Origin of the sequence: Rhodanobacter ginsengiterrae (genome assembly GCF_050026815.1) — a bacterium.
Classification (GTDB): domain Bacteria; phylum Pseudomonadota; class Gammaproteobacteria; order Xanthomonadales; family Rhodanobacteraceae; genus Rhodanobacter; species Rhodanobacter ginsengiterrae.
This window is the reverse complement of record NZ_JALBWO010000052.1, coordinates 1-229245: the sequence shown is the minus strand read 5'-3', so window position 1 is coordinate 229245 and position 229245 is coordinate 1. Positions and strand designations below refer to the sequence as shown.

191 protein-coding genes, 2 tRNA genes and 1 other RNA gene (1 of these 194 only partly in view) are annotated in these 229245 nt (G+C 65.4%); 99 read left to right on the top strand and 95 right to left on the bottom strand.

Annotation, left to right across the window (positions count from 1 at the left end):
* On the top strand, positions 1-245 hold the 3' end of the coding sequence (locus ACQGNJ_RS08660) for a GlxA family transcriptional regulator (RefSeq protein ID WP_426688833.1). Its footprint begins 769 nt before the window's first position; only the last 245 of its 1014 coding nucleotides appear in the window; its start codon lies beyond the left edge, outside the window; the stop codon is at positions 243-245.
* A gap of 161 nt (positions 246-406) precedes the next feature.
* On the opposite strand, the gene ACQGNJ_RS08655 is transcribed toward ACQGNJ_RS08660, so the two are convergent.
* From ACQGNJ_RS08655 to ACQGNJ_RS08635, 5 genes are all read right to left on the bottom strand, one after another.
* Entirely contained in the window at positions 407-904 is a 498-nt protein-coding gene (locus ACQGNJ_RS08655; protein WP_426688832.1) for an SRPBCC family protein, read from the bottom strand.
* Positions 905-984: 80 nt separating this feature from the next.
* Positions 985-1341, bottom strand: coding sequence for an ArsR/SmtB family transcription factor (locus ACQGNJ_RS08650; RefSeq protein ID WP_426688831.1), 357 nt, complete (start codon positions 1339-1341; stop codon positions 985-987).
* 286 nt (positions 1342-1627) lie between these two features.
* A complete protein-coding gene (locus ACQGNJ_RS08645; protein ID WP_426688830.1) occupies positions 1628-2212 on the bottom strand; it encodes a chemotaxis protein CheB in 585 nt (194 codons plus the stop codon).
* Positions 2213-2518: 306 nt separating this feature from the next.
* Entirely contained in the window at positions 2519-3139 is a 621-nt protein-coding gene (locus tag ACQGNJ_RS08640; RefSeq protein ID WP_426688829.1) for a DedA family protein, read from the bottom strand.
* Between the two features lie 150 nt (positions 3140-3289).
* The gene (locus ACQGNJ_RS08635; protein ID WP_426688828.1) at positions 3290-3610 is read right to left on the bottom strand and encodes a hypothetical protein; all 321 of its coding nucleotides are present in this window, start codon (positions 3608-3610) and stop codon (positions 3290-3292) included.
* A 551-nt stretch (positions 3611-4161) separates the two neighbouring features.
* On the opposite strand from ACQGNJ_RS08635, the gene ACQGNJ_RS08630 reads away from it, so the two are divergent.
* Positions 4162-4533 carry a YciI family protein gene (locus ACQGNJ_RS08630; protein WP_426688827.1) on the top strand — a complete coding sequence of 124 codons (372 nt, stop codon included), beginning with the start codon at positions 4162-4164 and terminating at the stop codon, positions 4531-4533.
* Between the two features lie 160 nt (positions 4534-4693).
* Here ACQGNJ_RS08630 and ACQGNJ_RS08625 read toward each other — a convergent pair whose 3' ends face one another.
* The 12 genes from ACQGNJ_RS08625 to ACQGNJ_RS08570 form a co-directional block, all read right to left on the bottom strand.
* Complete coding sequence (locus ACQGNJ_RS08625; RefSeq protein WP_426688826.1) at positions 4694-5185, bottom strand: GNAT family N-acetyltransferase; 492 nt, start codon at positions 5183-5185, stop codon at positions 4694-4696.
* A complete protein-coding gene (locus tag ACQGNJ_RS08620; RefSeq protein WP_426688825.1) occupies positions 5182-6255 on the bottom strand; it encodes an alpha/beta hydrolase family protein in 1074 nt (357 codons plus the stop codon). Before ACQGNJ_RS08620 ends, ACQGNJ_RS08625 begins: the two co-directional genes overlap by 4 nt.
* A gap of 57 nt (positions 6256-6312) precedes the next feature.
* On the bottom strand, positions 6313-7476 hold the full coding sequence (bhcC, locus tag ACQGNJ_RS08615; RefSeq protein WP_426688824.1) for a 3-hydroxy-D-aspartate aldolase BhcC: 1164 nt from the start codon (positions 7474-7476) through the stop codon (positions 6313-6315).
* 109 nt (positions 7477-7585) lie between these two features.
* Positions 7586-7939, bottom strand: coding sequence for a cytochrome o ubiquinol oxidase subunit IV (locus ACQGNJ_RS08610; RefSeq protein ID WP_426688823.1), 354 nt, complete (start codon positions 7937-7939; stop codon positions 7586-7588).
* On the bottom strand, positions 7936-8559 hold the full coding sequence (locus tag ACQGNJ_RS08605) for a cytochrome c oxidase subunit 3 (protein WP_426688822.1): 624 nt from the start codon (positions 8557-8559) through the stop codon (positions 7936-7938). Before ACQGNJ_RS08605 ends, ACQGNJ_RS08610 begins: the two co-directional genes overlap by 4 nt.
* Positions 8556-10598, bottom strand: a complete 2043-nt coding sequence (locus ACQGNJ_RS08600; protein ID WP_426688853.1) for a cbb3-type cytochrome c oxidase subunit I — start codon at positions 10596-10598, stop codon at positions 8556-8558. The genes ACQGNJ_RS08605 and ACQGNJ_RS08600 overlap by 4 nt, the downstream gene beginning before the upstream one ends.
* Before the next feature lie 62 nt (positions 10599-10660).
* Positions 10661-11569: a cytochrome ubiquinol oxidase subunit II family protein gene (locus ACQGNJ_RS08595; RefSeq protein WP_426688821.1), complete on the bottom strand. Its 909-nt coding sequence runs from the start codon at positions 11567-11569 to the stop codon at positions 10661-10663.
* Between the two features lie 389 nt (positions 11570-11958).
* Positions 11959-14427: a hybrid sensor histidine kinase/response regulator gene (locus tag ACQGNJ_RS08590; protein ID WP_426688820.1), complete on the bottom strand. Its 2469-nt coding sequence runs from the start codon at positions 14425-14427 to the stop codon at positions 11959-11961.
* A 205-nt stretch (positions 14428-14632) separates the two neighbouring features.
* A complete protein-coding gene (locus tag ACQGNJ_RS08585; protein WP_426688819.1) occupies positions 14633-15136 on the bottom strand; it encodes a PepSY domain-containing protein in 504 nt (167 codons plus the stop codon).
* Between the two features lie 349 nt (positions 15137-15485).
* The gene (locus ACQGNJ_RS08580) at positions 15486-17414 is read right to left on the bottom strand and encodes an alpha/beta hydrolase family protein (RefSeq protein ID WP_426688818.1); all 1929 of its coding nucleotides are present in this window, start codon (positions 17412-17414) and stop codon (positions 15486-15488) included.
* Between the two features lie 177 nt (positions 17415-17591).
* Positions 17592-19091, bottom strand: coding sequence for a catalase (locus ACQGNJ_RS08575; RefSeq protein WP_426688817.1), 1500 nt, complete (start codon positions 19089-19091; stop codon positions 17592-17594).
* A gap of 398 nt (positions 19092-19489) precedes the next feature.
* Positions 19490-20383 carry a LysR family transcriptional regulator gene (locus ACQGNJ_RS08570; protein WP_426688816.1) on the bottom strand — a complete coding sequence of 298 codons (894 nt, stop codon included), beginning with the start codon at positions 20381-20383 and terminating at the stop codon, positions 19490-19492.
* Between the two features lie 126 nt (positions 20384-20509).
* On the opposite strand from ACQGNJ_RS08570, the gene ACQGNJ_RS08565 reads away from it, so the two are divergent.
* Together ACQGNJ_RS08565 and ACQGNJ_RS08560 are read left to right on the top strand one after the other, a co-directional pair.
* A complete protein-coding gene (locus ACQGNJ_RS08565) occupies positions 20510-21493 on the top strand; it encodes an aldo/keto reductase (protein ID WP_426688815.1) in 984 nt (327 codons plus the stop codon).
* Positions 21494-21620: 127 nt separating this feature from the next.
* On the top strand, positions 21621-22673 hold the full coding sequence (locus tag ACQGNJ_RS08560) for an NAD(P)-dependent alcohol dehydrogenase (RefSeq protein ID WP_426688814.1): 1053 nt from the start codon (positions 21621-21623) through the stop codon (positions 22671-22673).
* A gap of 545 nt (positions 22674-23218) precedes the next feature.
* On the opposite strand, the gene ACQGNJ_RS08555 is transcribed toward ACQGNJ_RS08560, so the two are convergent.
* Together ACQGNJ_RS08555 and ACQGNJ_RS08550 are read right to left on the bottom strand one after the other, a co-directional pair.
* Positions 23219-24355: an MBL fold metallo-hydrolase gene (locus ACQGNJ_RS08555; protein WP_426688813.1), complete on the bottom strand. Its 1137-nt coding sequence runs from the start codon at positions 24353-24355 to the stop codon at positions 23219-23221.
* Positions 24356-24429: 74 nt separating this feature from the next.
* Positions 24430-25038, bottom strand: a complete 609-nt coding sequence (locus ACQGNJ_RS08550) for a DUF3228 family protein (RefSeq protein WP_426688812.1) — start codon at positions 25036-25038, stop codon at positions 24430-24432.
* Between the two features lie 179 nt (positions 25039-25217).
* On the opposite strand from ACQGNJ_RS08550, the gene ggt reads away from it, so the two are divergent.
* Positions 25218-27086, top strand: a complete 1869-nt coding sequence (gene ggt, locus ACQGNJ_RS08545; RefSeq protein WP_426688811.1) for a gamma-glutamyltransferase — start codon at positions 25218-25220, stop codon at positions 27084-27086.
* A 142-nt stretch (positions 27087-27228) separates the two neighbouring features.
* Here the strand turns inward: ggt and ACQGNJ_RS08540 are convergent, their stop codons facing one another.
* Positions 27229-27999, bottom strand: a complete 771-nt coding sequence (locus ACQGNJ_RS08540; RefSeq protein WP_426688810.1) for a CPBP family intramembrane glutamic endopeptidase — start codon at positions 27997-27999, stop codon at positions 27229-27231.
* A gap of 292 nt (positions 28000-28291) precedes the next feature.
* Entirely contained in the window at positions 28292-29380 is a 1089-nt protein-coding gene (locus tag ACQGNJ_RS08535) for an alpha/beta fold hydrolase (protein WP_426688809.1), read from the bottom strand.
* Positions 29381-29767: 387 nt separating this feature from the next.
* On the opposite strand from ACQGNJ_RS08535, the gene ACQGNJ_RS08530 reads away from it, so the two are divergent.
* The 4 genes from ACQGNJ_RS08530 to ACQGNJ_RS08515 all read left to right on the top strand — a co-directional run bounded on the left by ACQGNJ_RS08530 (position 29768) and on the right by ACQGNJ_RS08515 (position 34251).
* Positions 29768-30868, top strand: coding sequence for a sensor histidine kinase (locus ACQGNJ_RS08530; protein ID WP_426688808.1), 1101 nt, complete (start codon positions 29768-29770; stop codon positions 30866-30868).
* Positions 30865-31605, top strand: a complete 741-nt coding sequence (locus ACQGNJ_RS08525) for a LytR/AlgR family response regulator transcription factor (RefSeq protein WP_426688807.1) — start codon at positions 30865-30867, stop codon at positions 31603-31605. The genes ACQGNJ_RS08530 and ACQGNJ_RS08525 overlap by 4 nt, the downstream gene beginning before the upstream one ends.
* Before the next feature lie 107 nt (positions 31606-31712).
* On the top strand, positions 31713-33017 hold the full coding sequence (locus ACQGNJ_RS08520; protein ID WP_426688806.1) for an ABC transporter permease: 1305 nt from the start codon (positions 31713-31715) through the stop codon (positions 33015-33017).
* A gap of 1 nt (position 33018) precedes the next feature.
* Positions 33019-34251, top strand: a complete 1233-nt coding sequence (locus ACQGNJ_RS08515; RefSeq protein ID WP_426688805.1) for an ABC transporter permease — start codon at positions 33019-33021, stop codon at positions 34249-34251.
* A 118-nt stretch (positions 34252-34369) separates the two neighbouring features.
* Here the strand turns inward: ACQGNJ_RS08515 and ACQGNJ_RS08510 are convergent, their stop codons facing one another.
* From ACQGNJ_RS08510 to ACQGNJ_RS08485, 6 genes are all read right to left on the bottom strand, one after another.
* Positions 34370-36136 carry an ABC transporter transmembrane domain-containing protein gene (locus tag ACQGNJ_RS08510; RefSeq protein ID WP_426688804.1) on the bottom strand — a complete coding sequence of 589 codons (1767 nt, stop codon included), beginning with the start codon at positions 36134-36136 and terminating at the stop codon, positions 34370-34372.
* A 114-nt stretch (positions 36137-36250) separates the two neighbouring features.
* A complete protein-coding gene (locus tag ACQGNJ_RS08505) occupies positions 36251-36601 on the bottom strand; it encodes a ribonuclease E inhibitor RraB (protein ID WP_426688803.1) in 351 nt (116 codons plus the stop codon).
* A 41-nt stretch (positions 36602-36642) separates the two neighbouring features.
* Positions 36643-37239 (bottom strand): IMPACT family protein, encoded by a 597-nt coding sequence (locus ACQGNJ_RS08500; RefSeq protein ID WP_426688802.1) that lies wholly within the window; start codon positions 37237-37239, stop codon positions 36643-36645.
* On the bottom strand, positions 37236-38240 hold the full coding sequence (locus ACQGNJ_RS08495; protein WP_426688801.1) for a hypothetical protein: 1005 nt from the start codon (positions 38238-38240) through the stop codon (positions 37236-37238). Before ACQGNJ_RS08495 ends, ACQGNJ_RS08500 begins: the two co-directional genes overlap by 4 nt.
* A complete protein-coding gene (locus ACQGNJ_RS08490) occupies positions 38237-38791 on the bottom strand; it encodes an RNA polymerase sigma factor (protein ID WP_426688800.1) in 555 nt (184 codons plus the stop codon). Before ACQGNJ_RS08490 ends, ACQGNJ_RS08495 begins: the two co-directional genes overlap by 4 nt.
* A gap of 279 nt (positions 38792-39070) precedes the next feature.
* Positions 39071-40906, bottom strand: a complete 1836-nt coding sequence (locus ACQGNJ_RS08485) for a vWA domain-containing protein (protein ID WP_426688799.1) — start codon at positions 40904-40906, stop codon at positions 39071-39073.
* A 115-nt stretch (positions 40907-41021) separates the two neighbouring features.
* Here ACQGNJ_RS08485 and ACQGNJ_RS08480 point away from each other — a divergent pair, with 115 nt between their 5' ends.
* The 3 genes from ACQGNJ_RS08480 (at position 41022) to ACQGNJ_RS08470 (ending at position 45309) form a co-directional block, all read left to right on the top strand.
* Positions 41022-41495 (top strand): YehS family protein, encoded by a 474-nt coding sequence (locus ACQGNJ_RS08480; protein ID WP_426688798.1) that lies wholly within the window; start codon positions 41022-41024, stop codon positions 41493-41495.
* A 132-nt stretch (positions 41496-41627) separates the two neighbouring features.
* Positions 41628-43877 carry a TonB-dependent receptor gene (locus tag ACQGNJ_RS08475; RefSeq protein WP_426688797.1) on the top strand — a complete coding sequence of 750 codons (2250 nt, stop codon included), beginning with the start codon at positions 41628-41630 and terminating at the stop codon, positions 43875-43877.
* A 1-nt stretch (position 43878) separates the two neighbouring features.
* Complete coding sequence (locus tag ACQGNJ_RS08470; protein WP_426688796.1) at positions 43879-45309, top strand: esterase-like activity of phytase family protein; 1431 nt, start codon at positions 43879-43881, stop codon at positions 45307-45309.
* Positions 45310-45329: 20 nt separating this feature from the next.
* Here the strand turns inward: ACQGNJ_RS08470 and ACQGNJ_RS08465 are convergent, their stop codons facing one another.
* Both ACQGNJ_RS08465 and ACQGNJ_RS08460 read right to left on the bottom strand, forming a co-directional pair.
* Positions 45330-48755, bottom strand: coding sequence for a trifunctional glycoside hydrolase family 18/polysaccharide deacetylase/glycosyltransferase family 2 protein (locus ACQGNJ_RS08465; RefSeq protein WP_426688795.1), 3426 nt, complete (start codon positions 48753-48755; stop codon positions 45330-45332).
* A 196-nt stretch (positions 48756-48951) separates the two neighbouring features.
* Positions 48952-50391, bottom strand: coding sequence for a lipase family protein (locus ACQGNJ_RS08460; protein ID WP_426688794.1), 1440 nt, complete (start codon positions 50389-50391; stop codon positions 48952-48954).
* Between the two features lie 154 nt (positions 50392-50545).
* Here ACQGNJ_RS08460 and ACQGNJ_RS08455 point away from each other — a divergent pair, with 154 nt between their 5' ends.
* Positions 50546-51286, top strand: a complete 741-nt coding sequence (locus tag ACQGNJ_RS08455; protein ID WP_426688852.1) for a YdcF family protein — start codon at positions 50546-50548, stop codon at positions 51284-51286.
* Positions 51287-51357: 71 nt separating this feature from the next.
* Here the strand turns inward: ACQGNJ_RS08455 and ACQGNJ_RS08450 are convergent, their stop codons facing one another.
* The 3 genes from ACQGNJ_RS08450 to ACQGNJ_RS08440 all read right to left on the bottom strand — a co-directional run bounded on the left by ACQGNJ_RS08450 (position 51358) and on the right by ACQGNJ_RS08440 (position 55836).
* Positions 51358-52788, bottom strand: a complete 1431-nt coding sequence (locus ACQGNJ_RS08450; RefSeq protein ID WP_426688793.1) for an aldehyde dehydrogenase family protein — start codon at positions 52786-52788, stop codon at positions 51358-51360.
* Positions 52789-52925: 137 nt separating this feature from the next.
* Positions 52926-54275, bottom strand: coding sequence for an exodeoxyribonuclease VII large subunit (xseA, locus tag ACQGNJ_RS08445; protein WP_426688792.1), 1350 nt, complete (start codon positions 54273-54275; stop codon positions 52926-52928).
* Between the two features lie 106 nt (positions 54276-54381).
* A complete protein-coding gene (locus ACQGNJ_RS08440) occupies positions 54382-55836 on the bottom strand; it encodes a phospholipase D-like domain-containing protein (RefSeq protein WP_426688791.1) in 1455 nt (484 codons plus the stop codon).
* A 66-nt stretch (positions 55837-55902) separates the two neighbouring features.
* On the opposite strand from ACQGNJ_RS08440, the gene ACQGNJ_RS08435 reads away from it, so the two are divergent.
* Entirely contained in the window at positions 55903-57915 is a 2013-nt protein-coding gene (locus ACQGNJ_RS08435) for an acetyl-CoA hydrolase/transferase C-terminal domain-containing protein (RefSeq protein WP_426688790.1), read from the top strand.
* A 150-nt stretch (positions 57916-58065) separates the two neighbouring features.
* On the opposite strand, the gene ACQGNJ_RS08430 is transcribed toward ACQGNJ_RS08435, so the two are convergent.
* The 6 genes from ACQGNJ_RS08430 to ccoN all read right to left on the bottom strand — a co-directional run bounded on the left by ACQGNJ_RS08430 (position 58066) and on the right by ccoN (position 63881).
* Complete coding sequence (locus ACQGNJ_RS08430) at positions 58066-60321, bottom strand: heavy metal translocating P-type ATPase (protein WP_426688789.1); 2256 nt, start codon at positions 60319-60321, stop codon at positions 58066-58068.
* A complete protein-coding gene (locus ACQGNJ_RS08425; RefSeq protein WP_426688788.1) occupies positions 60318-60557 on the bottom strand; it encodes a hypothetical protein in 240 nt (79 codons plus the stop codon). Before ACQGNJ_RS08425 ends, ACQGNJ_RS08430 begins: the two co-directional genes overlap by 4 nt.
* A complete protein-coding gene (ccoP, locus tag ACQGNJ_RS08420; protein ID WP_426688787.1) occupies positions 60544-61449 on the bottom strand; it encodes a cytochrome-c oxidase, cbb3-type subunit III in 906 nt (301 codons plus the stop codon). Before ccoP ends, ACQGNJ_RS08425 begins: the two co-directional genes overlap by 14 nt.
* The gene (locus ACQGNJ_RS08415) at positions 61446-61631 is read right to left on the bottom strand and encodes a cbb3-type cytochrome oxidase subunit 3 (RefSeq protein ID WP_426688786.1); all 186 of its coding nucleotides are present in this window, start codon (positions 61629-61631) and stop codon (positions 61446-61448) included. Before ACQGNJ_RS08415 ends, ccoP begins: the two co-directional genes overlap by 4 nt.
* Entirely contained in the window at positions 61628-62287 is a 660-nt protein-coding gene (gene ccoO, locus ACQGNJ_RS08410; protein WP_426688785.1) for a cytochrome-c oxidase, cbb3-type subunit II, read from the bottom strand. Before ccoO ends, ACQGNJ_RS08415 begins: the two co-directional genes overlap by 4 nt.
* Positions 62288-62414: 127 nt before the next feature.
* Entirely contained in the window at positions 62415-63881 is a 1467-nt protein-coding gene (ccoN, locus tag ACQGNJ_RS08405) for a cytochrome-c oxidase, cbb3-type subunit I (RefSeq protein ID WP_426688784.1), read from the bottom strand.
* Between the two features lie 228 nt (positions 63882-64109).
* On the opposite strand from ccoN, the gene ispG reads away from it, so the two are divergent.
* Positions 64110-65369: a flavodoxin-dependent (E)-4-hydroxy-3-methylbut-2-enyl-diphosphate synthase gene (gene ispG / locus ACQGNJ_RS08400; RefSeq protein ID WP_426688783.1), complete on the top strand. Its 1260-nt coding sequence runs from the start codon at positions 64110-64112 to the stop codon at positions 65367-65369.
* Between the two features lie 310 nt (positions 65370-65679).
* Positions 65680-66207 carry a hypothetical protein gene (locus tag ACQGNJ_RS08395; protein ID WP_426688782.1) on the top strand — a complete coding sequence of 176 codons (528 nt, stop codon included), beginning with the start codon at positions 65680-65682 and terminating at the stop codon, positions 66205-66207.
* Positions 66208-66216: 9 nt separating this feature from the next.
* On the opposite strand, the gene aat is transcribed toward ACQGNJ_RS08395, so the two are convergent.
* From aat to trxB, 3 genes are all read right to left on the bottom strand, one after another.
* Positions 66217-66930 (bottom strand): leucyl/phenylalanyl-tRNA--protein transferase, encoded by a 714-nt coding sequence (gene aat / locus ACQGNJ_RS08390; protein WP_426688781.1) that lies wholly within the window; start codon positions 66928-66930, stop codon positions 66217-66219.
* Complete coding sequence (locus tag ACQGNJ_RS08385; protein ID WP_426688780.1) at positions 66927-68072, bottom strand: GNAT family N-acetyltransferase; 1146 nt, start codon at positions 68070-68072, stop codon at positions 66927-66929. The genes aat and ACQGNJ_RS08385 overlap by 4 nt, the downstream gene beginning before the upstream one ends.
* Positions 68073-68159: 87 nt before the next feature.
* A complete protein-coding gene (trxB, locus tag ACQGNJ_RS08380) occupies positions 68160-69125 on the bottom strand; it encodes a thioredoxin-disulfide reductase (protein WP_426688779.1) in 966 nt (321 codons plus the stop codon).
* Positions 69126-69338: 213 nt separating this feature from the next.
* On the opposite strand from trxB, the gene ald reads away from it, so the two are divergent.
* The 4 genes from ald to ACQGNJ_RS08360 all read left to right on the top strand — a co-directional run bounded on the left by ald (position 69339) and on the right by ACQGNJ_RS08360 (position 74205).
* Entirely contained in the window at positions 69339-70403 is a 1065-nt protein-coding gene (ald, locus tag ACQGNJ_RS08375) for an alanine dehydrogenase (RefSeq protein ID WP_426688778.1), read from the top strand.
* 30 nt (positions 70404-70433) lie between these two features.
* On the top strand, positions 70434-72761 hold the full coding sequence (locus ACQGNJ_RS08370; protein ID WP_426688777.1) for a DNA translocase FtsK: 2328 nt from the start codon (positions 70434-70436) through the stop codon (positions 72759-72761).
* A gap of 72 nt (positions 72762-72833) precedes the next feature.
* Positions 72834-73499, top strand: a complete 666-nt coding sequence (lolA, locus tag ACQGNJ_RS08365) for an outer membrane lipoprotein periplasmic chaperone LolA (protein WP_426688776.1) — start codon at positions 72834-72836, stop codon at positions 73497-73499.
* 7 nt (positions 73500-73506) lie between these two features.
* Positions 73507-74205: a YoaK family protein gene (locus tag ACQGNJ_RS08360; protein WP_426688775.1), complete on the top strand. Its 699-nt coding sequence runs from the start codon at positions 73507-73509 to the stop codon at positions 74203-74205.
* A gap of 8 nt (positions 74206-74213) precedes the next feature.
* Here ACQGNJ_RS08360 and ACQGNJ_RS08355 read toward each other — a convergent pair whose 3' ends face one another.
* On the bottom strand, positions 74214-77300 hold the full coding sequence (locus ACQGNJ_RS08355) for a ligand-binding sensor domain-containing diguanylate cyclase (RefSeq protein ID WP_426688774.1): 3087 nt from the start codon (positions 77298-77300) through the stop codon (positions 74214-74216).
* Positions 77301-77456: 156 nt separating this feature from the next.
* Here ACQGNJ_RS08355 and ACQGNJ_RS08350 point away from each other — a divergent pair, with 156 nt between their 5' ends.
* The 4 genes from ACQGNJ_RS08350 to ACQGNJ_RS08335 all read left to right on the top strand — a co-directional run bounded on the left by ACQGNJ_RS08350 (position 77457) and on the right by ACQGNJ_RS08335 (position 81411).
* A complete protein-coding gene (locus tag ACQGNJ_RS08350) occupies positions 77457-78812 on the top strand; it encodes a replication-associated recombination protein A (RefSeq protein WP_426688773.1) in 1356 nt (451 codons plus the stop codon).
* 78 nt (positions 78813-78890) lie between these two features.
* Positions 78891-79469: a hypothetical protein gene (locus ACQGNJ_RS08345; RefSeq protein WP_426688772.1), complete on the top strand. Its 579-nt coding sequence runs from the start codon at positions 78891-78893 to the stop codon at positions 79467-79469.
* Positions 79470-79750: 281 nt separating this feature from the next.
* Positions 79751-81031 (top strand): serine--tRNA ligase, encoded by a 1281-nt coding sequence (gene serS / locus ACQGNJ_RS08340; protein ID WP_426688771.1) that lies wholly within the window; start codon positions 79751-79753, stop codon positions 81029-81031.
* Positions 81028-81411, top strand: coding sequence for an LrgA (locus ACQGNJ_RS08335; protein ID WP_426688770.1), 384 nt, complete (start codon positions 81028-81030; stop codon positions 81409-81411). Before serS ends, ACQGNJ_RS08335 begins: the two co-directional genes overlap by 4 nt.
* A 43-nt stretch (positions 81412-81454) precedes the next feature.
* On the opposite strand, the gene ACQGNJ_RS08330 is transcribed toward ACQGNJ_RS08335, so the two are convergent.
* Complete coding sequence (locus ACQGNJ_RS08330; RefSeq protein ID WP_426688769.1) at positions 81455-82249, bottom strand: CHAD domain-containing protein; 795 nt, start codon at positions 82247-82249, stop codon at positions 81455-81457.
* A 517-nt stretch (positions 82250-82766) separates the two neighbouring features.
* Between ACQGNJ_RS08330 and ACQGNJ_RS08325 the strand changes: the two genes are divergently transcribed.
* Positions 82767-82856: transfer RNA gene (locus ACQGNJ_RS08325), tRNA-Ser, on the top strand.
* Between the two features lie 224 nt (positions 82857-83080).
* Here the strand turns inward: ACQGNJ_RS08325 and ACQGNJ_RS08320 are convergent.
* Positions 83081-83998 (bottom strand): STM4504/CBY_0614 family protein, encoded by a 918-nt coding sequence (locus ACQGNJ_RS08320; RefSeq protein ID WP_426688768.1) that lies wholly within the window; start codon positions 83996-83998, stop codon positions 83081-83083.
* Positions 83999-84451: 453 nt separating this feature from the next.
* Between ACQGNJ_RS08320 and ACQGNJ_RS08315 the strand changes: the two genes are divergently transcribed.
* Both ACQGNJ_RS08315 and ACQGNJ_RS08310 read left to right on the top strand, forming a co-directional pair.
* A complete protein-coding gene (locus ACQGNJ_RS08315; protein ID WP_426688767.1) occupies positions 84452-84736 on the top strand; it encodes a BrnT family toxin in 285 nt (94 codons plus the stop codon).
* Positions 84726-85010 (top strand): BrnA antitoxin family protein, encoded by a 285-nt coding sequence (locus ACQGNJ_RS08310; protein ID WP_426688851.1) that lies wholly within the window; start codon positions 84726-84728, stop codon positions 85008-85010. The genes ACQGNJ_RS08315 and ACQGNJ_RS08310 overlap by 11 nt, the downstream gene beginning before the upstream one ends.
* A 140-nt stretch (positions 85011-85150) precedes the next feature.
* On the opposite strand, the gene ACQGNJ_RS08305 is transcribed toward ACQGNJ_RS08310, so the two are convergent.
* Positions 85151-86437 (bottom strand): NRAMP family divalent metal transporter, encoded by a 1287-nt coding sequence (locus tag ACQGNJ_RS08305; RefSeq protein WP_426688766.1) that lies wholly within the window; start codon positions 86435-86437, stop codon positions 85151-85153.
* 184 nt (positions 86438-86621) lie between these two features.
* Here ACQGNJ_RS08305 and ACQGNJ_RS08300 point away from each other — a divergent pair, with 184 nt between their 5' ends.
* Positions 86622-89024 carry a phosphoketolase family protein gene (locus ACQGNJ_RS08300; protein ID WP_426688765.1) on the top strand — a complete coding sequence of 801 codons (2403 nt, stop codon included), beginning with the start codon at positions 86622-86624 and terminating at the stop codon, positions 89022-89024.
* Between the two features lie 4 nt (positions 89025-89028).
* Here the strand turns inward: ACQGNJ_RS08300 and ACQGNJ_RS08295 are convergent, their stop codons facing one another.
* The 4 genes from ACQGNJ_RS08295 to ACQGNJ_RS08280 all read right to left on the bottom strand — a co-directional run bounded on the left by ACQGNJ_RS08295 (position 89029) and on the right by ACQGNJ_RS08280 (position 95732).
* The gene (locus ACQGNJ_RS08295; protein WP_426688764.1) at positions 89029-90222 is read right to left on the bottom strand and encodes an acetate/propionate family kinase; all 1194 of its coding nucleotides are present in this window, start codon (positions 90220-90222) and stop codon (positions 89029-89031) included.
* Entirely contained in the window at positions 90219-91217 is a 999-nt protein-coding gene (locus tag ACQGNJ_RS08290; protein WP_426688763.1) for a bifunctional enoyl-CoA hydratase/phosphate acetyltransferase, read from the bottom strand. Before ACQGNJ_RS08290 ends, ACQGNJ_RS08295 begins: the two co-directional genes overlap by 4 nt.
* Positions 91218-91437: 220 nt before the next feature.
* The gene (locus tag ACQGNJ_RS08285; protein ID WP_426688762.1) at positions 91438-93255 is read right to left on the bottom strand and encodes a DUF885 domain-containing protein; all 1818 of its coding nucleotides are present in this window, start codon (positions 93253-93255) and stop codon (positions 91438-91440) included.
* A gap of 104 nt (positions 93256-93359) precedes the next feature.
* Positions 93360-95732, bottom strand: a complete 2373-nt coding sequence (locus tag ACQGNJ_RS08280; protein WP_426688761.1) for a putative bifunctional diguanylate cyclase/phosphodiesterase — start codon at positions 95730-95732, stop codon at positions 93360-93362.
* Positions 95733-96679: 947 nt separating this feature from the next.
* On the opposite strand from ACQGNJ_RS08280, the gene ACQGNJ_RS08275 reads away from it, so the two are divergent.
* Positions 96680-97648 carry a helix-turn-helix domain-containing protein gene (locus ACQGNJ_RS08275; RefSeq protein ID WP_426688760.1) on the top strand — a complete coding sequence of 323 codons (969 nt, stop codon included), beginning with the start codon at positions 96680-96682 and terminating at the stop codon, positions 97646-97648.
* 19 nt (positions 97649-97667) lie between these two features.
* Here ACQGNJ_RS08275 and ACQGNJ_RS08270 read toward each other — a convergent pair whose 3' ends face one another.
* The 4 genes from ACQGNJ_RS08270 to ACQGNJ_RS08255 form a co-directional block, all read right to left on the bottom strand.
* Entirely contained in the window at positions 97668-98045 is a 378-nt protein-coding gene (locus tag ACQGNJ_RS08270) for a response regulator (RefSeq protein WP_426688759.1), read from the bottom strand.
* A 94-nt stretch (positions 98046-98139) separates the two neighbouring features.
* The gene (locus tag ACQGNJ_RS08265; protein WP_426688758.1) at positions 98140-99327 is read right to left on the bottom strand and encodes a cation:proton antiporter; all 1188 of its coding nucleotides are present in this window, start codon (positions 99325-99327) and stop codon (positions 98140-98142) included.
* Positions 99328-99402: 75 nt separating this feature from the next.
* Complete coding sequence (nhaD, locus tag ACQGNJ_RS08260; RefSeq protein ID WP_426688757.1) at positions 99403-100794, bottom strand: sodium:proton antiporter NhaD; 1392 nt, start codon at positions 100792-100794, stop codon at positions 99403-99405.
* Positions 100795-100876: 82 nt separating this feature from the next.
* The gene (locus ACQGNJ_RS08255) at positions 100877-102346 is read right to left on the bottom strand and encodes an MFS transporter (RefSeq protein ID WP_426688756.1); all 1470 of its coding nucleotides are present in this window, start codon (positions 102344-102346) and stop codon (positions 100877-100879) included.
* A gap of 190 nt (positions 102347-102536) precedes the next feature.
* Here ACQGNJ_RS08255 and rnk point away from each other — a divergent pair, with 190 nt between their 5' ends.
* The 3 genes from rnk to epmA are packed head-to-tail and all read left to right on the top strand — an operon-like array spanning position 102537 to position 106346.
* The gene (gene rnk, locus ACQGNJ_RS08250; RefSeq protein WP_426688755.1) at positions 102537-102944 is read left to right on the top strand and encodes a nucleoside diphosphate kinase regulator; all 408 of its coding nucleotides are present in this window, start codon (positions 102537-102539) and stop codon (positions 102942-102944) included.
* A gap of 55 nt (positions 102945-102999) precedes the next feature.
* Entirely contained in the window at positions 103000-105390 is a 2391-nt protein-coding gene (ligA, locus tag ACQGNJ_RS08245) for an NAD-dependent DNA ligase LigA (protein WP_426688754.1), read from the top strand.
* Positions 105390-106346 carry an EF-P lysine aminoacylase EpmA gene (gene epmA, locus ACQGNJ_RS08240; protein ID WP_426688753.1) on the top strand — a complete coding sequence of 319 codons (957 nt, stop codon included), beginning with the start codon at positions 105390-105392 and terminating at the stop codon, positions 106344-106346. The genes ligA and epmA overlap by 1 nt, the downstream gene beginning before the upstream one ends.
* A gap of 67 nt (positions 106347-106413) precedes the next feature.
* Here epmA and ACQGNJ_RS08235 read toward each other — a convergent pair whose 3' ends face one another.
* Both ACQGNJ_RS08235 and ACQGNJ_RS08230 read right to left on the bottom strand, forming a co-directional pair.
* Positions 106414-107667, bottom strand: coding sequence for a DUF4785 domain-containing protein (locus ACQGNJ_RS08235; protein WP_426688752.1), 1254 nt, complete (start codon positions 107665-107667; stop codon positions 106414-106416).
* Positions 107668-107672: 5 nt separating this feature from the next.
* Positions 107673-108512, bottom strand: coding sequence for a hypothetical protein (locus ACQGNJ_RS08230; RefSeq protein ID WP_426688850.1), 840 nt, complete (start codon positions 108510-108512; stop codon positions 107673-107675).
* A 282-nt stretch (positions 108513-108794) separates the two neighbouring features.
* On the opposite strand from ACQGNJ_RS08230, the gene ACQGNJ_RS08225 reads away from it, so the two are divergent.
* Entirely contained in the window at positions 108795-110099 is a 1305-nt protein-coding gene (locus ACQGNJ_RS08225; RefSeq protein ID WP_426688751.1) for an MFS transporter, read from the top strand.
* On the opposite strand, the gene ACQGNJ_RS08220 is transcribed toward ACQGNJ_RS08225, so the two are convergent.
* Both ACQGNJ_RS08220 and sbcB read right to left on the bottom strand, forming a co-directional pair.
* Positions 110096-110782 carry a DUF2461 domain-containing protein gene (locus tag ACQGNJ_RS08220; protein WP_426688750.1) on the bottom strand — a complete coding sequence of 229 codons (687 nt, stop codon included), beginning with the start codon at positions 110780-110782 and terminating at the stop codon, positions 110096-110098. The genes ACQGNJ_RS08225 and ACQGNJ_RS08220 overlap by 4 nt on opposite strands.
* A 16-nt stretch (positions 110783-110798) precedes the next feature.
* A complete protein-coding gene (sbcB, locus tag ACQGNJ_RS08215; RefSeq protein WP_426688749.1) occupies positions 110799-112244 on the bottom strand; it encodes an exodeoxyribonuclease I in 1446 nt (481 codons plus the stop codon).
* A gap of 57 nt (positions 112245-112301) precedes the next feature.
* Here sbcB and orn point away from each other — a divergent pair, with 57 nt between their 5' ends.
* The 4 genes from orn (at position 112302) to ACQGNJ_RS08195 (ending at position 116250) form a co-directional block, all read left to right on the top strand.
* Positions 112302-112868, top strand: coding sequence for an oligoribonuclease (gene orn, locus ACQGNJ_RS08210; protein WP_426688748.1), 567 nt, complete (start codon positions 112302-112304; stop codon positions 112866-112868).
* Positions 112869-112898: 30 nt separating this feature from the next.
* A complete protein-coding gene (folP, locus tag ACQGNJ_RS08205) occupies positions 112899-113813 on the top strand; it encodes a dihydropteroate synthase (RefSeq protein WP_426688747.1) in 915 nt (304 codons plus the stop codon).
* Between the two features lie 52 nt (positions 113814-113865).
* Positions 113866-115218, top strand: a complete 1353-nt coding sequence (glmM, locus tag ACQGNJ_RS08200; protein ID WP_426688746.1) for a phosphoglucosamine mutase — start codon at positions 113866-113868, stop codon at positions 115216-115218.
* Between the two features lie 99 nt (positions 115219-115317).
* Positions 115318-116250: an isopenicillin N synthase family dioxygenase gene (locus ACQGNJ_RS08195; protein WP_426688745.1), complete on the top strand. Its 933-nt coding sequence runs from the start codon at positions 115318-115320 to the stop codon at positions 116248-116250.
* A 24-nt stretch (positions 116251-116274) separates the two neighbouring features.
* Here the strand turns inward: ACQGNJ_RS08195 and ACQGNJ_RS08190 are convergent, their stop codons facing one another.
* Together ACQGNJ_RS08190 and ACQGNJ_RS08185 are read right to left on the bottom strand one after the other, a co-directional pair.
* A complete protein-coding gene (locus tag ACQGNJ_RS08190) occupies positions 116275-116946 on the bottom strand; it encodes a DUF6445 family protein (protein WP_426688744.1) in 672 nt (223 codons plus the stop codon).
* Positions 116947-117018: 72 nt separating this feature from the next.
* The gene (locus tag ACQGNJ_RS08185) at positions 117019-117825 is read right to left on the bottom strand and encodes an SDR family NAD(P)-dependent oxidoreductase (RefSeq protein ID WP_426688743.1); all 807 of its coding nucleotides are present in this window, start codon (positions 117823-117825) and stop codon (positions 117019-117021) included.
* A 127-nt stretch (positions 117826-117952) separates the two neighbouring features.
* Between ACQGNJ_RS08185 and tpiA the strand changes: the two genes are divergently transcribed.
* The 5 genes from tpiA to ACQGNJ_RS08160 all read left to right on the top strand — a co-directional run bounded on the left by tpiA (position 117953) and on the right by ACQGNJ_RS08160 (position 120643).
* A complete protein-coding gene (gene tpiA / locus ACQGNJ_RS08180) occupies positions 117953-118720 on the top strand; it encodes a triose-phosphate isomerase (protein ID WP_426688742.1) in 768 nt (255 codons plus the stop codon).
* Positions 118721-118727: 7 nt separating this feature from the next.
* Complete coding sequence (gene secG, locus ACQGNJ_RS08175) at positions 118728-119189, top strand: preprotein translocase subunit SecG (RefSeq protein ID WP_426688741.1); 462 nt, start codon at positions 118728-118730, stop codon at positions 119187-119189.
* An 11-nt stretch (positions 119190-119200) separates the two neighbouring features.
* Positions 119201-119285, top strand: a tRNA-Leu gene (locus ACQGNJ_RS08170).
* A gap of 276 nt (positions 119286-119561) precedes the next feature.
* Positions 119562-119822: a hypothetical protein gene (locus ACQGNJ_RS08165; RefSeq protein WP_426688740.1), complete on the top strand. Its 261-nt coding sequence runs from the start codon at positions 119562-119564 to the stop codon at positions 119820-119822.
* Positions 119823-119989: 167 nt separating this feature from the next.
* Positions 119990-120643 carry a response regulator gene (locus ACQGNJ_RS08160; RefSeq protein ID WP_426688849.1) on the top strand — a complete coding sequence of 218 codons (654 nt, stop codon included), beginning with the start codon at positions 119990-119992 and terminating at the stop codon, positions 120641-120643.
* A 78-nt stretch (positions 120644-120721) separates the two neighbouring features.
* Here the strand turns inward: ACQGNJ_RS08160 and ACQGNJ_RS08155 are convergent, their stop codons facing one another.
* Positions 120722-123970, bottom strand: a complete 3249-nt coding sequence (locus ACQGNJ_RS08155; RefSeq protein ID WP_426688739.1) for an Rne/Rng family ribonuclease — start codon at positions 123968-123970, stop codon at positions 120722-120724.
* 337 nt (positions 123971-124307) lie between these two features.
* Between ACQGNJ_RS08155 and ACQGNJ_RS08150 the strand changes: the two genes are divergently transcribed.
* Entirely contained in the window at positions 124308-125306 is a 999-nt protein-coding gene (locus ACQGNJ_RS08150) for an RluA family pseudouridine synthase (protein WP_426688848.1), read from the top strand.
* Here ACQGNJ_RS08150 and ACQGNJ_RS08145 read toward each other — a convergent pair whose 3' ends face one another.
* Positions 125307-125648 (bottom strand): 4a-hydroxytetrahydrobiopterin dehydratase, encoded by a 342-nt coding sequence (locus ACQGNJ_RS08145; RefSeq protein ID WP_426688738.1) that lies wholly within the window; start codon positions 125646-125648, stop codon positions 125307-125309.
* A 154-nt stretch (positions 125649-125802) separates the two neighbouring features.
* Here ACQGNJ_RS08145 and ACQGNJ_RS08140 point away from each other — a divergent pair, with 154 nt between their 5' ends.
* Positions 125803-126411 carry an NfuA family Fe-S biogenesis protein gene (locus tag ACQGNJ_RS08140; protein WP_426688737.1) on the top strand — a complete coding sequence of 203 codons (609 nt, stop codon included), beginning with the start codon at positions 125803-125805 and terminating at the stop codon, positions 126409-126411.
* Positions 126412-126478: 67 nt separating this feature from the next.
* Here the strand turns inward: ACQGNJ_RS08140 and ACQGNJ_RS08135 are convergent, their stop codons facing one another.
* Positions 126479-126832, bottom strand: coding sequence for a c-type cytochrome (locus ACQGNJ_RS08135; protein ID WP_426688736.1), 354 nt, complete (start codon positions 126830-126832; stop codon positions 126479-126481).
* Between the two features lie 18 nt (positions 126833-126850).
* The gene (locus ACQGNJ_RS08130; protein ID WP_426688735.1) at positions 126851-127174 is read right to left on the bottom strand and encodes a c-type cytochrome; all 324 of its coding nucleotides are present in this window, start codon (positions 127172-127174) and stop codon (positions 126851-126853) included.
* Between the two features lie 200 nt (positions 127175-127374).
* On the opposite strand from ACQGNJ_RS08130, the gene ssrA reads away from it, so the two are divergent.
* Positions 127375-127729, top strand: a transfer-messenger RNA (tmRNA) gene (gene ssrA / locus ACQGNJ_RS08125).
* Positions 127730-127780: 51 nt separating this feature from the next.
* On the opposite strand, the gene smpB is transcribed toward ssrA, so the two are convergent.
* A complete protein-coding gene (smpB, locus tag ACQGNJ_RS08120) occupies positions 127781-128272 on the bottom strand; it encodes an SsrA-binding protein SmpB (RefSeq protein ID WP_426688734.1) in 492 nt (163 codons plus the stop codon).
* A 137-nt stretch (positions 128273-128409) separates the two neighbouring features.
* Here smpB and ACQGNJ_RS08115 point away from each other — a divergent pair, with 137 nt between their 5' ends.
* Both ACQGNJ_RS08115 and ACQGNJ_RS08110 read left to right on the top strand, forming a co-directional pair.
* A complete protein-coding gene (locus tag ACQGNJ_RS08115; protein WP_426688733.1) occupies positions 128410-128841 on the top strand; it encodes a type II toxin-antitoxin system RatA family toxin in 432 nt (143 codons plus the stop codon).
* Positions 128834-129112 carry an RnfH family protein gene (locus tag ACQGNJ_RS08110; protein ID WP_426688732.1) on the top strand — a complete coding sequence of 93 codons (279 nt, stop codon included), beginning with the start codon at positions 128834-128836 and terminating at the stop codon, positions 129110-129112. The genes ACQGNJ_RS08115 and ACQGNJ_RS08110 overlap by 8 nt, the downstream gene beginning before the upstream one ends.
* Before the next feature lie 25 nt (positions 129113-129137).
* Here ACQGNJ_RS08110 and ACQGNJ_RS08105 read toward each other — a convergent pair whose 3' ends face one another.
* Positions 129138-129596 (bottom strand): outer membrane protein assembly factor BamE, encoded by a 459-nt coding sequence (locus tag ACQGNJ_RS08105; RefSeq protein ID WP_426688731.1) that lies wholly within the window; start codon positions 129594-129596, stop codon positions 129138-129140.
* A 75-nt stretch (positions 129597-129671) separates the two neighbouring features.
* Between ACQGNJ_RS08105 and fur the strand changes: the two genes are divergently transcribed.
* A complete protein-coding gene (gene fur / locus ACQGNJ_RS08100) occupies positions 129672-130094 on the top strand; it encodes a ferric iron uptake transcriptional regulator (protein WP_426688730.1) in 423 nt (140 codons plus the stop codon).
* A gap of 313 nt (positions 130095-130407) precedes the next feature.
* Here the strand turns inward: fur and ACQGNJ_RS08095 are convergent, their stop codons facing one another.
* On the bottom strand, positions 130408-131994 hold the full coding sequence (locus ACQGNJ_RS08095; RefSeq protein WP_426688729.1) for an MASE1 domain-containing sensor histidine kinase: 1587 nt from the start codon (positions 131992-131994) through the stop codon (positions 130408-130410).
* Between the two features lie 105 nt (positions 131995-132099).
* Between ACQGNJ_RS08095 and ACQGNJ_RS08090 the strand changes: the two genes are divergently transcribed.
* On the top strand, positions 132100-132735 hold the full coding sequence (locus tag ACQGNJ_RS08090; protein WP_426688728.1) for a response regulator: 636 nt from the start codon (positions 132100-132102) through the stop codon (positions 132733-132735).
* A 16-nt stretch (positions 132736-132751) separates the two neighbouring features.
* Here ACQGNJ_RS08090 and recN read toward each other — a convergent pair whose 3' ends face one another.
* Complete coding sequence (recN, locus tag ACQGNJ_RS08085) at positions 132752-134425, bottom strand: DNA repair protein RecN (RefSeq protein WP_426688727.1); 1674 nt, start codon at positions 134423-134425, stop codon at positions 132752-132754.
* A gap of 124 nt (positions 134426-134549) precedes the next feature.
* On the opposite strand from recN, the gene hrcA reads away from it, so the two are divergent.
* The 5 genes from hrcA to dapB all read left to right on the top strand — a co-directional run bounded on the left by hrcA (position 134550) and on the right by dapB (position 140409).
* Positions 134550-135626: a heat-inducible transcriptional repressor HrcA gene (hrcA, locus tag ACQGNJ_RS08080; protein WP_426688726.1), complete on the top strand. Its 1077-nt coding sequence runs from the start codon at positions 134550-134552 to the stop codon at positions 135624-135626.
* A gap of 79 nt (positions 135627-135705) precedes the next feature.
* Positions 135706-136239, top strand: coding sequence for a nucleotide exchange factor GrpE (gene grpE / locus ACQGNJ_RS08075; protein WP_426688725.1), 534 nt, complete (start codon positions 135706-135708; stop codon positions 136237-136239).
* Positions 136240-136394: 155 nt separating this feature from the next.
* Positions 136395-138311 carry a molecular chaperone DnaK gene (gene dnaK / locus ACQGNJ_RS08070; RefSeq protein ID WP_426688724.1) on the top strand — a complete coding sequence of 639 codons (1917 nt, stop codon included), beginning with the start codon at positions 136395-136397 and terminating at the stop codon, positions 138309-138311.
* 117 nt (positions 138312-138428) lie between these two features.
* A complete protein-coding gene (gene dnaJ / locus ACQGNJ_RS08065) occupies positions 138429-139553 on the top strand; it encodes a molecular chaperone DnaJ (protein WP_426688723.1) in 1125 nt (374 codons plus the stop codon).
* Between the two features lie 55 nt (positions 139554-139608).
* Positions 139609-140409 (top strand): 4-hydroxy-tetrahydrodipicolinate reductase, encoded by an 801-nt coding sequence (dapB, locus tag ACQGNJ_RS08060; RefSeq protein WP_426688722.1) that lies wholly within the window; start codon positions 139609-139611, stop codon positions 140407-140409.
* 437 nt (positions 140410-140846) lie between these two features.
* Here the strand turns inward: dapB and ACQGNJ_RS08055 are convergent, their stop codons facing one another.
* The gene (locus ACQGNJ_RS08055) at positions 140847-141542 is read right to left on the bottom strand and encodes a 2OG-Fe(II) oxygenase (RefSeq protein WP_426688721.1); all 696 of its coding nucleotides are present in this window, start codon (positions 141540-141542) and stop codon (positions 140847-140849) included.
* A 213-nt stretch (positions 141543-141755) separates the two neighbouring features.
* Between ACQGNJ_RS08055 and carA the strand changes: the two genes are divergently transcribed.
* From carA to greA, 3 genes are read left to right on the top strand one after another with little or no spacing between them, the layout of a single operon-like run.
* Positions 141756-142892 carry a glutamine-hydrolyzing carbamoyl-phosphate synthase small subunit gene (gene carA, locus ACQGNJ_RS08050; protein WP_426688720.1) on the top strand — a complete coding sequence of 379 codons (1137 nt, stop codon included), beginning with the start codon at positions 141756-141758 and terminating at the stop codon, positions 142890-142892.
* Positions 142885-146112, top strand: a complete 3228-nt coding sequence (carB, locus tag ACQGNJ_RS08045) for a carbamoyl-phosphate synthase large subunit (RefSeq protein ID WP_426688719.1) — start codon at positions 142885-142887, stop codon at positions 146110-146112. Before carA ends, carB begins: the two co-directional genes overlap by 8 nt.
* Positions 146109-146585 carry a transcription elongation factor GreA gene (gene greA / locus ACQGNJ_RS08040; RefSeq protein WP_426688718.1) on the top strand — a complete coding sequence of 159 codons (477 nt, stop codon included), beginning with the start codon at positions 146109-146111 and terminating at the stop codon, positions 146583-146585. Before carB ends, greA begins: the two co-directional genes overlap by 4 nt.
* A 104-nt stretch (positions 146586-146689) precedes the next feature.
* On the opposite strand, the gene ykgO is transcribed toward greA, so the two are convergent.
* The 4 genes from ykgO to ACQGNJ_RS08020 form a co-directional block, all read right to left on the bottom strand.
* Entirely contained in the window at positions 146690-146815 is a 126-nt protein-coding gene (gene ykgO, locus ACQGNJ_RS08035; RefSeq protein WP_184418077.1) for a type B 50S ribosomal protein L36, read from the bottom strand.
* Between the two features lie 61 nt (positions 146816-146876).
* Positions 146877-147788, bottom strand: a complete 912-nt coding sequence (locus ACQGNJ_RS08030) for a LysR substrate-binding domain-containing protein (protein WP_426688717.1) — start codon at positions 147786-147788, stop codon at positions 146877-146879.
* Positions 147789-148175: 387 nt separating this feature from the next.
* Positions 148176-150194, bottom strand: coding sequence for an oxidoreductase (locus ACQGNJ_RS08025; protein WP_426688716.1), 2019 nt, complete (start codon positions 150192-150194; stop codon positions 148176-148178).
* A gap of 86 nt (positions 150195-150280) precedes the next feature.
* A complete protein-coding gene (locus tag ACQGNJ_RS08020) occupies positions 150281-150538 on the bottom strand; it encodes an acyl-CoA-binding protein (protein ID WP_426688715.1) in 258 nt (85 codons plus the stop codon).
* Between the two features lie 109 nt (positions 150539-150647).
* On the opposite strand from ACQGNJ_RS08020, the gene cmk reads away from it, so the two are divergent.
* From cmk to ACQGNJ_RS07960, 12 genes are all read left to right on the top strand, one after another.
* The gene (gene cmk, locus ACQGNJ_RS08015; protein WP_426688714.1) at positions 150648-151325 is read left to right on the top strand and encodes a (d)CMP kinase; all 678 of its coding nucleotides are present in this window, start codon (positions 150648-150650) and stop codon (positions 151323-151325) included.
* Between the two features lie 171 nt (positions 151326-151496).
* Positions 151497-153170, top strand: coding sequence for a 30S ribosomal protein S1 (gene rpsA, locus ACQGNJ_RS08010; protein ID WP_426688713.1), 1674 nt, complete (start codon positions 151497-151499; stop codon positions 153168-153170).
* 72 nt (positions 153171-153242) lie between these two features.
* Entirely contained in the window at positions 153243-153542 is a 300-nt protein-coding gene (locus ACQGNJ_RS08005; RefSeq protein ID WP_426688712.1) for an integration host factor subunit beta, read from the top strand.
* Between the two features lie 168 nt (positions 153543-153710).
* Positions 153711-153968, top strand: coding sequence for a lipopolysaccharide assembly protein LapA domain-containing protein (locus tag ACQGNJ_RS08000; RefSeq protein ID WP_426688711.1), 258 nt, complete (start codon positions 153711-153713; stop codon positions 153966-153968).
* Positions 153965-155137, top strand: coding sequence for a lipopolysaccharide assembly protein LapB (gene lapB / locus ACQGNJ_RS07995; protein WP_426688710.1), 1173 nt, complete (start codon positions 153965-153967; stop codon positions 155135-155137). The genes ACQGNJ_RS08000 and lapB overlap by 4 nt, the downstream gene beginning before the upstream one ends.
* A gap of 7 nt (positions 155138-155144) precedes the next feature.
* Positions 155145-156167 carry an MraY family glycosyltransferase gene (locus tag ACQGNJ_RS07990; RefSeq protein ID WP_426688709.1) on the top strand — a complete coding sequence of 341 codons (1023 nt, stop codon included), beginning with the start codon at positions 155145-155147 and terminating at the stop codon, positions 156165-156167.
* Complete coding sequence (locus ACQGNJ_RS07985; protein ID WP_426688708.1) at positions 156154-158052, top strand: polysaccharide biosynthesis protein; 1899 nt, start codon at positions 156154-156156, stop codon at positions 158050-158052. Before ACQGNJ_RS07990 ends, ACQGNJ_RS07985 begins: the two co-directional genes overlap by 14 nt.
* Entirely contained in the window at positions 158049-158933 is an 885-nt protein-coding gene (gene galU, locus ACQGNJ_RS07980) for a UTP--glucose-1-phosphate uridylyltransferase GalU (protein WP_426688707.1), read from the top strand. Before ACQGNJ_RS07985 ends, galU begins: the two co-directional genes overlap by 4 nt.
* A 270-nt stretch (positions 158934-159203) precedes the next feature.
* Positions 159204-165272 (top strand): alpha-2-macroglobulin family protein, encoded by a 6069-nt coding sequence (locus tag ACQGNJ_RS07975; RefSeq protein ID WP_426688706.1) that lies wholly within the window; start codon positions 159204-159206, stop codon positions 165270-165272.
* Between the two features lie 65 nt (positions 165273-165337).
* Positions 165338-167731, top strand: a complete 2394-nt coding sequence (gene pbpC, locus ACQGNJ_RS07970; protein ID WP_426688705.1) for a penicillin-binding protein 1C — start codon at positions 165338-165340, stop codon at positions 167729-167731.
* A gap of 72 nt (positions 167732-167803) precedes the next feature.
* Positions 167804-169093, top strand: a complete 1290-nt coding sequence (locus ACQGNJ_RS07965; RefSeq protein ID WP_426688704.1) for an NAD(P)/FAD-dependent oxidoreductase — start codon at positions 167804-167806, stop codon at positions 169091-169093.
* Positions 169090-169434: a tRNA-binding protein gene (locus tag ACQGNJ_RS07960; protein ID WP_426688703.1), complete on the top strand. Its 345-nt coding sequence runs from the start codon at positions 169090-169092 to the stop codon at positions 169432-169434. The genes ACQGNJ_RS07965 and ACQGNJ_RS07960 overlap by 4 nt, the downstream gene beginning before the upstream one ends.
* A 15-nt stretch (positions 169435-169449) precedes the next feature.
* Here the strand turns inward: ACQGNJ_RS07960 and ACQGNJ_RS07955 are convergent, their stop codons facing one another.
* Positions 169450-170370, bottom strand: coding sequence for an MBL fold metallo-hydrolase (locus ACQGNJ_RS07955; protein WP_426688702.1), 921 nt, complete (start codon positions 170368-170370; stop codon positions 169450-169452).
* Between the two features lie 161 nt (positions 170371-170531).
* Here ACQGNJ_RS07955 and ACQGNJ_RS07950 point away from each other — a divergent pair, with 161 nt between their 5' ends.
* The 3 genes from ACQGNJ_RS07950 to ACQGNJ_RS07940 are packed head-to-tail and all read left to right on the top strand — an operon-like array spanning position 170532 to position 174758.
* Positions 170532-171185: a cupredoxin domain-containing protein gene (locus tag ACQGNJ_RS07950; RefSeq protein WP_426688701.1), complete on the top strand. Its 654-nt coding sequence runs from the start codon at positions 170532-170534 to the stop codon at positions 171183-171185.
* A 7-nt stretch (positions 171186-171192) separates the two neighbouring features.
* Positions 171193-173550, top strand: coding sequence for a putative bifunctional diguanylate cyclase/phosphodiesterase (locus tag ACQGNJ_RS07945; protein ID WP_426688700.1), 2358 nt, complete (start codon positions 171193-171195; stop codon positions 173548-173550).
* Positions 173547-174758, top strand: coding sequence for a hypothetical protein (locus ACQGNJ_RS07940; protein ID WP_426688699.1), 1212 nt, complete (start codon positions 173547-173549; stop codon positions 174756-174758). The genes ACQGNJ_RS07945 and ACQGNJ_RS07940 overlap by 4 nt, the downstream gene beginning before the upstream one ends.
* Here the strand turns inward: ACQGNJ_RS07940 and ACQGNJ_RS07935 are convergent.
* Genes ACQGNJ_RS07935 through ada form a run of 4 tightly spaced genes read right to left on the bottom strand, consistent with a single transcriptional unit; the run spans position 174752 to position 177860 of the window.
* Positions 174752-175393, bottom strand: a complete 642-nt coding sequence (locus ACQGNJ_RS07935; RefSeq protein ID WP_426688698.1) for a DNA-3-methyladenine glycosylase family protein — start codon at positions 175391-175393, stop codon at positions 174752-174754. The two genes, ACQGNJ_RS07940 and ACQGNJ_RS07935, sit on opposite strands and share 7 nt — an antisense overlap.
* 9 nt (positions 175394-175402) lie before the next feature.
* Positions 175403-176059 carry a DNA oxidative demethylase AlkB gene (alkB, locus tag ACQGNJ_RS07930; protein WP_426688697.1) on the bottom strand — a complete coding sequence of 219 codons (657 nt, stop codon included), beginning with the start codon at positions 176057-176059 and terminating at the stop codon, positions 175403-175405.
* A complete protein-coding gene (locus tag ACQGNJ_RS07925; protein WP_426688696.1) occupies positions 176056-176787 on the bottom strand; it encodes a 2OG-Fe(II) oxygenase in 732 nt (243 codons plus the stop codon). The genes alkB and ACQGNJ_RS07925 overlap by 4 nt, the downstream gene beginning before the upstream one ends.
* A complete protein-coding gene (ada, locus tag ACQGNJ_RS07920) occupies positions 176784-177860 on the bottom strand; it encodes a bifunctional DNA-binding transcriptional regulator/O6-methylguanine-DNA methyltransferase Ada (RefSeq protein WP_426688695.1) in 1077 nt (358 codons plus the stop codon). Before ada ends, ACQGNJ_RS07925 begins: the two co-directional genes overlap by 4 nt.
* Positions 177861-178256: 396 nt before the next feature.
* On the opposite strand from ada, the gene ACQGNJ_RS07915 reads away from it, so the two are divergent.
* Genes ACQGNJ_RS07915 through ACQGNJ_RS07905 form a run of 3 tightly spaced genes read left to right on the top strand, consistent with a single transcriptional unit; the run spans position 178257 to position 184790 of the window.
* On the top strand, positions 178257-180896 hold the full coding sequence (locus ACQGNJ_RS07915) for a beta-mannosidase (RefSeq protein WP_426688694.1): 2640 nt from the start codon (positions 178257-178259) through the stop codon (positions 180894-180896).
* Positions 180896-182332, top strand: a complete 1437-nt coding sequence (locus ACQGNJ_RS07910) for a glycoside hydrolase family 125 protein (protein ID WP_426688847.1) — start codon at positions 180896-180898, stop codon at positions 182330-182332. The genes ACQGNJ_RS07915 and ACQGNJ_RS07910 overlap by 1 nt, the downstream gene beginning before the upstream one ends.
* A 34-nt stretch (positions 182333-182366) precedes the next feature.
* Entirely contained in the window at positions 182367-184790 is a 2424-nt protein-coding gene (locus ACQGNJ_RS07905) for a GH92 family glycosyl hydrolase (protein WP_426688693.1), read from the top strand.
* 51 nt (positions 184791-184841) lie between these two features.
* On the opposite strand, the gene ACQGNJ_RS07900 is transcribed toward ACQGNJ_RS07905, so the two are convergent.
* Positions 184842-186425 carry an SDR family NAD(P)-dependent oxidoreductase gene (locus ACQGNJ_RS07900; RefSeq protein WP_426688692.1) on the bottom strand — a complete coding sequence of 528 codons (1584 nt, stop codon included), beginning with the start codon at positions 186423-186425 and terminating at the stop codon, positions 184842-184844.
* A gap of 342 nt (positions 186426-186767) precedes the next feature.
* On the opposite strand from ACQGNJ_RS07900, the gene ACQGNJ_RS07895 reads away from it, so the two are divergent.
* The 6 genes from ACQGNJ_RS07895 (at position 186768) to ACQGNJ_RS07870 (ending at position 194042) form a co-directional block, all read left to right on the top strand.
* Entirely contained in the window at positions 186768-187805 is a 1038-nt protein-coding gene (locus ACQGNJ_RS07895) for a hypothetical protein (protein ID WP_426688691.1), read from the top strand.
* A 107-nt stretch (positions 187806-187912) separates the two neighbouring features.
* Entirely contained in the window at positions 187913-188443 is a 531-nt protein-coding gene (locus tag ACQGNJ_RS07890; protein ID WP_426688690.1) for an ECF-type sigma factor, read from the top strand.
* 83 nt (positions 188444-188526) lie between these two features.
* On the top strand, positions 188527-191346 hold the full coding sequence (locus ACQGNJ_RS07885; RefSeq protein ID WP_426688689.1) for a serine/threonine-protein kinase: 2820 nt from the start codon (positions 188527-188529) through the stop codon (positions 191344-191346).
* A gap of 160 nt (positions 191347-191506) precedes the next feature.
* Complete coding sequence (locus tag ACQGNJ_RS07880; protein ID WP_426688688.1) at positions 191507-192928, top strand: hypothetical protein; 1422 nt, start codon at positions 191507-191509, stop codon at positions 192926-192928.
* A 47-nt stretch (positions 192929-192975) separates the two neighbouring features.
* Positions 192976-193359 (top strand): hypothetical protein, encoded by a 384-nt coding sequence (locus ACQGNJ_RS07875; RefSeq protein WP_426688687.1) that lies wholly within the window; start codon positions 192976-192978, stop codon positions 193357-193359.
* A 281-nt stretch (positions 193360-193640) separates the two neighbouring features.
* Complete coding sequence (locus tag ACQGNJ_RS07870; RefSeq protein ID WP_426688686.1) at positions 193641-194042, top strand: carboxypeptidase-like regulatory domain-containing protein; 402 nt, start codon at positions 193641-193643, stop codon at positions 194040-194042.
* A gap of 742 nt (positions 194043-194784) precedes the next feature.
* On the opposite strand, the gene ACQGNJ_RS07865 is transcribed toward ACQGNJ_RS07870, so the two are convergent.
* Positions 194785-195210 (bottom strand): hypothetical protein, encoded by a 426-nt coding sequence (locus tag ACQGNJ_RS07865; protein ID WP_426688685.1) that lies wholly within the window; start codon positions 195208-195210, stop codon positions 194785-194787.
* 319 nt (positions 195211-195529) lie between these two features.
* On the opposite strand from ACQGNJ_RS07865, the gene ACQGNJ_RS07860 reads away from it, so the two are divergent.
* Both ACQGNJ_RS07860 and ACQGNJ_RS07855 read left to right on the top strand, forming a co-directional pair.
* On the top strand, positions 195530-196111 hold the full coding sequence (locus ACQGNJ_RS07860; RefSeq protein WP_426688684.1) for a hypothetical protein: 582 nt from the start codon (positions 195530-195532) through the stop codon (positions 196109-196111).
* A 240-nt stretch (positions 196112-196351) separates the two neighbouring features.
* Complete coding sequence (locus ACQGNJ_RS07855; RefSeq protein WP_426688683.1) at positions 196352-197290, top strand: hypothetical protein; 939 nt, start codon at positions 196352-196354, stop codon at positions 197288-197290.
* 74 nt (positions 197291-197364) lie between these two features.
* On the opposite strand, the gene ACQGNJ_RS07850 is transcribed toward ACQGNJ_RS07855, so the two are convergent.
* The 4 genes from ACQGNJ_RS07850 to ACQGNJ_RS07835 form a co-directional block, all read right to left on the bottom strand.
* A complete protein-coding gene (locus ACQGNJ_RS07850) occupies positions 197365-198222 on the bottom strand; it encodes a ribonuclease H-like domain-containing protein (protein WP_426688682.1) in 858 nt (285 codons plus the stop codon).
* Positions 198219-200642 carry a DEAD/DEAH box helicase gene (locus ACQGNJ_RS07845; protein ID WP_426688681.1) on the bottom strand — a complete coding sequence of 808 codons (2424 nt, stop codon included), beginning with the start codon at positions 200640-200642 and terminating at the stop codon, positions 198219-198221. The genes ACQGNJ_RS07850 and ACQGNJ_RS07845 overlap by 4 nt, the downstream gene beginning before the upstream one ends.
* Before the next feature lie 154 nt (positions 200643-200796).
* The gene (locus ACQGNJ_RS07840; protein WP_426688680.1) at positions 200797-201195 is read right to left on the bottom strand and encodes an SRPBCC family protein; all 399 of its coding nucleotides are present in this window, start codon (positions 201193-201195) and stop codon (positions 200797-200799) included.
* A gap of 38 nt (positions 201196-201233) precedes the next feature.
* Positions 201234-201611 (bottom strand): VOC family protein, encoded by a 378-nt coding sequence (locus tag ACQGNJ_RS07835; protein WP_426688679.1) that lies wholly within the window; start codon positions 201609-201611, stop codon positions 201234-201236.
* A gap of 96 nt (positions 201612-201707) precedes the next feature.
* Between ACQGNJ_RS07835 and ACQGNJ_RS07830 the strand changes: the two genes are divergently transcribed.
* The 3 genes from ACQGNJ_RS07830 (at position 201708) to ACQGNJ_RS07820 (ending at position 204169) form a co-directional block, all read left to right on the top strand.
* Positions 201708-202538, top strand: a complete 831-nt coding sequence (locus tag ACQGNJ_RS07830; RefSeq protein WP_426688678.1) for a helix-turn-helix transcriptional regulator — start codon at positions 201708-201710, stop codon at positions 202536-202538.
* A 136-nt stretch (positions 202539-202674) separates the two neighbouring features.
* A complete protein-coding gene (locus ACQGNJ_RS07825) occupies positions 202675-203223 on the top strand; it encodes a cysteine hydrolase family protein (protein WP_426688677.1) in 549 nt (182 codons plus the stop codon).
* Entirely contained in the window at positions 203204-204169 is a 966-nt protein-coding gene (locus tag ACQGNJ_RS07820; RefSeq protein WP_426688676.1) for a GlxA family transcriptional regulator, read from the top strand. Before ACQGNJ_RS07825 ends, ACQGNJ_RS07820 begins: the two co-directional genes overlap by 20 nt.
* Positions 204170-204262: 93 nt before the next feature.
* On the opposite strand, the gene ACQGNJ_RS07815 is transcribed toward ACQGNJ_RS07820, so the two are convergent.
* From ACQGNJ_RS07815 to ACQGNJ_RS07805, 3 genes are all read right to left on the bottom strand, one after another.
* The gene (locus tag ACQGNJ_RS07815) at positions 204263-204712 is read right to left on the bottom strand and encodes a DUF5329 family protein (RefSeq protein WP_426688675.1); all 450 of its coding nucleotides are present in this window, start codon (positions 204710-204712) and stop codon (positions 204263-204265) included.
* A gap of 67 nt (positions 204713-204779) precedes the next feature.
* The gene (locus tag ACQGNJ_RS07810) at positions 204780-206348 is read right to left on the bottom strand and encodes a phospholipase D-like domain-containing protein (RefSeq protein WP_426688674.1); all 1569 of its coding nucleotides are present in this window, start codon (positions 206346-206348) and stop codon (positions 204780-204782) included.
* Between the two features lie 144 nt (positions 206349-206492).
* A complete protein-coding gene (locus tag ACQGNJ_RS07805) occupies positions 206493-207491 on the bottom strand; it encodes an NAD(P)H-quinone oxidoreductase (protein WP_426688846.1) in 999 nt (332 codons plus the stop codon).
* A gap of 219 nt (positions 207492-207710) precedes the next feature.
* Between ACQGNJ_RS07805 and ACQGNJ_RS07800 the strand changes: the two genes are divergently transcribed.
* Entirely contained in the window at positions 207711-208061 is a 351-nt protein-coding gene (locus ACQGNJ_RS07800; protein WP_426688673.1) for a carboxymuconolactone decarboxylase family protein, read from the top strand.
* Positions 208062-208160: 99 nt separating this feature from the next.
* Here ACQGNJ_RS07800 and ACQGNJ_RS07795 read toward each other — a convergent pair whose 3' ends face one another.
* The 6 genes from ACQGNJ_RS07795 to ACQGNJ_RS07770 all read right to left on the bottom strand — a co-directional run bounded on the left by ACQGNJ_RS07795 (position 208161) and on the right by ACQGNJ_RS07770 (position 215540).
* The gene (locus ACQGNJ_RS07795) at positions 208161-208421 is read right to left on the bottom strand and encodes a hypothetical protein (RefSeq protein ID WP_426688672.1); all 261 of its coding nucleotides are present in this window, start codon (positions 208419-208421) and stop codon (positions 208161-208163) included.
* Positions 208418-209716: a TFIIB-type zinc ribbon-containing protein gene (locus ACQGNJ_RS07790; protein ID WP_426688671.1), complete on the bottom strand. Its 1299-nt coding sequence runs from the start codon at positions 209714-209716 to the stop codon at positions 208418-208420. The genes ACQGNJ_RS07795 and ACQGNJ_RS07790 overlap by 4 nt, the downstream gene beginning before the upstream one ends.
* A gap of 21 nt (positions 209717-209737) precedes the next feature.
* Entirely contained in the window at positions 209738-210889 is a 1152-nt protein-coding gene (locus ACQGNJ_RS07785) for an SPFH domain-containing protein (protein WP_426688670.1), read from the bottom strand.
* Between the two features lie 277 nt (positions 210890-211166).
* Positions 211167-212372, bottom strand: coding sequence for an acetyl-CoA C-acyltransferase (locus ACQGNJ_RS07780; protein ID WP_426688669.1), 1206 nt, complete (start codon positions 212370-212372; stop codon positions 211167-211169).
* Between the two features lie 116 nt (positions 212373-212488).
* The gene (locus ACQGNJ_RS07775) at positions 212489-214876 is read right to left on the bottom strand and encodes a 3-hydroxyacyl-CoA dehydrogenase/enoyl-CoA hydratase family protein (RefSeq protein WP_426688668.1); all 2388 of its coding nucleotides are present in this window, start codon (positions 214874-214876) and stop codon (positions 212489-212491) included.
* 37 nt (positions 214877-214913) lie between these two features.
* The gene (locus ACQGNJ_RS07770) at positions 214914-215540 is read right to left on the bottom strand and encodes a TetR/AcrR family transcriptional regulator (protein WP_426688667.1); all 627 of its coding nucleotides are present in this window, start codon (positions 215538-215540) and stop codon (positions 214914-214916) included.
* A gap of 226 nt (positions 215541-215766) precedes the next feature.
* Between ACQGNJ_RS07770 and ndk the strand changes: the two genes are divergently transcribed.
* The 7 genes from ndk to der all read left to right on the top strand — a co-directional run bounded on the left by ndk (position 215767) and on the right by der (position 222530).
* The gene (ndk, locus tag ACQGNJ_RS07765; protein ID WP_426688666.1) at positions 215767-216192 is read left to right on the top strand and encodes a nucleoside-diphosphate kinase; all 426 of its coding nucleotides are present in this window, start codon (positions 215767-215769) and stop codon (positions 216190-216192) included.
* Between the two features lie 15 nt (positions 216193-216207).
* Positions 216208-217332 (top strand): dual-specificity RNA methyltransferase RlmN, encoded by a 1125-nt coding sequence (gene rlmN / locus ACQGNJ_RS07760; protein ID WP_426688665.1) that lies wholly within the window; start codon positions 216208-216210, stop codon positions 217330-217332.
* Positions 217322-218110: a type IV pilus biogenesis/stability protein PilW gene (gene pilW, locus ACQGNJ_RS07755; RefSeq protein WP_426688664.1), complete on the top strand. Its 789-nt coding sequence runs from the start codon at positions 217322-217324 to the stop codon at positions 218108-218110. The genes rlmN and pilW overlap by 11 nt, the downstream gene beginning before the upstream one ends.
* Positions 218107-219105, top strand: coding sequence for a helix-turn-helix domain-containing protein (locus ACQGNJ_RS07750; RefSeq protein WP_426688663.1), 999 nt, complete (start codon positions 218107-218109; stop codon positions 219103-219105). Before pilW ends, ACQGNJ_RS07750 begins: the two co-directional genes overlap by 4 nt.
* 155 nt (positions 219106-219260) lie before the next feature.
* A complete protein-coding gene (locus ACQGNJ_RS07745) occupies positions 219261-219911 on the top strand; it encodes a YfgM family protein (RefSeq protein ID WP_426688662.1) in 651 nt (216 codons plus the stop codon).
* Complete coding sequence (gene bamB, locus ACQGNJ_RS07740; RefSeq protein WP_426688661.1) at positions 219908-221104, top strand: outer membrane protein assembly factor BamB; 1197 nt, start codon at positions 219908-219910, stop codon at positions 221102-221104. The genes ACQGNJ_RS07745 and bamB overlap by 4 nt, the downstream gene beginning before the upstream one ends.
* Positions 221105-221126: 22 nt before the next feature.
* Positions 221127-222530, top strand: coding sequence for a ribosome biogenesis GTPase Der (der, locus tag ACQGNJ_RS07735; protein WP_426688660.1), 1404 nt, complete (start codon positions 221127-221129; stop codon positions 222528-222530).
* 18 nt (positions 222531-222548) lie between these two features.
* On the opposite strand, the gene ACQGNJ_RS07730 is transcribed toward der, so the two are convergent.
* Positions 222549-223118 (bottom strand): GNAT family N-acetyltransferase, encoded by a 570-nt coding sequence (locus ACQGNJ_RS07730; protein ID WP_426688659.1) that lies wholly within the window; start codon positions 223116-223118, stop codon positions 222549-222551.
* Positions 223119-223184: 66 nt separating this feature from the next.
* Here ACQGNJ_RS07730 and folD point away from each other — a divergent pair, with 66 nt between their 5' ends.
* The 4 genes from folD (at position 223185) to tadA (ending at position 227875) form a co-directional block, all read left to right on the top strand.
* Entirely contained in the window at positions 223185-224054 is an 870-nt protein-coding gene (gene folD / locus ACQGNJ_RS07725) for a bifunctional methylenetetrahydrofolate dehydrogenase/methenyltetrahydrofolate cyclohydrolase FolD (protein WP_426688658.1), read from the top strand.
* Positions 224055-224142: 88 nt separating this feature from the next.
* The gene (gene guaB, locus ACQGNJ_RS07720) at positions 224143-225600 is read left to right on the top strand and encodes an IMP dehydrogenase (protein WP_426688657.1); all 1458 of its coding nucleotides are present in this window, start codon (positions 224143-224145) and stop codon (positions 225598-225600) included.
* 126 nt (positions 225601-225726) lie between these two features.
* Positions 225727-227304: a glutamine-hydrolyzing GMP synthase gene (gene guaA, locus ACQGNJ_RS07715; RefSeq protein ID WP_426688656.1), complete on the top strand. Its 1578-nt coding sequence runs from the start codon at positions 225727-225729 to the stop codon at positions 227302-227304.
* 79 nt (positions 227305-227383) lie between these two features.
* Entirely contained in the window at positions 227384-227875 is a 492-nt protein-coding gene (gene tadA / locus ACQGNJ_RS07710) for a tRNA adenosine(34) deaminase TadA (RefSeq protein WP_426688655.1), read from the top strand.
* 3 nt (positions 227876-227878) lie between these two features.
* Here tadA and ACQGNJ_RS07705 read toward each other — a convergent pair whose 3' ends face one another.
* Positions 227879-228406, bottom strand: a complete 528-nt coding sequence (locus ACQGNJ_RS07705) for a VOC family protein (RefSeq protein WP_426688654.1) — start codon at positions 228404-228406, stop codon at positions 227879-227881.
* Positions 228407-228665: 259 nt separating this feature from the next.
* On the opposite strand from ACQGNJ_RS07705, the gene ACQGNJ_RS07700 reads away from it, so the two are divergent.
* Positions 228666-228848, top strand: a complete 183-nt coding sequence (locus ACQGNJ_RS07700; protein WP_426688653.1) for a hypothetical protein — start codon at positions 228666-228668, stop codon at positions 228846-228848.
* Between the two features lie 125 nt (positions 228849-228973).
* On the opposite strand, the gene ACQGNJ_RS07695 is transcribed toward ACQGNJ_RS07700, so the two are convergent.
* Positions 228974-229245, bottom strand: a 272-nt coding sequence (locus tag ACQGNJ_RS07695; protein WP_426688652.1) for an integrase core domain-containing protein, incomplete at its 5' end; no start/stop codon positions are given.

Genomic DNA, 229245 nt, shown 5'->3' with positions numbered 1-229245 from the left:
TCGCCCGCGCCTATGCCGACGCGCACGGTCGCACGCCCGCCAGGACGGTGGAAGCGATGCGCATGGAAGTCGCCTGCCGTGCACTGGAAGAGACCGCGCTGCCGCTGAAAGCCCTGGCTGCGCGCGCCGGGTACGCGAACGAGCAGAGCTTGCGCCGCGCGTTCCAACGCCGGCTCGGCATCGGTCCGAGGCAGTACCGGGAGCGCTTCTCGGTGCATGGCCATGCACCGGGCAGGGGATCATGACTTGCTCATATGAGCAAAGGGAAAGTGGCAAATTGAATCTTGTCGGTCACCCGCCGCTGGTGAAACCGCAACGGCGAACCTTCGCGGCGTGGAACGCCGCTGCTGGATGGCCTTTGTCGATGTACCGGAGATCGGGAGAATCCCGGTCTCCGTTTCCTCGTTCACGCTGCAGCTTTGAAGATGTCGTCGAGGCGGGTGTAGCTGTGCTCCATGCCGTCGGTCATGCCGGTGGAGACCGCGTCTTCGCGCGCCTGCTTCGAAGCGAACCTCAAGGTGCAGACGAGCGTCGTGACGCCGTTCTGCTCGCTGAGTCCCAGTGACACGATGCACGGATCGCCGGTAGGCATGGCGAAGTCCATGTCGCCCGGGTCGAAGTATTGTTCGTGGACAAGCGTCGACGGTTCATCGACTGCGGTGAACGTACCGAGGAAGCCGAACTGGTTGCCGTCTTCGCGGTTTTTCCACTGCCACTTGTAGTTGCCGCCGACCCGGACGTCCATGTCGCACACCGGCATGTCCCAGCCTTCATAGCCCTGCCACTTCCGCACCAGTTCGGGGCGGGTATGCGCATCCCACACCAATTGGCGGGGCGCATTGAAGGTACGCGTGACGCGAACTTCGCGATCACTGGGAAAGGTTACTTCTGCGGGCTTGGGCATGGTCTTCTCCTTGGGTGATCCGTCGTGATGGCGCGCCGCCATGGGGCTGAGCGAGCGAACGGCGCGCCGACATGTTCGGGCTATTTTTTTCTCTGTTTGCGCCTGGACGGTTTGGCCTGGAGTTCGTCGAGCAACGCATCGAGGCGCTGGTAGTTCTGTTCGAAGATCTGGCGGTAGCGTTCGATCCAGTCCACGGCTTCCGCCAGTCGCTTCGGCTCCAGTTTGCGTGGGCGCCGTTGCGCATCGACGCCCATCGAGATGAGGCCGGCGCGCTCAAGCACTTTCAGATGCTTGGAAATGGCGGGTTGGCTCATCGCGAACGGCTCGGCCAGTTCCGTCACGGTGGCCTCTCCCGTGGCCAGCCGCGCCAGGATGGCGCGGCGGGTAGGGTCGGCCAACGCGGCGAAGGTCAGGTTCAGGCGTTCGGAGATTTGCATAACCGTCCATTTCCATAACTGATAGGTAATATACTTAGTGGGAGCCGGCCGGTCAAGCCTTTGCGGACGATCGGGACCAGAGTCACCGGCCGCAACTCGCCGCAGCTCAGCTGACTACCTGGCATTCCGCGCCCGGGAGGTCAGCCCTCAGCGGTCACCCACCGCCCGAATCACCCGCGCGGGATTGTCCCCGACAAAGAAACGGTCAGAGGGCATTTTGTCGAGCTGAGTGCTGGCCGACTTCCACCGGAACGCGTTCCTCCGCCAAGCGGACTCCGCCCTCCGGCTACCGTTCGGCGTGGGCAATTTGCACGATGGCCTTGGCGATATCCTCGGGGGAGAGGACGAAATCAACGAAGCCACTGGCGATGGCACTTTCCGGCATGTCGGGCTGCTGTGCCGTGTCGAGGCGCTGTGCGATCGTGGTGCCGCCAACTTCCTTGATGGCGCGAAGCGCCTCGGCGCCGTCTCCGTCGTAGCCGGAGAGGATCACGGCAATCAGCTTGCCGTCCCAGTGTTCTGCCACGGAGCGCAGGAACACGGTGATGACATCCGGCCACCCCCGCGGCTTCGAGATCGGTTCGAGCCGAAACTCGCCGTGAAACACGTGCAGGTCTCGCTGCGCAGGAATGATGAAGACCCGATCGGGTGCAATCCGCAGGCTGTCGACAATGAGTTCCACCGGCATCGTGGTGAAACCCGGCAGGATCTCGTGAAGCCGGGAGGCGAACTTTCTCGCATGGTTGACGATGACGACCGCGACGCCCATGTCGTTGGGCAGGTGTTTCAGCAACCGGATATAGGCGTCCAGACCGCCGGCCGATCCGCCCACGCAGACGATCGGGAAATCCCGCCCGGTACTTGCTTTCATTCGTCTGCCTCCTTCACCAGTGGTCCAAAGCGGGGGCGCAGTGGTCTGACGACCTGGCAGACCGACCTGCGTCGGGCGATACATCCAGAGCAAACACCGACTGGACTTATGCCACCCTGGACCATCCCGTGCGTTGGCGACGTGAGGCTTTCCGACCCAGCCGTCGGCGACCCGCTGACGGGCATGCGGGAAGGGATGCCGGCAGGCTCACGTATCTTCGGTGAGCCGCACGGACCATTGATGGCATCGTGACTCCTGCATGGCATCCGAATCCTTGCCCCGCGCCATGCTTCGGCGAGCAGCGGATCACTCGTCGCGCAGATGCCGCACGTGCCGCCACACATACAAGCCGAAGGCGATCAGCAGGGCGGCAAGGATGACGGCATCGAAGCGGTGGAACCAGCTGCCCAGGGTGTCCCAGTGCTGCCCCAGCTTCACCCCGATCCAGGTCAGCAGCGCGCACCAGATCAGCGAGCCCAGGAAGGTATAGAGGCAGAAGCGCCAGATCGGCATGCGTGCCACGCCGGCGGGAAAGGCGATGAAGGTGCGCACCACCGGCAGCAACCGCCCCACGAAAATGATGATGCCGCCATGTTCGCGAAACCAGCGGTCGGCCAGATCCAGATCCCGGCGCGACACCAGCACGTACTTGCCGTAGCGCTCCACCAGCCGGCGGCCGCCCCACGCGCCGACCGCGTAGGCCAGCAGCGAGCCGAGCACGCAGCCGATGGCTCCGGCAAGCACCACCAGCCAGAAGGCCAGCGAGCCCTTGAACACCAGGTAGCCGGAGAACGGCATGATCACTTCCGACGGCAACGGAATGCAGGCGCTCTCGACGCCCATCAGCAGCACGATGCCCAGATAGCCGCTGCGCGTGATCAGGTCGATGATGGCCGCGGCAAGCAGGCTGAACAGTTTCGCGATCATGGGTTTCCGTGAGTTCGGGGACAGCGCCAGGTTGTGGGCCAGAGCATCTGGCCGAGTGGAGGCGACCGCCGCATTTTCAGCGAGGGTCGGCGGCCGCGCCAGCATCGGGCACCTCGGCAGGCAACCGCGCAACCGATCCGGCGCAACACGCTACTTCCGCAGCCGTCTTACATTGTCGCGCACGGTCTTCTGGTAGGGCGCGAGGCCGGCGCCAAGCACCCGGGTGGTGGCGCGCTGCAGTTGCGCGGCGGTGGGCGCGCGCCCGCCCCATAACGAACCCAGCCACAGCGATTGGCACGCTGCCGTGGCGGAGAACGCCATCCCGGCCAGCGACGCGGCCGAAGCATCGACCTTCTCGTCCACCATGCGTTTCATCTCGCGATCATGCGCGGCGGAGGGGTGGGTTCCGGCGTTCGCCATGGCCGCGGTGCGCGTGGCGATCACGGTCGCCGAGCCCTGCATCAGTTCCATGGAACGTTGCGCGAGGTCGAACCAGGCGTTGGCGAGTGAAGCGGGGCGTCGTTTGATGATCGTGCTCCGTAACGAGGGGGCGGTTGTCTGGCTAGGCGGGCGATCGCGCAGAGGCGCGCAAGGAAGGATCCCACCGGGCCATTGCCGGTGAGGTGGGAGGGAAGCGTGCGGCGCTCGCCATGAAGGGCGCGTGCAGTGGCAGCCGGGTTCCTGGTGCCCCGCATCGGCGCGGCGTGCAGGTATTCGCCGCGTCGGTGCCGGCCGCTTTGGACGGCAGCCCCAAGGGCGCAGGCGATCATCGCGAGCGCCGAGGCGCCCGGGCAGGTAGCCCAAGAACGTGATCGCAGCGCCATCGTCACGCGGACGGACCAGCCATATCCGGCCGTTGTCGGCCCATGCGGATCCGCTGACGGCCATGCAGGCTGCGGCGGATAGAGGCCCGACCCAAAGCGGACAGGCTGGCCGAGACCCTGTTACAAACGCTCCCGAAGCATTGTCGATTTCCGACCATCAGCTTCGTCGTCAATACATCACCACCCAAAGGATCTCCCATGAAATACCTCGGCCTGGCCTACTTCACTCCGGAAAAATTCGCCGCGATGGCGCCAGACGATGTCAAGGCATTGGTGAGCCAATGCCCGGCATTGGACGAGAAGATGCGCGCTACCGGCAAGGTTCTGGTTTCCGCGTCGCTTGGCGACCTGGACAGCTGGAGGACGCTTCGTCCGCGCAGCGGCAAGACACACGTCAGCGACGGGCCTTACGCCGAGTCGAAGGAAGTGGTGGGCGGCCTGTTCATCATCGAGGCGGACAGTCGTGACGAGGCGCTGCGCATCGCATCCATGCACCCGGCCGCCACGCTGGGCGAAGAAGGCGGATGGGCCGTCGAGCTTATCCCCATGGATTTCTATCTGGCCCCATGATGGCCTGGACGCCTGCGTCAAGCATGCCTTGGCGCGTGGTGGTTTCGACTTGCGCGGACAACGTGGATTGTTCTCGCCAGGGAATCATCCCTGGTGGGTTGCGTCGAATGTCCGCTATCCAAAGCGACATGCAGGCCGGGGCAGGAAGCCACAAGGTGGGTTAGCGCAAGGCGTGGGCGTGGTAGCGCATGGCCACGTCGCACCTTTCATAGCGTGCTCCATACCGGGCCATGATTTCGGCATCGTGCTGGAAGCCAAGCTTCTCGTACAGATGAATGGCAGCGGCGCATTTGGCGTTGGTGAGCAGGTACAGCGGTTCGGCCCCCAGCGAGCTTGCCCGGTCGATGATCGCGGAGAGCAGAAACTCCCCGGCCTTCATGCCGCGTGCCGATTCGCGCACACCCATCTTGGTGAGCTCGTAGCTGGTCGCGCCCGTCTTCTGCAGGGCGCATGCGCCAACGATCCCGAGTCCGCGTGCCTCGACAAAGAGAATGACGCCGCCGGCGTCGATGATCCTCGCGCGCGGATTCTCCAGCACATCCCGATCGGTTTCTTCGAGGCGGAACATGGCATGGATCCATTCCGCATTGATGTCCCGGAAGTGCACCGCGAGATCATCGCTGAACTCATGGATGGCAAGGACGTCACTCATGGCGCAACCTGCTCTCGGTGTGTGGCGACGCCCAGCGTCTTGCGGAAGAACGCCAGTGCGCTGGCGTTGATGCGCCGGTGCGCCGCGACGCGATCGACGCCCGGCGGGTCCTGGCAAAGGTCCGCTGCGTCCTTGGCGAGTTGCGGCGAGCATGGCGCGAGAAACACGTAATGTCCCGCCTTGGGAATCATCTTGATGCCGGCGAGCGTCTTTATCAGCGGTGCGATGTGCAGAACGTTTTCCTGCGGCAGCAGCACCTGATCGTCCTGACCGTAATAGAGATAAACCGGGCGATCGACGTGGGCAAGACCGGTCTTGTCGAACACCAGGCTCAGCGGCGCCAGGGCGAAGGCGGCCTTTACGCGCGGGTCAGCGGGTTTGCCCCAGCGGTCGACGCTTGCCTGCAGTGCGGCGAGGGCCGCCGTCGCGGTCCGCCGGGACTGGAGCTTCTGCAGCGTCGCGCAGTCCGGGTCGTGGGGATGTCGTGCGCAGTAGCCGACGTAGCGATCGAAGCGCGGTACCGCACCGACCACCATCAGCGCGGCGTAGCCGCCGGCGGAAAAGCCGGCGACGCCGATCCGGTTCGGATCGATCAGCGTCTTCCAGTGTGGATCGTTCAGCAGCTCGCTGACCGTGGCCTTTAGCTGGATCGCCCGGCCGACCAATACCGCGGCGGTTCCGGTACCGCTCATGTCGTGGAAATTGTCCCTGGGGTGTTCCAGCGTCGCCACCACGAAGCCGTGGCTTGCCAGGTAGACCGCAAGATCGTGATGGCCCAGGTTCGACCCGCCGTGGCCGTGCGAGATCACCACCAGCGGCTTGGCGCCGGCGATGACGGGTGCGTCGGGCGTGGCATGCAATTCGTAAGGTCCGCGCCAGGTGACCTTCGAAGCTTGCGCGGACGGGTAGAACACGTAGCCGGGCATGGTGCCGCCGTTGACCGGGTCGTGAATCGCGATCGCCTGGAATCCGACGCCGGTTGCGGCCTGGGCGATGGCGGCGACCGGTGCGAGAAGCAGTACCGGGATGAACATGCGGCTCATCAGAGCACGGCGTGAACGACGATTCATGCGGTCGACCTTCCACGAAAGGAGGCGGAATTGTATGGCGACTTGACGCGTGGCACGTCAATAACTTTTCCCACGTGCCGACACCGGCCAGACCACCTCGACCTTGCCGTTACGCACGCCGACGTACCAGTCGTGCAGGTTGCAGGTCGGGTCGCAGTGACCGGGAATCAGCTTCAGCTTTTCGTTGATGCGCAGCACGCCGTGCCGGTCCTCGATCACGCCGTGCTCGTCCGAGGCGTTGATGTACGTCACATCGTCGCGGCCGTGGATGATCGGCAGGCCGCTGTCGAGCGACAGCACCTTGAGTCCGGCGTCGCAGACCGCCTGGCCGGGTACCGCGCGGCTCATCACCGAAGTCAGGATGAACAGCGCGTTCTCCCATTCGCCGTGGTCGATGCGCTGGCCGCGCTGGTCCCGGATGCGTCCGTAGTCCGCGTCCATGAAGGCGTAGCTGCCGCATTGCAGTTCGTTGTAGATGCCTGATTCGGACTCGAAACGATACGAGCCGGTGCCGCCACCGGAGACGAGTTCGGCTGGCAGTCCGGCGGCTTGCAGACCCTCGATGATGGGCTTAACCAGGGCGATCGCGCTGTCGAGCCTGGCCTTGCGATCATCGTAGTGTTCCAGGTGCTGCATCGCGCCCTGGTACGCCTGGATGCCGGCGAATCGCAGCGCCGGCGCGTCTTCGATGGCCTGGGCAATCCCGACTGCTGCGCCGGCCGTGGCCACGCCGCAGCGACCGGCACCGCAATCGATCTCGACCAGGCATTCGATGGTTGTGCCGTGCTTTTGCGCGGCAGCCGAAAGTTCGGCCACGTTCGCCACGTCGTCGACGCAGACGGTGATCCGGGCGCCGTGGCGCGGCAGGCGGGCGAGCCGGTCGATCTTGCCGGGGTCCCGCACTTGGTTCGATACCAGGATGTCCCTGATGCCGCCACGCGCAAACACCTCGGCTTCGGAGACTTTCTGGCAGCACACGCCGACCGCACCGCCAAGGCTCTCCTGCAGCTTCTGCACATCGACCGACTTGTGCATCTTGCCGTGGCTGCGGTGACGCATGCCGTGTTCCCGCGCGTAGTTGCCCATCTTGATGATGTTGCGCTCCAGCGCATCGAGATCGAGGATCAGGCAGGGCGTCTGGATCTCCGCCTCGTCCATGCCGGGCAGGGCAGGGATGTCGTAGCCGACGTCGCCGTCGGTGAATTCCATCGTTGCGTTCAAGAGAAGCTCCGCGGCGCCGGTCGGGATCGACATGGGGTCCGGCGATGATGATGTAGAAGGTATCGCCTCCAGGCAAGGCCACCGGCTGCAGATACCGACCCCTCCGCGATCAGGGATGCATGGTCATCGCCATGCGCGCCGCCAGGCTGCCCATGATCCAGATCGTGCCGCCCACCATGATGACCAGCAGCAAGGCCGAGAACAGGATCAGCTGCAGGTCCTCGCGCTGCTGGCGGAAACCGATGTGCAGGAAGCAGCGGAAATGCACCAGCATCTGCAGCAGCGCGAACACGCCGACGGCGATCAGCAGCGGCAGGCGCGGCATGCCGGGGTTCCACTGCACCAGCGCGAACGGCAGCACGGTCAGTGTCAGGGCCAGGCCAAGACCCCAGGCGTAGGAACGGAATTCGCGCCGTTCCTGCTGCTTTCGCTGTGCCTGCTGTCCGCTGGCGTGGTCGTTCATGTCAGCCCCGCAAGATAGACGACGGAAAAGATCGCGATCCAGACGATGTCCAGGAAGTGCCAGAACAGCGCCAGCCGCATGATGCCCAGCGTGGACATGGCATCCAGACCGTGGCGCGCAAGCTGGCCAAACAGGGCGATCATCCATACGCAGCCAGCGGCCACATGCAGGCCGTGCAGCGGCACCAGATCGAAGAAGGCCGACAGGAAGCCGCTGCGGCTGGGCACGCCGCCGCGGGCGACCATGCTGGAGAAATCGCGCAGTTCGAAGGCCAGGAAGGCAACGCCCAACAGCAGGGTCACCACCATCCAGCCGATCAGCTTCGGCTTGCCGTGCCGGTACTTCAGCGCCAGCGACGCCATGCCGAAGGTGAAGCTGCTGGCAAGCAGCAGCAGGGTCTGGATGAAGATGCTCCTGATGTCGTACAACTGATGCGGGCCGGGTCCGCCCGCAGTGCCATGCAGTGACGTGACATAGGTGGCGAACACCATGCCGAACAGGATGGCATCGCTCATCAGGAAGACCCAGAAGCCGAACATCATCTTCTCGGCGATCTGGTCGACCTTGCCGTGGGCGGGGCCCAGGTTCAACCCGGGATGCTTCATCGCCGGCCGGTTCATGGCGACACACCGTCGGCCTGGTGCCGGGCCAGCCCCGTGTTGAGCGGCTTGCATTCATCCGCGCGCGACACGGCGGTGGCGGCTTGCACCGCGACCAGCCAGAGCCGGTCTTGCCGCTCCACGTCCGCGGCGCTGACGATGCGCGTGATATCGCGCGCAAAGCCGCGGGCGATCATCGAGCCGATGGCTGCGAGCAAGCACAGCAGCGCCATCCACCAGATGTGCCAGACGAGGGCGAACGCGAGCAGGAAGCCGATCACGGCGACCAGCGGACCCATCGCGCTGTTCTTCGGCAGTTCGATATCCGCGTAGGCGAGGGGTGGCTGACGGGCGCGGCCGTCCTCCTTGGCGGTGGTGAAGGCATCGCGTCCGTCGACCACCGGGATCACGGCGAAGTTGTACTCCGGCGGTGGCGCGGCGGTCGACCATTCCAGGCTGCGCCCATCCCACGGATCACCGATCGGGACGCGATGGGTCGAGCGTTGCCTGATGGATACCCGCAGCTGCCACAGCAGCGAAAGCAGCGCCGCCAGAAGAACCAATGCGCCCAGGAACGCCACCCCTTCCAGCGGCACATAGCGCGCTTCGGCGTACGCCACCGTGCGCCGCGGCAGACCCATGATGCCCAGCGCGTACAGCGGGAAAAACGCCAGCATGAAGCCGATGATCCAGCACCAGGCGGAGACCAGACCCCAGCGTTCGTCGAGGCGAAAACCGAACGCCTTGGGAAACCAGAAATGGTAGGCGGTAAGCATGCCGAACAGCACACCGGGCACCGCCACATTGTGGAAGTGCGCCACCAGGAACACGGTGTTGTGCACCTGGTAGTCGATGCCGGGATTGGCCAGCAGGATGCCGCTCATCCCGCCCAGTACGAACAGCAGGATGAAGCCCAGCGAATAGACCATCGGTACGGTGAGACGCACCTGCCCGCGGAACATCGTCCACATCCAGTCGTAGATCTTCACCCCGGTAGGAATGCCGATCAGCATGGAGGCAATCCCGAACACCGCGTTGATGTCGGCGCTCTGGCCCATGGTGAAGTAGTGGTGCAGCCACACGGTGAAGGACAGCAGCGCGATCGCCATGGTGGCCATCACCAGCGAGCGGTAGCCGAACAGCGCCTTGCCGGAGAACGTGGAGACCACTTCGGAATAGACGCCGAACGCCGGCAGGATCAGGATATAGACTTCCGGATGGCCAAACAGCCAGAACAGGTTGGCGAAGTTCATCATGTTGCCGCCAAGCGCATTGGTGAAATAGTGGAAGCCCAGATAGCGATCGAGCGCCAGTTGCGCGGTGGCGACGGTGAGCGGGGGCATCGCGAAGATCATCAGGATGCTGGTGCACAGCGCAGTCCAGGTGAACAGCGGCATGCGCATGAAGCGCATGCCCGGCGCGCGCTCCTTGTAGATGGTGACGGCGAAGTTGATGCCGGTGAAGGTCGAACCCAGCGAGGCCAGGCTCAAGGCCCAGATCCAGTAGTCCGGCCCGACGCCGGGGCTGAAGGTGGCCTCGGTATACGGCGGGTAGCCGAACCAGCCGCCGGTGGAGAACGTGCCGATCACCAGCGATACCATCACCAGCGCCGCGCCGGCCGCGGTCAGGCCGAGGCTGATCGAGTTGAGCACGGGGAACGACACGTCGCGTGCGCCGATCTGCAGCGGCATCACGTAGTTGATGATGCCGGTGAGGAAGGGCATCGCCATGAAGAAGATCATGATGGTGCCGTGGGTGCTGAACAGCTGGGCGAAATGATCCGGCGAAAGAAAGCCGCCACCCAGCCCGAACGCCTGTTGCGCCCGCATCAGCACCGCCTCGATCAACGCCCTTGCCAGCATCACCAGGGCGATCACCACGTACATGATGCCGATCTTCTTGTGGTCGGGACTGGTCAGCCAGCGCGACCACAGCGGCCGCCACAGCTTGTAGCGGGTCAGCAGCGCGACCAGCGCGATGCCGCCGAACACCACCAGCGAGGCCGCGCCGGTGGCGATGATGCCGTTGATGAGGTGCTCGCGATCGGGGTGCTGCAGCATGTCCCGGAAGGGCAGGGCCTGCGGGCCCAGGCGGCCCCAGGGATGCAGGACAGCCTGCATGCTCATCGCTGGCGCCCCGCGCCGGCAGTGGCCACGAACGCACTGGCCGGCAGCTCGGCCTTGCCCTCCATCGTGGCCTTGACCACGGCCGGAAACAGCGTCCGGCTCGCTGCAGTGAAGTAGACATTGCCGTCCATCGCGTTGGTGCCCGGCAAGGCGACGATCAGCTCGCGGCGGGTCGCGCGCCGCGACACCAGGCGCAGTGCCTGGGCATCCAGCGGAATGCCGCTTGCGCGAACGTGTTGCACCCAGGTGGCGAAGTCGGTCGCCGACATGGCCTGCGCGGTGAATTTCTGCTGGTGAAAGCCGTTGCCGTTGTACATGGTGTTTTCGCCGAGCGAGCGCCCCGGCTTGTCGGCCTGCAGATTCAATTGCGTCACCATGCCGCCCATCGCATAGATCTGGCTGCCCAGCGCGGGAATGAACAGCGACTGCATCACCGTGGCCGAGGTGAGCTGCAGGCTTAGCGGCCGGCCGACCGGCATCGCCAGCACGCCGACCGTGGCGATGCCCTGGTCGGGGTAGATGAACAGCCATTTCCAGTCATAGCCGATCACCTGGACCCGCAGCGGCGCCTGCCCGGAAGCCAGCGGACGGTACGGGTCGAGCCGGTGCGCGTCACGCCACACGAAGAACGCGAGTATCGCCACGATGATGATCGGGCCGCCCCAGGACGCTATTTCCAGCAAGCGTGAGGATTCCCAGCGCGGCGCGTACTTCGCCTTCTTGCTGCCGTAGCGATAGCGCCAGACAAAGAACGGCAGCAGCAGGAAGATCGGCCCCGCCACCAGCACGGTCATCACGCCAAGCACCTCGTAGAAATGCCAACGCTGCGCGTCGGCGATCGGCCCCTGCGGGTTGAGGAAGCTCAGATGGGTGTCGCCGGCGCACGCGGTGAGCGCGAGCAACATGGCGCAGATGCCGAGTTGCCAAACCAGCCGCGCCCAGGCTGCGGAAGGGTGGGCGTCATGCTGAACACGTGGGCCCGGTCGAGTGGCCGGATCCGGTCCGCTCAAGCGGTTCCAGCCCGGGTCGCGATTCCCGCCGTTCACAGTAATGCTTCCTCCTCGTCTGGCGGCTCGAACCGACCCTCAGCACACGCCGGGCATGCGGTTGACTGACTGCGCCGGAATGCCGCGGGCCGGCAACGCGCCGCCCGCTCACGCCGAAGGCGTCGACGAAAAACCGTATGCCTGTATTCGTGACGACGGGGCGAATACCCGAGCGAACGCGCGCGTCGTCAGCCGGGTGCGCCCGTGGTCGGACGAGAGCAGTGGGACGTTGCGGGTTCGGGCCTGCCTCAGCCCGGCAGGATGTCGCGAACTCTTCGCCGCAAGGCATCGAGCGAGAACGGCTTGGTCAGCACGTGCATGTCGTGTTCCAGGTGGCCGTTGCCGATCATGGAATTCTCGGCGTAGCCGGTCATGAAGAGGACCTTCAGATCCGCTCGGGTGGTGCGTGCGACGTCGGCCATCTGGCGCCCGTTCATGGCGCCGGGCAGGCCGACGTCGGTGATCAGCAGGTCGACGGTCTGGCCGGACTGCAGGATGCGCAGGCCTGCGCTGCCGTCGCCGGCATGCAGCACGGTGTAGCCGGCATCCGCGAGGATTTCGCAGACCAGTTCGCGGATGGAGGGTTCGTCCTCGACCACCACGATCGTCTCGCGTTGCTGCGTTGACGGCGGCAGGCGTACCGCGTGCGTCGTTTCCGCGTCGACGGGAGCGGCATCGTGGCGCGGCAGGTAGATGCTCAGGGTGGAGCCGGTACCGGGCTCGGAAACGATGCGCACCTGGCCGCCGGACTGGCGCGCGAAACCGTAGATCATCGACAGGCCCAGGCCGGTGCCCTGGCCGATCGGCTTGGTGGTGAAGAACGGATCGAAGGCACGCGCGATCACCCCCGGGGTCATGCCGGTGCCGGTGTCGGTGACGCTGATCGAGACGTACTGCCCCGGTTCCAGCTCGCATTCGGCGGCGGCGCCAGTGTCCATCCAGCGGTTGGCGGTTTCGATGGTCAGGCGGCCGCCATCGGGCATCGCATCGCGCGCGTTGATGCACAGGTTCAGCAGCGCGTTTTCCAGCTGGGGCGGATCGACCAGGCTCGGCCACAGGCCGCCGGCGCCGAGCACTTCCAGCTGGATCGAGGGACCGATGCTGCGGCGGATCAGGTCTTCCATGCCGTTGACCAGCTGGTTCACGTCGGTGGAGCGCGGGTCGAGCGTCTGCTGCCGCGAGAAGGCCAGCAGGCGCTGGGTCAGCGACGCGGCACGTCGCACGGCGGTTTCGCCGAGCGACAGATGGCGCGTTGCATCCTCGACCCGGCCCTCGTCGAGCTTCATCCGCGCCGCTTCCATCGCGCCCATGATGCCGCCGAGCAGGTTGTTGAAGTCGTGCGCGATGCCGCCGGTGAGCTGTCCGACCGCCTCCATTTTCTGCGCCTGGCGCAATGCAGCCTCGGTGCGCACCAGTGACTCGGCGGCCTCTTTTTCAGCGGTGATGTCGCGGGCGCTGCAGTAGACCTTGTCGCCCTCGGGAATCGCCACCCAGGACAACCAGCGATAGCCCCCGTGGGCGTGCCGGTAGCGGTTCTCGAAGCGCAGCGCCGGTTCGCCCAGCTCGATCGCGCGGGCAAAGGCAACCTGGTTGCGGACCAGGTCGTCGGGGTGCAGGAAGTCGAAGAACGGCGTGCGCGCGATGGTTTCCTCCGGCCAGCCCAGCATGGTTTGCCAGGCCGGATTGGACAGCTCGAAGATGCCCTCGGCGTTGAGCACGCCCATGATGTCGGTGCTCAGCTGCCAGGTACGGGCGCGCCCCTGCATGCGTTGCACCACCTGCTGTTCGAGATCGGCGTTGAGCGCGCGCAGGCGTGCCTCGCTGCTGCGCAAGGCGGTCTCCGTCAGCGTCCGCTCGGTGACGTCGGTGCCTTCGACAAAGATCCCGGTGACCTGTCCAAGGGCGTTCTTGATCGGCTGATACACGAAGTCCAGATAGCGCTGGCTGACCGGTCCGCCGGGTGCCGACTGCATGGCGAATGGCGTGCCGATGGCCACGTAGGGTTCGCCGCTGTCGTAGACCGTGTCCAGCAGGCCGATGAATCCCTGTTCGGCGACGTCCGGCAGCGCTTCGGCCACGGGACGACCCAGTACATTGCGTTCGCCGATCAGTCGCACATAGCCGGGATTGGTCAACTCGAAAATGTGCTGCCGCCCGCGCACCACCGCCATGAAAGAGGGCGTCTGCTCGAACAGTTCCGCCAGTCGCTTGCGTTCCTCCACCGCACGCATGGACACCAGCACCTGCTCGGTGGTTTCGGTGCACACGACCAGTACGCCGCCCACGCCACCGGGCGCGGACTCGTCGTCGATCGGGCTGTAGCTGTAGGTCCAGTAGGTGTCCTCGTCGCGACCTTCGCGGCGCATCACCAGGTGCTGATTTTCGTGCCAGGTGGCGCTGCCGCCGGACATCACCTGGCTGATCTGGGTGCCGATTTCGCTCCATATTTCAGGCCATACCTGGCGCCCGGGCAAACCGAGCGACGAAGGATGGCGTTCGCTGGTGAGTGTCTGCCCATAGGCATCGTTGTAGAACCAGATGGCGTCACTGCCCCAGAACAGGCACAACTGGTGGCGCGAGTTGAGCACCAGCCGAATGGCCGTGCGCAACGCCTGTGGCCACACTTCGGGCTTGCCCAGGGCATGCCGCGACCAGTCATAAGCGCGCGTCATCGCTCCCATTTCGCCGCCGCCGGCGAGAAAAGTCACATTGACCATGCGATCCGACCACCCTGTTCGATTGAGCAAGCCCGGGCGCGACTTGCACCTGTGTCCGCGCAGGCTACCATTGCGGCGACACCACCGGGCTGCGGCCCACTGAAGGCGTGCCGCCCGCGGGTGACCCGTGTCGGAACTGCCGCCATGAAAAAGCCCGGCGCATGGCAGTGCGCCGGGTTCGTCGGGACGGTGTCACCGCCGGGTATCAGTCGCGCGATTTGGCGACCACGCTGCCATCATCCGGATCGATCAGCAGCTCGACATCCTGGCCGTGGGCGGTCTTGGCCTCGGCGTTCCACAGTCCTTCCTCGTACTCCACGTCATGGACGTTCTGGTAGCCGGCCGCGGCCAGCTTGGCGCTGATCTCGTCCTTGTTGAGCTTCGACGGTGCCTTGTTCACGTACACCTTGCCGCTGACCGGCCCCACCGCAAGCTCCACCCACTGCTTGTTGCCGCCACGGGCCTTGCTGCGCCAGACGCCGTCCTTGAACTCCAGGTCCTTCACTTCCTTGAATCCGGCATCGGCGATCGCCGTCTTGATGCCTTCTTCGGTCAACGCACCGGCGGGCGGCTCGGCGGTCCAGGAGGAAACCGTGGTGGTGGTTTGGGTGGTCGTGGTGGCCGACTGCGTGTTGGCGGGCAGGTCCTGCGCAAAGGCAACACTGCAAACCGCCAGTCCAATCAACAGGGGAAGGGTGCGCTTGATCATCGGGAACTCCTTGGGGTGGTGGAGAAGCGGGCGAGGTTGCGCCGGTGTGCAGGCGCAGTTCGAACCGGTCTGGGCGCACGCATCGTGGGCTCATACCCTTCCGATGGAAGCACCGACCATCCGATGACGACGTGAACGTAAGCGTGATTTCCCGGTGAAGAGCGGGCCGCTGCCAGCCGGCAAACCCGCTTGGCTGGCCGATTCCCACGTGATCGCCGGCAATCTGAACAAGGTGTGCCGTCGGAGTTGCAACTGCTCTCCATCGGCGCTGGCGGCGCATGGTGGTGTGCAGATGCGTGGGCGAGGAGTGCGCCGCGATGGCCGGACAGCAAACGGCGCCTGGTGGCGTCTACTTCGAGCCAGCCACCACGCCAGTGGGCGCCGGTTTCAGGTTGCCATCGAGAAAGTCGAGCAAGCGCGAGTAGAAGTCGTGCTGGTGTTCGGGGTTGCTCAGGCCGTGGCCTTCGTAGGGGTATTCGACGTAATCCACCGGATGTCCCGCGCGCTTCATCGACTTGCGCATTTCCTTGGCGTACTTGCTGGGCACGCGGCCGTCCAGCGCTCCATGCGCCAGCAGCACCGGAATGTCGATCTGCGCGGCCAGGCTGGCCGGCGAGCGCGCGGCGAGGACGGCGGCATCGTGACCCAGCACGCGGTTGAGATAGTTCATGCCGTAGTTGTTGCGATGGATGTCGCCCCAGCTGTACAGACGATCGAGGTCGTAGACACCGGCCAGGCCGATCGCACAGCGGTACAGCGAGGGTTCGCGCGCCGCGCCCATCAGGGCTGCATAGCCACCGTAGCTGGCGCCGTAGATGCAGATGCGCCCGGGATCGGCCAGTCCCTGGTCGATCGCCCAGTGGGTGGCGTCGGTGATGTCGTCTTGCATCGCTGCGCCCCACTGCTGATAGCCGCGCTCCATGAAGGCGCGGCCGAAGTTCGCCGAACCACGGAAATTCACGCGCAGCACCGCGTAACCGTGGGTGGCCAGCAGCTGGGTCTCCTCGTCGAAACCCCATTCGTCGGCTACGTAATAGGGCCCGCCGTGCACCATCACCACCATCGGCGGGGGAGTGCTGCCGTGTGCGGGAACGGTGACGAAGCCATGCAGCGGCAGGCCATCGCGGGCACGCATGGCGAACGCCTCGGCAGGCACCATGGCGGCCGCATCCAGCCAGGAGCGGCTGCGGAACAGCAGCTGCATCTTGTGCGTGGCGCGGTCCAGCACGTAGAAGGTTCCGGGGTCGCGATCGCTGCGGGTATGCAGCACCAGCACGTTGCCGTCGGCGCTGGCGCTGGCCACGGTGACCTTGCTGTCGGGCAGCGCCTGCTCCAGCGCGCGGTGCCACTTGGCGTCGTCGCTGTCCGGATTCCAGTAACGTGCCTGCGGCCTGCCGGGCCCGAACCATGCGCCGATCGGTTCGCGTTGGTCCATCGAGAAGATGATGCCCAACGGGTCGGACACCGGATCCTGCAGCAGCACGGTACGTTCGCCGGTGGCGAAGTCGTAACGTTCGACGACGTCCGGCCCGTTGCTGCGCTCGGCGTCCAGGAACGCACTGCGGTTGTCGCGCGAAATGCCCAGCGGCTGTACGTCGACATGGCTGGTATCGCTGTCATTGAGCAGCGTCCACTTGCCGTCGCTGGGGCTGACATACAGGCGACCACGCGCCTTGTCGCTCCAGCTCCAGGCAAAGCGCACCTTGCCGGCATGATCGGCCATGAAACTGGTGTCGGCCGCGGGAGCCCTGGCGATGACATCGCCATCGGCCGACATCTTGTCGGTGGCCACGCGACGCACCTGGTAGACGCAGTCACCGTTCTCGAACGTGTCACAGGTGCGCACCAGGACATGCTGGTCGTCCCCCTCGATGGTGCCGATGAAATTCGCCGGAAGGATCTTCGGATGGGGCTTGTCCAGTTTCAGCAGGTACAGCGCCGGATTGACCACGGGCGACCAATACGGGCCCACGCTGCGGTTGGCAGCGACCACCAGTTGTGTCGAGCCCAGCCATCGCAGCGTGGACACTTCGCCGCGCGAGCCAGGATCGACCTGGGCAACGGGCTGGTTGTCGGCGCGACGCAGGACGGTGATTCTGGTGCCGTCGTTGACGCGATAGGCAATCGCCAGCAACTGGCCGTCCGGCGATATCTGGACCTGCTCGTATTCCGCCCGCTTGAACATGGCGTCGATGGTCGGAGGTGCTGTCGGGGATGCTGATGCCGTCCCAGGAACAGCCGAGGCCAGCGCCAGCGCGGCCAGAAATGCAGCAAACATGAAAGCTCCCCTTGTCACCCGTGCGTAACCACCGTGCGGTCGCGGTCATGGGTGAATCCCTGCGGCATTCTTGGGGAAAACGGGGGCGCTGAAAAGAGGCAGAGGCAGCCGTTGAAGCTGGCTGCCCCTGCCTTGTGCGTGGGGCATGTACGGGCAGACCTTCCCGCGCGGAACCGCTCAGCCTTCGCCCATGCCTTCGGCGGGCTCCGGTGCGCTGCCGGCGCGCACCTTGTCTTGGATCTGCTGGCCGACGGTGGCGTCGACGTTCTTCCAGTATGCGAAGGCGCGTTCCAGCACCGGGCTGCGCACGCCGCCGAGCAGGCTGCCGGCGACCTGATCGACGAACTGGGCGCGCTGCGCATCGTTCCAGATATCACGCACCAGGATGCCGGCCTGGCCGAAGTCGTCGTCGTCCGCATGCAAGGTATAGGCGCTGCGCACCATCTCGCCGTCGGTTTCCCAGCCGTCGGCCACCGGCCCGGTGTCATCGGACCAGGATCGGCCACCGCTGTTGGGTGCGTGCACCGGGGCGTTGCCGCTGTGGTGGTAGGTCATCTGGCCGTCGAACATGTACGAGTTGACCGGCACCCTGGGCTGGTTCACCGGCAGCTGGTGGAAGTTGGTGCCGATGCGGTTGCGCTGGGCGTCGGCGTAGGCGAATGCACGGCCCAGCAGCATCTTGTCCGGCGACAGGCCGATACCCGGTACGGTGTTGCCGGGAGAGAATGCGGCCTGCTCGATCTGCGCGAAGAAGTTTTCCGGGTTGCGGTTCAGGGTCATCGTGCCGACCTTGATCAGCGGGTAATCCTTGTGCGACCAGGTCTTGGTCAGATCGAACGGGTTGAAACGGTAGTTCTTCGCCTCCGCATACGGCATCACCTGCACCGACAGGTCCCACACCGGATGCTCGCCACGCTTGATCGCGTTGAACAGGTCGGCGCGGTGGAAATCGGCGTTTTCGCCGGCCATCGCGGCCGCTTCGGCGTTGTTGAAGAAGGCCATGCCCTGGCGGGTGTGGAAGTGGTACTTCACCCAGAACTTCTCGCCGGCGGCGTTGATCCACATGTAGGTGTGCGAGCCGTAGCCGTTCATGTGGCGCCAGGTGCGCGGCAGGCCGCGCTCGCCCATGACATAGGTGACCTGGTGCGCGGTTTCCGGGTTGGACGTCCAGAAGTCCCACTGCATGTGGTTGTCGCGCAGACCGGAGTCGGGCAGGCGTTTCTGGCTGCGGATGAAGTGCGGGAACTTCATCGGGTCGCGAATGAAAAACACCGGCGTGTTGTTGCCGACCAGGTCGTAGTTGCCCTCGTCGGTGTAGAACTTCAGCGAGAAGCCGCGCACGTCGCGCCAGGTGTCCGGGCTGCCCGACTCGCCGGCGACGGTGGAGAAGCGCGCCAGCATGTCGGTCGTCGCGCCCGGCTGGAACAGCGCAGCCCTGGTGTAGCGGGAGACATCCGCGGTGACTTCCAGCACGCCGAATGCGCCGGCACCCTTGGCATGCGGCTGGCGCTCGGGCACCTTCTCGCGGTTGAAGTGCGCCATCTGCTCGAGGAAATGCACGTCGTGCAGCAGGATCGGTCCGTTCGGGCCAAGGGTCAGCGAGTTGCGGTCACTGCTGGCGGGGGCACCGGAGCCGGTGGTCGAGCCGCGCTTGGGGCTGTTGTCGGAGTGGGACATGGCGTGCTTCCTTCTATCGGTGGCTGGCGGGGAGGGCATGGGCACTGCGTTGTTCGAGTCTGCCGGCAATGGCGCGGGCAAGCCATTCGGTTCTTCCAATCGGCGTGATAGGCAGACTCTTGCAGCGGGCGGGTTCAGGGCTGGCTGCATCGCGACGATTGTCTTCCGATCGCTGGTGCCACGGTCGCCGCGCGGTGTTGCCGCAAGCACGGCTTGCGCCGGGACACGCGGCGCGGTGGTGGGCATGGAAATCATGGTGCTTCCCGATGGGGCGCCAGCCACCATCGCAGCAGAACGCATCGGTCGGCTATTGCACGAACGTGTCGTGCCGTTGCCGGTCTTCGCCGTCGCCCGAGGGTTGGCATGGCAAGGTGGCGATCCGCTCGCGATAGCCGCTGCTAGCGGCGCTTGCGCAGTGCGTCCACCAGCAGTGAGAACGCGGGGGATGGCTGCCGCCGGCTCGGGTAGTAGAGGTGGTAGCCGGGGAACGGCGGGCACCAGTCGGCGAGCACGCGTTGCAGTCGGCCATGATCGATGTGCTCGCGGACCATGTCGTCGGGCACGCAGGCCAGGCCGAAGCCGTCCAATGCTGCGGCGATGACGTGGCGGATGTTGTTGAAGGTCAGCCGCCCCTCCACGCGCACGTTCAGGGGGTGTCCCTTCTTCTCGAATTCCCAGGCGTACAGGCCACCGCGCGTGAGGAAGCGGATGTTGATGCAGTCGTGGCCGGTCAGGTCGCGCGGAGTCTTCACCTTCGGGTGGGACGCCAGGTAAGCCGGCGAGCCGATCACGGCCATGCGCATCGGTGGCCCGATGGGCACGGCGATCATGTCGTTGGCCACCTGCTCGCCGAGGCGAATGCCGGCATCGAAGCGCTCGGCCACGATGTCGGTGAGGGTGGCATCGCTGATCACTTCGACCCGGATGTCGGGGTATTGCGGCAGCAGTTCGCGCAGCACCGGCCACAGGATCGTGCTGGCGGCGTGCTCGCCGGTGGTGATGCGCAAGCTGCCGCTGGGCTTGTCGCGCAGTTCACTGAGGTTGGCGAGCGCCGCGTCGATGTCCTCGAAGTTCGGCGTCAGCTCCCTCGCCAGCCGTTCGCCCGCCTCGGTGGGCGCCACGTTGCGCGTGGTGCGGGTCAACAGGCGCAGGCCGAGCCGGGCTTCCAGCGCGCGGATGGTATGGCTGAGCGCGGACTGCGACACGCCCAGTTGCGCGGCGGCGCGGGTGAAGCTGTGCTCACGGGCCACGGCGAGGAAGGCGAGCAGGTCGTTGTAGTTCTCGCGCGCCATGGCCGATTCCCATTGATGAGCTGAAATCATAAGAGCATTCGGATTATCCCGTCTAATCGAGCGGGCCCGGGCGCGTCAAACTGCACGACCTGCGCTTTTGTCGCCACGATCCTGGAGAGAAACACCATGCAAACCCGGAGGCTCGGAAACAGCGGCCTTGAGGTCTCTGCCATCGGCTACGGCTGCATGGGACTGAACTTCGCCTATGGCACCGCGATGGACAAGGCCGATGCGATCGCCTTGCTGCGGCAGGCCGTCGAGGCGGGCGTGACCTTCTTCGACACCGCCGAGGCCTATGGCCCGTTCACCAATGAGGAACTGGTGGGCGAGGCGCTGGCGCCGTTTCGCGATCGGTTGGTCATCGCGACCAAGTTCGGTTTCAGGGATGGCGAGGCGAAAGCGGGCATGGACAGCCGGCCGGTGCGCATCCGCGCCGTCGCGGAAGCCGCGCTGAAGCGCCTGAAGACCGATCGCATCGACCTGTTCTACCAGCACCGCGTCGATCCGGACGTGCCGATGGAGGATGTGGCCGGCACCGTCAAGCAGCTGATCGCCGAAGGCAAGGTCAGGCACTTCGGTTTGTCGGAGGCAGGCGCGCAGTCGATCCGTCGGGCGCATGCGGTGCAGCCGGTGGCCGCGCTGCAGAGTGAATACTCGCTGTGGTGGCGCGAGCCGGAGCAGGAAGTGCTGCCGACGTGCGCCGAGCTGGGCATCGGCTTCGTCCCGTTCAGCCCGCTGGGCCGGGGTTTCCTCACCGGCAAGATCGATGCGGACACGCCGTTCGACAAGGACGATTTCCGCAGCAGCGTGCCGCGCTTTTCGCCGGAGGCACGGCGGGCCAACCAGGTGCTGGTCGATCTGCTCGGACGCATCGCCGCCGACAGGCAGGCCACGCCGGCGCAGATCGCGCTGGCCTGGCTGCTGGCGCAGCAGCCATGGATCGTGCCGATCCCGGGCACCACCAAGTTGTCGCGCCTGCAGGAGAACCTGGGTGCGGCGGACATCACGCTGAGTGCGGCTGACCTGCAGCAAGTATCCCGATCGCTGGCGCAGATCCAGGTGCAGGGCGATCGCTACCCGGCGCACCTGGCCGCGCGCGTGGGCAAGTAGGCGACGCCCCATCCGGCAGGCAACGATGGCAAAGTTGCCCGATGGATGGAGAAGCTGACCGATGAGGCATATCTTGTAGAGCCGACACCCTGATTCCGTTCAAGCATCAACCCAGCAAGGAAACCCCATGACTACCAAAGCCTATGGCGCACACGCCGCCGACAAGCCGCTGCAAGCGCTCGACATCGAGCGTCGCGCACCCGGCCCGCAGGATGTACAGATCGAGATCGCCTATTGCGGCGTTTGCCATTCCGACCTGCACACCGTGCGCTCCGAGTGGGGCGGCACGCTGTACCCCTGCGTGCCCGGCCACGAAATCGTCGGCCACGTCAGTGCCGTGGGTGGCGAAGTCACCGGCTTCAAGGTCGGCGATACCGTGGGCGTGGGTTGCCTGGTCGGCAGCTGCCAGCATTGCGCGGCCTGCGACGAGGGGCTGGAGCAGTATTGCGAGAACGGTTTCGTCGGCACCTACAACGGCCCGACCGCGGACGCGCCCGGCCACACGCTGGGCGGTTATTCGCAGCGCATCGTGGTCGACCGGAAATTCGTGCTGAAGATCCGCCATCCCGAGGCGCAGCTCGCCGCGGTGGCGCCGCTGCTGTGCGCGGGCATCACCACGTACTCGCCGTTGCGGCACTGGAAGGTCGGCCCCGGCAGCAAGGTCGGCGTGGTCGGCATTGGCGGGCTGGGCCACATGGGCGTCAAGCTCGCGCATGCGATGGGCGCGCACGTGGTGGCGTTCACCACCTCGGACAGCAAGCGTCAGGCGGCGCTGGACCTGGGCGCCAACGAGGTGGTGGTGTCGCGCAACGCCGACGAGATGAAGGCGCACGCGAACAGCTTCGACTTCATCCTCAACACCGTCGCCGCCAGCCATTCGCTGGATGCCTTCACCAGCCTGCTCAAGCGCGACGGCACCATGGTGCTGGTCGGCGTGCCGGAGCATCCGCATCCGTCGCCGAACATCGCCAACCTGATCTTCAAGCGACGCGCGATTGCCGGCTCGCTGATCGGCGGCATCGCCGAAACGCAGGAAATGCTGGATTTCTGCGCGGAGAAAGGCATCGTCTCCGACATCGAGATGATCCCGATGCAGAAGATCGATGAGGCCTACGACCGCATGGTCAAGGGCGACGTGAAGTACCGCTTCGTGATCGACAACAAGTCACTGGCCAGCTGATCCGCGCCGTCGTGCTTCGCGGCACGGCGCTCGGCGAGTTCCTTCGCAACGTCACACCTGCGCCGAGTTGTTGCTCCCTCCTCTGCATCGCAGGGGAAGGTTGGGGTGGGGTCGCTCTTCGGGTCAGCCGCGGAAGATCAAGAACCCCCTCCCGGCCTCCCCCTGCGAGCAGGGGGAGGAGAAGTGCGGGCCGGCGAGTTCCTCCGCAACATTGACCTGTGCCGAGTTGTTGCTCCCTCCCCCGCGCAGCAGGGGAGGGTTGGGGTGGGGTCGCTCTTCGGGTCAGCCGCGGAAGAGCAAGAGCACCCCCTCCCGGCCTCCCCCTGCAAGCAGGGGGAGGAGAAGTGCAGGCCGGCGAGTTCTTTCGCAACATTGACCTGCGCCGAGTTGTTGCTCCCTCCCCTGCGCAGCAGGGGAGGGTGGGGGTGGGGTCGCTCTTCGGGTCAGCCGCGGAAGAACAGGAGCACCCCCTCCCGGCCTCCCCCTGCGAGCAGGGGGAGGAGAAGTGCGGGGCGAGGCTTCGGGCCGTTCGTCGGGCGACTGGCTCAGTCGAGCGGCCAGGGGACCGATTCGGCGAGTCGGTCGGCGTCGCTGGCCTCGACCCGATCGGGCTCGGCGTGGTGGCGTGCCAAGGGGGTCTCCGCGCCGCGCCACCAGGGCGTCACCGGTCGCCGCTGCACCGGCTCGACAGCCTGGCCGAGTTGCGGCAGCAGCAGGTGGGTGCGTTGGGGATCGGCCAGCGACAACAGGGTTTCCACCGGCTCGTCCCAGGCATGCGTGGACAGCGCGAACGTGCCCCAGTGCACCGGCATCAGCACGCCGCCGCCGAGCATGGCATGCGCCGCCAGCGCATTGGCGGGGCCCAAGTGGATGTCGCCCCACGAAGGGTGGAATGCGCCGACTTCCAGCATCACCAGGTCGAACGGGCCGAGCCGGTCACGAATGGTTTCGTATTCGCTGGTGAGCCCGGTGTCGCCGCTGAAGAACACGCTGTGCCGTTCGCCCTGCATCACCAGCGACGACCACAGCGTGAGGTTGCGATCCTTCAGGCCGCGCCCGGAAAAGTGTTGCGACGGCGCGGCGGTGATGCTCAGGCCGGTGCCTGGCACGCGATGGCTCTGCCACCAGCTCAGCTCGGTGATGCGCGCCGGCGCGATGCCCCAGGCCTCCAGATGGGCGCCGACGCCGAGCGAGGTGACGAAAGGGACCTTCGATTTCGCCAGCGCGCGGATGGTCGGGTAGTCCAGGTGATCGTAATGGTCGTGCGAGATCACCACCGCATCGATGTGCGGCAGATCATGCAGGCCGACCGGTACCGGCTGGAAGCGTTTCGGGCCGAGCAGGGTGAAGGGGGAGGCGCGCTGGCCCCAGACCGGATCGGTCAATACGCGCCAGCCGTCGATCTCCAGCAGCACGGTGGAGTGGCCGAGCCAGGTGGCGCGCAGCCCGCTGGACGGCGGTTTCAGCCACTCGCCGCGCGGATCGTTGGCGGGCAGCGGTGCCGGTGGGGTGCGATCCGGGCCACCGAAGACGAAGTCGCGCAGCGTGGGCCGGGGTGCGGAGGTATTGCGCAAGCCGGGCAGCACCGGATGGATATTGCGCAACTGTTCGCCATCCCACAGCGGCAGGTCGTGCAGTCGCTCGAGACGTTCGCCCTGGGCGGGCTTGCCGAAAGATCGCATGGCTGTGGTTCCTGTGGCGTGTGCAGCACTTGTCTGCAATGCGCGCCGCGTTGGCACAAATCAAGGGCTGGCCTTCATCCGCGCCAATTTGCGTGTTGCTCCCAGAACACCACGGCACGCCGATACGCCGCGCGATCCAGCGGCACGCCCGAGCCGCCCTCGTCGACACCCAGCGCATTGCGCAACATGGTGATCGGCACCATCGGAATTTCTTCCGGTTCGGCGGTATAGAGGCAGCCGACCACGCCCCAATCCGCATCGATCGGCGCGCCTTCCCTGGCCAGCTGCTCGCGGCTGTAGAGAATCGGCAGCAGGTAATTGGCGACCGGCGGGTCGATGCCTTCGAACCAGCGCACCAGCACCGGCAGTTCATCAGTGCTGCGGGCCTCGTAGGCAGAGCGAAGCTGGTGACGGTTCATGTCGGTGATGGGCGTGGCGGTGCAGCGCGTGCTGGTCCAGTTGCGATGCACGTGCAGGCGGCAGAACGGCGCGTAACCGGGCAGAACATGCAGCGGAATTTCGGTGTTGAGGCGCTGCTCGAATGCCTCGGCGCTGCAATCCTGGATGGCACTGCGTCGGGCATCGCGCGGGAACAGACGGGTGCGGGCAAAGGGGGTAAGCACGATGGACCGGGCGGTGGAGGATCGGGCGGGCGCGGGGGGTGTCGGTACAGTCTTCGGCATGGGGTTCTCCTTGCGTGGATTGAATCACACCGCACGGGAATGCCGGCTCGGGGCAAGCGCAGCCCCATAGGCGAACGGCATGATGCAGAACCCCCGGTTATGCCCGCTACCGGTCTTGTCATTGGCCACACTTGCCTGCCTGCAACTATGCTCAAGGCCTTGACCGTGGAGGGACATTCATGTCGAACCGAAATGCGCTGCCATCCCGCCCGAGGCTGCACGGTCTGCTGACACCGTCGCATGACATCCCTTTGGGTTGGCGGCAGGCGCTGGTACTGGCCATGGCGGTCATCGGCATCGCGGCCTGTTCCGAAAACAGCATGCCGACCAAGGGCCATCCGGCGATCGTCGCTGCGCAGCCACTGGTCTCCCCCAATCCGGACGAGACCGGCCATACCTTCGCCAACACCCGGGCAGACCTGGCCAAGGCCCGGCCGGTGACAGCGAAGCACGCCATGGTGGTCACCGCCCAACACCTGGCGACCCAGGTGGGCGTGGACATCCTCAAGCAGGGCGGCAACGCGATCGATGCGGCAGTGGCGGTCGGTTACGCCGAGGCGGTGGTGCATCCGTGCTGCGGCAACATCGGCGGCGGCGGTTTCATGAACATCCACCTCAAGGACGGGCGCAGCCTGTTCCTGAACTTCCGTGAGAAGGCCCCGCTGAAAGCCACGCCGACCATGTTCCAGGATGCCGAAGGCAACGTGGTCAAGGACCGCAGCACCGATACTTACCTGGGTGTGGGCGTGCCCGGTACGGTCATGGGCTTGAACACCGCACTGAAGACCTACGGCACGATGTCGCTGAAACAGGTCATCGCGCCGGCGATCAAGCTGGCCAGCGAGGGCTACGTGCTGCAGCAGGGCGACATCGACAGCCTCGACTCGAGTGCGAAAGCGTTTGCCGGGCACGCCAACGTGTCCGCGATCTTCCTCAACCACGGCAAGCCGTGGAAAGTCGGCGAGCGGCTGGTCCAGAAACAGCTGGCGCACACGCTGGAACGGATTGCCGATGGCGGCACCGATGCGTTCTACAAAGGCTCCATTGCCCACGCCGTGGTCAAGGCAAGCGAGGCCAACGGCGGCATCCTGTCGCTGCAGGACTTTGCCGACTACACCGCGCAATGGGAAAAGCCGGTCACCTGCGACTACCACGGCTATACGGTGATCTCCGCACCGCCACCCAGTTCCGGCGGCACCACGGTGTGCCTGATCCTGCAGCTCATCGAACCCTATCCCCTGGCCAAGTGGGGCTATGGCTCGGTCGACACCGTGCACTATCTGGTCGAGGCCGAGCGCCGCGCCTTCGCCGATCGCAACACGTATCTGGGTGACCCGGCCTTCGTGACCAATCCCATCGCTACGCTGCTGTCGGCCGGGCATGTGGCGAAGCTGCGCGCCACCATCCGGCCCGACAAGGCCACGCCCTCGTCGGAGGTCACCGGCAGCCTCGGCGCACCCGAAGGCAATCACACCACGCATTATTCGGTGGTCGACGCGGACGGCAACGGCGTGGCCGTGACCTATACGATCAACTTCCTGTTCGGCAACAAGCAGATGGCCGGTGACACCGGATTCTTCCTCAACGACGAGATGGACGACTTCACCGCCAAGCCCGGCATAGCCAATGGCGCGGGCCTGGTGCAGGGCGTGATCAATCAGGTGGAGCCGGGCAAGCGACCGTTGAGTTCGATGACGCCGACCATCGTGCTGCGCAACGGCAAGGTGTTCATGCTCACCGGCAGCCCTGGCAGCGCCACGATCATTTCGTCCACGCTGGAAAGCTTCCTCAACGTGGTCGACTTCGGCATGAACATGCAGCAGGCGGTCAACGCGCCGCGCGTGCACCAGCAGTGGTATCCGGATGTCGTCTACGTGGGGCAGGGCATGCTCACCCCCGAGGCGCAGCAGACGCTGGAAGGCATGGGTTACACGTTCAAGACATTCAATGGCGGTGCGGTCGAGGCGATCCTGGTCAATCCCGAAACCGGCCTGCTCGAAGGCGCCAACGACCCGCGTCGTCCGGCGGGTCTGGCGGCTGGGTATTGAAGGCACCCACCGCAGGCGACGCAGCGGCACGGTTCAAGTCCGGTCGTTCGTAGCGGCGCCATATATTCGGTGGCGTGCCCGGTCGTTGCAGCCAGAAGTGAGTCCGGCCCTGATACTTTCGCCCGGTCCGGTTGCACGACATCTAGGGCATGCCGGTTTCGAGCGGAACGGTTCGCGCTTTGGGCAACACCAGAATCAACAGCAACATCAGCAAGTGTGCACCGATGGACAGCCAAGGCGCTGTGCGTGCATCGACGACGCTCGCCGGTATCGTGGCATCCACCAGCCCATTGCCCAGGTTCCAGCCCCAGTGCAGGCCCACCGCTGCCCACAGGCTGCCACTGCGCCACAGCGCGGTGGCGTAGGCCAGGCCAAAGCAGAACAAGGTGAGCCATTCGAGCGGGCCGTCGGCAAGACGGTAGATATGGTTGAGCACGTAGATCGCACTGGAGGCCAGCACGAACACCCCACCGGCACGCCATGGGATGCCGGCGGCGCGATACCAGAAGCCGCGGGTCAGGATGTCCTCTGCCAGCGACGCCACGAAGGTCGACAGCAGCAACAGCGGCAGCGCGGGCAACAGGCTCGCCACCGTGCTGGCTGGCGCCTGCCCGTCGAGCGCATACACACCCCACGCCAGACCAAGCCATACCGCAGCAAACTTCGCCAGCACAGCCAGCAACAGGCCGGCGGGTAACCAGCTCTGCCAGCCATGACGACGAGTCAACGCGTACGCCCCGTAACCGCGATAACCCAACCAGCGCGACAGCGGCCACGCGATCAGTACGCACGAAAGCATCAAGCCGGCCTGCACGGGAAAGCTGTGCAGCCATCGACCGCCCACGCCTTCGGCCGATTGATACAGCAACCACAACACGACGAATGCGAGCACCACCTGCCAACGACTTTTCATGGGTTCCCCTCAACTCATCAACAGCTGACGCGCAGCAACGTGCAGTGAATTGCTCCCGGGTCGACTGCTGCGAGCGATTTCATTGCGTTGGGAGAATATCCAACTCCGTCACGGCCGGCACGTGGACGGGTTCCTTCGATTGGTACTGGCCTCGAAGGCGTCTGCTTCCCTGACCCGATAAAGATGCGCTGCAGGGAGGGGATGCGAGACTCTCATCCACTTCGCGTTTGATGGCCGAGCCCCATGACGAAGGATGTCACCGTCAGGGTCCGCTCGACCTCTCTCGGCGCGCCTACTTCGTCAACGGCAGGATGCGTTCCCTGAGGATCTTGTACTCGGCATCCACCACGTCCTGGTTGGGATCGTGGCCGGCGTGTTCGAGCACCACCATGGCTTTTTCAGGTGCCTTCAGGCTGTCGTAGTAGCGCCGCGCGACATCGGGCGTGGCCAGCAGGTCATGCTTGCCCTCGACGAAGAACACCGGCATCGCGAAGTCGGTACCGAGCGCGGGCAAGTCCACCTGCGACGCCATGCCGTCGCCGTGCATGCCGACGAAGTTGATGAAGGAATAATCCTCGCCTGCCTCGTAGTCGGCCCTGGCCTTGGCCGTGCTGTACTCGGCGACAGGTGCCCACCACTTCGCGGGTGCCGGCGTGGTGACCTTGGCTTCGTACTTGCGGATCACCCGGCGCACCTTGCCGAAGCTGCGCGGATCGGTCCACGGCGGCGCGCCGACGCCTTGCAGCACCGCCAGCGATGGCTGGTCACCGGCAGCGCGCACCAGGGCGAGCAATCCGGCATAGCTGACCGCTTGGTTGTCGCGATTGTTGACGATCTGCGAGGTGCCCAGATACGCGTAGAACAGTTCGGGATGCGCCTTGGCCATGTGCACGGCAAGGATCGACCCCCATGAACTGCCCCACAGGATCACCTTCTTCTTGCCGTAGCGATGGCCAAGCCAGGCCGCCAGCTCGTTGCCGTCATCGCGCATCTGCCTGATCGTCAGCAGCGCATCCGCTGCCGGCGGACTGCGGCCGTAGGTCATGCCGGCGCCACGCTGGTCCCATTGCACCAGGGTGAAGTCCTTGCTCCACGCGCCATACACGGCATCCGCGTAGGGACTGAGCGGATTGCCCGGGCCGCCGCTGATGAACAGGATGATCGGATTGGCACAGCTGTCGCCCTTGACGGCGACCCATTGCTCGATGCCACCGATTCGCACAAACCCTTTCTCGTCCAGCTTTTCCCTGGCCGAAGTACAGACGGGCGCGACGCCGAGCTGCTGCTTGTCACTGGACGAAGGTGCAGCGGGCGCGGCCAGCGCCGCGTGCGCGAACGCGCCCAGCAGCATGACCACACAAACACGGGGCAGCTTGAACACGGTCGACCTTCCACGGGTTGAGCCGGCACGCCGCCGGCTTTGCATCATACGGAAGGTGGGGCGCCAAAAGTGGGCCATGGGCAGTCAGGGCTGAATTGTTCTAGCTGACGTTGGAATGAGGGTGACCGACACGAGAGATTGGTGCGCCAATCAGGCTGACTCCACTCCTCGGCCCGCCTATCGGTTGTGATGGTTCGATGATCCGGCGCGCTGGAAGCCGCGACTCAAAGCAGCTACCAACTTCAAGAAAAGGGAAAAGGAGACTGCGCCATCAAGGTACCGACAAAGCGACTTTCAATGCCCGGCCATGGCCGGCTCGCCCCTCCCAGGTCCCGCTTGCCACATGGACAACGTCAGCCGCCGCAGGCGCGGCTACACTTGATCGCCATGAACGTGCTACCTCGCTCACCGCCCGACGACGGCGCGACGATTCCTCCGCAGACCTTGGCCACGTTTTGGGCGTTGTGGGCAGTGTTCTGGCTGCTCATGATCAGCGTCTCGATCGAGAATGAGCTCCACAATCCGGCTGCCCGTTGGTGGGAGCCAGTCCTGTGGGAGGGGAGTTCGGCATTGATCTCAACCGGATGGATGTGGCTTGCCGTTCGGGTTCGCGGGCGCCATGCGCCGTATCTTGACCAGCCATTGATCTGGTTCGGCAGCTATCTGCGCTGGTTGCCGTTGGTCTTCATCACGTGGATTGCGGCGGTATATGCGATACGACACGGCGTCTACGCCGTCGTGGGCCGTACCTACGAGCACCCAGGCTGGGGCTTCGTCTTTGTCTACGAGAGCATCAAACTGACGATTTTCGCGGGACTGTGGCTCGGGATCCTGTTCGGTATCGATTCCCATGGGCAGTGGCAAGTCCAGCGGCACCGTCTGTTGCAAACGCAGAAAGCGCTGGCCGAGGCGCAGCTTGCACAGCTTCAGGGCCAGCTGCGGCCGCATTTCCTGTTCAACGCACTCAACACCGTCTCGGCCCTGATGCATACGGACGTGGCGCGGGCCGACCGTTTGGTGGCAGCGCTCGGAGATCTGCTGCGTATCAGCCTTCGGTCCATTGAAAATGAAATGACGCCGCTTGCTGAAGAACTTCGCACGCTTGAGCTGTACGCGGACATCATGCGCGAGCGGTTTCGGGATCGCGTGACGCTGAGCTGGCAGACCGATCAGACGCTCCTCGACACTCCCGTCCCGGCACTATTGCTGCAGCCCTTGCTTGAGAACGTGTTCAAGCACGGTGTCGAGCCTACGGTGACGCCAGTACGCATCCATATCAGTGTCCTGCGCGAAGGCGACTCGCTGGAAGTCGCCGTGAGCAATTCCGGCTCCATGCTGGCACCGGAGCATCGTGACGGAGTGGGCTTCCGCAACTGCCGGGAGCGGCTGGGCATCATCTACGGCGATGCGGCGTCACTGCGGGTCCGCAACGAGCACGACGGCGTTGCCGTGCGCGTCTTGCTGCCGCTGACGGATAGCGTTCAATGATCCGCGTCGTGATCGCCGACGATGAGCCACCGGCCCGCGAGAAACTCGAACGCCTGGTTGCCGAACAATCGGACATGGCAGTGGTCGGATCGGTCGAGGACGGACTGTCCGCCTCGCAGTGCATCGAGCGATTCCATCCGGAGGTGGCCTTTCTCGATGTTCAGATGCCGACACTGTCGGGACTCCAGGTCGCTGCGCAACTTGAGCCATCGAGAGCTCCGCTGATCGTGTTCGTGACTGCATTCGACGAGCATGCAGTGAAGGCGTTCGACCTCAATGCGGTCGACTATCTGCTTAAGCCCTACGATCTGGATCGCTTCATGCGCACCGTGCAGCGTGTCCGGGAGCGGCTGCATGCCCATGAGTCCGGTGCTAAGGCGGTAGCCATTGGACGAATACAGAACCCTGCGTGTGAGCGCTTGCTCGTACCGGATGGCGAACGATTGCAACTGATCGATGCCGCATCCGTCGAATGGCTGCAAGCCGACGACAACTACGTCCATGTACATACCGCTTCGCGCAGGTACCTGCTACGCAGGACACTGCAGGACCTGTTGTCCCAGCTGGGCGACGAGCGATTCGTGCGGATCCACAAGTCGACCGTGGTCAATCTCGGTTCCATCGGATCGCTCACCCCCCTCTTCAAGGGCGACTACGAAATCCATCTGCACAACGGCCGCACCCTCCGGCTCAGCCGACGGTATCGCGACGCGCTATTCGCCCGCATGGGTCAATAGTTCCTCCTCGCCACGCCGAGGTCTCCATTCACCCCAAATCCGCTGTCGGGTGGTTGCCGGTGAATGAAATTCCTGCTTGCAGAAGCGGAAGTGAATGGGGGAAGGAAATGTTCGGCTACTACTTTGACCTCGCGTTGCGCAGCCTCAGCCGCAGCATGGCGCTCACCGCTCTGATGGTGCTGGCTATTGCGCTTGGCATCGGCACCAGCATGACCACGCTGACCGTACTGCACGTGCTGTCCGGCGACCCGTTGCCGGGGCGCAGCGGCACGTTGTACGCGCCGCAGGTTGATCCGCGCGACATGGGTGACTATCAGCTGCATGGCGAACCGCCAGATCGGGTCACCTGGATCGACGGCACGAACCTGTTGCAGGCCAAACGAGCGGATCGCCAGGCGCTGATGACAGGCGGTTCGGTAGCTATCCAGCCGGCACAGTCAGCGCTCGATCCGTTTTACCAGACCGCGCGCTACACCACGGCTGATTTCTTTTCCATGTTCGGTGTGCCGTTCCGGTATGGCCATGCGTGGAGTGCGTCCGAGGATGCGGCCAGCGCCGCCGTGGTGGTGATCAGCAGCCGGCTCAATGACAAGCTGTTCGGTGGTCGCGACAGTAGCGGGCGCATGCTGCGCGTGGAGGGTCATGCCCTGCGCATCATCGGCGTGCTGGGGGATTGGCGACCAAATCCGCATTTCTACGATCTCAACCTGAAGAGCTACGGTGGGAACGAAGGTGTCTACCTGCCGCTGTCCACCTCGCAGGATCTGCATCTGGCGCATCTTGGCGGCGCTGACTGCTGGGGCAATGGTGGTGACGGCGCCACTCCCGCGCATACGGCACCCTGCGTGTGGCTGCAGTTCTGGGTGCAGTTGGATACGCCGCCCCAGGCTGCTGCGTACCGGCAGTTTCTGATCCATTACTCGCTGGAGCAAAAGTCACTCGGCCGCTTTCTGCGTCCGCCCAATGTACGCCTGCGCAATCTGATGCAGTGGCTGGACTACGAGCAGGTCGTGCCTGGTGATGTGCGGTTGCAGAACTGGCTGGCACTGGGCTTCCTGCTCGTGTGCCTGGTCAATACGGTAGGCCTGATGCTGGCCAAGTTCCTGCGCCGCTCCGCCGAACTGGGAGTGCGCCGTGCGCTGGGCGCATCGCGGCGTGCGCTGTTCATGCAGCTGCTGGTGGAGTCCGGCGTGATCGGGCTTGCCGGTGGGCTTGGCGGCCTGCTGCTGGCCTACCTCGGGCTGTGGCTGGTGCGACGACAGCCGGCGGATTACGCGCCACTGGCGCATCTGGATGGCGCGATGCTGGCAACGACGCTCGTGCTGGCGGTGATTGCCAGCCTGCTGGCCGGCGCGCTGCCGGCTTGGCGCGCCTGCCAGATCACTCCCGGCCTGCAACTGAAGAGCCATTGACATGGATATCCGCCCGATTCTGTCTACGCTGCGCCGGCACAAGATCACCGCATTGCTGCTGATCCTGCAGATTGCGCTGACCTGCGCCATCGTGTGCAACGCGGTGTTTCTGATCCATCGACGCCTGCAACGCATGGACATTCCCAGCGGCATCGCCGACCACGAACTGCTGCAGATCCAGTTTGCGTACATCGGTGATCGACCGGATGCCTATGCGCAAGCACAAACCGATCTGGCTACTCTGCGGCAGATCGCCGGAGTGCAGGCGGTGGCGCTGGCAAACCAGTTGCCGCTGAGTGGGTACTCCATGTCCAACAGCGGCATCAAGCTGCGTCCTCAACAGCAGAAGACCTCGCTCGAAGTGGCCAGCTATTACGGCCAGAACCTGCTGGCTACGCTGGGTGTGCGGGTGGTTTCGGGGCGCGATTTCCATCCCGAGGAACTGGTCGACCTGAAAACCGCGCTGCCCGCGTTGCACAGTGGCGACATGAAAAATCTGCCGCACACCGTAATCCTCGATCAGCCAGTCGCCGCGCGTCTGTGGCCGGGCCAGAACGCGCTGGGCAAGACGATCTACTTTGGCAATGACATACCGATGCGAGTGGTCGGTGTGAGCGCCCCACTGGCACGGCCGGACTCGCTGCAGATGGGCGCCCAGAACAGCATTGTCTTTCCGATACGCCTGACTGCGGCAGAGGGTGGAACTTACGTGATTCGCACCGGCGCGAAAGATCGCGAGCAGGTGCTGAAATCCGCACTGGCCGCGCTCAAGCGCATCGACCCCAATCGCATCGTGCTGGCGCAGGGCACCTACGACGAACTACGCCATGGATACTTCCAGGACGACCGGGCCATGGCCGGCATGCTGGTCGGGATTGTCGCGGCGTTGCTGATCGTGACCGCGCTGGGTATCGCCGGACTGGCCAGCTTCTGGGTTGGACAGCGTCGCCGCACCATCGGCGTGCGCCGTGCACTCGGCGCCACCCGCAGCAATATCCTGCACTACTTCCAGACCGAGAACTTTCTGCTCGCCACGATCGGCATCGCGCTTGGCATGGTGCTGGCCTACGGCATCAACCTGCTCTTGATGCTGCGTTACGAATTGCCGCGACTGCCACTGATCTATTTCCCGGTCGGCGCGATCGCGCTGTGGCTGATCGGCCAGCTCGCCGTGCTGGGGCCGGCGCGGCGCGCCGCCGCCGTGCCACCGGTCGTGGCGACGAGGAGCGTTTGATCTCCTATGGGCAAGATCTTTCAGCGCCGGCTATCTGTTGAACAGATAGATAGGACGGCCGGCAGCTCCTGGGTCGATAGCTACCGTTCCGGCAATCAATGTTCTTCTGTCCAATCATTCAAGCCACAAACTGCAACCGTGCCAGCTCCGCATACAAGCCACCTTCAGCCAGCAGACTCTCATGCGTGCCTTGCGCCACGATGCGTCCACCATCCAGCACCACGATGCGGTCGGCGCGTTGCACGGTGGCGAGGCGATGCGCGATGACGAGCGTCGTGCGGCCTTTTTCCAGCCGCTCCAGCGCCTGTTGAATCGCCGCTTCGGATTGCGCGTCGAGCGCGGAGGTGGCTTCGTCGAGCAACAGCAGCGGCGCGTCGCGCAGGATCGCGCGGGCGATGGCGATGCGCTGGCGCTGGCCGCCGGACAGGCGCACGCCGCGTTCGCCCATTTCGGCCTGGTAGCCGTCGTTGAGTGCGCTGATGAACTCGTGCGCTTCGGCGGCGCGCGCGGCTTCGCGCACTTCCTCGTCGCTGGCGCCTTCGCGGCCGAAGCGGATGTTGTCGGCGGCGCTGCCGCTGAAGATCACGGTTTCCTGTGGCACCAGCGCGATCGCACCGCGCAGGTCATCCAGGGTTACCGCGCGCAGGTCGATGCCGTCGAGGCTGATGCTGCCGCTTTGCGGATCGTAGAAGCGCAGCAGCAGCGAGAACACCGTGCTCTTGCCGGCACCGGACGGGCCGACCAGGGCGACGGTTTCGCCGGGGTGAACCTCAAGGGTGAAGTCGTGCAGGGCAGCGGTGTCGGGCCGGGTCGGGTAGTGGAAGCCGACGCCGTCGAAGCGCAGGGCGCCGCTGACCGGACGCGGCAACGCCAGCGGCTGTGCCGGCGCGACGATCTCCGGGCGCTCGTCGAGCAGTTCGCCCAGACGCTCCATCGCGCCGGCCGCACGCAGCACGTCGCCCCACACTTCGGACAGGCCCGCCACCGAGCCGGCGGCGAACACCGCGTACAGCACGAACTGGCCCAGCACGCCGGCATCCAGCGTGCCGGTCAGCACATGGCGCGCACCGGCCCACAGCACCAGGGTGATCGCGCCGAACACCAGCACGATCACCGCCATTGTCAGCAGCGCGCGCATGCCGATGCGCCGGCGCGCGGTGGCCAAGGCACGCAGGATCGCGTTGCTGTAGCGAGTGCTTTCGATGTTCTCGCGCGCGTAGGCCTTCACTGCGGTGGAGGCGTTGAGGGTTTCGTTGGCGATCGCGGCGGCGTCGGCGAGGCGGTCCTGGCTGGCGCGCGAGAGTTTCTGCACGCGGCGGCCGAACACCAGGATCGGCAGCATCACCGCGGGTATCACCAGCGCGGTAAGGCCGGCCAGCGACGGCGCGGTCCACACCATCATGGCGCTGGCGCCGAGCAGCATCACTGCGCTGCGCAATGCCACCGATACGCCGGAACCGATCAGCGCCTGCACCACCTCGGTGTCGGCGCTGAGCCGCGACAGCAGTTCGCCGACGCGGCTGCGCTCGAAGAAGCTCACGTCCAGTCGGATCACTTGTGCGTACAGCGTCTTGCGCAGCGAGGCCAGCGCGCGTTCGCTGAGCAGGGTGATGCAGAAATACCGCGCCGCGGTGGCCACGGCCAGCACCAGCGCCACGCCGAACAAGGCGATGAAGGTCTCGTTGATCACCGCCTGGCTGGAATGGCCGAAGCCCTTGTCGATGATGTAGCGAAACGCCAGCGGCAGCGCCAGCGAGGCGCCCGACGAGATGCCGAGAAACACCAGCCAGCCGATCGCCAGTGCCTTGTGCGGCTTGAGGAAGGGCCACAGCCCGCGCAACGCGCCGATGCGACGGGAGGACTGGGGCTTGTCGGGGTTGCTCATGGGATCTCGCAAAGAGTCGGCATCGACCCCATGAGTTGGGGCGGTCGACGGGTTGATTCAATGCACGGGCGCGAAGTGGCGGCTGGCGCCGCGCCAAACCGCGCACGTTGCGACTCAGGCTGCCTGCTGCGCCTCGCAACCCCAGCCGTCGTTGCGCCCGTCGAAGTCTTCCGCCGCTTCGCCCAGCAACTGCTCGAAGCCGGAGATGTTCTCGTGGCTGGGCTCCATGAACGGATGGGCCAGCACCTGCCAGGGCAGCTCGTCGTGTTCTTCGTACGCGGAAAACGACACCTTCTGATCACTGCGCAGCAGGTGCACGGCGAACTTCAGGGCATCGTCTTCGGAGGGGAAGATCACCGCGAAGTCGACTTCGCGGGGAATCGACAGGTCGTCGCCGGCCTCGGCCATCTGCCATAGGACGTTGCCGTTGTCGTCGTCGGGGAAAAGTTGCGGGTCACGGTTCATGGGGAGGCCTGCTGGAGTGGGGATGGACGATTTGGCGGGCGTCAGTCGATGCGTGCCGCGATGGTCTCGCCGCGCGTGAGGTCGGCAATGCGGCTGACCGCTTCGTCCACGCGGGTGACTGGCAGGGTGAGCTGCAGGTTGGCGCCTTCGCCGCTGAAGGTTTCGCTGGTGACGCTGGCGCCCAGTTCAGGCAGCCGCGCCTTGAGCAGGGCGAGGTCGGCAAAACTGCATGCCAAGGCCAGCGTCGCCATCGGAATGATCGGCACGCGTTCGGCCCGGCGCAGGCATTCGGCCGCGGTGCCGCCGTAGGCACGCGCCAGGCCGCCAGCGCCAAGCTTGATGCCGCCGTACCAGCGCGTGACCACCACGACCACGCCATCCATCTGCTGGCCTTCGATCGCCTGCAGGATCGGCCGGCCAGCGGTGCCGCCGGGTTCGCCGTCGTCGTTGAAGCGGTAATCCTGGCCGATGCGGTAGGCCCAGCAATTGTGGGTGGCGGCCGGGTCGGCGACTTCGTGCAGAAAGGCCAGCGCCTGTTGGGCCGCGTTGACCGGGGCGGCGAGGGCGAGGAAGCGGCTCTTCTTGATGTCTTCCTGATGACGGCAGCGCTGGGCCAGGGTGGACAGCGTCTCGCTCATGGTTCCTGCAGTTGTGCCTGCAGCGCGGGTGGCAACGGCCATTGCGGATGCGCGTGCCGGAAGGCCCGCAGTCGCGGCAGCGCCTCGGCGCGGTGGCCTTCGTCGAACAGTCGCCGGATCTTGGCCAGTTCCTGCGCCGGGGTGTCGCCAGCTTGCGGCGAGGTGTCCTTGACGCGGGCGTCCTCGCTCGTCGCCACCGGCGCAGCGGCGGTCGGCGCGGCCTGGATGGCGCTCGGCGCAGCAGCAGCCTGGTCGGTCTTGTCGAGCAGGCCGCTGGCGGCAGCATTGGCCGACATTTCCTGGGCCGGCGCCGGAGGCGCGGGTGGTGCCGGCGGTGCCGGTGGCGGAGGCGGCGCAGGTGCGGCGAGTTCGGCGACTGCTGGCGGCGCAGCCATCGACCTGGCGGCGGCCTTGCGTTGGGCCGACTGCAGCGCGTCGTTCTGCTGCTTCTTCGCGGCAGCCGACTGCGTGGCGGCCTGTCGCTCGGCGAGTTGCGGCGGCGACGGCAACACGGCTGGCGGAGAAACAGCCTGCGCCAACGGTGCATCCAGCGGCGCCGTTTCCGTGCTGGCCCTGGCGGCCGCGCCGCTGGACTCCTCCCGCGCGGCGGGCGCCGCTGGCGGCGGGCTCGATTTGCGCAGTTGCCAGGCCAGTCCGGCCACCAGCACCAGGCTGGCCGCGCTGCCCAGGGTGATGATCCAGCGTGGTGTCCGCCGGCGGCGCGCGGCGGCCTCGATCGACGGAATTGCCTGCGTCGTGACCGCAGACAGCGGCTTCGGATGGACCCAGTCGCCGCGCTCGCGCGGTGACCTGCGTCGCTCGGTGACGGTGGCATCGGCCGCGCCGGTCAAGGCCTGCGCCGCCGCCTGCAACACCGCGGCGTCGAGTGCCGGCGAGGGTTCGCTGTGCGGCAACTGGCGATACAGCGCGGCCAGCTCGGCTTCGCCGGGCAGCGGCTCGTCGGCGCGGGACGGATCGGTCGGGGGCAGGGGCGTGGTCATTCGGACAGCACTTCGCGTAATCGATTGATGGCATAGCGCAGGCGCGACTTCACCGTTTCGCGACCGGCACCGGTGACCACGGCAATCTCCTCCAGGCTCAGCTCCTGTTCCAGTCGCAGCAACACCGCGGTGCGTTGTTCGTCGGGCAACTGCTCGATCGCCAGTTGCAGGTTGCGCCGGCGTTCGAACGCGGACAGCGCGTGGTCGGGTTGCTCGCGCTCGGGCGTGGCCAGGTTCGCCAGCACCCCGTCGGCTTCGTCGCTGCCGGCCATCGGCCGCTGGCGGCGGCTGCCGTCGATCATCAGGTTGTGGGCGATCTGCAGCAGCCAGGTGCTGAACTTTGCCTGCGGCTGGTAGCGCTCGCGGGCACCGATCACCCGGCTCCAGGTTTCCTGGAACAGTTCGTCGGCGCGGTGCGGATCGCGCACGCTGCGCAGCAGGAAGCGGTAGAGCATGCCGCGATGGCTGGCATACAGCGCCTCGAACGCGGCGAGGTCGCCGCGCGCGTAGGCGAGCATCAGCAAGGCATCGGGATCGACCGCGGCATCCATGGGGGGCGAGGTTAAGGCAAATCGCCGCATGGTGGCTAGGTTGACGCAATTTCCGCGAGAAGCGTTACCCCCTCCCGACCTCCCCCTGCATGCAGGGGGAGGTCGGGAGGGGGTCAGGCTTTTCGCGGATGTGGCTGACCGGCTCCTTCCCCTGCTCGCAGGGGAGGGTCGGGGTGGGGCGCTCTCGCCGGTTCCAGTCCCGCTGTGCAGTGGTGGCCGGGGAAGGGCGGCGGGGCGAGCCTGCCCATGACCGCCACCGCCGCAGCGGGACCGGAAACCTCAGCGCGCGGCGGTGTCGCTGGCACTGCCATGGCCGTGCGTGGCCAGTCCGTCGGCCAGCTTGACCAGTTGCACGAAGCCGGCGCGGTAGCCGTCGGCGTCGTCGCCGCGCGCGCCGTTCGCCAATGCGGCGATCTGCGCATAGCCGTAGCCGTCCAGATACTTGCCGCCGCGCAGCGCATCGGCGAAGGCGGACACGGCGGCGGCGTAGCGCAGGCGTTCGCTGGGTTCTGTCGCAGGCTGGGCCGCGATCGGCCGCTCGATCAGCCGGCTTTCGGATTGCCCCGGCATTTTGTAGCGCAGGCGCAGGAAGGCCAGCTCCTTGCCGTCATGTCTGGCTGACTCGGCATGGCCGTAGCGCAGCGGGTCGATGCGGGCGCCGGCCGATCCGCTCGGGGTGATCTCGTAGATCGCGGTGACGTTGGCACCGGCGCCGATCTCGCCGGCGTCGACCTTGTCGTTGTTGAAATCCTCGCGCTTGAGCATGCGCTTCTCGTAGCCGATCAGGCGGTATTCCTGCACCTGCGACGGATTGAATTCGAGCTGGATCTTCACGTCCTTCGCGATCGTCAGCAGGGTGGCGGACATCTCGTCGACCAGCACGTGGCGGCCTTCCTGCAGGCTGTCGATGTAGTGGTGGCTGCCATTGCCCGCGTCGGCCAGCATCACCGCCATGGCGTCGTTGTAGTTGTCCTGGCCGAAGCCCAGCGTGGTCAATGCCACGCCGCTCTTGCGGTGATCCTCGATGATGGTCTTCAGCGCTTCGGGGTTGACCGTGCCGACGTTGAAGTCGCCGTCGGTAGCCAGAATCACCCGGTTCACGCCGCCCTTGATGAAGCCCTGTTCGGCTTGTGCATAGGCCAGTTCGATGCCGGCGCCGCCGTTGGTGGAGCCGGCCGCCGACAGGTTGTCGATCGCCGCGTCGATGGTGGCGTGCCGATCGCCTGCGGTTGAGGGCAGCACCACGCCGGCGTAGCCGGCATAGCTGACGATGGCTACCCGGTCCTGCGCGCGCAGCTCGCGCACCAGTTGCCTGAGCGAGGCCTGCAGCAGCGGCAGCTTGTCCGCTTCGTTCATCGAGCCCGAGGTGTCGATCAGGAACACCAGGTTCGCGGCGGGGATCTGCGCCTTGGGCACGCGGTAACCCTGGATGCCGACCAGCAGCAGCTGGCGCTGCGCATTCCACGGCGCGGGTGCCAGCTCGGTGGTGACGCTGAAGGGCTGCTGGCGATCGGTCGGCGGCGCGTAGCCATAGTCGAAGTAGTTGATGAACTCCTCCGCGCGCACCGCGTCGGCCGGCGGCAGCTGGCCCTCATTCAACATGCGTCGCACATTGGTATACGACCCGGTGTCGACGTCGATGCTGAAGGTGGACACCGGCTGCTCGCTGACCAACTGCACCGGGTTGCTGTCACGATGGGTGTAGTTCTCGCGGTTGACCTCGCCGGGCATCGGCTGCGGCAGGATCGGCGACGGCATGTAGACCATGCGCTTCGCGCTCTGCGCGTTGTGGGACATCCCAGCCATCTCGGCCAGCGCCGGCGGTGCCGGAGGCGCAGGAGGGGCGGGCGGCGCCGCGAATGGGCGGCCGATCTGGCGCGACCGTGGCGGGGCAGCCTGGTCGACCAGGCCGTCAGTCTTGCCCGAGACCTTGTCCTGCGCGACGGCGGGCGGGGCGGCCATGGCCGGTTCCACCCTCGGTTGCCGGACAGGCGGTGGCGGTGTGCTGCTGTTCTTGTGCGGTGGCGTATCGGTTTCGGGTCGGGACACGCTGCAGCCGGCGACCATCACCAGCAGGGCCAGCAACAGGCTGCGCAGCAGGGCTTTCAGTTTCATCGGGCGGTTCTCCTCTCTCGTGGTGAAAGGTGAAACGCGGCGTACGGGCAAACGGGGTCAAGACGGGCGCGGCGCGGTAGCATGGCGCCCCAAGTGCGGCATCCACCGGAATGACATGATCAACAACGACGTATTGCGCTCCATCCGCTACATGCTCGACCTGAGTGACGGCAAGGTGGTCGAACTCATCCATCTGGCCGACGCCAATGCTCCGGTCACGAAGGAAGATGTGCAGGCGTTCCTGAAGAAGGACGGCGAGCCGGATTATCTGGAGTGCAGCAACCAGACGCTGGCGCTGTTTCTGGACGGCCTGGTGTTCCATCGCCGCGGCAAGGACGAAAGCCGGGCGCCGCGGCCGCCGGAAAAGCGCGTCACCAACAACGTGGTGCTGAAGAAGCTGCGCGTGGCGTTCGAGCTGAAGGACGTCGACATGCACGAGGTCCTCGCCGCCGCTGGCTTGCCGATCTCCAAGCCCGAGCTCAGCGCGCTGTTCCGCCAGCCCGGCCACAAGAACTTCAAGCTGTGCGGCGACCAGCTGCTGCGCAATTTCCTGAAGGGTCTGACGATGCGGGTGCGCGGGAACGGTTGAGTATGCCGCGCGCCGGGTGCGCATGGCCGCGAGCCGTGCCTGCCACCGTCACGGTGCGTGACATCCGGTTGCAGCATTTTCGCAACGAGCGCCGCCTACGCTGCTGGGCTTCCCTCAGCCGGCTGCCGCTTCATGATCGCTTCGCATCGCCACCCGAATCCGCCTCGCTCCGTCGGCAACGCCATCGCCCGCCTGCTGGCGCCAAGCCGTTGCGCGCTGCTGCTCGGCATGGTCCTGGGCAGCGCGGCGCACGCGGCGGATGTCCCGGCGCCGGCAGGTGTCGCCGATGCTGCCGCAGCCAAGCAGCTGACCGAAGTGGAGGTGCGCGCCGACCTGGCGAAGTCCGCGCAGACCCAGGCGTTCACCCAGAGCGAACTGGATGTCCTGCAGCCGCAGTCGGTGATCGGGCTGGATTACATCAGCAACCACGTCGCGGCGACCTCCGACTACGCCAGCATCGCGGCGATCGCGCCAGCCGTGGCCAATGTCAGTCCGGCCGGGCCCGGGCTGGGCGAGTCGAAGCAGATGACCCTGCGCGGGTTCAGCGACAACCAGTACAACGTGACCTACGACGGCATTCCGTTCGGCGACAACAACGATTTCAGCCACCACACCAGCAGCTACTTTCCGGCCAAGGTGCTGGGTCAGATCGTGGTCGACCGCGGTCCCGGCGGTGCCAGCCAGCTCGGCCAGGCCACCTTCGGCGGCACCGTGGCCCTGTCTTCCAAGGACGCCACCGATCATTTCTCGTTCATTCCGACGCTCAGCGTCGGCAGTTATGGCACCACGCTGACGCATCTGGAACTCAACTCCGGCCGCATCGACTCGCTGCACGGCGGCAAGCTGATCGTCAGCGCCCAGTACAACGACACCAATACGGCGCAGACCTACTCGCCGATGAATCGCAAGACCGGTTACATCAAATATGTGCAGCCGATAGGCAACAGCACCGAACTGACCTTTCTCAGCAACTACAATTACATCCGCTTCAACAAGCCGAACAAGGGCAGCCTGACCACGGCGCAGATCGCTGCGCTTGGCCGCGACTACGGCCTGACCAACGATCCTGCCAGCGTCGACTACCGGGGCTACAACTACCAGACCAAGCAGACCGACCTGGAGTACCTGGGCATTGCCAGCCAGCTCAGCGACAACTGGCATCTGGACGACAAGTTCTATACCTATGCCTACGCCAACACGAGTCACGAATCAGCGTTCAAGGGCACCGTCTCCTCGCCGAACGCCATGGGCGGCTACATCAAGATCAACAATTATCGCGCCTGGGGCGACACCTTCCGGCTGAGCCACCGTGACGACGCCGGTGAACTGCGTCTGGGCGGCTGGTACGAATGGCTGCACAACGATCGCAGCAGCAAGGCGATCGACTATGCCAACGGCGAACAGCTCAACGTCAAGCCGGGCAAGAGCGCGCTGAGCGCATACAAGTACCTGATGCGCGATTCGATCTACACCACCCAGCTGTTCGCCGAGTATGCGTGGAATGCCAGCGACAACCTGGTGATCGTGCCCGGCGTGAAGTACTTCAATGCCCGCCGCACCATCGACGCGCCGTCTAATCAGACCACCAAGCAGCCGCTGAACTACGGCCAGAGCTGGGACAAGATGCTGGGCTATCTCAGTGCCAACTATCGGCTGACCGATGCCTGGAGTGCCTATGTCCAGGCCGCGCAGGGCTTCCTCACGCCCAATCTCAACCAGTTCTACGTGGTCGATCCGGCCGCCAACAAGGTCAAGCCGCAGCAGACCATGAACTACCAGCTCGGCACGGTGTACAAGGCCGATCGTCTCGATGCCGACATGGACGTGTACTACATCGACTATCAGAACTTTCCGATCACCCAGGTCGATCCGGTCACCAACGAGGACGTCTACATCCTCGCCCGCGGCGCGCGCATGAGCGGCGTCGAAGCGGAGGCGACGTACTACCTGGGCAAGGGCCTGAGCGTGTTCGCCAACGGCTCGATCAGTCGTGCCACGTTCAAGCGCTCGGGCCTGGACGTTCCCAACGTGCCCAGCGGCACGGCGGCACTGGGTGGCAGCTTCGAGCAGAACGGCTTCTTCGCCTCGTTGACCGAGAAGTACGTGGGACCGCAGAAAGTCTATGAGGGCGATTTCAATCCGGACGTATTCGCCAGCGTCACCAACACCGGTCGCTCGGGTGGCTTCTGGCGCGCGGCAATGAGCGTTGGCTATGGCCAGAACCTCGCCGGAACGTTCCTCAAGAGCTACAAGCTGCGCCTGCAGGTGGACAACCTGTTCGACGCCAGGCAGAACGTGGCCGACTCGCTCAAGAAGGGCAGCATCTACTACCTGGTGTTGCCTGGCCGCAGCTGGTTCGCCTCGGTCTCGCTGGCGTTCTGAGATGACCGGCGAACACGGTTTCCGCGCTCACTTGCACCGCCTGGCACTACCGATCGCGCTGGCGCTGGCCTGCCTCGCGTCGCCCGGGGTGCGGGCCGCCGTGCAACTGATCGCCGTTGGCTCGCTGGATGCCCACGGCGGCGACAAGGCGGTGCTCACCGCTGCGTCGCTGGAAAATGGCGCGCCGGGCAACCTGCTGGGCGGCCTCGGTTCGGGATTGGCGCAGCTGCGCTGCAGTCGGTTCCTGGCGATGCCCGACCGCGGACCCAATGCGGTCCGTTACAACCCGGCGGTGAGCGATACCACGTCCTACATCGCGCGCTTCCACACGCTCGATCTGCGCCTTAGGCCGACCGCGCACGGTCGCTTGAAGTACACGCTGGTGCCGACGCTGCAGGCCACCACCCTGCTGTGGTCACCCACGCCGCTGGTCTATGGCGATGGCAGGGCGGTGGGCCTGCGCTCCGGCAAGCCGTCGCTTGACCGCGATGGCCACGACTACTTCACCGGTCGCTCGGACAATTTCTCCGCCGATGCCGACTCGCTCCAACCCAACGCGGCGCGGCTCGACCCGGAGGGCATCCGCGCGAGCGCCGACGGCAAGCGGTTGTACATCAGCGACGAGTACGGTCCGAGCATTCGCGAGTTCGACCGCGCCAGCGGCCGCCAGCTGCGCGTGCTGGCGCTGCCGCAGCTGCTGGCCGTGGCCCACCCGTCGCCGGATACCCGGCAGGAGCTGCGCGACAACCAGCGCGGCCGGGTCGCCAACCATGGCATCGAAGGCATTGCCGTCAGCCCTGACGACAGCACGCTGTTCGCGATCATGCAGGGCGCGCTGATCCAGGATGGCGGCAAGCATGCAGGCATGACCCGGCTGCTCCGGATCGACCTGCGAACCGGTGCCGTGACGCAATATGCCTATCCGCTCGATCACATCGACCATGCCGGTCATGCAGGCTACGCCGGTGCCAGCGACCTGCTGGCGGTGGACGGCAGGCGCTTGCTGGTACTCGAGCGCGACAGCCGTGGCCTGGGCGCCGCCAGCAAGGCGATGATCAAGCGGGTCTATGAAGTCGATCTGAGTCAGGCCACGCCGATCGGCGGAGGTCAGGGCGTGGCGACCTTGCGCCCGCTGGCACTGCACAAGGTATTGTTTGTCGACATCGTCGCCGCGCTTGCCGCTGCCGGGGAAAACCCGGCCAATATCCCGGAGAAACTCGAGGGGCTGGCGTTCGGTCCGCAGGCCCGCATCGAGGGCAGGCGCATGGACACGCTCTACATCGCCAGCGACAACGATTTCCTGCCTGACATCAAGGATGCCCTGCATCCTGCCGGCAAGGCCAACTCCAACCGCTTCTTCGTGTTCGCCTTCGATGCTGCCGATCTGCCGGGATATGTGCCGGCACCCGCCACGGCACACTGCAACGGGTAAGGGGGCCACGCTGGCGCCGGTCAGGTCCTCAGTTCCTCGCCGGTGTTCACCGTCGCCTTGCGCTCCTGCTTGCCCCAGCCGACCGACGGGCCGCGAATGGCCGTCCATACCGAGCGTACCACCACGTAGTACATCAGCTGGCGGTAGCCGAAGCGCTGCAGTACCAGCCACCACAGCAGGCTCCACTTTTCCTTCTTCTCCATCGCGAAGGCGAGCGCGGCGGCGGCCAGGTCCACGCTCATGAAGGCGGCGTAGAACACCAGCATGCGGATCAGGTTGGTGTCGTCGAACTGGCCGCGATGCTGCAGGTAGTCCAGTGCGGTGGCGACGATCTGCCAGACCAGCACCAGGTCGACCAGCGGCGACACCACCGAGAACAGGATCTGGAACAGCCACACCTGCGGCAGCGCGATGGTGCCCAGCGAGCCATAGCGCGGGTTGAAGGTGGCGCCGCGATGTTTCCACAGGCATTGCAGCGTGCCGTAGGCCCAGCGGAAGCGCTGGCGGGCGAGGCCGCGGGCGGTGTCCGGTGCTTCGGTCCAGGCGATCGCCTCGGCATCGAACAGGGTCTTGTAGCCGGCTTTCTGCACCGCGATGGTGAGGTCCTGATCCTCGGCCAGGGTGTCGGCCGGGAAGCCGCCGAGTTGCTCCAGCGCTTCGCGCCGCCACGCGCCGACGGCGCCGGGCACCACGGTGATCGCGCCCAGCGCAGCCAGCGCGCGGCGCTCCAGGTTCTGCGCGGTGATGTATTCCAGCGCCTGCCACAGGGTGATCAGGTTGACCCGGTTGCCGACCTTGGCATTGCCGGCCACCGCGCCGACCTTCGGGTCGATGAACCAGCGCACCAGACGCGGGATCGTATCGGGCTCGAACTGCGTGTCGGCATCCAGCGCCACGACCACCGCGCCGTTCGATTCGCGCAGCGCGGTGTTCACCGCGTGAGCCTTGCCGCCGTTGGGGATGGTAAGCAGGCGCACTCGCGGCTCGTCGGCATAGTGCTGGCGCACCACCGCCGAGGTGGCGTCGAGCGAGCCGTCGTCGACCACGATCACTTCGAGATTCGCGTAGCGGCTGCGCAGGATCTGGCGGATCGAACTGGCGATCACCTTCTCCTCGTTGTAGGCGGGGATCAGTACCGAAACCAGTGGCGGCTGGTCGCCGAGCACCGGTACCACGCGCCGCTTTTCGCGTGCCCGGTTGAGCAGGGCCAGGCCGCCCAGCAGCACCAGCCGCGCCACGCCAAGCGCGATCGCCACGGTCAGCAGCCAGCGGATGAAGTGGCCGAAGAAGCCCAGCCCCAGGAACACGATGCGATCGGTCCATTGCGACAGCGAGCCCGGGGCGATCGCGGGCATGGTCTGCTCGCGGGTGAGCCCGGCCAGCTCCGACACGGTGACGAACTGGTAACCCCGCGCACGCAAGCCATCGATGATCCGCGGCAGCGCGGCGATGGTCTGCGAGCGTTCGCCGCCGCCATCGTGCAGCAGCACCACCTGGCCCTTGCGCGCGACGTTGCTGGTTTCGATGCCCGCCACGACATTGTCGACGATCGCGTCGACACCTGGGCGCTGCCAGTCTTCGGCGTCCACATGCAGGCCGACCGACAGGTAGCCCATTTTCTGGGCGATCTGGATCGGCACCAGTTCGTCGGCGGTGGTCGGCTCGGCGTCGCCGAAGTAGGGCGCGCGAAACAGCCGCATCGAATGGCCGGTCAGCGCCTCGAACAGGCGCTGGGTCGCGTTGAGTTCCAGCGAGACCATGCCGGGCGGACTTTCGCCCAGGTTGGGATGGGTGAAGGTGTGGTTGCCGACATCGTGACCTTCGTTCACCTCGCGCTGCACCAGCTTGGGCGACATCTCGGCGTTCGCGCCGATGATGAAGAAGGTCGCCGGCACGTGCCTGGCCTTGAGAATGTCGAGGATCTGCGGCGTCCACTCGGGGTCGGGGCCGTCATCGAAGGTCAGCGCGATCTTGTGCGGCAGGGTGCCGGCGCGCTGGATCACGTACGAGCTGGGCAGGCTGGCGTAGCTCTCGTCGTCGATGCTGCCGTCGTCCTTGTCGACCTCGACGGTGCGCGCGCCGGGCGAGGGCTGCGCGGCAATCTCCAGCACCTCGCCCTGGCCTTCGATGTCGATGTCTTCGCCCGCGCCGATGGTGCGCAATTGATCGGGCGCGGGCGCCGCATACGGGCGGCCGAATACGGACCACACCGACGGATCTTCCGAGCCCAGCCGCCACAGCGCGTAGCCGTAAGGCTTGTATTCGTCGGCGGCGTGGATCTGGTTGTAGGCGGTGACGCCATCGAGGAACCACACCTGATGCGTGCTGCCGTCATCCTCGTCGTAGGAGAAGTGCGGGTTCTGCGTGGCCGGATCGAATGCGATGTCGGCCTGCGCGTCGGAAGCGCGGTCCATCGCATCCTGGAAGGTCAGCGCTTCGGCATTGTTGCCGTGCGACCAGTCATAGCCGTAGCTGCCGATCGCCACGATGGTCTGGTCGGGGTCGAGCTCCTTCATGCGCTTTTCCAGCGTCTGCTCGAACCACGCCTGGCCGGCGATGCTGCCCGGGGTCTTGCCGGCCCAGTGCTCGTCGTAGGCCATCAGCACCACGAAGTCGACGATGTCGGCGTAGCCGGCGTAATCCCAGCTGGCGTCGTCGAACGGCACCGACAGCACGATGCCCCAGCCGTGCGGGTCGAAGGCGTCGTTGAGTTCGCCGAGGAAGGCCTTCAGGTCCGGCTGCGCGGTATCCGGGATGTCCTCGAAGTCGATCGTCACGCCCTGGAGATGGTTTGCCGCGATGAACGCCACGATCTGCGCGATGCGTGCCTGGCGCAGCGTCGGGTCGGCCAGCATGCGGGCCAGACCGGGGCCGTCCCAGTTCGCATCCACCGCGTTCTGCAGCAACGGCAGGATCGGCGTGGAGGGCTTCTGCTTGCGGATCAGGTTGAGCGCCTTGGCATCGACACTGGTGTGCAGCGCCATGTCCTTGCCGCTCAGGCTCATCCACGAGGGAATTACCCAGTCCAGCTGCGGCAGGCTGCGTTTCAGCGCGGAATAGCTGCTGTCGTCCCAGTTGACGTAGAAGCCGATGGCCAGCGGGCGGTCGGCCGGCTTGTCCAGCGACAGTGGCGGCACGTGGGTGGCCGGCGACTTGCTGGCGTGGATGCGCGGCGCATGCAATTGCTTCTGCCGGGCGCGCACCTCGGCGGCCAGCCTGGCGGCCGGTTTCAGCAGCTCCGGTGCCACCGCCTTGACGTTGGCCAGGGCATGCCGCGTCCTGGGGTGTTCGCCGATATGCAGGCCGGTCATGTTCGGCCCGACGAACAGGCTGATGGCGCATGCCACCACGAACAACGTGCTGACCACGCCGGCGAGCAGGGCCACGCGGGAAACATGGGTTGCGCGTCGGCCGGAGGGGTCGAAGAAGATCGGTTTCTTTTGCATGCCTGGGCCGGGTCGACGGATACCGCTTGGCGCCCATCCGGTCGGCCCTCGAAATGGAACGAGCGCGCGGATGTCGCGAGTGCGCAGTATCGCCGATCTGCCGTGTGCTACACGCTCCCCGGCCAGGCTCAGTCAGCCGGTGTTGCCATCGGGACGCGCCCGACGGCGTCGACTTCGATGGCATGCCGCCGAACGGTCAGGCGATCACCGCTCCCGGCACCGGCTTGCTGAAATCCTCGGGAGCCAGGTTCCGGGTCAGCCGGAACACGCCTTCGCCGATCTTGCGCGGCAGCACCACGTCGAGAACGGTGGTCTGGTGTGGCGCGAGAATGGCGAACAGGTCGTCGGCGCTCGCGCTGCGCGCCAGTGCATGGTGGACCAGTCCGGCCAGGTCGATCGGCTGCACGCTGGCGCCATACGGGCGATGACTGGGAACGGCGGAGCGCAGGGTCTTGCGGCTGCTGCGCGGATCGGCCACGCGGTCGTCGCCGGCGAGCAGGCTGTAGTCGAGGAACAGCGAGATGGTGGTGCGCTGTCTCGAGTTGGCCTGGCGATCGAGCAGGAAACCTTCGGGCAACAGGTCGGCGCTGGCCTGGGCGCCGGCAACGAGCAGGAAGCCGGCGCCGGTCAACGGTTCGCCGGCCTCGTCGGTGAGCCGCACGATCAGCAGGCTGCGCGGGTCGTGGATGTGCACGCGCGGGGCGAACGGGCCAGCCGGCTCCAGTTCGACCTTGTCCGCGTCGCGCGCGGCATTTTCGCGCTCGAAAGCATCGCAAAGCGCGCCGTAGTCATCGGCGCTGCGCACCTGCAGGCAACGCAGGATGGCGGCGACCGTGGCTGGCGCCGCGGCGGCCATGATGCCGAGGTTGTCGCCGGAATGGGCGGCGCCGGCGATCAGCTTGAATGCGCAGCGCGGGCCACGGTTGAGGTTGAGCGCCAGCGTGTCGACGTTGCCGGCGCTGCCTGGCTGTGGCGAAAGTACGGCGTGGTGGGCGTTGAGGTTGGCCGCGGCGATGCGCACCACACCATCGGAGCCGTCTTCGCCGGTATAGCTGTTGAGGTGGTCGTACAGCTGGCGATCGGGCCGGTCGCCGGTGAGCACGAACTGGAACTGGCCGCGGCGCAGCGGGTCGTCGCTGTGGATGTAGTCGAGGTTGAGCGACAGCGATTCGGCGCTGCCCAGTTCCAGCCAGTCGAGGATCCGCTGGCCCGGTTCCACGCCGCCGAACCACGCCTTGAGCCGGCCGAGCAGGCCCTTGCCCAGTTGCGCCAGCGCCGAGCCGAAATTCGCCGGTGCCAGCATCACCAGATGGCTGAGCCGGATCGTGCTGTGCGTGGCTGGCCGGTCGCGCTGCGCGCGCAGCCACTCGCGAATCACCGGGCCGCCGGTGGAGTGGGTGATGCAGGCGAAGCTGGCATCGAGCAGATGCAGGTCGCGCAAGGCATGGTCGAACGCGCGCACCAGGTCGGCCATGGTCACCGCGTCATCGAAGCTCACGTATTCGGACAGCCAGATGTCGGCCAGGGTCAGCGGAAGCCCGGCAGCGGCGGCCTGTTGCTGCAGCTGCTGTGGCAGTTGGCCGTAGGTCGAGGTGTCGGTGACGCTCCAGCCGTGCACGAAGACGAGGGTGGTCATGCGCAGACTCCCATGCGTGGGTCCATTCCAGGCAACGTCCGCGCCGCCATCGGTGTGGCATGGGCCACGATCAGTTCGGCGCGGGGCACCGGCATAATGGCACCAGTACCCATCATCATCCACTGGCCTGCCGATGACCGTGAACGTGCTGCTGATCCTGATCGTGCTGGCGAGCGTGCTGGCGCTGCTGCGCTGGCGGCGCTGCAGCCGCGTGCTGTTCGGGCTGGCCGTCGCGGTGCTGCTGGCGACAGGTTGCGGAGCGCTGCCGATCTGGCTGATGACACAGCTGCAGTCGGACGTGGCGGCGCCATCGCCGGTGGCCTGGGGCCAGCGCAACGTGATCATCCTGCTGGGTGCCGGTACGGTCCGCGTGGGCCAGGGCACGCAGGTCGAGGCCAGCCTGTTTGCCTATGGGCGGATCAGCCTGGCGGCAATGCTGTATCGCGATTGCCGCCAGGCCGCACGCGAGTGCAAGGTCGAGGTGAGTGGCGGCGACGCGCGCGGACTGGGCCGGTCCGAAGCGGCGATCTATGCCGGCGACCTGCAGCGGCTCGGTGTCGATGCCGCCGACCTCATGCTGGAATCGCGCAGCATGAACACCTGGCAGAACGCGCAGTTCAGCGGTCCACTGCTGGCAGCGTATCGGCCGGACCGCGTACTGCTGGTGTCGTCCGGCTTCCACCTGCGTCGCGGCATGCTGTATTTCAGTCACTTCGGCATCCATGCCACGCCGGTGCGCGCCGATTACGTCAACGGCGTTGGCTCATGGCTGCCGCTGTCGTACAACTTCGTGATGGCCGACCTGGCGCTGCACGAGTATGTCGGCATCGCGCGCTATCGCTGGTACAACGCGATGGGCTGGAACGTGCAGGCGACGAAAGCCGGGGCTTTGTAGGAGCGCACCCTGTGCGCGATAGCTGTTCGTTACGTGGCGGAGAACATCGCGCACAGGGTGCGCTCCTACGGTCACGATTCGCGCATCACCATCAGGCGGATCTCGGTCATGTCCTCGATCGCGTAGCGGATGCCTTCGCGACCCAGCCCGGACAGCTTGATCCCGCCGTAGGGCATGTTGTCGACACGGAAGCTGGGGACGTCGTTGACCACCACGCCGCCTTGCTCCAGTTCGTTCCACGCACGCATGGCATGGTCGAGACTGTCGGTGAAGATGCCGGCCTGCAGGCCGAAGTCGGAATCATTGACCATCTTGATGGCGTCGTCGAACCGGGTGAACGGAGCGAGCAGGGCGAACGGACCGAACGCCTCCATGCGGTTCGCCTTGGCGTCGGCGGGCACGTTTTCCATCAGCGTGGCATCGAGCATGTTGCCGTTGCGCTTGCCGCCGCAGAGGATCTTGCCGCCGGCCTGCTTCGCATCGAGGATCCAGTCGTGCAGGCGCGTGGCGGCGGCCTCGTCGATCATCGGGCCGAGGAACACGTCTGCTTGCTTCGGATTGCCGGCCTTCAGTTTCCTGGTGGCGGCGACCAGCTTGCGTTTCAGCGCTTCGTAGACATCGGCGTGGGCGTAGATGCGCTGCACGCCGATGCAGCTCTGGCCGGACTGGTAGAACGCGCCGAACACAAGTCGCTCGACCACCTTGTCCAGCTTCGGGCCCTGATCGGCATCGACGATGCACGCGGCATTGCCGCCCAGTTCCAGCACCACCTTCTTGCGGCCGGCGCGGGCTTTCAGTTCCCAGCCGACCTGGCCGCCGGTGAACGAGAGCAGCTTGAAGCGTTCATCCTCGACCAGCGGCGCGGCGTGCGCCCCGTCCAGAGTGAGGATCGAGAACGCGCCCTTCGGCAGGTCGGTCTCGGCCAGCACCTCGCCGATGATCAACGCGCCGATCGGCGTCTTCTCAGCCGGCTTGAGCACGAACGGGCAACCCGCGGCGATCGCCGGCGCCACCTTGTGCGCGACCAGGTTCAGCGGGAAATTGAACGGCGTGATGAAGGAGACCGGGCCCAGCGGCACGCGTCTGGTGTAACCGTGATAGCCGTCCAGACGGCTGGCCAGTTCCAGGTTCAGCGTCTCGCCGTTGATGCGCACCGCTTCCTCGGCGGCGATGCGGAACGTCTCGATCAGCCGGGTCACCTCGCCGGCGGCATCCTTGATCGGCTTGCCCGCTTCGATGCACAGCGCCTCGGCCAGCTCGTCGCGGCGCTCGCTGAAGCGCTGCGCGCAATGCTGCAGCACGGCTTGCCGCGCCCACGGTTTGAAGTTGCGCATCGGCGTGGTGGCTTTCACCGCGGCAGCGATGGCTTTCTCGGTGGCCTTGGCATCCGGTAAGGCGACCCGGGTAGCGATCCTGCCGGTGTATTTGTCGCGCACGACCAGGTCGGTATTCGGTTGTTGCGGCTGGTTGGCGAGGTAGTAGGGATAGCTTTTCTTGAGCATGGCAACGCTCCGGACGGCATGGGATCAAGCATGGAAGGACAGGCGTTCAGCGGGTGTGAGCCGACGGCCTTGGCCGCTTTTCTTCCTCCCCTGCGCAGCAGGGGAGGAGCAAGGCTGCGTTTATCGCCGTTGGGGATTCAATCCTCACTCACCCGCAAGCGCAGCTCGCCATCAGCCAGCCGTGCACGCAGCGGCGTACCTGCAGCGACATTCCTTGTCGAGCGCAGCACGTTGCCGTCGGCATCGAACACGATCGCATAGCCGCGCTCCAGCGTGGCCAGCGGACTGATCGACTGCAGCGCGTGGCTGGCATGGCGCAGCGCCGTTCGCCGCCGTTCGAGGATCTGCGCGATGGCGCGGCGCAGGCGCTGGTCCTGTTCGGCGAGCCGATGCGCGAGCAGCGGCAGTCGTGCACCGGGATGCCGGGCGAGCAGGCGTGCGTGTACGCGTTCAAGACGGGTCCGGCGTCGCTGGTCCTGTTCGCGCAGCGCCACCATCAGGCGATGACGCAGGTGCCGCAGCCGTTCCCCGTCGCGCGCCAGCCGTGCTTGCGGGCGCTGTGCCTGCAGGCGAGCGAACAGATGATCCACGCGTTGCGCCTGTGCCTGCAGCCGGCGTTGCTGCAAGGTCGCCAGGCGCTGCTGCAGCTGCTGCAGATGGCGACTCACGGCCACTGCATCGGGCACCAGCAATTCGGCGGCCGCCGACGGCGTGGGCGCGCGCAGGTCGGCGACGAAGTCGGCGATGCTGAAGTCGATTTCGTGCCCGACTGCGCTCACCACCGGCACCGCGCTGGCATGGATCGCCCGCGCCACCGCTTCGTCGTTGAACGCCCACAGGTCTTCCAGCGAACCGCCACCGCGGGTCAGCAACAGCACGTCGTAGCGGGCGCTGGCGGAGGCCTTGCACAGCATTGCCACGATCGCCGGTGGCGCTTCGCGTCCCTGCACCGGTACGGGCAAGACTTCGACGTCGGCCAGCGGCCAGCGTCGCGCCAGCACGCTGAGTACATCGCGCACTGCCGCACCGGTGGCCGAGGTGATCACGCCGATGCGCCGCGCATAGGCGGGCAGGCCGCGCTTGCGCGCCGGATCGAACAGGCCTTCCGCGTCGAGCCGCGCCTTGAGCTGTTCGAACTCGCGTTGCAGGGCCCCTTCGCCGGCCGGCTCCATGTATTCGGCAACCAGCTGGAACTCGCCGCGTGGCTCGTACAGGCCGACCTTGGCGCGCAGCAGCACCTGCATGCCGTCGGCGGGACGGAAGCGCAGGGCGGCGGCCTTCATCTTGAACATCGCGCAGCGCACCTGGGCGCCGCTGTCCTTCAGGGTGAAGTACAGATGCCCGGAGGCGGGCTTGGCCACGTTGGACAACTCGCCTTCGATCCACACCTGCGGCAGGGCGTCGCCCAGCAGGTCGCGCACCAGCCGGTTGAGCGAGCTGGGGGTGAGGATGTGGCGTGTCTCGGTGGGGTCGTACGGCGCTGACATAAGGGCGTGAGCCTAGCATGCGAGCGGTATCAAATTGTGAGAAAACATCCGCTTGAGGATGAAAGCGGAGGAACAGCATCAAGACCTGGTGGCGGGGTTCTCGCGCTCAGTCCTCGTCGTCCGCCTCACGCAGTTCGCGCCCGCGCCAGCTGCGAATGGCCAGGTTCAGTGCGAACCACAGGGCGAGCGCACCGAACGGCCAGCCGATCCATGCCGGCCACAGGAACGCGATGATCGCCATCACCACCAGCACGGCGGCACCGATCATCAGCGGACTGCTGCTGGTATCGCCCAGCACCCGTCGATTGGTCAGCGCGGCGCTGACGCTGTTGGCGATGCGCAACGCGCCGGCCGCGGCGCGACCGGAACTGCCACCGCCGTGGCGCACCCGCGGCGGCCGCGCCTCGGTGCTGCGGACCCGCTCGCTTTCCCCGTTGCCGTGGCGGCGTCGGCGCGAGGCCAGCACGATTTCGGTGGCGTTGCCCAGATCCTTTTCATACTGGGCGGCGAGCTGGCCGGCGAAGCCGTCGTCCTCCACCGCCACGTCGATCTCGTGATTGCCCAGCCAGCTGGCGATGTTGAGATTGGACGAGCCGACCCGGCCCCATTGCCCGTCGGCCACCGCGGTTTTGGCGTGCAGCATCGAACCGTTCCACTCGAACACGCGGATGCCGGCCTTGAGCAAGGGCCGGTAGCCCGAGCGCGACATGCCCGCCACCACCGGGATGTCGCTGCTGCCCGGCACCAGCAGACGCACGTCCACGCCATCGCGGGCGGCGGCGATCAAGGCCTGCACGTAAGGTGCCACGCCGACGAAATAGGCATCGGTCAGCCACAGCGTCTTGCGTGCCATCGAGGCGATCAGCTGGTCCAGCCGGTACATGCCGGCGGTCGACGGCTGGGTGGCGATCACCCGCAGCGAAACTTCGCCGGCGGGCGTGTCGGTCGCCGGCGCTGCCGCCAGTGCCCGCAGCGCCGCTCCGGTTTCGCCCCAGCTCTGCGTGAACGCCGCTTCCAGCTCGGCCACCGCCGGGCCGCGCAGCATCACGCCGGTATCGCGCCACGGTGGCACGTTGCGTTTTTCGTCACCCAGCCACTTGGCGCTGATGCATACCCCGGACAGGAAGCCGACGATGCCGTCGACCACCAGCAATTTGCGATGGTCACGGCTGATCCAGCCCAGCGGCTGGCCCAGCGTGGGCGGATTGAACACCCGCACCTCGCCGCCCGCCGCCCGCAGTGGCGCCCAGAACGCACTGCGCGACTGACCCAGGCAACCGACCCAGTCGGTGACCACCGCCACAAACACGCCGGCGTGCGCGCGCTCGACCAGCGCATCGCGGAAGGCGCGGCCGACCTCGTCGTCGCGGATGATGTAGTTCTCCAGCAGAACGCGATGCTGCGCGCCGCGGATGGCAGCCAGCCAGGCGTCGTAATGTGCGGCGGCATCGATCAGCAGTTGCACCGCGTTGCCGCTGAGCAGGGGCGCGCCAGCGGCGCGGCTCAATGCCTGTTCGGCCAGCAGGCGGCTCGGGGTAGGTGGAATCAGAGGCGTGGGCATGGGCCGAGTGTAGGCGAAGGCTTGTCGACGCGCCGCCATCATCGGGCTTCTGGCATGATCGGGCGCATGCCGATCGAGCACCGTTACACCGACACCGATGCCTGCGCACGCCACCTCGCCGATGTGCTGGGGCCCGACCTGCGCATCGCCGCGCCGCTGGGTCTGGGCAAGCCGCACGGACTGCTCAATGCGCTGTATCGGTTGGTCGGCGCCGACGCCACGCGCTCGATGCGGCTGTACACCGCGCTGTCGCTGACCCGGCCGCAGCCGGCGCGCGGACTGGAGCAGCGCTTCCTGCAGCCATTCCTCGAACGTCATTTCGGCGCCGATGCGGTCGATCCGCAATACGCGCTGGACCAGGCACGCGATGCGCTGCCGGCCAATGTCGCGGTGCACGAGTTCTACCTGCAATCAGGCGCGCTGCTGCATTCGGGAAGCGCGCAGCGCAGCTACATCAGCCAGAACTACACGCATGTCGCGCGCGACCTGGTGGTGCAGGACATCAACCTGCTGGTGCAGCTGGTGGCGCGGCGCGAGGGACCCGATGGCGTGCATTACAGCCTGTCGTGCAACCCCGACCTCACCCTGGATTTCCTGCGCCTTTCGCAGCTGGCCGGCAAGCCGCGGCCGATGTGCGTGGCGGTGGTGCATCCGGACCTGCCGTACCTGAGTGGCGACGCCGAAGTGGCCGAAGCGTATTTCGACGTGGAGCTGCGCCCCGAACATTCACCGCCGCTGTTCGCCTTGCCGCGTTCGCCGGTGGGCCTGGCCGAATACGCGCTGGGCCTGCATGCCAGTGCCCTGGTCAAGGACGGCGGCTGCCTGCAGATCGGCATCGGCGCGCTGTCCGACGCGCTGGTGAAAGCCTTGCTGCTGCGTCACCAGAACAACATCCAGTGGCGCCGTGCGCTGGTGGCGCTGGACCCGGCCGGCGCCACCCACGCGCTGGCCGGCTGGCAGGGCGGACTGGCCCCGTTCGAGGCCGGCCTGTACGGCGCCAGCGAAATGGTGATGGACGGCTTCATGCACCTGCAGCGTGGCGGCATCCTCAAGCGCCGCAGCTGGGACAACCTGGCGCTGGAACGGGCCGCGGCGGCCGGCCGGCTCAGCCCGGAAACGCCGGGCGGACACTACCTGCGCGGCGCCTTCTTTCTCGGCTCGCGCGCATTGTACGAATGGCTGCACGCCACCGAGGCGGCCGATCCGGACGCGATCGACATGTGCGCGGTCTCCAACGTCAACCAGCTGTACGGCACGCATCAGTCACTGGCGATGCTGCAGCGGCGCGGCGCGCGCTTCTTCAACACCTGCATGATGGCCACCGCGCTGGGCGCGGCGGTATCCGACACGCTGGACGACGGCAGCGTGGTCAGCGGCGTCGGTGGCCAGTACAACTTCGTGGCGATGGCGCACGAGCTGCCCGACGCGCGTTCGGTGCTGCTGCTGCGCGCCACCCGCAGCAGTCGCGGCGGGATCGAGAGCAACATCCGCTGGAACTATGGCGAAACCACCATTCCGCGGCACCTGCGCGACATCATCATCACCGAATACGGCATCGCCGACCTGCGCGGCAAGAGCGACAGCGAATGCATCGAGGCGATGCTGTCGATCACCGACGCGCGCTTCCTCGATGCGCTGTGCGCCGAAGCCAAGGCGCACGGCAAGCTGGCCGCCGAATTCGTGATCCCGGAGGGCTGGCGCCTGCATCGCCCGCGGCACCTGCGCAAGTTGCTGGCGCCGTTCCAGCAGCACGGCTTGCTGCCGAAGTTCCCGTTCGGCAGCGACTTCAGCGAAGTCGAGCAGCGCCTGCTGCCCGCGCTGGAATGGTTGAAGCACGCCAGCGGCAGCTGGCGCGGCAAGCTGGGTCTGCTGCTGGCCGCGTGCCGGCCGGGCGAGGCGGCGCCAGGCGAAGCCGAGGCACTGGCGCGGATGGGCCTGATCGAACCACTCAGTCGGGTCGATCGGCTGCAGCGTCGCCTGCTGCAGGTGGCGCTGCGCCGGCAGACTGCCGCGCCGCGTCCGGCGCAGCCGCCGGCGGCTCAACCGACGCCGAATCCGCCGCAGTCGGATCCTTCGTAGCCGGCTCGTCAGCAGCCGGCTCATCCAACAAGGGCAGTATGCCGGGGCTGTCCAGATCGTCGAATTGCTGGTGGTTGACCGCCCAGAAGAACAGTCGCACCGCGATGATCATGATCACCAGGGTGACCGGGATCAGTACCAGCAGAATGTTCATGCCGGCAGCTCGCGCCCGCGGGTGGCCGGGCCGGAAGTGTCGGAACGCGCATCGGTGTTGCCTACCCGCAGCGCGTTCAGCACCACCACCAGCGAGCTGAGCGACATGCCGATGCCGGCCAGCCAGGGTGGCACCATGCCAAACGCCGCGAAGGGCACGGCGCAGAGATTGTAGACCAGCGCCCAGCGCCGGCTCTGCGCGGTGACCTGCTGCAACTGGCGGGCGGTGGTCCGCGCATCGAGCAGGCCGTCCAGCCGTCCATCCAGCAACAGCAGATCGGCCTGGGCCTGCGCCAGTTCGGTGCCCGAGGCCAGCGCGGCGGAGACATCGGCAGCGGCCAGCAGCGGCGCGTCATTGCTGCCGTCGCCGACGGCCAGCGTGACGTGGCCGCGGGCGTGCGCGCTGTGCAGGCGTTCCAGCTTGTCCGCCGGCAATTGCCGTGCGTGCCAGTCGGCGATGCCCAGCCGTTCGGCCATCGCGGCCACGCGGCTGTTCGCGTCACCGCTGGCCATGCTGGTGGCGATGCCTTCGGCGCGCAGCGCGTCGAGCATGTGGCGGGCGTCGCGGCGCGGCTGCTCCTGCAGATGAAAGGCGGCGATGGCGCCGTGGGCATCGGCGAGCAGCAGTGCGTCGTCGGTGGCGGTGGCGATCGACTGGCCGCTGGCGGCCAGCGCGAAGTCGGCGCGGCCCAGCCACAGCGAACGGCCGTCCACCTCGCCATGGATGCCGGCGCCGGCGGCGACCTGCACCGACTGTGCCTGCAGCGGCAACGCCAGCTGGCGCGCCGCATCGGCCAGCGCGCGCGCCAGCGGGTGCGAACTTTCATGGGCCAGCGCGGCGGCCAGCTGCAGGACCTGCTCGACGCTGTCGCCGCGCAGGGGTTCAATTGCACGCCGATCGAGTTGCGGCACGGTGAGGGTGCCGGTCTTGTCGAACATCGCGTAGTCGACGGCGGCCAGCCTGGCCAGCCCCTCGCCACGGGTAACCAGCACGCCACGCGCGGCCAGCACGCCCAACGCGCGGGTCAGCGTGGCCGGACGGGTCAGCGCGAACGCGCAGGGGCAGGCGACCACCAGCACCGCCACCGCCGACTCGAACGCACGGCCCGGATCGACCAGCAGCCAGCCCAGCGCGGTGAGCACGGTCAGGCCGAGCACGCGGGCGACGAAGCGGCCGATCTCGCGGTCGCTGGCGGCCACCAGAGCGCGCGCCTGGCGCGCGCGCGTGGCCAGTTCACCCAGTCGGGCCACGGTGGTGCCGGGGCCGCTGTGCTCGACCAGCATGTCGGCCGGACCGGTCAGCAGCACGCTGCCGGCGATCAGCGGCTCGCCCTGCGCGCGGTGCACCGGCCGCGATTCGCCCGAGAGCAAGGCCTCGTCGACCTGCACGCTGGCGCTTTGCAGTAGGCCATCGGCCGGCACGCGGCCGCCCTCGGCGATGTGCACGCGATCACCGGGCAACAGCGCCAGCGCCGCTACCGTCTCCAGCTCGCCGCTGGCGCGGCGACGTTGGGCCAGCAAGGGTGTGGCATCGATCACCGCATCGCCCAGCGCGCCGCTGCGATGGCGCGCGCGCAGTTCCACGTAGCGTCCGCCCAGCAGCAGGAACACGAACATGGTCACCGAATCGAAATAGATCTCGCCGCTGCCGCGCACGGTGTTGAACATGCTGGCCAGGAACACCAGCAGCACCGCCAGCGCCACCGGCAGGTTGATGCCCAGCCGGCGCTCGCGCAGCTCCTGCAGCGCGCCGCGGAAGAACGGCAGGGCCGAGTAGGTCACCACCGGCACGCTGGTCAGCAGACCCAGCCAGCGGAACAGGTTGCGCGTGCTGAAGTCGACGAAATCGACCACGCCGATGTAGATCACGAAGGCGTAGGTCATCACCTGCATCGCGCACATGCCGGCCACCAGCAGGCGCTTGAGCGCGTCGTGCTGTTCGATTGCACGGGCGTCGTCGATGCTGGCGTGCTGCAGCGGCTGCGCCGGGCAGCCGGCGGCGGCAAAGTTCGCCAGCAGGATCGGCAGCGGGGTGCGTGCGGCGTCCAGCACCACCCGCACACGGCGCGCCGGACGGTCGATCGCCACCCGCCGGACGCCGGGCAGCGCGCGCAGCTGCTGTTCCAGCCGCAGGACTTGTCGTGCGTCGATCAGTGGTTCGACCGATAGCGCGACTTCGCTGCAACCGTCGCGCCGAGGACGCAGGACCTGCGCGGCGAGTTGCGGATCAGCCCACGCCGCGTAGCTGTTCATCGCGGCGGGTCGGTCGAGGTCGGCGCCGGCGGGCTGCTGTGCGCGCTCACCGGTACGCCGAACACGGTGTGCGAGGTGTCCAGCGGCGTGTCGGCATAACGGTTGCCCACCATGATCAACCAGATGCAACCGCCCATCGAACCGGCGAAGACGAGCATGCCCAGCCAGACGATCGGCTGCCGATACCAGGCCGACGACCCGAGGCGGGCCGGCGTCGGGTCATTACCTGCTTTCATCGACCGGATGCGACATCTGGTAGACGTAGGCGGCGATCACATGGATCTGATCGTCGGTCAAACGTGGGCTCCACGCCGGCATATGGCCCTGGCGACCTTCGCCGATGGTCTTCTCGATATCGGCCACGGTGCCGCCATGCAGCCAGATCTTGTCGGTGAGGTTGGGTGCGCCCAGCGCCGGGTTGCCCTTGCCTTCGGCACCATGGCACGCCGCGCAGGTCGCGAACATCGGTTGGCCGGCTGCTGCCTTGGCGGCATCGTGCGGCGCACCGGAAAGGCTGAGCACGTACTGGGCGAGGTTCTTGACGTTGTCAGCGCCGAGGCTGGCCCATGGCGGCATCACGCCGCTGCGACCGTCGTGGATCGAGGTGGTGATGTCGTTGCCGCTGCCACCGTAGAGCCAGTCGCTGTCGGTCAGGTTGGGCGCGCCGAGCAGCATGTTGCCATGGCCGCTGCGCTGATGGCAGGCGGCGCAATTGTCTTCAAACAGCACCTTGCCCATGCCGGTCGCTTCCGCGTCACCGGCCAGCTTCTCCACGGAGAACAGGCGGAAGCGTTCCATCAGCGGTTGGAGCTTGGCGTTGTTGGCGGCAACTTCCTGCTGCAGTTGTCCGTGCGAGGTCCAGTTCAGCGAACCCTTGTGGTTGCCGAAGCCGGGGTACAGGTAGAGATAAAGGAAGGCCGCAGCAAACATGCTGCCGGAAAACACGATCCACCAGCGCGGAAGCGCCTTCAACCCTTCCAGGATGGTGCCATGTGCCCACACGTGGCCCGTGGTGCCATCGGGACGGGTGGGTATCTTGGCCCGTGGTGCCCACAGGAACAGGGCGAAGGTGATGCCCATGTTGAGCACGACCAGAAACATCACCCATAACGACCAGCCGCTGCTCATGGGCGATCCTCCTGCTTGCGGAAACCGGTTTCCGACTCATCTTCCATCGGCAGCTGCGCCATGCGGTTGAAGGTCGGCTTGTGATATTTGCGCCACGCCCAGATCCAGATGGCGATGAAGGTGAGCATCATCAGCGCGATGAAAACCCCGACGACCGTTCCCCAAATCGGATTCATGGTCATGGCGTGCCTCCATCGCTGGCCGCTGCATTGGCCGCGGCGCTTCCGGTGGGCTCATTCCTGATGCCCAGTCCCTGCAGGTAGGCGATCAGTGCGTCCAGCTCGGTCTTGCCTTCCACGGCCGCGGGCGCACCGGCTATGTCGGCGTCGGAGTAGGGATCGCCGAGACGGCGCAGCGCGCGCATGCGCGCCTGCACGTCGGCGCCATCAATCTTGTTGCGCGCCAGCCACGGGTAGGCGGGCATGTTGGACTGCGGCACCAGTTGGCGCGGATCCATCAGATGCATGCGCTGCCAGTCGTCGGAGTATTTGCCGCCGACGCGCGCCAGATCGGGTCCGGTGCGCTTGGAACCCCACTGGAACGGCCGGTCGTAGACCGACTCCGCGGCGGTGGAGTAGTGGCCATAGCGCTCGGTCTCGAAACGCAGCGCACGGATCATCTGCGAATGGCACAGATAACAACCGTTCTGCACATATACGTCTTTGCCGATCAGTCGCAGCGCGTCGTACGGCTTCACACCCGGCGGCGCCTTCACCGAATGGGCCTCCATGAACAGCGGCGTGATCTCGGCCAGGCCGCCCAGCGAGACCATGATCGCGATCAGCACGCCGAGCAGGCCGACGTGTTTTTCAATTGCTTCGAAATGCTTGTAAGCCATGATTTGAGCTCTAGGTGAAGAGTGCGGCCATGGATGGCCGCTGTTGGCTATGCAAGACCGCGTTGCGCTCACGAAACCGGAGCGTGGTCGACACGGCGATGATGGATGAGCGCATCAGCCGAGGTCCTCAGCCAGCGGCCGGCAGTGGCGCGGGCACCTGGTGCGGCACTGGCTCGGGAATGGGTACGGGGATCGGCTTGATCAGCCGTGCGCGGGCGTCGGCTGCGGTATGCCACAGGTTCCACGCCATCACCCACATGCCCGACAGGATGCAGACGCCACCCAGCCAGCGGATGATGTACATCGGCTTGATCGCGATCAGGCTGTCCAGGAAGCCGTAGGTGAGCCCGCCGTCCGGATTGGTGGCGCGCCACATCAGCGCCTCGGTGACGCCGGCGGTCCACATCGAGCCGACATACAGCAGGGTGCCGATGATGTGCAGCCAGAAGTGCAGCTCCATGCCGGAGCGCGAATGCATTTCCGGCCGACCCAGCGCGCGCGGCGCCATCGCGTACAGCGAGCCGATGGTGATCATCGCGACCCAGCCGAGCGAACCCGAATGCACGTGGGCAATCGTCCAGTCGGTGTAGTGCGACAGCGAGTTGACCGACTTGATCGCCATCATCGAGCCTTCGAACGTGGCGGCGGCGTAGAACACCAGCGACATCACCATGAACTTGGCCGCGGGATCGGTCTTCAGCCGGTGCCACGAACCGTTGAAGGTGAGCAGGCCGTTCGCCGCCGAACCCAGGCTGGGCATCAGCAGCACCAGCGAGAACGCCATGCCGACCGACTGCACCCAGTCGGGCAGGGCGGTGTACATCAGGTGGTGCGCGCCGGCCCACATGTACACCGAGATCAGCGCCCAGAAATTGACGATCGAGAAACGGTAGCTCCACAACGGTTGCTGCGCCTGCCGCGGCACGAAGTAATACATCATGCCGAGGAAGCCGGCGGTGAGGAAAAACGCCACCGCGTTGTGCCCGTACCACCACTGCACCATCGCATCGACCACGCCGGAGTAGATCGAGTACGACTTGAACAGCGAGACCGGCATGACCAGGTTGTTGATGATGTGCAGCAGGCCGACGGCGATGATGAACGCGCCGTAATACCAGTTCGCCACATAGATGTGCTTGATCCGCCGGCGCGCCAGGCTGCCGAAGAACACCACGCCGAAACTGACCCAGACCACCGCGATCATGATGTCGATGATCCATTCCGGCTCGGCGTATTCCTTGCTCTGGGTCATCCCCAGCGGCATCGTGATCATCGCCAGCACGCAGATCAGCTGCCAGCCCCAGAACGTGAAACCGGCCAGCTTGGTGAACGCCAGCCGGGCATGTCCGGTGCGCTGCACGACGTAGTAGCAGGTGCCCATCAGCGCCGAGCCGCCGAAGGCGAAGATCACGCCGAAGGTGTGGTCCGGGCGGATCCGGCTGAAGGTCAGCCACGGAATCTCGAAATTGAGCGCGGGCCACATCAGCTCGGCGGCGGCATAGACGCCGACCGACATGCCGATGATGCCCCATACGGCGGCCGCCAGCAGGAACTGGCGTACCACCCTGTCGTTGTAATACTCGGTGTTCGGCATGGGGCTTCCTGGCTGGTTATCAGAGCAATTTTAAGCAAAGCATGATGCGCCGTATTGACCCCGATCAAGTCGCTGCGGCAATTCGCCCACGTCTGCCGAAGCCGGAAACGTCGATGGCGCCACGCGGCTCGTCCAGCCTGCGCCGATTTGCCACGGAAGGGCAGCCCTGATCGGGTATTCTTGTCGGCAACGCCGCGAACCATCGCGACTTGTCATCCGGTTGATTCCATGAGTGAGATTGCTGCACAGAAACCGCGTCCGGCCGGGCCGGCGTTGCGCCGGCCCAGCGTGGCGGTGTCCATTGGCAAGGTGATGGTGGGTGGCGGCGCACCGGTGGTGGTGCAGTCGATGACCAATACCGATACCGAGGACCCGGCCAGCACCGCAAAGCAGATTGCCGAGCTGGCCCGCGCCGGCTCCGAGCTGGTGCGCATCACGGTGAACACGCCGGCGGCCGCCGCCGCGGTGCCACGGATCGCCGAGCGGCTGGCGATGATGGGCGTGGAGGTGCCGATCGTGGGCGACTTCCACTACAACGGTCACCTGTTGCTGGAGCGCGAACCGGCCTGCGCCGAGGTGCTGGCGAAGTACCGCATCAACCCCGGCAACGTCGGTTTCGGAAAAAAGAAGGATAGCCAGTTCGGCGCGATCATCGAGATGGCGCTGCGCTACAACAAGCCGGTGCGCATCGGCGCGAACTGGGGCTCGCTGGATCAGAGCATGGTCACCGCCCTGATGGACGAGAACGCGCGACGCGCCGACCCGTGGGATGCTTCGCACGTGGCACGCGAGGCGCTGATCCGCTCCGCGCTGGATTCCGCCGCGAAGGCCGAGGAGATCGGCCTGGCGCGCGACCGCATCATCCTGTCGTGCAAGGTTTCCGGCGTGCAGGAACTGATCGCGGTGTACCGCGACCTGGCCGCGCGTTGCGACTATGCCTTGCACCTGGGCCTGACCGAGGCTGGCATGGGCTCGAAGGGCATCACCGCATCCAGTGCCGCCTTGGCGGTGCTGCTGCAGGAAGGCATCGGCGACACCATCCGCATCTCGCTCACGCCTGAGCCCGGAGCCTCGCGCACCGGCGAGGTGATCGTGGCGCAGGAACTGCTGCAGACCATGGGCCTGCGCTCGTTCACCCCGCTGGTCACCGCCTGTCCCGGTTGCGGCCGCACCACCAGCGAGTTCTTCCAGGTGCTGGCCAAGACCGTGCAGGAGCATGTGCGCGAGCAGATGCCGCTGTGGCGGGTGAAGTACGACGGCGTGGAAAACCTCACCCTGGCGGTGATGGGTTGCATCGTCAACGGCCCGGGTGAATCCAAGCACGCCAATATCGGCATCTCGCTGCCCGGCAATGGCGAGGCGCCGGCGGCGCCGGTGTTCATCGATGGCGAGAAGGCGATGACCTTGCGTGGCGACAACATCGCCAGCGAGTTCGTGGCCATTCTGGATGATTACGTGGCACGCAAGTACATCGCCCGGACGGCTTGATCAGCAGCGTGAATGAAGCCGGGATTGTCCGTGAACGGGGCTGGTTGGGACTGCAGCTCCCTGCGCGGTTCTCTATTGGAGCAACCGGCACTCACCCGGAGAGTTCGCCATATGGCGTTGGGGATTCGCCCTGGGTAGCCGTTGGTCGCCTCCGGTGCGCGGCACATGAATGCCTGGTTTTGGATGGTCACGCGGCCGCATTTGCATCTGGCGGGACGCCAGTGCAGTCTTGGCGTGAGGCTGGCTGCCAGGGGGGCAGCAGCTTCAAATTTCGTCAATGTTCAAATACGTGTCAGACATGGGGGTCTAAATGAACAAGTTGCATTCCGCCGTGATTGCAGGCGTGCTGTTTGCCTGCACCGGAGTCGCGTCCGCGGTCCATTCACAGACCACTGAGACGCCCTCAGACCAGCCAGCGCCGATGTCCGTGGTGGTGTCGGTGAGCGATCAAGGACACGTCACCAAGATCAAGTACGCAGAAAAACTTCCAGACAGTGTGGCGAAGCTGTTGAAGACGACCATTTCAAAATGGGTTACCAAGCCTGCGGTGGCCAATGGACGCCATGTCGAGAGCCAGGTGCTGATGACGGTGGAGTTGCATACCAAGCCAACCGCCGATGGGCAGAAAGAAGTTTATTTCTCCTATATTTCGAGCGAGGCCATTCGCCGGAACAGTGACTGGAAGTTGGTTGACGGACACGTTGTCTATACCGGCAGGGAATATGTGCGCGAGCGCGGCGGAATTGATCCGCCACGCTGGGAGAACCAGCAGTCAGCACCGCCGCCGCCCCCGGCCTCGCCACCGTCAGGATCGGGGCAGGGCACTGGCCAGTCCTGATCGGGAGAATCAGCGGCCCGGCAGTTCAAGTGCTGAAAGCCAGCTGCCGGGCTTTTCCGCGAAAGATCCGAGATCGGCCAGTCGGGTCAGAAACTCCATTCGGGGGATTTCCCTGGCACCGAGGCTCAACGTGTGATCATTGGCAACCTGGGCGTCGATCAAGGGAAAGCCGCGCGCACGCAGCAAACCGGCCAGGACCATCAGCGCCGACTTCGAGGCGTTACTTTCCCGGCTGAACATCGATTCGCCGCAAAACATGCGGCCAACCGCCACGCCATAGATGCCGCCCACCAGGCGCGTTCCGTCCCAGACTTCCACACTGTGTGCATGGCCCTGCTGATGAAGCTGTCCGTAGGCCTGAATCATTTGGGCACCGATCCAGCTGCCTGAATCCCTGCTTCTTGGTTCGGCACAGGCACTCATGACCTGGTGAAATGCGCGATCCGTGGTGAATTTCCACTGCTTTCTTGCAACTGTCCGCCGCAGGCTTCGGTTGGCGTAAAGGTCGGCTGTACAAAAAACGCAACGCGGATCGGGTGACCACCAGAGGATCGGCTCGCCTTCGCTGAACCAGGGAAAGATGCCGCGGCGGTACGCAGCCAGCAGTCTCTGCGGCGAAAGATCGCCCCCAAACGCCAATAGCCCGTTGGGATCGGTCAGCGCCTCGGATGGATCGGGGAAGCGATCCCATGCATCGGGGTCCAGCAGCGGCAGGCGGATCATGAGCTGGCGGAGCCGTGCTCGGCGTACGGACTGTGCTGCTGCAACTCGGCGGCGTAGGCGTCCGCCGCCTCGGCTTCGCCGGCCAGCGCGGTGGCCACGGCAGCACGGAAATCCGGGTTGAACAGGTAGTGGCGCGAATGCGTGCGTGCTGGCAGGAAGCCGCGGGCCAGTTTGTGCTCGCCCTGGGCACCGGGTTCGAAGCGCTGCAGTCCGCGGGCGATCGCGTAGTCGATGCCGCGGTAGTAGCACAGCTCGAAGTGCAGGCCGGGAACGTCGATCGACGCGCCCCAGTAGCGCCCGTACAAAACGTTGCCGCCCTCGACGAACAGCGCCATCGCCACGATGACCGTGCCGTGGCGGGCCAAGGCCAGTTGCACGCTGGAACCCAGCTCGCCAAGACGGCGGAAGAACGCCGCGGTCAACGCGGCGTGGTTGCCTTTCATGTCGAAGGTAGCTTCGTACAAGGCGTGGATGCGCTGCCACTCGCCCTGATCCAGGCTGTCGCCGCTGCGCCATTCGATGGCCAGACCGCTGGCCTGCAGCTGGGCGCGTTCGCGCAGAATGTTCTTGCGCTTCTTGTGATTCAGCGCGGCGAGGAAATCGGGGAAGTGACGGTAGCCATGGTTGTGCCAGTGGAACTGCACGTCCGAGCGCGCCAGCCAGTCCGCATCGAATGCCGCCAGCTCGTCCGCCTGCAGGAAGTTGGCATGGATCGACGACAGTCCCAGCCGGTCGGCCTCGCGCCGCATCGCCTGGACCAGTTCACGCTGCAATATCGGCGCGCGTTCGCCCTTGCCGGCGAGCAGGCGCGGACCGGGCACTGGCGAGTAGGGCACGCCATTGAGCAATTTGGGGTAGTACTGGCCGCCGGCACGCTCCCATGCGCTGGCCCAGCTCCAGTCGAACACGAACTCGCCATGCGAGTTGCCCTTCAGGTACAGCGGTGCGGCCGCCACCAGCCGGTCGTCTTCGTACAGTCCAAGGTGATGGGCCTGCCAGCCCCAGTCCGGACGAATGCAGTCGGTGTCTTCCAGCAGCGCCAGGAAGGCGTGCGAGACGAACGGATTGGCATCGGCACGCAAGGCATCCCACGCGCCGGCAGGCAGTTCGGCGATTGCCGTGTGGAAGCGGATGTCATGCATTGCGTAATTGCAGGAACGCAGCGTGTGCGCGAGGCTCTTTCATCAGCTCATGGAGAGCATCTTGCACCGGCTGCGCTCCTGCACGGGTCACTTGGCGGGCGTCTGCTGATCGAGCCAGCGCTCGGCATCGAGCGCGGCCATGCAGCCGAAGCCGGCCGAGGTGATCGCCTGGCGGTAGACATGATCGGCAACGTCGCCGGCGGCGAACACGCCGGGCACCGAGGTCATCGTCGCCATGCCGCTCTGCCCGCTGTGGATCTTGATGTAACCGTCGTGCATGTCGAGCTGGCCTTCGAAGATGCCGGTGTTCGGCGTATGACCGATCGCCACGAAGAAGCCGGTTGCCTCGATGTCGCGGGTGACCCCGGAGTTGACGTCCTTCACGCGCACGCCGGTGACGCCGGTGTGGTCGCCGAGCACCTCGTCGATGCTGTGGTTCCAGACCAGCTCGATCTTGCCGGCGGCCGCCTTCTCGAACAGCTTGTCCTGCATGATCTTCTCGGCGCGCAGCTTGTCGCGGCGGTGCACCAGGTAGACCTTGCGGCCGATATTGGCCAGGTACAGCGCTTCCTCGACCGCGGTGTTGCCGCCGCCGATCACCACCACGTCCTGGTCGCGGAAGAAGAAGCCGTCGCAGGTGGCGCAGGCGGACACACCCTTGCCCTTGTACTTCTCTTCGCTGGCGATGCCGAGGTACTTGGCGGTGGCGCCGGTGGTGATGATCAGTGCGTCGGCGGTGTATTCGCCGGAGTCGCCCTTGAGCCGGAACGGGCGCTGCTTCAGGTCCGCGCTGTGGATGTGATCGAAGATCATCTCGGTGTGGAAGCGCTCGGCGTGCTCGGCCATGCGCTGCATCAGCGCCGGACCCTGCAGGCCCTCCACGTCACCCGGCCAGTTGTCCACATCGGTGGTGGTCATCAGCTGGCCACCCTGCTGCATGCCGGTGATCATGCTCGGCTTCAGGTTGGCGCGCGCCGCATACACCGCCGCGGTGTAGCCAGCCGGGCCGGAGCCGAGGATCAGCAGGCGAGAGTGTCTGGGGGTGGCGCTCATGGTTATAATCCTTGGGTTTGCTGGTGACTTGAGTGGCTGTTCGCTGCCACCCCCGCCGCGGTTTCACCGCGATGCCGGGAGTGGCGACGACAAGCCGCACGAACCCCTGAAGAATGGGGAATACGCAGCACCGATTCAAGGTGCCGGCAGATCAACGACACCACCGCGGCAGTTGCGCGATGGATTTACAACGTGCTCCCACAGGATTTTTCCATGCGTATCGGTATCCCCTCCGAAACCAAGACCCTTGAAGGTCGTGTTGCCCTCGTTCCCGCCGCCGCCGCCGATCTGGTCCGCCGTGGCCACGAAGTGTTCATCCAGTCCGGTGCCGGCCTGAAGAGCGGCTTTGCCGACGAGGCCTACGTCAAGGAGGGCATCAAGATCGTGCCCGACGCCGCCGCGCTGTACGAGGCCGGCGAGCTGATCGTCAAGGTGAAGGAGCCGGTGGCCGGTGACCTGGCGCTGCTGAAGAAGCATCACCTGCTGTTCTGCTACCTGCACCTGGCGGCCGAACCGGAGTTGACCCGTAGCCTGCTCGACATCGGCCTGACCGGCGTGGCGTTCGAGTCGGTGGAGGAGAACGGCGTGCTGCCGCTGCTGTTGCCGATGTCGGTGATCGCCGGGCGCATCGCCACCCAGATCGGCACCACGCTGCTGCATCGTCCGCAGGGCGGCAAGGGCAAACTGCTGGGCGGCATGGCTTCCACTCCGCGTGGCAAGGTCGTGGTGCTCGGTGCCGGTGCGGCCGGTGGTGCCGCGGCGTCGCTGGCGGCTGCGGCTGGCGCCAACGTGGTGGTGTTCGACAAGCGCCAGGATCGCCTGGCCGAGATGATGGCGATGGGTCCGAACGTGACCGCGCTATATGCCTACGAATCCTCGGTGGCCGAGGAAGTGCGTGATGCCGACATCGTGGTCGGTGCCGTGCTGGTGCCCAGCGCCAAGGCGCCGCGGGTGGTCACCGAGGCGATGGTGAAGACGATGGAGCCGGGCAGCGTGCTGGTGGATATCGCGATCGACCAGGGTGGTTGTTTCGAGACTTCGAAGCCCACCACCTGGAAGGACCCGACCTATGACGTGCATGGCGTGACCCACTTCTGCGTGACCAACATGCCCGGTGCGGTGCCGCAGACCTCGTCGCTGGCAATCTCCGCCGCGATCCTGCCGTACGTGCAGCGCCTGGCGGCAGGCAACGAATGGCGTGAGTTCGAGCCGCTGAAGGTCGGCATCAATGTCGATGGCGGCAAGCTGGTGCATCCCGCGCTGCAAGGTATGCTCTAAGCCTTGGCAGGCAGGAAGGGGGCACCCAAGGTGGCGCGCAGCGCGAATGTGAAACAACAACCGAGGGTAGCCCTCAGCGACGAGCTGAAGCGCCGGCTGCGTGAAGCCGGCGCCCTGCTGTTGCTGCCACTGGCGCTGTACCTGCTGGTGTGCCTGTTCAGCTACAATCCGCATGACCCCAGCTGGACCAATGCCGGCCAGCTGGAGCATGCGCACAATTTCGGTGGCACGGTCGGCGCCTATATCGCCGACCTGCTGCGCTGGATCTTCGGCCTGGTGGCCTACTGTTTCCCGCTGCTGTTGCTGCTGCTCGGTGTGCAGGTGCTGCGCCAGCGCGGCGACGTGCGCGTGGTGCATCCGTGGGAACCGGCCTTGCGGCTGATCGGCTTCGTGTTCTTCTTCATCACCGGCCCGGCGCTGCTGTATCTCAATTTTCATGACGAGCCGGTGCTGCCCCAGGGTGTGGGCGGCATCATCGGTGTATGGGTCGGCGATGCGCTGCTCAGCGCCTTCGGCGCCAAGGGCGCGCCGCTGCTGTTGCTGGCGCTGTTCCTGGTCGCGGTGACCCTGGCCACCGGTTTGTCGTGGTTCAAGCTGGCGGACTGGACCGGGCAGGGCGTGCTGCAGCTGGCGGCCTGGTTGCGCGGCAAGTTGCGCCAGGCACCGCAGGCACTGGCGGCACGCCAGGCGCGCACCGAGCGCGAGGTGGTCAAGAAGGCCGACGCGGTGCGGCAGGCCAAACGCGAGCCGGTGCGCATCGAGGCCGCGCCGGCGCCGGTGACGCGCAGCGAGCGGGCCAAGCTGGAAACGCAGATTCCGCTGTTCGTCGGTGCGGCCACACCGGGCGAATTGCCGCCGTTGTCGCTGCTCGACGAGGCGCCACCGCAAGGGCCGGGCTATTCCGACGAAACCCTCGAGGTGCTCTCGCGCCAGGTCGAGTTCAAGCTGAAGGATTTCAAGATCGACGTGAAGGTGGTTGGCGCCTACCCGGGCCCGGTGATCACCCGCTTCGAGATGGAGCCGGCGCCCGGTATCCGCGGTTCGCAGGTGTCCAGCCTGGACAAGGACATCGCCCGCGGCCTGTCGGTGGTCAGCGTGCGCGTGGTCGACGTGATTCCGGGCAAGAACGTGATCGGTCTGGAAATTCCCAACACCCACAAGCAGATCGTCTACCTGTCGGAAATCCTGCGCTCGGACAAGTACGACCAGCTGAAATCGCCGCTGGCGCTGGCGCTGGGCAAGGACATCGGCGGCAAGCCGATCGTGGTCGACCTGGGCAAGATGCCGCATCTGCTGGTGGCCGGCACCACCGGCTCGGGCAAGTCGGTGGCGGTCAACGCGATGGTATTGAGCCTGTTGTACAAGGCCAGCGCCAAGGACGTGCGGATGATCATGATCGACCCGAAGATGCTGGAGCTCTCGGTGTACGAGGGCATCCCGCACCTGCTGGCGCCGGTGGTCACCGACATGAAGGAAGCCGCCAACGCGCTGCGCTGGTGCGTGGCCGAGATGGAGCGCCGCTACAAGCTGATGGCGGCGGTCGGCGTGCGCAACCTGGCCGGCTTCAACAAGAAGGTGAAGGACGCCGAGAACGCCGGTCAGCCGCTGCTCGACCCGCTCTTCCGGCCCAATCCGGACATGCCGAACCTGGCCGCCGAACCGCTGGAGCCGCTGCCGTACATCGTGATCATCATCGACGAGTTCGCCGACATGATGATGATCGTCGGCAAGAAGGTGGAAGAACTCATCGCCCGTCTCGCGCAGAAGGCGCGTGCCGCCGGCGTGCACCTGATCCTGGCCACCCAGCGCCCGTCGGTGGACGTGATCACCGGCCTGATCAAGGCGAATATCCCCACCCGCATCGCGTTCCAGGTGTCGAGCAAGATCGACTCGCGCACGATTCTGGACCAGTCCGGCGCCGAAGCCTTGCTCGGTCACGGCGACATGCTGTACCTGCCGCCGGGCACCGCCACGCCCGAGCGCGTGCACGGCGCCTTCGTCGACGACCACGAGGTGCACGGCGTGGTCAACTGGCTGCGGTCGCAGGGCGCACCGAATTACATCGAGGGCGTGCTGGAAGAAGTGCAGGCCACCAGCGATGGCAAGTTCATCAACGACTCGGGTCTGCCGCAGGAAGGCGAGGAAGGCGGCGACGCGGATACCCAGTTGTACGACAAGGCCGTGGCCGTGGTCACGCAAACGCGGCGCGCCTCGATCTCGGGCGTGCAGCGGCACCTGCGCATCGGCTACAACCGCGCCGCGCGGCTGGTCGAGCAGATGGAGCAGGACGGCGTGGTCAGCGCCCCGCAGCACAACGGCAATCGCGAAGTGCTGGCGCCGCCGCCGCCGAAGAATTGAGGTGCGCTCCTACGGTTCGGTTAAGCCGGGACTGTCCACAATTCATGCCATCGTCATGCTTCAGGGAATCCGATGAAACGTTTCATGCTCGCCGTAACCGCCATCGTGTTGACGTTCACGCTCAGCGCCGTGGCGCAGGCGGCCACCGGCCCGGCGCGTGCGCGACTGGATGCCTTCGCCACCGGTCTGCATTCGCTGACCGGAAATTTCAGCCAGACGCTGACCGACATCAACGGCAGCGCCAGCAAGAGCAGTTCCGGCACACTGGCCCTGCAGGCGCCGCGGCAGTTCCGCTGGGATACGCTCAAGCCGTACCGCCAGACCATCGTCGCCGATGGCAGCCGGGTGTGGATGTACGACCCGGAACTGGAGCAGGTCACCGTGCGCATCCAGAGCAGCGAGGAAGCGCACAGCCCGCTGACCGTGCTGACCGACGTCAAGCAGCTGGACCAGAACTTCAAGGTCGCCGAGCAAGGTGAGCACGACGGCCTGGTCTGGCTGCGGCTCAGTTCCACCGCGAAGGATCCGCAGTTCGACTACGCCGACCTCGGTTTCGATGCCAACGGTCTGGCGCGGATGAAATTTCGCGACCAGCTCGGCTCCACCACCGACATCCGCTTTTCCAACTGGCAGCGCAACGCGCCGATCCCGCCGGTCACGTTCAACTTCGTGCCGCCGAAGGGCGCTGACGTGATCGGCGACCTGCCGGTGATCACCACCCAGCCGCTGAAAGACTGAGTCGGCGATGCCCGTCCTGCGCCAGTTGCCGCGTTGGGCATGGGTGGGCGGCGGCGTGCTGGCGTTCATTGCCGGCATCGTCAACGCGGCCGGCTATCTTGGCTTCCGCCACCAGGCGATCACCAACCTGACCGGTTCGACGACCCTGCTGGGCGCGGCGCTGGGCAGCGGCAATGCGCCGGAGATCGTGCACTGGGGACTGTCGGTGGCGGCGTTTGTCGCCGGCGCCGTGCTGAGCGGGATCATCGTGCAGCAGCACACGCTCAAGCTCGGCCGCCGCTACGGTCTGGCGCTGATGCTGGAATCGGCGCTGCTGTTTGCCGCGGTGCCGTTGCTCGATCATGGCAATCCGATCGGAATCTATCTCGCCTCGATCGGCATCGGTCTGCAGAACGGCATGGCCAGCACCTATAGCGGCATGGTGTTCCGGACCACGCATGTCTCGGGCATGTTCACCGACCTGGGCATCTACATCGGGCAGCGCCTGCGCGGCCTGCAGGTGGACAGCTTGCGCGTCCGCGTGTGCGTGCTGGTGGTAAGCACGTTCACCATGGGCGGCGCGGCTGGCGCGTTGCTGTTCAAGCTGCTGCAGGAACGCACCTTGCTGGTGCCGGCCGCCTTGACCGGTCTGTGCGGCCTGAGCTACGGCCTCTACCGGCAATACAGGATCAACATCGAGGGCCGTGAGGAAGTCCGGGCCGATTGATGCCGGCCTCAGCTGGCCAGGGCGCAGCAGTTGCGGCCATTGCGCTTGGCCTGGTACAGCGCCTTGTCGGTGCGCGCCAGCCATGACTCGAATGTTTCATGCGGCTGCTGCTGCGCGATGCCGATGCTTGCCGTCACCGTCATCGCGGAGCCGTCGTGGATCAGCGGCATGTCGGCCAGTTCCACGCGGATGCGTTCGATGATCTCGTGGGCCTGCTGCAGCTGCGTGTCAGGCAGGCACAGCACGAATTCCTCGCCGCCGTAGCGGCCGATCAGGTCGCTGTGTCGGCAGTGCCGCGCGATCAAGCCGACCGCCTGGCAGATCACCGAGTCGCCGGCCTGGTGGCCGTGCGTGTCGTTGATCTGCTTGAAGCGATCGAGATCGAACAGCGCCATGCAGGCGGGGCCTTCGGGCGACTGTTCGCAGAGCTTGCGCACCAGTTCCATGAAGCGCCGACGGTTGTAGACGCCGGTGAGCCCATCCGTGCTGGCCAGCTCGTCCAGTCGGTGGTTGGCGGCACGCAGGGCACGCGTGTGCTCGTCGATCTCGCGTTGCAGGCGCAGGGCCTGATGGCGCAGGTAGAGCGTGCGCAGGTGCACCAGCAGTCCGATCAGCAGCAGCAGCAGGATGGCCGCGGCGATGCGCGCGCGGGTGGTTTCATACCAGTACGGGCTGACCACCACCTTCAATTGCGTTTCGGTCTTGCGCGACTGCAGGCCCTGGGTGGTGGCGACCACGTGCAGCGTGTAGCTGCCATGGGGCAGGTTGGTGTAGTTGGCACTGGGCGCGCTACCCCTGGGGATGTCGGTCCAGGCCTGATCGAAGCCCTCCAGGCGATAGCGGTAGGTCGTCTCCAGCGGTGCCTGGTAGTCGAGCAGGGCGAAGTTCAGGCGCAGGTTGTGGGTGTCGCCGTCGATCCTGAGGCTGCCGCCATCGGCGGGCAGCTTGCCGAAAGGCACCAGCACGCCGTTGACCTCGGCGCGGGTGATCGCCAGCGGCGCCAATGGCGTCGCGGCCGGTTGCCAGTGCGGGCGAATCACGGTGAGCCCGGCCTGGCCGCCGAACAGCAGTTCGCCGTTGGGTGCCCGCGCCGCGGCGATGCTCACGTAGCTGGCAATGTGCAGGCCGTCGCGGGCGCCGAGGTTGTCCACCGCCAGCGTGTTGCTGTCGACCCGCGCCACGCCGTTGGACAGGCTGGCCCAGATCTGCCCGCGGTCATCGGCCAGCACGGTGTTGATGTTGTCGCTGGACAGGCCGTCGCCGGTACCGATGGTCCGCGCGCTCCAGGCGCCACTGGCCTGCTTGTGCAACACGCTCAGCCCACCCAGCGTGCTGGCCCACACCCGCCCATCCGCCGCGGACATCAGCGAGCTGATGTAGTCCTGCGGCAGGCTGGTGGGATCGCCGCGACGGTGCAGCAGGTTGGTGAAACTGGCGGGCACGCTGTTGCCGTGCGCGATGCTGATGCCGCGGCTGGTGGCGTACCACCAGTCGCTGCCCACCCGCACGATCTCGCGCACCGTGTTGCTGGCCAGGCTGTTCGGGTCGCCGGGATGATGGCTGAGATGCTCCAGCGCATGCGTGCGCGGGTTGTAGCGATAGATGCCGTCGTAGGTGCCGATCACCACCCGTTCGCCGTCCGGCTTCAGGCCCAGCACGGGTTTGTCGTGCAGTTCGGGCAGGATCGAGTTCTCGATCGCCAGGGTGTTCGGGTCGATCCGCGCCAGGCCCTGGGTGCCCACCAGAATCGAGCCGTCGGATGCTTCGGTGATGCTGTGCACGCCGCGCTGGATCTGGCTGCCGGCCAGGCGCAGGTGACTCATCCGACCGGCTTTCAGGTCGATCACGTCGATATGCCCGGCGCCCAGGCCCAGCCAGATGCGGCTGCGCGTGTCGACGAAGATCGCGCGCACGTTGGAGGTGCTCAGCGCATTCGGATCCAGCGGCGAGGGCAGCAGCGAAAATGCGGTGTGGGTGCCCTGGTGGGTGCGTGCCACGCCCAGGTCGGTGGCGGCCCACAAATTGCCCGCGCGATCGAGCAGCAGCGAGCGCACCGAGTCGCCGGGCAGTGAAGAATGCACCGCGGGGTCGTGGGTGATCGCCCGGCTGGCGGGATTCCCGGGCCTGTATTCGACGACGCCGTTGCCGTCGGTGGCGATCCAGACGTTCTGGTCAGCCACTTCCAGCATGTCGCGCACGGTGGGGTGGCGCGCACCGTTGGCGTAGCCACTGAAACCGGGCACGCCGTGCCAGCTGCCGTCGGCGTCGCGCCAGGCCGCGCCGGCCTGCACGCTGCCCACCCACAGCCGCCCGGCGCGATCCTGCAGAATGCTCCAGATCTGGTCGCCAAGCACGGCGCCGGCATCCTGGTCGGTGGACGCTTCGCGCACGAAGGCATCGGTGCCCGCATGGCGCACGAACAGGCCGCTGTTGTTGCCCAGCCAGACATTGCCGTCACGGTCCTGCAGCACGCTGAAATTGCGCGCCACCGTGGCCGTGCCGGTGTCGATCCGGCGGATGGCGCCGCTGGCCAGGTCCAGGTGATCGAGTCCACCCTCGGTGGCCACCCAGACGCCGCCGGCCCGATCGCTGCTGATCGCGTAGACCTTGTGATCCGACAGTCCCTTCGGTCCCACCGGGTAGACCTTGAAACTGTTGTCCGTGGGATCGAAGTGGACCAGTCCCCCGGCATTGGTGCCGATCAGCAGGCCGCCGTCGGGCAGCGCATACAGCGAGCGCACATAGTTGTCGGGCAGACCGGAGCGCTGGTTGCTGCGGGTACCCAGCACTTCGATGCGATAGCCGTCATAGCGAACGAGCCCGCCGATGGTGCCGATCCAGATCACCCCGCTGCGATCCTGCACGACGGCGGTGGTGGTGGAGTGCGGTATGCCTTCGGCGATGTCCAGCGTGGTAAACCAGGGCGCATCGAACGGCGCCCACGGATCGCTGCCGGCGGCGCGGGCCGGGGCGAACGCCAGCAGCAGGCACAGCAGCAACGCGGCCAGGGCCGCCGTGCAACGCAGCTGGCTGCCCGGCCGCATCACGAATGACGCAGACGGCGGGGCCGATACGCGCAGATCGCGTCTGCCCAAAATGCTTTGCGCAAGCAGGAATCCCCCGTACTCGACTTCATCTAGCCCAGCCCCCCGGCTGATCCGTGTCGGCAAGGGCCGCATGGTGGCGACATTCTAGCGGTATTTCCCGGCCGCAAGCCGTCACCTTTCCGCTACGCCGCCGGGCGCGGGACGATGCCTTATCATGGCCCGATGCCACGCCCGACTTCCCCCGCAAGCCCAGGTCTTTTCGCCGAACCCGAAGCACTCAAGCCGCTGGCCGAGCGCATGCGCCCGCGCAGCCTCGACGAAATCGTCGGCCAGCAGCGGCTGGTCGGCGCGGACAAGGCGCTGCGCCGCGCACTGGAAGCGGGCAAGATCCACTCGATGGTGCTGTGGGGGCCGCCCGGTTGCGGCAAGACCACGCTGGCCTTGCTGGTGGCGCGCTATGCCGATGCGGACTTCCGCGCGATCTCCGCGGTGCTGTCCGGCCTGCCGGACGTGCGCAAGGCGCTGGCCGAGGCCGAGGTGAATTTCGCCCAGGGGCGGCGCACCGTGCTGTTCGTCGACGAGGTGCACCGCTTCAACAAGACCCAGCAGGATGCGTTCCTGCCGCACATCGAGCGCGGCGTGATCATCTTCATCGGCGCCACCACCGAGAACCCCTCGTTCGAATTGAACTCGGCGCTGCTGTCGCGTTGCCGCGTGCACGTGCTGGAGCCGGTTTCCAGCGACGACATCATCGCCGCGCTGAAGCGTGCGCTGGTCGACGGCGAACGCGGACTGGGGGAATTGCAGCTGCAGGTCGCCGACGAGTCGCTGGAGTCGATCGCCCAGGCCGCCGACGGCGACGTGCGCCGTGCGCTGACCCTGCTGGAAATCGCCGCCGAGCTGGCCGAAGACCGGAAGATCGACGAAACCACCCTGAGCCAGGTGCTGGCCGACCGCACCCGTCGCTTCGACAAGCAGGGCGAGCAGTTCTACGACCAGATCTCGGCGCTGCACAAATCCGTGCGCTCGTCCGACCCCGACGCCGCGGTGTACTGGCTGTGCCGCATGCTCGACGGCGGCGTCGATCCGCTGTATCTGGCCCGCCGGATGACCCGCATGGCGGTGGAAGACATCGGCCTGGCCGAGCCGCGCGCCTGGCGCATGGCGCTGGACGCGTGGGACACCTACGAGCGCCTGGGCAGCCCCGAGGGCGAACTGGGCCTGGCCCAGCTGGCGATCTGGCTGGCGATCTCGCCCAAGAGCAACGCGGCGTACATGGCTTACAACAAGGCCCGCGCCGCGGTGCGCGAAGGCGGCACGCTGGAAGTGCCGATGCACCTGCGCAACGCGCCAACCAAGTTGATGAAAGGCATGGGCTACGGCCAGGGCTACCAGTACGACCACGATGCCGAAGGCGGCATCGCGCTGGACCAGCAATGCCTGCCCGAGGGCCTCGAAGGCACGGTGTTCTACGAGCCGGTCGAGCGCGGCCTGGAACTGCAGCTGCGCGAGAAACTGCTGGCCCTGCGCGCCGCCCGCGAGAAAGCCCGCGGCGGCTGATCCGCGCTGCTGCACGCACCCTTGCACACCGTGCGAAAGCCGACCTAGATTCGCCGCATCAACCGGGGAGGGTGGATCATGCGCGTACTGGTAGCGGGTCTGATCGGCGGCATCGTGATGTTCGTGTGGGGCGTGGCGGCGCACATGGCGCTGGGCCTTGGCGAGGAGGGCATCCGTCTGCCGGTCAACGAGAACGCCGTGCTGAGCAGCCTGCATGAAGGCCTCGGCAGCCAGCCCGGCATCTACCTGCTGCCATCGCTGGACCCGAACAAGATGGGCGACGAGGCGGTGCTGAAGGCCTACTCGGCCAAGGCGGCGGCCTCACCGTATGCCTTCGTGGTCTACCTGCCGCAAGGCGACGACATGATGCAGATGGGACCGCAGATCGGCCGCCAGTGGGCCTCCGACACGCTCGCCGCGCTGGCACTGGCCTTCATGCTCGGGCTGGCAGGCTTGAGTTTCCGCCGGCGCGTGACTGTGGCGGCGGCTGCCGCGGCATTCGCCTGGCTGTGCACGGTGGTGCCGTACTGGAACTGGTACCGCTTCCCGCTCGACTTCACCCTCGCCGCGCTGGTCGAACAACTCGTCGGCTGGCTGCTCGCCGGCGCCGCCATCGCCTGGTGGCTGGGCCGCAGCGAACGCAAACTCGCCAGCTAAATCCGCCTGCATCGCTGCTTGCGAAGCCGGGTTTTGCTCCCTCCCCTGCGACCGAAGGAAGTCCCCTTGCGGGACGTGCAGCAGGGGAGGGCCGGGGAGGGGTGAAGCCCCCCACGCCAACCAGAAATTGTGCGATCACGCAGGGGTGAAGCCCCCCACGCCAACCAAACGTTGTGGGTCCGCACAAAGCTGAAGCCCCCACGCCAACCAAGACTCACATTGCGGCCACCACCACCCCCCAGCGATAATTCCCGGTTCAAGCCTTCACCTGGACTTCGCTCATGCTGGATCCCTCCCTGCTGCGTTCGCGCCTCGCCGAAACCGCCGCACGTCTGGCCGAAACCCGTGGCTACATGCTCGACGTGGCCACCGTCGAGTCGCTGGAGAACAGCCGCAAGCAGCTGGCGATGGAAACCCAGGAACTGCAGAACCTGCGCAACACCCGCTCCAAGGCGATCGGCCAGGCCAAGGCCAAGGGCGAAGACGTGGCCGCGTTGATGGCCGAGGTCGCCGGCATCGGCGACAAGCTCAAGGCCAACGAACAGGCGCTGGCCGAGGTGCAGGCGAAGCTGGCCGACATAGCGCTGGGCATCCCGAACATCCCGCACGAGTCGGTGCCCATCGGCAAGGACGAGCACGGCAACGTCGAAGTGAGCCGCTGGGGCACGCCGCACAGCTTCGATTTCGCGGTGAAGGATCACGTCGAGCTGGGCGAACGTCACGGCTGGCTCGACGGCGACGCCGGCGCCAAGCTGTCCGGCGCGCGCTTCACCGTGCTGCGCGGCCAGCTGGCCCACCTGCATCGCGCGCTCGGCCAGTTCATGCTCGACCTGCACACCGGCGAGCACGGCTACCTCGAATGCAACGTGCCGGTGATCGTCAACGCCGACAGCATGCAGGGCACCGGCCAGCTGCCGAAGTTCGAGGAAGACCTGTTCGCCACCGAAGTCGGCGAAACGAAGCGCTACCTGATTCCCACCGCCGAAGTCTCGCTGACCAACCTGGTGCGCGACACCATCCAGGACGCCGACGCACTGCCGCTGCGCCTCACCGCGCACACGCTGTGCTTCCGCGCCGAGGCCGGCAGCTATGGTCGCGACACCCGCGGCATGATCCGCCAGCACCAGTTCGAGAAAGTCGAGATGGTGCACATCGCCCGTGCCGACCAGTCGCACGCGCAGCTGGAGGAAATGGTCGGTCACGCCGAAACCGTGCTGCAGAAACTCGGCCTGCCGTACCGCAAGATGCTGTTGTGCAGCGGCGACATGGGCTTCACCGCGGTCAAGACCTACGACCTCGAAGTGTGGCTGCCCAGCCAGCAGACCTACCGCGAAATCTCCAGCTGCTCCAACTGCGAGGACTTCCAGGCCCGCCGCCTGCAAGCTCGCGTGCGCAACGCCGACACTGGCAAGCCGGAGCTGGTGCACACCTTGAACGGCTCCGGCCTCGCCATTGGCCGCACCCTGATCGCGGTGATGGAGAACAACCAGAACGCCGACGGCTCGATCAACGTGCCTGACGTGCTGCGCCCGTACATGGCCGGGCTGGATCGCATTGCATGAACGCCGCAGCGCCGGTGCGCGGCACCTGGGACAAGGTCGAGTTCTATACCAGCTACTTCCTGCTGATCGTGTTGGCCACGGTGATCGGCATGCGGCTGAGCTTCGATACGGTGTGGCAGATGCCGACGGTCGACCTCGTGCTCTCCGTCATCGCGTTGCTGCTGGTCGTCGGCAGCTTCTGGTTCGCCCGTCACAGCCGCCGCCTGCGCCTGTGGATCATCGCCTTCGCCAGCGCCACGCAGCTGATCCCGATGGTGATCCGTCAACCGGTGCTGCTGTTCCCGCTGCTGGGTGCGCTGATCCCGGTGGCGATCCTGGTGGGCTGTCTGGTGGCGTTGTCGAAGAAGAGCGCCAATGTCCGTCCACCGCAAGGTTCCTGATAGACCGAGTTGCTCCGCCGGCAGCGCAAACTGGCGGGCGGCATCATGATTTCAGGCGCCCGATCTCGTGATCGATGCCGCTGCGAAGCTGCTTCGCCAGCGCCGGGTTTCCAGCGTGGCGGATGCTCGAGCGAAGAACCTGCAAATCCTGCCGCCAGCCAAGTTTGTCTGCCAGACGACGCAGCGAACGCGTTGATTCCACTTTGCGTTTGACCGCTTCGAGATCTTTCCAGTCAGCCGACGCCGCAACCCCGTTCAACGTTTCAAGTTGCAATCGAAGGCGACGTACACGCTTGCGCCAACGATGAAGGCGGACCGACGAACCTTCTTCCCGCGCAGCAGTCTTCGCCTTCTCCAGGCGTCGCAGGCTATGCAGGACGGAGTCGCGCACCACCTTCTTCGTCAGGTCCGTCCATGGAAGGTCGGTTATCGCCAATGCCATCCGGCTTATCCTGGCGCGCCGTTTCGAAAAATCCGGATCGCGGGACAACGCAGCGTCAAGCAAACGGTCGCGGCGGTGACCCAGCTGATCGGATATTTCTTTCCAGTACGGCTGGTGGTCATTCGCCAGCTTGGACGCCGTTTCCACCACCACTTGAGCGTCACGAAGCGCAGACAGGCCATCAGCCAATCGATCCAGCGATTTGTCGATGGCATCAAACTTCGCGCCGAAAACGTCCCGGCCCAGAGCCAGCGTCCCCCGAAGCCTTCGTATGGCCTTGCGGGCCGCGTGAACAGCCAGGTGACGATCACTCTTCTTTTCGAGCGCCCGCCGTACTTCCTGCGCCTGCCTGGACGCCACCTCAGCAAGTTCCATCCCGAACAATTTCGATGCCATGTGCTGCAGGCTTCATTTGAAGACGGGCGACCAGTCTAGTCTGGGGATCGCTTCATTGCGCAGCACCTGGCAGCGACAAGGCGGCGATCTTCGGCGAGCCATGAGCCGAACGAGCTCGTCGCGTTGGCTAGCGACGCGACTGGCCGTACAATGCGTGTCCCATGGAGATGGCCGAGTGGTTCAAGGCAGCGGTCTTGACGCGGAGGCGGAGCCCGCCCCGGACTTGATCCGGGGAAGCCGAAGCGGACAGCGGCAAAGCCGCTGGCCCCGAAGGGGTGGAGGGCAGGATGCCCGGAATAAAACTGCCGTAGTGGCGCGCGAAGCGCATCTTGCTGCAGACAACGAGTTCTGGAGAGATGGCCGAGTGGTTTAAGGCAGCAGTCTTGACGCAGAGGCAGGAAGCCGAAGCGGACAGCGACGTAGTCGCTGGCCCCGAAGGGGCGAAGGGCAGGATGCCCGTAGCAAAACTGCCGTAGTGGCGCGCAACGCGCGCCTTGCAGCAGACAACAAAGTTTATGGAGAGATGGCCGAGTGGTTTAAGGCAGCAGTCTTGAAAACTGCCGTAGGTGTGAGCCTACCGTGGGTTCGAATCCCACTCTCTCCGCCAGAAACGCAAAACGCCCCCATGCGGGGCGTTTTGCGTTTCTGACGGTGACGACGGGGTGAGAACCCACCCGGGTTCGACAATTTTGTCTGGAACAAAATTGGACAGCCGCAGGCTGGCCCCGTAGCGCGCAGCGCGAAGGGGTGAGGCTCATGGATGAGCCGAACAATCCCGCTCGTCGTGCTGCCGCGTCAACATACAGGCGGTATTGACCTTGCTTGGCTCAGCTATTCGTTCAGCGCTTCGTTAGATTCGACCAGAAATAGAATATTCGAGGCCGTGAGGTTGAGGGCGTACCGAGCGACGTGCTCTGGAACAACCGTCACCTCCCTCCCTTGACCGTGCCCACCCAAAGTATTGCGAACAGTTGGAACACCACTCGCCAACAAGGTTCGAAGGGAACTAAGTTGCGAGTTGTAGCTCTTCGCAAACAGTCCTTGTTCCGCACATAAATCGATAAGGGCGCTAGCGGTTGCACCAGGTTTTGCCGTCCAATTTCGCTGATCACAGATAGTCTTCATGGTGCTTTCGAATGCCTTGAGTGAGTCAACCAAGCACTCTTTGTATCGGCCGTGCCTGTAGTGCTCGTGAGCGGCTAGAAACTCATCATTCGCGCCCGCAAAACCTTTTTGACGCAGAAATATGAGTGTGGGCTTGACCGCTTCAGCGTGTACATATTCCGAATCTACGCGAATAAGTTGACCCGACTCAAACCGAAAGCCGATGGCATGCTCCTTAAATCGCTCGTTTAGCTCTTCGATAGCCTCAGATGCCCGTGCTGCTCTGCCAGGGTAGTAGTGACGGGTAGGCCACATATGCTCCAAGTTAGCCACCACGAAGCAAAGCTCGACGATGTCGAGAGCTCTATCAATCGGTTGAACCGTTGTGAAAAATTGAAAGAGTTGTGTTCTCTGATCGAGCCGGCCGGGAAGCAGTTCAAAAAGTCCGTATTCGCGGCACAGGACGTTGACAACGTATGCGTATGCATTTTGTGACTCATCATGCGGCGCGGAGTCAAATACATCTTTGACAATGTGGTGAATTTGGACGCGAAGCTTTTCTGGCAAATCGTCGTAGGTGTAGACGTCGGGCATTTCGCCTCGAGCGCGGCGTTGACGCTTCGAATAAAGATCGAAGATTGGCATTGCGATTTCATCCCTGTCACGCCACGATCGGCTACTTATATTCGCGCGAAAAGGTGTCAGGGACAATTTCCTGAAAGGCGCTGGGGCAGATCGGCTCTACTCGTAAGAAGAAATGTCAGGGCAATCGATAGTAGGTGGTGAGGCGAACATCGCGTTCCTCAAATTGTCCCTGACACAGTTCTTGCCGAAGCCCATAGCCAACTCGCCATGAATTCCCCGCCGAGCGCATGCCGGCGTCGGTCAGCACGACCAATGGCGCATGCATCAAAACGGGGTCAGGTTCACTTCCTGAGGCCTGGTAAGTGAACCTGACCCCGTTCTGGAGCGGACCCCGTTCTGGAGCGGGCGGCGGCGAACGACCCGCCCAGGCAATGGGCAGCCGGCGCATGCCACTTTGACAGTCGCACTCCATGTAACTACAATTCGTAACTACGGAATCTGGAATCCACGGATATGGACTTCGAGTGGGACGATGCGAAGGCGGCTTCGAACCTGCGCAAGCATGGCATCGCCTTTGAAGATGCGGCCCATGTGTTTCTGGATGACGGACGTGTCGACATCGTCGATGTCCGCGAGGACTACGGTGAGATCCGATGGTTGACGATGGGTCGGGCGGGGCTGGTGTTGCTGGTCGTTGCCTGCACTTTGCGCGGTGCCGATGGAGACATCATCCGCATCATTTCGGCCCGCAAGGCCAATGCCAGCGAGCGAGCGTACTACCGTGAAAATGAAGCTTGATCCCAAACATCCCAAGCCGTTGACCGCCGTTCAGCGCAAGCGCCTGCAGGCGGTGGCGGACCAGCCGGATGGCAGCATCAACTACAGCGACATTGCCGCGATGTCGGCCGAGTTCTGGGCGAAGCATCGTCCGGCGCGAGTCGAACCCAAGGCGCAGGTGACCTTGCGGATCGACCAGGACGTGCTCGATTACTTCAAGCATGGTGGCAAGGGTTACCAGACACGGATCAACGATGTGCTGCGCAGTTTCGTGGCGGCCCACACACAAGGATGAGGGATGAGAACGAAGGCGATGAAATTCGGATAACAACGGCCTTCGTATTCTCAAAGCGAAAAAGAACGTGGCCAATCAGGATCGCCGCCGCAGACATCCCGGCGCACCTGGAATGACCTCACCTCATGCCGGACCGGGCCTCACTTCCCCCAGGTCACGAACATCACCACCACCGCCGCCGCCATCGCCGCGGTGGCCAGCCAGCCAAGCAGTTTCAGCGGCCAGGGCATGGTGAATTCGCCCATCAGGCCGGGGTTCGAGCCCATCAGCATCATCGCGATCATCAGCGGCACGGCGGCCACGCCGTTGATCACGGCGCTCCAGTACAGCGCTTTGATCGGGTCGAGCGGGGTGAGGTTGAGCGCGATGCCGAGCAGGGCGGAGCCGATCAGTACGGCGTAGAAAAAACGTGCCTCGCGCGGCTTGTATTCCAGCCCGCTGCGTTGGCCGAACGCGCCCGCGGCGGCATAGGCGGTGGCACCGGCCAGTACCGGCACGGCCAGCAGGCCGGTGCCGAGGATGCCGGCGGCGAACAGCATGAACGCAAGATCGCCGGCCAGCGGCCGCAGGGCTTCGGCGGCCTGGGCCGAGGACTGGATGTCGGTCTTGCCGTGGGCGTGCAGCACGACAGCGGCGGTGAGCACGATGCAGAACGCGATCAGGTTGGAGAAGATCATTCCCACCGTGGTGTCGATGCCGATCCGCCGCAGCGCGCTCGGCGCCTGCTGCGGCGCGTCGTGCAGCGGCTTGCGTTGCCTGCTCGATTCGATCTCTTCGACTTCTTCGGAGGCCTGCCAGCAGAACAGGTATGGGCTGATGGTGGTACCCAGCAAAGCCACCAGTCCCACCGCGTAGGCTGCATTCCAGCTGATTGGCGGCAGCACCACGCTGCGCAGCACGGCGCGCCAAGGCACGTCGATCACCAGCACGGTGGCGACGTAGGCGAACAGGCTGAGCGTGAGCACCTTGAGGACGGGCGAGTAGCGGGTGAACGGAATGAACACCTGCAACACCAACGACAGCAACGCGAAGCCGGCGGCGTAGAGCAGGGCCGGCCCGCCGATCAGCAGCGCCAGCGCCGCGCCCATCGCGCCGATGTCCGCCGCCAGGTTGATCACGTTGGCGATGACGACCAGCAGCAGCAAGCCGTAGACCAGCCTGCGCGGGTAGTACAGCCGCATGCCGTCCATCAGTCCGTGGCCGGTGACGCGACCGATGCCGGCGCTGATCGCCTGGATGGCGATCATCAGCGGCATGGTCACCAGCACGGCCCACAGCATGCCGTAGCCGAACGCCGCGCCCACCTGCGAGTAGGTGGCAATGCCGCTGGGGTCGTCGTCTGCCGCGCCGCTGATCAGGCCGGCGCCGAGATTGGCCCACGGCGGGGTCTGCGGACCGCCGTCTTCGGTGTTTTCATGTACGGTCATGCTGTGCTGTTTCCGATGCGTGATCCAACCGGGGCGCTGCAACGGCGTAAGGCAGGGGCGTGAAGATATCCAATGATGAAACTGTCGCACCGTGGGTGTGGCGAGGTGCCACAGCGAAATTCACGTCCCGTGAGGCGCATAGTGCCCTGAATTGCCCTTCTTGCATTTTCGGGAGTGCCTGATCATGACCACCGATACCTTGAACCCCCAGCCGCTAGCCCCCGACCAGTTGCAGGCCATCGACGCCTGGTGGCGCGCCGCGAACTACCTGGCGGTGGGGCAGATCTACCTGCGTGCGAATCCGCTGCTGCGCGAGCCGCTGAAGCTCGAACATGTCAAGCGCATGCAACTGGGCCACTGGGGCACCACGCCGGGGCAGAATTTCATCTATGCGCATCTGAACCGGGTGATCCGGCAGCACGAGCTGGACATGTTCTACATCTCCGGCCCCGGCCACGGCGGCCCGGCGGTGGTGGCAAATGCGTATCTGGATGGCACCTACAGCGAGGTGTATCCCGAGATCGGCCAGGACGAGGCGGGGCTGCAGCGGCTGTTCAAGCAGTTCTCGTTTCCGGGTGGCATACCCAGCCACGCCTCGCCGGAATGTCCGGGCTCGCTGCACGAGGGTGGTGAGCTGGGCTACTCATTGAGCCATGCGTTTGGCGCGGTGTTCGACAACCCCGAGCTGATCGCGGCCTGCGTGATCGGCGATGGCGAGGCGGAAACCGGGCCGCTGGCCACTGCCTGGCATTCGAACAAGTTTCTCGATCCGGTGGGTGACGGCGCGGTACTGCCGATCCTGCATCTGAACGGCTACAAGATCGCCAACCCCACCGTGCTGGCGCGGATCAGCCGCGAGGAACTGGAGCAGCTGCTGCGCGGCTACGGCTGGACGCCGCATTTCGTGCAGGGCAGCGATCCGCAGCTGATGCATCAGGCGATGGCCGCCACGCTCGACGCGGTGGTGGCGCAGATCCGCCAGATTCGCGACGATGCGCGCCTGCATGGCGTCACCACGCGGCCACGCTGGCCGATGATCGTGCTCGATTCGCCCAAGGGCTGGACCGGGCCGAAGATGGTCGACGGCAAGCCGAACGAGGGCACGTTCCGCGCGCACCAGGTGCCGATCCCCGTCACGGAAACCAGCCCGCCGGAACACCTGCAGCAGGTCGAGGCATGGCTGCGCAGCTATCGGCCGCAGGAGCTGTTCGACGAGCAGGGTCGGCTGCGCGCGGAACTGGCCGCGCTCGCCCCGGTCGGCAACCGCCGCATGAGCGCCAACCCGCACACCAACGGCGGCCTGCTGCTGCGCGATCTGTGCATGCCCGATTACCGCGAGCATGCGGTGGACGTGCCGCAGCCGGGCGTGCGCGGCATCGGCGACACGCGTGTGCTGGGGCCGTTCGTGCGCGAGGTAATCCGCTTGAACGCACGGCAGCGCAATTTTCGCGTGTTCGGGCCGGACGAAACCGTGTCGAACGGGCTGGCCGCCGTGTTCGAGGCTACCGACCGCCAGTGGGAGGCGGCTACCGCGCCGAACGACGAGTTTCTGGCGCCGCAGGGCCGGGTGCTGGAAATGCTCAGCGAGCATCAGTGCGAGGGATGGCTGGAAGGCTATCTGCTGACCGGTCGGCATGGCCTGTTCAACTGCTACGAGGCGTTCATCCACATCGTCGATTCGATGTTCAACCAGCACGCCAAGTGGCTGAAGATGACCGCCGCCATCCCGTGGCGGCGACCGCTCGCGTCGCTGAACTATCTGCTCGCTTCGCACGTGTGGCGGCAGGACCACAACGGCTTCACCCATCAGGATCCCGGCTTCATCGACCACGTGGTCAACAAGAAGGCCGAGATCGTGCGGGTGTACCTGCCGCCGGATGCGAACTGCCTGCTGTCGGTGATGGACCATTGCCTGCGCAGCCGCCACTACGTCAACGTGGTGATCGCAGGCAAGCATCCGGCTCCTCAATGGCTGGCGATGGAGGCGGCGCAACGGCACTGCAGCCAGGGCATCGGCATCTGGCCGTGGGCCAGCAGCGACGAGCAGGGCGAGCCCGACGTGGTGATGGCCTGTGCCGGCGACGTGCCCACGCTGGAGACGCTGGCCGCGGTGTCGATCCTGCGCCGTCACCTGCCGCAGCTGAAGCTGCGCGTGGTCAACGTGGTCGACCTGATGAAGCTGCAATCGCCCAGCGAGCATCCACACGGACTCGACGACGAGGACTTCGACCAGCTATTCACCCGCGACAAGCCGGTGATCTTCGCGTTCCACGGGTACCCCACGCTGATCCACCGGCTGACTTACCGGCGCACCAATCACGACAACCTGCACGTGCATGGCTACAAGGAGGAGGGCACCATCACCACCGCGTTCGACATGACCGTGCTCAACGCGCTGGACCGCTTCCACCTGGTCATCGATGTGATCAATCGCGTGCCGCAGCTCGGTGAGCAGGCCGCGCACCTCAAGCAGCGCCTGCAGGACAAGCTGCTGCAGCACAAGCAGTACATCGACGAGAACGGCCAGGACCTGCCGGAGATACGTCACTGGATGTGGAACGCGCCGGACGCCGGCAGGCTGGAGTAACGGTTCAGCGCGCCAGCAACGGCAGCGCGGCGGTGGCCGCGACCCACTCCTCGTTGGTGGGCTCGACCACCACGCGGACCTTGCTCGACGCGCTGGAGATCACCGGCGCATCGGCCGCGTTGGCGACCGGGTCGATCGCCACGCCCAGAAAGCCCAGCCCGGTGCAGACGCGTTCGCGGATCACCGCGTTGTGCTCGCCGATGCCGGCGGTGAAGGCCAGCATGTCCAGCCCGCCGAGGGTGGCCGTGAGCGCACCCAGCTCGCGCACGATGCTGCGCACATACAACGCCAGTGCCTCGCGCACGGGCGCCTCGTGCTCGCGTGGCAACAGCACGCGCGGGTCGTCGGACACGCCGGACACGCCGAGCAGGCCGGACTCGTGGTACAGCATGTGGCCCACGCGTTCGAGCGACAGCTTGCCGATCTGCATCAGGTAGATCACCGCGCCGGGATCCAGCGCGCCGCAGCGGGTGCCCATCATCAGGCCGTCCAGCGCGGAGAAGCCCATCGTGGTGGCCACGCTTTGCAGGTTCTGCATCGCGCACAGGCTGGCGCCGCTGCCCAGGTGCGCCACGATGGTGCGCCCGCGCGCGGCGTCGCCGTAGCGCTCGCCCAGCACCTGCGACTGGTAGGCGTAGGACAGGCCGTGGAAACCGTAGCGGCGCAGGCCCTGGTCCCACACCGCGCGCGGCAACGGCAGCATCTTCTCCACCGTCGGCATGCTCTGGTGAAACGCGGTGTCGAAGCAGGCCACCTGCGGCAGCCGCGGCAGCTCGGCCAGCAGCGCGGCGATCGCCTCCAGCGCAAACGGTTGGTGCAGCGGCGCCAGCGGTATGTAGCCTTGCAGGTCGGCCAACACCGCGGCGTCGATGCGCACCGGTACGAAGTACTTGCTGCCGCCGTGCACCACGCGATGCGCGATCGCCACGATGCGGCGACCTTCCAGCCGCGCCACGATGCGCCGACGCAGGTGGGCCAGGGCGTCGTGGTAGGGCCGCGCGGGATCCAGTGAGAGCGTTTCGCGCGCGGCACCGCTCTGGCTGAATCCCGGCGCCGGGCCGGTGATGCCCTCGACCTTGCCTTGCCACGCCGGGGTGCGCGACAGCGGCGTGTCGCGGGCATCGAACAGTGCAAACTTGATGCTGGACGAGCCGCAGTTGAGCACCAGGATCAGCGAGTCGGCGTCGCGGCTGGTCACGGCGGGCTGGCCCGGTAATGGTGGGCGACCAGCGCCGCGAGTGCGCACGAGGCGACCCGCGACTCGCGCGAGTCGGCGCGGCTGGTCAGCACGATCGGTACGCGCGCGCCCATCACGATGCCGGCACTGGCGGCATCGCCCAGGTATTCGAGCTGCTTGGCCAGCATGTTGCCGCTTTCCAGGTTGGGTACCAGCAGGATGTCGGCCAGGCCGGCCACGTCCGAGACGATGCCCTTGATCCGCGCGGCAGCGGCGGAAACGGCATTGTCGAAGGCCAGCGGCCCGTCCACCACGGCGCCGGTGATCTGACCGCGCTCGGCCATCTTGCACAGCGCGGCGGCATCCAGCGTGGCCTGCATGTGCGGGTTGACGGTTTCCACCGCGGCGAGAATCGCCACCCGCGGCACGGCCACGCCAAGGATCTGCGCCAGATCGATCGCATTGCGCATGATGTCGGCCTTCTGCTCCAGCGTGGGCGCGATGTTGATCGCCCCGTCGGTGATGATGAAGGGCCGTGGATACGCCGGGCTGTGCATCAGGTAGCAGTGCGAGATCCGGCGCTCCGTGCGCAGTCCCGCCGCGGCAGCCACCACCGCGGCCATCAGCTCGTCGGTGTGCAGGCTGCCTTTCATCAGCGCCTCGACGCGACCGTGGCTGGCCAGCTCCACCGCCCTGGCGGCGGCAGCGTGGCTGTGCGCCACGTCCTCGATGGCGATGCCGGCCAGATCCAGCCCGGCATCGCGGGCCAGCTGCAGCAGCCTGGTCCGCGGCGCCACCAGCAGCGGGTCGATCAGGCCGGCGGTGTGTGCCTCCAGCGCTGCCGCAAGGCTGGTTTCGTCGCAGGGGTGCACCACCGCCATGCGGATCGGCCCCAGCTTGCGTGCGCGTGTGGTCAGCGCCTGGTGGCTGTCATCGGGCCCGCCCACGGGCGGCAGGCAGTGGCCCGTCGGTGCAGCAGGGGAGAGCACATCGGCTTCCGTTGGAATGTCAGCCACGGCGGGCCTCCTGTGATGGGCGGAGCGGGCAATCCAGCCATGCGGCGGACTGCCTGCAGCAGGTCGTCGCGTGCCCAGCGCGGGCTTGCCGGCCACTCTACGTCGATTGCGTGGTCACCGCTGCCCGCGCGACGTGATGCCGCAAGCTGGCGGCGGGCCGGGTGCGCCAGCGCCCGCGCCGCCTGGTCGGCGAAGCGGGCGCCGCGCACACGGCAGCGGATCAGTGCATGCCTGCGACGCTCGTCGGCGCGGCCGCCGGCCCGGCCGTCCACAATTTCGCCGCCACCGGCCCACCCAGCATCTGCTGCCGCACCAGCGGGATCGGCGGGCCACCGTAGCTGAGGAACTGGTCGTGGAACGCCTTGAGCGCGTCCGGCCCCGGATGGGCGGCCATCCAGTCCTGGCGCAGTTGCATGATCATCAGCTTGCCCATGGTGTAGTTGAGATAGGCCGGATCGTAGGTGCCGCGGGCGGCCTGCTGACGGGCGTTGCCCGGGTCCTGGAAGGCCTGCTCGCGGAACATCTGCTCGGACTGCGCAACGCTCATGCCGCCGGTGTGCAGACCGATCGCCGAGAGGTAGCGCACGTCGCGCAGCAGGGCGTTGGTGAGTTGGCCGACATGGATTTCCGGCGTGCCGCCATCGACGCCGGCGTCGAACATCATCTCCTCGGCGTAATGCGCCCAGCCTTCGGCGAAGGCGTAGCCGACGAACAACTGGCCGAACTTCCAGTCGGCGCGGTTGGCGTGCAGGAACTGCAGGAAATGGCCGGGCCACACTTCGTGGGCGGAGACGAACAGCAGCGCTGCCTTGCCCGGCACGTAGGCGGCCTGGTCAGCCTTGCTCCAGCTCGGATCCGGCGGGGCGATGTAGTACACCGACGGCAGGTTCTTCTCGTACGGCCCGGGAATTTCGATATAGGCGAAGTTCCAGCGGTTGAACGGCGGTGCTTCCTCGGCCTTGGCCTGTTCGGTGCCGGGAATGGTCGCCAGGTTCCTGTCGACGATGAACTGGCGCAGGCTGGCGAGCTGGGCGCGGGCGCCTTCCACCGCACCGCCGACGGGCTTGTCGGCGCTCTCCCTGGCCACGCAGTCCTTGAGCGACTTGCCGGGGGCGAACTGGTCGCAGGCGGCTTTCAGCGCGGCAAGATTGCGCTGCAGATCCGACTCGCCGATCGCCTTGAGCTGGTCCAGCGGCAGGTCGACGCGCTCGGTGGCGAACAGCATCCTGGAGAACTTTTCCGCGCCCAGCGCGAAGTCCTGGGTGGCCTGCGGCTTCTGCGCCTTGAGCCAGTCGGCCAGCTCCTGCGCAGCCTTGATCGCGGCGGCATTGCTGGCCTTGAAGCGCGCCTGCAGCGCGTCGTCCTTCACCTCGGCGAAGATGCCGGGCACGTCGGTCTTGAAGAAGCTGGCGAAGCCGGCGAACGAGTTGACGCCCACGTCGATGTAGGAAGCCGGCAGCGGCAGTTTCAGGTTGGCCTTGATCTGCGCCAGCGCCTTCGGCAGCGCCTCCTGATAGGTGACGAAGGCCGCCATGCGCTGGGCCAGCGGCGCGTACGGCCGGGTCAGGTACATGCTCGGCGACAGGTCGCCGGTGTAGAAGGTGGGGTTGCTGTAGGGCGCGCCGGAGTCCTCCAGCCAGAACAGCTGGCCGTCGATCACCGCCAGCACGTAGTCGCGCTGGAAGCGGCCCTGTGCATCGAGCTGGTCGTCGGCGAACGCCGCGAAACCGTTGCGTTGCGCGTGCAGCCAGTCGGCGCTGGCCTTCAGCCCTGCGGCGCTGTAGTCGGGCAGCTGGCCATCGAACGCGTGCTTGCCGGCGTTGGCTGCAAACACCGGGTAATGCTGGAAGTAGCCGCCGAGAAAGGCATCGACGCTGGACGCCAGCGCGGCATCCCGGTTGGCGCTTGCGGCATGGACGCTCGACGCGGCAGTGGCCGGCGCGGCAGCCGGTGGTGCGGCCTGATCCGCTGCGGAACAGCCGGCGAGCAGGGTGGCGGCAATGACGGCAGACAGCGTGAGTACGCGCAACGGATGCATGATCGACTTCCCCGGTGTGATCGCCAGCGCCGAGTCTGGCCGCTCCGTTGGGCAGACGCAATCGGTCGCCGTGACGACATCGACGCACTCGCGGACGACGCTGGCTAGGTGGCGATCATCGCCCCGGCCGGCACCACCGTGCCGCTCAGCGCGCAGTCCGGTCGACCCAGCAGGTAACCCTGGCCCAACGGGCAGCCCATCGCGGCCAAGGCATGGCGCTGTTCGACGGTCTCGATGCCTTCGGCGATCACCTGGATGTCCATCGAGCGCGCCAGCGCGATGACCGCCGCGATGATGTTGGCGCTGCCGCTGGTGGCCGGTTTGCCCAGTCCGTCCACGAAGACGCGGTCGACCTTCAGCATGCGCAGCGGCAGGCACTGCAGGTAGTGCAGCGAGGAGTATCCGGTACCGAAATCGTCCAGTGCCGCGCTTACCCCCGCTGCGCGCAGCCGCACCAGCATGGTGTGCACCTGATCGGGGTTTTCCAGCAGGGCTTCCTCGGTGACCTCCGCGACGACCCGCGACGCCGGCAGCTTCACGCTGGCCAGCAGTTCGAGCAGGCGCCGGTCGAAGTCCGGCGTGCCCAGATGCGCGGCCGATACATTGAAAGTGAGGAAAGTATCGGCCGGTCCGTGCTGCGCAAAGCTGCGAAAGCTGTGTTCGAACAGTTGCCAGTCGATCGCCTCGATCAGCCGGCAGTTCCGCGCCTGCTTGAGGAAATCCGCCGGTTCCAGCACGCCGTGGCCAGGCCGGGGCCAGCGGATCAGCGCCTCGTAGCCGGCAATGGTGTTGTCGTGCAGGCGGCGGATCGGCTGGAAATACGGTTTGAAGGCGTGTTCGCGCAAAGCCTCGCGCAGGTCGGTTTCCAGCGCCAGCCGTTCGACGACCTCGTCGGCCATCGCCGGTTCGAACAGCGCGATGCGCGGGAAGTCGACGGAGGCTGCGCGGTGCAGCGCGATGTCGGCGTTGCGCAGGACCTGCTCGAGCGTGCAGTAACGGGCATCGCACACGAGCAGACCGATGCGGGCGGAGACGTGAAATTCGCGGCCGCTCAGGCAGATCGGCTGGCCAATCCGGTCGATGATGCGCCGGGCCATGCGCATGGCCTGGCGTGCGCCGGCCACCTGCTCGATCAGCACGGCAAACTCGTCGCCGGCCAGTCGCGCGACCAGGCCCGGTCGGTTGCCCAGGCATTCGGACAGGCGCGCCGCGACCTGCTGCAATACCTGGTCGCCGGTGAAGTGGCCAAGCCCATCATTGATGCCGGCGAAGCGATCCAGGTTCAGCTGCAGCAGCGCGACGGGTCCGGACGGGCCGCCTTGCTGCATGCCGAGCAGGCGCTCGATGTGTTCGTGCAGGCAGCGCGGATTGGCCAGGCCGGTCAGCGCGTCGTGGGTCTGCTCGTGGGCAAGTTGCTGTTGCACCCGCGCGCGCTCGCCGACCTCCTTGTGCAGGGCACGACTGCGCTGGGCGACGCGGTCCTGCAAGACACGATTGGCCTCGACCAGCGCCATTGCGCGCAACTGCTCTTCGCGCTCGACATCGGCATCACGGTGCCGCTCGATCACACAGCGTATATGGGTGGCGACGAATTCCAGCAGCACCAGGTCCTCGTTCGAGTAGCCGTGGTCGGGCTGCCTGCTGCGCACCACCACGGCGCCGTGGATTTCGCCCTGGTACAACATCGGCACGCCCATCCACTGCGTGTCGTCGAGCTCCACCACCAGCGGCCCGGAGACCTGCTTGCCCAGTTGCGCCGGCGTGCCCAGCAGCGCCTTGCCCTCGCCGAGCAGGTACCACAGCGGCGAGCCGCTGATCGAGGCCAGCGACACGTCATTGCCGGAGGCCGCCAGTGGCGGCAGGCTGCGCGGATCGGAGGCATAGACGAAACGCAGCAGCTCGCGCTGCGGATCGTGGCTCACCACGCAGAAGTTGTCGGCAGGAAGCAGGCCGCGCATGACCGCGTGGATCTCGCGCAGGATGGCGCGGATGTCGCGACCGCAGCCAGCCAGGTCGGCGATGCTGAACAGCGCACGATGCAGCCGCTCGGAATACTCCAGCGGCGGTGGCGCACGGTGTTGCTCGATCCAGCCCAGCAGGATGCCCAGCCGACGTCCGGCCAGTTGCAGCAAGGGTTGCAGTTCGGCAATCAGCGCCGTGGCGTCGCAGCCGTTGTGCAAGGTGAGCAGCAGCAAGATCGGCCGCGGTCGCTCGCACAGGCGAAAGGCGACCGCGCCAATCGCTGGCACGCGTTGCGGAATACCCGACGCTGCCACCCCGCGCAACCAGCCTTCGGGCGAGTTGCGACCGGGCTTGATGCCGGCGCCAAGTTCCCACAGCACACGGGCGCTGGCACATTCGGCGTAGGCTTCGGCCAGTTCGACGATCATGGCGGCGATTTCCGCCGGCCGCGTGGCGGTGTCCAGCTGAGCCAGCCAGTGCGCCTGGGGCGATTCATTTGCCAGAGTGCAGTTCATCGGACGTTCCATGGTCTGAGAAACACGCTTGAGCTCGATGGCAGCCGCCACGGCGGGAGTGTCGCCACCGGCGTCAAGCCTTTCCGTGTCACGGTGCATGGCGCTGCCTCCCGTCGACATCGGTTGGTGCCGCACGCATGCTCCGGCATGCGTCATTTCATCTCGCACTGTCATCCACGTCGCTGGCAGGGTCAGAAACTGCTCAGCTGCGACAGTTGTCAGGGAAGCCCCCGGCAAGCGGCCCGGCCGGCGCGCGTCGCCTGCGACAGGTCATCGGTGAGGTGCAGCGCGCACGGGCGGGGCGTCGACGTGCATGCATCGTGTTCCATGTCCGTTCCCTCGGATGGCTGTCGCGGTTTCGTCTGGACGCCCGAAATCAGCGCATCCTGCGTGGGCGTGACGCGAGCCGCTTGCCGATACGGGGCGTCGCGTTAACGTTGGCGAAAGCGGCATGACCTGTCGCCTGTTGAACGATATGTCGGCACGTCGTTGCGATTTCCGCATCGATGCGTCGCCCGGCCGGATGGACAGAGTCGATGCGGGGGCGCACCGCATCCGGCCGGGGACGCAGACTTCGCGACCAGGTTCAGCTCCGGCGTTCCAGCCGGCCCTGCGTCACAAGATCGGATTTCCACATCGGATTCCTGCCACTGCATTCTAGGCGGGCCGATACAGCCGCATGCGACGTTTCATTTGCCGACTCGCGACGTTTCGTCTCCACCTTGCGTCTTTTCGTGTCGAGCTACTGGACAGGTTCCGGCAGCGATGGCATCCATGGCGAAGCGCGGAAACGGGTCTTCGCACGAAGCTGGTTCCGCATGATGGATGCAGTCGTCGCCGGCACGCGCCATCGACGTGTCACCGCGCGCAGGTGAAACGCGGTGGCATGGTATGTGCGTGGCTGCCAAACCTCCCCCGGGGAGGAACTCGATCTCAGGAGGAGTTCGATGGATACGCCCGTTCCAGTGAAGGGCCGGCAGGCCGCACTGCCGTGCAGGACCTTCAGCACTGCCTTGGTCGAGCCGCTGTTGCGCTCGCGGGCCTATGCGCGCTGGATCAGTGCCTTGGCCGAGGTCCTGCCGGAGGATGACGCGCCGATGGACGCGTCGATCATCGTGTTCGAGCTGGGGCCGCTGCGGGTGGCGCGGTCAAGCGCAAGCCCGGCGAGGTACCGGCGGGATGCCGCCCTGATCGCCCGCAGTCCGCTGAGTGATTGCGTCCTGCTGCGGCTGCTGCTGAGCGGCTCGGCACGGGGCAATTTCGGCAAGCGCGGCACGGTCGAGTTGCGCGTGGGCGACATCTACCTGAACGATCTGGCGCAGCCGGTCGAACTGTGGGAAGCGAACTGCGCACACGTCAATCTGCTGCTCGGGCACAAGGCGATCGACCAGATGCATCCGCCGCTGCACGGCAGGGTGCTGCGCAAGGACCACCTGCCGTGCCGGATGCTGACCCAGCACCTGCTGCATCTGCTGCTGACGCTGCCCGACATCGAGCCCGGCCACGCCGGCACCGCAGCCAGCGCCACGCTGGCGGTGGTGCGCGGCTGCCTGCGTGCCGAAACCCGCCAGCGCGATCGTCCGCCATGGGCCGAGACGCTGCACGTGCGCATTCGCGAACATATCGACGCCCAACTGGGCGACCACGAGCTTGGCGCTGCCGTGCTGCAGCGACGGTTCCACGTGTCGCGTGCGCAGTTGTATCGGATGTTTGCCGACAGTGGGGGCGTGCAGCACTACATTCGCGAGCGCCGGGTGGAAGCCGTGCACCGGGATCTTCGCGAACAACCGGACAGGAACATCTCCGATCTCGCCTTTCGCCACGGCTTTTCCAGCGAGCGGCAATTCCAGCGCGCGTTTCGCGCACGCTACGGCCGGACCGCGAGTGAAGTACGTGAACGCCAGGAATCCTTCTGAGCCCACGCGCTCGTGCGGTTCAGCGCCGCTTGACCTTGCCCAGTGCCAGTTGAATCGCCGCCAGCAACTCGGTTGCGCCGAAGGGCTTGCGCAGGAAGACGCCGCGATCGGGGATATCGTGGACGTGGACTTCGGTGTCGGCCGTGATCACCACGATGGCCACTTCGTCATTGCGCTTGATCGCCTCGTGGCAGATGTCGATGCCGGAGACCGTACCGGCAAGAATCACGTCGGCGACAAGCACGTCGACATGCGCCTGCCGCAGGTGGCTCATGGCGCCGGATACACCTATCGCACGAATGCTTTGCAGACCATCGGCCGCCGACAGCAGCAGGTCGATGGATTCCAGCACCAGGTTGTCGTCATCGACAATGAGGACGGTCTTCTTCGTATCCATGCGGTGCTCCCCAGAGCGCTGATCAACCTTGCCCAGCATAGGCCGACTGCGGCATCCGTGTGTGTACGTTATTGGCAGATCGATGCCCGGTCGGTCATTCGGCGAGTTCGCCGTTGTCGCCGCGCTTGAGCAACCACGCCAGCACCGGCGGCGTGACCATGGCGGTGAGCAGGGACATCGCCACGATGATGGCGTAGATCCGGTCGCTGAACACGCCGGCCGCCAGGCCGAGGCTGGCGATCACCACCCCCACCTCGCCGCGCGGCACCATGCCGAAACCGATGATGGTGGCACTGCGCCGGCCCAGCGACAGCGAGCCGAGGAAACCGCCAAGCAGCTTGGACGCGATCGCGATCGCGGTGACCACCAGCAGCATCACCAGCGCATCGACGCTGGCCAGTTCGGCCAGGTTGACCTTGGCGCCGGTCACCACGAAGAAGAACGGGGTAAGGAAAGAGAGCAGGGGCAGGGTCTGGTGCTCCAGGTCCTCGCGCTGACGGGTTTCCGAGGCGATCATGCCGGCAAGGAAGGCACCAATGATCGCCGCCAGCCCGAAGCGGGTGGACAGCCACGCCAGCCCCAGGCAGATCGCCAGCACCACGGTGAGCGCCGAATGCGGGCTGATCGGCGCCTCCAGCCAGCTCGAGCGATGACGCATCACCTTCGAGCCGCCCCAGCCGATGATCGCCACGAAGCCGATCGCGCCGGCCATGGTCAGCAGCAGCGATTGCAGGTCCAGCGAGCCGCCGCCCTGCAGCGAGGACACCACGCCGAGCAGCAACATGGCGAGGATGTCGTCGATCACCGCCGCGCCCAGGATCACGCGGCTTTCAATGCGTTGCAGTACGCCCAGTTCCTGCAGCACCCGCGCGGTGATGCCGGCCGAGGTGGCGACGAAAGCCGCTGCGACGAACATCGACTTGATCCACTCGAAGCCTTCGCCATGCGCCCACAGCGCACCGGCGGCAAAGGGAAGGATGACGCCGAGCACGCCGACCAGCAGGGCGCTCTTGCCGACTTTCTTGAGGTCGTCCAGCCGGGTTTCCAGGCCCACCGAAAACAGCAGGAACACCACGCCGATCTCGGCCAGTACATCCAGCGGCGTGCCGGGCAGGATCTGTTCCGGGGTCAGCCAGCCCAGCAACGACGGACCGACCACGCAACCGGCGGCGATCTCGCCGACCACGCCGGGCAGTTTCAGGCGCTGGGCAATCTCGGCACCGATCTGCGCGGCGACGAAGATGATGAACAGGGTAAGCAGGATGTCGGCGGCGTGATGCATGAGTCGTCGTTCCGTCAGGCAGGAGCCGATGTTACAGGGCCGCTGCCGACGGCGCTTCCCGCCGCTGGGAACCGCTCAACCGAATACGGATCTGGCCAGCCACAAATGCATGGCGATGCTGGCCACGTAGCCCAGCGCGATCGCCCAGCTCCAGCGCAGGTGACTGATGAAGGTGTACTGGCCGCGTGCCGCGCCCATCAGCGCGACACCGGCCGCCGAACCGACTGACAGCAGACTGCCGCCCACGCCGGCGGTCAGCGTGATCAGCAGCCACTGCGAGTTGTCCATCGGCGGATTCATCTTGATCACCGCGAACATGATCGGGATGTTGTCGACCACCGACGAGAGCACGCCCATCGCGGCGTTCGCGGTGGTTGGGCCAAGATTGCCGTACAGCTGGGTCGAGGCCAGTTCCAGATAGCCCAGTGCCGCCAGCCCGCCGACGCAGGCGAATACCCCGTAGAAGAACAGCAAGGTGTCCCACTCGGCGTTGGCGATGATGCGGAAGATCGAGTAGCCCTGTTCTTCCGCACCATGCGCCAGCGCGTAGTGGCGCTGGCGATAGTCGATGCGGCTGGCGACCAGGTTGAGCAGGGCCAGCCCGGTCAGCATGCCGTAGGCGGCGGGCATGTCCAGCCACTGCCGCCCGATCACCGTGATGGCGATGGTCAGCGCAAAAGTCAGGCAGATGCTGATGCCGCCGTGCTTGATCCGGCTGTGGCTGTCGGTGCAGGTCGGCCGACCCCTTGGCAGCGCGAAGGACATGATCAGCGCAGGCACCAGCCAGTTGACCACCGCTGGAAAGAACAGTTGGAAGAAGTCGAAGAACTGCGCCTTGTTCGCCTGCCACACCATCAGCGTGGTGATGTCGCCGAAGGCGCTCCACGCGCCGCCGGCATTGGCTGCCACCACCAGGTTGATCATTGCCAGGGTGATGAAGCGCGCGTTGCCGGCGCCTACCGCCAGGATCACGGCGGACATCACCAGCGCGGTGGTCAGGTTGTCCAGCACCGGCGACAGCAGGAAGGCGAGCAGGCCGGTGATCCAGAACAGACTGCGATAGCTGAAGCCGTAGCGGATCAGTTGCGAGCGCAACGCCTCGAACACGCCGCGCTCGCCCATCGCGGTGACGTAGGTCATTGCCACCACGAGGAAGAAGAAGATCTCCGAGTATTCGAGGAACATCGCCTCGAAGGCTTCGCGCGTGAGGTTCGCATCGTGGCCGGTGCCGCCGGTTTGCCAGGCGATCATGCCCCAGATCAGCGCCGCGGCCAGCATCACCGGCTTGGATTTGGCGATGTGGATGCGCTCTTCGAGGATCACCCCCACGTAGGCCAGCACGAACAGCGCCAGCGCCACCCAGCCGATCGGATGAGTGACCAGGTGGAAATTGACTTCGGCGCCTGTTTCGGCGGCCATCAGCGGCGTGCTGGCGAGCAACAGGGCCAGGGCGGCAAACCTTCGCATGAGATTCCTTGGCAGCAGAGTGCAACGTCGATCAGCACCAAGCGTAACAGTCGTCGGCAGCGGTCGGCACGCCGTTTCGTGCTCACACCTGAGACCGGGCGAGGTCGGCACGGCGGTCCGGCCGCAGGCGGGAAAAGACGCGGCTGGCTCCCGCGGTGACCAAGGCCAGCAGCAGCACGGTCCAGCGGAAAGCCGCCACGTAGTCGTCGCCGGCATGACCGTCGAGCATGTACTCCATCAACAGCGTGGCCAGCGCGATGCCGAAGCTCATGGCCAGATACTGCACGGTCGACGCCATGGAGGACGCCATCGACGCATGCTCGATGTCGAGGTCGGTATAGATCAACGTGTTCATCGCGGTGTATTGCAGACCAGTGAACGCACCGTAGGCGAAAGTCAGCAACGCGATCAGCCACACCGGCGTGGTCGGCCCAAGCAGCGCGAACGTCGCCAGCAAGACAGCCACGATCAGCGTGTTGCCCAGCAGCAGGCGGCGGTAGCCGTAATGCACCAGCGCGCGATTGATCACCCACTTCGCGGTGATCGAACCCAGTGCCTGCGGCACCATCATCAACCCTGCCGCCAGCGGCGACCAGCCGCAGCCGACCTGCAGGAACAGCACCAGCAACAGGAACATGCCCGAAATGCCCAGTCGGGTGAACAGGCCACCGGCCAGCGCCACCGACACGCTGCGCACGCGCAGCAGCGCGAGGTTGGCCACCGGATGCTCGGTGCGCCGGCTGTGCCACAGGTAGATCGCTCCCAGCAGCAGGGCGGTGACTCCGCACAGTCCGATGCGCGCCCACGGCACCGGCGTCGCACCGGCCAGTTCCGAAGCAGTCAGCAGCAAGGCAGAAGCCGCGCCGAACAGCAGGAAGCCGAGCAGGTCGAAGCGGTTGGCGTGAACGAGACGGTATTCCGGCATGTCGCGCTTGTTCATCCATACGCCGGCGATCGCCACTGGCACGTTGATCAGGAAGATCAGCCGCCACGAAGCGAGCTCGACGATCGCGCCACCGAGCAACGGTCCGAGCACCGAACCGAGCAAGCCGAACGTGGCCACCGTGCTCATGGCCCGCACGAACTCGCGCTTGTCGATGCTGCGCACCAGCACGTAACGCCCCACCGGCATCAGCGAGGCGCCACCGATGCCTTGCAGCACGCGCGCGGCGACCAACTGCGGCAGGCTCTGCGCGATGCCGCACAACAGCGAGCCGACGCCGAACACCACGATCGCCGCGCCGAACACCCGGCGCGTGCCAAAGCGGTCGCACAACCAGGGACTGGCAGGAATCAGGATGGCCAGGGTCAGTACATAGCTGGTCAGCGCCGTGCGCATGCCCAGTGGCGTCACCGCCAGCGCCTCGGCCATCGCCGGAACCGCGGTGTTGACCACGGTGGAGTCCAGCGCCTGCATGAAGAATGCGGCAGCGACCAGCCACAACAGCCCGCGGAAGCGTTGGCGCGTGGAGATTTCGACCGAATCGACCGCTTCCGGCGCGACAGTGCTGGCAGGCGGCGGTTGGACTTCGGGGGGCGCTGGGTTTGGCACGGCCATTACCCGCTATGATAGCCGGCGTAACGGCTTGATTTCCGTTGGCAGTCGCGGCAGACGGGACCTTGTTTCATCTGCCGGTCATACCCACACCGGTATCACGGCCTACATCAACCACACGCGCCGGGGCGGCTTCGTTCCGGCGTGTGCTTTTGCGCGGCAGGAGCCGCGAGCACCAGGAATAGCCATGAGCAAGCCACCGATCACTGTTTCCCGCATCGACATGGAGCGCATCGAGGCGCTGCTGGAGCGTCTGCCTGCCGCTGAAACCGGCAAGCTGGATGCGCTGCGCGCCGAGCTGGATCGTGCCGACGTGGTCGAGCCGGCGGCGATGCCGGAGCACGTCGTGACGATGAACTCGACGGTGACGTTCGAGGACGAGAGCAACGGCGAAAAGCTGACCCTGACCCTGGTTTATCCGGCGGCCGCCGGTACCGCCGGCACCGTGTCGATCCTGGCTCCGGTGGGCAGCGCACTGCTCGGGCTGGCGCGTGGCCAGCAGATCGACTGGCCGACGCCGGATGGCCGCAAGCGGCGCCTGAAGGTGCTGGAGATCAGCTACCAGCCTGAAGCGGCCGGCCACTTCCACCGCTGATCTCGCGGGCTGCGCCGGTGCCGCTAAAATGCGGGTTGATCCGAAGGAGGCCCGCATGACCGAACGCACCGCACCGGCCGAGACCGTCGCCCGCGCCGCCACGCTGCGGGCGCAGATCGAGCAGGCCAACTACCGCTACCACGTACTCGACGACGCCGAGATCACCGACGCCGAGTACGACCGGCAGATGCGCGAGCTGGAAGCGCTGGAGGCCGAATATCCCGCGCTGGCTTCCGTCGATTCGCCGACCCGCAAGGTCGGCGCGCGCGCCAGCGGCGGCTTTGCCGAAGTACGCCATGCGATGCCGATGCTGTCGCTTGGCAACGCCTTCGAGCAGGACGGCGAGGGCGATCGCGAGCGTTTTCGCGAAGTCGCCGAGTTTGAGCGACGCATCGAGCAGACCACGAAACGGAGCGAGCCGGTTTTCTCGGTCGAGCCGAAACTCGATGGCCTGGCGATCAGCCTGCGCTATGAGCACGGCGTGTTCGTGCAGGGTGCCACCCGCGGCGACGGCGAGACCGGCGAGGATGTCACCGCCAACCTGCGCACCGTGCGCGCGATCCCGCTGAAGCTGCGCGGCACGGGCTGGCCCGAGGTGCTGGAGGTGCGCGGCGAAGTGATCATGCTGCGCAAGGACTTCGAGGCGTTCAACGACTACGCCCGCAAGCACGACGAAAAGCCGCTGGCCAACCCGCGCAACGGCGCCGCCGGTTCGCTGCGCCAGCTGGATCCGGCGATCACCGCCAAACGCCGGCTGAGTTTCTTCGCCTACGCGATCGGCGTGTTCGAAGGTGGCGACTTGCCACCGACCCATTCGGCCACCTTGCAGCAACTGCGCGAGTGGGGCTTTCCGGTATCGCCGGAAGTGGACACGGCGCAGGGTTTCGATGGGCTGATCGCCTACTTTCGCCGCATCGGCGCGAAACGCGACGGTCTGCCGTACGACATCGACGGCGTCGTCTACAAGCTGGACGACTATGCCGGCCAGCGCGAGATGGGCTTCGTCTCCCGCGCACCGCGCTGGGCGATCGCGCACAAATTCCCGGCGCAGGAACAGACCACCCGCTTGCTCGACATCGAGGTGCAGATCGGTCGCACCGGTGCCGCCACCCCGCGCGCGCGGATGGAGCCGGTGCAGGTGGGCGGCGTCACCGTGACCTACGCCACCCTGCACAACGCCGACCAGGTCGCGCGGCTGGATGTGCGGGTGGGCGACACGGTGATTGTGCGCCGCGCTGGCGACGTGATTCCGGAAGTGGTGCGGGTGGTCGAGGATCAGCGTCCCGCGGGCACCGTGCCGTGGACGATGCCGGCGCGCTGTCCGATCTGCGATTCCGCGCTGATCCGCGAAGAGGGCGCCGCGGCCTGGCGTTGCTCCGGCGGACTGATCTGCGCGGCGCAGCGGAAGGAGGCGCTGATCCATTTCGCCTCGCGTCGCGCGATGGATATCGAGGGCCTGGGCGAACGCTTCGCCGAGGCGCTGGTCGAGTTCGACCGGGTGAAGACGCCGGCCGATCTCTACCGCCTCGGCGTCGACGATTTCGTCGACATGAAACAACGCGCCGACGAGCGCGACGGGACGACACCGGAGACGGTCAAGGCCGGCAAGGTGGCGACCAAGTGGGCGGAGAATCTGGTCGCCGGCATCGAAGCCAGCAAGCACACCACGCTGGCGCGCTTCCTGTTCGCGCTGGGCATCATGCACATCGGTGAAAGCACGGCGAAGACTTTGGCCGCCTGGCTCGGCCGGCTGGACTTCGTGCGCCGCACGCCGGCCTCCGTCTTGCGCGTGTTGCCGGATGTCGGTGCGGAAGTCGCCACCTCGATCGCCGGCTTCTTCGCGCAGGCAGGCAATCAGCAGGTCGTCGATGATCTGCTGGCCGAGGGCATCGTGTTCAGCGACGAGGCGGCGCCATCGCCGTTGCTGCGCGAGCGACTGAATCTCGGCGTGCTGCTGGACATGGCGAAGATCAGCAAGCTTGGTCCCAAGAGCAGCGCGCTGCTGGCGCAGCACTTTCCCACGCTGCAGACATTGCAGGCGGGTGGGGCGGCGCACTGGATTACCGCCGGTGTGCCGCAAGCGGCGGCGACGGGGCTGGAGCTGTTCCTCGCCGACCCGGCGGCGCGCGCGGAGTTGCATGAGGCCGAGGCGGCGATGCAGCGCCTGCTTGAGGCGATTCCCGCATCCGCCGAGCTGAGCCGTGCTCCACTGGCCGGGCAGACCTTCGTGCTTACCGGCACGCTGGTCTCGCTCAGTCGCGAGCAGGCGAAGGAGCGGCTCGAAGCGCTGGGCGCCAAGGTGTCCGGCTCGGTGTCCAGGAAGACCAGCGTGGTGGTCGCCGGCAGCGAGGCCGGTTCCAAGCTGGACAAGGCGCAGGAGCTAGGCGTGCCGGTTTGGGACGAAGCGCAACTGCTGGCGCTGCTGAGCGAACACGAGGGCGCTTGATGGGCATGGAACGACATGCCGCACTGCACCTGCGCGCCCGGCTGTACGCGCTGCTGCGCGCGTTTTTCGCCGAGCGCCAGGTGCTGGAAGTGGAGACGCCGATCCTCTCGGCCGCCGGCAATACCGAGCCGAACATCGAAAGCTTCAGTACTACTTTCAGCGGCCACGTCGACGCCGGTGCGCGCGAGCGCTGGCTGCGCACCTCGCCCGAGTATCCGCTGAAGCGTCTGCTCGCCGCGGGCATCGGCGATTGCTACGAACTGGGTCGGGTGTTCCGCAACGGCGAGGCGGGAGGCCGGCACAATCCGGAATTCACCATGCTGGAATGGTATCGGGTCGGCTGGGACCACCGCCGCCTGATGCAGGAAACCATCGCGCTGGTCGAGGCCGCGCTGGCGATGGCGGGACGTCGCGCCGAGGTGGTGGTGACCAGCTATCGCCAGCTGTTTCTGGACGGCCTGGGCATCGATCCGCTGCACGCGTCGGTCGATGTCCTGCGCGCGCCGCTGGTCGAGTTCGGCATCGGTCCGGACGGGCTGGTAAATGATGACTGGCTGGATCTGCTGATCACCCACAAGCTGCAACCGGCGTTTCCGCGCGAGCGCATCACGGTGATCCACGACTACCCGGCCAGCCAGTGCGCACTGGCGAAGATCCGCCCGGGCGAACCGCCGCTGGCCGAGCGCTTCGAGCTGTACCTGGGCCGCTACGAGCTGGCCAACGGCTACCACGAGTTGAACGATGCTAGCGAGCAGCGCGCGCGCTTCGAATGCGACAATGCGCGTCGCCGCAGCCGCGGCCTGCGGGAGATTCCGCTGGATGAGCGCCTGCTTGGCGTGCTCGACGCGATGCCCGATTGCGCCGGCGTGGCGCTGGGCGTGGAACGCCTGCTGATGTGCCTGGCCGACACCGACGCGATCGCCGAGGTGCTGCCATTTCCGTTTGCCGAGGCCTGAGGCGTCGACCGCTGCCGATACCGACAACCCCGTCATCGGACGGGGTTGTCGCTTTTTGCCGATGTCCTTACGGCTGGCTGAAGCGCATCGCCACGCCGCGGCGTTCGAGCAGTCCGATGGCTGGCTGATCCTGCAGGCGCAAGTCGTGCAGTTCGTACGGCGCGCCGATGCCCTGCAGGCTGTTCGGGTCGTAGTGCAGGTTCAGTTGACCGTCACCGGCGGGTAGCCAGTTGGCTGACTGCGCAAACGCGGCGGGTACCATCAGCCCGTCGGCGCCGCGTCCGTACAGCACGGCGGAGACGGCATAGCGACTGGCCGCCCTGGCGGTCACCCCGAGCGTGATGTCGATGCCGCGATCGGTGGCGCGCGCCGTGCTGGCCAGACCGCTGAGCCGCGCATCGGGCAGGGCCGCGGCAAACACCGTGGTGGTGTCGCGACGGATCTCGTTCCCCGCCCGGTCGATGCCGACGGTGAAGCTGTGCACTTCCCACAGACCCGGCGTGGTCGGGATGTTGCCTGGGCGGGCATCCACCGTGAAGCTGCCATCGGCCTGGCGACGGAAGCTGAGCGGCGTGCTGCTGCCATCGGGTGCGCGCAGCAGGCCGCCCACCGAGGTCAGCGGCATCGCGCGGTCGGCGTCTTGCAGCACCACCCGCACCTGCACCGCCTGTCCGAGCAGCATGTCGCCACGGTCGCCCTTCGCGGTGACCGTGAACGGGCTCTGCGGCTCGAACACGTGGACCACGTAGCGGCCGCGGGCCGAAGCGACCTGCAAGGTGGCGACACCGGTGCCCAGCTCGGGCTTGAGCCGCATCACCATCGAGGCGGCCGGCACGTCCATGCCGGCGGCATGCAGTTCGGCGGTGTCGGCGACCTGGCTGCTGGCCGCCGTGGCGGTCAACGACTGCCGGCCCAGCTGCAAGCGCACGCCGGCCGGATCCAGCTTGCCGATGGTCGGGTCACCGGGGCTCAGCCGGATGATCGCGCCCGGTGCGGTCAACGGCAGTTTCAGTCCTTGCTGCAGTTCGCTGGCCGACACATCGCGCCAGTATTCGCGACTGCTGGGCGAGAACGGTTGCGGCACGGCCTGCAGTGCGGCGTCATGCGCCAGCGGCCAGCTCACGCTGATCGGTCGACGTTCGACATGGGGGTGCGCGACGGCGGCGGTCGCCGCCGTCAGGCGCGTGCCTGCGCTGCGCGCCTGCAAGGCCAGCGGAACCATGTCATCGGCTTGTGCCGGCAACAGCACGTGGCTGCCGGCCATCGCCGGTGCGGCGACGAGGATGGCCAGCAGCGCGCTTGCGAGTATCCCTTTCTTCATGGCGATCATCCCCTGATGTCGTTGGCGAGAATGGCGGGCAGGCCGAAGCACGCGCGCCGGCTCTGGTTGTGGTTGAGCACCGAACCACCGGTTCGCTGCGTGTCGCGGAACCACACCGAGCCGGCGGCCGAGGCACTGGAGCATTCGATGAAGCCGTCCGAACAACTGCTCAGCCAGTTCTGGGTGATCTCCAGGCCCACGCTCTGCGTGTAGCCGCCGCAGTAGGCCTGGCTGCTGAACAGACCGGACACCACATCGGTACCGACCACATCGCGGAAGGCCACCGGCAGCGCCGGGCGACCGGCGGTGCCGAGCAGGTATTGCTGGTTGTAGGTGGCCATCCAGCCGGTCTGCTGCTGGCGCACCGCGTCGGTCTTGTAGCCGAGCAGCCAGCCCAGCGCCGACTCGAACACGTTGCCGGCCATCACCGCGTTGGCCAGCGGGGTGCCGGCGCTGGAGGGCGCGATCGCGTCGACCTTGACGATGCGACTGATGATCGCCGGGTAGCGCGCATCCCAGGTCGGATTGGACAGGATCCAGCGCATGACGTTGCCGCCGTTGGAATGGGTGATCACCACCAGCCGGTCGATGTGGCGGTTCTGGATGAAGCTGGTCAGCTGGCCGGCCAGGCAGCCGGCGGCGCGGTCGTCCCACATGTACTGGTTGAAGTCGCAATTGACGACCAGCAGGTTGTTGCGGTCGGTCAGGCCGTTGCGCACGCCTTCGACCATGTCCGCCTGCCAGTAATCGTTGTACGCATTGGTCTGGTTGCCGGTGCCGTGGACCAGGGCCACCCCGGTGGTGGCTGCCTGCGCCGTGGCGCAGGAAAGGGCCAGTGACAACATCAAGGTTGTACGTCGCACGTCGTTCTCTCCCCAATGAAGGCGGCGGAATGCCGCGGGTAGAGTCGACCGGATTGCAGCCACGGGAACGCCAAACCCCCCGTGGTGCAGGCAGGTCGACTACGGGTGATGCCTGGAACGTGTCGCGAAGGTCCCCCCAGACCGTGCGCAACGGTATGGACTCTAGCAGCGCCATACGTCAGCGTCTTGACGCAACCGCACATCCACAGAAACGCCTGTGCTGCGCTAAGGTGTCGCGCTTTCCGCCATCGGATTGCTCAAACGATGAATGTGCCGACCGCCGCTCACCCCGGGACCGACCGCCTGCGCGCGCGCGACGTGAAAACCCTGCTGCTTGCCGCCTTGGGCGGCGCGCTGGAGTTCTACGACTTCGTGGTGTTCGTGTTCTTCGCGATCCCGCTCAGCCAGTTGTTCTTCCCGCACGAGACGGCGCCGTGGCTGGCCCAGTTGCAGGTATTCGGCATCTTCGCCGCCGGCTACCTGGCGCGCCCGCTGGGCGGCATCGTGATGGCGCACTACGGCGACAAGCTGGGGCGCAAGAAGATGTTCACGTTGAGCGTGTTCCTGATGGCGGTGCCGACGCTGGCGATCGGCCTGCTGCCGGTGTACGCGCAGGTCGGCATGCTGGCGCCGCTGTTGTTGCTGCTGTTGCGGGTGGTGCAGGGCATCGCGGTGGGCGGGGAGGTGCCGGGAGCGTGGGTGTTCGTGGCGGAGCACGTGCCAGCGCGCCGGGTGGGTTTTGCCTGCGCCAGCCTCACCTCGGGCCTTACCGTGGGCATCCTGATCGGTTCGCTGGTGGCCGCCGGGATCAACCGTGAGCTGACCCCGGCGGCGGTGCTTGATTACGGCTGGCGCCTGCCGTTCCTGGCTGGTGGCGTGTTCGGCTTCTTCGCGGTGTGGCTGCGCCGCTGGCTCAGCGAGACACCGATATTCGAGGCGATGCAGTCGCGCAAGGAACTGGCCAGCGGCCTGCCGCTGCGCCTGGTGTTCGAGCGCCATCTGCCCGGCGTGTTGCTGTCGATGCTGGTGACCTGGATGCTCACCGCGGCGATCCTGGTGATCATCCTGATGACGCCGTCGATCGTGCAATCGGCCTTCCACCTTGCGCCGGCGCAAGCCTTCCTCGGCAACAACCTGGCCTCGTTCGCGCTGGCCCTGGGTTGTCTGGCTTATGGCTGGCTGGCCGACCGGATCGGCTTTGCCCGGGCCTTGCTGTTCGGTGCGATCGGGCTGCTGCTGTGCAGCTACGCGCTCTATGGCGACCTGCGCGCCGGTGCCGCGCATTTCCTTGTGCTGTATGCGTTGACCGGTTTCGCGGTGGGCGTGGTAGGCGTGGTGCCGGCGCTGATGGTGTCGGCGTTTCCGCCGGCGGTGCGCTTCTCCGGCCTGTCGTTCTCGTACAACATTGCCTATGCGCTGTTCGGCGGCTTGACGCCGCCGTTGATCGGCCTGCTGGTGCAGCATTTCGGCACGCTGGCGCCGGCGCACTATGTGGCGTTCACGGCGCTGATCGGGATCGCCGTGGCGGCTTGCCTGCTGGCTGCGCGGCGGCGACCGATGGCTGGCTAGAACTCCAGTTCCTGCGCCGCGCACAGGTAATCGACCAGCGGCGCGACACGCTTGAACGCGGCCACCGTCCACGGCAGCAGTTCGTCCGAGCAGGCCAGCTCTTCGCTGAGCGAGGTGATGGCGATGAAGTCCTTGCGCTTGAGGTCTTCGATCAGCTCGTGCGTGGGGTCGTAACCGCGCGGTGGGCGGATCAGCGATTCGCCGCCCAGGGTCAGCTGTTCGCGAAACGCCTTGCTCTGCGTGGCGCGCTTCCACGCGGCGGGGTTGTCGACCAGGAACTCGCGGATGTGCTTCAGCGCATCCGGCTCCGGGTGCCACAGGCCACCGCCGGCGAAACAGTCGTCGGGCTCGATGTGCAGGTAGAAACCCGGCGCCTGGATTTCATGGCGTCGCTCATGGGTGAAGCGCGAACCCTGCCAGGATTTGTACGGCAGCTTGTTGTTCGAGTAGCGCGTGTCGCGATGGATGCGGTAGAGCGAGCCGCCGCTTTTGCGCGGGTCGGCGCGGTAGTGCGGGCTGATTTTTTCCAGCGGCGCCTGCAGGTCGGTGATCAGCTGCATGAACGGCTCGCGCACGTGGCGCTCGTAGTCGTCCTTGTGTGCGTGGAACCATTCGCGGTTGTTGTTGCGACCCAGCGTGCGCAGGAAGCGGAAGGTGGCGGGCGTGAAATAGCTTTTCGGCATGATCGGTCTTGAGGATTCAGGGGGATTCGATGCTGGCGGCGAGGTCTTCACCCCAGGCCTGCAACTGATCGAGCAGTCCGAGTCGGTCCTGCGCCAGGGGATCGCCGCGCAGTTCGGCGAGGCGGGCGAAGTAGTCGTCCAGGGTCAACCCGGTCAGTGGCGTGTGGCGGGTCAGCCGCGCCTGGCGGAAGCTGTCCCAACGGGTGCGCTCGTCGCTATCGAGCGTGTCCGGCCAGTTGCGCGCCCGATAGCGGAACAGCAGCTCCGGGTAGCGCGGGTCGTGGAACGGAAAGTCGCGGTTGCCCAGTTCCTGCGGCGGTGTGGCGCGCACCTGGGCCAGCAGGCGCTTGTCCGCGTCTGGCAGGAATCCGCCGCCATACAGGGCGAGTTCCGGATCTTCCGGCGGTGGCAGTTCGGCGGCGCGCTGGAATACCCGGCGCAGTTTTTCCGGCAGGCCGCTGGCTGCCTGCAGCGCGTCGCGGTGGGCCAGACAGCGGTCCATGTCCAGTTGCAGTCGCTGCAGGTCCACGCCCTGCAGCACCGACAGCGGCGCCAGCGCGGGCGCATGGTTCGCGCGCACGGTGCGCAGCGCAATCCGCTCCACACCGTCGGGCAGGTCGGCGCGCGGGGTGAAGATGCGGTCGGCGATCTCGTCCTCGTCCAACGCCAGCCATGCGACCGGATCGGCGGTCAGGTCGTACACGATGGTTTCGCCCGCGCGACTGGGGTGCGCCGCCAGCGGTGCGATCACGGTCAGGCAGTGGCGGCTGGCCGGGTAGCGTGAGGACACATGCACCAGCGGCGTCATGTTCACCACGTCGAGCAGTTCGAACACCTTCTGCTTGCGGCGCAGTGCGTAGTACCAGTCCCACAATCGCGGTTGGCGCACGCGGATCAGCCGGGCCAGGTCGATCAGCGCGTAGACGTCGGACAAGGCATCGTGGGCGCGCTCCTGGTTCAGCCCGTTGGCGCTGGCCAGGTGCTCCAGCCTGAAGCTGGGCGAGCCATCCTCGCGCAGCGGCCAGATGATGCCCTCGGGACGCAATGCCTGGCACATCCGCACCAGGTCGATCAGGTCCCAGCGTGAATTGCCGTTCTCCCACTCGCGGCCGTACGGCTCGTAGAAGTTGCGGTACAGCATCTGGCGGGTGAACTCGTCGTCGAAGCGCAACGAGTTGTAACCGACCCCGCAGGTACCCGGCTGGGCCAGTTGCTCGTGCACGCGGGCGGCGAAATCAGCCTCATTGACGCCTTCACGTTCGGCTTGCCGGGGCGTGATGCCGGTGATCATGCAGGCGTCGGGATGTGGCGGCATCTCCAGCGAGGGCTTGCCGTAGAACATCACCGGTTCGCCGATGATCTCCAGTTCCATGGAGGTGCGGATGCCGGCGAACTGCAGTGGACGGTCGCGTCGCGGATCGGCGCCGGAGGTTTCGTAGTCGTGCCAGAAGAAGGTCTGCATGAGCCGGATCATCGCATGCGGGCAACACTGATAAACTCCCCCGCACAAGGAGATTCCATGAGCCAAGCCCACGAAGAGAACCTGATCTGGATCGATCTGGAGATGACCGGCCTCGACACCGACAACGACTCGATTCTCGAGATTGCCACGGTGGTTACCGACAAGGAGCTTAACGTGCTGGCCGAAGGGCCGGTATTCGCCATCCGTCACGAGATCGACCAACTGGAATCGATGGACAGCTGGAATACCAATCAGCACCACAAGTCCGGCTTGTGGCGCCAGGTGCTCATCTCGGAAACCGACCATGCGATGGCCGAGCAGGCCACCGTGGAATTCCTGCGCGCGTGGGTGCCGCCGGGCAAGTCGCCGATGTGCGGCAACTCGATCTGCCAGGACCGCCGCTTCATGCATCGGCAGATGCCGCGACTGGAACGTTACTTCCACTACCGTAACCTGGACGTGTCCACGCTGAAGGAATTGGCGCGCCGCTGGGCGCCGGACATCGCCAAGAGCGTCGGCAAGGAATCGGCGCACACCGCGCTGTCGGACATCCGCGATTCCATCGCCGAATTGCGCCACTACCGCCATTTCATGGGCGAGCTTGGTGGCCAGGCCAAGGCCTGAGTGCGTGGTGTTGTTGAACCTGACGAGGCAATGAGCATGTCGAACGAGCTGTTTGCACCGGTGCTGGATTGCGCCGGGCGCCCGCTGCGGCTGGACCGTCCCCGGGTGGTCGGCATCCTCAACGTCACCCCCGATTCGTTTTCCGACGGCGGCATGCACCAGGGCGTGGAAGCTGCCGTCGCGCATGGCATACGCATGGCGGAAGCGGGTGCCGACATGCTCGACGTCGGCGGCCAGTCGACCCGGCCGGGTGCGCTCGAGGTGTCGCTGGAAGAAGAGCTGGAGCGCGTGCTGCCGGTGATCGCGCAACTGCTGGCGCATACTTCGCTGCCGATCGCGATCGATACTTCGCGGCCCGAGGTGATGCGTGCCGCGGTAGCCGCCGGTGCCGGCATGGTCAACGACGTGTACGCACTGCGCCGCGAAGGCGCGCTGGAAGCGGTGGCCGAACTCGGCGTGCCGGTGTGCCTGATGCACATGCAGGGCGAGCCGCGCAGCATGCAGGACGAGCCGCATTACGACGACGTGGTCGGCGAGGTGCATCGTTTCCTCACCGACCGGTTGTTCGCCTGCGAGCTGGCCGGCATCGATCGACGCAAGGTACTGGTCGATCCCGGCTTCGGCTTCGGCAAGACACTGCAACACAACCTTGCACTGCTGTCGGCGCTGGAGCAGTTCGCCAATCTGGGCAGCGGCGTGTATGCCGGGCTGTCGCGCAAGTCGATGATCGGCACGCTGACCGGGCGCACCGAGCCGGCCGACCGCCTGGCCGGTTCGGTCGCGGCGGCGCTGGTGGCGGTTCAGCGTGGCGCGCGCATGGTCCGCGTGCACGATGTGGCCGCCACGGTCGATGCGCTGGCGGTATGGCAGGGCGTGCAGGCGGTGGACGTCGTGCCGCGCCGTGCCGCCCGGGCCGCCGCGCCGCGCTGGCCCGACGACGATTGATTGATGGCGGCTTGACCGGCGTCCATCCCACCCTTTCGAGAAACTGAGCACGATGAATCAACGCAAATACTTCGGCACCGACGGCATTCGCGGTCTGGTCGGTCAATGGCCAATCAGCGCGGACTTCATGCTGCAGCTCGGTCGCGCTGTCGGCAGCGTGCTGGCGCGCGAAGGCAAAGAGCGGCCCAAGGTGCTGATCGGCAAGGACACCCGCATTTCGGGTTACATGTTCGAATCGGCGCTGGAAGCCGGCCTGGTGGCGGCTGGCGCGGATGTCGGTTTGCTCGGCCCGATGCCGACCCCGGCGGTGGCCTTCCTGACCCGTTCGATGCGCGCGCAAGCCGGCATCGTGATCAGCGCCTCGCACAATCCGCACCACGACAACGGCATCAAGTTCTTCTCGGCCAACGGCGAGAAATTGTCCGACGAGGTCGAGCTGGCGATCGAGCAGGAAGTCGATGCCGCTTTCGTGACCGTGGCGTCCGAACGGTTGGGCAAGGCTCGCCGCATCGACGACGCGGTCGCCCGCTACGCGGAGTATTGCAAGGCGACCGTGGCCGAGGACTTCAGCCTGCGCGGGCTCAAGCTGGTGCTGGACTGCGCCCACGGCGCGACCTACCAGGTGGCGCCAAAGGTGTTCGCCGAACTGGGTGCCGAGGTGATCGCCATCGGCGACAAGCCGGACGGTTTCAACATCAATCGCGACGTCGGCTCGACCCATCCGCAGGCCTTGCAGCAAGCGGTGGTGAGCCACGCCGCCGATCTGGGCATCGCCTTCGACGGCGATGGCGATCGCGTGCAGCTGGTCGACCGCCATGGCGCGCTGGCCGATGGCGACGACATCCTCTACGTGCTGGCACGCAGCTGGCATGCGCAGGGCGCGCTGACCGGGCCGGTGGTTGGCACCTTGATGAGCAACTACGGCCTGCAGCTGGCGCTGGGCGAACTGGACGTGCCACTGATTCGCGCCAACGTCGGCGATCGCTACGTGATGCAGCAGCTGCGGCAGCACGGAGGCGTGCTGGGCGGCGAGACTTCGGGCCATATCCTGTGCCTGGATCGTGCCACTACCGGTGACGGCATCGTCGCTGCGCTGGCCGTGCTGGAGGCGCTGACGCGCTCCGGCGAGGATTTTTCCGAAGCGCGCCAGGGTCTGAAGAAAATGCCGCAGGTGATGCTGAACGTGCGCGCCGTGGGCGCTCGTCGCTCGCTTGCCAGCAGCGAGGTGCAACAGGTCCTCGCCGAGGTGGAGCAGGTGCTGCACGGGCGCGGCCGGGTGGTGCTGCGCGCCTCGGGCACCGAGCCGCTGGTACGGGTCACCGTGGAGGGCGCCGACGCCGCCGAAGTGCAGCAGTTGGCAGAAAGGCTGGCCGCAACGGTAAAATCCGCAGCCGAACGCTCGTGAACCTGTAGCCGCACCAGGTCGCCATGGATTGGCCCGACGTGCCCGCCCTCAAGCGGTGGCGGATCCACTGACCGCGCGACCCACCTGGTGACTACAGCCATGAAGAATGTTCCAACCCTCGATATCCGTCGCTACGACACCGAACGCGATGCCTTCGTCGCCGAGATCGGCGCGGCCTACCGCGAATTCGGTTTCTGCTGCATCAGCGGCCACGGCATCCCGCGCGCGCTGATCGACGGCTCGTACGATGTGTTCCAGCGCTTCTTTGCGCTGCCCACCGAAACCAAGATGAAGTATCACCTGGCCGGCAGCGGTGGTGCGCGCGGCTACACGCCGTTCAAGGTGGAGACCGCCAAGGACAGCCAGTACGCGGATCTCAAGGAGTTCTGGCATGTCGGCCGGGAAATTCCGCGGGACTCCAGATTCGCCGACGTGATGCCGCCGAATCTGTGGCCGAGCGAAGTGCCGGAGTTCAAGCGCTACGGCTACGGCCTGTATGAGGCGCTGGATCAGCTTGGCACCCGCGTGCTGCGTGCGCTGGCCTTGCATATCGACCAGCCGGAAAACTTCTTCGAGGACAAGACCGACGTCGGCAACTCGATTCTGCGCCCGATCCACTATCCGCCGATCACCCGGGACAACATCCCCAACGTGCGTGCCGGCGCGCATGAGGACATCAACTTCATCACCTTGCTGGTCGGCGCCAGCGCCGAAGGCCTGGAAGTGCTCAGCGATGGCCAGTGGCTGCCGATCACCACCGAGGGCGATGCGATCGTGGTCAACATCGGCGACATGTTGCAGCGGCTGAGCAACCATGTGTATCCGTCGACGTCGCACCGCGTGGTCAATCCGCAGAACGAGAACGCGCGCAAGCCGCGCTATTCGGTGCCGTTCTTCCTGCATCCCAACCCGGACGTGGTGCTGGATCCCCTGGATTCCTGCATCACGCCGGACAATCCGCGCCGCTACGACACGTCGATCAATTCGCACGAATACCTGATGCAGCGCCTGCGTGAGATCAAGCTGATCTAGCCGTTCGCGCAAGCCGGCGCGAGTTCAGGCCATCCAGAAGAACACGGCGGTCATGCGCTTGGCCGCCAGTTCCTGGCCCCAATAAGCACTGGCGCTGTGGATCAGGTTGGCCTTGTAGACCAGCAGCCGGTTGTAGCGATGCGCGACGCGCACGTCTTCGACAAAGGCGTTCGGTTGGACGAAGCGATTGCCCAGTGCTTCGGCAAGATTGCGGTTAGGCGGCATCACGATGTTGCCCCCAAGCTGGCCGCCCGGCATGCGCTGGCGAAAGAAGCTGGTGCCGCAGTGTTCCGGCACGTCGGGGTTGAGATAGATCACGGCGGCGTAGCGGCACAGGTTGGTTGAATCGGTGTGCGGCTTGACCGAGCCTTCGACCGAGCCGACCACCTGCACGCAGTTGTGATTGAGGTGCAGGCCAGCCCCGGTCTGCTCGACCCAGAGCTTCTTCGCGCCGGTCAGCTCACACACCCGCTTGTCCAGCATGGCCAGTTCATCGTCCAGCAGCGCCGGAGTTGCGCGCATTCCCGGCCATACTTCACCGGTGTACGGATAACCCATTTCCCAGTCAGTCCTGGCCAGGCAGCGCGCGCGCACTTCGTCGGAATTCGGCAGCACGTTGTCGACCACCCAGTAGTCGCGACCCTCGACAGGCTTGCGGTAGGGCAGGGGTCGCATCTGTGTCGGAAACAGGGACATGTCGATGGGGGCCGGTGACGAAGGATGGGCTCAACAATAGCGGACGCGGCGACGCCTGCCCGCGCGGCCGGTCTAGACCTGGGTGTTCCGATAGCGCCTGGACTCGCGCGCCGACAACCACATCGCCAGCCGATCCGGCATCAGCTGGACGATCCGCTTGATGCTCCGGTTGACCCGGCCGGGAATGTACACCGCGTCGCCGCGCTCGACCGCCGCAATGCCCTGGCGTACCACCTCTTCGGCGGTGAGCCACATGAATCCGGGCAGCTTGTCCATCTTGTCGCGGGTGCCGGTGACGTCGTGGAATTCGGACCAGGTGAATCCGGGGCAGAGCGCGCTGACATGGACCCCCGCCGCCTGGTTCTCCAGGAACAGCGACTGCGAAAACTTGATCAGATAAGCCTTGCTCGCGGCATACAAGGTATGTCCGGCCGGACCCGGCACATGTCCGGCCAGCGAGGCCACGTTGATGATGCGGCCATGGCCGCGTTCGCGCATGCCTGGCAGCAGCCGCCACGCCAGTTCGCTGGGTGCGGTCAGCAACACCTGCAGAAAATCCGCATGCGTTTTCCAGTCGTTGGCGATGAAGGTGCCGGGCACGCCGTAGCCGGCGTTGTTGATCAGCCAGTCGACCTGCAGGCCTCGCCGTTCCAGCTCGGCGCAAAGTGTCTGCGGCGCGGCCGGTTCGGCGAGGTCGTGCGCCAGCACGGTGACCTCCACGCCATGCGCCGCGCGCAGTTCGACGGCAAGGGCATGCATCCGCTCGGCGCGACGTGCCGTCAGCACCAGGTCATGCCCCAACGCCGCGAGTTGGCGGGCGAATTCGGCGCCGATGCCGGAGGAGGCGCCAGTGATCAGACTGAGTGGGCGGCGAGTCATCGTGTGCGTTCCGGACAATGGATCGTCATTCTTGACCACGCAGGTCGAACGACGCCAGTGGCAGGCGCGTTTGCCGTTCCTTCGACCCCTCGCTAAGCTTGCGGTTTGAACGCAGCAGAAGCAGACCATGCGCAAGAAATTCGTCGCCGGCAACTGGAAAATGCATGGCAGTCGCTCGATGGCCCATGCGCTGGTGGCAGACATTGCCGCCGGCATGCCGGACGACATCGATGTCGCCGTTTTTCCGCCGTTCCCGTATGTGGCCGAACTGGCCGTGCAGCAGGCCGATTCCGGCTTGCGCGTCGGTGCCCAGGACGTCAGTGCACACGCGGGGCAGGGCGCGTATACCGGAGAGGTTTCGGCGGCGATGCTGGCGGATATCGGTGCACGCTGGGTGCTCGTCGGCCATTCGGAACGTCGCCAGTACCACCATGAGAGCGACGAGCTGGTGGCAGGCAAGTTTGCTGCTGCCCGCGCTGGCGGTCTGACACCGATCCTGTGCGTCGGTGAAACGCTGGAACAGCGCGAGGCAGGCGAAACCGAGACAGTCATTTCGCGCCAGTTGCAGGCCGTGCTGTCGCTCAACGGAGCAGCCAGTTTTGATACGGCGGTCATTGCGTATGAGCCGGTCTGGGCGATCGGCACCGGCCGCACCGCCAGCCCGGAACAGGTGCAGCAAGTGCATGCCTTCATCCGTAGCCAACTGGAAAAGGAAGATGTTATGATTGCCCGTCTGACCCGACTGCTTTACGGCGGCAGCGTCAAGGCGGCCAATGCCGCTGAATTGTTCGCTCAGGCGGATGTGGATGGAGGTCTGATCGGCGGGGCCTCACTCACCGCTTCCGACTTTCTTGGAATCTGCGCCGCGGCGCACCAGGCGTCACAGGCTCAATAGAAACCATATGTTCGTCATTTTCAGCGTGTTCTACATTCTGATCGCAGCGGCAATGATCGTGCTGATCCTGCTGCAGAACGGAGCGGGCGCCGATGCAGGTTCCGGCTTCGGTGGCGGTGCCTCGGCCACCGTTTTCGGTGCGCGCGGCTCGTCCACGTTCCTGACCCGCGCAACGGGTGTGCTGGCCGGTCTGTTCTTCCTGCTCAGCCTGGCCATGGGCATTTATCTGAATGGCAACGGCGCACCCAAGGTCAATACACAGGATCTCGGCGTGATGTCATCGCTTTCCGAAAAGCCGGCAGCGACCAAGGCCGCTCCGGCCGTGCCAGCGGCAGGTTCGGAAGTCCCGGCAGCAGCGCCCGCTTCAGGCAACAAGGTCGTACCGGCAACCCTGCCGGCGACAACCCCCGCTCCGACCGAAGGTCAGGGCGAGTTGCCGGCAGCTCCCGCGCCGCCGGCCAAGCACTAAGCAACACACCTGCCCAGGTGGCGGAACTGGTAGACGCACTACCTTGAGGTGGTAGCGACGCAAGTCGTAGGGGTTCGAGTCCCCTCTTGGGCACCAATGGAAGGTTTCGACGGGTCTGATCGAAACTGCAAACGGAAGAACCGCCTTCGGGCGGTTTTTTTGTGGGCGGGCCATGGGGGGGGCGCCAAGGGCAATGAAACCATTCGATCAAGCGGTCACGGGAAAGTTGCGGCGCATTCCGCACAATCAGCGTGGGTGTCGACTGACATCACCGGCCGCAGTGCCCATGTCACATTCCCCGTCAGTCGAGCGGCAGATTCACTGGCCGAGCGTGGCAGGCTGTCTGGTGCCTCACCGAAGGGAGGGAGTGTGATGGTGACGATTCTGCTCAAGCCATTGGCAAACGGAGGCTGGAGCATTTGCCGGCAACACATCACCTTGTTCAGCGATCTGCAGCTGGGGCCGGCGATCACGCTGGCACGCGAGATGGCTCGAGACGAACATCAACGTCTTGGCAGGGATATCCGTGTGGAGATGCCCGGACCAGCTTCCACCATCGTGTTGGGCAGCTATACCCATGCGGTGGCGACGGAGGCACATGCAGTCGATTGCCGGGTGACGTTGGCGGCCTGAGGTCCGCGATCCTTGAGTTGAAAGCGGTAGCGACGGCGCCGGAGTGAGGGGAGCGCGTCACTGATGTCCGAACGAGAGGTTACGGCGATGCCTTGCCAGCATGACGCCACTTGCATTGGTGCGTCATGCAGCCTACTTTCATGCAGCCCAACCAAGGAGGGAATAACGTGATCAATGTGGTTCTGGTGGACGATCACGAGCTGGTACGCACCGGCTTTCGAATGATCCTGCAGCAACAATCGGACATCCACGTCGCTGGCGAGGCGGGCACGGCCGAAGAAGGCCTGCGATTGATCCGTACCCTCTCCCCGGATATTGCCCTGGTCGACGTGCACATGCCGGGGATGAGCGGGATCGAACTGACCGAACGCGTGGGCCGATCAAAGCTGTCCACGCATATCGTGATCGTGACTGTCGTTGACGATGCACGCTTCCCCAAACGCCTGCTGGATGCCGGTGCGCTTGGCTACCTCACCAAGGGTTGCAGCGCAGATGAGCTGGTTTCGGCCGTGCGCCAAGTGGCTGGCGGCCGGCGCTATCTCGCCCCGGCCGTGGCCCAGCAGCTGGCCCTCGCCACGCTGGATGGAAGCGCATCGCCTTTCGATGTGCTGTCCAGCCGCGAACTTGAGGTGGCGATGATGCTGGTTCGGGGTAAACCGTTGACGATGATCGGCGAGCAACTCAACTTGAGTCCCAAGACCGTATCGACCTACAAGCAACGGTTGATGGAAAAGCTGCACGTCGATCACGTGCTGAGTCTCGCCCACCTGATGACGGTGCACGGGCTGATTGACACACCAAACCATCACGTCGGCAACTGAGCGTAACGCGCAACTGACGACTTTCGCTGCAGAGATAAAAAAAAACCGGACTTTCGTCCGGTTTTTTCTATCTGGCCATCAGCCCTGCTTGTCGCTCTTGTCGTACACGTCCGAGGCAGGTTCGTCCACCGCCTCCGGGTCGGCCGGCCGATTGATTACCGTCACTGTCGCGGGGCGAGGACTGAGGCCCAGCAGGTCGCCCTGCTTGGGCATCGGAACCGCGATGGTCGTATCGTCGGCGGTTGCCGGTTTGGCCGGCGTCGGTGGCGTCGGCGATACCTGCGCACTTGCCACCGGTTCAGCCTTGGCGCTTGCTGCATCGGCAGAGGCTGCCGGCGCAGCTGGCGTCGCAGGTTCGACCGCAACCGGTGCTGTCGGTGCGACTGGCGTTGTTGTTGCCGCGGACACAAGCTTCGGAACCACTTCCTCGGCAGCCGTTGCCGGCGCGCCGACCGCTGCACTTGCCGTGTCCGCATGCGTCGTCGGATGGCTGATGCTTGCCGCCGGCTTTGGCGCCTCTGCCGCAACGGACTTTGCTTCCGGCATGACTTCCGCTTCGACCTTCCCGCCAGCAGCCTTCTCGCTGTCGGGCCTGGCAGCCAGCGCCTCAGGCGCAGCGATTGTCGACTTGGCTTCAGCGACTTCCACCTTGACGGCAGGTTGCTCCATGTCGCCGCGCGAGGCCGTGGATTCGTCCTGTGACGGAATCGGCGGCAGCGTCGGCAGGTTGAAGGCAGCTACTGCGGCAACCGGCGTCGGCGTGAAGTCGTCAGCCGGATGGCGTACCGGGTTTTCCTGGTTCGGCCGCGTTCTGGATTCAATGACGGGCGCCTTGGCGTGCTCGGTAGCGGCAGTCAGGTCGGAATCGGCATCCGCTGATGACGGCTCCACGACTGGAGGCTTGTTGCGCGCGGGAGCCGCCAGCGGTTGCTGCGGGGTCGCTGCGCTTTCATCGCGATCCTCATCGTCAAGCGCTTCGGCCTGCTCACTACTGATGTCGGTAGCGTTGGTGCCGGTTTCGTCGTGACGACGGCGGCGGCGACCACCACGCCGGCCACGCCGACGACGCGACTGGCCTGCTTCGGTATCCGCTTCGCTGTCGTCAGTCTGCGGTGGCTTCGTTTCATCCGCTGGGGTCAGCAGCAGCAACTCGGCGTCTTTTGGCGTTTCGTCCGGCACAGCTGCAGCGGGGCGCTGCTCGGCAACCGCACGCGGTGGCCGCTCGGTTTTCGGCTGCTGTTGCGGGTTTGGCTTGCGTTCGCCGCGCGGCTGGAGGTTCTCGGTCGCAGCGGGCTTGGGCTGGCGCTCTGCCTTGGCGGATTGGGATTGCGGCTGCTGCTGGGCCGGGCGCGACTGCGATTCGTTGTTGCGCTGGCGGTTGCTGCGCGCCTGCTGCTGGGCGGCAGACTTGGGCGAGTTTTGCTGCGCTGTCGCCTCGCGACGCGGTTGGCGTGTGGAGGCGCCGCTGTTGGCGTTGGCGGTGCCGCTGCGGTTGCCACGCTCGTCGCGACGATTGCGATTGCTGCTGTCGCCATTGTTCTCGCTGCGAGCGGGGGAGGGCGATGCAGCAGCGGTGGTTTCCGCGCTGCGGAACCAGCCCAGCAGGCGCGCAATGACTCCGCCGGCAGGAGCAGCGCTGGCGACGGCCTTGGCCGCCGCAGGCGCATGACGTGGTGCGGCGGGTCGGCTTGGCGTCGGCGTCGCAATGACCTCTTCGCGCACGGGGGCGGGGCTTGCCGGAAGCACGCCGCTGACAGCCGGCTGTTCTCCACTGCCGAGGGTCTGACCCATCTTCGGCAGTTCGGCGGTTTCCACGGCGGTCAGCATTTCGTAGCTGGGCTTGCTGTGCTCGCCCATGTCCGCTTCGCGGATGCGCTGGATTTCGATGTGCGGAGTCTGCAGCTTCTCGTCCGCCACGATCATCACGTGCACCTTGTGGCGCAGTTCGATCTCCACCACGCTCGCACGCTTCTCGTTGAGCAGGAAGTTGACCACGCTGGAGGGCGCCTGCACCAGCACCTGGCCGGTGTTGTCCTTCATCGCGTGTTCTTCGATGAGGCGCAGGGTCGACAGCGACAGCGATTCCACGCCGCGGATGTGACCGTGACCCTCGCAACGCGGGCAGGTGATCTGACTGGCCTCGCCGAGGCTGGGGCGCAGTCGCTGGCGCGACATTTCGAGCAGGCCAAACCGCGAGATGCGGCCGATCTGCACGCGAGCGCGGTCGAGCTTGAGCGCATCCTTCAGTCGATCTTCCACTTCACGCTGGTGGCGCGGGCTGTCCATGTCGATGAAGTCGATCACGATCAGGCCGCCCGCGTCACGGATGCGCGCCTGGCGCGCGATCTCCACGGCCGCTTCGCAATTGGTATTGAACGCGGTTTCCTCGATGTCGCTGCCCTTGGTCGCCTTCGACGAGTTCACGTCGATGGCGGTCAGCGCTTCGGTCTGGTCAATCACGATCGAGCCACCCGACGGCAGGCGCACCTGGCGATCAAACGCGCTCTCGATCTGCGTTTCGATCTGGTAGCGGGTGAACAACGGGGTGTCGTCGCGATAGAGCTTCAACTTGCGCAGGGCATTCGGCATCACCTGCTGCATGAAGTCGCGGGCATCGTTGTAAAGCGACTCGTCGTCGATCAGGATCTCGCCGATGTCGCTGCGCAGGTAGTCGCGCAGGGCGCGGATGAACAGCTTCGATTCCTGGTAGATCAGGAATGGCGCCTTCTGCTTGCCGGCCGCCTCGGAGATCGACTTCCACAACTGAAGCAGGTAATCGAGGTCCCACTGCAGCTCTTCGGCATCGCGACCGAGGCCGGCGGTGCGCACGATCAGGCCAACATCGTCAGGTACGGTGACGTGGTCCAGCGCTTCCTTCAGCGCCTGCCGATCTTCGCCCTCGATCCTGCGGGAAACGCCGCCGGCCTTCGGGTTGTTCGGCATCAGCACCATATAGCGACCGGCCAGGCTGATGAAGGTAGTCAGGGCAGCGCCCTTGTTGCCACGCTCTTCCTTCTCCACCTGCACCACGACTTCCTGACCTTCCTTGATCAGTTCGCGGATGTTCGCCTTGTGTGGATCCAGACCGGCGGTGAAATACTCGCGGGAGATCTCCTTGATCGGCAGGAAACCGTGGCGTTCGGCGCCATATTCGACGAAGCAGGCTTCGAGTGATGCCTCAACCCGGGTGATTCGACCCTTGTAAATATTGGACTTTTTCTGTTCCCGCGAAGGGATCTCGATGTCCAGGTCGTACAGGGTCTGGCCATCAACAATGGCCACGCGCAACTCTTCACGCTGAGTCGCGTTGATCAACATACGTTTCATGGTGGTAATCCTCGGCTTGGCCGCGCGTCGCGTGCCGCGGTGGCGCCACTGTGGCGGCCTGCCGGGGATCGCGCCGCTGCGGTTAAGCGGCAAAAAAGCCGGCACCGTTTCCGGCGTCGGGATGATTCGGTCAGCTGCACCTGCCGCCACGAAGCCGCGAAAGGCGTCGTACAAACAGCGGCCCAAACCGTTACGATGAAAGGGAGTCGCCATCGGTTGCCGTTAGGCAACCGGAGCAATCCTCGCCGACGTGACGGGGTGGCACACGACCCGATCCAGACTTCGATGGGCTGCATGTGGCGCCCGCGGAGTATCCTATTTCAGCAGGCTTTTTTCAATGCAGACGGCAACTTCCCCTGACGCACCTCACGGTGTACGTCAAGTCGTGATCGGCCCCGAGCGGGACGGTCAGCGGATCGACAATGCGCTCATGACCCTGCTCAAGGGGGTCCCCAAGAGCATGATTTATCGGATCTTGCGTACCGGTCAGGTTCGCATCAACGGCAAACGGGCCAAGCCCGACACCCGTCTCGTCGACGGTGATACGCTGCGTATTCCACCTGTGCGGGTTGCCGAGCGGCCGGAAGGACAGGCTCCCGGCAGGGGGCTGGTTTCCTCGGTCGCCGATGCGGTGATCTTCGAGGACAAGCACTTTCTGGTCATCGACAAGCCCTCGGGCGTGGCCAGCCACGGTGGCAGCGGAGTCAGTCATGGCGCGATCGAGCTGCTGCGCGCGGCTCGGCCGCAGGAGCACCTGGAACTGGTACATCGACTCGATCGCGATACCAGCGGTGTGCTGGTGTTTGCCCGGACCCGGGCTGGACTGACCGGGTTGCAGGCTGCGATTCGCGCAGGCGAAGTGAGCAAGCAGTATCTGTGCCTGATGCTGGGGCACCCTTCCAAGGCCAAGTTCGACGTGAACGCACCACTGTTGAAGTCGGTGCTGCAGGGCGGTGAGCGCATGGTCCGGGTCGCCGACCATGGCAAGCCGTCGCTGACCTTCTTTCGCGAAATGGAGCAATATCCCAGCGCCCGACTGATGCAGGCCACGCTGGGAACGGGCCGCACACACCAGATCCGCGTGCATGCGGCGCACATCGGGCACCCGTTGGCGGGCGATCCCAAGTACGGCGATCGCGAAATGAACAAGCGCTATCGCGAAATGGGACTGGAGCGAATGTTCCTGCACGCGGCGCACATGAGCTTCGACCTGGATGGACGCGCATACAGCTTCTCCGCGCCCTTGCCGGAAGACCTGAAGATTTTCCTCGACACGCTTGCCGTCAAGGGCAAGCGGCTGGTCTATACCCGCGAGAAGTCCCGCACTGATTTCTGATCAGCGCGCCAGCAGTGCTTCCAGCCGCGCGGCGCAGATGAAGTCGTTGAGCGACAGTCCGCCGACGTCGTGGGTCGACCACAACACCTGGCAATGGCCGTAGCCTGCCTCAAGGTCCGGGTGATGGTCTTCGTGGTTGGCCATGAAACCCACCGCGTTGATGAAGCCCAGTGTGTGGTGGAAGTCCGGGAACCTGAAGTCCTTGACGATGGCCTTGCCGTCATTGGCCAGCTTCCAGCCGGGCAGTCGCTGCAACAGTTCGGCGATGTCCGCCGCATCCAGTGCGTGCTCCTTGCCTTTGCGCGCCTGGCAATGCTTGGTCGAAAGTTCGTGGGCATTCATGCGTGTCTCCATCGCGTTCAAGGTGGCGGACGCGAAGGTTCGGAGTTGCGCGCGTAAAAGTCAAAGCGCGCAGGAAGGCCTAAACAGGACTAAAATGGTGCTGTTTCGTCGGCGCGGCTGGCCGATGTCAGGTATGTGTGGCACTGGAGCAGGCATGATTGATATTTCCGAGCGTGCGCAGCAGCACTTTCTGCGTCTTCTTTCACAACAAGGCATCGACGGGCTCGGGATTCGCCTGCGCGTGACAGCGCCCGGCACGCCCGCGGCAAACTGCGAGCTCGAGTTCTGCGAGCCGATTGACCTCGCTGGCGGGGAATGGACGATCGAGTGCGCCGGGTTCGACTTTCACGTCGATGGAGGCAGCGCCAGCTGGCTCGATGGGGCCAGTATCGACTTCGAGCCGAATACGACCGGTGGCCAGCTGAATATCCGCGCGCCGAAGATCAAGGGCGACGTTCCCGGGGTGGAAGCTGGGCTGATCGAGCGCGTGCGCTATGTGCTGGAGGCCGAGGTCAATCCGAAACTTGCTTCGCACGGGGGCAGGGTGAGCCTGCTGGAAATCGACGCCAACGGCGTGGTGTTGCTGCAGTTCGGTGGCGGCTGCCATGGCTGCGGCATGGTCGACGTGACGCTGAAGCAGGGTGTCGAAAAGACGCTGCGTGAACGCGTGCCGGAGATCACCGCGGTACGTGACGCGACCGATCATGCCGGCGGTGAGAAACCTTACTACAGCGAGGCCGGGGGAAAATCGGCAATCGCCTGATACAAGGGTCCCCGCAACAAAAAGGCCCGCGCATGCGGGCCTTTTCGTGGACAGGCGGGAAAGCGGCTTACTTGGCGCCGCCCACGTGACCTTTCAGTGTGTCCAGCTTGCTGGGCAGGCTCGAAAAGTACGCGGCAACGTCTTCGATATCCTGATCGGACAGGGTCGCGACCATGCCCTTCATGATCGGGTTGTCACGCTCTCCATTCTTGTACTCGTGCAGCACGCGCTGAAGATACAGGTTGTACTGACCGGCCAGGCGCGGATACTGCGGGTCGACCGAATTGCCGTCGACGCCGTGGCAGGCGAAACAGGTTGCAGCCTTCTGCTTTCCGTTCTCGGCGTTGCCATTGGCAAGCAGCTGGGTGGAAGCGAACGCCAGCACGGCGCCGACGGAAAGCAGGGTAAGCACACGATTCATGCGTGAAATCCTTGGCGACTACTTGGCGAGGCTGGAAAGATAGGCAGCGATGTTCTGGATGTCCGCGTCGGACAGGCTCTGCGCCTGCGCGCCCATGGTGGGATGCTTGCGGTCGCCGGCCTTGTAACCGTTCAGCGCATTGACGATGTATTGCTCATTCTGACCGGCGATCTTGGGCACCGGATACTGCGGATAGGCGTTGGTGTAGCCCGGTACGCCATGGCAGCCAGCACAGGTGTAAACCAGCTTGCGACCGGCGGCCTTGTCGCCTTCGGCATGGACGTTCACCGTGGCGAACAGGGCAGTGGCCACAACCAGGCCAAGCAAATGCAATCGAGTCATCGAGGTCTTTCCCACGAGTGCGACGGATACGGGATCTTGCAAGCCACCAAGTATAGACGTTGCATGAATGACCTAACAACACCAGCTTGATCGAGATCAAGGACTGCATGGCGTACCTGAGGCAGAAGTCATTTGTTTGCACGGGCATTGGCGTTGCGAACGTTGCCCCCATATACTGCGACGGTCATATCGATTTCCCCGGGGGTGTCCTGGCTTCGACGGGGGTAGTGAGATGACTTGGTGCATGCCGAGGGGGCAGCTTTCCTCGTAAATCCAGCAGCAAACTCATAGTTGCCAACGACGACAACTACGCTCTCGCCGCTTAAGGCGTAAGCCCCGAACCCACTTGTGCTCATGCTTGTCGGTGTAGGGTCATTATCATGAGATCGCCGAACGCTGCCGCCTGGCGGTTCTAGGTCAAATCAATCAGGCTGGTTCCGCGGTGCGTTTTGCCCACCGTACTTGTCGCGGAACGAGATCGAACGGTGAGCTAAGCATGTAGATCCGGGCATTTAACGCCTTCGGACGCGGGTTCGACTCCCGCCACCTCCACCAACAAGAAAACCCCCGAGCGATCGGGGGTTTTTTCTTGAGATCATGCCGAATTCAGGCGGCGCGATTGTGCGAACGCATGGTGCGCTGCTTTTCGATCTGCCAATCGCGCTGCTTTTCGGTATCCCGCTTGTCGTGCTCCTGCTTGCCGCGAGCCAGGCCGATCTCGACTTTCACCTTGTTGCCCTTCCAGTACATCGCGGTCGGCACCAGGGTGTAGCCCTTGCGTTCGACGGCGCCTACCAGCTGATCGATTTCCTTGCGATGCAGCAGCAGCTTGCGGGTGCGCCGGTCTTCGGCGATGACATGGGTGGAAGCGCTGATCAATGGCGGGATCGAAGTGCCGACGAGAAAGATCTCATTCTTCAGCACCACCGCATAGCTGTCGCCGAAATTGATGCGTCCCGCGCGCAGCGCCTTCAGTTCCCAACCCTGCAGCGCAACGCCCGCTTCAAAGCGTTCGTCGATGTGGTACTCGAAACGGGCGCGCTTGTTCAGCGCGATGGTTCCGCCTCCCTTGTTGTCCTTGTCCTTTGCCTTGGCCATGTCCGTTAAACTCGGGCGCTTCACCCAGTGCTTGGCCCTTTCCCTGCGGAAACGGACTCATTGAAATGTGCAGCCGTGGATGGCTGCTTGTTGATTCTCGCATTCATGGATGAATGCAAAGACCATCGAGGCTTGTCGTGATCGAAATTCGTCGCAGTGCGTTGGTGAAATATTCGCCGACGCAGATGTTCGACCTGGTCAATGAGGTTGAAGCATACCCAAAGCGCTTCTCCTGGTGTGCTGGTGCCGAGATTCTGGAGCGGTCGGAGAATGTGCTGGTGGCACGACTCGATCTCAAGTTCGCCGGATTCAGCCAGAGCTTCACCACGCGCAATACGATTGATCCGCCACAGCGCCTGAAGATGGATCTGGTCAATGGTCCGTTCCGCAGCCTCGAAGGGGTATGGGACTTTGTCGCTCTTGGCGATGCAGGCTGCAAGATCGCCTTTGCGCTCGACTTCGACTATGCCGGCCGGCTCGGTGGCAGTGCGCTGAAGCTGGGTTTCCAGGGCCTGGCCGGACGCATGGTGGATGATTTCTGTCGCGAGGCAGAGCGCGTCTATGGCTGAATCCACGATCCGCGTTGAGGTGGTCTTCGTGGGCTCGGATCACGTCGAGCAGCGACAGACCAGGGTTGTTCCGGGCGCCACCGTAAAGCAGGCCATTGCAGCGTCAGGGATTGCCGATATGCTTCCCGAGGGTACGATCGATGCCGCACGCGTCGGCATATTTTCACGCAAGGTGACGATGGATCACGTCTTGCGTGAAGGCGACCGGATCGAGCTGTACCGTCCCTTGCTGCTCGACCCGATGGAGGCGCGACGACGACGTGCCCGCTGAGCCGGGGATGTGGCGGGCAACCCCGTCAATGACCGTCGTTACTGCCCTGTCCGAAGCCACCATCGTTCTTCTTGTCGTCGGGCGAAGTGCTCTTGTCACCTTCGGTTTCAGTCGCCGGATAGCCTGCGTTGTACTTCTTGCTGTCCTTGACCAACTGCTGGGCGTCCTGCGCGAAGAAATCGCCTTCGGTACGCACCAAGGTGTCGTTGTTGAAAGTGAGCGTGAATGTGCGCACCTTCATGGCGGCGCCACGATGGGAGAAAGTGGACACATAGTCCCAACGGCTCTGGTCGAACGGGGTGGTGACCGACGGCGTGCCCATCAATACCAGCACCTGGTGCTTGGTCATGCCGGGCTTGAGCTGATCCACGGTTTTCTTGTCGAGCAGGTTGCCTTGCTGCACGTCAGGCTTGTAGACGATGTGGCAGCCGGCGACAGAAAGCGCCAGCATGGCGAAAACCAGCAGGGTAATCAGCTTTTGCATGCTTGTTGCGTCCGGATCGTAAAGGTGTCGGATGATACACTACCGGCTCAAGATCGCCGTGTGCGGGAGTGAGGCATGGAACAGGAAACCAGAGAACTGCGCAGGGTCGGCCTCAAGGTAACGCACCCGCGCATGCGCATCTTGCAGATCTTCGACGAAGAAGGCGTGCAGCACCTCAGTGCCGAAGATGTTTACAAGAAACTGCTCGCCCATCAGGAAGACATCGGGCTGGCAACCGTTTACCGGGTGCTTACCCAGTTCGAGGCAGCGGGCATCATCGTCAAACACAATTTTGAGGGTGGTCAGGCCGTCTACGAACTTGATCGGGGCAAGCACCACGATCACATGATTGATGTGGACAGCGGAAAGGTCATCGAGTTCGTCAGCGAGGAGATCGAGCGTCTCCAGCACGAGATCGCCGCGAAGCACGGTTATGTGATCGAAGATCACAACCTTGTGCTTTACGTCAGACCCAAGAGCCGCGCCCGCAAAAGCTGAAATGCTCACTGGTGGGCCATTGCTGGTCACGGCCTGCGGCTTAAAGGCGGATCGCAGGCATAAAAAAGCCGCGAGGAGGACTCCTGTCCGCCCGCGGCTGCTCCCCTACCTGTCGATCGGCAAGGCGAATGGCTCGCGCTTGCTTCGTGACTCCGCCAGGTAGCGGCGAAACGGCATCCTGCCGTTGTTTCAGGGCCACCGTCCCCACGGCAACCCTGATCCGCCATCTTGCGATGGCGGCTCCCCCACATCGATGAACCGATCGTAACGAGAGCTTCACGTTTGCGGTATCGGAAAAATTCCTAGTCCGGGGTCATCCCTCGGCAGAGTTGATGCTGCTTCGCAGCAAAATGCGTAGATGAACGCCGGCGGCGGCCGGCCTCAGGCGAAACTGCCCGCCCAGCGAAGTGACGCGGTCGCGCATGCCTTGCAGTCCGCGACCGCCGCGGGGCAGTCGGCTGGGCAGGCCTGCGCCATCGTCGCGCAGGTCCAGCAGCGCCACGGCGATGCCTTGGCGCTCGCCGATACGCAGGCGCAGCCTGAACTCGCTGGCCTTGGCATGTTTGACCGCGTTGGTCGCGCTTTCCTGTACCAGCCGGTAGATCGCGGTGCGCGTATCGTCATCCAGCAAGCGCGGGTCGCCATGCAACTGGGTGTGGTATGTCATCCCCGCGGCATTCAGCAGGTCGCGAATCGGACCTTCGTCGAGCGCCCGCATCAGCCCGAATTCGTCCAGCACAGCGGGTCGCAAGTCATCGAGCAGCCGATGCAGGGCTCGCCGCATGTGCGCGAGGATGGTGTTTATCGATGCACTGATGTCTTCCATCCCCGCCTGACGCAGGCGCGCCTGCGCCAGTTTGACGTGGGTCTGGATCGCCGTGATGTTCTGGCCCAGCTCGTCATGCAGTTCGGCGGCCAGATGACGACGCTGGTTTTCGTCCGCCTGCAGATTGCCGCGGGCGGCGTCACGCAGTTGGTGAGCCAGTTGATCCAGACGGCGGTTGACGGCGCCCAGGTAGACATTCTGCTCGGCAACCCGCGCGCTGCTGCGGCGCAATGCATCCGTTGCTGAACCCAGCATCAGGGCGCCGGTGCCCGCCACCGCAAGGAACAGGTAGGCGGCTGCCGTCGTGGGTGCGTGCCCCAGGTGCTGGTCGACGAGCGTCAAGCCCAGGCTGGTGATCAGCATCGCCAGGCTGGCCCCGCGCCAGCCATGGCGGAAAGCGAAGAACAGCACCGGAGCCAGTGAAAGGACCCGGGCGAATTGCGGTTGCGGCGCGGCCTGCTCGGACAACACCAGCAGGATCATCATCGAAGGCAGCATCACCAGCAGCCCGTCCATGACCAGGCTGGCCAAGGCGCGCTGCTCGATTCGCGTGCGCAACAGCATGATCATCAACGGCACGATCAGGAGAATGCCGAGGTACTGGCTGAGCAGTTCTTCGCCCAGCATGCGCGCCATCAATTCGGGAGAACTTGGTGTGCTGACCAAGGCGAGCAAGGCCGCATCGACCGCCGTCGTGGCGGCAACCACCAGTACTACCGAAAGCAACAGGCGGGTCACCTCCTGGGGGCTCTGCAGGCTGGCATGCAGGTTGAATCGGCGCAGCAACCAAAGACCGCCGGCCATGACCAGCGGCTCGGGAATCTCGTTGATCGCAAATCCCAGCCAACCCAGCGGCATGCCATGCGCCAGCGCGATACCGGTGGTTGCCGTCAGCTCCGCGCCGAGCAGCCAGCCCCAGTAGCGGACCGGCGTGAGCAGCAAGGTTCCGAAGCGCAGGCCGTAAGGCAGCATCCAGTACGGTTGGACGGTAGACCACAGCAGCAGCCAGAGCAGCAGATAGCCCGCGGCGATGAGGGGTCCGGAGTCGGGCAAATGCAGGGATTTTGTGTGCATGCACGGATGTTACATGCGTGCCTTGCGCCGGCGCTCGCCCTTGCGCCCGTACCCGACCCATCGACGAATGTGCAGAAGGGGGCCGGCTCTGTGTACAGTAGGCCGATGTACAGCATTGTTCTGGTCGATGACCACGCCATCGTTCGCGAGGGCTTCAAGAGACTGATCGAGATGGAATCTGATCTCGACGTGGTCGCCGAATGCCGCAGCGCCGACGACGCGGTCGAGGCCGTCGGTCATTGGCGCCCTGATCTGGTTGCCCTGGACTTGTCTCTGCCCGATGGCAGCGGCTTGCCGCTGATCGAGCATCTCCTCAGCGTCCACCCCCAGGCTCGCATCGTGGTGCTGAGCATGCATGACGGCGAGCCGTACGTGTCCGAGGCGCTGCGTCGGGGTGCCAGCGGTTACGTGACCAAGGGCGTTGCTCCGGAGGAACTGGTGGCCGGTCTGCGTGCCGTGATGCAGGGTGAGTGCTTTCTGAGCTCAGACTTGCGTCAACGACGGGCGGGTCGCTCGGATGAGGCCCTGGATCCGGTCAACCGCCTCACCGCGCGCGAGCGCGAAGTATTCCTGCTGTTGGCCGGCGGCCTCACTCCGAAGCAGGTGGCGGCGGAATTGGGGATTGGCCAGAAGACGGTCTACATCCATCGCGCCAGCCTGATGGGCAAGCTGGGTGCCGGCTCGGAACTGGATCTATACCGAATGGCCAGCGAGCGAGGACTGCTGACGCCTGCAGGCTGATTGGACGTCCGTCGGCTCAGTCCGCCTGGGCACGCTCCAGCATCTGCCTGGCGTGTGCCTTGGTTTCCCGGGTGATCTCCAGGCCACCCAGCATGCGTGCCAACTCGTCGCGCCGGCCTGCGGCATCAAGCTTCTCGATGCGGGTGCGAGTGGAGTCGTCTTCACTGTGTTTGCTGACCCGCAGATGCGCGTGCCCCTGCGCGGCAACCTGCGGCAAATGGGTGACGCACAGTACCTGCCGCTGCGCGCCGAGAGCGCGCAGCTTTTGCCCGACCACCTCGGCGATCGCACCACCAATGCCGGTATCGACTTCGTCGAAGATCATGCTGCCGACGGTGTCCTTGCCGAGCGTGGCGACCTCGATGGCCAGGCTGATGCGTGCCAGCTCGCCGCCCGAGGCCACCTTGCGCAATGCACGCGGTGGTTGGCCGGGATTGGCACTGACCAGGAACTCGCAGCGTTCGCGGCCTTGCGGATCCGGTTCCGTGACGTTCGCACGCTCCAGCTCGATCTTCAATTGGCCACCGGCCATGCCCAGCTCGCCCATCAAGGTGCTGACTTCGTCGCTGAGTCGACTGGCAGCGGCCGAGCGCGCCTCACTCAGCCTGGTGGCTGCCTCCGCATGGGCCGTCTGCAGTCGTTGGCTTTGCGCCGCCAGGGCTTCCAGCGCGTCACCCGCGCCTTCCAGTTCTTCGTACTCGCTGCGCAAGGCGACCAGCTTGTCATGCAGCTCGACCACCGGCAGTCGGTGCCGGCGTGAAAGCTCGTGCAGGCGGGCCAGATGGCTGTCCACTTCGCTGAAACGCTCAGGATCGAGATCGACATCCTGGGCGTATCGGGCCAGGCCGTCGGCGGCTTCGGCCAGCTGGATGCCGGCGTTGTCGAGCAAGTCGAGCAGGGGGGCGAGTTTGTCGTCGAGCGCGGCAAGCCTGCCCAATTCCGCATGCGCCCGCACCAAGGCACGGCGCAGCGCGAACTCGCTGTCGCCATCCAGCAGTTCGACCACACCGGCGCTGCCTTCGGCCAGTCGCCCGGCATTGGCCAGCCGCCTGTGGCTCGACTCCAGCTCAGCCAGTTCGGTGGCCGGCAGGGACCATTTTTCCAGCGTTTCGATTTCGTGGCGCAACAGTTCGATGCGTTGCTCACGATCATCGCCGCCGCTGAGTTTGCGCATGCGAGCGGCCAGTTCGCGCCATTGCAGCGCGCTGTCGCGCACCTGCGCGAGCAGGTCGTCGTGGCCGGCGTAGGCGTCAAGCAAGGCCAGCTGGTGGGGACGGGACAGCAGCGCCTGGTGTTCGTGCTGACCATGGATCTCGACCAGCATGCCAGCCAGCTCGCCGAGCTGACGGGCGTTGGCCGGACGACCGTTGATCCAGGCCTTGGAGCTGCCTTCGGCGCGAATCACCCGCCTCAGCTGGCAGCCGCCATCCTCGTCCAGTTCCTCCCGGGCCAGCCACGCCCGGGCCTCGGTCAGGTCGGTCAGATCGAATTCGGCAGCCAGTTCGGCGCGATCGCTGCCGGCGCGCACCATCCCGCTGTCGGCGCGGGCACCGGTCAGCAGCATCAGGGCGTCGACCAGCAGCGACTTGCCGGCGCCGGTCTCGCCGCTGACCACGGTCAGACCCGGGCCAAAGGCGACTTCGGCGGCTTCGACAACGGCAAAATGACGGACGTAGAGCGAAGTGAGCATGGCTGGCTTGATGAGGGAATGACGGGATTGTAGCGGGAGCGTGTGACCTGCTGGACAGGTTCCACTTGCAAGGCAAGCGCGCAGACCTTATTTCTGTGTGGTCTCAAGGACTGCAACACACAGCATGACGAACCACCACGGCCACGGCCACGACCTCGACGCACGCGCACGCAACCTGTTGCGGACGCTGATTGCGCAGTACCTGACAGACGGTGAGCCGGTCGGCTCACGCACCTTGTCGCGTTCCTCCGGCCTTGAGGTGAGCGCGGCGACCATCCGCAACATCATGGCCGATCTGGAAGACGCCGGCCTGGTCGCCTCGCCGCACACCTCGGCCGGTCGGGTGCCGACGCCGCGCGGCCTGCGCCTGTTCGTCGACAGCCTGATCGAGTTGCAGCCGCTGCCCCGCGAAGACATGGCCCGGCTGCAACGCGAGCTGCCGCCTGGACCGACCACCACACGTGACCTGCTCGGCAATGTCTCCACCTTGCTGTCGGCGATGACCCGCTTCGCCGGCGTGGTCACGGTGCCGCGCCAGGCCGACTTTCCGTTGCGTCATATCGACTTCGTATCGCTGCCGGATGCCCGGGTGCTGGTAATCCTGGTGTTCAGCGACAACCAGGTGCAGAACCGCATCGTGCAACTGGCCAAGCCGCTTGGCGGTGGCGAGCTGGAGCGCGCCGCCAACTATCTCAACAGCCATTTTGTCGGGTTCCGGGTCGACGATATCCGCGCCCATTTGCTGGCCGAGGTGCGCAAGGCGGGCAGCGAGCTGAATCAGTTGCTGGCCAGCACGGTCGAGTTGGCGACCGCCTCGTTCGCCCCGGCCACTGACGCTCAGGCTGGCCCTGACATGCTGGTCAGCGGGCAGACCAATCTGATGGGTTACGCCGAGCTGGCCGACATGCAGCGACTGCGCGAACTGTTCGAAGCGTTCCAGCAGAAGAATGAATTGCTGCAATTGATGGAAGTCTGCGCGCGCGCCCCGGGCATGCGCCTGTTCATTGGCGAGGAATCCGGTTTCACCGCGCTCGATGGCTGCAGCGTGGTGACCGCAAGCTACGGCGCGCAGGGGCGTGTGCTGGGGGCGGTCGGCGTGATCGGGCCGACCCGGATGGCCTACGAACGGGTCATCCCGGTGGTGCAGGCCACCGCCGGATTGCTCAGCGACGCCTTGAATCGCGCTGCCATGACCTTATAACCGCTGCGGGAGGCGGGGTTTCTCGCAAAATAGGGACGGTCGGCAGGTTTGCCGGCCTCGACAATCGTTTGGAGTGAACATGCAGAACAATGATCCGGGTTCATCGGGCGACGTGTCGGCTGAGGACCATCCGGCCGATCTGGCCAGCGCCGAGCTGGAGGCCTTGCAGGCGCGCGTGGCCGAACTGGAAGCCAGCAACGCCGAATTGCGCGAGACCGTCTTGCGCGAGCACGCCGAGCTGGAGAACCAGCGCCGCCGCCTGCACCGCGACCTGGAGCAGGCCCGCCGGTTCGCCAACGAGAAGCTGCTGGGCGAGCTGTTGCCAGTCTACGACGGGTTGGAGAGCGGTCTGGCGATCGAGGGTGGCGATCTCACCTCGATGCGCGAAGGTCTCGGCCTGACCTTGAAAGCCTTGCTCAAGGTGGCCGAGAACCACGGCATGGCGCAGGTCGATCCGCTGGGCCAGCCGCTTGATCCCGAGCGTCACCACGCCGTGAGCATGGTCGAGGCCGACGGACAGGCGCCGGGGACGGTGGTCCGCGTGCTGCAAAAGGGTTACGTGCTGAATGATCGTTTGTTGCGTCCAGCGCTGGTGGCGGTGGCCAGGGACTGAACGATGGACTCGCTGGCGCCTGCCTGAACGGCATGCCGGCGAACCGCATGAATTCGCATTCGGGGCCTTGCCGGCATTGAATCACCCGTGCAGACCCCCATTTGAAAACCATCGCGGCCGCGGGGGCCGCACCAAGAAATCTGGAGAGCTTACACATGGGCAAGATCATCGGCATCGACCTGGGTACGACCAATTCCTGCGTGTCCGTGATGGACGGCACGTCGGCCAAGGTCATCGAGAATTCGGAAGGCGATCGCACCACGCCGTCCATCGTCGCCTTCAACAAGGATGGCGAAGTGCTGGTCGGTGCCTCGGCCAAGCGCCAGAGCGTGACCAATCCGAATAACACCTTCTATGCGGTGAAGCGCCTGATCGGCCGCAAGTTCACCGATGCCGAAGTGCAGAAAGATCTGCACATCGTTCCGTACAAGATCGTCGCGCACGACAACGGCGACGCCTGGGTCGAGACCTCCGACGGCAAGAAGATGGCGCCGCAGGAGATCGCCGCGAAAGTGCTGATGAAGATGAAGAAGACCGCCGAGGATTACCTCGGCGAGACGGTCACCGAAGCGGTGATCACCGTGCCGGCCTACTTCAACGACAGCCAGCGCCAGGCGACCAAGGACGCGGGCAAGATCGCCGGTCTCGACGTCAAGCGCATCATCAACGAGCCGACCGCGGCCGCACTGGCCTACGGCATGGACAAGAAGGGCGGTGACCGCAAGATCGCGGTATACGACCTGGGTGGCGGCACGTTTGACGTGTCGATAATCGAGATCGCCGAAGTCGATGGCGAGAAGCAGTTCGAGGTGCTGGCGACGAATGGCGACACCTTCCTTGGTGGCGAAGACTTCGACATGCGCGTCATCGACTACCTCGTCGACGAATTCAACAAGGAGCAGGGCATCGACCTGCGCAAGGATCCGCTGGCGCTGCAGCGCCTGAAGGATGCGGCCGAGCGCGCCAAGATCGAGCTGTCCACCAACCATCAGACCGATGTGAACCTGCCGTATGTCACGGCGGATGCGTCCGGCCCCAAGCATCTGAACATCAAGCTGACCCGCGCCAAGCTGGAATCGCTGGTGGAAGAGCTGGTCAAGCGCACCATCGAGCCGTGCCGCACCGCGCTGAATGACGCTGGCCTGCGGGTGTCCGATATCGACGACGTGATCCTGGTCGGTGGCCAGACCCGCATGCCCAAGGTGCAGGAGTCGGTGAAGGACTTCTTCGGCAAGGATCCGCGCAAGGACGTCAATCCGGATGAAGCTGTCGCTGTTGGCGCGGCGATCCAGGGCGGCGTGCTGGGCGGTACGGTCAAGGACGTGCTGCTGCTGGACGTCACCCCGCTGTCGCTGGGCATCGAGACGATGGGCGGCGTGATGACCAAGCTGATCGAGAAGAACACCACGGTGCCGACCAAGGCGGCGCAGACGTTCTCCACCGCCGACGACAACCAGACCGCTGTGACCGTGCACGTGCTGCAGGGCGAGCGCGAGCGTGCCAGCGCCAACAAGTCGCTGGGCAAGTTCGATCTGCAGGGCATTGAGGCGGCGCCGCGGGGCATGCCGCAGATCGAGGTTACCTTCGACATCGATGCCAACGGCATCCTGCATGTGTCGGCCAAGGACAAGAAGACCGGCAAGGAGCAGAAGATCGAGATCAAGGCCGGTTCGGGCCTGTCCGAGGACGAAATCCAGCGCATGGTGGCCGATGCCGAGGCGAACAAGGAAGAGGATCGCAAGTTCCACGAACTGGTGGCCACCCGCAACAAGGCCGATCAACTGGTGCACGCCACCCGCAGCGCACTGAAGGAGCATGGCGGCAAGGTGCCGGCCGATCAGCTTTCCGCCATCGAAGGCGCGTTGTCCGATCTGGAAAAGGTCAAGGACGGTGAGGACAAGGCGGCGATCGAGTCCAAGGTGGAGAAGCTGGAGCAGGCCGCTCAGGCCCTGCAGGCTGCAGCCCAGAGCGCTGGCTCGGCTGACGCCGGTGCGCAGTCTGCGCCGGGCGGCTCGGCGCAGCCTGACGATGTGGTCGATGCCGAGTTCACCGAAGTGAAAGACGGCAAGTAATCGCCGGCACGGTCGATGGCACCAGCCCGCGTCGGGAATTCCCGGCGCGGGCTGTGTGTTGATGCGGGCAGGGCATGGGCTCCTGCAGGGGCGCAAGATAGCTAGTGTGGATGCATGATGAGCAAGCGTGATTATTACGAAGTGCTGGGTGTCGAACGCGGCGTCACCGAGGCGGAGCTGAAGAAATCGTTCCGGCGATTGGCGATGAAATATCATCCCGATCGCAACGATGACCCGGCAGCGCAGGACAAGTTCAAGGAGGCCAAGGAGGCCTACGAGGTGCTGTCCGATACGCAGAAGCGCGCGATGTACGACCAGCATGGTCACGCGGCGTTCGAGCACGGCATGGGCGGTCGCGGCGGTGCCGGCTTCGGCGACGTGGGTGACATCTTTGGTGACATTTTTGGCGACATCTTCGGTCGCAGTGGCGGAGGGCGCGGACGCCCGCGTCGCGGTGCGGACTTGCGTTACATCATGGAGCTTGATCTGGAGGAAGCCGTGTTCGGCGTCAGCCGCCAGATCGAGGTTCCGACCCAGGTCAACTGCCATCATTGCAACGGCAGCGGCTCGGAAGACGGCAAGGTCAGCAAGTGCAAGACCTGCCACGGTCACGGCCAGGTGCGCATGCAGAACGGCATCTTCTCGATCCAGCAGGCCTGCCCGCATTGCGGTGGGACCGGCCAGGCGATCGAGAAGCCGTGCAGGAAATGTCACGGTGAGGGCCGGATCGAAGAGACCCGCACGCTGTCGGTGCAGATTCCCGAGGGCGTCGACAACGGCGATCGCATCCGTCTGACCGGGCAGGGCGAGGCCGGTCCAGCCGGCGCACCAGCCGGCGACCTGTACGTGGAAGTGCATGTGCGCGAGCACGCGATCTTCCAGCGTGAAGGCAACGACCTGTATTGCGAGCTGCCGATCCGCTTCTCGCAAGCTGCGCTGGGTGCCGAGCTTCCGGTGCCGACACTGGAAGGCGAGGTGCCGATCAGCATTCCGCAGGAAACCCAGACGGGTACCCAGTTCCGTCTCCGTGGGCGCGGCGTGAAGTCAGTGCGCAGCAGTCGCCACGGTGACCTCATCTGTCGGGTGGTGGTGGAGACGCCGGTGCGCCTGACCAAACAACAGCGTGAGCTGCTGGCGTCGCTGGAGGCCACGTTCGCCGGCAACGAGGCCAGCAAGCACACACCGCGTGCGAATGGCTGGGTCGATGGCGTGAAGAAGTTCTGGTCCAAAGTCACCGCGTGAGGCCGGCTGCCTGCGCGTTAGCATGTACGGATCGACCCACTGGAGCGCGCCACTGATGACCCCTCCCGTTCGCCTCGCGCTCAATGGCGCTTCCGGTCGCATGGGCCGCGCGTTGCTGGACCTGCTCGGTGAAGACGAGCGCTTCGAGCTGGTGCATGCGGTGGTGGCGCCGGGTTCGGCGATGGACGATCAGCAGGTGTTTGCCGGCTCGGCCACCAGCTTGCGTTATGCGCACGACTGGAGCCGGGCACCGGCGATCGACGTGACTGTCGACTTCAGCAGCCCGGCGGCGCTGGTACCGGCGCTGGACCACTGCCTGGCGCATGGCATTGCCCTGGTCAGTGGCACCACTGGCGTCGATCCGGCGCTGGAAGCGCGCTTGCTGGATGCCGGCCACCGGGTCGCGCTCCTGCGCGCGGCCAACTTCAGCCTCGGTGTCGCCGTGCTGACCCGATTGCTGCGCGAGGCCGCCGCCGCCTTGCCTGACTGGGACCTGGAAATCGTCGAGGCGCATCATGGCCGCAAGCAGGATGCGCCGTCCGGTACCGCGCTGGCGCTTGGCCACGCCGCCGCGGCCGCGCGTGCGACGACGCTGGAAGCCGCTGCCGTCTACAGTCGGGAGGGTTGCACCGGCGAGCGGTCAGCCGGAAGCATCGGTTTTGCGGTGGTGCGTGGCGGTGACATCGTCGGCGAGCACAATGCCATGCTGATAGGCCAGGGTGAACGGCTGGAACTGGGACATCGCGCGACCGATCGCTCCATTTTTGCGCGAGGCGCCCTGCACGCCGCGTACTGGCTGGCTGGCAGAGCGGCCGGCCCCTGGCAGCTGGATGACGTGATCGCCACGCCGCGTTGAGGAAGGTCGATCATTGATCGCAGGCGTTTCCTGACGTCGCCGGGCGAACCTCCGCTGTACATCGGGCCAGTGGTTGATTCCGCTCATCAGGCCGAAGCACGCGGCCACCAGCAACAGCAGCATCAGTAAACCCAGCTCCACGCCCGGCAAGCCGCCAAGCAGGGCACCGATGATCGACTTGCCTTCCAGCACGTGGCGAAGGCTGGGGAAGTCGGCAAACGCGGTGAGTGGGTCGTCCAGCCAGAACGACAACTTGGCGCCCATGGCGGCGCCGACGATCGCGCCAACGGCAACCCAGACCACATGCATGGTCATCGTCACCAAGGGCGGCGGGCGCCAGGCGACGCCGCGTCCACAGGAAGGCGCGAAAGCCGATCGCGTAAGCCAGTGCCTCGAAAACCGCGTGCAGCGCGACCGGCGACATCGGCGCTGCGCGCTCAATCTCGATGCGAGGCGTTGCGATCCCGGCCGGCGCCCAGCTTCCGGTCCAGACTGCCGACCAGCTTCTTGAACGCACGCGAGAACTTGCCGCGCTTGGTCTTGCGCAGCTTTTCCTGCTCGCTGGTCAACCACGCGACCTGGATGACACGTCGCTCGCCCTCGTAGGGCAGATGGCCGTGGAAGGAGTTTTCGCAGCGCTTGAATACCGCAAATTCCCCATACAAGGGGATCAGCTCCGGTGCGACCACGCTGTCGATGTCATCGATGCGTTGCAGGAATCGCAGGCAGCCGTCGCTGGTGTCCGGCCACTGGGGATTGAGGTAGATCAGCGCAGTGGCGATCTTGGACTTGCTGTCGGTGTGGATGGTCCCGTGGCGCTTGTTCAGCAGCCGGCACAGCGTGACCAGGGTGGGGTAGCGGCCAAGGTTCTCGATGCCCAGGCGCTGCCCGATCGCGCTGGCGAACGCAGGGGCGGTCATGTTCTCGATCAGGGCGTTGACGCTGGCTCCGCAGTCGACCGGATCGTACGGGAAGAAGCCGGCGCTGGCGTACCTGGGAAAATCGCGCTCCAGGTCACCACGCGCTTCATCCGGCAACTGGCCATGCGCCACCATGAACGGGAAAGGATCGTGCTGCACCGTGGTATCCGGGCGATCGAGACGCGCGGGATCAAGCAGGACGACAGCACTCATGGGACATCGTTCTCCGGCAAAATGTGGCCTAGTGTAGCGCTGCCCGCGCGACCGGAAGAGCGCGCAGTCGCGGGAATGGGTGAGCCGCGAGGTGGACAGAAACCACGTCGCCACTTATCATTTCCACCCGCCCAGATCCTTTCCCTCACAAGCTCCACAAGCCAGCAGTCGTGCGGCTTGCGGATTTTGCTGCATCAAAAAGGCGGTTACCGTATGCCTATTCCTGCTCTGCTGGCCCTTGAAGACGGCAGCGTGTTCCATGGTCACGCCGTCGGCGCCACCGGCGAAACCGTTGGCGAAGTCGTTTTCAATACCGCGATGACCGGTTACCAGGAGATCCTCACCGATCCCTCGTACTCGCGCCAGATCGTCACGCTGACCTATCCCCACATTGGCAATACCGGCATCAACGCCGAAGACGTCGAATCCACGGCTGTGCATGCCGCCGGACTGATCGTGCGCGACGTGCCGCGCCGGGCCAGCAACTGGCGCAGCACCGAAAGTCTGCCCGATTACCTGAAGCGGCACGGCACGGTGGCCATTGCCGGCATCGACACCCGCCGGTTGACTCGCATCCTGCGCGACAAGGGCGCGCTGGCCGGCTGCATCATGGCCGGCGCGCAGGTCGACGCCGAGGCGGCGCTGGCCAAGGCGCGTGCCTTCCCGGGTCTGAATGGCATGGACTTGGCCAAGGTGGTCAGTACCGCCAAATCCTACGTCTGGAACCAGGGCGTGTACGACCTGGATCGGGCTGCGTTCAACCAGCCGACGACGCGCTTCAAGGTCATCGCCTATGACTTCGGCACCAAGCTGAACATTCTGCGCCTGCTGGCCGAGCAAGGCTGCGAGGTCACCGTGGTGCCGGCGCAGACGCCAGCCACCGAGGTATTGGCGATGAAGCCCGACGGGGTGTTCCTGTCCAATGGCCCGGGCGATCCGGCGGCCTGCGACTACGCCATCGAAGCGACCAGGCAATTCCTCGACGCAAGGGTCGCGCTGTTCGGCATCTGCCTCGGCCATCAGTTGATGGGTCTGGCGCTCGGCGGCAAGACGGTGAAGATGAAGTTCGGCCATCACGGCGCCAACCATCCGGTCAAGGATCACGATGACGGCCGTGTGCTGATCACCTCGCAGAATCACGGCTTTGCCGTGGACCCGGCCACGCTGCCCGCCAATGTGCGGGTCACCCACACTTCGCTGTTCGACGGCTCGCTGCAGGGTTTTGCGCTGACCGATCGGCCCGCGTTCTGCTTCCAGGGTCACCCCGAGGCGAGCCCGGGCCCGCTCGACATGGGCTATCTGTTCAACCGTTTTGCGACCCTGATGCAGGAGGCCCGCACGCATGCCTAAGCGTACCGATATCAAGAGCGTGCTCATCATTGGTGCCGGTCCGATCGTGATCGGCCAGGCCTGCGAATTCGATTACTCCGGCGCGCAGGCCTGCAAGGCGCTCAAGGAAGAGGGCTACCGGGTGATCCTGGTGAACTCCAATCCCGCCACGATCATGACCGACCCGGAAACGGCCGATGCGGTCTACATCGAGCCGATCAACTGGCAGACGGTGGAGCGGATCATCGCCAAGGAACGCCCGGATGCCGTGCTGCCGACCATGGGCGGACAGACCGGTCTGAATTGCGCGCTGGATCTGGCCGACAACGGCGTGCTGGAGAAGTACAACGTCGAACTGATCGGTGCCAGGCGCGAAGCGATCCGCATGGCCGAGGACCGCGAGCTGTTCCGCGTGGCGATGGCGGAGATCGGGCTGGAATGCCCGAAAGCCGAGATTGTGCGTACCTTCGAGCAGGCGTTGCTGACGCAGGCCAAGGTCGGTTTCCCGACCGTGATACGGCCCAGTTTCACCCTGGGCGGCTCCGGCGGCGGCATCGCCTACAACCGCGAGGAGTTCGAGGAGATCGTCAAGCGCGGCCTGGAGCTGTCGCCGGTGGGCGAGGTGCTGGTCGAGGAATCCGTGCTCGGCTGGAAGGAATTCGAGATGGAAGTGGTTCGCGACACGGCGGACAACTGCATCATCGTCTGCTCGATCGAGAACCTCGATCCGATGGGCGTGCACACCGGCGACTCGATCACCGTGGCTCCGGCCCAAACCCTCACCGACAAGGAATACCAGCGCCTGCGCGATGCTTCCATCGCGGTGCTGCGCAAGATCGGCGTGGATACCGGCGGCTCCAACGTGCAGTTCGGCATCAATGCCGAGGACGGCCGCGTGGTGGTCATCGAGATGAATCCGCGCGTGTCGCGTTCGTCCGCGCTGGCCTCCAAGGCCACCGGCTTCCCGATTGCCAAGATCGCCGCGAAGCTGGCGGTGGGCTACACGCTGGACGAGCTGAAGAACGACATCACCGGCGGTCTTACCCCGGCCTCCTTCGAGCCATCGATCGATTACGTGGTCACCAAGATTCCGCGCTTCGCCTTCGAGAAGTTCCCGACGGCCGATGCACGCCTGACCACCCAGATGAAGTCGGTCGGCGAGGTGATGGCCATCGGCCGCACCTTCCACGAGTCGCTGCAGAAGGCCTTGCGCGGGCTGGAGATCGGCAAGACCGGCCTCAATCCGACCGGCCTGGATATCAGCGCCGACGATGGCCTGGCTACGCTCAAGCGCGAGCTGCGCGAACCGCGCCCCGATCGCGTGTTCCATCTGGCCGATGCGTTTCGCGCCGGGCTTTCCCTTGAGGAAGTGTTCAACCTCAGTCGGGTTGACCCCTGGTTCCTTGCTGCATTCGAGGACATCGTGCTGACCGAGGCGGAAGTCGTGACGCAGGGCATCACTGCGCTGGACGAACCGCGCATACGCGAACTGAAACGGCTCGGTTTCGCCGATGCACGCCTGGCGGAACTGCTGAATACCGACGAAGCCTCGATGCGTCATTTGCGCCATACGCTCGGTGTGCGCCCGGTGTACAAGCGGGTTGATTCCTGTGCGGCCGAGTTCGCGACCAGCACGGCCTACATGTATTCGACCTACGAGGAAGAGTGCGAGGCCAACCCGACTGACCGCGAAAAGATCATCGTGCTCGGCGGCGGCCCGAACCGGATCGGGCAGGGCATCGAGTTCGACTATTGCTGCGTGCACGCGTCGCTGGCACTGCGCGAGGATGGTTATGAAACCATCATGATCAACTGCAACCCGGAAACCGTATCGACCGATTACGACACTTCCGACCGCTTGTATTTCGAGCCGCTGACGCTGGAAGACGTACTCGAAATCGTGCATGTCGAGAAGCCGAAGGGTGTGATCGTGCAGTACGGCGGGCAGACCCCGCTGAAGCTGGCGCGTGCGCTGGAAGCGGCCGGCGTGCCAATCATTGGTACAAGTCCGGACAGCATCGACCTGGCCGAGGATCGCGAGCGCTTCCAGCAGATGATCGAGAAGATCGGCCTGAAGCAGCCGCCGAACCGCACCGCCCGGAACGCCGACGAGGCACTGGCCCTGGCGCGCGAGATCGGCTACCCGCTGGTGGTGCGGCCCAGTTATGTGCTCGGCGGCCGCGCGATGGAAGTGGTGCACGACGATGCCGACCTGTCGCGCTACATCCGCGATGCGGTGAAAGTCTCGAACGATTCCCCGGTGCTGCTGGATCGCTTCCTCGACCACGCGGTGGAGGTGGACGTGGACGTGATCGCCGATGCCGACGGCACCGTGCTGATCGGCGGCATCATGGAGCACATCGAGGAAGCCGGTGTCCATTCGGGCGACTCCTCCTGCTCGCTGCCACCGTATTCGCTGAGCCCGCAGATCCAGGATGAATTGCGTCGCCAGGTCACGGCCATGGCGAAGGAATTGAAGGTCATCGGGCTGATGAATACCCAGTTTGCGATCCAGGGCGACACCGTGTTCGTGCTGGAAGTGAATCCGCGCGCCTCGCGTACCGTGCCGTTCGTGTCCAAGGCCACCGGTGTTTCCCTGGCCAAGGTGGCGGCGCGGGTCATGGCCGGGCGTTCGCTGGCCAGCCTCGGCGCGACGCGCGAGGTGATCCCGGCGTACTACTCGGTGAAGGAGGCGATCTTCCCGTTCCTGAAGTTCCAGAACGTCGACCCGATCCTCGGTCCCGAAATGCGCTCCACCGGCGAAGTGATGGGCGTGGGGCGCAGTTTCGGCGCGGCGTTCGCTCGTGGCCACGAGGCTGCGGGCATCCGGACGCTCACCGTGGGCAAGGCTTTCCTGTCGGTGCGTGACGGCGACAAGGAGCGGCTGCTGCCGGTGGCGAAGGAGATCATCGCCCGCGGTTTCAATCTGGTGGCGACGTCAGGCACTGCCAGCTATCTGGCCGAACATGGCGTGGTCTGCGAGCGGATCAACAAGGTGCTGGAAGGACGCCCGCACATTGTCGACCTGATCAAGAACGGCGAGATCGCCTACATCGTCAATACCACCGAGGGCAAGCAGGCCATCGCCGACTCGTTCTCGATCCGGCGCGAGGCTCTGCAGCATCGCGTCACCTATTCCACCACCGTGGCAGGCGCGCGTGCGCTCGTTCACTCGCTGGATTTCCACAGCGACGGCGAAGTGCACAGTCTGCAGGAATTGCACAAGGAGCTCAGCGCATGAGTCGTGCCCCCATCACCAAAGCCGGTGCCGAGCGTCTGCGTGCCGAGCTCGACCGGCTGAAGTCGACCGACCGCCCGCGCATCATCGCGGCAATTGCCGAGGCACGTGCCCACGGTGACCTCAAGGAGAACGCCGAGTACCACGCCGCGCGCGAACTGCAGAGCTTCACCGAGGGCCGCATCGCGCAATTGGAGGCCTTGCTGTCGACCGCCGAAGTGATCGACGTGACGCAGTTGAACCCCGGCAAGCGGGTCGTCTTCGGTGCGATCGTGGATCTGGAAGACGAGGACAGCGGCGCCGCCGTGACCTACCAGATCGTCGGCGACCTGGAGGCCGACATCAAGCAGCGCCTGATCGCCGTGTCGTCGCCGATCGCCCGCGCACTGATCGGCAAGAGTGCCGGCGACAGTTTCGAATTCACCGCGCCGAACGGCGTCAAGCACTACGAAATCATCGACGTGCGCTACGAGTGAGCGCATCGCGGGTTCCGCTGGCGGCGACGCCGGAACCCGCGGGATGTCGGACACAAAAAAAGGCCGCTTGCGCGGCCTTCTTCGCATCCTCGTTGCGCGATGACTCAGCGCTGACGAGCCTTGAAACGGGGGTTGCTCTTGCAGATCACGAACACCTTGCCGCGACGGCGAACAACCTTGCAGTCGCGATGCCGCGACTTGGCGGACTTCAAAGAGTTAAGCACCTTCACGGCCAGCTCCTGACACAAAAGAATAAAGTAAGCTCGCAATGGTAACCACTTGAAGGCCTTATCACAAGCCCGACGTGTTGGCGCTTTCGGCAACGGTGGTCAGGAACTGTTGCAGCACCGGTGAGGTGTCATCCACCCGCGACGCCAATGCCAACAGCAAATAGGCGTCAGCGTCTTCCAGCGGTACGTAGCTGACCCCCGCCAGGCGCACAACCCGCATGCTGGCCGGGACCAGTGCCAGCCCCAGGCCGCCGGCAACCAGCGCCAGCAGGCCGTTGACCTGCTGGGCATGCTGGATGATGGTCGGCTGGAAGCCTGCTCGCGTGGCCAGCTTCACCAGCCGGTCGTAGAGTGTGGCGACCAGTTGCCGCGGTTGCGAGACAAACGCATTGCCAGCGACTTCGGCCAGGTGCAGGCTGCTGCGTCCGGCCAACGGGTGGCCGGTGGGAAGTGCCAGCAGCAAGGGCTCGCGGTCGATCACCGTCAGCCGCAAGCTGCGCGTCGCCTGGGGATGGGTGGGCTCGTCGCGGACAAAGCCGACATCGATCTGGCCGCCGAGCAGGGCGGCGAACTGCGGTTCGGTGTACATCTCGCTCAGTTGCAGACTGACCCTGGGGGCGACCTGGCCATAGCGGAGCAGAGCTTGCGGCAGCGCCGGATGAAACGACACCGAGACGCTGTAGGCCAATCGCAGCTGGCCGGTATATCCTGCGGCGGCGGCCGAGACCTGGCTGCGTGCCTCGTCGACCTTGGCCAGAATCTGCCTTGCCTGATCGAGGAACACGCGGCCCGGTTCGGTCAGCGCAACATGGCGCTTGTTGCGTTCCAGCAGGCGGACCTCGAGATCTTCCTCAAGGGCACGGATCTGCTGGGATAGCGGCGGCTGGGACAAGTGCAGGCGCAGCGCGGCACGGGTGAAGCTCAGCTCCTCGGCCACGGCCACGAAATAGCGCAACTGGCGAAGATCAAACATATAGCGTTATCAAATTACCGGGGCACTAAATATATATTAGATACTTTATTCGGTCGATCATAAAATGACGCCGTCCCGCCACTTCCCCTCCCCCCTAGTGGCGGCGGCCCCCGCCCCGCAGCGACGCTAAATACGACGTCCGGTTCAACTCCCCCCCTGAACCCACGTTGATGCGTCTTCCCTGCGGGGCGCTTTCTTTTGCATGACGACAAGCGCGCTGCCTTGCAGCGCGCTTGTCGTCTGTCGACTGCGTGCAAGGCTCGGCGCGTTGGTCGCCGGTCGCAGTCTCCGTGAGGATGTAGGTTCTGGATGACGGGCAGCTCCGCCAGCGCCGTGTCGGCACCTGGTCAGCGGAAGAGGGCGGCAAAACCGTCCTCCGCATCCGGACTAGATCTTGCTGGCCAAGCGGGTGCCCTGGTCGATGGCACGCTTGGCGTCGAGTTCTGCCGCTACATCGGCACCACCGATCACGTGCACCGTGACACCGGCGGCGATCAGCTCGTCCGCCAGTCCCCGGTTCGGTTCCTGACCGGCACAGATCACCACGTGGTCGACCGGCAGGGTCTGCGGCTTGCCGTCGAGCGTGATGTGCAGGCCCTGATCATCGAAGCGCTCGTAGCCAACCTTGCCCAGCATGGTCACGCGCTTGGCTTTCAGCGTGGCCCGGTGTACCCAGCCAGTCGTCTTGTTCAGCCGCGCGCCGGGTCGCCCCTCGCTGCGCTGGAGCAGCCACACCTGCCGTGCCGGCGGCTCCGGAAGCGAGGGTTGCAGGCCGCTGCGCTGCTGGAGATCCATGTCCACGCCCCATTCGCGGGTCCAGCGGGTCACGTCGGTGGTGGTTGAGGGCGGATGCTCGACCAGGAATTCGGCCACGTCGAATCCGATGCCGCCGGCGCCGATGATGGCGACGCGCGCGCCTACCGGCCGGTGACGGGCCAGCACGTCCAGGTAGCTCAGCACGCGCGGATCGTCGCTGCCGGGAAAGCTCACCTGACGCGGCGTGATGCCGGTGGCGATGACCACTTCGTCGAAGCCGGCCTCGCGCAATGAAGCCGCATCCGCCAGTTGGCCGAGTCGCACCTCGACCCCGGCGTCCTGCAACTGGTGACGGAAGTAGCGCAGGGTCTCGTGGAATTCCTCCTTGCCCGGAATCTGCTTGGCGTAGTTGAACTGACCGCCGATTTCGCTGGCCTGATCGATAAGGGTCACCGCATGGCCGCGCTCGCCCAGGGTGCTGGCACAGGCCATGCCGGCGGGGCCGGCACCGATCACCGCGATGCGCTTGCGGGTAAGCGCCGGTTCGATCTTCAGTTCGGTTTCATGGCAGGCGCGCGGATTCACCAGACAGCTGGCGCGCCGGTTCTGGAACACATGGTCGAGGCAGGCCTGATTGCAGGCGATGCAGGTGTTGATCCGCGCGCTGCGGCCGGCTTTGGCCTTGTTGGCCCAGGCGGGATCGGCCAGCAGCGGACGTGCCATCGACACCATGTCCGCTTCGCCGCCAGCCAGGATGCGCTCGGCCACATCGGGCATGTTGATGCGATTGGTAGCAACCAGGGGAATCGCCACCTCGCCCTTCAGTTTCCGCGTAACCCAGGCGAATCCGGCGCGTGGCACGCTGGTGACGATGGTCGGGATGCGCGCCTCGTGCCAGCCGATGCCGGTGTTGATGATGCTGGCGCCGGCGCTTTCGATGCCCTTGGCCAGCGTGACGATTTCATCCCAGTCCTGGCCGCCTTCGACAAGATCGAGCATGGACAGTCGATATATGATGATGAAGTCCCGCCCGAGGGCTTCACGCGTGCGACGGACGATCTCGACCGGGAAGCGCATGCGACGAGCGGCATCGCCGCCCCAGCGATCGCTGCGCTGGTTGGTCCGTGCGGCGATGAACTCGTTGATCAGATAGCCCTCCGAACCCATGACTTCGACGCCGTCGTAACCCGCCTCCCGGGCCAGCTTGGCGCAATGCACGAAGTCGTCGATGGTGCGCTCGACGCCCCGCGCCGAGAGCGCGCGCGGGGTGAACGGGGTAATCGGCGACTTGATCTTCGAAGGCGCCACCGACAACGGGTGGTAACCGTAGCGACCGGCGTGCAGGATCTGCATGCAGATTCGGCCGCCCTCGGCATGGACGGCGGTGGTGAGCTTGCGATGGCGCGGCTTGTGCCAGGGCATGGTGAGCCGGCCGCCGAACGGCTTCAGCCAGCCTTCGATGCTTGGCGAGATACCACCGGTGACCATCAGGCCCACGCCGCCACGAGCCCGCTCGGCGAAGTACGCAGCCAGTTTGTCGTAGTCACTGGCCTTGTCTTCCAGCCCGGTGTGCATCGAGCCCATCAGGATGCGGTTGGGCAAGGTGACGTGGCCCAGATCGAGCGGGGCAAACAGATGGGGATAGTTCATGCGATCCACGAGCGGCTCAAACGATCGTATGAATGTGCCGGTGTTCGCTATCGGAATGCAAGCGTCTTGCAGGTCGGACGTCGAACTCAGGCCAGCAGTTGGTGTACCAGTGCGATGTAGCGACGCATCGCTTCTTCTTCGGCAACACCGTTCAACTGCGCCCAGGCCTCGTGCTTGGCGGTGCCGACAAAGTCGAAGAAACCGGGCTGGGTGCGCTTCAAGTCGCCCTCCGAGCCCTGCTTGTAGAGGGCATACAGCTTCAGCAGGGTGTCATTGTCGGGGCGGCTGGCCAGCCGCTGGATGTCGCTGGCTGCCTGTTCGAACTCGTTGCGAAGATCGGTCATGAGGCAGCCAGATGTCGCTTGTACAAGGGTGGGAGGGGTAGATAGCACGCGTCCGGAACGGGGTCAACGCGTTAAACTGCCCGCTTTGCCGTTCAGCCAGGATCCCGCCATGAGCCATGCCCCCGCACCCGTACTCACCATTGACGGACCATCGGGATCGGGCAAGGGCACCATCAGCGCGCTGGTCGCCGAACGGCTGGGCTGGCGCCTGCTCGATTCCGGGGCGCTCTATCGCGCCGTGGGCTATGCCGCCGGCATGGCCGGACTCGACCTGTCGGACGAGGAGGCGGTGACCCGCTGCGCACAGTCCACCAAAATCCAGTTTCGTGCAGCTGCAGATGGCGGCGAGACCCGGGTGATCGTCAACGGTCACGACGCGACCGACGAGTTGCGTACGGAAACGGCCGGCGCAGCGGCTTCGGCGATTGCCTCGATGCCCCCCGTGCGGCAGGCCCTGGTGGCGCTGCAGCTGGGGTTTCGCAAGTCGCCGGGGCTGGTTGCCGATGGACGCGACATGGGTACGGTGATCTTTCCGGATGCCGCCTTCAAGGTTTTCCTCACCGCCAGCGCCGCCGAAAGGGCGAAAAGACGCTATAAGCAGTTGAAGGAAAAGGGACTCAGCGTTACACTTGCTGGCCTTCAGCACGAAATTGAGGCGCGTGACAGCCGCGATGCATCGCGCGCCGTGGCGCCGCTCAAGCCCGCCGCTGATGCCTTGCTGGTGGATACCACCGGCATGGGCATCGACGAGGTCGTTGCGAAAGTATTTGCCGTCGTGCGGTCCTGAGCGGATTGCTTGGCGGCGTTCGTGCTCCTGCCGCGGCAGGGGTTTTGGCCAACGGTGATGGCGGACGGTTCCAGGTGAACCCCCCATACACCCTCAACCGGTGGATCCGAAGTTCGCGCATCAACCATTCCAGCGCAATGAACCACGATCCTTTCCCACTATGGAATCAACATGACTGAAAGTTTTGCCGAACTGTTTGAACAGAGCCAAGGCGCTATTTCCAAGCTGAAGCCCGGCGCCATCGTCACCGGTATCGTTGTGGAAATCCGCAATGACGTCGTCGTGATCAACGCTGGCCTGAAGAGCGAAGGCATCGTCCCGATCGAGCAGTTCAAGAGCGAAGACGGTGTGCTGGAAGTGCAGGTGGGCGACGAGGTGAAGGTAGCCCTCGAAGCTTTGGAAGACGGTTTCGGCGAGACCAAGCTGTCGCGCGAGAAAGCCAAGCGCTCGATGGTGTGGGACGACCTCGAGCAGGCGTTCGACAAGGAAGAGACCATCAAGGGCATGATCTCGGGCAAGGTCAAGGGCGGTTTCACCGTCGACATCAAGGACGTTCGCGCGTTCCTGCCCGGTTCGCTGGTCGACGTGCGCCCGGTGCGCGAGCCGACCTACCTCGAGGGCAAGGAACTCGAGTTCAAGATCATCAAGCTCGATCGCAAGCGCAACAACGTGGTGGTCAGCCGCCGCGCCGTTGTCGAGACCGAGTTCTCCGCCGAACGCGAGCAGCTGCTTGAGCGCCTGACCGAGGGTGCCGTCGTCAAGGGTGTGGTGAAGAACCTCACCGACTACGGCGCGTTCGTGGACCTGGGCGGCATCGACGGTCTGCTGCACATCACCGACATGGCGTGGAAGCGCGTGCGTCACCCGTCCGAAGTGGTCAACGTCGGCGACGAGCTGGACGTGCGCGTGCTGAAGTACGACAAGGAGCGCAACCGCGTTTCGCTGGGCCTGAAGCAGCTGGGCGACGACCCGTGGGTCGCCATCGCCCGCCGCTACCCGGTCGGCAGCCGCCTGTTCGGCAAGGTTTCCAACGTTACCGATTACGGCTGCTTCGTCGAGATCGAGCCGGGCGTGGAAGGCCTGGTGCACGTGTCCGAGATGGACTGGACCAACAAGAACGTCAACCCGGCCAAGGTGGTTCAGGTCGGTGACGAGACCGAAGTCACCGTGCTGGACGTGGACGAGGAGCGTCGCCGCATCTCGCTGGGTATCAAGCAGACCCGCTCGAACCCGTGGGAAGCCTTCGCAGCGATGCACAAGAAGGGCGACAAGGTCTCCGGCCAGATCAAGTCGATCACCGACTTCGGCGTGTTCATCGGCCTGGACGGCGGCATCGACGGCCTGGTGCACCTGTCCGACATCTCCTGGCAGATGTCCGGCGAAGATCTGGTTCGCAACTTCAAGAAGGGCGACGAGATCGAGGCCGTGGTGCTTGCAGTGGACCCGGAGCGTGAGCGCATCTCGCTCGGCATCAAGCAGATGGAGCAGGATCCGTTCGGCCAGTTCATGGCGGCGAATCCGCGCGGCACCATCGTCAACGGCACCGTCAAGGAAGTCGATGCGAAGGGTGCGGTGATCGATCTGGGCGAGGGCGTCGAGGGTTACCTGCGTGCCAACGACATCGCCAAGGAGCGGATCGAGGATGCCACGCTGCATCTGAAGGTCGGCGACGCGGTTGAAGCCAAGTTCACCGGCATGGATCGCAAGGGTCGCCAGCTGGCGCTCTCGATTCGCGCCAAGGACGAGGAAGATGCACCGGATACCTCGGTGGATTACTCCTCGGCCGCCAGTGGCACGACCAAGCTTGGTGCGCTGCTCAAGGAGCAGTTCAACAAGGCCGATTGATCGCTTGCATCAGTCTGACAGCGGGGCGGCGCACTGCCGCTCCGCTGTTTCACGTCACGGACATTGGGGCCCATGACTAAATCCGAATTGATCGAGGCGCTGGCCAGGCGTCAGACCCACCTTGCGTTCGCCGATGTCGAGATGGCCGTCAAGAGTGTCATTGAGCAGATGAGCCATGCACTGGCTCATGGCGAGCGGATCGAGGTGCGTGGTTTCGGCAGTTTTGCCTTGCACTACCGGCCACCGCGCATGGGGCGCAATCCCAAGACCGGCGAAGCCGTGGCATTGCCCGGCAAGCACGTTCCGCATTTCAAGCCGGGCAAGGAATTGCGCGAGCGCGTCAACCAGGATCAGGAGCAGGAAACTGCCTGACCAGGTTGGTGGATCGGCGGAAGAGTTGATCGAAGGCAGGCGACGCGAGTCGGTCCTGCCTTCTTTTTGCCCGTCGTTCGCGATGATCCCCGGATATGCATGAATCGTCTCCGCACGAATCGTCAACACCGCCTGTGCCAGTCATGATCAATCGGGTAAAGTCGCTCCATGCGACTGCTTGCCATCATCATCCTGCTGACCTTCGTCGCCGCCGGCATCGTGCTCGGCGCGCTAAACGCCGACCTTGTTGGCTACGATCTGGGCTTTGCACAGTTCCAGTTGCCCAAGGGGGCCGCCCTGCTTGGGGCAGTGGTGATCGGCTGGTTGCTGGGTGGACTGACCGCCTGGCTGGGCGTCAGTACACGTCAGCGTCGCCAGCAGCGCCGGCAATTGCGCGCGGACAAGAAGCTGTCGGCCAAGCCATGAATCTCCTGCCCGTGCTGGTTCCCTTGGTGCCGGCCGCTTTCGCGCTGGGATGGTGGACTTCCCGTCAATTCGGCGCGCGCCGATCCGGCGCTGAAGTCAGCGCGTTGTCGTCGGACTATTTCCGAGGCCTGAATTACCTGCTCAATGAAGAGCAGGACAAGGCCATCGAGGTTTTCCTCAAGCTCGCCGAATACAACCGTGACACGGTCGAGACGCATCTGGCCCTGGGCAACCTGTTCCGCCGACGCGGCGAGGTCGACCGGGCGATCAGGTTGCACCAGCATCTGGTCTCGCGGCCCGGACTCACCGATGCGATGAAGACGGTGGCCCTGCTGGAACTGGGCGAAGACTATATGCGGGCCGGCTTGCTGGATCGTGCCGAGGCGCTGTTCTGCGATCTGGTCGCCATGAATGCGCACGCGCCGTCCGCGCTGCGTCACCTGATCGCGATCTACCAGCACGAGCGCGACTGGCACAAGGCGATTGAACACGCGCGACGTCTCGAAGTGATGACCGGCGAGGACGAGGCGCCAATGATCGCCCAGTTCTACTGCGAATTGGCCGATCGGTCGCGCCAGCACGGAGCGCGAGCCGAAGCGCGCGACTATCTGCGGCAGGCCTTCGAGTGCCAACCAGCGTGCGTGCGCGCCTTCATGTTGACCGGTCGCCTGCTGTCCGAGGACGGCCAGCATGTCGAGGCGGTCCAGGCCTACGAGTCGGCGATCGATGCCGACATCGCGTTTGCTCCGGAGATCCTGCCACCGCTGCTGAACAGCTATGCCCGCTCGCAGCAGATGGAACGTGCCGAAAGCTTCCTGCGCGAGATGCTCGGTCGCTACCACGGCGTGTCGCCGGTGCTGGCACTGGCCCATCTCTACAAGGAGCGCGACGGCGAGCGCACGGCGATCGACTTTCTCACCACCCAGTTGCGTCAGCGTCCTTCGGTACGCGGACTGATGGCCCTGATCGACGCCACCATGGACAAGATCGATGGGGAGGCGCGCGAGAACTTCCTGATCCTGCGTGACCTGACCCGCAAGCTGCTCGAGGGGCAGGCCATGTACCGCTGCAGCCGATGTGGCTTCGGCGCCAAGGCGCATCATTGGCAATGCCCCAGCTGCAAGAGCTGGAGCACGATCCGGCCGATCCATGGTGTAGCCAGCGAGTGACGTACGGATGTCCATGACCATCGGATGGTTGTTGTCCAGTTACCTGATCAGCTTGCTCGTCGTTCGCGGCGCGATCGGCTATGCCCATCGACGCGGCATGCTGGACCTGCCGGGGCAACGTCGATCACATCATGTCGCCACGCCGCGCGGTGGTGGCATTGGCGTGGTCGTCGCGCTGCTGATCTGCCTGCCCGGCGCACTTTCCAGTGGATCCCGCGCCTGGCCGCACAGCGTGACGGCAGGGCTGGTCGGCGGCTTCCTGCTGGTCGCCGTGGCGGGCTGGTGGGACGACCACCGCTCGCTGCCCGTTTTGCCAAGATTGCTGGCCCAATTGACCGGGATTGGCCTGTTCGCGACGGGCCTGCTGGCCACCGGCACGGCTTGGTGGTGGCTGCCGCTGCTGCTCATCGGTGGGGTGTGGAGCACCAACCTGCACAACTTCATGGACGGCATCGACGGCATGCTGGCGCAGCAGGTGATTTTCGTGGGCGCCGGCCTGGCCCTCCTGGCATGGGTCGCTGGCCAGCCCGCCTTGGCCAGGGCGACGGCCATGCTGGCCGTGGCGATGGCGGCCTTCGGCTGGTTCAACCGCCCGCCGGCCAGGATCTTCATGGGAGACGTCGGCAGCGGCAGTACGGGTATGCTGGTTTTCGCATTCAGCGCGATGCTGTGGCAGGCTGCGCCGGTCTTGCTGTGGCCAGCACTGATCCTGTCTTCGGCCTTCGTGGTGGACGCCAGCCTGACCCTGCTGACACGCATGTGGCGCGGACGGCGCTGGTACACTGCCCACCGCGAACATCTGTATCAATGGTTGGTGCGTCGGGGGGCAACCCATGCGCAAGCCGATGCCATCTACCTGGGCTGGAATCTGCTGGTCGCCGCGCCATCGGCCTGGTTGGCCTGCAGTCATCCGCAGGTGGCGCTGCCGCTTGCCATGGCGGTTTATGTGGTGGCGTCGATTTCGTGGCTGGTCCTGAAGCGCCGTTGTCTGCGGCGCCATTTGCACAAGGTACGTCATGTCGTTGCGTAAGTTAGTCGGCTTCATCCATCCGCGCATCGCCGTCGTGCTGCACGACCTGATGGTGGCCGCGCTCGCCTGGTGGATCGCCAAATTGTTCCGCTACGCGTTGAAGCCCGACGAGGTGGTCAGCTTCCAGTTGCTCGAACTTCCCATCGTGCTGCTGGTGCAGGGGCTGATCTTCCGCTGGACCGGGCTGTACAAGAGCGTGTGGCGTTTTGCCAGCCTGCCCGACTTGTGGAATATCGTGCGTGCGGTGCTGGTCGGGTCCTTTTCCATCGGCGTGGCGCTGTTCCTGTACGACCGGCTGGAGGGCGTGCCGCGCTCCGTGCTGGTGCTCTATCCACTGCTGTTGGCGCTGCTGCTGGGTGGTCCGCGGCTGGCTTACCGCTACTGGAAGGACAGCCGCAACGACCTGCTGCAGAACCAGAGCGTGCGCCGCGTGCTGATCGTCGGGGCCGATCGCGCCGGCGAGGTGCTGTCGCGTGATCTTCATCGTGACAAGCGCTACGCCGTGGTCGGCTTTGTCGACGACAAGTCCAGCCTGCGTGGCGCAAGCATCAACGGACGTCCGATCCTTGGCCGACTGGAACAGCTGCCCGAAGTGGCGCGCGAGGCGGCGGTGGACATGCTGCTGATCGCATTGCCAGGAGCCTCGACGACCGAAATGCGCAGGGTGGTTGCGCTCTGTGATGCCACCGACCTGCCGTACCGGACGGTGCCCCGGCTGGAGGACGTGGTCGCCGGTCGTGCCCAGTTCAACCAGATCAAGGAAGTGGCGATCGAGGACCTGCTGGGCCGTGACACCGTCGAACTAGACTGGACCGCAATCCGCGAGACGCTCAGTGGACGTCGCGTGCTGATCACCGGCGGCGGCGGATCGATCGGCTCGGAACTGTGCCGGCAAGTGGCCAGGCTGGGCGCGCAGTCACTCGCCGTGGTGGAGCAGAGCGAATACAACCTGTATCGGATCGGCCAGGAACTGCGCGCGGATTTCCCCGAGCTGATTTTCGACGGCATCCTTGCCTCCTGCGGCGATCAGGCAGCAATGCGCAAGGCGTTCACCGATCTGCGTCCTCAAGTGGTCTTTCATGCCGCCGCCTACAAGCACGTACCGATGCTGCAGGGACAACTGCGCTCGGGGTTCAACAACAACGTGCTGGGTACCCGCGTGGTTGCCGATGCCGCGCGCGAGGCGGGTGTCGAGTGCTTCGTGCTCATCTCCACGGACAAGGCCGTCAACCCCACCAGCGTGATGGGCGCCTGCAAGCGTGTTGCGGAAATCTATTGCCAGAATCTCGACGCGCAGACCGCTACGCGCTTCATGACCGTGCGGTTCGGCAACGTGCTGGATTCAGCCGGGTCGGTGGTGCCGCTGTTCCGTCGGCAGATTCGTGCGGGTGGCCCGGTGACCGTGACGCACCCGGAGGTCTCACGCTATTTCATGACCATTCCGGAGGCCTGTCAGCTGATTCTGCAGTCGGCGAGCATTGGTGCCGGTGGCGAAATTTTCGCGCTCGACATGGGCGAGCCGGTGAAGATCCGTGACCTTGCCGAACAGATGATTCGGCTCGCCGGCAAGAAGCCTGGCAGCGAAATTCCGATCGTCTACACCGGTCTGCGCGCGGGTGAGAAGCTGTTCGAGGAATTGTTCCACCCGCTGGAAAATTACAGCGCGACTGCCCACGCCAAGATCTTCCTGGCGCAGCATCGCGAAGTGTCGTGGGATCTGCTGCAAGCCTTGTTGCAGAAGGCCGCCGAAGCGGTCGATGCATTTGATGAAGATGGACTTCGACGCTGCGTGTCCAGCCTGCTGCCTTCGTTCCGCTGGAGCGAATCGGCGCAGCCCGACAACGTGGTGTCGATCCGTCGTGCCAACCCGGAGATCAGTGAGTGAGCAAGCCCCTGCGCAAAGTGGTGTTTCCCGTCGCCGGACTCGGCACGCGTTTTCTGCCGGCGACCAAGGTGGTGGCCAAGGAAATGCTGCCGGTTCTGGACAAGCCGCTGATCCAGTATGCGGTCGACGAGGCGGTGGATGCCGGCGCCGACACGCTGATCTTCGTCACCAACCGCTACAAGCATGCCATCGCGGACTATTTCGACAAGGCCTACGAGCTGGAGGCGAAGCTGCAGGAAAAGGGCAAGGATGAATTGCTGGCGCTGGTGCAGGGCACCCTGCCGCGGCATGTGCGGGCGATCTTCGTGACCCAGCCGGAGGCTCTCGGCCTTGGCCATGCCGTGTTGTGCGCCAAGCCTGTCGTCGGTGATGAACCGTTCGGCGTGGTGCTGCCCGATGACCTGATCTGGAACGGCGCGATCGGTACGGGCAAAGGTGCGCTGCGACAGATGGCCGAGTTGGCCGATGCCCGGCAGGCCGGCGTGATTGCGGTGGAGGAAGTGCCGCACAACGAGACCGACAAGTACGGCATCGTGGATGCCACGCCGGTCGACGAGCGCAGTGCGTGGATCCGTCACATGGTGGAGAAACCCAAGCCCGCCGACGCGCCATCGAACCTGGCGGTGGTCGGTCGTTACGTCTTGCCTGGCCGCATCTTCCAGTTGCTGGAGCAGACCACGCCGGGGGCGGGTGGCGAGATCCAGCTTACCGATGCGATCGAGGCATTGCTGAAAGAGCAGGGCAGGGTGCTGGCCTATCGCTTCGAAGGCACCCGTTTCGATTGCGGCAACAAGGCCGGTCTGGTGCGCGCCACCATGCACATGGCGATGCAGGATCCGAAGCTGGCCTCGGTGGTACGCGAATTCGCCGCCGGACTCTGACCGCGTTGGTCGTCCAAAGATAGTTTCAGGTTCACTTGCGGCCAGGCGAGCCGGCATCCATCAGATGCCGGCTTGCTCTTTTTCGGGCCAGTCTGCCTCGGCTACCCGCGACATGTCAGAATCAGCGCCGCGTTTTGCCATGGCTGGCGCGCAGGATGGTCTGGGGAAATCTTTCGACATCGCCGATGCCTGCCTCATGCAGGCTTGCGGCGAGTCGTGTCCGAATCCGGCATCGTCGGGTTCGTCAATGGATGGGGGTCGGGAAGCATCATGGATTTGCTGCGGTTTCTGCTGATGTTGCCGGTGCGCCTGGTGCGTGGCCTGGTTCACCTGCTCGGGTCGATCCTGCAGCTGCTTATCGGCAATGTTTCCTGGACGGCACCCGGGTGGGCCTCCGCCACTGGCGCGGCCATCCGCCGTCGCCCGCGCCAGTTTGCCGGTGGGCTGTTCGCCGTGCTGCTCCTGCTGGTCGGGGGATGGTTCAGCTGGCAGTGGTACCAGCATCGGCCACGGCCGGTCGAGCCTGAACGGATTACCTTCGAGGTCAAGGCGCCGGCCATCACCGAATACGCGGCGCAGGCCGACGGCAATCCGAAAGTCACCATCCATCCGCTGGAGATCGCTTTTTCCCGCTCCGCGGCCCCGATCGAACTGGTCGGCAAGGTGGTGAGCAAGGGCATCGTGATGCAGCCTGCACTCAAGGGCGAATGGAACTGGCTCGACGACCACACCTTGCGCTTCGTGCCGGCCGAGGACTGGCCGGTTGGCGTGCATGTCAGGGTGCAGTTCGATGTGGTGCAGGCTTTCGCACCGCATGTGCTGATGGCCGATGATCATCTGACTTTCGATTTGCCGACGTTCGCAGCGATCTTCGGTAACGGCGAGTTCTATCAGGACCCGCAGGACCCCACGGCGAAGAAGACCATCATTCCGGTCAATTTCAACTACCCGGTGGACGCCGCGCAATTCGAGAAGCGCATCGCGATCGCGCTGGCCGACAAGGATGGAAAGTTCGGCACACCGCTGAAATTCACCGTCACCTATGACGCATTCAAGCTCAACGCCTGGGTGCATTCGCAGCCGCTGGCCCTGCCACGGGACGATGGCGCGGTGTTGCTGAAGCTGGGCGATGGCGTGCGCAGTTCGCGCGGTGGTGACGGCACCCGCGATCCGCTGCAGACCAGTGTGCGTGTTCCCGGTCTCTACAGCCTGACGATCCAGGACATCAGCCCGACCCTGGTCGACAACGACAGGTACGAACCCGAGCAGGTGCTGGTGACGAATGTCAGCGGCAGCGTTCGCGGCGGCGATCTGGCCGGATTGACCAAGGCCTGGATCCTGCCCAGGCACAAGGTGGGCGCGGACCAGTCCGGCGACGACGCACCTTATGCATGGGACGTTTCCGAAGTCAGCGAAGCTGTCCTGCGCCAGTCGCAGCCGTTGTCGCTGGCACTGGTGCCCACCGAGAACGACTACGCGGAACTGCAGAGTTTCAAGTACCACGCCACACCCGGCCAGCGGGTCTATGTGCGCGTCGGCGCCGGGCTCAAGTCGTTTGGCGGCTACGTGCTGGGCAAGCCGACAGCGCAGACCTTCAGCGTGCCGGATTATCCGAAGCTGCTGCGTTTCATGGCCGATGGCTCGCTGCTGTCGCTGAGCGGCAGCAAGCGGATTTCGGTGGTGTCGCGCAACATGCCCGGCATGCAGCTGGAGATCGGTCGCGTGCTGCCCGATCAACTGCAGCACCTGGTGAGCCTCAATCAGGGCACCTACACCCATCCCGAACTCGTCTACGGTTTCAGCGAAGACCATATCGTCGAGCGCTTCGAGCAGAAGTCGGCATTTCCGAAAGCCGACCCGGGCAAGGCACATTACGAGGGCGTCGACCTTGGCCAGTATCTGAAGCAAGGCAAGCGCGGCGTGTTCCTTCTGCATCTGTCCGGTTACGACCCGGTGGTCGAAGCGAAGAAAGCGGCGGCGACAGCGAAGGCCAGGGCAAAGGCGCTTCAAGGCACCGCCCCCGCAGCAGGCGACGAGCCGGCAAGTGCAGCAACGTCCGTCGCGACCAGTGACAGCGGTGCCAGCGACGACCCCGGGACTTCGGGGAATGACAGCGACAGCGATGAGCCCGCTGAATCCCCGATGCCGACCGATACGCGACTGATCGTGGTCACCGATCTCGGCATGCTGGTCAAGCGCTCGCTCGACGGCAGCCAGGATGTGTTCGTGCAATCGATCCATAGCGGCCAGCCGGTGGTCGACGCCAGCGTCGCGGTGCTCGCGGTCAATGGATCGACGCTCTACACACAGTCCAGCAGCGCTGACGGCGTGGTGCATTTCCCGACCTTCAAGGGCCTGCAGCGCGAGAAGAAGCCGGTGATGTACGTAGTGAGGAAGGGCGATGATCTTTCCTTCCTGCCGATCGAGGGCAGCGATCGCCAGCTCGACTATTCGCGTTTCGACATCGGTGGCGAACCCAATGCGGCGAGCCAGGGTCAACTCTCCGCCTATCTGTTTTCCGATCGTGGCATCTACCGTCCGGGCGATCTGTTCCATATCGGCTTGATCGTGCGTGCGGCCAGCTGGTCGCGCAACGTGGCAGGCATCCCGCTGCAGGCCGAGATCGTCGACCCCCGCGGCGTCACGGTGAAACAGCAGGCACTGACGATGGATGCGTCCGGCTTCGGCGAGCTGGACTACACTCCCGCCGAAACCGCGCCCACCGGCACCTGGACGGTGAATCTCCACATCGTCAGGGACGGCAAGGCGGACGCACAGATCGGTACCACCACCGTGCAGGTGAAGGAATTCCTGCCTGACCGCATGAAGGTCGCGGCGAAGCTGTCGCAGCAGGCGCCGGAAGGCTGGGTAAAGCCCGAGCAGCTGAAGGGCATCGTCGATGTGCAGAACCTGTTCGGCACCCCGGCCGCGGATCGTCGTGTCGAAGCTTCGTTGACCCTGCGACCGGCATGGCCGGCTTTCCACAGCTGGCCGGACTACCACTTCTACGACGTGCGCCGCGCCAGGGATGGCTACGAAGAGTCCCTGCAGGATGGCAAGACCGACGACAAGGGCCATGCCGAATTCGACCTGGACCTGAAGAAGTACGCCGATGCCACCTACCAGCTGTACTTCCTGAGCAAGGCATACGAGGCCGAAGGCGGGCGCAGTGTGGCTGCCGCTGCGCAGACCCTGGTTTCGAGCAATGACTGGCTGGTCGGTTACAAGGCCGTCGACAACCTCGACTACATCAGCCGCGACAGCCCGCGCACGGTGCACCTGGTCGCGATCAATCCGCAGGCCAAGGCGTTTGCCCTGAACGACCTGAAGGCACAGTTGATCGAACGCCGTTACGTTTCGGTGCTGACCAAACAGGATTCGGGTGTCTACAAGTACGAATCCAAGCTCAAGGAAATTCCGCTCAGCGAGCAGCCGCTGGCGATTCCGGCGGCCGGCATGGATTACCCGCTGCCCACCGACAAGCCGGGCAACTATGCGCTGGTGATCCGTCGTGCCGATCGGACCGAGGTCAACCGCATCGAATACGCGGTAGCCGGCAATGCCAACGTCACCCGTTCGCTCGACCGCAATGCCGAGCTGCAGCTCAACCTCAGCAAGCCGGACTACGCGCAGGGCGAGCCGGTGGAGATCGCGATCCGCGCGCCGTATGCGGGCAGCGGCCTGATCACCATCGAGCGCGACAGGGTCTATGCACACGCGTGGTTCCACGCCGACACCACCAGCTCGGTGCAGCACATCACGGTGCCCGCGGATTTCGAGGGCAATGGCTACATCAACGTGCAGTACATCCGCGACCCGTCCTCGGACGAGGTGTTCATGAGTCCGCTCAGCTACGGCGTGGTGCCGTTCTCGGTGAACCTCGATGCGCGGCGCAACCCGATCACCGTCGATGCTCCGGCGCTGGTGAAGCCGGGAGAAACCGTGACCTTCAAGCTGCATTCGACCCAGCCGACGCGGGCGGTGGTTTTCGCGGTGGACGAAGGCATCCTGCAGGTGGCGCGCTACAAGCTGGGCGACCCGCTGAAGTTCTTCTTCCGCAAACGCATGCTGGAAGTGGGTACTTCGCAGATCCTCGACCTGATCCTGCCGGACTTCGAAAAGCTGATGGCGATGGCGGCACCGGGCGGCGACGCCGACGGCGCGATCGGCCGCCAGCTGAATCCTTTCAAGCGCAAGCGCGACAAGCCGGTGGTGTACTGGTCCGGCATCGTCGACGTGAATGGCGACAAGGACTTCAGTTACACCGTGCCGGACTACTTCAACGGCAAGCTGCGGGTGATGGCGATGTCGGTATCGCCGGATCGCATCGGCACGTATGAAGGTTCGACCACCGTACGCGGCGATTTCGTGCTGTCGCCGAACGTGCCGACCACGCTGGCCCCGGGCGATCAAGCCGAGGTGAGCGTCGGCGTGGCCAACAACCTCACCGGTCTGAACGGCAGGCAGGTGCCGGTGGCGGTTTCGCTGAAGACCGGACCGCAATTGCAGGTCATCGGCAGCGCCACGCAAAGCCTGACCCTGGGCGAGCTGCGCGAAGGCGTGGTGGTATTCCACGTCAAGGCCACCAAGGTGCTGGGCTCGGGCCATCTCGCTTTCAGCGCCGGCTATGGCGGCAAATCAGCGAAACAGGCGGTGGATCTTTCGGTGCGGCCGGCTTCGGCCTATCGCACCCGGATCGATGTCGGCCGTGTTGCGCCAGGCAGCCAGGAAGACCTGCCGAACCTGCGCAAGCTTTACGACGCCTACGCCTCCCGCGATGCCGCCTTTTCCACCGTGCCGATCGTGCTGGCGCAGGGTCTGACCACGTATCTGGTCAACTATCAGAACTACTGCAGCGAGCAGCTGGTCAGCGCCGCGATGCCGCGGCTGGTGGTGGCAAAGTGGCCGGCGGCCCCGCTGTTCGCGCAGGCCCTGCAACCCGCCGTCAGCGAAAGGAAAGTGGCCAATGACCAGGCACTGGCGCAGTTCCTCGACGTGCTGCACTCGCGCCAGAACGGGCAGGGTGGCTTCGGCGTGTGGAGCGCAACGCCGGATGCCGAACCGTTCGTGTCGGCGTATGCGATGCACTTCCTGCTGGAGGCGCATGACCGCGGCGTTGCGGTGCCGAAGGACATGCTGGATGCCGGCAACAAATACCTGCACCAACTCGCTGCCGACGAGAGCCTGGATTCGCTCGACGAACTGCGCCAGCGCGCCTATGCGGTGTATCTGCTGACGCGGCAGGGCAACGTCACCACCAACGACCTGGCGGCGGTGCAGAAACGCCTGCAGGATGCGTTCCCGAATGACTGGAAGAACGACCTTGCCGCCGCATGGCTGGCCGCGTCCTACGAGCTGCTCAAGCAGGACAAGGAAGCGAACCAGCTGATCGCCGGCCCGCAGAAGGCGCTCGAGCGCAACTTGGCGAAGGAGAGCTACGTCTACAGCTACTACTACGATCCGCTGACGCGCGACGCCAGCGTGCTCTATCTGCTGTCGAAGTATTTCCCGACTCGCGCCAGGGCGCTCTCGCCGCAGGTGATGGAGAACATCGTGTGGCCGCTGGCGCACAACCAGTTCAACACCTTGTCCTCGTCGATGACGATACTGGCGCTGGATGCCTATGCTGCGCAGAGTGCCGGCGGGCTGGACAAGCTGGGCATCGACGAAGTGCATGCGGATGGCAGCGCAAGGTCGATCGCCGCGCTGCAGGCCAACCTGGTGCAGGCCGGCAGCTGGGACGCTGCGGCGACACGCGTGCGTTTCACCAACGGCAGCAAGCTGCCGGCGTGGCGCGTCACCAGCCAGGGCGGCTACGACAGCAACGTGCCGGACAAGGCGATCAAGGACGGCATCGAGATCGTACGCGAGTACACCGACAGCCACGGCAAGCCGCTCGACAGGATCGACGTCGGCGAGGAAATGGACGTCCATGTGAAGATCCGCGCTACCGGTGATCAGGGCGTCGGCAACGTGGCGATCGTCGACCTGCTGCCGGGTGGTTTCGAACCGGTCATCGAACCGCCACCGCCGCTCACCGGTCAGCAGGCGGCCGATGCCGACAACGGCGCCGACAGCGAAGTGAAGCCTGTGGCATGGCGTTCGCCGATCGGCCTGTCCACGTCCACCTGGCAGCCCGACTACGCCGACATCCGCGAGGATCGCGTGGTGATCTACGGCACGGCGACGCCGGACGTGCGCGAGTTCGTCTATCGCATCAAGGCCAGCAATGCCGGCACCTTCATCGTGCCGCCGGCCTATGGCGAGTCGATGTACGACCGCAGCGTGCAGGCGCGCTCGCCGGGCGGTGGCACGTTGACCGTGGTGAGCAAGCCGTAGCTTGCGCCGGCATGCTTCCCGCGGGGAGCATGCCGGCGTCGAACCGGCGCCCACGAAAGCCAGCCATGAACCCGTCCATTTCGCTCAATCGCCTGTCGCGCGGCATGCTGGCGTGGTTGCGCCGCTGGCAGAACTGGCTGGTCGGCATCTTGCTGATCATCGCCGTGCTGGTGGGTTGCCGGCTGTGGCCGCATCCGTCGCTGCGCGACTGGCAGCCTTCCTCCACCGCGGTTTACGACGACCATGGCCGACTGCTGCGGCTGACCCTGGCCAGTGATGACCGTTATCGGCTATGGGTGCCACTGGCGGAGATCTCGCCACAACTGGTCGACGGTGTACTGCTGCACGAGGATCGCTGGTACTGGCTGCACCCCGGCGTCAATCCGTACGGGTTGCTGCGTGGTGCATGGATCACCTACGTGCGCCATGGCAATCCGCAAGGCGGCTCGACGGTCACCATGCAGCTGGCGCGGCTGCTGTGGCAGCTCAATACACGCTCGCCATTGGGCAAGCTGCGGCAGATCGCCCGGGCCATCCAGCTGGAGCTGTTCTATTCCAAGCGGCAAATCCTCGAGGCGTACCTCAATGCCGCGCCCTATGGCCGCAATGTCGAGGGCGTGGGCACGGCCAGCCTGGCGTATTTCAACAAGCCGGCGAGTGCGCTGAGTCTGCCCGAGGCGTTGACCCTGGCGGTGATTCCGCAGGATCCGACGCGACGACTGCAAAGCGCCGCTGCCGACCACCTGATCAATCCGCGACTGGCGGCATCGCGCAACCGGTTCTACGCCAATTGGTTGCGCCGTCATCCGAAGGACGCTGCGCTGAAGCCGCTGTTCGCGCTGCCGCTGAATCTTCGTCCGCTGTCGCAGTTGCCGTTCGAGGCGCCACATGCGGTGGAGCAGATCCTGACGAAGCGGCAGATCGAAGGCGACGCCGGCGACCAGCGTGTGGCCAGCACGCTCGACCTGGATCTGCAGCACACGCTGGAACGCCAGATCACCCAGTACGTTGCCCACAACGGATCGCGCGGCATCCGCAACGCGACGGCGATCCTGGTCGATACGCGCGACATGGGCGTCAAGGCGATGGTGGGTTCGGCGAATTATTTCGACCGCACGATCCAGGGTCAGGTCAACGGCACGCTGGCCAAGCGTTCGCCCGGTTCCACCCTCAAGCCCTTCATCTATGCGTTGGGTTTCGACCAGGGCGTGCTGCATCCGCAGACCGTGCTGCGCGATGTGCCGACCTCGTTCGGTCCGTATACGCCGGAGAATTTCGACGGCCATTTCCTCGGCCCGATCACTGCCACCGATGCGTTGATCCGCAGCCGCAACATCCCCGCGGTATGGGTGGCCTCGCAGCTGCAGCAACCGAGCCTCTACCAGTTCCTGCGCGATGCCGGCATCAGCCGCATGGCCAGCGAGAAGCACTACGGTCTCGCCCTGGTACTGGGCGGTGGTGAAGTGAGCATGCAGGAACTGGCCGGCCTGTACGCCATGCTGGCCAACCGCGGTGAACTGAAGCCGCTGCGCCTGCTCGCCGATGAGCCACAGGTCGCCGGCACGCGCCTGCTCAGCGACGAAGCCAGCTTCATGGTGATGGACATGCTGCGCAAGAACCCGCGGCCGGACGAGACTACCGGTGCGCAACCTTCGCGCCTGCCGGTGTACTGGAAGACCGGCACGTCCTGGGCGTTCCGTGACGCGTGGACGGCGGGCAGCTTCGGTCCTTACGTGCTGGTGGTGTGGTTGGGCAATTTCGACAGCACCGGCAATCCCGCCTTCGTCGGTGCAGAGGCCGCGGCGCCGCTGTTCTTCCAGATCATCGACGCCGTGCGCGCCGAGCGCCCGCAGCTGGCCGAGCCGATCCGGCACATGCCGGCCAACCTCAAGCGCGTGCAGATATGCCTGGCCAGTGGTGATCTGCCGAACCAGTGGTGTCCGCAGAAGGGCATGACCTGGTTCATTCCGGGCAAGTCGCCGATCCGCGTCAGCAACGTGCACCGACCGGTGGTGATCGACGACGCCAGCGGCCAGCCGGCGTGCCCGCCGTATGCCGGCAAGCGTACCCATGTCGAGGTCTACGAGTTCTGGCCGTCCGACCTGCAGCATGTGTTTGCGCAGGCCGGCATGCCGCGTCGCAAGCCACCGCTGAACGTCGATTGCCGGGATGCCGGCATGCCCGATGGCGATCCGCCACAGATCACCTCACCGCTGCGTGGCAGCACGTATGCGATGCGGCTGGCCCAGCTCGGGCAGGAGCGCATCGCCTTTGTGGCCACTACTGATGCCGACGCGCATGCGTTGTACTGGTTCGTCAACGATGCCTATGTGGGTCGCAGTGCGCCGGGCGAGTCGCTGTTCTGGCAGCCGCAGGCGGCGGGCAGCTACAGCGTGCGGGTGGTCGACGATCACGGTCGCAGCGACCAGCGGCCGCTCACGGTCGGACTGGTCGAGTAGGTGCACGGGTGGCACCCGGAACGCTGCGCTATGCTCGCTGTCTCAGCAGCACCTACGAGATGTCTACCCCTCATGTCGCCAGCCCAGGCCACGTCCTACTACCGAGCCACGGCCACGCCGTACGCAAGCTTTGCTCCGCTGCAAGGCAGGCAGCATGCGCGGGTGGCCATCATCGGCGGCGGTTTTGCGGGACTGAACACGGCGCTGGGCCTGGCCGAGCGTGGCGTGCGCGACGTGGTGCTGCTGGAGCGCGAGCAGATCGGTTTCGGTGCCTCCGGTCGCAACGGTGGCTTTGTCTTCGCCGGCTACTCACTGGGCGAACAGTCATTGCTCGATCAGTTGGGCGAGGCGCAAGCGCAGGCGCTGTTCAAGCTCACCACCGAAGCGGTCGGGCGGATTCGCCAGCGCGTGGCCGACTATGCGATTCCCTGCGATCTGGTCGACGAGGGCGTGATCTGGGCCAACTGGTTCCGCGACCCGGCCGTGCTGCGCCAGCGCCAGCAGTTGCTGGCCGGGAAATACGCGGTGCAATGGCAGTGGCTGCCCGAAGCCGAATTGCGCGCGCGGATCCGCAGCGAGCGCTATCACGACGGTTTGTACGAAGCCGATGCGCTGCACCTGCACCCGCTCAACTATGCCATCGGCCTGGCTGCCGCAGCCTCTGCACGCGGGGTGCGCCTGCATGAGAACAGCGGCGTGCTCAGCCTCGAGCGCGAAGGGCTGCAATGGCGTTTGCGCACCGCCCACGGCGAGTTGCTGGTGGACCAGGTGGTGCTGGCCTGCGGCGGCTACCTGGCTGGCCTGCAACGAGCGATCGACCGGGCCATCCTGCCGATCGCCACTTACGTCATGGTCACCGAACCGCTGGGCCAGCGCCTGGACGAATGCCTGCACACCCGGGCGGCGGTCTACGACAGCCGGTTCGCGTTCGATTATTACCGCGCGCTGCCGGATACCCGGTTGCTGTGGGGTGGGCGAATCTCGATCCTCAACCGTTCGCCGCAAGCAGTACAGCGGCTGCTGACCAGGGATCTGCTGCGGGTGTTTCCGCAACTCAGGGGCGTGCGGGTCGACTACGCCTGGTCGGGATTGATGAGCTATGCGCGCCACCAGATGCCGCAGATCGGTGGCGATGGCCAAGGTCTGTGGTGGGCCCAGGCGTTTGGCGGCCATGGGCTGGCACCGACCTGCGCGGCCGGCGAGCTGCTGGCGTCGGCCATCGCCGAAGGTGATGAGCGCTGGCGGCAGTTCGCCGACTATGGCCTGGCCAGCACGCACCGTCCGTTCGGCTATCTTGCCGCACAGGCCAGCTACTGGTGGCAACAGGGCCGTGATTGTCTGAAAACGAGGCTGGAAGGATGAGCGAAAGCATCAATGAGATCAGTTGGGCCGATTTCGAGCAGGTCCTGCTGGTCGCCGGCACGGTGACACGCGTGGAAGCCTTCCCCGAGGCGCGCAAGCCGGCATGGAAGGTATGGGTGGATTTCGGCGCCTACGGTGAAAAGAAGACCAGTGCACAGATCGCCGCGCTGTACAGCGCCGAACAACTGCTTGGCCGGCAGATCGTGGGCGTGATCAATTTCCCGGAAAAGCAGATCGGCCCGTTCCGCTCGCAGTTCCTGCTCACCGGATTTCCCACCGACGACGGGGTGGTGCTCACCGCGGTCGAGCGCCCGGTCCCGAACGGTACGCGACTGGCCTGATCCGGCCAGGTTGCGTCAGCGGTCCAGCCATACCTCCAGCCCTTGCGCATTCAATTCGATGTCCATGCCCAGCAAGGCGCGCAAGGCATCGCGCCCGTTGTTCCAGCCATGGGCTTCGGCGCGGCGTGCATAAAGTCCGGTCAGCGCATCGACCAGCGCGGCATGCCGATCGGGTTGGCGCTGCGCGGCACGGGCCAGTTCGACCATCGCGTCGATCTGCATGTGCAGGTCGGCCGCCAGCCGCGCCACCGGTTCCACCCGACCGTAATGGGTCAGGTACATCGCCGCCGGCTTCAACGCGATCAATCGTTCGATGGAGGCATGCAGGGCCTGCGGATCGAACTGCACCGGTGAGGTGGTGGGCAGGATGAACGGGCCGGCGACGGTGTCGAAATCCCGATAGGACAGGCCGAAAACGTCGCCGGTGAAACACACGTTGGCACGCTCGTCGTACACCGTCAGGTGATGTTTCGCATGCCCCGGCGTGTCGATGCAAAGCAGCGACCGGCCCGCCAGATCCACTGCGTGACCATCTGTCGCCTCGATCACGCGCGAGGCGGGAATCGGGCGCAAGCGGCCGTAGGTTTCCTCCATCACCGCCTCGCCATACACCGCACTGGCACCGGCCCACAGCGCCGACGGATCGATCATGTGGCGAGCGCCGCGCGGGTGCACCACCAGGGTCGCGTTCGGCAACTGGGCCATCAGCTCGCCGGCGCCGCCGGCATGGTCCAGATGCACGTGGGTGAGGATCAGCCAGTCGACGTCGGCGGCGCCGATGCCGGCATCGTCCAGCGCGGCGAGCATGCGCGGCACGGCAAAGTTGGTGCCGCAGTCGATGAAGGCGCCGCGCCCTTTCTCGACGATCAGATACGCCGCGTCGAACTGCGGTCGCACGAAGCCGGTGTCGATGGTGTGGATGCCGTGGATGGTCATGTCTGCCTCGCGATCGGTCGATCCGGCGAGCGTAGCAAGCTGTGGCGGGATCGGCACCTGCACCCTGGTCGAGTCAGTCCGCAGCGGTTGCGCGATGCCGGCTCGGCGATCAGGCAAACTGCGGTAGGCTAGCCGGGCATGGGGAATCGGGGGGATCGACAATGCGCTGCCTGTTCATGGTCGTCGCGCTGTTGCTGGGGAGCGCATGGTCCGCTTCCGCGGCGGAAGTCGTCGTGCATCTTGGCGATGGACGGGGCCATGCGGTGAACGACGCGGTGGTCATGCTGACACCGGATGCAGCAACCACCGGCACGCCCTCCGCAGTGCCACCGGCGACCTACATCATTGACCAGCGCGACGAGACCTTCATTCCTTACGTGCAGGTGCTGCGTCCCGGCGACAAGGTGGTGTTCCGCAACAGCGACCGCACGCGGCATCATGTTTACTCGTTCGCCGCCATCAAGACGTTCGAATTCGTGTTGCGTCCCGGCGAAAGCTCGCCCGCACTCAGCATGGATCAGGCGGGCGTGGCTGCCGTCGGCTGCAACATCCACGATCACATGGCCACCTATCTGTTCGTATCCGCGGTAGCGGCCATCGCGATGTCACGCGATGACGGCAGGGCGACGCTCGGCCATCTTGCTCCCGGCCACTACACCGCACACGTGTGGCACCCCCAGCTGCATCCGGGGCGTGCGGAGCCGAGCCAGCGCGTGACCATCGCGGGCAACAACGACACCGTGCAGCTGAACTTCACGCTGTCGCTGCTGCCGGACCCGCGCATGTTCATGGATCGCGAACACCTGGATTACTGAGCCGATCATGCCATCCATGGGCTTCCGCCTGCGCCTTGCGCTGTTCTTCGTCGCGACCCTGGTGACGGTGCAGCTGCTGACCGCAGGGCTGGTCTACGAGGTGACCCGGCGAGCGCTGGTGACCGAAGGCGAGCGTCAACTGACGGCCAATGCACAGGCGTTCGTGGCGCAGATGGACGACATCTCGGCGCGGATCGCCGGCAATGTCGAGGTGCTCTCGCTCGACTATGCACTGCGTTCGGCGATTGCCGAGCGCGATCGCGGCACGGTCTTGTCGGTATTGCGCAATCACGGTCGCCGGGTCGGTGCCTCGCGCATGCTGCTGATCGACCAGGACGGCACGGTCGAGGCGGATACCAGTGACGCGACAACCCCGCCCGCGCGCTTTCCGTTTCCGGATCTGGTAGACAGCGCGTATGACCGCCGCACGGCTGCGGTGGTCGCGCTGGATGGCAAGGCTTCATGGATGGTTGTGGTGCCCATCTACGCACCGCAGCCGGTCGGGCTGGTGGTGGTGAACGTGCCACTGGATGATGCGCTGCTGGCGCATATGCAACAGCTGTCCGCGTTGCCGCGGGATGTCGAGTTGGCGGCGCAGTCCACTCCGGGCCATTGGGCGGTGGTGGCACGTGGCGACCGCCACACCGGCCTGGTCGACAGCCTTATGGCTGGGCACCGGCAGCTGCCGTGGAAGCCGCTGCTGACCAAAGTCGACGGCAAGGAATACATGGTGCTCGCGCAGCGCCTGAAGCAGCCCAAGCAAGGCACGTCGGTGGTGGCGGTACTGGGTTATTCGCTGGACGACGCGCTGAGTCCGTTCCGTTCCGTGGCGATCGCGTGGGCGACGCTGCTGGGGCTGGGCCTGGGCGTGGGTCTGCTTGGTGCCTGGATTGCCGCGCGCAGCGTATCGCGTCCGGTCGAAGCGCTCGCCGCGGCGGCGCGACGCATCGAAGCCGGTGACTACCGCGCCCCGGCCAGCATGCAACGGCGCGACGAGATCGGTCAGCTGGCCAGTGCCTTCGGCACCATGGCCGAGGCGGTGCGCCAGCGCGAGTTGCACATCCGCCATCAGGCGATGCACGACAGCGTGACCGATCTGCCCAACCGCGAAGCTGCCGAGGCCGCGGTCGAGCAGCATCTTGCTGGCGACGATACGGCTGAGGGCGCCTTGCTGATGGTCGGGCTGACTCGCGTGCCGGAGATCATCAAGACGATGGGGCACGCGTTGTGCGATCGCCTGATGCTTGACGCCAGCGTACGTATCCGGCGGGTCGCGGCCGCCGCCTACCTCGCACGCACCAGCGACACGCAATTCATGCTGTGGCTGTCGCGGGCCGATCAGGCGGCGGCCATCGCGGCGGCGCTGCGCATACTCGACGTGCTCAACGAGCCCTATCAGGAAACCGATGTCAGCATCGACCGCTTGCCTTCGGTCGGCATCGCGATGGCGCCGGCCGACGGCGCGCAGGCAGGCACACTGCTGCGTCATGCCGAGGTGGCGCAGTTCGCTGCCAGCGGATCGGCCAGCGCGCTGAGCTTCTACGACGCAGCCACCGATCCGCACCGCCCCGAGCGACTGTCGCTGATGGGCGACCTGCGCGATGCGCTCGATGGCGATGGCCTGTTGCTGCATTACCAGCCCAAGCTCGACCTGGTCAGCCGGCGCGTCGATGGGGCCGAGGCATTGCTGCGCTGGAATCATCCCCGGCGTGGCTGGGTGCCACCGGATGCGTTCATCGGCATGGCCGAGGACACCGGCAATATCCAGCGGGTCACCCGCTGGGTGCTGGCCAGCGCGCTGGCACAGGCGCAGCAATGGATCGAACGGGGCCTGCCGCTGCGTATCGCGGTGAACCTGTCGACCCGCGACCTGGAGGATGCCGAGCTGCCCACGCGGATCAGCGGGCTGCTGGCGATTCATCGCGTGCCGGCTACGTGTCTCACGGTGGAAGTGACCGAGCGGGCGGTGATCGGCGAGCCGGATACCGCGGTGCGCATCCTGCGCCGGCTGGCCGAGCAGGGCGTCGGCATCGCGATCGACGATTTCGGCGTGGGGCAAGCCACCTTCGCCTACCTGCGGCACCTGCCGGTCAATGAATTGAAGATCGATCAGATGTTCGTGAAGCACCTGGCCACCGATCCGAATGACCAGATCATCGTGCGTTCGATCGTCGACCTCAGCCATCAGCTGGGTTATCGCGTCACCGCCGAAGGGGTGGAGGATCAGGGGGCGCTGGACTATCTGGCCTCGATCGGCTGCGATCACGCGCAGGGCTATTTCGTGTCCCGGGCGCTTGCCGCCGATGCCCTTGCCGCGTTTGCCAGCGGGCAGGGTGGACGCACCCCCGCCGGAGCGCGACCATGATGCGCCGTGCATGGCTGCTCTGTCTGTCGGCTTTCGCAGTGTGCCCGTCGTGGGTCCTCGCGCAGGACGTCGACTTGCATGCCTACATCGACGGTCGTCTGGTCGCGGCACCCGGCGAAACCAGCTGGACGCAAGGCGGCCTCGGCAAGACACGCTTCGGCGATGGCGGTACCGCCGCCCGGTTCGGTGGCGCCGGCGTGGTTGGCACGGCCCAGCTCACACCGGCCTTGCTGGCGCTGGCCGAGATCCAGTTCCAGACCACCGACCGTTCCAGCGTGAACGTGATCGAGGCGTACCTGCGCTACCGCCCGGTGTCGCTCTCGCGCTGGCGCTGGTCGGTGCAGGCCGGCGCCTTCATGCCGCCGGTCTCGCTGGAAAACGATGCGATCGGCTGGACCAGCCCCTGGACCCTCACGCCGTCGGCGATCAACAGCTGGGTTGGCGAGGAACTGCGCGCGGCGGGCGCCGAGGGTCGGCTCGAATGGCGCGGTGATGTCAGCACCTGGGAGCTGCGCAGCGCGCTGTTCCGGCGCAACGATCCGGCGGGCAACCTGCTGGCCGTGCGTGGCTGGTCGCTGAGCGATCTGACCTACGGTCTGGGAGGCCGGTTGCGCGAGCCCGACGCGACCCATGACGGACAGTCATCGGCACGCCGCTACGACCCGTTCCAGAACATCGGCAGCCGCAGTGGCTGGTACGCGAATCTGGAATGGCATGCGCCGGGACTTGGCCGGATCAACCTGATGCGCTACGACAATCGCGCAGACCCGGCAGCACATACCGACAGCGGCGTGTTTGCCTGGCACACCTGGTTCACGAGCATCGGCGGCAGCACCGACACCGGTCCGATTCGCTGGATCGCCCAGGCGATGGACGGCGCCACCGTGATCGAACCGGTGGATGGCCTGCGCTTCACCACCGGCTTCCGCTCGGCCTTCCTGTTGGCGGGCTGGAATCGCGGCAACTGGCGCCCGGCGCTGCGCATCGAACATTTCAGCACGGGCAATGGGCGCTTCGATGCCGGCCGTCGCCAGGGCGAACACGGCAACGCGGTCACCGCGGCGCTCAACTGGCGTCCACGCGCCTGGTTGCGGCTGACCGCCGAGGTGCTGCGGATCGACAGCGTGCGCACGCAGCGTGGGGATGCCGGGTTGCCACCGGCATCGATGGTCACCCAGGTGCAGTTGGGTATCCGCTTGCTCTATTGAGTGACAAGCTGCTGCGCAGCTTTCGCCCTGGCCGGCCGTGGAACCCGCCACAGGTACCAGGCCGCGGCGGTACGATGCGGGCTCCAGGCCTGGCCGACCACCGCCATCGCCTTGGCCGGGAGAGCCACCTCCAGCGATTTCAGCAAGCGATATCCCTCGCGCACGCCGAAATCGTCGGCCGGGAGGATATCGGGCCGATCCAGGCTGTAGATCAGGAACATCTCCACCGTCCAGCGGCCGATGCCTTTCAATGCACGGAGCCGGGTGATCAGCGCCTCATCCGGCAGCATCCGTGACGTGAGCAGATCCGGCACCACGCCGGCCAGCGTGGCCTCGGCGATGCCGTGAATCGTCTCGATCTTGCGCGCCGAGAAGCCGCAAGCGCGCAGCGCGTCGAAGCCGCTGTCGAGCAGTTGCTGCGGCGAGGGAAAGGCCGAATGCGGATAAAGCGCCAGCAACCGCGCCAGGATCGCGTCACCGGCTTTTACGTGCAGTTGCTGGTAGGCCACGGCCCGCACCAGCGCCTCGCAGGGCTCGCGGGCCGGCTTCGGTTCATGCGTGCAGGGCCCGACCCGGGCGACGAGGTGGGCCCAGTCGGCGTCGATGGCAGCAAGGAACGTGGCGGCATCCGCCATGCGCGTCATCTAGCCGGCCCGCCGAAAGGTGAGATTGATGCGGCAGTCGCCCAGCAGCGCATGATGATTCGGTTTCAGCGGCAACACGCCGTGGTAGCGCAGCCGCGCCGGCCCGCCCCAGACCACCACGTCGCCATGCGCCAACGGCACGCGCAGTGGGCGATCCGAGCGCTGCAGACCGCCGAACAGGAACGTCGCCGGGATGCCCAGCGAGACCGACACGATCGGCTGGCCCAGGTCGTGCTCGTCACGGTCCTGATGCAGGCTCAGCCGGGTGCCCGCCGCGTAGCGATTGACCAGGCAGGCATCCGGCACAAAGCCGGCGAAACCGGCTTGAGCTGCGGCCGCACCCGCCAACTGCAGGAAAACCGGGGGCATCGACGGCCATGGCTTGCCGCCGTCCGGATCGATCGCCTCGTAGCGGTAGCCGCGCCGATCGCTGACCCAGCCCAGTGGCCCGGCATTGGTCATCGCCACCGACATGCGCAAACCGCCGGGCGTGAGCAGATGGCGCAACGGCGCCTGCGCCACGATCGCATCGAGTGCCTGCAGCAACGCCACCTCGTGGTCCAGCGCAAATCCGCGCAGCACCATCGCGCCTTCGCACAGCGGCTCGTCCCGGCGGGCGGCTGCGGGCATTGCAGCGAACAGGTCGGTGGTGATCATGTGGCGTCGTGGAAGATGATGCCGAGCGTATGCCGGCGGCCGCTGCGCACACGGCTGACACCGTGGCGCATGTTCACCCGGTAGCTGCCGCGCGTGCCTTGCACCGGGCGCTGGTGCACCGCGAACACCACCGCGTCACCCTGATGCAAGGGCACCACTTCGACACGCGACTGCATGCGCGGGCGCTGCTCGGTCAGCACGAATTCGCCGCCGGCGAAATCGCGCCCCGGCGCGGCCAGCAGGACGGCCAATTGCAGCGGAAACACCTGCTCGCCGTACAGATCCTGGTGCAGGCAGTTGTAATCGCCCGCACCGTATTGCAGCAGCAGCGGCGTGGGGCGTTGCTGCCCGGCGGCGTGGCATCGCTCGATGAATTGGGCATGGCTGGAGGGATAGCGCAACTCGTGGTTCATCAACGCATTCCAGCGATTCGCGATCGGCACCAGATGCGGATAGACCGATTTGCGCAGCTCGGCCACCGCTGGCGGCAGCGGGTAATCGAAGTAGCGGTACTCGCCGCGGCCAAAGCCGTGACGGCCCATCACGACACGGCTGCGGAAACGCCCATCGTCCGCGTACAGAGCTGCCAGCGTGGCGCATTCCTGCGGCGACAGCAACGCTTCCAGCAGCGCGCAGCCTCGGGTTTCCAGCTCGTCCTCGATGCTGTGCCAGTCGAACATCTGCAGCCGCACGTCGAATTCGGCGGCGGCTTGCCGCTGCGCATTCATGCCTGCGCCTCGCGCTCCAGCAGCGCGCGCTTGCGCTGCACGCCCCAGCGATAGCCGGACAAGGCACCGTCGTTGCGCACCACCCGATGGCAGGGAATCGCCACCGCCAGCAGGTTGTTGGCGCAGGCGTGGGCGACCGCCCGCGCTGCGCGAGGTGCGCCGATGCGGGCGGCGATCTCGCTGTAGCTGGCCGTGCTGCCGGCCGGGATCTCGCGCAAGGCCTGCCATACGCGTTGCTGGAACGCGGTGCCGCGCACGTCCAGCGGCAGGTCCAGGCCGAGCGCCGGCGCCTCGATGAAACCCACGACTTGCGCCACCAGTTGCTCGTAGTCGCGGTCCCCGCCGATCAGATGGGCCCGGGGGAAACGGTCCTGCAGGTCGTGCGCCAGCACGTCCGGATCGTCGCCGAGCAGGATCGCGCACACCCCGCGCTGGCTCTGCGCCACCAGGATCGCGCCCAGCGAACATTCGCCGATGGCGAAACGGATCTCGCTGTCGGCACCGCCGGCACGGTAGCGCGAGGGGGTCATGCCCAATACCTGGTTGGCGGTTTCATAGAAGCGACTGCTGGCGTTGTAGCCGGCATCGAAGATCGCCGTGGTCACCGAGGTGCCGCGCTCCAGTTCATCGCGCACGCGGCGGCTGCGATGCGCGTTGGCGTATTGCTTGGGCGTCACGCCGGCGATGGCCTTGAAGACGCGGTGGAAATGGAACGGACTGAGCCCGCTGGGCTCGGCCAACTGTTCCAGTGCGGGGAGGGTTTCGGCCTGCTCGATCATGCGGCAGGCGGCGGTGACCATGACCGCGTGCTGCTCGGTCAGCGACGGCTGGTCGGGCTTGCAGCGCTTGCAAGGGCGAAAGCCGGCGCGTTCCGCGTCGGCCGCGGTGGCGTGGAATGCCACGTTCTCCGGCCGCGCCGGGCGGGCTCCGCAGGATGGCCGGCAATACACGCCGGTGGTCCGCACCGAATAGAAAAACTTGCCGTCGGCACGCGCGTCGCGCGCCTGCACCACGGCCCAGCGCGGGTCGGCCACGGTGGTGGCCAGTGCCGCCTGCTTGTCGGAAATCTTCATGGTTGTTCCTTCCGTCTGATTATCGCGCAAAGCGCAATCTACGGATCGGCGGCCCGGGCGACACTCCGGCTCTTGCGGTCGAATTCGCGTCGGCGCACCGGGCGGGTTCGCTTCTTTCGCATGGCTGAACGGCGGTCATGCCGGCCCTGGCTTGGCGGCGTGCCGCAAGCACCTGGGCGGTCATCAGGGATATCAAGTGTTTGCGCGGGATACCCGACGCACAGGGGAGACCGTGATTTACCGCAGACCCGATCACCTATACCTTCATGCGGTCACCACGCGGCGAATCCGCAGCGACTCCACGTTCTCATGGCCAGAGGCTTGCGCATGACGAAGCACGGGATGCGACCGGGCAGGGATGCTTTGCCCATCGCCGCAGTCTTCCTGCACAGGCTGATGGCCGTGCTGCTCCTGTGCGCCTGCGCATGCAGTGCCGGCATGGCCACCACCACGCAGACGCTCACAACGGGTTGGCGCTTTCGCCTCGCACCGGGGTCGTCCGCCGTGCGAGCGCATCCGCAAGCGTTGGCGTGGCGCAGCGCCCACGTGCCTGGCAGCGTGCAGACCGACCTGCTCGCCGCCGGGGCGATCGGCGAACCGTTCGATCGGGACAACGAAGCCCAACTGCAATGGATCGGCCTGGCGGACTGGCAGTATCAATTGCCGCTGACGGTCGATGCAGCGACGCTGCAGCACGATCACGTGGAACTGGTTTTCGATGGCCTGGATACCTTTGCCGATGTCTCGCTCAATGGCCGCGAGCTGCTGGCCGCCGACAACATGTTCCGGCGCTGGCGGCTGCCGGTGAAGGACCTGCTGCATGCCGGCAGCAATGCGCTGCTGGTCACGCTGCACTCGCCGATCACCCGGCTGCAGCCGTGGCTGCTGCGACAGCCCCATGCCTTGCCGGGCGAATTCGATTCCGCGTTCGGCGACGAGCCGAAAGGCCGGCAGACATCCAACTACGTGCGCAAGGCCAATTATCAGTACGGCTGGGACTGGGGTCCGCGTTACGTCACCGAGGGTATCTGGCAGCCGGTGCGTCTGGAAACCTGGGACGATCTGCGCCTGGCGGATTTCCATATCGCGCAGCAGCACGTCGATGCGGATGCCGCGCAGTTGCTGGCGCAGTTCGATATCCGGGCCGACCACGCCGACAAGGCCCGGCTGCAGCTGACGTGGAGCGCGCCCGACGGCATTCCTCACGGCACGACGCTGGAGAAATCGCTGGAGGCGGGCGACAACCATTTCGACCTGCCCGTGCGCATCGAACACCCGCAACGCTGGTGGCCGGTTGGCTACGGTGCGCCGAATCTGTATCACTTCCACGCCGATGTCGTCGTCGACGGAAAGATCGTCGCCAGCAGCGAGCGCGATACCGGGCTGCGCAGCGTGGAGCTGCGGCGGCAGCATGATCGCTGGGGCCGCAGCTTCGCCTTCGTGGTCAACGGTGTGCCGATCTTCGCCAAGGGCGCCAACCTGATTCCGTTCGACAGTTTTCCCGAGCGCGTCACCGAGGCGCGCATGCAGCAGATCCTGCAGTCCGCGCGCGACGCCAACATGAACATGCTGCGCGTGTGGGGCGGCGGCTACTACCAGAGCGATGCGTTCTACGCGATGGCCGATAAGTTCGGCCTGATGATCTGGCAGGACTTCATGTTCGGCGGCGCGGTGCCGCCGTATGACGACGCGTTCCGCGAGAACACGCGCATCGAGGCGAGCGGGCAGGTCATGCGCCTGCGCGACCATCCCAGCATCGTGTTGTGGTGTGGCAACAACGAAGTGCAGACGGGCTGGGAGTCCTGGCCGGATCGGAAGGCTTTCGCGCAGGCGGTCGGACCGGCCGAACGTGCACGCGTCGAGCGCGGCATGCGCACCCTGTTCGGCGAAACCTTGCGCGGTGTGGTGCAGCGCTACGCGCCGGACGTGCCGTACTGGGCAAGTTCGCCGAGCACGGATTTCGACGGACCCGCCAGCGTGCCGGACGATGGCGACATGCATGTGTGGGATGTCTGGGCCGGTTCCGCGCCGATCGAGGATTACCTGAAAACCACGCCGCGTTTCCAGTCCGAGTACGGCCTGCAGTCATTGCCGGCGCTGGCGACGATCCGGACCTTCGCCGCGCCGGCCGACCTGTCGGCGGATTCGCCGGTGCTGCGCGCACACCAGAAGTTCGACCGCGGCAACGGCAACCAGCGCCTGCTGTTCTATATCCGCAAGTACTACGGCGAGCCGAAGGATTTCGTCTCCTTCATCTACCTCAGCCAGGTGATGCAGGCCGAGGGCATCGAACTGGCCGCGGATCATCTGCGCAGCGCGCGACCGCAAAGCATGGGCTCGCTGTACTGGCAGCTCAACGACGTGTGGCCCGGTGCATCGTGGTCCAGCATCGATTATTTCGGACGCTGGAAGGCGCTGCAGTTCCACGCGCGCCGCTTCTATGCGCCGCTGCGGGTGGCGCCGATCCGCCGCGACGGGCGCACCGAGGTGTTTCTGGTTTCCGATCGAACCACTCCGCTGGATGCGCAGTTGCGCACGCGCGTGATGGACATGGATGGACAGCTGCTGCACCAGCACGTCGACAGGGTACTTGTGCCTGCGCTGGCCAGCAGCCGTGCTGCCGAGCTGACCGATGCGGCGCTGCTGCAGGGTGCCGATCCGCGACGCAGCTTCGCCGTGTTCGAACTGGTCGGGCAGGGCGGGCTGCTGTCGCGTCATCTGCTCTACTTCGGGCCTGCACTGACATTGCAGCTGCCCGATCCGGGGCTGCGCGCCGAGCTCGTCGACAGCGGCCACGGCATCATGCTGAAGGTACGTGCGGAGCGCCTGGCGCGTGAGGTCTGGATCGACTTCGGTTCGCTCGATGCGAAAGTCTCCGACAATGCGTTCGACCTGTTGCCCGGCGAGCATGTCGAATTGCCGGTTGCCGGCACGGCGGACATCGCCTCGTTGCGCCATGCACTGCACCTGCGGTCGCTGTTCGACGCCACCGTGCGCCACCACGCGGCAGCCACCCCGGAGGCCGTACGGCCATGATCATCTCGCGCCGCTCCGTGCTGAAGTTGATGGCCGGCACCGCCGGCAGCCTGCTGCTGGGCCGCGTGCCGATGGCATGGGCTGCATCGCGCTTCCGCAGTCATCGCCCGCCGATCGGGCAGCGCAGGTTCGTCAGTCCGGCCGTGGAAGCGCTGATCGCCCGCACCAAGGCGAAGATCGGCGACCCCGAACTGGCCTGGCTGTTCGAGAACTGCTACCCGAACACGCTGGACACCACGGTGCAGCTGGGAACTCTGCGCGGCAAGCCGGACACCTTCATCGTCACCGGCGATATCGACGCGATGTGGCTGCGTGATTCCTCCGCACAGGTGTGGCCGTACGTGTCGCTGGCGGCGCACGACGAATCACTGCGCCGGCTGTTTCGCGGGCTGATCCGGCGCCATGCGCTGTGCATCTCGATCGACCCGTACGCCAATGCGTTCCTGCCCGACCCGCAGGCGAAGACTCCACTGTCGTGGGCGCAACAGGACCTCACCGACATGCATGCAGGCGTGGCCGAGCGCAAATGGGAGATCGACTCGCTGTGCTATCCGGTCCGGCTGGCGCACGCCTACTGGCAGGCCACCGGCGACCGCCGGCCGTTCGACGACGACTGGCGCGCCGCGATGCGCACGGTATTGGCGACTTTCCGCGAACAGCAGCGCAAGCGTGGCCCCGGCCCGTACCACTTCCAGCGGCCGTCGGCCAACCCGACCGATACCCAGTTCCTCGGCGGCTACGGCAATCCGACCCGTGCCGTCGGGTTGATCCATGCGATGTTCCGTCCGTCGGACGATGCCTGCATCTATCCGTTGTCGGTCCCCGGCAACCTGTTCGCGGTGAGCTCGCTGCGAGAGCTGGCGGAACTGGCAACGGCGCTGCACGATGACCGCGCCTTCGCCACCGAGTGCAACGCACTGGCCGACGAGGTCGAGCGTGCACTGCAGGAGTTCGGTGTGATGCACGATGAGCACGGCAATGAGTTCTGGGCTTACGAAGTCGATGGCTACGGCAACCAGCTGTTCATGGACGACGCCAACGCTCCGGGGTTGTCGAGCCTGGCCTACCTCGGCTGTTGCCGCAGCGATGATGCGCGCTACCGGCGCAGTCGCAAGCTGGCCTGGAGCCCGCGCAACCCGTATTTCTTCCGCGGCAGCGCAGCGCAGGGCATCGGCGGCCCGCACGAGGGCTTGCGCATGATCTGGCCGATGTCGATCATCATGCGCGGGTTGACCAGTGACGACAGCGGCGAGATCCGCCAATGCCTGCACTGGCTGAAGACCACCCACGCCGGCACCGGCTTCATGCACGAGGCTTTCGATCAGGACGATCCGGCACACTTCACTCGCGCGTGGTTCGCCTGGGCCAACACCTTGTTCGGCGAACTGATCGTGCAACTGGCGGCGCAGCGACCGGAATTGCTGCGGCGTGCATGACGAATCACCCCGTACACGCAACGGAGAACGCATCATGGTGACACGCAGACGTTTCCTGCAGGGCGCAGCCGCATTGAGCCTGCTCGGTAGCCGGCTCGAACCGCTGGCGGCATTCACGACGCCTCACGGTAGCGACGCAATGTCACCGGCGCCCGAACCCGATGGCTTCGCCCGGCATGTCGATGTCTTCATCGGCACTGGCGGCCACGGCCACGTCTATCCCGGCGCCTCGCTGCCGTTCGGCATGGTGCAACTGAGCCCGGACACCAACGACGCGGGCTGGGATGCCTGCTCGGGTTATCACCAGGACGACGGCTCGATCATGGGCTTTTCGCACACGCACCTGAGCGGTACCGGCGCCAGCGACATGCTTGACGTGCTGGTGATGCCGGCGCAAGGTCCGGCGCTGCTGCAGCCCGGCGCGCGCGGCCTGCCGGAGCAGAACTATCACTCGCATCACGACGGCGCGGCCGCCGGTGCCGGGCTTGCCGCCGACAGCGAGGCGCAGCCCGGGCCGGGCTACCGTTCGCGCTACGACCACGAGCAGGCGCAGCCCGGCTACTACCAGGTGCACCTGAAGGATCACGACATCCTCGCCGAGCTGACCACGACGCTGCGCGCGGGACTGCATCGTTATACGTTCCACGGCGAGGGCAGCGGCCACCTGCTGGTCGATCTCGCGCACGGCTATCACGATGACGCCGCGGTGCCGTGCAAGATCAGCGATGCACGGCTGAAGCTGGTCGGCAACGACACCCTGGTCGGCGAGCGGCGCGTGCATCAGTGGGCCGGCGGCCGGCACATTTATTTCGCGATGAAGCTGTCGCGCCCCATCGCCGGGGCCACGTTGTACGCCGAGGATGCCCCGCTACCCGTCGGCACAGGTGAGGCGCACGGCACGCACCTGAAGGCTGCGCTGCATGTCGACAACATCGCCAGCGCACCGTTGCTGGTGAAGGTCGGCATTTCCGGCGTCGACGTGGCGGGCGCGCTGCGCAATCTCGATGCGGAGATTCCCGGCTGGGATTTCGAGCAGGTGCGTGGCGCCGCCGCCGCGGCATGGGAACGCGAGCTCGGTCGCATCCGCATCGACACGGTGTCCGAGGACGTGCGCCGCATCTTCTACACCTCGCTGTATCACACCATGCTGGCGCCGACCCTGTTCAGTGATGTGGACGGCCGCTATCGCGGCATGGACCTGGCCGTGCACCAGTTGCCGCAGGGCGCCAACAACTACAGCACCTACTCGCTGTGGGACACCTACCGGGCGCAGCATCCGCTGCTTACCCTGTACCAGCCCGATCGCGTGCCGGATCTGGTCAATGGCCTGGTGCGGATGGCCGGCGAAAGTCCCGACGGGCCGCCGGTATGGCCGCTGCAGGGCGTGGAGACCGGCTGCATGATCGGCTACCACTCGGCGGTGGTGGTGGCCGAGGCGCATGCCAAAGGCTTCACCGGCATCGACTACGCGAAGGCGTGGCCGCTGTTCCGCAAGCGCGCGATGGACGACGATTATCGTGGCCTGCCGTTCTACCGCAAGCTGGGCTACATCCCTAGCGACAGGGAAGGCGAGGCGGTCAGCAAGACGCTCGAATACGCCTACGACGACTGGGCCGTCGCGCATATCGCCGACGCTGCCGGCGCGCACGCCGACGCCACCCGGCTGCGTCACCGCTCGCGCAATTACCGGCACGTGTTCGACCGCAAGCTGGGCTTCGTGCGGCCACGCTCCAGCGACGGCCGCTGGTTGGAGCCGTTCGATCCGCGTGGCATGGGCCACGCCGCGAAATGGCGCGACTTCACCGAGTCGAACGCGTGGCAGGCGAGCTTCCTCAACCAGCATGATTTGTACGAATACATGAAGCTGTTCGGCGGCGAACGGGCCTTCGAGCGCAAGCTGGATCAGCTGTTCAACACCAGCTCGGCGTTGCCGGCCGACGCACCGCCGGACATCGCCGGCATGGTCGGCCAGTACGCGCACGGCAACGAACCCAGCCACCACGTGGCGTACCTGTACGCGTACACCGGCGCGCACCACAAGACGCAGGCGCGCGTGCGCATGCTGCTTGAAAGCATGTACGAGGCGCAGCCCGACGGGCTCGCCGGCAACGAGGACTGCGGGCAGATCAGCGCCTGGTACGTGCTCAGTGCGCTGGGCCTGTATGCGGTCGATCCGGTCAGCGCGAATTACGTGTTCGGCAGCCCATTGGTCGATCGTGCGGAGATCGAACTGGCCGGTCGGCGCAAGCTGATGGTGCTGGCGCCGGGCAACGGGCCGGACAGCCCGTACATCCAGTCGGTCAGCTGGAACGGCCAGCCATGGAGTCGCAGCTGGATCAGCCATGCCGAGCTGGCCGCCGGCGGCACCCTGGTGTTCCAGATGGGTGGTTCGCCGAATACCGGGTTCGGCGCGGCTGCGGCGGATCGGCCGCCATCGTTCGGCCAGGCGGCCGGCTAGGCTGCCGTATCGATCAGCAGCCGTTCGGCAGCCTCGCGCGGTCTTTCCGGCTCACCAATCGGTGGGTCGGTAGTCCTTCAGGAACTTGCCCCAGACGTGCTCGCCGCTGTTGATGCCGCTGATGATCGGATCGACGATCCGGGCAGCGCCATCGACGATGTCCAGCGGTGGGTGAAAGCGTTCCTGCAGCACCTTCCTGGCCGCCAGCTCGGCCGGATCCTCGTCGGTGATCCAGCCGGTGTCCACGCTGTTCATGTGGATGCCGTCGTTGTGGTAATCGGTGGCCGAGGTGCGCGTCATCATGTTCAGCGCGGCCTTGGCCATGTTGGTGTGCGGGTGGCGGGTGGTCTTGAAGCTGCGGTAGAACTGGCCTTCCATCGCCGATACGTTGACGATGTGCTTGTCGCGATTTTCCGTACGCAGCATCAGCGGCTTCAGCCGAGCGTTGATGATGAACGGTGCGATCGCATTGACCAGTTGCACCTCCAGCAATTCCACCGACGGCACTTCAGCCATCAGCAGCCGCCATGAATTGCGCTCGCGCAGGTCGATCTGCTGCAGGTCCTGGTCGAGCCGGCCTTCGGGGAACAGGTGGCTCTGCGCCAGCAGTTCTTCCGGCAACAGCGGCAATTGCGACAGCTCGGCGGCGCGAGTCAGCCCGGGGATGTTCGAGTCGCGCTGGCCCGAAGCGCCTGCGGCAGCACCGGCCTGCGGCAGGATGTTCGAGCCGCGCAGGCCCTCGTAGTGACCCACCAGCTGGCGCACGTGTTCGGGCATGTCATGCAGCGCCGCGGTCTCGCCCTCCATCATGTGGGCATAGAAATCCGGCGGGCGGCGCACGGTCTGGCAGGCGTTGTTGATGATGAAGTCCAGTCGCGGACGGGTGGCGACCAGCTCCTGGCAGAACGCCTCCACGCTGGGCGTGTGGCGCAGGTCCAGGCCATACACCTGCAGCCGGTGACCCCATGCGGCGAAATCCGGTTCCGCCGCATAGCGGGCTGCCGAGTCGCGCGGGAAGCGTGTGGTGACAATCAGCTCCGCGCCGGCGCGCAGCAGTTTCAGGCCAGCCTGATAGCCGATCTTCACCCGTCCGCCGGTGAGCAGGGCCACGCGTCCGTGCAGATCCGCCAGCTCGTCGCGCTTGGCGTAATTGAACGCGGCGCAGTCCGGGCACATCTGGTCGTAGAAGAAGTGCAAAGTCGAGTATTTTTTCTTGCAAACGTAGCAGTGCTTCAGCTTGACCGATTCTCGCGGTTGCTCGCCATCGGCATCAGGCGCCACGTCGTGCGGCAGGAAATCCTTCGGGGCGAACACGTTGGCCGTGGTGAACACCGGTTTGCGGCGGAGCGTGCGGATGCCGGTCTGGTTGAGCACCGAATCGTCCGCTTGCAGCTTGGCGGCATGGCGCGCCTTCTCGGCCGCCTTCAGCTTGATCCGGCGTGCGCCCGGATCGGGATGGTAGGCCTGCGCCACCGCCTGGTGCAGACGTTGCCGATCGCTGGCCGGCAGCCGATCCAGCAGTTCACGATCAGCTGCTACCGACTCCAGCAGTTCTGCCGCGGCGCGCAGACGCTCCAGCAAGCGGGCATCGGCGTCTTCGGGCGGGGTGGCGGGGGGCATGTTCAAGGGGGTCATCCGGCGCAGGTCATCAATCAAGTAAGGGGCAGCCACGCGCGATGGCGTGTCGGCAACCGCCTATTTTGCCTGCTTTTTGCGTTGCCGTCGGGAAAAGACGCCAGGACGCGGCGGCGGCGCGGCCGGATCGGGCCCGATCCGGGCTTCCCATAGTGAGAGCCAGCGCACACTTGGTTGGCGTGGTCGATGCAACAGTGAGGCCGTAGTTGTCCAGGCAGGACGGCAGGCGTGGTATCCGGGCGGCAGGGCACTGGCAGAGTTGCGTGCCGTGGTCGCCCAAGCAGGCAGGGTTGTTTCGTGAGTTCGACGATTGACGCAAGTGCACCAGTGCAAGAGGCCGCCATGGCCGATTCGGCCGCCGTTTTCCCCACCATCGAAAGCGTGCTCGGCAGCTTGCCGACCGCGCATCGCGCCTTGCCGATCGGGCGCCGCATCATCGGCCAGGGTTGCCACGGCACGGCCCGCAGTGAGGGCTCCACGCTGCGGATCCGCTTTGTCTACTTCACGTCCGGCACCGACAACGATCGGCATGCGGCCTACCATCGCGAGCTGATCAGCGCTGAAATCCTGCTTGAGCGCGTGCTGGCTGCCCATGGCGCCGGCTTGCGCGCGATCGCGCCGGCGCTGGATTACGCTGCCGAGGCGCGTGTCACGGTGGCGCCGCCGGCTGGCCTGTTCCATCGTGCCACGCTGGAGCATCGGCGCTGGTACCGCGCCGATGGCAGTGTGCGTTCACAACCATTGACCCAGGAAGCCCTCGCCCTGCGGGTGGCGGCCACCGAAGAACTGTCCATGCGCGAAGCCAGGGCACGCGCCGCGCAGCGCTCGCACGCGCTGCCGGCACGGGATCAGGCGTGGCTGATCGCGCGCCGCACGATCGCTCTCGGCCAGCGCCCGCTGAACCAGTCCGAATGGCGTCGCCTCGCCGATGCGCTTGATGGCATCTGGCAGCGCTCCACCGGCAATTCGCACGTGGCACGTGCCAATCGCCAGATTGCGCTGCGGGTGGTGGCCGTCCTGGGCAGCCTGCTGGACGAGTACGTGGCCGCGCCGTTCAAATCCACCGCCTTGAGCGACGTCTTCAACGAATACCATCTGACCCATCTGCGTCGGAGCATTGCCAACTCGCGCCAGGCGGAGTCGGCCTCCGGCACGCTGCTGGCTGGCCCCAAGGCCTGGTTCGCCGCCAAGGCGATGCGCATGCGCGCGGAACACCAGCTCGGCCTGTCCATGTCGCCGGCAGCGTCCGCTTCGCTGCGCCTGTCCGGGCGAGCGGTGGTCAGCATGATCGGCGGGCGCCTGCTCACCTTCGTCGATGGCCAACGCTACGGCACACGTCCGCTGTCGACACGGCTGGTGTCCAGCGCGCGGTCGGCCTGAACTGACCGTCCGCCGGCTGCGGCCGGCGGCATGGGGGCAGATACGGTTTCCCGGCAAAGGCGTACCATGCGGGCGCGCAGGATGGCGGCTGCATGGAGGTGTTCGTCATGTCCGAAACCCAGCCCTTGGCCAACGCCGGTTCCACCGATGCGCTGTTCGCCGTTGTCTACGCGCGGCTCAAGGCGATGGCTGCCAGGCAGCTGTCGAGCCGGCGCAACGCCACCCTCAACACGACCGAACTGGTGCACGAGTTGTACCTGCGTATCGGCCGGCGTGAAGCGCTGCAGTTCGAACATCCTGCCCAGTTCTTTTCCTACGCGGCGCAGGCGATGCGCCATCTGCTGATGAACCGCGCGCGAGATCGGCTGCGTTTGTGCGCCGGCGGGCAATGGTTGCGGATCACCCTCGAGGACAGCGACACGCGACTGGCCTTCGACACGGCAGAAGAGGCGCTGGCGCTTGACGCCGCCCTGGATGCACTGGAACAGGCCGATGCCCGCGCCGCGCAAGTGGTCGAGTTGCGCTACTTCGCCGGGTTGAGCCTGGAACAGGTTGCCGAAACGCTCGGGCTGACCCGCCGCACCATCGATCGCGACTGGCGTTTTGCGCGGGCTTTCATCAAGGCGCGCATGGATTAGCAGGCGAGCCTTGCGGAAGGCGAGGTCGCAGTTGGCGCGCGTTCGGGGTTTATCGCAGGCAGAGCATCGTCGGGGGAGGTTCCGTGGCGACATCCACACCGTCATTGCGCGAGTTGTTCGAGGCGGCACTCCCGTTGCCCGCAGCCGCGCGTGCGCGCCTGCTGGCCGAACGCTGCACCGATCCGCTCAGGCGTGCGCAGCTCGAACGCATGCTGGCCGCCGACGCCGTTGGGGACGAATTGCTGTCCACCGGCGATGCGGCCCAGGCCGCCTGCGCGATCGGCGATACCCGTGTCGCCGACGCCTTGCCTGCCGGCACTCGCATCGGCCCATTCGAGCTGGTCGAGGTGCTTGGCGAGGGCGGTTCGTCGACCGTGTTCCGCGCCTTTCGCGACGCCGATGGCGTGCGTCAGGAAGTGGCGGTCAAGCTGCTGGCGCGGGGCCTGTACACCGCCGATGCGCAGCGCCAGTTTCGCCGCGAACGCGAAGCGCTGGCGCGCCTGCGGCACCCCGGTATCGCACGACTGATCGAGGGCGGAATCACCGAGGGTGGCTTCGCCTACATCGCGCTGGAGCTGGTCGACGGCCTGCCCATCACGGATTACGCACGCGACCACGGCCTCGATTTGCGCCAGCGGCTGGTGCTGTTCCTGATGGTCTGCCGTGCGGTCGAGATGGCCCATCGTGCGCTGATCGTGCATCGCGACCTGAAGCCGTCCAACGTCCTGGTCACGCCCGATGGCGACGTCAAGCTGCTCGACTTCGGCATCGCCAAACTGCTCGATGAAGACGTGACCGGCGCCTTCCGTACCCAGCATCGCGCGCTCACGCCGGCCTATGCCGCGCCGGAGCAATTCGCGCAGCAGCCGATCACCACCGCCACCGACGTCTACGCGCTCGGCATCCTGCTGGACGAGCTGATCACCGGGCGTCGTCGCGCCGCCGGCGATGCCGCCACGCCATCGTCGCGGGTCGATTCGCCATCCCTCGCCACGGCTTACGGCATGGCGCATTCAGCGGCCTCGGTGAGACCGCTGCGACGCAAGCTGCGCGGCGATCTCGACAACATCGTGTTGAAGGCGGCGGCGATCGAGCCGGAACGCCGCTACGCCTCGGCCGGCGCGCTGGCTGAAGATATCGAGCGTCACCTTGACCGCGAGCCGGTGCTGGCGCATCCGCCCTCGCGCTGGTATCGCACCAGCAAGTTCGTCGACCGCCATCGCGGCGGCATGGCCATCACCACGGTGTTCATGCTGGCGATCCTGGTGTCCCTGTCGGTCGCGCTGTGGCAGGCCCACGTCGCACGGCAGCAGGCCGCGCGCGCCAACATGGTGCGGGATTTCGTCGAGAGCCTGTTCGCGCCGGTCCGCTCCGGCGTCGCCGCATCGAAACAACCCAGCCTGGACGAACTGCTGGCGCGTGGCGTCGCGAAACTGGAGAACTCGCCCGCCATGGATGACGGCGGCCGCGTGGATCTGCTGGCGATGTTTTCGCGCCTGTACGAAAACCTCGGTGACGTCGCGCAATCGCGGCAACTGGCGAACCGGGCCGTCGCCTTGTCCGAACGGGCGCTGGTGCCATCCGACATCGAGGCGATCCGTGCGCTCACCGCGCGTGGATACGCCGCGGTGCGCATGGAGGACTACGCGGCCGGCGGCGCCGACCTGCGCCTGGCCCATCGGCGCATGCTCGCACAGGGGATCCGTGGCGAAGCCCTGATCGACCTGCTCGGCCCGCTGGGTGCGGTCGAGACCAGCGAGGGGCACGGCGAAGCCGCCTTGGCGCTCGCCCGCGAAGCACTGGCCGAGCGGATCGCCAGCTGGGGGGCGGACGATGCGCGGGTCGGTATCGGCTACAACGATGTCGCCTCCGCACTGGAGGGCCTGGAACGCTACGACGAGGCGATCCCGATGTGGCGCAGGACCTGGCAGTTCGAGCTGGCGCACTTCGGCCCGTCCAGCAATCAAACCGCCCTGGCGTTGTCCGGTCTGGCCTCGTCCACGTATCGCGCCGGCCACTGGACGCAGGCACACGCATTGTTCGCGCAGGCGTTGGCGATGTACGCACGCAACGGCGGCCGGCCGCAGCTCACCCAGGTGTATGCGGCGCAGAAGGCCTGCGTACTGGAGGGCTTGCGGGCAGATCTTGCCAGCGCGCAAATGCGTTGCGGGCAGGCGCAGGCCTGGTCGGCCGGCGGCTTCGGGGCGGATACCGCGCTGCACGGCGACTCACTGGAAGCCACGGCTTTTGGCAAGGTGGAGGCCGGCGATCTCGCCGCGGCGCGCGAGCTGTTCGAGGCGGCGCGCAAGCTGTACGGCAGCGACCCGGCCAATCGCATGCGGATCGGCCGGGTGGACAGTGAACTGGCGGGCATCGCGTTGCTGGACGGCCATCCTGCAAGGGCGCGCGAACTGCTGCCCGCTGCCATCGCCGGCCTGCGCACGCGCTCGTACCGGATGCCGCCGCTGATCGCCGAAGCGCGTCTGCTGCTGGCCTGTGCGCAATCCCCCGGCATGCCGTGTCCGCACGATCTGCAGGCGACAGTCGAGCGTGACCTTGCTGCGGTGGCATACCGCAGCGACCCGCAGCTGCTGTGGGTGCAGACGCTGCTGGCACAGGTCGAGCTGGCACATCGCCAGCCCGACCTGGCGAAGGCAAGGCTGGCCGCAGCGATCCCGCGCACCGGCAGCGAACTGCCGCCGGCCCATCCGCGCCGGCTCGCGGCGCAGCTGTGGCTTGCCGTTGCCGCGGCGCGCAGCGGCGACTGCGCCTACGCCACGGCGCAGGCCGGCGCCGCGGGCGCGATCATCAGGGCCGGCGGTCCTGCCTCTCACCCGGAGCTTGCCCGCGCGAGTGCGCTGCTGCGCCGCCCCTTGGCGTCCTGCGGCACGCTGTTGAACTGACCCGCAAGCCTCCCTCGTCGACCGTCCGATCCGCCTGCGCGCATCGCGCGTCGGAAGCATGTCGCAAGTTGCCGCCCGTCGGTGTTTCCCGTCTCGCCACGACCATGCGGTCGGGCCGGGCAGGGGCCGTATCAACGACAAGCCAAGGGGGCACATCGTCATGTTCCATCAGCATACTTTCGTATCCGTCATCGCCGGGACTGTCCTGCTGATGGCTGCCGTCGGCACATCGGCCCAGGACCGGCATCAACAGGCGCCAAGCGCCAACCCGCTGGTCACCGCCAATCCCTCGGGCTGGCTGCAGACCAGCACGCCCGATGGCAGCATCGACACCGACGGCCCGTTCTTCCAGAGCTTCGGTCCCAATGGGCGCTCGTGCAATTCCTGCCACCGACAGGCCGAGGGCTGGTCGGTCACCCCCGACGAACTGCGCCTGCGCTTCGCCAGGACCGATGGCAACGATCCGGTCTTCAGCCCGGTCGACGGCGCCGTCTCGCCTCGGGCCGATGTCTCCAGCGTCTACGCGCGGCGCATCGCCTATTCCATGCTGCTCAGCCGCGGCCTGATCCGGGTCGGCATGCCGATGCCGGCGAATGCCGAGTTTCGACTGAGTCGGGTCGACGATCCCTACGGTTACGCCAGCGCGCGTGACCTGTCGCTGTTCCGTCGCCCGCTGCCGTCGACCAACCTGATCTGGCTCACCGCCGTGATGTGGGACGGGCGCGAGACCGCCGCGCCATTCAAGCCGCCGATGGATGCCGGCATCGATCACGAGGACATCATCGAAAGTCTCGCTGCGCAGGCGCGGGATGCCATCCTCGGCCACGAGCAGGCCGGCGCGGCCCCCAGCGACGCGGTCATCGACCAGATCGTGAATTTCGAGCTGCACCTGTTCACCGCGCAACTGGTCGACCGTGACGCCGGCAAGCTCAATGCCGATGCGGGCATGGGCGGCGCCAGCATTCTTGCCCAGCAACGCTTCTGGGTAGGCATCAACGACACCCTGGGCAACGACCCGACCGGTGATGCCTTCGACGAGAAAGTCATGCGCCTGTTCGACGAGTGGAACGTTCCCGGTGCACAGTTCAGTCACGACCTGGGCGCGCGCTCGCGCGCGTCCATCGCCCGCGGCGAACAACTGTTCAACACGCTGCCGATCGCGATCAGCGGCGTCGGCGGACTCAACGACGTGACCGGTCTGCCCGTCATCCACGGCAGCTGCAGCAGCTGTCACAACGCGCCGAACATCGGCAACCACTCGGTGGCGCTGCCGATCAATATCGGCATCGCCGATGGCAGCCGGCGCACCCCGGACATGCCGCTGTACACCCTGACCAACAACGCCACCGGCAAGAGCGTGCAAACCAGCGACCCCGGCCTGGCCTTGCGTACCGGCAAGTGGGCCGACATCGGCAAGTTCAAGGGACCGATCCTGCGCGGGCTGGCAGCGCGTGCGCCGTACTTTCACAACGGCTCGGCGGCGACGCTGGGCGACGTGGTCGATTTCTACGACACCCGCTTCAACATCCACATCACCCCGCAACAGAAGCGTGACCTGGTGGCATTCCTGTCGGCGCTGTGATGCGTGGCAGCGGCGATTTCTCCCCACGAATTCCGAGGTGATCGATCATGCGTGCGCTGCTGACCTTCAGCTACGGCGTGCTCTGCTACGTCGTGTTCCTGCTCACGTTTCTCTACGCCATCGCTTTCGCGGGCGATTTTCTGCTGCCGCGCACACTGGACCGACTGCCACCGGCCGGACCGACAACGCTGACGGACTGGATCATCGACGTGGCGCTGCTCGGGATCTTCGCCGTGCAGCACAGCGGCATGGCGCGCCGTGGTTTCAAGGCGTGCCTGACGCGGTGGTTGTCGCCGGCGATCGAGCGCAGTACCTACGTCTTGCTGTCCAGCCTGGCGCTGATCCTGCTGTTCTGGCAGTCACGTTTTTCAGCTGCGGTGTCCGGGTTGCGCCATGCAGCGCGTGCGGCAAGCTTTTCCTGCAGACCATGACGAGTCGCACCACCGTGCGCCGACCCATGACCTCTGACCCTCTATGACCTATGACCCTTCGGTGGGTAGCTGCGGCTGACGTAGGCTGCACGCGGCCGTCCGGTTTGTGGCAGCAGTCATTCACCGAGCGGTCGAGGACGGAAAAGAAACGATGCCGACCCCGGTGGCCATCCCCAGGCCCGGCGGACGGATGCCGTCCAGAACTTCCCCATGAGCGGATCGGCCAGACGTGTGGCCGAACTCATATCCCCATCGTTGCAGCAACGAGATCAGGAAATCCCATGAACAACAGCCATTCCCCCTCAAGCAATCGTCCGCGGCATCGCCGTGGCCTTTCCATCAAGACCCTGGCGATGGCACTCGTCATCAGCGTGTGCGGCGTGGCGGGAACCAGTACGGTCTACGCGCAGGCCACCGTGGGCAGTATCTTTGGAAAGGCGCCGGCGGGCGACACCGTCACGGCAAAAAGCATGACATCCGGACTCCAGCGCGATGATCAGGCGGATGCCAAGGGCCGCTACGACATCGGCCATCTGCCGACCGGCACGTATACCGTGACGCTGATGCAAAACGGTCAGCCCGTGGTCAAGCATGTGAACGTGCCGGTCGTTGTGGGTCGCGGTATCAAGGTCGACTTCGACTGTGCCCAAAGCCAGTGCGCGGAGCTTGCAAGCAAGCCGTAACGCATGGCTACCGGATGGGTGATGCCGCTGCGCTGGTGTTCGTTTCGAAGCAGGAACGCGCCGACGCCGGGGCCATCCATCCGACCTGGAGCCTCCTGATTGCCCGGCACTGAAAGACGCCGGGCAATCAGGTATGTCGATCCGGAGATGTGGGAACTGTCGAACCGCGAAGGCTTTCCGCACCAGCTCTCGCCGGAGGTTACCAGCACGAAACCCGCTGCCAACTCGTACCTTGATTCTGAGCGAGATGGAGTAGTGCCACCGCGCGATATCGAAATCGCGCCCGCGGCTGATCGAAAGCATGCGCGCGATGACTCCCGTGCCGCCGATGCGACACCACGGAACACCTGAAACGCTGGCGCCATGGCTGGATGATCACGCGCCGCTGGCAGACCGCTTCCCGCGGCCGGCGCAGGAAAATGTCGACGCGGTCACGAACGCGCTATCCTCACCCGGTATTCCGGGGGGAATGGATGACCATGCAGCGCTGGCTGATCGCCGCCGCCACCACCTGTGTCGCCGCTACAGGCTGTAGCGAAACGCCGCAAGGAAGGACGGCACACACCGCACGCCGACCGCAACAGGCCGGCCCGACGAATCCGCTCGCCACCGTGGGCCACCTCGCCGGCATTGAAGCCACCGGCCCGACCGGCGACCAGCGTGCCATGCGCGGCCACATCGATGCGATGAACACGGACACGATGCGCTCCATGCATCAGGCCGACCCCTCACGCCGCACCGATCACGAACCGCCCGCGCCGCCGTGCGTCCGCTGCGAGGCGCGCAATCCGCTGTGTGGATCGAAACCGCCAACCCTCTGGCGCTGGTCGGCGGCAGCCAGTACCGCAGCATGGCCACCATCGACAATATCTGCCTCGCCCTGGAACCGCTCGGTGACACGCTGAGCGTGGTCGTCAATCTGCAGGACGTTATGGCGACGACGTCGGAAGGCGCGGATATTGTCGCGGAATTGCCAGATCGGGGCAGGGGGCGGGCGATGATTCAACCGACGCGGCGGGTGGATGTGATTGGGCCGGAGGTGAGGAAAGCATTTCGGGCGCAGCAGACCAAGAAATAGTTGGATCAGCCCATATGGCACCTCTTGACCCTTGATTTTTAAATCATGAATACTTAATTGGAGATTACGCATGGCCACGAATTCACTCATCCAAGCAGCCAGAGAATCCCTGGAAAGGATCCAGAATTCCGATATGCATATTTGGCGCTCAAGATACCGGGCTCACCAAAGATGTTGCAGACGGTGGTGGAAAATATGTACTTGAGTTAATGAAAAAATCTGTGGTGAGCGGTACCAAGACATAATAAGTGGAAGTGGGTTTGGCGTCACATAAACGTGCATTTAAGTCAAAGTGTAGGACTTTGCTTAATTCGCGCTTATTTCAAGGGTGAAAATGTACCGCATATCACTAGACGCTAGTGTTGCTGCGGTTCTTGTGGTTTCAACGAAGACGGGGGAACAGGGAAACATGAAGACACTTCTTGCTGTATTTGCAGCGGCTTTGCTGCTGTCCGGGTGTTCGATCAGACACGATGTGGCGAAAGATTATCCGCAATACCTGATCAACAATCAGGGAACGTCGCAGCTTCCATCCACCGCGGCGGCATCGACATACACGATCACGCCGGCGACTGCCTCGAATCACTACGAGTTCCGCTCTGCGATGGCGGGCTATGCAAACGTCTGGGTAGTGCAGTTTGGCCAGATTCTGGATGACACTTTGCAATCGCATGATGTGCAGGCTGCTTTCGGCAAACTGGCAAAATCCGATGGTGGGGCTGCTAACGACGGCCTGCTCGTTTTTGATCTGCAGAGCTACACCTATATCGAGCTAGGGGCTCATGTCTCGCTCAAAGTTACCTACCGCCGCGCTAACCAGGATGTCTTCAGCAAGGTCTATCAGACCGACGGCACCACACAGGGCGGCAAGATGTTCTGGGGTGGCGCATTTGCCATGAAGAATGCCGTGCAGCAGTCGACCAAGCTGGCAATTGACAACATCCTGCGTCAGCTCATTGCCGATCTCAATGCCAAGACGGTCCACAGTTGAAGTCACAACATGGCTCGTGCCCTTATACGGCTACTTGACATGAGAACGGCGTCGTCCGCCTGCAGACGGCATCTAACCCGATTTCACAGCAGGAAACCGCCATAGCATGGACGCAAAGGTCGGCTGGCAGCGACGCTTCAGGGAATGGCGGATATCACGCGAGGGCTGGCGGTGCGTTGCGCGCACCGCCAGGCGCGACTCCATGCATATGTCATTCGATTCGCCAACGAGGAATGGAACATGCCCACACAACACGTCATCGACACCCTGCTGGCCACCTATGGGTGGACCGGAAAGCCTGCCGACCACATCGTCAACATGCCGGGGCATGCCCTGGCTGGCATCGCCAACAAGACCACTCTGTGGCACAACCTGAACGCCAATCTGTGGCGGTACGCGCGGGCCAACAACTGGATATGGATTGATACAGCCGGCAACAACGGCTCGACTTCCCACAGCGGGCCGATGGGCCCGGGCAAGCCCGCCGCCGTACCCGGTGCGGGCACGGGCGGCGTGCCGTTGCTGGATGGCACGAACCTGGCGAAGTCATGCAATTGCGGCATCTTCAACACGGTGGCACGGCAGTTGGCCTGGCATATTCTCGCCTTCACGAACACCGAAGTAGTGAATGCCTCCACCGACAAGACCTTTGTCACGCTTCCCGGATCGTCCACGTTCGACGTTGCCTGGACAGGCAACGTCCGCACCGCGACCCAGGATTTTCCGGCGATCCAGGCCATGAAATTCACCAACCATTCCTTCAGCAAGGGACCGGACGGGAACTTCACCGACGCGACATGCAATGTACCCAGCTTCGCCAACAAGACGGACATCATGTGGTTCGATCTGAAGCGCGCGAAGAACACGCTGCTGATCAGCAGCGGCGATCAGGCCGGATGGCTGGTGGTCGATACGGTCTACAGCAACCACGGCCAGCTGCCGGCAGGTGGTCCGCCGTACTACCTGATTGCCGCCTCGCAATTGAAGACGAGGGTGGGGATGTTTCCCCTCGGCGGCCCCGGGCTGACCCAGGCAGTGATCAATGCCGTGCCCGATCAATGCGCCAGTTGCGTCGCCTGGCCCAACTGGTGGCTGTTGTCGCCCAGCGACCTGCCGGTGGAATTCAAGAACTGGGCACGGTATTTCCTGCCGATACCGGGATACAGCGGAGGCTACTGATGGCGTCGGCAAGCGCGCGTATGGGGCGAGCGGCTGGTCGTGCTTTCCGCGGCTGAGGGGAAACGCGAACTCGCTCAGTGCTCCATCGTCGCCATGTGCAGCAGCACACCGGCCAGGCTCTTCAGGTCCTGCGCGTTGTGCTGCGCCACCCGCCGCAGGTTGCTGGCCGAACCGCCACGCAGGTAGGTGAGCCACGCGGCTGGCGCCTCCGCGCCGGGCAGGTCGTCTTCGCGCACCACGCCGAGCAACTGGCGTTCGGCGGTGGCCAGGCGGCAGTTTTCCCACTGGTGTTTCCAGTGGCGGCGTACCGGGTGCAGCAGGTCCAGATGACCGAGACCGGCGAGCGGATTGGCCAGCCGCGCCAGCCGATAGCGCGTGGCCAGCAACGGCGCGTCGTAGCATTTGCCGTTGTAGCTGACGAGCACGGTGTCTTCGCCCAGCCATGCGGCGAAGGTGCGCAGCATGGCCGTCTCGGCGGCCATGGTGGTAAGGGTGAGCTGGCGGATGCGGAAGCGGCCGTCGACCCAGTCGGCGGCGCCGATCATGAAGGCGCGGGTGCCGGTGCCGCCGGCCAGGCCGGTGGTCTCGGTGTCGAAGTGCAGCAGGCGGTAGTGATGCACCGGATCCATCCGCGCGAACCTGGCGTCGATGATGGCCGGCGGATCGAGCCAGTCGATGAACGTTTCCGTGTAGCGCAGGCCGGGGGCGATCTCGATGCCGGGCACCTCGCGATCGCTGGAGGACAGCGTGGCCGGAGCACGCTTCAATTGCGCATGACGCTGCAGCAGGCGACGCAGGTCCGGGGAGATGGCATTACCCGCTGCTGTGGCCATGCTGGCGGGAGCGGCATGGAGCACCGGCGCAGGCGCCACGCGGCTGACCTTGCCGGCCTCGGCGCGCAGCTTGCGCATGCGCGCGGCGAGCGCGCTCACAGCGCCGCCAGCAGCGCGAGCACACGCAACGCCAGCGCCTTCGGGGTAGTGGTCGCCGGATGCTCGACGGTTTGTTCATCGACGGCCAGCACCGGGCCGACGCAAGCGGGACAGCCGGCACGGCAGTCGCAACGTTCAATCAAGGTGACTGATTGCGCCAGCAGATCCTCGCGGCGCTGGAACAACGGTTCGCTGTGACCGATGCCGCCGGGGAAGGCGTCGTACAGGTAGACGGTGGGCGTGAACGGCGCATCGGGCGCCAGCGCGGTGGGCTGGCCGTCATCGCCGCGCAATTGGCCGCGACCGCCGAGGTCGGTGCTGACGAACCAGGCACCGTCGCCACTGCCGACGGCTTTCTGCAAGTCACGCGCCTCGGCCATCACTGCCACGGTGGCCACGATGTGCAACGCATACGCTGCGCCGAGGAACCCATCCAGCGCCTGCTGGCGCTGTTCGAACGCAGCCTCCAGCACCATCTGCGGCAGCTGCCACCAGACTGCGGTGGTGTGCAGTTCCTGATCGGGCAGGTTGACCGGGCCGTAGCCGATGTTCTCGTGCGAGTAGAAGCGGATCTTCTTGTAGCCGGGCACGCGCCGCACCACATGCACTTCGCCGTGATGGGCCTGGCCACAGCCGGCGTGCGAGCTGTCGAAGCAGTCCAGCACCTTCAGCCTGGTGTAGTCGATGGCGTCGGTGTAGTAGTCGACGTTGGTGCGCGTGACATAGGCCTTGCGACCTTCCCAGTCCAGTTTTTCCACCTGGTAGGGCAGGGACTGGATCATGTGGATCGCGCCTTCGTACAACGTCACCGCGGCGGCGGAAAAGTCGACCTCGGCGATGATCGTCTGGCGGCCCTCGGTGCGGTCGACCACCACGAAGTTGCCGTCGGCGACCGAGCGCAGCGACACCGCGATCGCCGGGTAGCTGTCGGCGATCCACTCCCAGCGCTCGCCTTCGCGATGCAGCACGCCTTCCTCGCCCAGCAGGTCCAGCCACGGCGTGGCGATTTCGGTGCCGAACATCTCGTCGCCGATGAAGGGCAGCTCGAACGCGGCGCAGCGGATGTGGTCGAGCAGGATCAGCGGTTGATCCGGCTGGATCCGCGCGTGTTCCGGCGTGGCACCCTGGAAGAATTCCGGATGGCGCACCAGGTATTGATCCAGCGGATCGGAACTGGCCACCAGTACACCCAGCGCCGATTGCTGGCGCCGGCCAGCGCGTCCAAAACGCTGCCACGTCGAGGCGACGGAACCTGGATAGCCATTCAACACCACCACGTCGAGGCTGCCGATGTCCACGCCCAGCTCCAGCGCCGAGGTGCTGACGATGCCGTCGATGCTGCCTTCGCGCATCGCCCGCTCGGCGGCGCGGCGTTCCTTCGGCAGGTAGCCGCCGCGGTAGGCGCGGATGCGCGGTGGCTTGCGCGGGTCGTGGTCGAACACGTCCTTCAGGTACTTGGTCAGCACCTCGACCATGCTGCGCGACTGCGCGAACACCAGTGTCTTCATGCCCGACTTGATCGCCAGCCGTGCGATGCGGTTGGTCTGCGAGCGCGCCGAGGCGCGCAGGCCCAGGTCGGGATTGACCACCGGCGGGTTCCACAGCAATACGTGCTTGTCACCGGTGGGAGCGCCGCTCTCGGTGATCGCGGTGACAGCGTCCTCGATCAGCGCCTCGGCGTGTTCCTGCGGGTTGCCGATGGTCGCCGAGCACAGGATGAACTGGGGGGTCACCCCGTAGAACGCGCAGACACGCTTCAGCCTTCGGATCACGTTGGCCACGTGCGAGCCGAACACGCCGCGATAGGTGTGCACCTCGTCGATCACCACATAGCGCAGGTTCTCGAAGAACTGCGCCCACTTGGTGTGATGCGGCAGGATCGCCTGGTGCAGCATGTCCGGGTTGCTGACCACGATATCGCCGTGCAGGCGGATCGCCTGGCGTGCGTCGCCGGGAGTGTCGCCGTCGAAGGTGAAGGCCTTCACGCCCAGCTCGCCGGCGCGATTCAACTCCAGCAGCTCAGCCACCTGGTCCTGCGCCAGCGCCTTGGTCGGGAACAGATACAGCGCCTTGGCCTTGTCGCGCATCGCCGCACTGATCACCGGCAGCGTGTAGCACAGCGACTTGCCCGAGGCGGTGGGCGTGACGATGGCCACGTGCGCGCCCGCTTGCGTGGCCTTCCACGCCTGCGCCTGATGGCTGTAGAGCTGCTCGATGCCGCGCGTGCGCAGTGCAAGGGCAAGCGCAGACGGCAGATCTTCGGGCAGGGGCGCGAACACACCTTCCTGTCCGGGCACCACGAACGCGCCGGTGATTCGCGCTGCATAACGCTTCGACAGTCGCTGGGCCAGCGTGCGGCCATCGCCCGGATCGCGCAGTACAAGCTCGTCGGTGGCGTAGCGATCGGGTAGTGCGTTCATCGGCTGGCGTCCGCGAAAGTGTCTGCGGATTAGGCCGGGCCGATGTCTCACCGGATGAGATGGACGCGACTATGCCACCTGAAACCGTCGACCCGAGAGAGGAGTCAGGGCGCGCGTTGTTCGGGATCGTCGACGGTGACCAGGCCGGCCCGTCTCAGGACGCCAGCCTGTCCAACGCCCGTTTCATCGCCTGTGCGCCGGCATCCATCGCTGCATCGATCGATCCGGCGATGTCGTCGGGCAGGAAATCCGCGATCCACACCACGTGTGTGGCGTCCGTCGTGGCCAGCACCTGCACCGCTGCGTTGCAGTGGGTGGCGCCCACGCCTTCGACCGCCCACACCAGCCGCCTGGCGTCCTCGTCCAGGCTGACGACCGGCTCGCGCACGCGCTGGCCATTGGCAAACGTGACCTGGCGCGCGCCGGGTTCCAGCCGGGTGTCGATCACGAATCCCGGCACCAGCCGCGTGTGCAGCGCACCGATGTCGCGGATCGCATCCCAGACTTCCTCGGCCGGCGCCGAGGTGACGATTTCCTTGCGTACACTGGCCATGCCGTTCTCCTGGTCGTTGGGGAGGGTCGAGGCGCGAGTCACGCGTCGTTGCCGCAATACGCCTCGATCCGGTAGCCGTCTGGATCGGTCACGAAAGCGGCGTAATAGTTCGCACCGTAATCCGCTCGCAACGCGGGACCGCCGTTGTCACGACCGCCGTGGGCGATGGCAGCCGCATGGAAGGCGGCGACACTGGCGCGACTGGGCGCGGCAAGACAGAAATGCAGCCCCGAGGCGTTGTTGGCGGGAACCGGAGCCTCGCTGCGCAATACCCAGAACGCGACGGACGTCGCGCCGTAGCCGAGCGAACCGGTGTCCTCACTGAGGCAGCGATAGCCGAGCGGTGCCAGCGCGGCATCGTAGAAGGCTTTGGCGCGGGCGATATCGGCAACGCCGATGGAAAGATGGTCGAACATGGATGACTCCCTGGCTGGTCGGTGGCACCATCATCGAGGCCGCTGCCGTCGGCAGCTTGGGAAAAATTGCGATCCGGCGAAAGAGTCCCTTGTCCGATGACGATCGAAGCAAGAACACTGGCGGTCGGCAATGGCTGGAGCGTGCGGGATGTGATCTGCAGCGCCGGCCCGCGTGACCGCGCTTTCGAGGAACGCCACGAAACGGTGTCGATCGCCGCCGTGTTGTCCGGCACGTTCCAGTACCGTACCGGGCAAGGGTCGGCGCTGCTTGCCCCTGGCGCGTTGCTGCTGGGCAACCATGGCCACTGCTTCGAGTGCGGGCATGAACACGGCACCGGCGATCGCTGCCTGTCCTTCCATTTCGCGCCGGCGTACTGGGAAAGCCTGGTGGCGGCGATGCCGGGCGTGCGCAAGGCCATCTTCGCCCGCGCGCAGCTGCCGCCGATGTCGTCGCTGACCGGCTTGCTGGCTCGACTGGAAGCCATGCGGGAAGGGGATGCCTCCACGCTGGAAGAAGCCGCCATCGAGCTCGCCGCCACCGCACTGCATGCCGACACCGGGCTGCGCCCGTTGTCACGCGAGCCGAGCTCGCACGATGCGCGGCGTGTTTCGGATGCCGTACGCCGGATCGAGGCGTGCGCCCACGAAGAAGGCGAAGCGCTTTCGCTGGGCGAGCTTGCCCGCGATGCCGGCCTGAGTCCGTTTCACTTCCTGCGTGTATTTCGCCGACTTGTCGGCATGACGCCGCATCAGTACGTGCTGCGCACGCGGATGCACCGAGTCGCCGTGCAACTGCGCGATTCGGCGGCATCCATTTCGAGCATCGCCTTCGCCGCCGGCTTCAACGACCTGTCCACCTTCAACCGCCGCTTTCGCACGGTGATGGGCGCCAGTCCTGGCGCCTATCGCGCGGGGCGGCAGCGCTGAGGTTCGCTCGGCCCGTTCGAGCCCTGGCGGCCGCCGCGAAACTGGCCCGATCCGTCCGCTCCCGGTCCGGCCCGAGGCTCGCGGGCGTTGCCGGTCCTGTCTATCTTGGCAACTCCCTTGCCGATGGAGTCAGCCGATGTCCGATAGAGCCGCCGTACTGGTGATCGATGTGCAGCAATCGTTCCAGCATGCGCCTTACTGGCGCGAAGATGATGTGCCTGCGTTCCGCGAGAAGCTGTTGCAGTTGTTCGACGCCGCCGCCGCGCGCGGCTGGCCCATCGTGCGCATCCTGCACGAGGATGGCGACGCGCATTTCAGCGCGGCATCCGGCCTGGTGCAGCCAATGGCATGGGTTCCCGGCGCGCACGACGTGGTGTTCCACAAGCAGGTCCACAATGCCTTTACAGGGACCGGGCTGGAGTCGTGGCTGCGCGAGCGTGGCATCGACCGTGTGATCATCAGCGGCATCCGCACCGAGCAGTGCTGCGAGACGACCGCGCGCGTGGCTTCCGATCTCGGCTTCGCGGTCGATTACGTCACCGAGGCGACGCTGACCTTTCCGATGGTCCACGCCGGCAGCGGTTGTCGCTACGATGCGCAGGACATCAAGCAGCGCACGGAACTGGTTCTGGATGGCCGCTTTGCCCGCATTTGCACCATCGACGATGTCCTTGCCGATCACTGAGGTCTGCTTCGTGCTGCCGCCGGGGCTGATCCTGCTGGATCTTGCCGGGGCCGCCGATGCCTTCCGCATCGCCGCCACGATGGGGTTGCCGGTGCGCCTGCGCATGCTGGCGTCACTGCAGGAAGGGGAGGTTGCCTCGACCGCACTGGGCCTGGGTCTGGCCGGGGTCGAACCGCTGCCACCGCAACTGGGCGAGCACACCCTGCTGGTGGTGTGCGGCGCCACTGGCAGTGGCGAGCAGGTGCTGTCGTCGCCCGCCAGCAAGGCTCTGGTTGCGTGGCTGCGCCAGCACGGTGGCCACGGCCAGCCACTGGCCTGCGTGTGTTCGGGCGCCTTGCTGGCGGCCGCTGCCGGCCTGCTCGATGGCCGGCGCTGCACCACCCACCACAGCCTGCTCGACGATCTGCGCCGGCTTGCCCCCGCCGCCGAGGCGCTGGACAGCCGCGTCTTCGTCGAGGATGGCGAGCTCTGCACCAGTGCCGGCATCACTGCTGGCATTGACCTGGCGCTGCACCTGATCGGCCGGATCGGCTCACCGCGGCTGGCGGCCGCGGTGGCGCGGGAAATGGCCGTCTATATGCGGCGTGCCGCCGGCGATCCGGCGCTGTCGCCATGGCTGGAAGGGCGCAACCACATGAACATGGCGATTCACCGCGTGCAGGATGCGCTGGCGAAGGCACCCGGCCAGGACTGGCCGCTGGCACGTCTGGCCGATATCGGGCACATGAGCGTGCGCAGCCTCACCCGCCATTTTCGCGAGGCCAGCGGCATGTCGATCAATCACTACCACGCCGGCTTGCGGTTGGCGTTGGCGCGTCAATCGCTGGCTACGGGCGAGAGTGTGGAACGCGCGGCCGAACGCGCCGGCATCGGCTCGGCTCGCCAACTTCGGCGGTTGTGGGCAAGTCATGCCAGTGACAGCCCGGCATCAGCACGCCGCCGCTGAGGGCAACCATCATTCGCAGCTGAAGCGTGGCAGCACGCGGTGTCCGCCCAACGCCGCCACGGCCAGGCGGCAGGGCGATCTGGCGACGCCCATTCAGTGCATGGACAAGGCGTTGTCGGCCTCGTAGGCAGCGAGCTTGCTGCGCAACCAGGTGGAGGCATCGACGGTGGGGCCGTGGATGAAGCGGATCGTGTAATTGATCCCGGAGACGGACGAGCCGGTGGCGCAGCAGGTAATGAAGGCGTCGGCCGTCTTCGCGCGGCTACCGGCAAAGCGCAGTTTCAGGCGCATGTGCGCGGCCGCTTGCGAGGCATTGTAGGCAGTGCCGTTGCGGATGAATACGGCGTCGTGCAGGTTGGCCACGGTGGTGATCAGGTAGTCGATTTTCTGCTGCTCGGTCGGTGGCTGCCGTGGCACGACTTGCTGGCCGAAGGCTGGTGACAACAGAAGGACGAACAGCATCCATGCGGCCATTCCGCCGCGCAGGCGGGAGTACAAGGCGGGCATGGAGGAGATGGGATGGCTGGTAGTCAACATGGACATGATCCGTTCGTTACCGTGGCGGGGCGGGCATTCGGGCCGCTGCAATATTCTTCGGGTTTGCCCGCTGCTAGAGCAGGCTTTCCAGCGGCAGCAGCTTGAGCATCTGCACTTCGACCCGCCGGGCGGTGGTGGCGCCGGGGTCGTGGTCGTAGGTCACCGGCTTGCCATGCTCGGTGGCCTGCCACTGCATGGCGCCGCCGTGCGCCGAACCATCGGCTTTCAACGTCACGTGGTAGGCATACTCGGGCAGCGTGGCGGTGTCGAAGAACTCGGTCACCGCGGCGGCCAGCGGGGCGCTGTCGACGATTATGCCCATCTCGGTATTCAGCAATTTCGAGCGGGCATCCATGTTCATCGAGCCGATGAACACTTTCTGCCGATCCACCACGATCGCCTTGGCATGCAGGCTGACGCCGGCAGAAGTACCACCACTGGTGGCCGGTTGCGGTGCGCCCGCGGCCGGCTGCAGTTCGTAGATCTGCACGCCGCTTTCCAGCAGCGGGCGACGGTAACGTGAGTAACCCGAATACACCATGGGCTCATCGTTGGAGGCGAGCGAATTGGTCAGCACCCTGACGGCCACGCCGCGCTTGGCCAGCGCGTCGAGGTAGGCGGTGCCGGTGTCACCCGGAATGAAATAGGGCGAGATCAGCAGCAACTCGTGCTGCGCGGCGTCGGTGATCGCCTTGATGTCCGGACCGATGCGCAACTGCGCCTGGTCGGGGCCTGCCTCGATCTTTGCCGGCTGATCGGCGACCAGCGTTGCCGGTCCCCAGAACCAGTCACCTGGACGATCGGCGGACGGGCCGTTTGGCAGATGCTCCAGCGTTGCCTGCGCATAATCCGATTGCGCGAAGACCCGCGCGTCGTGCGCCAGATCCACGCGCAGCTTGGCCAGATCGTAGTGATCGGCATGCTTGCCGCTGAACGCCTTGACCGGATAGGCCGCGTCGCAATTCCAGTACTCGTCGAAGGCATGCGAGGCCTGTTCCACCACCGGCCCGATCGCGATCAGGTCGAGGTCGCGGAAGTTGGTGTTGTCACCGGCATCGAAATAGGCGTCGCCGATATTGCGCCCACCGACAATCGCCACGTTGCTGTCGGCAATGAACGACTTGTTGTGCATGCGCCGGTTGAGTCGGTGCGTGTCGAGCAAAAACTGGGTGGCCTTGGACAGTGTCGATGGTTTCTTCGTGGCGAACGGGTTGAACAGGCGCACCTCGATGTTCGGGTGGGTATCCAGCGCATCGAACAGGTCGATCGCATCGCCGGCATTGATATCGTCCACCAGCAGGCGCACGCGCACGCCGCGATCGGCCGCGGCCAGCAACCGCTGCGCCACCAGCCGTCCGGTCGCGTCGTTGTCGAAGATGTAGTACTGCAGGTCGAGCGAATGCTGTGCATGGTCGGCGAGCGCCACGCGACTCATCAGCGCATTGGTACTGCGCATGAGCAGGCGAAAGCCGGATTGGTCCTGGTGCTTTTCCGCCTCGGCATGCACGTAGCGCGCGCCGGGCGTGTTGACGGTCGGCGGCAAGGCCTTCGATACCGGTTTCACAGCGGGCGCCGGCGGCGAGCATGCCGCCAGTGACAGCACGAGCAACGCCGAGCCGACCAGATGGATGAGCTGTCGCATGTTCACCTGCCTTTTGCTGCGTGCACCCGAAGGTCCAGTCTGCATACTTTGGGAAGCGGGACGTGAATTCCGTGCGACCGCGGCGGGTGGCACAGGCGCAGTCTCGACTGGCGAGGACAGTCGTGACTGCGGCATACCGGCCAATTACCACTCCAGCATGATCTTTCCGATGTGCTCACTGCTTTCCATCAGCGCATGCGCCTTCGCCGCCTCGCGTGCCGGGAAGACCTGATGGATCACCGGCCCGGCCTTCCCCGATTCCAGCAGCGGCCATACGTGCTCACGCAATTGTCTGGCCAGACCTGCCTTGAACGCGACGGATCGCGCGCGCAGCGTGGAGCCGGTAAGGGTCAGTCGCCGTCGCATGATCAGTGAAACATCGATGTCGGCATGCTTGCCGCCCAGGGTGGCGATGAACACCAGTCGGCCATCGTCGGCCAGCAGCTCCAGTTCGCGCGGCACGTAGTCGCCGGCGACCATGTCGAGGATCACGTCGACGCCGCGGCCATCGGTTTGCTTCTTCACTTCCTCGACAAAATCCTGCTCGCGGTAGTTGATCGGATGGGCACCCAGCTTTTCGCAGGCCGCGCATTTTTCGGCATTGCCGGCGGTGGCGAACACGCGGTGGCCGAGCGCGTGGGCCAGCTGGATGGCGGTGACGCCGATGCCACTGGAGCCGCCCTGCACCAGCAGGGATTCCGCTGTGCCGTCGGCGTGGGTGCCGAGGCGTCCGCGATCGAACACGTTGCTCCAAACGGTGAAAAAGTTTTCCGGCAGTGCCGCCGCCTGCAGCAGGGTGAAACCCCTGGGTATTGGCAGGCACTGCGGCAACGGGACCACCGCGTATTCGGCGTAGCCACCACCGGCGAGCAGGGCGCAGACCTGATCCCCGTGCTTGAGGCCGAACGGGTTGTCGCCGCTGACGTCGCCGTCGACCAGTTCGCCGGCCACCTCCAGACCGGGCAGGTCGGAGGCGCCGGGTGGCGGCGCGTAGTTGCCCTGGCGCTGAAACACATCCGGTCGATTGACGCCGGAAGCTGCCACCTTGATCAGCACTTCGCCCGGTCCCGGTCGAGGGATGGCGCGCTCGGTCAGCTGCAATACGTCCGCGGCGCCGGGACGGGTGATTTCAATGGCTTGCATGGTGGTCATGGGGGCTCCGTCAGGACCAGAACAGGATCAGACAAGATTGCCCGATCATGATGCACGCACACGCCCATGATGGAGGTGAAGTCGGCTCGCCCGGAGCAGCCCGGCTGGCGCTGCATTTTGGTCCGCGTCCCGTGGCACGCCGTCGCAGCTCCTCGCACGCCAACGAATTGCGCCTAGATTGAGGGCATCCCCACGACGCAGAGCAAAACCATGTCCAGCAAGTCCTACAAGGAACTCGCCCAGGATCCCGGCAAGGCGGTCGGTACCTTGCGCGCGGCGCAGCCCGGCACGCTGGATGGCTTTTCGGCGATGTCGAAGGCGGCGATGGAGCCGGGCGTGTTGTCGGCGATCGACAAGGAACTGATGGCATTGGCGATCGGCGTTGCCGGCCATTGCGATGGCTGCATCGGCTTTCATGTAAAGACACTGGTGCGGCTGGGGGCCAGCTACGCGCAACTCACCGAGACGCTGGCGGTGGCGGTATACATGGGTGGCGGGCCGTCGTTGATGTATGCGGCTGACTCGGTACGGGCCTGGGAGGAGTTCGGCGGCACGGCCTGAGGCGAGTTGCGACCTGGATGTCGCAGCGACGAGGGTTCCGAAATTGAAGAGCGGCGCCGATTCACCGGGGCGCCGTTCCTCCATTCTTTGCGGACTCGCCTATCCGCCATCACCTGGCAGGCGCTGCACGCGCTTGCGGTACGCACGCACGTTGTCGCCACGTATGCGCGATTCCCGCGTGCCCTCTATTTCGTCGACCTTGTGCTCCGAACCCGTGACCGGCTTGGCCACGACGGCGGTTTCATGCTCGAAGTCGTGGGATTTGTCGGTGTTGCGGTAATACCGGTACAAGGTCCAGTACACCCCGGTGGCACCGGCCGGGCCGAGCAGGAGCAGCCACATTCCACCATCGCTGCTCATGACGAGTGCCCCACGAGAAAGAGTGCAATGGCTTCGAGAAAGGTGCCGACGGTGAGCGCGGTCATCAGGAGTTTCCACTGCTGTACCGGCACGCTGCCCATCGTTTCGCCGGTGCGGCCGTTGACGGCGATGTAGTGCAGCATGCCGCCGTTGGGGCCGGGCTGGTGATAGGAATACAGCCATACCGGCAGGTACATCGAGACCCAGCGCGTGCCGTGCACGCTGAGTTGTTCCTGCTCCCAGCGCACGCCGCGATCGTAGCGGGACACCGATGCTTCGACCTGGGCGCGGGCAATCGACAGCAGCTCGTCTTCCAGATGCGGACGCAGTTTTTCCACGTCGAGGTCGCGCTTTTCCGAGGTGATGCCCGCAAGGTACGACGCGTTCCACTTCACCGCGTTCTTGGTATCGAAAGGCAGGATCGTGTTGATGATGTTGTTGGTGTTGCTGCGGGTGTCCAGGTTGCCACGCTGGGCGGAGGATTCCAGCGGCAGGTCGTCGACGGTGAAGTCCACGTGCCGATCCACCGAGTACACGTCGGCGTCGTAGTAGGTCTTCTTGTCGCTGGTGTATTCGCGCGTCTTGATCTCGCCCTGGCCAGCGAGGCTTGCGCTGACATTGCCATCGACGATCATGTACGGCAGATAGACGGCGACGACGTTCTCGGGCGTGAATTGTTCCTTGAATTCCTTCAGCGCGAACAGGCGCCGCTTGTCCACGAACTGGCGGATGCGCGCGACTGCGTCGTCCTTCTTGATGTGGAAGGGCAGCACCGCGTCGGGCACGGCGCCGTTGGGGATCTGCTCATTGACGCCGAAGACGTGGCGGCACCAGTGGCAGCGTGCCGTCATGGCATTGGCGGTATTGACCGTCACCTCGGCACCACAGCCGGGGCACTTGAAGGTCATCACGCTCGCCGCGTCGGCGGCGATGTCCCGCGCACCCGAAGCGATCACGGTGCCCTGGAGCTGGTCGATGCCTTCGCCGAGCCCGAATGCCTCCTCGACCCCTTCGCCGTGCCATTCGTTGCGGCAGTACAGGCAGATCAGCAGGTCGGTGCCGGGCTTCTGGCGGATCTCGGTCGAGCCGCACTTCGGGCAGCGGTTGAGGCCGTCCTTGAGCTCGGCGGCGGAGGTGTCGATGGCGGTGGGGTCGGGCGCCTGCAATTCGTCGCGGATCGGCGGTGGCAGGGTGGCCGGGTCGATCGGAAAACTGCCTGGTGGCGGTGGCACGTCCTGCGGAGACCCGGGGCCGGTGGGCGGCAGCAGCGGCGGTGGATTGGTGGCGTTCGACATGGTGGCTGCGCCGTTCGCGGTTTACAGACCGAGGGCTTTGGCTTTTGCCGCGTCGTAATCGGCCTGCGTGATCAGGCCGAGATCGAGCATCTCCTTGGCCTTTTTCAGTTTGGCCAGCGGGTCGTCGGCAGCCGGCGCGGCCGGTGCCACCGGCTGCTGCAAGGCGCCGATGCCACCCATCATGCCCGAGGCCATGCCCAGGCCCACCATGCCGGCCGCACCGCCGTTTTCGCCCGCCGCCTGCATGCCCGCCGCGACGCTGGCCTGCAGATTGGAGTTGCCGCGTGCACCGGCAAGCGCATCGGCGCGCTGTACCGTCTTCAGCAATTCGCGCGTATTCGGGTCGTATTCGATGGAAACGATGGCGGTCTTGACGATGGCCAGGCCGCGATCGGACTTCCACTGGTAGGCACTCTCCACCGCATCGGACAGGCTCTTGGCGAAGCCGATCGAGTCCTGCTGGAGCCTGGTGATGCGATGACCCTTGTCCGCGTCATTCGAATACAGGCTGAAGGCCGGGGCGAGCGAACCCACCACTTCGTTGAAGAGCTGGCTGGCGGCGGCATTGTCGATGTCGGTGAAATCGAAGACCTGGCCGGGCTGCAGATAGGAGGCCGGCACGAAGTTCTTCACGAACAGGATCGGATCGACGATCTTCAATGTGTAGGAGCCGCGCGTCACCGCGCCGACCTGGGTGTTGAGGAAGGCGTCGTCCCAGTAGATCTCCGATTGCGTGCCGAAGCGGTTGTCCGGCAGTTCCTTCAGCGAGACGAAGAAGGCGGCCTGCTGCGATCCCGGCTGGCCACCGAACTTGAAGCGCTCCCAGCTCTGCGAGACCAGCGAGTCGACCATGCCGTCGCCGGAGAAGATCGACTTGGAGTTGAGATCATCCGAGCGCCATTCGTAACCGCCCGGCTCGGCGGCGAAGCCGGTGACCTTGCCATCCTGGAACAGCAGCAGCCCGTAGCCTTCGGGAACGACGATCTTCGATCCATTGGTGATGATGTTGGAAGAACCGTGCGTATTCGAACCGCGTCCGGCGTTGCTGCCATGAGGCACCGCCGCGAACAGCGCCGCCGTCGCCGGCAAGCCGTCCGGAATCGTGTAGAAGTCCTTCCACTGGTCGGCCAGCACCCCACCGACCGAACCCGCCACTGCCTGAAAAAGACCCATGACATCTCTCCATGATTCGTGGCCGGGCAGGGTACCCGGCATGCTCGGCGCACTATACCTGTACGGCGGTTGGCTGGGCTGTCAGGCAAAGCCGGTGGGCAGGCTCATTTGCCACCGTTTGCATGGCCGTCAGCGCCAGGAGTTGGCTCAGGGTCAGCTGCCGTCCCGCAAGTGAATCTGGTCTTGTTACGCCAGTGAGCCCCACCGGCGCCCCCCCCTCAACGAAGAACGGCACCGTTTCGCAACGGCGCCGTTCCTGTTCTCCACGATGCCTTGCTCAGAGCGCTTCGAAAATCCCTGCTGCACCCATGCCAGTACCAATGCACATCGTCACCATGCCGTACTTCTGCTTGCGACGGCGCATGCCGTGCACCAGGGTGGCGATGCGCACCGCACCGGTGGCGCCCAGCGGATGACCCAGCGCGATGGCGCCGCCGAGCGGATTGACCTTGCTCGGGTCCAGCTTGAGGTCGCCCATCACCGCCAGCGCCTGTGCGGCGAAGGCTTCGTTGAGCTCGATCCAGTCCAGCTGGTCCTGGGTGATACCAGTCTGTTTGAGCGCCTTGGGAATCGCTTCCTTCGGACCGATGCCCATCACTTCGGGCGGTACGCCGGCGACGGAGAAGCCGACGAAGCGGGCCAGCGGCTGCAGGTTGTATTCCTTGATGGCCTTTTCACTGGCCAGCAGGATCGCGCCGGCGCCGTCGGACATCTGGCTGGAGTTGCCGGCGGTGACGCTGCCGCCGAACTGCTGGTTGCGGAACACGGTCTTCAGCTTGGCCAGCACTTCCATCGTGGTGCCGGCACGCGGACCTTCGTCAGCGCTGATGTTGCGGCTGTCGGTGATGATCTGGCGGGTGGCCAGGTTGGGGTAGTGGTCGTCCAGCGCGAACGGGCTGATCTCGTCGTTGAACTCGCCAGCGGCTTGGGCGGCCAGCGCGCGGCGGTGGCTTTCCACGGCGAACGCATCTTGTTGTTCGCGGCTGACCTTCCACTGCTTGGCGACGTTTTCGGCGGTGATGCCCATGCCGTAGGCAATGCCGATGTTCTCGTCGGTGAAGATCGCGGGGTTCATCGCCACCTTGTGGCCCATCATTGGCACCATGCTCATGCTCTCGGTGCCGCCGGCGAGCATCAGGTCGTCTTCGCCCAGGCGGATGCGGTCGGCGGCCATCGCCACGGCCTGCAGGCCGGACGAGCAGAAGCGGTTGATGGTGACGCCAGGCACGGTGTCGGGCAGGCCGGCCAGCAGCACGCCGATGCGCGCCACGTTCATGCCTTGCTCGGCCTCGGGCATGGCGCAGCCGATGATGGCGTCGCCGATGCGGTGGGGGTCGATGCCGGGGTACTGCGCCATCACGCTGCGGATCACGTGGGCGAGCATGTCGTCCGGGCGGGTGTTGCGGAACACGCCGCGCGGCGCCTTGCCGACCGGGGTGCGGGTGGCGGCGACGATGTAGGCGTCTTGCACTTGCTTGGTCATTTCGTTCTCCGTTGCCCTTCGCGCGGTGCGCGGGTTTGGGCGAAATTGTGTCGTGGCTTGCAGGGACAACCATCCCCATCCCAGCCTCCCCTTGAAGGGGAGGGAGTAGGTCGCGGTCAGTTCCTGAGCGGTTTGCCGGTGGTCATGGTGTGGGCGATGCGGGCCTGGGTCTTCTCGGTCCTGGCCAGCTCCACGAAGTGCTTGCGTTCCAGCGCCAGCAACCATTCCTCGTCGACGGTCGAACCGCGCTCGATCACGCCACCGCACAAGGTTTCGGCGATGCGCGTGGCGATGTCGATGTCATGTGGCGAGGCGAAGTAGCCGGCCTGCAGGTTGGCCAGCGAGGCCTTGAAGGTGGCGGTGCCGACATCGCCGGCGACCGGAATCGCATTGGCGGGCAGCGGCGGACGGTAGCCGCTTTCGGCCATGGCGCCGGCGACCTGCTTGGCGATGTAGAGCAGCTCGTAGCTGTTGAACACCACGATATCGCTGTCGCGCAGCAGGCCGAGGTTCTTCGCCTCGAACGCGCTGGCAGAGACCTTGGCCATCGCCACCGTCTCGAATACCTTCTTCAGCTCCTCGAACGGATCTGCCGGGTTGGCCTTGGCCGCACGGATCGCCAGTTCATGCAGGCCGCCACCAGCCGGCAGCAGGCCCACGCCGGCCTCGACCAGGCCGATATAGCTTTCCAGCGCCGCGACGGTGCGCGCCGAATGCATCTGGAACTCGCAGCCGCCACCGAAAGCCATCCCGCGCACGGCGGAAACGACTGGCACCAGGGAGTGCTTGATGGCCATGCTGGTGGCCTGGAAGTTGGCGACCATCTTGTCGAAGTCGTCGAACTTGCCTTCCTTCAGCAGGCCCAGCGCGCCCTTCAGGTCCGCGCCGGCGGAGAACGGCTCGCCGGTTTGCCAGATCACCACCGCCTTGAGCTGTTCCTCGGCCAGCTTGATCGCGTGCTGCACACCATCGAGCACGTGGTCGTTGACCGTATTCATCTTGGTCTTGAACGAAATGATGCCGATGCCGTCGTCGCCCAGCGTCCACAGGCGCACGCCGTCGTTCTCCCACACGGTGGTGCCGGTATCGAATTTCTCGCCCAGGATCGGATCGGGGAACAGCTGGCGCCGGTAGACCGGGTGTTGCGAACGTGGCTTGTCGGCGTTGGCGCTGGCCGAGTACGAACCGTCCTTGCCATGCACGCCTTTGCGGCCGTCGGTGACCCAACCGGGCAGGGGAGCATCGCTCATCGCCTTGCCAGCCTTGATGTCTTCATTGATCCACTCGGCGACCTGCTGCCAACCGGCGGCCTGCCAGGTCTCGAACGGGCCGAGCTTCCAGCCGTAGCCCCAGCGGATCGCGAAATCGACGTCGCGCGCGGTGTCGGCGATGTCGGCCAGGTGGTAGGCGCTGTAATGGAACAGGTCGCGGAAGCTGGCCCACAGGAACTGCGCCTGCAGATCGCTGGAGGCGCGCAGCTTGCCGAACTTCTCCGCCGGATCCCTGATCGCCAGGATCGCGGCCACCTCGTCGGAGGGTTTCTGCTCGGACGGACGGTAATCCTTCGCGGCCGGGTCGAGCACCACGATATCCTTGCCGGCCTTCTTGTAGAAACCGGCGCCGGTCTTCTGACCCAGCGCGCCCTGGTCGATCAGGCCCTGCAGCCATGCCGGCGCCTTGAAGTACTTGTGCCACGGGTCGTCGGGCAGGGTGTCGGCCATGGTCTTGATGACATGGGCCATGGTGTCCAGACCAACCACATCGGCGGTGCGGTAAGTGGCGCTCTTGGGGCGGCCCAGCGCCGGACCGGTCAGCGCGTCGACGGTGTCGAAGCCGAGCTTGAACTGGTCGGTGTGGTACATCGCCGACAGCATCGAGAACACGCCGATGCGGTTGCCGATGAAGTTCGGTGTGTCCTTGGCGATCACCACGCCCTTGCCGACGGTGGTGACCAGGAAGGCTTCGAGGCCGTCCAGCACCTTCTTGTCGGTGAGCTTGGTCGGGATCAGCTCGACCAGATGCATGTAGCGCGGCGGATTGAAGAAGTGCACGCCGCAGAAGCGGTGGCGCATTTCTTCCGGCAACGCCTCGGCCAACTTGGTGATCGACAGGCCCGAGGTGTTGGACGCGATCACGGCAGTCCTGGACAGGTGGCCGGCAATCTTCTTGTAGAGGTCGAGCTTCCAGTCCATCCGCTCGGCGATCGCCTCGATCACCAGGTCGACGTCTTTCAGATGATCGAGGTCGTCATCGTAATTGGCCGGGATGATGGCGGCGGCGAGCGCCTTGTCGGCCAGCGGGGCCGGCGACAACTTGGCCAGGTTGGCAATCGCCTTCAGCGCGATGCCGCTCTTCGGGCCTTCTTTCGCCGGCAGGTCGAACAAGACGGTTTCAACGCCGGCGTTGGTCAGGTGCGCGGCAATCTGCGCGCCCATGACGCCGGCGCCCAGCACGGCTGCCTTGCGGATGCGCAGGCTGGAGGTGGGGGAGGATGCAGCAGTCATTGGCTTCTCCAAACGTGCAAGGGGTGGGACAAATGAATCAGGGATGGCTCAGACCAGCCACGGCAAAACGGATCAGGTGCAGGGCGGTCTGCTCGCGATGGGCGTACTCGCTGACGTCGCTCTTGCGCTGGATCATGCCGAAACCGGACATCGCATGGGTCAGCGCACCGGTCACCAGATCGATGCGCCAGTACAGCTCCTGTTTGCTCAACTGCGGCAGCAGGCGGGCAAACTCGGCGGTGAACTGGCGCATCACATGGCCATAATTCGCGGACAGGAACTGGCGCAGAGTGTCGTCGTGCTCGGCGAAGGCGCGCGCCAGCACGCGCATGAACAGGGCGCCGCTGTCGTCGTGGGAAAGGTCGAGCGCCGGGCGGATGAAGGCTTCCAGCACATCTTCCAGGGTGGTTTCCGGAGCGCCGGCGATCCGCGCCAACGCGGTCAGTCGGCTTTCGTTCAGGGCGTCCAGCCGGCGCCGGAACACTTCCTCGACCAGTTTTTCCTTGGAACCGAAGTGGTAATTGACAGCAGCGAGATTCACCCCGGCATTGGCGGTCAACTGACGCAGCGAGGCGGCTTCAAAACCGCGCTGGGCAAACAGCAGCTCGGCGGCGCCGAGGATGCGGTCCTTGGTTGAGACGGAGCTGCTCACGGGCGGAACCATCCATCGGCCACAGGCCGGTTCAAACGATCGTTTGAGCATACGCGGAGAGCTCCGCGGCCGTCAAACGATCGTTTGTTGCAAACGCCCCGCGACTTGCGTATGAGTTAGAATCTGTCACACTTTCGCGAGCTAAATCCTCAATCCCTGACAGATTTGGCTCCTTGCCAGCCTCGACTGGCGACCACCCCTTTTCCATTCATCCGTTTTTTTTCCGGAGCAGACCCGTATGGCGCTGGAGCGCACTCTTTCCATTATCAAGCCCGACGCCGTTGCCAAGAACGTCATCGGCCAGATCTACGCCCGCTTTGAAAAGGCCGGCCTGAAGATCGTTGCGGCCAAGATGAAGCAGCTGTCGCGCCAGGAAGCCGAAGGCTTCTACGCCGTGCATCGCGAGCGTCCGTTCTTCAAGGCGCTGGTCGAGTTCATGATCTCCGGCCCGGTGATGATCACCGCCCTGGAAGGCGAGAACGCCGTGCTGAGCCACCGCGACCTGATGGGTGCGACCAATCCGAAGGAAGCCGCGGCGGGCACGATCCGCGCCGACTTCGCCGAATCGATCGACGCCAATGCCGTGCATGGCTCCGACGCCGTCGACACTGCCAAGGCGGAGATTGCCTACTTCTTCGCTGCCACTGAGATTTGTTCGAGGTAAGTCTTGAATCAGGTCATGACCACTGCTGCGACCACCAAGGTCAACCTGCTCGATTTCGATCGGCAGGGTCTGCGCGATTTCTTCGTGCAGATCGGCGAGAAGCCGTATCGCGCCGATCAGGTGATGAAGTGGATCTACCATGACCTGGAAGACAACTTCGAAAACATGACCGACGTGGGCAAGGCGCTGCGCGCCAAGCTCACCGAGGCCTGCTACATCGGCGCACCGAAGACGCTGCTGGACAAGGTCGCCATCGACGGCACGCACAAGTGGCTGCTGGGCATGGACAGCGGCAATGCGATCGAGACGGTCTATATCCCCGAGCCGACCCGCGGCACCTTGTGCGTGTCGTCGCAGATCGGTTGCGCGCTGAACTGCAGCTTCTGCTCCACCGGTGCGCAGGGTTTCAACCGCAATCTGTCGACCGCCGAGATCATTGGCCAGGTCTGGGTGGCGGCGAAGTACCTGGGCAACGTCACCCACCAGAACCGCCGCATCACCAATGTGGTGATGATGGGCATGGGTGAGCCGCTGGCCAACTTCGAGCCCGTGCTGAGGGCGATGAAGTTGATGCGCGACGACCTCGGCTTTGGCCTGGCCGCCAAGCGCGTGACCTTGTCCACCGCCGGCTTGGTGCCGCTGATCGACCAGCTGTCCGATTCGATTGACGTGTCGCTGGCCGTGTCGCTGCATGCGGCCAATGATGATCTGCGCACCGAACTGATGCCGATCAACAAGCGTTATCCGATCGCCGAGCTGCTGGCAGCCTGCCAGCGCTGGGTGGCACGCAAGCCGCGCACCTCGATCACCTTCGAATACACCCTGATGAAGGGGGTCAACGACCAGCCCGAGCATGTCCGCCAGCTGATCAAGCTGATGCGCAAACTGCCTACCTGCAAGGTCAACCTGATTCCGTTCAATCCTTTCCCCGGCACCCAGTTCCAGCGATCGACCGCCGAGGACATCCACCAGTTCCAGACCCAGTTGCTCAATGCCGGCGTATTGACCATGCTGCGACGAACCCGCGGCGACGATATCGACGCCGCCTGCGGCCAGTTGGCAGGGCAGGTGGCCGATCGCACCCGGCGCAGCGCGGACATCAAGAAGCGACAGGAAGAGGGGACATCGCATGCGGTTTGAGCGGGTAGTGTTCTTCAGCCTATGGCTGCCACTGGCAGGTTGCGTCACCACGCACAGCGACAGCAGCTCGCTGGGCAAGAGCATGCCGCAGAGCAGCCAGGCTGTTCAGGCCACGGATGCGGCCCGGATCCACACCGAACTGGCCCAGCGCTATCTGGCCACCGGCGATCTGGAGACCGCACTGGACAAAGTGAACAAGGCGCTGCAGTTCGATCCTCGCTATGCGCCGGCCCACACCGTGGCCGCGGTGATCTACGAGCGCATCAACAAGCTGCCCGAGGCCGAGGAGCATTACCGCAAAGCGGAATCGCTCGAACCGACCAAGGGAGCACCCAACAACAATCTTGGCGTGTTCCTCTGCCATACCGGGAAAATTGCCGAGGCGGACCAGTATTTCAGGAAGGCGGTGGCCGACCCGTTCTACCAGACCCCGGATGTGGCCTTCACCAACGCCGGCGTCTGCCAGCTGCGTGCGAATGACGTTGCGGGAGCCGAAGCGAGTTTTCGTGACGCCATCGCAAGAAATCCGACAAATGCGGAGGCACTCTTCCAGCTTGCAAACGCGCTCTACCTGAACAAGGATGCATTTCGCGCCAGGGCCTTTCTCCAGCGGTTCGACGCACTGGGCCAGCCCACGGCCGCATCTCTCAAGTTGGGCCACGACATCGAATCCCGTCTGGGCAATACGGAAGGTGCCCTTACCTACAGCAAGCGATTGCTGAGCCAGTTCCCGGACTCGGAACAGGCGAAGGCATTCAATACAACGACCCGCCCATGACCTCCATGCAATCCCAGCCGACCGGGCCGACTTCCGACAAGTCCGAACTGTTCGGTATCAATTTGCCCAACATGGATGTGTCCTCCACAGACCCCCGCGTGGCAAGTTTCGGCAGTCGCCTGCATGGGGCGCGTGAAGCCCGCGGACTGGATCTGGAAACCTGTGCGCATACGCTGAAGTTGCCGGCCAGGGTATTGCGCCAGCTCGAGCGCGACCAGCACGACGGCATCGATTCGAAGGTCTACCTGGCCAGTTACATCAGGAAATACAGCCGCTACCTCGGCATCAATGAGGCGTCGATCCAGGTCGAACTGGACCGCATCAAGCAGGTCGAGACGCCACTGGTAGCCACCGGCGGCATTTCGCATTCGCGTTTCCTGCTGGATCGCTACGCTACCGCGGCGACCTACGTGGTGCTGACTGCGGTGATCGTGGTACCGATGATCTGGTTGGGGGTGCGCGGCACGCTCGACCGCGATCTGACTCATCTGGCCCCGCTGGACGCCGCGCCGGTGGCGCAGCTGGAAACTCCGGCCAACGAAGTTTCCAAGGCCGACGGTCGCCGTGGTGGTGCGCTGCCGCCGGCGCCAGTGGCTGCGACACCGACACTGGTACAGGATCAGAACCAGCCGCTGCTTGCATCCATGGCGCCGTTTCCGAGCCTGGAGAACAGCAGTCTGACGCCGGCACGACCAGTCCTGCCGGTGGTTGATGCCGGGGCAGGTGATCACAGCCTCAGCCTGACCTTGTCGTCGGCCAGCTGGGTGGAAGTGGTCGAGGCGGACGGCACCCGGCTGGAATACGGCCTGCTTCCCGCAGGCAGCAGCAAGACCTACCACAGCAACCAGGCGTTGGACGTTCGCCTCGGCAATGCCAGTGGAGCGCAGGTAGTGATCGATGGCGCTTCAGTCGGCCTGGATGATTTCCGTCGCGCCAACGTGGCCCGTTTCCGCGTGCGCATGCAGGACGGCAAGGCTTCCGCAGCCAGCCTCTGATCGCCCTTCCGGTCCGCTTCGGACACGCCATTTCGGTTATGCTTGCCCACTGACGTCCGCTCGGAAACGAGCGGGCGTGACCGGCTTTTTCCTTGGTTTATCGCACTGGCCCCTGCACGCGTCCGCGGGCGCGCGGCCTTTTGAATGGTGATTGCATGGCATTTGAAGAATACGACAAGTACGAGCAGAGCGAGCTGGTGCAGAAATGGCTGCGCGACAATGGTGTGTCGATCATCGTCGGCATTGCGATCGGCCTGGTCGGCATCTTCGGATGGCAGCAGTGGCGCAAGCATCAGGCAGGCAATGAAGCCGAGGCATCCCAGCTCTATCAGCAGGTGCAGATTGCGCAGGCCTCGGGCAAGTCCGACGCCGCCCCGCAACTGACCGATCAGCTGATGAAGGATTACGCGAAGTCGCCGTTCGCCGTGTTTGCGGTCAGCGATCGCGCCAGGCAGCAGGTCGAAGCCAGGCAACTGGACAAGGCCGAGGCCTCGCTGGAGTGGGCCGAGAGCCACGCCTCGGAGCCTGCGCTCAGGTCGCTGACCCAGTTGCGCATGGCCCAGGTGGAGATGGCCAGGGACAACGGCAAGGCTGCGCTGGCCACGCTCGACAAGATCCCGACCGACAGCTATCAGGGTCTGGTGCAGGAACTCCGCGGTGATGTGCTGGTCAAGCTTGGACGCCCGGACGATGCGCGCAAGGCTTATCAGGCCGCGATGTCGGCACTGGGCGAGGAAGCACCGCAACGCGGTGCGTTGCAGATGAAAATCGATGATCTGGCTGTGGCCGGGAAGCAGGGTGCATGAAAAGATTTCTGTTGATCACGCTGGCATCGCTGGTGACCCTCGCCGGTTGCCATTCCTTCAAGAAGGAAAACGTCCAGCCGCCGACGCCGCTGGCCAAGGACTTCAAGCCCACGGTGCAGGTCACCCGTTTGTGGAAGACCACGGTCGGTGATGGCGCGCAGGTAAGTGGCGTGCGTTTGCGTCCGGCGGTGGTCGATGGCGTGCTGTACGCCGACAGCACCGATGGCAAGCTGGCCGCGTTCGACGCCACCAGCGGCAAGACACTGTGGTCGAAAAGCTCGAGCACGCACGGCTGGTTCGGCTGGGGAGACAAGAAGCGCAAGGACGCCGAGTACGCTGGCGGCCCTGCCGTCAGCGGCGATCTGCTGGCGGTCGGCACGCTGGACGGTCACGTCTATGCGATGAGCTCCAAGGATGGCACTCCGCGCTGGGAAGTCGAGGTAAGCGACCAGGTGCTGGCGTCGCCGGTGATCGTTGGCGACATGGTGATGGTGCGCACCAGCGATGGGCGCATCTATGCACTGGACGCCGCAGACGGCCATCGTCGCTGGGTCTATGACCAGGGCACGGTGCCGCTGCTCAGCCTGCGCGGCAATGGCACCATGCTGGTGGCCAATGGCGTGCTGTTCTTCGGCAGCGATGACGGCAAGCTGGTTGCCTTGCGCCAGGACAACGGCGCCAAGCTGTGGGAACAAAAGCTAGCCAGCGGCGAAGGCCGCACCGAGATCGATCGCCTGAACGATGCCGATGGCTCGATCCTGCTCGATGGCAGCACGCTGTATGGCGCCGCCTATCACGGCAACCTGACGGCCATCGACGGCCCCAGCGGCCGCCCGATGTGGTCGCATCCGTTCTCCACCTTCGATTCGCTGGCAGCCAACGCCAGTGCGATCTTCGGTGTCGACGACCAATCGCAGCTGTGGTCGTTCGATCGCAGCAGCGGCACCGACATGTGGAAGAACGCCTCGCTGAAATATCGCTGGGTCACCGGTCCGGCCGTGCAGGGCAACTACATTGTCGTGGGCGACCTGGAAGGCTACGTGCACTGGTTGCAGACCGGTGACGGCGCCCTGGCTGCGCGTGAGCGGCTGTCGAAGAAGGCGATCCGTGCCCAGCCGCTGGTAGTGGGCGACATCGTTTACGTCGAGGACGTCGAGGGCCATATCGGCGCCTACCGTCTGTCCTCACCCTGATCGCTGGAACGAAGTACTCATCATGTTGCCCGTCGTAGCGCTGGTTGGTCGTCCGAATGTCGGTAAATCGACCCTGTTCAATGTGCTGACGCGCAGCCGTGACGCTCTTGTGGCCGACATGCCGGGCGTTACCCGAGATCGCCACTACGGCGTCTGCCGCAGTGGCGATCGGCCGTTCGTGGTGGTCGATACCGGCGGCCTGTCCGGCGTCGAGGAAGCGATGGACGTGCTCACCGCCAAGCAGGTCCGCCTGGCGATCGAAGAGGCTAACGTGCTGGTCTTCGTGGTGGATGCACGCGACGGCCTGCTGCCACAGGACTACGTGATCCTGGGCGAGTTGCGCCGCAGCGGCAAGCCGATCATCGCGGTGGTCAACAAGACCGACGGCCTGGACGAACAGGCCGTGCTGGCCGAGTTTTCCGCCTTCGGCATCCGCACGATGCTGCCGTTGTCGGCTGCGCACAACCGCGGCACCGACGACCTGATTCGCGTCGTGCTGCCGATGCTGCCCGCCGACGAGGAAGCCAACACCGAAGCGGCAGGCGAGGATGGCACCATCCGCGTCGCCATCGTCGGCCGCCCGAATGCCGGCAAGTCGACCCTCATCAATCGCCTGCTGGGCGAGGAACGGCTGATCGTCTCCGATGTCGCCGGCACCACCCGCGATCCGATCCGGGTACCGCTGGAGCGCGACGGCAAGCGCTATACGCTGATCGACACTGCCGGCATCCGGCGCAAGGCGCGGGTCGAGGAAGCGGTCGAGAAGTTCAGCGTGATCAAGACGCTGCAGTCGATCGCTGCGGCCCAGGTCGTGGTGGTGATGATCGATGCGCGCGAAAACCTGGCCGACCAGGATCTCACCCTGATCGGTTACGCGATGGACGAGGGCAGGGCGCTGGTCATCGCGATCAACAAGTGGGACGACATGGACCAGTACCAGCGCGACGAATGTCGTCGTGCGCTGGATCGTCGGCTGGTTTTCGTCGACTGGGCCAAGCAGGTACAAATTTCGGCACTGCACGGTTCGGGCCTGCGCGAACTGATGCAGGCCGTGGTGCGTGCCCACGCCTCGGCGACCAAGGTGCTGGTGTCCTCGGACCTGACCAAGACGCTGGAAAAGGCCTACGAGAGCTACCAGCCACCGCTGGTCAACGGTCACGCGCCGAAGCTGCGCTTCGCGCATCCGGGCGGTACCAATCCGCCGACCATCGTGATCCACGGCACCCGCACCAAGCACATCGCGCCGGCTTATCAGCGCTACCTGGAAAACTTCTTCCGCAAGCGCTACAAGCTGGAAGGCACGCCGGTGCGCATCGCATTCCGCGAGGGCGAAAACCCGTATGCCGGGCGCAAGAAGGTGTTGACCAAGGAACAGCAGCACAAGGCCCGGCGTCGCAAGAGCGAGCTGATCAGCCGAACGCGTTGAGCCAGAAGCATGCGTGTTTCAGCCGAGGTCCTGCGGTATCCAGCCATATACCGCAGCGTCCCGCGGCTCACCTTCAACGCATAGCCGCTGTCGGGCAATCGTTTCGAACCTTGCGCCGGTCCGGTCGGCCAATGCTCGGCTGGGCTTGTTGTCAGGCTGGATCACGATTTCTATCCGGATCAGGCCAAGCTGTTCGAAACCGAACCGCGCGACCAGCTGAGCGGCTGCCGTGGCGACCCCTCGACGCTGGCAGGATCCCCGCACCCAGTAACCGAGATTGGCGCTCCGGTGCCGTGGGTCGTGCTGAGTCAGTCCGGCACCCCCCATGAGCTGACCGGACGCGATGTCGAATATGGGAAAGGCAAAATGCTCGCCGCGGATCCATCCAGCCTGGCAGAAAGCCACCCAATCATTGGCTTGCGCCAAGTCATAGCCCGCACGACACCATGGCAACCAGCGCCCCACGCTATCCAGGGACTCACCCACGGCTTCGACCAGCGGTGCGGCGTCTGCGTGTTGCCATGGTCGCAACCGCAGACGTCCATCGGTCAATTCGGCATTCAAGTGGTCCAACTCACCGGGGTTCATGCGCGTACCGTTTGTGTGCGTGTGATCCAGCCCGGATAATGCACGACTCCCGGCCAGGTGACACCCATGAGCGCACGCATACTCGACGGCAAACGCATCGCACAAGAGTTGCTTGAGCGGATCGGATTGCGGGTCGCCGAGCGGGTGCGGCAGGGCTTTTCCGCGCCAGGCCTTGCCGTGGTGCTGGTCGGCGCCGATGCGGCATCGTCGGTGTATGTGCGCAACAAGCGCAAGGCATGCCATCAGGTTGGCTTCCGATCGTTCGATCACGACCTGCCCGCCACCACCACTCAACAGGAGCTGTTCGAGCTGATCGATCGGCTCAATGCCGATCCGGAGGTGCATGGCATCCTGGTGCAGTCGCCGCTGCCTGAACATATCGACGAGGACGCATTGGTCGATCGCATCGATCCGAACAAGGATGTCGACGGTTTCCAGGCGATCAATGTGGGACGACTGGCCTTGCGTCGTTTCGGCTTGCGGCCGTGCACACCGAAGGGCGTGATGATTCTGCTCGGCCACACGGATCGTCCGGTTCGCGGCCAGCACGCTGTGGTGATCGGTGTTTCCAACCATGTCGGTCGCCCGCTGGTGCTGGAGCTGATGATCGCCGGTTGCACCACCACCTCGTGCCATCGTTTTACCCGCGACCTCGAGGGCTTCGTGCGCCAGGCCGATATCGTGATCGTCGCGGTGGGCAAGCCCGGGCTGGTCAAAGGCGAATGGATCAAGCCTGGCGCGGTGGTCATCGATGTTGGTATCAACCGGCTCGACGATGGCCGTCTGGTCGGCGATGTGGAATTCGCTCCCGCGGCCGAGCGCGCCAGCTGGATCACCCCGGTTCCCGGTGGCGTCGGGCCGATGACGGTGGCCACGCTGATGGAGAACACGCTGGAGGCGGCCGAAGCGCGCCTGCAGGGTGAAGCGAAGGCCTGAGTCGGTTCTGCCGCCCTTATTCAGGCTCGCATCTGGCAGGAAATACGGCGGGGCGCGTATAATTCCCTCTTTGCAGCGGGACTTTTTCATGCGCATTCTCGCCGAGGCCCTGACCTACGACGACGTCTACCTTGTTCCGGGCCATTCCATCGTGCTGCCGCGCGACGTGAACACCTCGACGCGGTTCACCCGCGACCTGCGCCTGAACATTCCGATCGTGTCCGCCGCCATGGACACCGTGACCGAAGCCCGCCTCGCCATCACCATGGCGCAGAACGGCGGCATCGGCATCATCCACAAGAACATGACCGCCGAGCAGCAGGCGGCTGAAGTGCGCCTGGTCAAGAAGTTCGAGGCCGGCGTGATCCGCAGCCCGATCACGGTGACGCCGGAGACTTCGATTCGCGAAGTGCTGCGGCTGACGCATGCGCACAACATTTCCGGCGTGCCGGTGGTGGATGGCGCCCAGCTGGTCGGTATCGTCACCAGCCGCGACCTGCGCTTCGAGCGCAAGCTGGACGACCCGGTGCGCAACATCATGACGCGCCAGGACAAGCTGATCACGGTGCGCGAGGGCGCTGCCCAGGACGACGTGCTGCAACTGCTGCACACGCACCGGATCGAGAAAGTGCTGGTGGTCAACGACGCGTTCCAGCTGCGCGGCCTGATCACGGTCAAGGATATCCAGAAGGCCCGCGACAATCCGCATTCCGCCAAGGATCGCCAGGAAGCACTGCTGGTCGGCGCAGCCGTCGGTGTTTCCGGTGACACCGAACAGCGCGTGGCCGCGCTGGTCGATGCCGGCGTGGACGTGCTGGTGGTCGACACCGCACACGGTCATTCGCAGGGCGTCATCGATCGCGTGGGCTGGGTCAAGAAGAACTACCCGCAGGTGCAGGTGATTGCCGGCAACATCGTGACCGGCGAGGCGGCGCGTGCACTGCTCGACGTCGGCGTGGATGCCGTCAAGGTGGGCGTTGGCCCCGGTTCGATCTGCACCACCCGCGTGGTTGCCGGTGTAGGCGTGCCGCAGATCACCGCGATCGACATGGTCGCCACGGCACTGAAGGACGAGATTCCGTTGATCGCCGATGGCGGCATCCGCTACTCGGGCGACATTCCCAAGGCGCTGGCTGCCGGTGCCTCCACCGTGATGCTCGGCTCGATGTTCGCCGGCACCGAGGAATCGCCTGGCGAAGTCGAGCTGTTTCAGGGGCGCTCGTACAAGAGCTATCGCGGCATGGGCTCGATCGGCGCGATGCAGCTCGGTTCAAAGGATCGTTACTTCCAGGACGAGGCCGATGCCGACAAGCTGGTGCCGGAAGGCATCGAAGGGCGCGTGCCGTACCGGGGCCCGCTGCGCAACATCATCCATCAACTGATCGGCGGACTGCGTGCGTCGATGGGTTACCTGGGGGCGGCCACCATCGAGGACGTGCGTCACAAGGCGCAGTTCGTCAAGGTGACTTCCGCCGGCGTGACCGAAGCGCACCCACACGATATCCAGATCACCAAGGAAGCGCCGAATTACCGGCTCAACTCGTGACTGACGCGCCGGCCCGAGGGCCGGCGCCTTGTTTTACAGGTAGCGACCCGGGCAACCGGTGTTGCGTTGTTCCTTCAAGATCAAAGGCACCGATGTGGCCGAGCGCCACGCGGCGAAACCGGACTGATGACCAACATCCATAGCGACAAGATCCTGATCCTCGATTTCGGCGCACAGTACACGCAGCTGATCGCCCGTCGTATCCGCGAGCTTGGCGTGTATTGCGAGATCTGGGCCTGGGATCATGACCCAGCCGAGATCGCCGCATTCGGTGCCAGGGGGATCATCCTGTCCGGCGGTCCGGAATCGACCACGCTGGAAGGCGCGCCGAAAGCACCACAGCAGGTGTTCGATGCCGAGGTGCCGATCCTCGGCATCTGCTACGGCATGCAGACGATGGCGGCCCAGCTCGGGGGCGCCACCGAAGCGGCCGATGCGCGTGAGTTCGGTCGCGCGGAAGTGGATATCGTGGCACCGAGCCGTCTGTTTGATGGCCTCACCGATCATGCCGATGCGCACAAGCTCGACGTCTGGATGAGCCACGGTGATCACGTCGCCAAGGCGCCGCCAGGTTTCGCAATAACCGGCACCACCGACCGTATTCCGGTCGCGGTGATGGAGAACGAGGCCAGACGCTGGTACGGCGTGCAGTTCCATCCTGAAGTGACGCACACGAAGCAGGGCGGGGCGCTGCTGAAGCGTTTCATCGCCGAGATCTGTGGCTGCGCCATGTTGTGGACCGCCGCCAACATCATCGACGACCAGATCGCCCGCGTCCGCGAGCAGGTCGGCGACGATCATGTACTGCTGGGTCTTTCGGGCGGTGTCGATTCCTCGGTGGTTGCCGCGTTGCTGCACAAGGCGATCGGCGATCGGCTGACCTGCGTGTTCGTCGACACCGGCCTGCTGCGCTGGCAGGAGGGCGACCAGGTGATGGCCACCATGGCCGAGAACATGGGCGTCAAGGTGATCCGCGTCAATGCCGCCGACCGCTATTTCAACGCGCTGGAAGGCGTGGCCGACCCGGAAGCCAAACGCAAGATCATCGGTGGCCTGTTCGTGGAGATCTTCGACGAAGAGTCGAGCAGGATCACTGCCGACGGCAACAACGTGAAATGGCTGGCGCAGGGCACCATCTATCCCGACGTGATCGAATCGGCCGGCAGCAAGACCGGCAAGGCCCACGTCATCAAGAGCCATCACAACGTCGGTGGCCTGCCGGTGCACATGAAGCTGAAGCTGGTCGAGCCGCTGCGCGAGCTGTTCAAGGACGAAGTACGCCGGATTGGCGTGGCGCTGGGCTTGCCACGGGCGATGGTCTATCGCCATCCATTCCCCGGCCCCGGCCTGGGCGTGCGCATCCTGGGCGAAGTGAAGCGCGAATACGCCGAACTGCTGGCCCAGGCGGACGCGATCTTCATTGACGAGCTGCGCAAGGCCGATCTGTACGACCAGACCAGCCAGGCGTTTGCCGTATTCCTGCCAGTCAAATCGGTAGGCGTGGTGGGCGACGCGCGCGCCTATGAGTGGGTGATCGCGCTGCGTGCGGTGGAAACCATCGACTTCATGACCGCGCATTGGGCACACCTGCCCCATGAATTTCTCGGCAAGGTTTCCAATAGAATTATCAATGAATTACGTGGAGTATCTCGCGTAGTCTATGACATAAGCGGCAAACCACCTGCCACGATCGAGTGGGAATAGGAAAATCAATCGCTTGCGCGCGAGAAGGGAAGACCGGCAGCTTGCCGGCCTTATTAAATTGCGTCAATAATGCATTGAAATGACTGACGAAATTCTTGCAAGTTCAAGTGAATTCTCGCCTGCTGATCTGCTATACATGCAGCGTGCGCTGCAACTGGCCGCTCACGCGCGTGACGCCGAGGGCGAAGTGCCCGTGGGTGCTGTGCTTGTGCAGGGCACCGAGATCGTTGGCCTCGGCTGGAATCGCAACATCACCCTGCATGACCCGACCGCCCACGCCGAAATCATGGCGATGCGCGCGGCCGGGGAGAAGCTTGCCAATCACCGCCTGTCCGGCGCCACGCTCTATGTCACCCTTGAGCCATGTTCGATGTGTGCTATGGCCATGATTCACGCTCGCCTGGGCCGGGTCGTCTATGCGGCCGCCGATCCCAAGACCGGCGCCGCCGGCAGCGTATTCGACACCCTGGTCGATGCACGCCACAACCATCGCATCGATGTGGCTGGCGGTCTGCTTGCTGACGAATCCGCCGACATGTTGCGCGAATTTTTCCGCGCCCGCCGGCGCTGACTCTCAGCCGCCGTTGTATTGGACATCTGTGGCGGCCACGGTTCCACCGTCCGGCCCGCCGGTGTCTCTGTCCAGCAATTGCAAGCGCAGGCCCCAGGGCGCCATGAAGTCGAGCACCACGCGACCAGCCAACGGTCCGGACGTCAGGCGGTGGGGAGCGCCGCCGACGATGACGCCCTGCCGCCGCAGCCATTTGCCGGCCTGCGGGACGTTGTCGGAGACGAATAGCAGCGGCTGAGCTGTTTCGTTCGCCGGGGAAGGGGACTTGCCGGGGGCGGCGACCAACTCCACCACCGAATCTTCGCCGCAGGAAAGCAGCACGGACACTGCTGCGTCGGCTTCCGCCGCAGACTCCGGCGCCATCAGCCCGCAATCAAGCACATTCCGGAAAAACGTCACGGCCTGCGGCAGATCCGGCACCCCGACCCTGACGTAGCCTTCCTCATGCGGAGTGGCAGCCCCCGCGACCGCGGGGGCGATCAAACCAAGACTCAGCACGATGTGCAACAAGACGAGTAGTTTCTTGCCCATGATCCGGCAGCCGAATAGGTGTTCGGCCAGCTACATGGGCACGCGCCATTCCTGGAGAAAGTGCTGACTTGGTGATCTGAGTGTTTCTTGTCGCGAACACTCTCGTCTGTCGGCCATTGTTTCCGCTCCGGGACAGAACGATCGCGGAGCACAGCTTGCTCGGGAGCGCGGGCAGCCCAATCCTGTCGGCGAAGCATTTAATAAGCCGGAAACCCGTTGGACAGATCCGGTCACCGTCATCCTGCCAAGAGCCATTCCAATGAAGCGCTACATCAATCAGCTGCTGCAACAATCTCGCTCACAGTTTGAAAATTCGCACGCCGCGCGTCGAACCGACGCGCCGAAATCCATCCGCGCCAGCGGAGGCTTGCGCGCGGAAGACGGCTACGACTGGCTGCGCCAGATCAAGCGGGTTCGGATCGGTCAATCGACGGCATCTTAGGAAGTGAGGCGTCAGTTCCGCTAGGAGCGACTGCCCGGCGCCATCTATTATTTTACATAATATACATTATGCGAAATTAATGAACCGTGGTTATCCTTGCCATTGCGGTGTCGACTCCCCGTAAATCAGTGCCAAGCTAAACTAGAGGTCGCCGGGTCGTTTTGAATTCGGAACTCGGCGGGCGTGAGGCCGTCGAGGCTGTCATGAGGGATCTCGTTGTTGTAATCGGCGATCCATCGCTCGGCCTGCTCACGTACTTCAGAGAGGTTGCGGAAGACATGCATGTCCAGCACGCCGCGTCGGAAGCTGCCGTTGAAGCGTTCGATGAAGCCGTTCTGCATGGGCCGACCCGGCTCGATGAAGTCCAGGGCGATGCCCTTGCGCTCCGCCCATTCGG

Coding starts and splice junctions, on each gene's coding strand:
- ACQGNJ_RS08655 (WP_426688832.1), bottom strand. CDS start 904: ATGCCCAAGCCCGCAGAAGTAACCTTTCCCAGTGATCGCGAAGTTCGC.
- ACQGNJ_RS08650 (WP_426688831.1), bottom strand. CDS start 1,341: ATGCAAATCTCCGAACGCCTGAACCTGACCTTCGCCGCGTTGGCCGAC.
- ACQGNJ_RS08645 (WP_426688830.1), bottom strand. CDS start 2,212: ATGAAAGCAAGTACCGGGCGGGATTTCCCGATCGTCTGCGTGGGCGGA.
- ACQGNJ_RS08640 (WP_426688829.1), bottom strand. CDS start 3,139: ATGATCGCGAAACTGTTCAGCCTGCTTGCCGCGGCCATCATCGACCTG.
- ACQGNJ_RS08635 (WP_426688828.1), bottom strand. CDS start 3,610: ATGGAACTGATGCAGGGCTCGGCGACCGTGATCGCCACGCGCACCGCG.
- ACQGNJ_RS08630 (WP_426688827.1), top strand. CDS start 4,162: ATGAAATACCTCGGCCTGGCCTACTTCACTCCGGAAAAATTCGCCGCG.
- ACQGNJ_RS08625 (WP_426688826.1), bottom strand. CDS start 5,185: ATGAGTGACGTCCTTGCCATCCATGAGTTCAGCGATGATCTCGCGGTG.
- ACQGNJ_RS08620 (WP_426688825.1), bottom strand. CDS start 6,255: ATGAATCGTCGTTCACGCCGTGCTCTGATGAGCCGCATGTTCATCCCG.
- ACQGNJ_RS08610 (WP_426688823.1), bottom strand. CDS start 7,939: ATGAACGACCACGCCAGCGGACAGCAGGCACAGCGAAAGCAGCAGGAA.
- ACQGNJ_RS08605 (WP_426688822.1), bottom strand. CDS start 8,559: ATGAACCGGCCGGCGATGAAGCATCCCGGGTTGAACCTGGGCCCCGCC.
- ACQGNJ_RS08600 (WP_426688853.1), bottom strand. CDS start 10,598: ATGCTGCAGCACCCCGATCGCGAGCACCTCATCAACGGCATCATCGCC.
- ACQGNJ_RS08595 (WP_426688821.1), bottom strand. CDS start 11,569: ATGTTGCTCGCGCTCACCGCGTGCGCCGGCGACACCCATCTGAGCTTC.
- ACQGNJ_RS08590 (WP_426688820.1), bottom strand. CDS start 14,427: ATGGTCAATGTGACTTTTCTCGCCGGCGGCGGCGAAATGGGAGCGATG.
- ACQGNJ_RS08585 (WP_426688819.1), bottom strand. CDS start 15,136: ATGATCAAGCGCACCCTTCCCCTGTTGATTGGACTGGCGGTTTGCAGT.
- ACQGNJ_RS08580 (WP_426688818.1), bottom strand. CDS start 17,414: ATGTTTGCTGCATTTCTGGCCGCGCTGGCGCTGGCCTCGGCTGTTCCT.
- ACQGNJ_RS08575 (WP_426688817.1), bottom strand. CDS start 19,091: ATGTCCCACTCCGACAACAGCCCCAAGCGCGGCTCGACCACCGGCTCC.
- ACQGNJ_RS08570 (WP_426688816.1), bottom strand. CDS start 20,383: ATGGCGCGCGAGAACTACAACGACCTGCTCGCCTTCCTCGCCGTGGCC.
- ACQGNJ_RS08565 (WP_426688815.1), top strand. CDS start 20,510: ATGCAAACCCGGAGGCTCGGAAACAGCGGCCTTGAGGTCTCTGCCATC.
- ACQGNJ_RS08560 (WP_426688814.1), top strand. CDS start 21,621: ATGACTACCAAAGCCTATGGCGCACACGCCGCCGACAAGCCGCTGCAA.
- ACQGNJ_RS08555 (WP_426688813.1), bottom strand. CDS start 24,355: ATGCGATCTTTCGGCAAGCCCGCCCAGGGCGAACGTCTCGAGCGACTG.
- ACQGNJ_RS08550 (WP_426688812.1), bottom strand. CDS start 25,038: ATGCCGAAGACTGTACCGACACCCCCCGCGCCCGCCCGATCCTCCACC.
- ggt (WP_426688811.1), top strand. CDS start 25,218: ATGTCGAACCGAAATGCGCTGCCATCCCGCCCGAGGCTGCACGGTCTG.
- ACQGNJ_RS08540 (WP_426688810.1), bottom strand. CDS start 27,999: ATGAAAAGTCGTTGGCAGGTGGTGCTCGCATTCGTCGTGTTGTGGTTG.
- ACQGNJ_RS08530 (WP_426688808.1), top strand. CDS start 29,768: ATGAACGTGCTACCTCGCTCACCGCCCGACGACGGCGCGACGATTCCT.
- ACQGNJ_RS08525 (WP_426688807.1), top strand. CDS start 30,865: ATGATCCGCGTCGTGATCGCCGACGATGAGCCACCGGCCCGCGAGAAA.
- ACQGNJ_RS08520 (WP_426688806.1), top strand. CDS start 31,713: ATGTTCGGCTACTACTTTGACCTCGCGTTGCGCAGCCTCAGCCGCAGC.
- ACQGNJ_RS08515 (WP_426688805.1), top strand. CDS start 33,019: ATGGATATCCGCCCGATTCTGTCTACGCTGCGCCGGCACAAGATCACC.
- ACQGNJ_RS08510 (WP_426688804.1), bottom strand. CDS start 36,136: ATGAGCAACCCCGACAAGCCCCAGTCCTCCCGTCGCATCGGCGCGTTG.
- ACQGNJ_RS08505 (WP_426688803.1), bottom strand. CDS start 36,601: ATGAACCGTGACCCGCAACTTTTCCCCGACGACGACAACGGCAACGTC.
- ACQGNJ_RS08500 (WP_426688802.1), bottom strand. CDS start 37,239: ATGAGCGAGACGCTGTCCACCCTGGCCCAGCGCTGCCGTCATCAGGAA.
- ACQGNJ_RS08495 (WP_426688801.1), bottom strand. CDS start 38,240: ATGACCACGCCCCTGCCCCCGACCGATCCGTCCCGCGCCGACGAGCCG.
- ACQGNJ_RS08490 (WP_426688800.1), bottom strand. CDS start 38,791: ATGGATGCCGCGGTCGATCCCGATGCCTTGCTGATGCTCGCCTACGCG.
- ACQGNJ_RS08485 (WP_426688799.1), bottom strand. CDS start 40,906: ATGAAACTGAAAGCCCTGCTGCGCAGCCTGTTGCTGGCCCTGCTGGTG.
- ACQGNJ_RS08480 (WP_426688798.1), top strand. CDS start 41,022: ATGATCAACAACGACGTATTGCGCTCCATCCGCTACATGCTCGACCTG.
- ACQGNJ_RS08475 (WP_426688797.1), top strand. CDS start 41,628: ATGATCGCTTCGCATCGCCACCCGAATCCGCCTCGCTCCGTCGGCAAC.
- ACQGNJ_RS08470 (WP_426688796.1), top strand. CDS start 43,879: ATGACCGGCGAACACGGTTTCCGCGCTCACTTGCACCGCCTGGCACTA.
- ACQGNJ_RS08465 (WP_426688795.1), bottom strand. CDS start 48,755: ATGCAAAAGAAACCGATCTTCTTCGACCCCTCCGGCCGACGCGCAACC.
- ACQGNJ_RS08460 (WP_426688794.1), bottom strand. CDS start 50,391: ATGACCACCCTCGTCTTCGTGCACGGCTGGAGCGTCACCGACACCTCG.
- ACQGNJ_RS08450 (WP_426688793.1), bottom strand. CDS start 52,788: ATGCTCAAGAAAAGCTATCCCTACTACCTCGCCAACCAGCCGCAACAA.
- xseA (WP_426688792.1), bottom strand. CDS start 54,275: ATGTCAGCGCCGTACGACCCCACCGAGACACGCCACATCCTCACCCCC.
- ACQGNJ_RS08440 (WP_426688791.1), bottom strand. CDS start 55,836: ATGCCCACGCCTCTGATTCCACCTACCCCGAGCCGCCTGCTGGCCGAA.
- ACQGNJ_RS08435 (WP_426688790.1), top strand. CDS start 55,903: ATGCCGATCGAGCACCGTTACACCGACACCGATGCCTGCGCACGCCAC.
- ACQGNJ_RS08430 (WP_426688789.1), bottom strand. CDS start 60,321: ATGAACAGCTACGCGGCGTGGGCTGATCCGCAACTCGCCGCGCAGGTC.
- ACQGNJ_RS08425 (WP_426688788.1), bottom strand. CDS start 60,557: ATGAAAGCAGGTAATGACCCGACGCCGGCCCGCCTCGGGTCGTCGGCC.
- ccoP (WP_426688787.1), bottom strand. CDS start 61,449: ATGAGCAGCGGCTGGTCGTTATGGGTGATGTTTCTGGTCGTGCTCAAC.
- ACQGNJ_RS08415 (WP_426688786.1), bottom strand. CDS start 61,631: ATGACCATGAATCCGATTTGGGGAACGGTCGTCGGGGTTTTCATCGCG.
- ccoO (WP_426688785.1), bottom strand. CDS start 62,287: ATGGCTTACAAGCATTTCGAAGCAATTGAAAAACACGTCGGCCTGCTC.
- ccoN (WP_426688784.1), bottom strand. CDS start 63,881: ATGCCGAACACCGAGTATTACAACGACAGGGTGGTACGCCAGTTCCTG.
- ispG (WP_426688783.1), top strand. CDS start 64,110: ATGAGTGAGATTGCTGCACAGAAACCGCGTCCGGCCGGGCCGGCGTTG.
- ACQGNJ_RS08395 (WP_426688782.1), top strand. CDS start 65,680: ATGAACAAGTTGCATTCCGCCGTGATTGCAGGCGTGCTGTTTGCCTGC.
- aat (WP_426688781.1), bottom strand. CDS start 66,930: ATGATCCGCCTGCCGCTGCTGGACCCCGATGCATGGGATCGCTTCCCC.
- ACQGNJ_RS08385 (WP_426688780.1), bottom strand. CDS start 68,072: ATGCATGACATCCGCTTCCACACGGCAATCGCCGAACTGCCTGCCGGC.
- trxB (WP_426688779.1), bottom strand. CDS start 69,125: ATGAGCGCCACCCCCAGACACTCTCGCCTGCTGATCCTCGGCTCCGGC.
- ald (WP_426688778.1), top strand. CDS start 69,339: ATGCGTATCGGTATCCCCTCCGAAACCAAGACCCTTGAAGGTCGTGTT.
- lolA (WP_426688776.1), top strand. CDS start 72,834: ATGAAACGTTTCATGCTCGCCGTAACCGCCATCGTGTTGACGTTCACG.
- ACQGNJ_RS08360 (WP_426688775.1), top strand. CDS start 73,507: ATGCCCGTCCTGCGCCAGTTGCCGCGTTGGGCATGGGTGGGCGGCGGC.
- ACQGNJ_RS08350 (WP_426688773.1), top strand. CDS start 77,457: ATGCCTTATCATGGCCCGATGCCACGCCCGACTTCCCCCGCAAGCCCA.
- ACQGNJ_RS08345 (WP_426688772.1), top strand. CDS start 78,891: ATGCGCGTACTGGTAGCGGGTCTGATCGGCGGCATCGTGATGTTCGTG.
- serS (WP_426688771.1), top strand. CDS start 79,751: ATGCTGGATCCCTCCCTGCTGCGTTCGCGCCTCGCCGAAACCGCCGCA.
- ACQGNJ_RS08335 (WP_426688770.1), top strand. CDS start 81,028: ATGAACGCCGCAGCGCCGGTGCGCGGCACCTGGGACAAGGTCGAGTTC.
- ACQGNJ_RS08330 (WP_426688769.1), bottom strand. CDS start 82,249: ATGGCATCGAAATTGTTCGGGATGGAACTTGCTGAGGTGGCGTCCAGG.
- ACQGNJ_RS08320 (WP_426688768.1), bottom strand. CDS start 83,998: ATGCCAATCTTCGATCTTTATTCGAAGCGTCAACGCCGCGCTCGAGGC.
- ACQGNJ_RS08315 (WP_426688767.1), top strand. CDS start 84,452: ATGGACTTCGAGTGGGACGATGCGAAGGCGGCTTCGAACCTGCGCAAG.
- ACQGNJ_RS08310 (WP_426688851.1), top strand. CDS start 84,726: ATGAAGCTTGATCCCAAACATCCCAAGCCGTTGACCGCCGTTCAGCGC.
- ACQGNJ_RS08305 (WP_426688766.1), bottom strand. CDS start 86,437: ATGACCGTACATGAAAACACCGAAGACGGCGGTCCGCAGACCCCGCCG.
- ACQGNJ_RS08300 (WP_426688765.1), top strand. CDS start 86,622: ATGACCACCGATACCTTGAACCCCCAGCCGCTAGCCCCCGACCAGTTG.
- ACQGNJ_RS08285 (WP_426688762.1), bottom strand. CDS start 93,255: ATGCATCCGTTGCGCGTACTCACGCTGTCTGCCGTCATTGCCGCCACC.
- ACQGNJ_RS08280 (WP_426688761.1), bottom strand. CDS start 95,732: ATGAACTGCACTCTGGCAAATGAATCGCCCCAGGCGCACTGGCTGGCT.
- ACQGNJ_RS08275 (WP_426688760.1), top strand. CDS start 96,680: ATGGATACGCCCGTTCCAGTGAAGGGCCGGCAGGCCGCACTGCCGTGC.
- ACQGNJ_RS08270 (WP_426688759.1), bottom strand. CDS start 98,045: ATGGATACGAAGAAGACCGTCCTCATTGTCGATGACGACAACCTGGTG.
- ACQGNJ_RS08265 (WP_426688758.1), bottom strand. CDS start 99,327: ATGCATCACGCCGCCGACATCCTGCTTACCCTGTTCATCATCTTCGTC.
- nhaD (WP_426688757.1), bottom strand. CDS start 100,794: ATGCGAAGGTTTGCCGCCCTGGCCCTGTTGCTCGCCAGCACGCCGCTG.
- rnk (WP_426688755.1), top strand. CDS start 102,537: ATGAGCAAGCCACCGATCACTGTTTCCCGCATCGACATGGAGCGCATC.
- ligA (WP_426688754.1), top strand. CDS start 103,000: ATGACCGAACGCACCGCACCGGCCGAGACCGTCGCCCGCGCCGCCACG.
- epmA (WP_426688753.1), top strand. CDS start 105,390: ATGGGCATGGAACGACATGCCGCACTGCACCTGCGCGCCCGGCTGTAC.
- ACQGNJ_RS08235 (WP_426688752.1), bottom strand. CDS start 107,667: ATGAAGAAAGGGATACTCGCAAGCGCGCTGCTGGCCATCCTCGTCGCC.
- ACQGNJ_RS08230 (WP_426688850.1), bottom strand. CDS start 108,512: ATGTTGTCACTGGCCCTTTCCTGCGCCACGGCGCAGGCAGCCACCACC.
- ACQGNJ_RS08225 (WP_426688751.1), top strand. CDS start 108,795: ATGAATGTGCCGACCGCCGCTCACCCCGGGACCGACCGCCTGCGCGCG.
- ACQGNJ_RS08220 (WP_426688750.1), bottom strand. CDS start 110,782: ATGCCGAAAAGCTATTTCACGCCCGCCACCTTCCGCTTCCTGCGCACG.
- sbcB (WP_426688749.1), bottom strand. CDS start 112,244: ATGCAGACCTTCTTCTGGCACGACTACGAAACCTCCGGCGCCGATCCG.
- orn (WP_426688748.1), top strand. CDS start 112,302: ATGAGCCAAGCCCACGAAGAGAACCTGATCTGGATCGATCTGGAGATG.
- folP (WP_426688747.1), top strand. CDS start 112,899: ATGAGCATGTCGAACGAGCTGTTTGCACCGGTGCTGGATTGCGCCGGG.
- glmM (WP_426688746.1), top strand. CDS start 113,866: ATGAATCAACGCAAATACTTCGGCACCGACGGCATTCGCGGTCTGGTC.
- ACQGNJ_RS08195 (WP_426688745.1), top strand. CDS start 115,318: ATGAAGAATGTTCCAACCCTCGATATCCGTCGCTACGACACCGAACGC.
- ACQGNJ_RS08190 (WP_426688744.1), bottom strand. CDS start 116,946: ATGTCCCTGTTTCCGACACAGATGCGACCCCTGCCCTACCGCAAGCCT.
- ACQGNJ_RS08185 (WP_426688743.1), bottom strand. CDS start 117,825: ATGACTCGCCGCCCACTCAGTCTGATCACTGGCGCCTCCTCCGGCATC.
- tpiA (WP_426688742.1), top strand. CDS start 117,953: ATGCGCAAGAAATTCGTCGCCGGCAACTGGAAAATGCATGGCAGTCGC.
- secG (WP_426688741.1), top strand. CDS start 118,728: ATGTTCGTCATTTTCAGCGTGTTCTACATTCTGATCGCAGCGGCAATG.
- ACQGNJ_RS08165 (WP_426688740.1), top strand. CDS start 119,562: ATGGTGACGATTCTGCTCAAGCCATTGGCAAACGGAGGCTGGAGCATT.
- ACQGNJ_RS08155 (WP_426688739.1), bottom strand. CDS start 123,970: ATGAAACGTATGTTGATCAACGCGACTCAGCGTGAAGAGTTGCGCGTG.
- ACQGNJ_RS08150 (WP_426688848.1), top strand. CDS start 124,308: ATGCAGACGGCAACTTCCCCTGACGCACCTCACGGTGTACGTCAAGTC.
- ACQGNJ_RS08145 (WP_426688738.1), bottom strand. CDS start 125,648: ATGAATGCCCACGAACTTTCGACCAAGCATTGCCAGGCGCGCAAAGGC.
- ACQGNJ_RS08140 (WP_426688737.1), top strand. CDS start 125,803: ATGATTGATATTTCCGAGCGTGCGCAGCAGCACTTTCTGCGTCTTCTT.
- ACQGNJ_RS08135 (WP_426688736.1), bottom strand. CDS start 126,832: ATGAATCGTGTGCTTACCCTGCTTTCCGTCGGCGCCGTGCTGGCGTTC.
- ACQGNJ_RS08130 (WP_426688735.1), bottom strand. CDS start 127,174: ATGACTCGATTGCATTTGCTTGGCCTGGTTGTGGCCACTGCCCTGTTC.
- smpB (WP_426688734.1), bottom strand. CDS start 128,272: ATGGCCAAGGCAAAGGACAAGGACAACAAGGGAGGCGGAACCATCGCG.
- ACQGNJ_RS08110 (WP_426688732.1), top strand. CDS start 128,834: ATGGCTGAATCCACGATCCGCGTTGAGGTGGTCTTCGTGGGCTCGGAT.
- ACQGNJ_RS08105 (WP_426688731.1), bottom strand. CDS start 129,596: ATGCAAAAGCTGATTACCCTGCTGGTTTTCGCCATGCTGGCGCTTTCT.
- fur (WP_426688730.1), top strand. CDS start 129,672: ATGGAACAGGAAACCAGAGAACTGCGCAGGGTCGGCCTCAAGGTAACG.
- ACQGNJ_RS08095 (WP_426688729.1), bottom strand. CDS start 131,994: ATGCACACAAAATCCCTGCATTTGCCCGACTCCGGACCCCTCATCGCC.
- ACQGNJ_RS08090 (WP_426688728.1), top strand. CDS start 132,100: ATGTACAGCATTGTTCTGGTCGATGACCACGCCATCGTTCGCGAGGGC.
- recN (WP_426688727.1), bottom strand. CDS start 134,425: ATGCTCACTTCGCTCTACGTCCGTCATTTTGCCGTTGTCGAAGCCGCC.
- hrcA (WP_426688726.1), top strand. CDS start 134,550: ATGACGAACCACCACGGCCACGGCCACGACCTCGACGCACGCGCACGC.
- grpE (WP_426688725.1), top strand. CDS start 135,706: ATGCAGAACAATGATCCGGGTTCATCGGGCGACGTGTCGGCTGAGGAC.
- dnaK (WP_426688724.1), top strand. CDS start 136,395: ATGGGCAAGATCATCGGCATCGACCTGGGTACGACCAATTCCTGCGTG.
- dnaJ (WP_426688723.1), top strand. CDS start 138,429: ATGAGCAAGCGTGATTATTACGAAGTGCTGGGTGTCGAACGCGGCGTC.
- dapB (WP_426688722.1), top strand. CDS start 139,609: ATGACCCCTCCCGTTCGCCTCGCGCTCAATGGCGCTTCCGGTCGCATG.
- ACQGNJ_RS08055 (WP_426688721.1), bottom strand. CDS start 141,542: ATGAGTGCTGTCGTCCTGCTTGATCCCGCGCGTCTCGATCGCCCGGAT.
- carA (WP_426688720.1), top strand. CDS start 141,756: ATGCCTATTCCTGCTCTGCTGGCCCTTGAAGACGGCAGCGTGTTCCAT.
- carB (WP_426688719.1), top strand. CDS start 142,885: ATGCCTAAGCGTACCGATATCAAGAGCGTGCTCATCATTGGTGCCGGT.
- greA (WP_426688718.1), top strand. CDS start 146,109: ATGAGTCGTGCCCCCATCACCAAAGCCGGTGCCGAGCGTCTGCGTGCC.
- ACQGNJ_RS08030 (WP_426688717.1), bottom strand. CDS start 147,788: ATGTTTGATCTTCGCCAGTTGCGCTATTTCGTGGCCGTGGCCGAGGAG.
- ACQGNJ_RS08025 (WP_426688716.1), bottom strand. CDS start 150,194: ATGAACTATCCCCATCTGTTTGCCCCGCTCGATCTGGGCCACGTCACC.
- ACQGNJ_RS08020 (WP_426688715.1), bottom strand. CDS start 150,538: ATGACCGATCTTCGCAACGAGTTCGAACAGGCAGCCAGCGACATCCAG.
- cmk (WP_426688714.1), top strand. CDS start 150,648: ATGAGCCATGCCCCCGCACCCGTACTCACCATTGACGGACCATCGGGA.
- rpsA (WP_426688713.1), top strand. CDS start 151,497: ATGACTGAAAGTTTTGCCGAACTGTTTGAACAGAGCCAAGGCGCTATT.
- ACQGNJ_RS08005 (WP_426688712.1), top strand. CDS start 153,243: ATGACTAAATCCGAATTGATCGAGGCGCTGGCCAGGCGTCAGACCCAC.
- ACQGNJ_RS08000 (WP_426688711.1), top strand. CDS start 153,711: ATGCGACTGCTTGCCATCATCATCCTGCTGACCTTCGTCGCCGCCGGC.
- lapB (WP_426688710.1), top strand. CDS start 153,965: ATGAATCTCCTGCCCGTGCTGGTTCCCTTGGTGCCGGCCGCTTTCGCG.
- ACQGNJ_RS07990 (WP_426688709.1), top strand. CDS start 155,145: ATGTCCATGACCATCGGATGGTTGTTGTCCAGTTACCTGATCAGCTTG.
- ACQGNJ_RS07985 (WP_426688708.1), top strand. CDS start 156,154: ATGTCGTTGCGTAAGTTAGTCGGCTTCATCCATCCGCGCATCGCCGTC.
- ACQGNJ_RS07975 (WP_426688706.1), top strand. CDS start 159,204: ATGGATTTGCTGCGGTTTCTGCTGATGTTGCCGGTGCGCCTGGTGCGT.
- pbpC (WP_426688705.1), top strand. CDS start 165,338: ATGAACCCGTCCATTTCGCTCAATCGCCTGTCGCGCGGCATGCTGGCG.
- ACQGNJ_RS07965 (WP_426688704.1), top strand. CDS start 167,804: ATGTCGCCAGCCCAGGCCACGTCCTACTACCGAGCCACGGCCACGCCG.
- ACQGNJ_RS07960 (WP_426688703.1), top strand. CDS start 169,090: ATGAGCGAAAGCATCAATGAGATCAGTTGGGCCGATTTCGAGCAGGTC.
- ACQGNJ_RS07955 (WP_426688702.1), bottom strand. CDS start 170,370: ATGACCATCCACGGCATCCACACCATCGACACCGGCTTCGTGCGACCG.
- ACQGNJ_RS07950 (WP_426688701.1), top strand. CDS start 170,532: ATGCGCTGCCTGTTCATGGTCGTCGCGCTGTTGCTGGGGAGCGCATGG.
- ACQGNJ_RS07945 (WP_426688700.1), top strand. CDS start 171,193: ATGCCATCCATGGGCTTCCGCCTGCGCCTTGCGCTGTTCTTCGTCGCG.
- ACQGNJ_RS07940 (WP_426688699.1), top strand. CDS start 173,547: ATGATGCGCCGTGCATGGCTGCTCTGTCTGTCGGCTTTCGCAGTGTGC.
- ACQGNJ_RS07935 (WP_426688698.1), bottom strand. CDS start 175,393: ATGGCGGATGCCGCCACGTTCCTTGCTGCCATCGACGCCGACTGGGCC.
- alkB (WP_426688697.1), bottom strand. CDS start 176,059: ATGATCACCACCGACCTGTTCGCTGCAATGCCCGCAGCCGCCCGCCGG.
- ACQGNJ_RS07925 (WP_426688696.1), bottom strand. CDS start 176,787: ATGAATGCGCAGCGGCAAGCCGCCGCCGAATTCGACGTGCGGCTGCAG.
- ada (WP_426688695.1), bottom strand. CDS start 177,860: ATGAAGATTTCCGACAAGCAGGCGGCACTGGCCACCACCGTGGCCGAC.
- ACQGNJ_RS07915 (WP_426688694.1), top strand. CDS start 178,257: ATGGCCGTGCTGCTCCTGTGCGCCTGCGCATGCAGTGCCGGCATGGCC.
- ACQGNJ_RS07905 (WP_426688693.1), top strand. CDS start 182,367: ATGGTGACACGCAGACGTTTCCTGCAGGGCGCAGCCGCATTGAGCCTG.
- ACQGNJ_RS07900 (WP_426688692.1), bottom strand. CDS start 186,425: ATGACCCCCTTGAACATGCCCCCCGCCACCCCGCCCGAAGACGCCGAT.
- ACQGNJ_RS07895 (WP_426688691.1), top strand. CDS start 186,768: ATGGCCGATTCGGCCGCCGTTTTCCCCACCATCGAAAGCGTGCTCGGC.
- ACQGNJ_RS07890 (WP_426688690.1), top strand. CDS start 187,913: ATGTCCGAAACCCAGCCCTTGGCCAACGCCGGTTCCACCGATGCGCTG.
- ACQGNJ_RS07880 (WP_426688688.1), top strand. CDS start 191,507: ATGTTCCATCAGCATACTTTCGTATCCGTCATCGCCGGGACTGTCCTG.
- ACQGNJ_RS07875 (WP_426688687.1), top strand. CDS start 192,976: ATGCGTGCGCTGCTGACCTTCAGCTACGGCGTGCTCTGCTACGTCGTG.
- ACQGNJ_RS07870 (WP_426688686.1), top strand. CDS start 193,641: ATGAACAACAGCCATTCCCCCTCAAGCAATCGTCCGCGGCATCGCCGT.
- ACQGNJ_RS07865 (WP_426688685.1), bottom strand. CDS start 195,210: ATGAGTGAATTCGTGGCCATGCGTAATCTCCAATTAAGTATTCATGAT.
- ACQGNJ_RS07860 (WP_426688684.1), top strand. CDS start 195,530: ATGAAGACACTTCTTGCTGTATTTGCAGCGGCTTTGCTGCTGTCCGGG.
- ACQGNJ_RS07855 (WP_426688683.1), top strand. CDS start 196,352: ATGCCCACACAACACGTCATCGACACCCTGCTGGCCACCTATGGGTGG.
- ACQGNJ_RS07845 (WP_426688681.1), bottom strand. CDS start 200,642: ATGAACGCACTACCCGATCGCTACGCCACCGACGAGCTTGTACTGCGC.
- ACQGNJ_RS07840 (WP_426688680.1), bottom strand. CDS start 201,195: ATGGCCAGTGTACGCAAGGAAATCGTCACCTCGGCGCCGGCCGAGGAA.
- ACQGNJ_RS07835 (WP_426688679.1), bottom strand. CDS start 201,611: ATGTTCGACCATCTTTCCATCGGCGTTGCCGATATCGCCCGCGCCAAA.
- ACQGNJ_RS07830 (WP_426688678.1), top strand. CDS start 201,708: ATGACGATCGAAGCAAGAACACTGGCGGTCGGCAATGGCTGGAGCGTG.
- ACQGNJ_RS07825 (WP_426688677.1), top strand. CDS start 202,675: ATGTCCGATAGAGCCGCCGTACTGGTGATCGATGTGCAGCAATCGTTC.
- ACQGNJ_RS07820 (WP_426688676.1), top strand. CDS start 203,204: ATGTCCTTGCCGATCACTGAGGTCTGCTTCGTGCTGCCGCCGGGGCTG.
- ACQGNJ_RS07815 (WP_426688675.1), bottom strand. CDS start 204,712: ATGTCCATGTTGACTACCAGCCATCCCATCTCCTCCATGCCCGCCTTG.
- ACQGNJ_RS07810 (WP_426688674.1), bottom strand. CDS start 206,348: ATGCGACAGCTCATCCATCTGGTCGGCTCGGCGTTGCTCGTGCTGTCA.
- ACQGNJ_RS07805 (WP_426688846.1), bottom strand. CDS start 207,491: ATGCAAGCCATTGAAATCACCCGTCCCGGCGCCGCGGACGTATTGCAG.
- ACQGNJ_RS07800 (WP_426688673.1), top strand. CDS start 207,711: ATGTCCAGCAAGTCCTACAAGGAACTCGCCCAGGATCCCGGCAAGGCG.
- ACQGNJ_RS07795 (WP_426688672.1), bottom strand. CDS start 208,421: ATGAGCAGCGATGGTGGAATGTGGCTGCTCCTGCTCGGCCCGGCCGGT.
- ACQGNJ_RS07790 (WP_426688671.1), bottom strand. CDS start 209,716: ATGTCGAACGCCACCAATCCACCGCCGCTGCTGCCGCCCACCGGCCCC.
- ACQGNJ_RS07785 (WP_426688670.1), bottom strand. CDS start 210,889: ATGGGTCTTTTTCAGGCAGTGGCGGGTTCGGTCGGTGGGGTGCTGGCC.
- ACQGNJ_RS07780 (WP_426688669.1), bottom strand. CDS start 212,372: ATGACCAAGCAAGTGCAAGACGCCTACATCGTCGCCGCCACCCGCACC.
- ACQGNJ_RS07775 (WP_426688668.1), bottom strand. CDS start 214,876: ATGACTGCTGCATCCTCCCCCACCTCCAGCCTGCGCATCCGCAAGGCA.
- ACQGNJ_RS07770 (WP_426688667.1), bottom strand. CDS start 215,540: ATGGTTCCGCCCGTGAGCAGCTCCGTCTCAACCAAGGACCGCATCCTC.
- ndk (WP_426688666.1), top strand. CDS start 215,767: ATGGCGCTGGAGCGCACTCTTTCCATTATCAAGCCCGACGCCGTTGCC.
- rlmN (WP_426688665.1), top strand. CDS start 216,208: ATGACCACTGCTGCGACCACCAAGGTCAACCTGCTCGATTTCGATCGG.
- pilW (WP_426688664.1), top strand. CDS start 217,322: ATGCGGTTTGAGCGGGTAGTGTTCTTCAGCCTATGGCTGCCACTGGCA.
- ACQGNJ_RS07750 (WP_426688663.1), top strand. CDS start 218,107: ATGACCTCCATGCAATCCCAGCCGACCGGGCCGACTTCCGACAAGTCC.
- ACQGNJ_RS07745 (WP_426688662.1), top strand. CDS start 219,261: ATGGCATTTGAAGAATACGACAAGTACGAGCAGAGCGAGCTGGTGCAG.
- bamB (WP_426688661.1), top strand. CDS start 219,908: ATGAAAAGATTTCTGTTGATCACGCTGGCATCGCTGGTGACCCTCGCC.
- der (WP_426688660.1), top strand. CDS start 221,127: ATGTTGCCCGTCGTAGCGCTGGTTGGTCGTCCGAATGTCGGTAAATCG.
- ACQGNJ_RS07730 (WP_426688659.1), bottom strand. CDS start 223,118: ATGAACCCCGGTGAGTTGGACCACTTGAATGCCGAATTGACCGATGGA.
- folD (WP_426688658.1), top strand. CDS start 223,185: ATGAGCGCACGCATACTCGACGGCAAACGCATCGCACAAGAGTTGCTT.
- guaB (WP_426688657.1), top strand. CDS start 224,143: ATGCGCATTCTCGCCGAGGCCCTGACCTACGACGACGTCTACCTTGTT.
- guaA (WP_426688656.1), top strand. CDS start 225,727: ATGACCAACATCCATAGCGACAAGATCCTGATCCTCGATTTCGGCGCA.
- tadA (WP_426688655.1), top strand. CDS start 227,384: ATGACTGACGAAATTCTTGCAAGTTCAAGTGAATTCTCGCCTGCTGAT.
- ACQGNJ_RS07705 (WP_426688654.1), bottom strand. CDS start 228,406: ATGGGCAAGAAACTACTCGTCTTGTTGCACATCGTGCTGAGTCTTGGT.
- ACQGNJ_RS07700 (WP_426688653.1), top strand. CDS start 228,666: ATGAAGCGCTACATCAATCAGCTGCTGCAACAATCTCGCTCACAGTTT.